The organism is Bacteroides sp. 14(A) (genome assembly GCF_000526555.1).
Taxonomy (GTDB): Bacteria; Bacteroidota; Bacteroidia; order Bacteroidales; family Bacteroidaceae; genus Bacteroides; species Bacteroides cellulosilyticus.
On record NZ_JAGH01000001.1, the window covers coordinates 1,268,774 to 1,499,459 of the forward strand.

General features: G+C 44.1%; 175 protein-coding genes, 1 tRNA gene and 5 pseudogenes (2 of these 181 cut by a window edge). 96 read left to right on the top strand and 85 right to left on the bottom strand.

Going from position 1 to position 230,686, the window contains the following annotated elements:
* From K429_RS0104630 to K429_RS0104675, 10 genes are all read right to left on the bottom strand, one after another.
* Positions 1-1,784, bottom strand: partial view of a hypothetical protein gene (locus K429_RS0104630; protein ID WP_025726185.1) — the 5' portion only. The gene continues 82 nt to the left of window position 1, outside the view; only the first 1,784 of its 1,866 coding nucleotides appear in the window; its start codon is at positions 1,782-1,784; the stop codon falls past the left edge of the window.
* A 24-nt stretch (positions 1,785-1,808) separates the two neighbouring features.
* Complete coding sequence (locus tag K429_RS0104635; protein ID WP_025726186.1) at positions 1,809-4,334, bottom strand: hypothetical protein; 2,526 nt, start codon at positions 4,332-4,334, stop codon at positions 1,809-1,811.
* Between the two features lie 23 nt (positions 4,335-4,357).
* Complete coding sequence (locus K429_RS0104640) at positions 4,358-4,885, bottom strand: hypothetical protein (RefSeq protein ID WP_231501808.1); 528 nt, start codon at positions 4,883-4,885, stop codon at positions 4,358-4,360.
* 66 nt (positions 4,886-4,951) lie between these two features.
* A complete protein-coding gene (locus K429_RS0104645) occupies positions 4,952-6,247 on the bottom strand; it encodes an NCS2 family permease (protein ID WP_025726188.1) in 1,296 nt (431 codons plus the stop codon).
* Positions 6,248-6,384: 137 nt separating this feature from the next.
* On the bottom strand, positions 6,385-7,146 hold the full coding sequence (locus K429_RS0104650) for a DNA-binding domain-containing protein (protein WP_025726189.1): 762 nt from the start codon (positions 7,144-7,146) through the stop codon (positions 6,385-6,387).
* 32 nt (positions 7,147-7,178) lie between these two features.
* A complete protein-coding gene (locus tag K429_RS0104655) occupies positions 7,179-8,306 on the bottom strand; it encodes a hypothetical protein (RefSeq protein WP_025726190.1) in 1,128 nt (375 codons plus the stop codon).
* Between the two features lie 35 nt (positions 8,307-8,341).
* Entirely contained in the window at positions 8,342-9,052 is a 711-nt protein-coding gene (locus K429_RS0104660; protein WP_025726191.1) for a porin family protein, read from the bottom strand.
* A 43-nt stretch (positions 9,053-9,095) separates the two neighbouring features.
* Positions 9,096-10,394: a S41 family peptidase gene (locus K429_RS0104665; RefSeq protein ID WP_025726192.1), complete on the bottom strand. Its 1,299-nt coding sequence runs from the start codon at positions 10,392-10,394 to the stop codon at positions 9,096-9,098.
* Between the two features lie 7 nt (positions 10,395-10,401).
* Positions 10,402-11,187 carry a hypothetical protein gene (locus tag K429_RS0104670; RefSeq protein ID WP_025726193.1) on the bottom strand — a complete coding sequence of 262 codons (786 nt, stop codon included), beginning with the start codon at positions 11,185-11,187 and terminating at the stop codon, positions 10,402-10,404.
* A gap of 15 nt (positions 11,188-11,202) precedes the next feature.
* Positions 11,203-12,348, bottom strand: coding sequence for a hypothetical protein (locus K429_RS0104675; RefSeq protein WP_025726194.1), 1,146 nt, complete (start codon positions 12,346-12,348; stop codon positions 11,203-11,205).
* A 450-nt stretch (positions 12,349-12,798) separates the two neighbouring features.
* On the opposite strand from K429_RS0104675, the gene K429_RS0104685 reads away from it, so the two are divergent.
* From K429_RS0104685 to K429_RS0104735, 8 genes are all read left to right on the top strand, one after another.
* A complete protein-coding gene (locus K429_RS0104685) occupies positions 12,799-14,550 on the top strand; it encodes an AraC family transcriptional regulator (RefSeq protein WP_025726195.1) in 1,752 nt (583 codons plus the stop codon).
* A gap of 883 nt (positions 14,551-15,433) precedes the next feature.
* Positions 15,434-15,727, top strand: coding sequence for a hypothetical protein (locus tag K429_RS0104705; RefSeq protein ID WP_007655476.1), 294 nt, complete (start codon positions 15,434-15,436; stop codon positions 15,725-15,727).
* Positions 15,728-15,760: 33 nt separating this feature from the next.
* Positions 15,761-16,774, top strand: a complete 1,014-nt coding sequence (locus K429_RS0104710) for a hypothetical protein (RefSeq protein ID WP_010801620.1) — start codon at positions 15,761-15,763, stop codon at positions 16,772-16,774.
* A gap of 64 nt (positions 16,775-16,838) precedes the next feature.
* Entirely contained in the window at positions 16,839-17,429 is a 591-nt protein-coding gene (locus K429_RS0104715) for a hypothetical protein (protein WP_010801619.1), read from the top strand.
* Between the two features lie 26 nt (positions 17,430-17,455).
* On the top strand, positions 17,456-19,360 hold the full coding sequence (locus tag K429_RS0104720; protein WP_025726196.1) for a ParB/RepB/Spo0J family partition protein: 1,905 nt from the start codon (positions 17,456-17,458) through the stop codon (positions 19,358-19,360).
* An 82-nt stretch (positions 19,361-19,442) separates the two neighbouring features.
* Positions 19,443-19,667, top strand: a complete 225-nt coding sequence (locus tag K429_RS0104725; protein ID WP_025726197.1) for a hypothetical protein — start codon at positions 19,443-19,445, stop codon at positions 19,665-19,667.
* A gap of 122 nt (positions 19,668-19,789) precedes the next feature.
* Positions 19,790-20,029, top strand: a complete 240-nt coding sequence (locus K429_RS0104730) for a hypothetical protein (RefSeq protein WP_025726198.1) — start codon at positions 19,790-19,792, stop codon at positions 20,027-20,029.
* A gap of 368 nt (positions 20,030-20,397) precedes the next feature.
* Positions 20,398-20,859 carry a hypothetical protein gene (locus K429_RS0104735; RefSeq protein ID WP_025726199.1) on the top strand — a complete coding sequence of 154 codons (462 nt, stop codon included), beginning with the start codon at positions 20,398-20,400 and terminating at the stop codon, positions 20,857-20,859.
* A 21-nt stretch (positions 20,860-20,880) separates the two neighbouring features.
* Here K429_RS0104735 and K429_RS0104740 read toward each other — a convergent pair whose 3' ends face one another.
* The 20 genes and pseudogenes from K429_RS0104740 to K429_RS30190 all read right to left on the bottom strand — a co-directional run bounded on the left by K429_RS0104740 (position 20,881) and on the right by K429_RS30190 (position 34,718).
* On the bottom strand, positions 20,881-21,792 hold the full coding sequence (locus tag K429_RS0104740) for a M48 family metalloprotease (RefSeq protein ID WP_010801616.1): 912 nt from the start codon (positions 21,790-21,792) through the stop codon (positions 20,881-20,883).
* Positions 21,793-21,949: 157 nt separating this feature from the next.
* The gene (locus K429_RS0104745) at positions 21,950-22,411 is read right to left on the bottom strand and encodes a TraQ conjugal transfer family protein (RefSeq protein ID WP_010801615.1); all 462 of its coding nucleotides are present in this window, start codon (positions 22,409-22,411) and stop codon (positions 21,950-21,952) included.
* A gap of 26 nt (positions 22,412-22,437) precedes the next feature.
* Positions 22,438-23,031 carry a conjugal transfer protein TraO gene (locus K429_RS0104750; RefSeq protein ID WP_025726200.1) on the bottom strand — a complete coding sequence of 198 codons (594 nt, stop codon included), beginning with the start codon at positions 23,029-23,031 and terminating at the stop codon, positions 22,438-22,440.
* Positions 23,032-23,050: 19 nt separating this feature from the next.
* Entirely contained in the window at positions 23,051-23,950 is a 900-nt protein-coding gene (gene traN, locus K429_RS0104755) for a conjugative transposon protein TraN (RefSeq protein WP_025726201.1), read from the bottom strand.
* A 4-nt stretch (positions 23,951-23,954) separates the two neighbouring features.
* Entirely contained in the window at positions 23,955-24,359 is a 405-nt protein-coding gene (traM, locus tag K429_RS30590; protein WP_025726202.1) for a conjugative transposon protein TraM, read from the bottom strand.
* 12 nt (positions 24,360-24,371) lie between these two features.
* Entirely contained in the window at positions 24,372-25,223 is an 852-nt protein-coding gene (locus K429_RS0104765) for a conjugative transposon protein TraM (protein ID WP_025726203.1), read from the bottom strand.
* Positions 25,207-25,407, bottom strand: a complete 201-nt coding sequence (locus K429_RS0104770; RefSeq protein WP_231501809.1) for a hypothetical protein — start codon at positions 25,405-25,407, stop codon at positions 25,207-25,209. Before K429_RS0104770 ends, K429_RS0104765 begins: the two co-directional genes overlap by 17 nt.
* A gap of 79 nt (positions 25,408-25,486) precedes the next feature.
* Positions 25,487-26,110, bottom strand: a pseudogene (gene traK, locus K429_RS28415) (conjugative transposon protein TraK).
* 28 nt (positions 26,111-26,138) lie between these two features.
* Positions 26,139-27,152 (bottom strand): conjugative transposon protein TraJ, encoded by a 1,014-nt coding sequence (gene traJ, locus K429_RS0104780; protein WP_007655455.1) that lies wholly within the window; start codon positions 27,150-27,152, stop codon positions 26,139-26,141.
* 23 nt (positions 27,153-27,175) lie between these two features.
* Complete coding sequence (locus K429_RS0104785; protein WP_025726205.1) at positions 27,176-27,805, bottom strand: DUF4141 domain-containing protein; 630 nt, start codon at positions 27,803-27,805, stop codon at positions 27,176-27,178.
* Positions 27,806-27,809: 4 nt separating this feature from the next.
* The gene (locus K429_RS0104790) at positions 27,810-28,085 is read right to left on the bottom strand and encodes a hypothetical protein (RefSeq protein WP_010801609.1); all 276 of its coding nucleotides are present in this window, start codon (positions 28,083-28,085) and stop codon (positions 27,810-27,812) included.
* Positions 28,086-28,217 (bottom strand): hypothetical protein, encoded by a 132-nt coding sequence (locus K429_RS31135; RefSeq protein ID WP_010801608.1) that lies wholly within the window; start codon positions 28,215-28,217, stop codon positions 28,086-28,088.
* 21 nt (positions 28,218-28,238) lie between these two features.
* Positions 28,239-30,743: pseudogene (locus tag K429_RS29735) on the bottom strand (TraG family conjugative transposon ATPase).
* Positions 30,744-30,748: 5 nt separating this feature from the next.
* Positions 30,749-31,069 (bottom strand): annotated as a pseudogene (locus K429_RS29740) (DUF4133 domain-containing protein).
* 23 nt (positions 31,070-31,092) lie between these two features.
* Positions 31,093-31,392 (bottom strand): DUF4134 domain-containing protein, encoded by a 300-nt coding sequence (locus K429_RS0104815; protein WP_010801604.1) that lies wholly within the window; start codon positions 31,390-31,392, stop codon positions 31,093-31,095.
* A gap of 474 nt (positions 31,393-31,866) precedes the next feature.
* The gene (locus K429_RS0104820) at positions 31,867-32,805 is read right to left on the bottom strand and encodes a hypothetical protein (protein ID WP_025726207.1); all 939 of its coding nucleotides are present in this window, start codon (positions 32,803-32,805) and stop codon (positions 31,867-31,869) included.
* Between the two features lie 3 nt (positions 32,806-32,808).
* Entirely contained in the window at positions 32,809-33,303 is a 495-nt protein-coding gene (locus tag K429_RS0104825) for a DUF3408 domain-containing protein (RefSeq protein ID WP_010801602.1), read from the bottom strand.
* Between the two features lie 2 nt (positions 33,304-33,305).
* The gene (locus K429_RS0104830; protein ID WP_010801601.1) at positions 33,306-33,716 is read right to left on the bottom strand and encodes a ParA family protein; all 411 of its coding nucleotides are present in this window, start codon (positions 33,714-33,716) and stop codon (positions 33,306-33,308) included.
* A 63-nt stretch (positions 33,717-33,779) separates the two neighbouring features.
* Positions 33,780-33,974, bottom strand: a complete 195-nt coding sequence (locus tag K429_RS0104835) for a conjugal transfer protein TraA (protein ID WP_231501810.1) — start codon at positions 33,972-33,974, stop codon at positions 33,780-33,782.
* Positions 33,975-34,478: 504 nt separating this feature from the next.
* Positions 34,479-34,718 carry a hypothetical protein gene (locus tag K429_RS30190; protein ID WP_025726208.1) on the bottom strand — a complete coding sequence of 80 codons (240 nt, stop codon included), beginning with the start codon at positions 34,716-34,718 and terminating at the stop codon, positions 34,479-34,481.
* 115 nt (positions 34,719-34,833) lie between these two features.
* Here K429_RS30190 and mobA point away from each other — a divergent pair.
* The 3 genes and pseudogenes from mobA to mobC all read left to right on the top strand — a co-directional run bounded on the left by mobA (position 34,834) and on the right by mobC (position 38,653).
* Positions 34,834-35,268 (top strand): annotated as a pseudogene (gene mobA / locus K429_RS30805) (conjugal transfer protein MobA).
* 130 nt (positions 35,269-35,398) lie between these two features.
* The gene (gene mobB, locus K429_RS0104860; RefSeq protein ID WP_197031227.1) at positions 35,399-36,598 is read left to right on the top strand and encodes a conjugal transfer protein MobB; all 1,200 of its coding nucleotides are present in this window, start codon (positions 35,399-35,401) and stop codon (positions 36,596-36,598) included.
* Between the two features lie 48 nt (positions 36,599-36,646).
* Positions 36,647-38,653, top strand: a pseudogene (mobC, locus tag K429_RS28430) (conjugal transfer protein MobC).
* A 151-nt stretch (positions 38,654-38,804) separates the two neighbouring features.
* Here the strand turns inward: mobC and K429_RS0104870 are convergent.
* The 5 genes from K429_RS0104870 to K429_RS0104890 are packed head-to-tail and all read right to left on the bottom strand — an operon-like array spanning position 38,805 to position 44,735.
* Positions 38,805-40,799 (bottom strand): hypothetical protein, encoded by a 1,995-nt coding sequence (locus K429_RS0104870; protein WP_025726211.1) that lies wholly within the window; start codon positions 40,797-40,799, stop codon positions 38,805-38,807.
* A 2-nt stretch (positions 40,800-40,801) separates the two neighbouring features.
* Entirely contained in the window at positions 40,802-41,623 is an 822-nt protein-coding gene (locus tag K429_RS0104875; protein ID WP_025726212.1) for a hypothetical protein, read from the bottom strand.
* The gene (locus K429_RS0104880) at positions 41,620-42,525 is read right to left on the bottom strand and encodes a hypothetical protein (protein WP_025726213.1); all 906 of its coding nucleotides are present in this window, start codon (positions 42,523-42,525) and stop codon (positions 41,620-41,622) included. The genes K429_RS0104875 and K429_RS0104880 overlap by 4 nt, the downstream gene beginning before the upstream one ends.
* 1 nt (position 42,526) lies before the next feature.
* Positions 42,527-43,468: a hypothetical protein gene (locus K429_RS0104885; protein ID WP_025726214.1), complete on the bottom strand. Its 942-nt coding sequence runs from the start codon at positions 43,466-43,468 to the stop codon at positions 42,527-42,529.
* Position 43,469: 1 nt separating this feature from the next.
* A complete protein-coding gene (locus tag K429_RS0104890; protein WP_025726215.1) occupies positions 43,470-44,735 on the bottom strand; it encodes a metallophosphoesterase in 1,266 nt (421 codons plus the stop codon).
* 377 nt (positions 44,736-45,112) lie between these two features.
* Here K429_RS0104890 and K429_RS0104900 point away from each other — a divergent pair, with 377 nt between their 5' ends.
* The 5 genes from K429_RS0104900 (at position 45,113) to K429_RS0104920 (ending at position 52,340) form a co-directional block, all read left to right on the top strand.
* The gene (locus K429_RS0104900) at positions 45,113-46,402 is read left to right on the top strand and encodes a DUF3945 domain-containing protein (RefSeq protein WP_025726216.1); all 1,290 of its coding nucleotides are present in this window, start codon (positions 45,113-45,115) and stop codon (positions 46,400-46,402) included.
* 102 nt (positions 46,403-46,504) lie between these two features.
* A complete protein-coding gene (locus K429_RS0104905; protein ID WP_025726217.1) occupies positions 46,505-46,951 on the top strand; it encodes a DUF1896 domain-containing protein in 447 nt (148 codons plus the stop codon).
* Positions 46,941-47,120 (top strand): hypothetical protein, encoded by a 180-nt coding sequence (locus tag K429_RS30605; protein WP_025726218.1) that lies wholly within the window; start codon positions 46,941-46,943, stop codon positions 47,118-47,120. The genes K429_RS0104905 and K429_RS30605 overlap by 11 nt, the downstream gene beginning before the upstream one ends.
* Positions 47,121-47,219: 99 nt before the next feature.
* A complete protein-coding gene (locus K429_RS0104915) occupies positions 47,220-51,236 on the top strand; it encodes an N-6 DNA methylase (protein WP_255347627.1) in 4,017 nt (1,338 codons plus the stop codon).
* Between the two features lie 81 nt (positions 51,237-51,317).
* Positions 51,318-52,340, top strand: a complete 1,023-nt coding sequence (locus K429_RS0104920; RefSeq protein WP_025726220.1) for a hypothetical protein — start codon at positions 51,318-51,320, stop codon at positions 52,338-52,340.
* A gap of 165 nt (positions 52,341-52,505) precedes the next feature.
* Here the strand turns inward: K429_RS0104920 and K429_RS0104930 are convergent, their stop codons facing one another.
* A complete protein-coding gene (locus K429_RS0104930; protein ID WP_025726221.1) occupies positions 52,506-52,835 on the bottom strand; it encodes a hypothetical protein in 330 nt (109 codons plus the stop codon).
* Between the two features lie 5 nt (positions 52,836-52,840).
* Positions 52,841-53,137: a helix-turn-helix domain-containing protein gene (locus tag K429_RS0104935; protein WP_007655403.1), complete on the bottom strand. Its 297-nt coding sequence runs from the start codon at positions 53,135-53,137 to the stop codon at positions 52,841-52,843.
* Between the two features lie 722 nt (positions 53,138-53,859).
* On the opposite strand from K429_RS0104935, the gene hisS reads away from it, so the two are divergent.
* Together hisS and K429_RS30610 are read left to right on the top strand one after the other, a co-directional pair.
* Positions 53,860-55,224 carry a histidine--tRNA ligase gene (gene hisS / locus K429_RS0104940; RefSeq protein ID WP_025726222.1) on the top strand — a complete coding sequence of 455 codons (1,365 nt, stop codon included), beginning with the start codon at positions 53,860-53,862 and terminating at the stop codon, positions 55,222-55,224.
* A 77-nt stretch (positions 55,225-55,301) separates the two neighbouring features.
* Complete coding sequence (locus tag K429_RS30610) at positions 55,302-55,469, top strand: hypothetical protein (protein WP_007214867.1); 168 nt, start codon at positions 55,302-55,304, stop codon at positions 55,467-55,469.
* Positions 55,470-55,629: 160 nt separating this feature from the next.
* Here K429_RS30610 and K429_RS0104950 read toward each other — a convergent pair whose 3' ends face one another.
* Positions 55,630-56,850, bottom strand: a complete 1,221-nt coding sequence (locus K429_RS0104950; RefSeq protein WP_025726223.1) for a hypothetical protein — start codon at positions 56,848-56,850, stop codon at positions 55,630-55,632.
* A gap of 102 nt (positions 56,851-56,952) precedes the next feature.
* Positions 56,953-57,804 (bottom strand): bile acid:sodium symporter family protein, encoded by an 852-nt coding sequence (locus K429_RS0104955; RefSeq protein ID WP_025726224.1) that lies wholly within the window; start codon positions 57,802-57,804, stop codon positions 56,953-56,955.
* Between the two features lie 268 nt (positions 57,805-58,072).
* On the opposite strand from K429_RS0104955, the gene K429_RS0104960 reads away from it, so the two are divergent.
* The 4 genes from K429_RS0104960 to K429_RS0104975 all read left to right on the top strand — a co-directional run bounded on the left by K429_RS0104960 (position 58,073) and on the right by K429_RS0104975 (position 61,683).
* Positions 58,073-58,345, top strand: coding sequence for a co-chaperone GroES (locus K429_RS0104960; RefSeq protein ID WP_005679636.1), 273 nt, complete (start codon positions 58,073-58,075; stop codon positions 58,343-58,345).
* A gap of 38 nt (positions 58,346-58,383) precedes the next feature.
* Positions 58,384-60,021: a chaperonin GroEL gene (gene groL, locus K429_RS0104965; protein ID WP_007217362.1), complete on the top strand. Its 1,638-nt coding sequence runs from the start codon at positions 58,384-58,386 to the stop codon at positions 60,019-60,021.
* 265 nt (positions 60,022-60,286) lie between these two features.
* A complete protein-coding gene (locus K429_RS0104970) occupies positions 60,287-60,505 on the top strand; it encodes a winged helix-turn-helix domain-containing protein (protein ID WP_007214862.1) in 219 nt (72 codons plus the stop codon).
* Positions 60,506-60,663: 158 nt separating this feature from the next.
* Positions 60,664-61,683 carry a low specificity L-threonine aldolase gene (locus K429_RS0104975; RefSeq protein WP_025726225.1) on the top strand — a complete coding sequence of 340 codons (1,020 nt, stop codon included), beginning with the start codon at positions 60,664-60,666 and terminating at the stop codon, positions 61,681-61,683.
* Positions 61,684-61,880: 197 nt separating this feature from the next.
* On the opposite strand, the gene K429_RS0104985 is transcribed toward K429_RS0104975, so the two are convergent.
* Positions 61,881-64,391 (bottom strand): glycoside hydrolase family 9 protein, encoded by a 2,511-nt coding sequence (locus tag K429_RS0104985; RefSeq protein ID WP_007214860.1) that lies wholly within the window; start codon positions 64,389-64,391, stop codon positions 61,881-61,883.
* 314 nt (positions 64,392-64,705) lie between these two features.
* Here K429_RS0104985 and K429_RS0104990 point away from each other — a divergent pair, with 314 nt between their 5' ends.
* Positions 64,706-65,659, top strand: a complete 954-nt coding sequence (locus K429_RS0104990; protein WP_007214859.1) for a DnaJ C-terminal domain-containing protein — start codon at positions 64,706-64,708, stop codon at positions 65,657-65,659.
* A 14-nt stretch (positions 65,660-65,673) separates the two neighbouring features.
* A complete protein-coding gene (locus tag K429_RS0104995; RefSeq protein ID WP_007214858.1) occupies positions 65,674-65,961 on the top strand; it encodes a chaperone modulator CbpM in 288 nt (95 codons plus the stop codon).
* 74 nt (positions 65,962-66,035) lie between these two features.
* Here the strand turns inward: K429_RS0104995 and K429_RS0105000 are convergent, their stop codons facing one another.
* The 3 genes from K429_RS0105000 to K429_RS0105010 form a co-directional block, all read right to left on the bottom strand.
* A complete protein-coding gene (locus K429_RS0105000) occupies positions 66,036-67,742 on the bottom strand; it encodes an acyl-CoA dehydrogenase family protein (RefSeq protein ID WP_007214857.1) in 1,707 nt (568 codons plus the stop codon).
* A 3-nt stretch (positions 67,743-67,745) separates the two neighbouring features.
* Entirely contained in the window at positions 67,746-68,765 is a 1,020-nt protein-coding gene (locus K429_RS0105005) for an electron transfer flavoprotein subunit alpha/FixB family protein (protein WP_007214856.1), read from the bottom strand.
* Between the two features lie 82 nt (positions 68,766-68,847).
* Complete coding sequence (locus K429_RS0105010; RefSeq protein WP_007217365.1) at positions 68,848-69,741, bottom strand: electron transfer flavoprotein subunit beta/FixA family protein; 894 nt, start codon at positions 69,739-69,741, stop codon at positions 68,848-68,850.
* Between the two features lie 305 nt (positions 69,742-70,046).
* Here K429_RS0105010 and K429_RS0105015 point away from each other — a divergent pair, with 305 nt between their 5' ends.
* From K429_RS0105015 to K429_RS0105040, 6 genes are all read left to right on the top strand, one after another.
* A complete protein-coding gene (locus tag K429_RS0105015) occupies positions 70,047-70,850 on the top strand; it encodes a polyphosphate polymerase domain-containing protein (protein ID WP_081593079.1) in 804 nt (267 codons plus the stop codon).
* Positions 70,847-71,518 (top strand): DUF4956 domain-containing protein, encoded by a 672-nt coding sequence (locus K429_RS0105020; protein ID WP_007217367.1) that lies wholly within the window; start codon positions 70,847-70,849, stop codon positions 71,516-71,518. Before K429_RS0105015 ends, K429_RS0105020 begins: the two co-directional genes overlap by 4 nt.
* Positions 71,515-72,261 carry a DUF2490 domain-containing protein gene (locus K429_RS0105025; protein WP_007214852.1) on the top strand — a complete coding sequence of 249 codons (747 nt, stop codon included), beginning with the start codon at positions 71,515-71,517 and terminating at the stop codon, positions 72,259-72,261. Before K429_RS0105020 ends, K429_RS0105025 begins: the two co-directional genes overlap by 4 nt.
* Before the next feature lie 37 nt (positions 72,262-72,298).
* Positions 72,299-74,200, top strand: a complete 1,902-nt coding sequence (locus tag K429_RS0105030; protein ID WP_025726228.1) for a carbohydrate-binding domain-containing protein — start codon at positions 72,299-72,301, stop codon at positions 74,198-74,200.
* A 102-nt stretch (positions 74,201-74,302) separates the two neighbouring features.
* The gene (locus K429_RS0105035) at positions 74,303-75,517 is read left to right on the top strand and encodes a sensor histidine kinase (RefSeq protein WP_044096365.1); all 1,215 of its coding nucleotides are present in this window, start codon (positions 74,303-74,305) and stop codon (positions 75,515-75,517) included.
* Between the two features lie 19 nt (positions 75,518-75,536).
* Positions 75,537-76,280, top strand: coding sequence for a LytTR family DNA-binding domain-containing protein (locus tag K429_RS0105040; protein ID WP_007214849.1), 744 nt, complete (start codon positions 75,537-75,539; stop codon positions 76,278-76,280).
* A 76-nt stretch (positions 76,281-76,356) separates the two neighbouring features.
* On the opposite strand, the gene K429_RS0105045 is transcribed toward K429_RS0105040, so the two are convergent.
* Positions 76,357-77,544 carry an aminopeptidase C gene (locus tag K429_RS0105045; protein WP_025726230.1) on the bottom strand — a complete coding sequence of 396 codons (1,188 nt, stop codon included), beginning with the start codon at positions 77,542-77,544 and terminating at the stop codon, positions 76,357-76,359.
* A 94-nt stretch (positions 77,545-77,638) separates the two neighbouring features.
* On the opposite strand from K429_RS0105045, the gene K429_RS0105050 reads away from it, so the two are divergent.
* Positions 77,639-78,487 carry a patatin family protein gene (locus K429_RS0105050; RefSeq protein WP_025726231.1) on the top strand — a complete coding sequence of 283 codons (849 nt, stop codon included), beginning with the start codon at positions 77,639-77,641 and terminating at the stop codon, positions 78,485-78,487.
* A 349-nt stretch (positions 78,488-78,836) separates the two neighbouring features.
* On the opposite strand, the gene K429_RS0105055 is transcribed toward K429_RS0105050, so the two are convergent.
* From K429_RS0105055 to K429_RS0105070, 4 genes are read right to left on the bottom strand one after another with little or no spacing between them, the layout of a single operon-like run.
* On the bottom strand, positions 78,837-80,438 hold the full coding sequence (locus K429_RS0105055; protein WP_022210830.1) for a glycoside hydrolase family 32 protein: 1,602 nt from the start codon (positions 80,436-80,438) through the stop codon (positions 78,837-78,839).
* Positions 80,439-80,447: 9 nt separating this feature from the next.
* On the bottom strand, positions 80,448-81,851 hold the full coding sequence (locus tag K429_RS0105060) for a DUF4960 domain-containing protein (protein WP_025726232.1): 1,404 nt from the start codon (positions 81,849-81,851) through the stop codon (positions 80,448-80,450).
* 22 nt (positions 81,852-81,873) lie between these two features.
* Entirely contained in the window at positions 81,874-83,607 is a 1,734-nt protein-coding gene (locus K429_RS0105065) for a RagB/SusD family nutrient uptake outer membrane protein (protein WP_025726233.1), read from the bottom strand.
* 18 nt (positions 83,608-83,625) lie between these two features.
* On the bottom strand, positions 83,626-86,688 hold the full coding sequence (locus K429_RS0105070; RefSeq protein WP_369796056.1) for a SusC/RagA family TonB-linked outer membrane protein: 3,063 nt from the start codon (positions 86,686-86,688) through the stop codon (positions 83,626-83,628).
* Positions 86,689-87,023: 335 nt separating this feature from the next.
* Between K429_RS0105070 and K429_RS0105075 the strand changes: the two genes are divergently transcribed.
* Positions 87,024-88,826 (top strand): GH32 C-terminal domain-containing protein, encoded by a 1,803-nt coding sequence (locus K429_RS0105075; protein WP_081750832.1) that lies wholly within the window; start codon positions 87,024-87,026, stop codon positions 88,824-88,826.
* A gap of 116 nt (positions 88,827-88,942) precedes the next feature.
* On the opposite strand, the gene K429_RS0105080 is transcribed toward K429_RS0105075, so the two are convergent.
* Positions 88,943-89,815: an aldose 1-epimerase family protein gene (locus K429_RS0105080; protein ID WP_007214838.1), complete on the bottom strand. Its 873-nt coding sequence runs from the start codon at positions 89,813-89,815 to the stop codon at positions 88,943-88,945.
* A 205-nt stretch (positions 89,816-90,020) separates the two neighbouring features.
* Here K429_RS0105080 and K429_RS0105090 point away from each other — a divergent pair, with 205 nt between their 5' ends.
* Both K429_RS0105090 and K429_RS0105095 read left to right on the top strand, forming a co-directional pair.
* Entirely contained in the window at positions 90,021-91,181 is a 1,161-nt protein-coding gene (locus K429_RS0105090) for an MFS transporter (RefSeq protein WP_007217377.1), read from the top strand.
* A 46-nt stretch (positions 91,182-91,227) separates the two neighbouring features.
* A complete protein-coding gene (locus tag K429_RS0105095) occupies positions 91,228-92,136 on the top strand; it encodes a carbohydrate kinase (protein WP_007214835.1) in 909 nt (302 codons plus the stop codon).
* A gap of 47 nt (positions 92,137-92,183) precedes the next feature.
* Here K429_RS0105095 and K429_RS0105100 read toward each other — a convergent pair whose 3' ends face one another.
* Positions 92,184-93,614, bottom strand: a complete 1,431-nt coding sequence (locus tag K429_RS0105100; protein WP_025726236.1) for an MAC/perforin domain-containing protein — start codon at positions 93,612-93,614, stop codon at positions 92,184-92,186.
* Positions 93,615-93,739: 125 nt separating this feature from the next.
* Positions 93,740-95,347, bottom strand: coding sequence for a DUF6377 domain-containing protein (locus K429_RS0105105; RefSeq protein WP_025726237.1), 1,608 nt, complete (start codon positions 95,345-95,347; stop codon positions 93,740-93,742).
* Positions 95,348-95,618: 271 nt separating this feature from the next.
* Between K429_RS0105105 and K429_RS0105110 the strand changes: the two genes are divergently transcribed.
* From K429_RS0105110 to K429_RS0105125, 4 genes are all read left to right on the top strand, one after another.
* Positions 95,619-97,904, top strand: a complete 2,286-nt coding sequence (locus K429_RS0105110) for a TonB-dependent receptor domain-containing protein (RefSeq protein ID WP_025726238.1) — start codon at positions 95,619-95,621, stop codon at positions 97,902-97,904.
* A 41-nt stretch (positions 97,905-97,945) separates the two neighbouring features.
* Complete coding sequence (locus K429_RS0105115) at positions 97,946-100,135, top strand: alpha-galactosidase (protein WP_025726239.1); 2,190 nt, start codon at positions 97,946-97,948, stop codon at positions 100,133-100,135.
* Between the two features lie 154 nt (positions 100,136-100,289).
* Entirely contained in the window at positions 100,290-103,055 is a 2,766-nt protein-coding gene (locus tag K429_RS0105120; protein ID WP_025726240.1) for a substrate-binding domain-containing protein, read from the top strand.
* A 68-nt stretch (positions 103,056-103,123) separates the two neighbouring features.
* On the top strand, positions 103,124-104,011 hold the full coding sequence (locus K429_RS0105125; RefSeq protein WP_007217384.1) for a PfkB family carbohydrate kinase: 888 nt from the start codon (positions 103,124-103,126) through the stop codon (positions 104,009-104,011).
* A gap of 36 nt (positions 104,012-104,047) precedes the next feature.
* Here the strand turns inward: K429_RS0105125 and K429_RS0105130 are convergent, their stop codons facing one another.
* The 3 genes from K429_RS0105130 to K429_RS0105140 form a co-directional block, all read right to left on the bottom strand.
* A complete protein-coding gene (locus K429_RS0105130; protein ID WP_007214827.1) occupies positions 104,048-104,236 on the bottom strand; it encodes a hypothetical protein in 189 nt (62 codons plus the stop codon).
* Between the two features lie 102 nt (positions 104,237-104,338).
* The gene (gene nifJ / locus K429_RS0105135; protein ID WP_025726241.1) at positions 104,339-107,896 is read right to left on the bottom strand and encodes a pyruvate:ferredoxin (flavodoxin) oxidoreductase; all 3,558 of its coding nucleotides are present in this window, start codon (positions 107,894-107,896) and stop codon (positions 104,339-104,341) included.
* A 33-nt stretch (positions 107,897-107,929) separates the two neighbouring features.
* Positions 107,930-109,108 carry an ATP-binding protein gene (locus K429_RS0105140; protein ID WP_007217386.1) on the bottom strand — a complete coding sequence of 393 codons (1,179 nt, stop codon included), beginning with the start codon at positions 109,106-109,108 and terminating at the stop codon, positions 107,930-107,932.
* Between the two features lie 162 nt (positions 109,109-109,270).
* Here K429_RS0105140 and K429_RS0105145 point away from each other — a divergent pair, with 162 nt between their 5' ends.
* Entirely contained in the window at positions 109,271-110,473 is a 1,203-nt protein-coding gene (locus tag K429_RS0105145) for a hypothetical protein (protein ID WP_025726242.1), read from the top strand.
* 890 nt (positions 110,474-111,363) lie between these two features.
* Here K429_RS0105145 and K429_RS0105150 read toward each other — a convergent pair.
* Positions 111,364-112,839, bottom strand: coding sequence for a glycoside hydrolase family 10 protein (locus K429_RS0105150; protein WP_007217388.1), 1,476 nt, complete (start codon positions 112,837-112,839; stop codon positions 111,364-111,366).
* 171 nt (positions 112,840-113,010) lie between these two features.
* Between K429_RS0105150 and K429_RS0105155 the strand changes: the two genes are divergently transcribed.
* From K429_RS0105155 to K429_RS0105165, 3 genes are read left to right on the top strand one after another with little or no spacing between them, the layout of a single operon-like run.
* Positions 113,011-114,441, top strand: a complete 1,431-nt coding sequence (locus K429_RS0105155; protein ID WP_007217389.1) for a carbon starvation protein A — start codon at positions 113,011-113,013, stop codon at positions 114,439-114,441.
* A complete protein-coding gene (locus tag K429_RS0105160; protein WP_007214819.1) occupies positions 114,441-114,674 on the top strand; it encodes a hypothetical protein in 234 nt (77 codons plus the stop codon). Before K429_RS0105155 ends, K429_RS0105160 begins: the two co-directional genes overlap by 1 nt.
* A gap of 9 nt (positions 114,675-114,683) precedes the next feature.
* Positions 114,684-115,169: an outer membrane beta-barrel protein gene (locus tag K429_RS0105165; protein ID WP_007217390.1), complete on the top strand. Its 486-nt coding sequence runs from the start codon at positions 114,684-114,686 to the stop codon at positions 115,167-115,169.
* Between the two features lie 179 nt (positions 115,170-115,348).
* Here K429_RS0105165 and uvrA read toward each other — a convergent pair whose 3' ends face one another.
* Entirely contained in the window at positions 115,349-118,126 is a 2,778-nt protein-coding gene (gene uvrA / locus K429_RS0105170) for an excinuclease ABC subunit UvrA (protein ID WP_007214817.1), read from the bottom strand.
* Positions 118,127-118,288: 162 nt separating this feature from the next.
* On the opposite strand from uvrA, the gene K429_RS0105175 reads away from it, so the two are divergent.
* Positions 118,289-120,226, top strand: a complete 1,938-nt coding sequence (locus K429_RS0105175; RefSeq protein ID WP_025726243.1) for a sensor histidine kinase KdpD — start codon at positions 118,289-118,291, stop codon at positions 120,224-120,226.
* Between the two features lie 27 nt (positions 120,227-120,253).
* Complete coding sequence (locus K429_RS0105180) at positions 120,254-121,759, top strand: glycoside hydrolase family 10 protein (RefSeq protein ID WP_025726244.1); 1,506 nt, start codon at positions 120,254-120,256, stop codon at positions 121,757-121,759.
* Positions 121,760-121,774: 15 nt separating this feature from the next.
* Here K429_RS0105180 and K429_RS0105185 read toward each other — a convergent pair whose 3' ends face one another.
* The 4 genes from K429_RS0105185 to purL all read right to left on the bottom strand — a co-directional run bounded on the left by K429_RS0105185 (position 121,775) and on the right by purL (position 130,872).
* On the bottom strand, positions 121,775-122,323 hold the full coding sequence (locus K429_RS0105185; RefSeq protein WP_007214814.1) for a chromate transporter: 549 nt from the start codon (positions 122,321-122,323) through the stop codon (positions 121,775-121,777).
* Positions 122,324-122,373: 50 nt separating this feature from the next.
* Complete coding sequence (locus K429_RS0105190; protein ID WP_007217394.1) at positions 122,374-122,922, bottom strand: chromate transporter; 549 nt, start codon at positions 122,920-122,922, stop codon at positions 122,374-122,376.
* Positions 122,923-122,966: 44 nt separating this feature from the next.
* The gene (locus tag K429_RS0105195; protein ID WP_025726245.1) at positions 122,967-126,980 is read right to left on the bottom strand and encodes a response regulator; all 4,014 of its coding nucleotides are present in this window, start codon (positions 126,978-126,980) and stop codon (positions 122,967-122,969) included.
* 187 nt (positions 126,981-127,167) lie between these two features.
* The gene (gene purL / locus K429_RS0105200) at positions 127,168-130,872 is read right to left on the bottom strand and encodes a phosphoribosylformylglycinamidine synthase (protein ID WP_007217397.1); all 3,705 of its coding nucleotides are present in this window, start codon (positions 130,870-130,872) and stop codon (positions 127,168-127,170) included.
* 182 nt (positions 130,873-131,054) lie between these two features.
* Here purL and K429_RS0105205 point away from each other — a divergent pair, with 182 nt between their 5' ends.
* The 7 genes from K429_RS0105205 (at position 131,055) to K429_RS0105240 (ending at position 138,682) form a co-directional block, all read left to right on the top strand.
* Positions 131,055-131,708, top strand: a complete 654-nt coding sequence (locus tag K429_RS0105205) for a LysE family translocator (RefSeq protein ID WP_007214810.1) — start codon at positions 131,055-131,057, stop codon at positions 131,706-131,708.
* Positions 131,709-131,724: 16 nt separating this feature from the next.
* Entirely contained in the window at positions 131,725-132,267 is a 543-nt protein-coding gene (locus K429_RS0105210) for a DUF4924 family protein (RefSeq protein WP_007217398.1), read from the top strand.
* Between the two features lie 46 nt (positions 132,268-132,313).
* Positions 132,314-133,171, top strand: coding sequence for a dTDP-4-dehydrorhamnose reductase (gene rfbD / locus K429_RS0105215; protein WP_007214808.1), 858 nt, complete (start codon positions 132,314-132,316; stop codon positions 133,169-133,171).
* Between the two features lie 23 nt (positions 133,172-133,194).
* Positions 133,195-134,769 (top strand): peptide chain release factor 3, encoded by a 1,575-nt coding sequence (locus tag K429_RS0105220; protein ID WP_025726246.1) that lies wholly within the window; start codon positions 133,195-133,197, stop codon positions 134,767-134,769.
* Positions 134,770-135,306: 537 nt separating this feature from the next.
* A complete protein-coding gene (locus K429_RS0105230; RefSeq protein WP_007214805.1) occupies positions 135,307-135,567 on the top strand; it encodes an OadG family protein in 261 nt (86 codons plus the stop codon).
* Between the two features lie 37 nt (positions 135,568-135,604).
* Positions 135,605-137,440 (top strand): biotin/lipoyl-containing protein, encoded by a 1,836-nt coding sequence (locus K429_RS0105235; protein WP_007217404.1) that lies wholly within the window; start codon positions 135,605-135,607, stop codon positions 137,438-137,440.
* Positions 137,441-137,446: 6 nt separating this feature from the next.
* Complete coding sequence (locus K429_RS0105240) at positions 137,447-138,682, top strand: sodium ion-translocating decarboxylase subunit beta (RefSeq protein WP_007217405.1); 1,236 nt, start codon at positions 137,447-137,449, stop codon at positions 138,680-138,682.
* Between the two features lie 132 nt (positions 138,683-138,814).
* Here the strand turns inward: K429_RS0105240 and K429_RS0105245 are convergent, their stop codons facing one another.
* The 6 genes from K429_RS0105245 to K429_RS0105270 all read right to left on the bottom strand — a co-directional run bounded on the left by K429_RS0105245 (position 138,815) and on the right by K429_RS0105270 (position 149,551).
* A complete protein-coding gene (locus K429_RS0105245; RefSeq protein WP_025726248.1) occupies positions 138,815-140,089 on the bottom strand; it encodes a TolC family protein in 1,275 nt (424 codons plus the stop codon).
* A 47-nt stretch (positions 140,090-140,136) separates the two neighbouring features.
* A complete protein-coding gene (locus K429_RS0105250; protein ID WP_025726249.1) occupies positions 140,137-143,169 on the bottom strand; it encodes an efflux RND transporter permease subunit in 3,033 nt (1,010 codons plus the stop codon).
* 268 nt (positions 143,170-143,437) lie between these two features.
* Positions 143,438-144,490 (bottom strand): efflux RND transporter periplasmic adaptor subunit, encoded by a 1,053-nt coding sequence (locus K429_RS0105255; RefSeq protein WP_025726250.1) that lies wholly within the window; start codon positions 144,488-144,490, stop codon positions 143,438-143,440.
* 104 nt (positions 144,491-144,594) lie between these two features.
* Positions 144,595-146,907, bottom strand: coding sequence for a family 65 glycosyl hydrolase domain-containing protein (locus K429_RS0105260; RefSeq protein ID WP_025726251.1), 2,313 nt, complete (start codon positions 146,905-146,907; stop codon positions 144,595-144,597).
* Positions 146,908-147,135: 228 nt separating this feature from the next.
* Positions 147,136-148,512, bottom strand: a complete 1,377-nt coding sequence (locus K429_RS0105265; RefSeq protein WP_025726252.1) for an SLC45 family MFS transporter — start codon at positions 148,510-148,512, stop codon at positions 147,136-147,138.
* 31 nt (positions 148,513-148,543) lie between these two features.
* Positions 148,544-149,551, bottom strand: a complete 1,008-nt coding sequence (locus tag K429_RS0105270; protein WP_007217410.1) for a LacI family DNA-binding transcriptional regulator — start codon at positions 149,549-149,551, stop codon at positions 148,544-148,546.
* 251 nt (positions 149,552-149,802) lie between these two features.
* Here K429_RS0105270 and K429_RS30810 point away from each other — a divergent pair, with 251 nt between their 5' ends.
* The 3 genes from K429_RS30810 (at position 149,803) to K429_RS0105280 (ending at position 155,192) form a co-directional block, all read left to right on the top strand.
* A complete protein-coding gene (locus K429_RS30810) occupies positions 149,803-150,096 on the top strand; it encodes a hypothetical protein (protein WP_044096367.1) in 294 nt (97 codons plus the stop codon).
* Between the two features lie 11 nt (positions 150,097-150,107).
* Complete coding sequence (locus K429_RS0105275) at positions 150,108-150,983, top strand: Rpn family recombination-promoting nuclease/putative transposase (RefSeq protein WP_025726253.1); 876 nt, start codon at positions 150,108-150,110, stop codon at positions 150,981-150,983.
* A gap of 192 nt (positions 150,984-151,175) precedes the next feature.
* Positions 151,176-155,192 (top strand): two-component regulator propeller domain-containing protein, encoded by a 4,017-nt coding sequence (locus K429_RS0105280; protein WP_025726254.1) that lies wholly within the window; start codon positions 151,176-151,178, stop codon positions 155,190-155,192.
* A gap of 11 nt (positions 155,193-155,203) precedes the next feature.
* On the opposite strand, the gene K429_RS0105285 is transcribed toward K429_RS0105280, so the two are convergent.
* The gene (locus K429_RS0105285; protein WP_025726255.1) at positions 155,204-155,686 is read right to left on the bottom strand and encodes a PepSY-like domain-containing protein; all 483 of its coding nucleotides are present in this window, start codon (positions 155,684-155,686) and stop codon (positions 155,204-155,206) included.
* Positions 155,687-155,753: 67 nt separating this feature from the next.
* Positions 155,754-157,868, bottom strand: a complete 2,115-nt coding sequence (locus K429_RS0105290) for a HAMP domain-containing sensor histidine kinase (protein WP_025726256.1) — start codon at positions 157,866-157,868, stop codon at positions 155,754-155,756.
* Positions 157,869-158,124: 256 nt separating this feature from the next.
* On the opposite strand from K429_RS0105290, the gene K429_RS0105295 reads away from it, so the two are divergent.
* The 6 genes from K429_RS0105295 (at position 158,125) to K429_RS0105320 (ending at position 170,637) form a co-directional block, all read left to right on the top strand.
* Positions 158,125-160,692, top strand: coding sequence for a hypothetical protein (locus K429_RS0105295; RefSeq protein ID WP_025726257.1), 2,568 nt, complete (start codon positions 158,125-158,127; stop codon positions 160,690-160,692).
* A 78-nt stretch (positions 160,693-160,770) separates the two neighbouring features.
* Entirely contained in the window at positions 160,771-163,740 is a 2,970-nt protein-coding gene (locus tag K429_RS0105300) for a TonB-dependent receptor (RefSeq protein ID WP_025726258.1), read from the top strand.
* Positions 163,741-163,764: 24 nt separating this feature from the next.
* Complete coding sequence (locus tag K429_RS0105305; RefSeq protein ID WP_025726259.1) at positions 163,765-165,336, top strand: RagB/SusD family nutrient uptake outer membrane protein; 1,572 nt, start codon at positions 163,765-163,767, stop codon at positions 165,334-165,336.
* A 15-nt stretch (positions 165,337-165,351) separates the two neighbouring features.
* The gene (locus K429_RS0105310; protein WP_025726260.1) at positions 165,352-167,076 is read left to right on the top strand and encodes a DUF5114 domain-containing protein; all 1,725 of its coding nucleotides are present in this window, start codon (positions 165,352-165,354) and stop codon (positions 167,074-167,076) included.
* A gap of 12 nt (positions 167,077-167,088) precedes the next feature.
* Positions 167,089-168,153, top strand: a complete 1,065-nt coding sequence (locus K429_RS0105315) for a glycosyl hydrolase 53 family protein (protein ID WP_044096372.1) — start codon at positions 167,089-167,091, stop codon at positions 168,151-168,153.
* Between the two features lie 9 nt (positions 168,154-168,162).
* A complete protein-coding gene (locus K429_RS0105320) occupies positions 168,163-170,637 on the top strand; it encodes a glycoside hydrolase family 2 TIM barrel-domain containing protein (RefSeq protein WP_025726262.1) in 2,475 nt (824 codons plus the stop codon).
* Positions 170,638-170,679: 42 nt separating this feature from the next.
* On the opposite strand, the gene K429_RS0105325 is transcribed toward K429_RS0105320, so the two are convergent.
* The gene (locus K429_RS0105325; protein ID WP_025726263.1) at positions 170,680-172,230 is read right to left on the bottom strand and encodes an ATP-binding protein; all 1,551 of its coding nucleotides are present in this window, start codon (positions 172,228-172,230) and stop codon (positions 170,680-170,682) included.
* Positions 172,231-173,851: 1,621 nt separating this feature from the next.
* Between K429_RS0105325 and K429_RS0105335 the strand changes: the two genes are divergently transcribed.
* The 7 genes from K429_RS0105335 (at position 173,852) to K429_RS0105365 (ending at position 186,756) form a co-directional block, all read left to right on the top strand.
* On the top strand, positions 173,852-176,854 hold the full coding sequence (locus K429_RS0105335) for a TonB-dependent receptor (RefSeq protein ID WP_025726265.1): 3,003 nt from the start codon (positions 173,852-173,854) through the stop codon (positions 176,852-176,854).
* Positions 176,855-176,872: 18 nt separating this feature from the next.
* Positions 176,873-178,534, top strand: coding sequence for a RagB/SusD family nutrient uptake outer membrane protein (locus K429_RS0105340; protein ID WP_022210794.1), 1,662 nt, complete (start codon positions 176,873-176,875; stop codon positions 178,532-178,534).
* An 18-nt stretch (positions 178,535-178,552) separates the two neighbouring features.
* A complete protein-coding gene (locus K429_RS0105345) occupies positions 178,553-179,632 on the top strand; it encodes a SusE domain-containing protein (protein WP_081750835.1) in 1,080 nt (359 codons plus the stop codon).
* A gap of 30 nt (positions 179,633-179,662) precedes the next feature.
* Positions 179,663-181,615, top strand: coding sequence for a SusE domain-containing protein (locus K429_RS29345; protein WP_025726267.1), 1,953 nt, complete (start codon positions 179,663-179,665; stop codon positions 181,613-181,615).
* A 123-nt stretch (positions 181,616-181,738) separates the two neighbouring features.
* On the top strand, positions 181,739-183,706 hold the full coding sequence (locus K429_RS29350; RefSeq protein ID WP_025726268.1) for an alpha/beta hydrolase: 1,968 nt from the start codon (positions 181,739-181,741) through the stop codon (positions 183,704-183,706).
* A gap of 220 nt (positions 183,707-183,926) precedes the next feature.
* Positions 183,927-186,194, top strand: a complete 2,268-nt coding sequence (locus K429_RS29355; RefSeq protein ID WP_025726269.1) for a trypsin-like peptidase domain-containing protein — start codon at positions 183,927-183,929, stop codon at positions 186,192-186,194.
* A 133-nt stretch (positions 186,195-186,327) separates the two neighbouring features.
* Positions 186,328-186,756, top strand: coding sequence for a hypothetical protein (locus K429_RS0105365; protein ID WP_025726270.1), 429 nt, complete (start codon positions 186,328-186,330; stop codon positions 186,754-186,756).
* Positions 186,757-187,010: 254 nt separating this feature from the next.
* Here K429_RS0105365 and K429_RS0105370 read toward each other — a convergent pair whose 3' ends face one another.
* Positions 187,011-187,328 (bottom strand): helix-turn-helix domain-containing protein, encoded by a 318-nt coding sequence (locus K429_RS0105370; RefSeq protein WP_007214768.1) that lies wholly within the window; start codon positions 187,326-187,328, stop codon positions 187,011-187,013.
* Between the two features lie 2 nt (positions 187,329-187,330).
* Positions 187,331-187,681: a type II toxin-antitoxin system RelE/ParE family toxin gene (locus tag K429_RS0105375; RefSeq protein WP_025726271.1), complete on the bottom strand. Its 351-nt coding sequence runs from the start codon at positions 187,679-187,681 to the stop codon at positions 187,331-187,333.
* Between the two features lie 209 nt (positions 187,682-187,890).
* Here K429_RS0105375 and K429_RS0105380 point away from each other — a divergent pair, with 209 nt between their 5' ends.
* Positions 187,891-190,725 carry an alpha-amylase family glycosyl hydrolase gene (locus tag K429_RS0105380; protein ID WP_025726272.1) on the top strand — a complete coding sequence of 945 codons (2,835 nt, stop codon included), beginning with the start codon at positions 187,891-187,893 and terminating at the stop codon, positions 190,723-190,725.
* Positions 190,726-190,760: 35 nt separating this feature from the next.
* Positions 190,761-193,118 carry an amylo-alpha-1,6-glucosidase gene (locus K429_RS0105385; protein ID WP_025726273.1) on the top strand — a complete coding sequence of 786 codons (2,358 nt, stop codon included), beginning with the start codon at positions 190,761-190,763 and terminating at the stop codon, positions 193,116-193,118.
* Positions 193,119-193,120: 2 nt separating this feature from the next.
* Here K429_RS0105385 and K429_RS0105390 read toward each other — a convergent pair whose 3' ends face one another.
* Entirely contained in the window at positions 193,121-194,104 is a 984-nt protein-coding gene (locus tag K429_RS0105390; protein WP_025726274.1) for a GNAT family N-acetyltransferase, read from the bottom strand.
* Positions 194,105-194,198: 94 nt separating this feature from the next.
* On the opposite strand from K429_RS0105390, the gene K429_RS0105395 reads away from it, so the two are divergent.
* The 5 genes from K429_RS0105395 to K429_RS0105415 all read left to right on the top strand — a co-directional run bounded on the left by K429_RS0105395 (position 194,199) and on the right by K429_RS0105415 (position 197,103).
* Entirely contained in the window at positions 194,199-194,735 is a 537-nt protein-coding gene (locus K429_RS0105395) for a nitroreductase family protein (RefSeq protein ID WP_007214762.1), read from the top strand.
* A gap of 2 nt (positions 194,736-194,737) precedes the next feature.
* Positions 194,738-195,073: a hypothetical protein gene (locus tag K429_RS0105400; RefSeq protein WP_007214761.1), complete on the top strand. Its 336-nt coding sequence runs from the start codon at positions 194,738-194,740 to the stop codon at positions 195,071-195,073.
* Positions 195,070-195,864 carry a Rossmann-like and DUF2520 domain-containing protein gene (locus K429_RS0105405; protein ID WP_007214760.1) on the top strand — a complete coding sequence of 265 codons (795 nt, stop codon included), beginning with the start codon at positions 195,070-195,072 and terminating at the stop codon, positions 195,862-195,864. Before K429_RS0105400 ends, K429_RS0105405 begins: the two co-directional genes overlap by 4 nt.
* 84 nt (positions 195,865-195,948) lie before the next feature.
* Positions 195,949-196,476 (top strand): HAD family hydrolase, encoded by a 528-nt coding sequence (locus tag K429_RS0105410; RefSeq protein ID WP_007214759.1) that lies wholly within the window; start codon positions 195,949-195,951, stop codon positions 196,474-196,476.
* 45 nt (positions 196,477-196,521) lie between these two features.
* The gene (locus K429_RS0105415; RefSeq protein WP_007214758.1) at positions 196,522-197,103 is read left to right on the top strand and encodes a Maf-like protein; all 582 of its coding nucleotides are present in this window, start codon (positions 196,522-196,524) and stop codon (positions 197,101-197,103) included.
* A 1-nt stretch (position 197,104) separates the two neighbouring features.
* Here K429_RS0105415 and K429_RS0105420 read toward each other — a convergent pair whose 3' ends face one another.
* The 9 genes from K429_RS0105420 to K429_RS0105460 all read right to left on the bottom strand — a co-directional run bounded on the left by K429_RS0105420 (position 197,105) and on the right by K429_RS0105460 (position 207,153).
* A complete protein-coding gene (locus K429_RS0105420) occupies positions 197,105-198,103 on the bottom strand; it encodes a M20/M25/M40 family metallo-hydrolase (RefSeq protein WP_044096481.1) in 999 nt (332 codons plus the stop codon).
* A gap of 19 nt (positions 198,104-198,122) precedes the next feature.
* The gene (locus K429_RS0105425; protein ID WP_025726276.1) at positions 198,123-200,312 is read right to left on the bottom strand and encodes a tetratricopeptide repeat protein; all 2,190 of its coding nucleotides are present in this window, start codon (positions 200,310-200,312) and stop codon (positions 198,123-198,125) included.
* A gap of 67 nt (positions 200,313-200,379) precedes the next feature.
* Positions 200,380-201,294 carry a glutaminase gene (locus K429_RS0105430; RefSeq protein ID WP_025726277.1) on the bottom strand — a complete coding sequence of 305 codons (915 nt, stop codon included), beginning with the start codon at positions 201,292-201,294 and terminating at the stop codon, positions 200,380-200,382.
* An 18-nt stretch (positions 201,295-201,312) separates the two neighbouring features.
* Positions 201,313-202,335, bottom strand: coding sequence for a porin (locus K429_RS0105435; RefSeq protein ID WP_022209911.1), 1,023 nt, complete (start codon positions 202,333-202,335; stop codon positions 201,313-201,315).
* An 86-nt stretch (positions 202,336-202,421) separates the two neighbouring features.
* A complete protein-coding gene (gene pgk, locus K429_RS0105440) occupies positions 202,422-203,681 on the bottom strand; it encodes a phosphoglycerate kinase (RefSeq protein ID WP_025726278.1) in 1,260 nt (419 codons plus the stop codon).
* A gap of 87 nt (positions 203,682-203,768) precedes the next feature.
* Positions 203,769-204,443 carry an endonuclease III gene (nth, locus tag K429_RS0105445; RefSeq protein ID WP_007217431.1) on the bottom strand — a complete coding sequence of 225 codons (675 nt, stop codon included), beginning with the start codon at positions 204,441-204,443 and terminating at the stop codon, positions 203,769-203,771.
* The gene (locus K429_RS0105450; RefSeq protein ID WP_007217432.1) at positions 204,440-205,636 is read right to left on the bottom strand and encodes an MFS transporter; all 1,197 of its coding nucleotides are present in this window, start codon (positions 205,634-205,636) and stop codon (positions 204,440-204,442) included. Before K429_RS0105450 ends, nth begins: the two co-directional genes overlap by 4 nt.
* Positions 205,637-205,680: 44 nt before the next feature.
* On the bottom strand, positions 205,681-206,700 hold the full coding sequence (gene pheS, locus K429_RS0105455) for a phenylalanine--tRNA ligase subunit alpha (protein WP_007217433.1): 1,020 nt from the start codon (positions 206,698-206,700) through the stop codon (positions 205,681-205,683).
* A gap of 222 nt (positions 206,701-206,922) precedes the next feature.
* Positions 206,923-207,153, bottom strand: coding sequence for a hypothetical protein (locus K429_RS0105460; protein WP_007217434.1), 231 nt, complete (start codon positions 207,151-207,153; stop codon positions 206,923-206,925).
* Positions 207,154-207,418: 265 nt separating this feature from the next.
* On the opposite strand from K429_RS0105460, the gene K429_RS0105465 reads away from it, so the two are divergent.
* A complete protein-coding gene (locus K429_RS0105465) occupies positions 207,419-208,105 on the top strand; it encodes an energy transducer TonB (protein WP_007214747.1) in 687 nt (228 codons plus the stop codon).
* Positions 208,106-208,824: 719 nt separating this feature from the next.
* Here the strand turns inward: K429_RS0105465 and K429_RS0105470 are convergent.
* Positions 208,825-208,898, bottom strand: a tRNA-Ala gene (locus tag K429_RS0105470).
* Positions 208,899-209,010: 112 nt separating this feature from the next.
* Here K429_RS0105470 and K429_RS0105475 point away from each other — a divergent pair.
* The 3 genes from K429_RS0105475 to pulA all read left to right on the top strand — a co-directional run bounded on the left by K429_RS0105475 (position 209,011) and on the right by pulA (position 211,953).
* On the top strand, positions 209,011-209,316 hold the full coding sequence (locus tag K429_RS0105475) for a DUF4286 family protein (RefSeq protein WP_025726279.1): 306 nt from the start codon (positions 209,011-209,013) through the stop codon (positions 209,314-209,316).
* Entirely contained in the window at positions 209,313-209,882 is a 570-nt protein-coding gene (gene ruvC, locus K429_RS0105480; RefSeq protein ID WP_007214744.1) for a crossover junction endodeoxyribonuclease RuvC, read from the top strand. Before K429_RS0105475 ends, ruvC begins: the two co-directional genes overlap by 4 nt.
* A 73-nt stretch (positions 209,883-209,955) precedes the next feature.
* Positions 209,956-211,953 carry a type I pullulanase gene (pulA, locus tag K429_RS0105485; RefSeq protein ID WP_025726280.1) on the top strand — a complete coding sequence of 666 codons (1,998 nt, stop codon included), beginning with the start codon at positions 209,956-209,958 and terminating at the stop codon, positions 211,951-211,953.
* 117 nt (positions 211,954-212,070) lie between these two features.
* Here the strand turns inward: pulA and K429_RS0105490 are convergent, their stop codons facing one another.
* The 3 genes from K429_RS0105490 to K429_RS30815 are packed head-to-tail and all read right to left on the bottom strand — an operon-like array spanning position 212,071 to position 212,626.
* On the bottom strand, positions 212,071-212,304 hold the full coding sequence (locus K429_RS0105490; protein WP_007214742.1) for a TQO small subunit DoxA domain-containing protein: 234 nt from the start codon (positions 212,302-212,304) through the stop codon (positions 212,071-212,073).
* The gene (locus tag K429_RS30615) at positions 212,256-212,393 is read right to left on the bottom strand and encodes a hypothetical protein (RefSeq protein ID WP_007214741.1); all 138 of its coding nucleotides are present in this window, start codon (positions 212,391-212,393) and stop codon (positions 212,256-212,258) included. The genes K429_RS0105490 and K429_RS30615 overlap by 49 nt, the downstream gene beginning before the upstream one ends.
* A gap of 11 nt (positions 212,394-212,404) precedes the next feature.
* On the bottom strand, positions 212,405-212,626 hold the full coding sequence (locus K429_RS30815; RefSeq protein ID WP_025726282.1) for a DUF6132 family protein: 222 nt from the start codon (positions 212,624-212,626) through the stop codon (positions 212,405-212,407).
* 192 nt (positions 212,627-212,818) lie between these two features.
* Here K429_RS30815 and K429_RS0105505 point away from each other — a divergent pair, with 192 nt between their 5' ends.
* From K429_RS0105505 to K429_RS0105590, 18 genes are all read left to right on the top strand, one after another.
* A complete protein-coding gene (locus tag K429_RS0105505; RefSeq protein WP_025726283.1) occupies positions 212,819-214,270 on the top strand; it encodes an ATP-binding cassette domain-containing protein in 1,452 nt (483 codons plus the stop codon).
* A 12-nt stretch (positions 214,271-214,282) separates the two neighbouring features.
* Positions 214,283-215,605, top strand: coding sequence for a hypothetical protein (locus K429_RS0105510; RefSeq protein ID WP_025726284.1), 1,323 nt, complete (start codon positions 214,283-214,285; stop codon positions 215,603-215,605).
* A gap of 158 nt (positions 215,606-215,763) precedes the next feature.
* Positions 215,764-216,969, top strand: a complete 1,206-nt coding sequence (locus K429_RS0105515; protein WP_025726285.1) for a 6-bladed beta-propeller — start codon at positions 215,764-215,766, stop codon at positions 216,967-216,969.
* A gap of 296 nt (positions 216,970-217,265) precedes the next feature.
* Positions 217,266-217,589 (top strand): hypothetical protein, encoded by a 324-nt coding sequence (locus K429_RS0105520; protein ID WP_007214730.1) that lies wholly within the window; start codon positions 217,266-217,268, stop codon positions 217,587-217,589.
* A gap of 69 nt (positions 217,590-217,658) precedes the next feature.
* Entirely contained in the window at positions 217,659-218,072 is a 414-nt protein-coding gene (locus K429_RS0105525) for a hypothetical protein (RefSeq protein WP_025726286.1), read from the top strand.
* Positions 218,073-218,218: 146 nt separating this feature from the next.
* Entirely contained in the window at positions 218,219-218,872 is a 654-nt protein-coding gene (locus tag K429_RS0105530; RefSeq protein WP_007217445.1) for a DedA family protein, read from the top strand.
* Between the two features lie 13 nt (positions 218,873-218,885).
* Positions 218,886-219,533 (top strand): DUF47 domain-containing protein, encoded by a 648-nt coding sequence (locus K429_RS0105535; RefSeq protein WP_007215066.1) that lies wholly within the window; start codon positions 218,886-218,888, stop codon positions 219,531-219,533.
* A 14-nt stretch (positions 219,534-219,547) separates the two neighbouring features.
* Complete coding sequence (locus K429_RS0105540; protein WP_007217446.1) at positions 219,548-220,564, top strand: inorganic phosphate transporter; 1,017 nt, start codon at positions 219,548-219,550, stop codon at positions 220,562-220,564.
* Between the two features lie 208 nt (positions 220,565-220,772).
* A complete protein-coding gene (locus K429_RS0105545) occupies positions 220,773-221,207 on the top strand; it encodes a hypothetical protein (RefSeq protein WP_007214726.1) in 435 nt (144 codons plus the stop codon).
* Between the two features lie 113 nt (positions 221,208-221,320).
* Complete coding sequence (locus tag K429_RS0105550) at positions 221,321-221,875, top strand: 4Fe-4S dicluster domain-containing protein (RefSeq protein WP_007214725.1); 555 nt, start codon at positions 221,321-221,323, stop codon at positions 221,873-221,875.
* Between the two features lie 6 nt (positions 221,876-221,881).
* Positions 221,882-222,748 (top strand): CoB--CoM heterodisulfide reductase iron-sulfur subunit B family protein, encoded by an 867-nt coding sequence (locus tag K429_RS0105555; protein WP_025726287.1) that lies wholly within the window; start codon positions 221,882-221,884, stop codon positions 222,746-222,748.
* A complete protein-coding gene (locus K429_RS0105560; protein ID WP_025726288.1) occupies positions 222,736-224,736 on the top strand; it encodes a CoB--CoM heterodisulfide reductase iron-sulfur subunit A family protein in 2,001 nt (666 codons plus the stop codon). The genes K429_RS0105555 and K429_RS0105560 overlap by 13 nt, the downstream gene beginning before the upstream one ends.
* Before the next feature lie 13 nt (positions 224,737-224,749).
* A complete protein-coding gene (locus K429_RS0105565) occupies positions 224,750-225,211 on the top strand; it encodes a hydrogenase iron-sulfur subunit (RefSeq protein ID WP_007214722.1) in 462 nt (153 codons plus the stop codon).
* Complete coding sequence (locus K429_RS0105570) at positions 225,204-226,004, top strand: 4Fe-4S dicluster domain-containing protein (protein WP_025726289.1); 801 nt, start codon at positions 225,204-225,206, stop codon at positions 226,002-226,004. The genes K429_RS0105565 and K429_RS0105570 overlap by 8 nt, the downstream gene beginning before the upstream one ends.
* 8 nt (positions 226,005-226,012) lie before the next feature.
* Positions 226,013-227,026: a 4Fe-4S dicluster domain-containing protein gene (locus K429_RS0105575; protein ID WP_025726290.1), complete on the top strand. Its 1,014-nt coding sequence runs from the start codon at positions 226,013-226,015 to the stop codon at positions 227,024-227,026.
* Entirely contained in the window at positions 227,019-227,864 is an 846-nt protein-coding gene (locus tag K429_RS0105580) for an FAD/NAD(P)-binding protein (protein ID WP_007214719.1), read from the top strand. Before K429_RS0105575 ends, K429_RS0105580 begins: the two co-directional genes overlap by 8 nt.
* Positions 227,865-228,182: 318 nt before the next feature.
* Positions 228,183-228,839: a fructose-6-phosphate aldolase gene (gene fsa, locus K429_RS0105585; protein ID WP_007214717.1), complete on the top strand. Its 657-nt coding sequence runs from the start codon at positions 228,183-228,185 to the stop codon at positions 228,837-228,839.
* A 113-nt stretch (positions 228,840-228,952) separates the two neighbouring features.
* A protein-coding gene (locus tag K429_RS0105590) for an LTA synthase family protein (RefSeq protein ID WP_025726291.1) crosses the window boundary here: on the top strand, positions 228,953-230,686 show its 5' portion. The gene runs 144 nt beyond the window's last position; 1,734 of the gene's 1,878 nt are visible here — the first part of the coding sequence; its start codon is at positions 228,953-228,955; its stop codon lies off the right edge, out of view.

The window sequence follows — 230,686 nt, forward strand, 5'->3', positions numbered from 1 at the left end:
TATGCGTTTTTCAAACCGGAGAACTTAGAGCCGAAGCTCTCCAACGTTTTCAGCATGGTGTTCCAACGCTCCTCCATCTGTCTGTCCAGTATCTTTTCTTCAGGTGCACAATAGCCTTTTGAAATATCCTTGTACTCCTGGACGCTGTTCAGGAACGTTTGGATAAGTTCCATTTCTTTGTTATCCTGATAGTTGTCTGCCACTGCCGAATAGCTCTTGGTGAAGCGGTTGGGAACAGGTAGCTCAATGCGGACTCTGGATTTATGAACACTCGTTTTAGCTTGTCCGGTACTACTTCCAAAACAGCTGGCGAATTTGGCATTGAATTCGAGTTCGACATCCATGTTGAACGCCTTGTTTCCACGTCTTTCGGTATTGTTTACCAACCAGTTCCATGACTGGCGCGTTGCACAACTCTTGATGCTGATAGAGTTCTTATCCGGTGTTGAAACGAGATTAGCATTAAATCCTTTCAGTTTGCTTTTATATTGGTATTTGTCCGGTATATCATACTCCCATGAATACTTGGCACCATCCTTTTTAAGATTTACATTGATTTCCTTGCTTATCTCACTTACAGTCTGCTGATGTGTGAAGCCACCAGTCAGTTTGGCTGCCCGTCCATCGTCGTATCCTAAAACGGCATTCAAGCTCCATCCGTCAACGATATCCGTCTTTTGTGTGACTCCTTCATTTTCGGGCTGCGGGTTCCACATATCTTTCAATGTATAGCCTTCTGTATCCAATGTCGGGTAAACACTCAGTCCGCCATACGTATATCCGGCAACTTTATAACGATGCCCCTGCACATCGTATTTGTGACTATAATATTGATTGAAGTTAAGCAAATCTCCCGGGTATCTCTCTTCTAACAACACGTGGTAGTAGTCCTGTTTGGTGTCAAAGTTATAGAGGGTAGATACCCATGTTTTGAGTTCCGCATTATAAGTGAATACTTGATTATCTGCCGCACGTTTGAGGTGGCAAGGGAGAAGTATTGTCTCCAATGCTGCCGAGTTTAGCATTTCGCTGTCCGACGAGCGTGTCTTGGTTTCTCCGTTCAGCCATTCAGCCACTTTTTCGGCAAAGAGGCCGTACTCGTAGTCTGAGGGTTCGTCCGGTGTGATATCTTCTGTTTCGGTGCGGGTCTGTTTACTGCCATCTTCTGTTTCTTCGGTAATGACATTTTCGATGGTAACCGGTTCACCGTTGTAGATGTCGCGCAGGTCGAGGTGATTGTTACGGCTTATGATGTAAGAATCACGCTCCAGCGGCTTGCCTTTTTCCCCTGCCCGGGTCAGGGCTTCCCCTCCGTTCATGTTCTGCTCCAACCACTCCATGAAGTTGTCCAGTTCGTCGTACATGACAAGGTCGAAGAACATCAGTGCCAGAGCATTGGGTCTGTGCAGATAGACGGCTCCGCCACGGTCGAATACCTCCTTTATCTCATACACCATCTCCTCGCTGATTTCCATCAACGCATCGTAGTCCAGAAAGACTATCTCCACGTCGTCAGCCAGTTCCGTGTCGGCGGGACTGTAACTGTAACGTTGTCCGGTCATACGTTTCATCACGTAGGGGGCCACTTCGTCGAAGTGCTCGCCCAACACGGCGTAGGTTTTTCCCACGGTAGTCTTCACTTCATCTTCGGTGGGAATGGTAATATTCACTTCCGGCTCGTCGAAGTCGGGAGCCAATTCGTCGTCCTTGCACGAGGCAAGGACGAACACCATCATCCCTCCAATCAGGAGGGAGAGATATTTGGCTAATAGATTTGTTGTCATATCGTAATGTCTTGTATATAATTGTTAGAATGCAATGTAGGGTCTTACGTAAAATATCTCATCTTCGGCATTGAAGTGCGCTTTGTTTCCAAACTCTACATCCTTGTTTTCGCCTCGGAGTACGCAAGTGGTCACTAAATTGTAAAACCTGTAATTGAAGTTACCCAAATCCTCTAACTCCTCATAGAGTGAACTACTGGCATACACCCGGTCTCTCACAAGCGGATCTCCTCCAGCCTTTTCGAATGCCTCGTCGGAGAGAGAGGTGGCATCCAGCAGGTCATTCCTTGAAGGGAGGAACCAACCTTTGTTGGATTTGGGGTTTGCCACCGGATAGTTGAGGGCGTAGTACAGGGCAGGATACCACTCCTTGCTTGGCTCTTTCCCGTCTCTTTGGGCGGCAGCCAGCATCAGGTTATGGGTATTGTTGTAACCTGCACCATAATTAATGAGCAGCCAATTGTTAGAGCCCTTTCTGCTGAAGGGGGTAGCGTCGCCCCACGCGCAGGGTGTCTGGTTGGCATCGTGCAGTGCTATGGCAAAGCCGTTGATTCCATTGGGGAGCTTACTGTCGCTTGTTCCGCCTACGCAAACGATACCTATACAGTTACGCTTCTGCTCCTCGGTCAACTTCGTTTTGGCGGGGAGGAAGCTGCCGTCGCTCATATAGTAGCTGCCTTTCCCAAAGAGATTCACACCGTTGGGGCCAATGTAGAGGGGCGAACCTATTTCTTTCCCTTCTCCGTTGGTCATACGAATGATATAGTTGTTCTTTACAGCCGACAGATCAAGCTTTTTCTTTTCCAATGCCTGTTTTGCTTCATACCATTTTCTCTCCAGTAGGTTTTTCAGCGAGTTCTCGGAATCGCGGCAATACTGGTTGTCCTTCAGTTCCTTGTATTGCCGGCAGCTATTCAGGAGGGTTTCCACGGTATTCCAGTCGGAATACTTTTCATCGGGAGCAATGGTGTGTTTACTTATATACCGGTTAGGCGCAGGCAGTGAGGCGGTGATTACATCATCGTAAACGTCGACATATTTAAAGTAATCTCCTCCAGTTTGCATTTTCCATGCCACGTGAAATCTGAATTGGTTGTGTATCTTCATCTTGAAGGGGTTTAAGCCCCTCTTTGCCGTATTCTCCACTTTATAGGTGAACGATTGTCGTGTAACGACATTCTTACAGTTGGGATGAGAAAGGTCAAGGAATTTCAACGTGAGATAGTTGTCTGCTTCATTCGAAGCGTAAACCCAATATTTGCTTCCCCAAAGAGTCTCTGCGGGTTCATATTTGAAATTGGTGAGTCTCTCTTCCGGCGCCAGGGCCAATACTTCGGGACGATACGTGCTTTCCAGCTTACCCACAATCGTGTTGTCCTGGCATACGTCGGAGCCTGCCGCCCATCCATCTACAGAGAGGGTTGTGGGCACTGACCCTTTGGCAAGTGGCTGAATATTTCCGGTTGTTACATTATATCCATCTGCTTCCAATAGGGGCAAGAAGACTTGGTGTGAACCATAGGTATATCCTCTTGCTCTATGTACTTGCGCACTCATGATGGGACCTGTACGACTCTTGAAATAATATTCTCCTTTGGCGAATGCTTCCACCGGTATCATCTGTTCCACTGTTACATAGTAGAAGTCTTCATTCTCCTGTGGAGAGTAGAGCGATGCAACCCGTATTGTAATCTCAGCGTTGGCGGTTATCTGCTTGTCGTCTCCTATGCGCTGTACGCGGCAAGGTGCCAACACGGTCTTTTTATGGGGCATTTCCAAGTCCGCACCTCCACCGGCACGTGTCTTCGTCTGGACACCACCATCATTCAGCCATTTCGCTACGCTTTCGGCAAAGAGTCCGTACTCGTAGTCGGTGGGTTCGGTGGGGGTGAATGTCTCGGTGACGGTCCGGGTCTGTTCCTTGCCGTTTTCGTCTATTTCGGTAACGGTTGCTTCACGGGTGATCTCTTTTCCGTCGTAGATGTCCTGCATGTCGAGGGAGCTGTTGCGCGAGAGGATGTAGCTGTCACGCGTCAGCGGGTCGCCATCTTGTGCAGTGCGGGTGTCGATTTTGCCACCGCCCGTATTCTCTTCCATCCACTCCATGAAGTCGTCCAACTCATCGTTCACAAGCATCTGGAAGAAGGCAAGCGCCAAGGCATTGGGCTTGTGCATGTAGATGAACCCATTGCGGTCGTACAACTCTTTGAGTTCGTAGGCCATCTCTTTGTGCATACCGGTCAGTGCTTTGGTGTCCATAAACACCACCTCCACGTCATCTGCTATCTCTGTGTCGGCAGGCGTGTAGTTGTAGCGTTGTCCGGTCATACGTTTCATCACGTAGGGGGTTACTTCGTCGAATTGATCGCCCAATACAGCGTAGGTCTTTCCCACGGTCGTCTTCACTTCGTCTTCGGTGGGAACGGGGATATTCACTCCCGGCTCGTCGATGTCGGGAATAAATTCATCGTCCTTGCACGAGGCGAAACCGAATGCCATCATTCCTGCCAATAGCAGGGAGAGGGCTTTGATGGATAAGTTTGTCTTCATATTATTTGTTATTATGGATTTATTTATCTTCGTTTCTTAGGTTCGATAATATTCTTGCTTCCGCAACGACCGCATTTATTGCCGATGGGCACACCGGCATTGGTCCACCAACTGCAATCGCCACATCTCCATACACATAGCGGTTCGCGCTGTTCATGGTAATGGCTGGGGTTGTCTCCATCCAAGTACTCCTTGGGAGCGATGGTGAGGGAGAACGCCGGATGGTCGCAACTCTTTAGCCCGGTGAACGAAACGGTGCAAAAGATACTCTCGTCCGCAGCGGGCGCAAGCGAGATGATGCCACAGTCGTCTGGGAGTTCGACCGTGCGCGGCTTACCGTCCCACATGTCGGCAATCAGGCGTTCGCATAGTTTGTGGGCAGCCTCTTTCGAGTCGGCAACCAGTATCATATTAGGGGCATCCTCCTCTGCCTGATAAAGTTTTTCGGCATCGGCCTGGTCGGCAATTACCATACTGATATTTTTCAACATCTCTCCGCCCGACATCATCCGGGACGCATCGTCATCGCCGCAAGCAGTGAATGCGGCCATTGCCATCATTGCGGCAAATACAATCATAAAAAACTTCTTTTCCATATACATTATTATAATAGGGGTTTACGTGAATATGAATTTGAGGAGAAACAACACCGACAGCACATACATGGTAGGGCTAACCTCCCGGTGTCTGCCTGTGCTCAGTTTGAGCAACACATAGCAGAGCATACCCAAGATGATACCATTGGCAACGGAGTAGGTCAGCACCATGGTTATGATGGTGATGAACGCAGGAAGTGCCTCCGAGATATTCTTCATGTCTATTTGAGTGATGGACTCCATCATAAAGACACCCACTAGCACCAGTGCTCCGGTCGTTGCCGCACCGGGGATGAGCAGGAAGATGGGGGCGAAAAAAATGGCCAAGAGGAACATCCCTCCGGTGACCAGCGAGGTGAAGCCGGAACGTCCGCCCTCGGCAACGCCCGAAGCACTCTCCAAATAGGTGGTAATCGTAGAACAACCCAATATGGCTCCAAAGGTGGAACCGATGGCATCGGCCAGCATAGTCTCTTTTGCACGGGGAATTTCGCCGTTCTCTTTCACAATCCCGATCCGGTAGGTAAGGGCTACCAATGTGCCGATGGTGTCGAACATATCCATGAACAGCAGGGTGAAGATGATCACCGCCATATCGAGCGTGAACAGCTGGCTGAAGTCGAATTGACAAAAGGTGGGAGCCAGCGAGTGGGGCGTGGAGATGGGCAGGAATCCTTCGGGAATCGTAGTCACACCCAACGGAATGCCGATGAGCGTACAAATCAGGATGCTGTAGAACAAGGCACCCTTCACCTGCTTCACCACGAGCAGCCCGCTCAACAGGATGCCTATCAATGCCAACACGGAGACGGGCGTGAAGGGGCCGAACGTCACGAACGTAGCCGGGTCGGAGACGATGATGCCGGCGTTCTTCAGTCCGATAAAGGCGATGAACATCCCGATACCTACCGAGATGGCGTAGCGCAACGTGGCAGGTATGCTGTTCAGCACAATCTCGCGCACGTTGAAGAAAGTGATGAGGATGAAGATAAGCCCCTCCACAAACAAGGCAGCCATAGCCACTTGCCACGGGTAGCCCATGCCTTGCACCAGCGTGAAGGCGAAGAAGGCATTGATCCCCATGCTGGGTGCCTGTGCCAAGGGCAGCTTTGCCATGAAGGCAAGCAACAGGGTGGAGAGGGCGGTGGCAAGCGCGGTAGCTGTGAACACGGCCCCCTTGTCCATCCCGGTGGAAGAGAGAATAGAGGTGTTCACCGCAAGGATGTAGCTCATGGTAAGGAATGTTGTGATTCCGGCGATGCTCTCCGTGCGCAATGTCATGGTTTGGGGGTCGAAGCCCAGTAATTTCTTTAGCATATCTTTTTGGTTGTTTTTGGATTAACTTTTTTGTTGCGAGTGTCGCAACAGGCTTGTTGCGGGTGTCACAACAACAGTGTTGCGAGTGTCACAACAGCAGTGTTGCGACATCCGCAACAAAAGGGTTTACAGACCGGTTATTCTATTACCGGTCTATCATCGTCGTCATCATCTCCTTTGACAGCTCCGACGTAGACAAGTCGGCTGATGCTACGTGTTGTTTTCAGCGAACGTTGGTTGTTGCCTGAAAATTGCGTTGTCAGTGTCATTTCATATTCACCGTCAGTCAATTCTGCCGGGACAATAAAGATCAGCTCCGAAGGCTTGTTCGTACCAAACATATCGGTAGTCACTTTTACCACCTTATCATCTTGCAAGCTACGGAAGGTGATACCGACCTTCTCGTCTGTCCCTTCAATACGGATACGCGACCCGGTGATGCGAAAGTTGCGCCCCGGTGTAACATGCCCGTCTTTCACATTATTGCTGCAATCCAACACACCCGAAATGTAAGAGGGATCGCCCTTCTCTCCGAGAATCTCTACTTTCGTATTCTTTGCCTCTTCACATAGCACACGGTTTTGTGTGAATGACACATAGATTTTGTTCTTTTGACTATTCCACTGCCCGTCTTCGATAAGTCCGGTAAAGCGAGGAACAGCATAGAACAACCCCGTATTCAGGTTGTGTCCATTCATCAGCGCACGTGCTGCCATGCGTTCGTAGAGGGTTACGACATGCACGATGGTTTCCTTGCGCAACCCCGTGTCTTCTTCACGCATGTCTTTGTAGAGTTGCTCATTGTCCACCGTGCCGGCAGAGTTTAGCACTAAGATTCGATCGTTCGGATCTTCTGTCAGTGTGTTTGGTGCTAACCAACCTTGTAGCTTGTTTCCCATGGTTTTTGTTTTTTTAATTAATACTACATGGTTTATTTAGTTGAACCAGCTGTGTTCCAAGCATGCTTCAGCGTATATTCGATTCTTTCCACCTGCTGCGGTGTGCATCCTAAATGGGTGTTTCTCGATGGGTCGAGTCCGTAGACACCGCTACTCTGTTCCTCTGTCAGTCCTAAGTAAGAACCCAGTACGGTCAGGAAAAAGGAAATCCCGTGTATGGGTTCCACCAAGCTGTTGATGTAGACAACATGGGGCAGCGTGGGTTGATTTACGGTATGGCAACCGGAGAGCTGGCAACCTTCGGGAAATTGCGGATATTGCCCGAGAAAGTTGCTGGCAGTTAGCGCAAAAGGCACGATAACGACGTTGAGGTAGGCATCCGGGTTCCAATACAGGTCGGGATGCTCCAGATTCAACGCATCCGCGCGACCGTCGAAACAGATTACGGGCGCGTCGCTGCTACGGTGTATGCCGGCTTCTGTCAACTTTGTGCCGTCGGGTGCTTGCCGGGCAGCTTCCAACCGCACACGGGTGTCGGTCAGTCCGGCTGTCGCGGCGGCATTGCCCAGCACGGCGTTGGCGGCTGCTATCCATTCGCGCACCGTTTCGGCATCGAAGCGGATTTGGGGCAAGCTCGGATGGTTAAAGAGGTGGAATACTACGGGCAGGGTGCGTATTTCACCCTCGGCCTTCGTCTGTGCTTCGGGCAGGGCAGGGATGTCGCCCGTCACGGTGTTGCTGAAGTACTCCTTCCGGTTGGTCACGAGGGAGAAGGTGTAATAATGGCGTGTTCCGCCTGCCAACGGCGACAGTGTCACCTGGTCTGCCCAAGTGGCGGATGGCGCATGCAGCGCACGGTTGATTCCTTCTGCCGCCCCGGTCAGGTAGATGTCTTGCTTGCTTAAAGGTGCTTGTTCGCTTTGGCGATACACGCGGAGCATCAGCACCGCCTCGTCGGCAGGGAGCGGAGCCGGCGCCTTCACTTCCAACTGCAGTGTGGGGTTGAATAGCGAGCCGTTGGGCATGTGTCCCGCCTGTTGTATCGTCAGCGACACCGGTGCGTCGGCGTTCCGCTCAGCCCCACGAGCCATTACCGGCTGCGTGAGACAGATGGATAGTACCATCAAGGTGAGAAAACGGAAAATAGATGTTCTGTTCATAACTCTTTGCTTTTAGGAGACTTGCCCCTTATTCTTTAAAAACAATACTTCACTCCGACCTGCAAGGCGAAAGTAGTGTTGTATTGCGGTTGTTTGGTGTGCTTCATGTAATCCTTGGTGATGGCGGTTAGCGCGTAGTAGCAACGGCCTTCTGCTTCCAGCTCGATATGAGGGCGGATGCGGTAAGATAGACCTACACCGCCTACCAGTCCGGCATCGAAACGGTTGTCGCGCTTGGAGTTGAACTCGTATTTATGGTCGTAAGCCACGAAAACGCCCGGGTCTTTATCTGCCAACAAGTCATCCAGTATGGAGCTGTTGCTCTCCTCCATACCCTGCACCCGGCTTTTCGCCCAGTAGCCCATGTAACCTCCGGCATGGAGGAATCCGCGTACCTTTTCACCCCCGAAAGAGAAGCGTGCCATCACGGGCAGCGCGAGGTAATGGTCGCGGCGGTCGCGGTAGGTGGGGTTGTAGGCGCGAGACATGGTATGTCCTTTTTGCAGGTAAGTGAGGTCGGCACGTACCGCCAGCCAATCCAGAATGCCATATTCCACAGGGATACCCACGGTCAGACCGCCCAGGCCGTCATAGTTGAAGTCGTAGGCATATTGTGTGTCGATGCTATAACTGTTATAGGTATATCCGGCGTTTAGCCCTACTTTCCATTGCGCGGCTGCTTGGTCGGGCAGGAAGATGGCAGCTAAGAACAGCAGACCGGTTATTATCCATTTGTTTTGTTTCATATTTTCTTTCTTATCAGTTGTTATACAATGTCATGTCGCTCTCTTATTTCTTGCCATGCAGGAAGTTGATGGCGTATTCCAGCTGGTCGTCTATGTGCTGTTGGGTAAACCGTTCCCCATCTTGTTCTACCATAATGTCAGGAGTTATCCCTATGCCTTCCAGCTGTTCGCCATCGTGTGTGCGCGACATCCATGTGCTGGTATAAACAAAGTAGCTTGTTTTTTCTAAACTCCTGTCGCCAAACTGTCCGGAAAAGGAGGTATGGTTGTTAGTAGTCAAGGGGCCAAGGCCGCCGAACGTGCGCTGGCCTATCACCGTGGCGTAAGGCAGTTGCTTGACTGCTGTTGTTGTCATTTCCGACATACTCACCGACCAATTGTCTGTCAGCAACACTAACTTCCGGTCGCCGATGCAGTCGGTTTCGGGCAGTTCTTCATCCCAGTCAAGCATTTCTCCTACTTGCCGCTGTGTGGTAACTTGTGCATTGAAGGGATTCCATTCGCCGTAGTCCAAGCGTCCCAGTCCCATCTTAGTCTTTGTGTCGAGCACATGTGTGTCTTCCTTCAGCAGCGGTCCCAGTACGGTGAACATATCCCACAAAGCGCCTCCCCCGTTGTTGCGCACATCGACGATGACTCCTTTGATCTCCTGGTTGAACACGAGTTGGTTCATATATTCACAATAGACCTCCGTCGCTTCACGTGCTTCGGTATTCTCCGGATTGTTCGCTTTAGATATCTGTTCGATGATTGCGAAGCTGCTGAATCTCAGATAGAGAATGTCGTTGTCAATGATGTAGGTAAACAGATGGTCCAAGTCGGCATTGGGGTTGCTGCTGACGAACTCGTAGTCGTTTGTGATGCGCCCCGCTGCTTTCAGCTTGTCGCGATACACTTGGAAACCTTTGCGGGGAATCTCCGGCTGGAAGTCTTCCCGTTTTGACACTTCCATTACGCCGGGACGGACAGCGACGATATTCGTCTGATCGCCGGGGGCGGGCTTCAGGTTTTTCACCTTGATACCCATGTGATGGTCGATCAGCGTGCCGCATACCTCCTCGTAGAGTTTCTGCAAGTCGGCAGTAGGTACGGTGTCCTTCTTGTCCAGCTCTTCAAAGCGCGGGCGGTATTGGGTGTAGACGGCATCCCAATCGGTCGGGTCTACCTCCCAAAATACATAGTTCTGGTTGATTCCGCTCCAAATGATGTCAAACTGTTCGGTCAGCGTATTTTTACCTTCTAGTATGCCGGGTTGTATCACATCATCCGCCTCGTCGCGGCAGGCGGTCAGCAAGGCCAACAGGGTGGCCAGTATCCATATATTTACTTTTATTCTATTCATTGTTGTTTTATTCGTTTCCTTCGTTTTCGTTCAAATTGTTTTCTGTAGCCTTCATGTCATCCGAATCAATGTCGTAGGAGTTTTTCTCCAAGAGTTTCCCGGCTTCATCCAACTCTTCCTGTGTGATGCGGAGCACCTGTTTGTTACGCTCGTTCAACTGGCAGACAATGTCGTGGGTGTTTCTCAACATTTGCGTGATGTTGGGATGTATTTGCAACACATACCGCACGTCGTTCCGCATGAGGAGCGCCTTTGCCGCTTTTTCAACGTCCGGGTAGTCCATAGGCGGACACTCGCCCCAGTATGCTTGAAAGGCTTTCATACGCAATGCTTCCATCCTCTTGTACTCTTCGTTGCACACCTCCAACACGCTATAACAGTTGCCTATCCGTCCGATCACCTTCTCATCGTCCAGGCATTGCCATACTTCGAAACTGTTGGAGAAGATGCTGCTCGTGGTGTGATCCGTCATCAGCAACCGGCGTGATCCGAAGGCGTTGATGAATATTCGCAGCGAGTCGTCTCCCATCTCTCCCAAGCGGTCGGGCATCAGGGAAGCGACCCGTGTGAAAAGTGTGTCGTATTGCTGCAACTCGTCCAAGAGCGTCTGCATGTTCCGGGTGGATGCGTCCAGGTTGTGCAAGGTGAGCAGCACGGTCTTCCGTGCCATCTCCGCTTTGTTTCGGTTCTCCAAATGGAAACTCGTCCCGAATGTGAGGAGGATACCGATTATGGTACCCACCGTACATCCGGTCGTGTTTTTCCACCAATCCGTATCAAAGAATTGTTTCATCCTTTGGTAATCCGTTTACTTGATGACGATTTTGAATCTCATGTCGGCACAAACAGGGTTGTATGTCTTGCCGTTGTATTTCCAAGGTTGGCTGCAACGCTGTACGTAGTAGTAGGTGCCCGGAGCGTAGTTGAATTCAGCATCTCCCATCAGGCTCACGCTACATTTGGTATTGCCGTTGGCATCTGTGTCGAACAAGCCCACGATGAAAGGCGCGTCGTCCACCGGTTCGCCTTTCTCATTCAGCAAGCCCATCTCTACCGCCTCGAAATTCGTCTTTTCCAATATACCGATGTGTCTGAGTTTGTGGGTTACATCGATGTCGAATTCTTTTTCGAAGTCCGGGTTGCTCAGTTCGGCTGTCGACACGGTCAGCGCGTCGTCTTCAACGGTTGTCAGCGGTGTGCAAGCTGTCGTTGTCAGCGGCAGGATGGCTACACGGTTGTTCTTGGAAGTGAGCTGCACATTGAAGTCAAGCGGACTGAATGTCGGGATGGCTTTCTGCACCTCTTCCAGCTTTTCGGGATTTATCCTCAGTGTGAAACCAACCTCGCCTTCCAAAGGAGTTTTGATGAAGTGGGCAACGCCTATCGGATGGGATGGAGTTCCGTCAACCACCTTGATGTTTTCTGTATCGATCAGGTCGAGGTTTTCCGGCAGCAGGGGCTTGAGGGCTACCGGAAGGCCGGTTGCATACAAGTTTTCTTTGTCGGCACTGTAGTAGTTGAACCCTTTGGGCTGTTCCAGTTGGAACTTGTTTTCGATGGCAAACGGGTCGTACACGGAAAACAAGACGTTGCTGGGTGTTCCACCGGTCTGGGCTATGGACAGAGTAATGGCGTTGTCTTGCTTGATTTGTGTAAAGTCGGTTACTTTGGCATTCAATACCCATTTGCCATTTCCTTTGGATGTGAAACCTTTTGATTCGAACGCGCTGTTTCCTCCTACGATCGTCACCTCATCTACTTGGGCGTCTCCGGGGACTACTTCAAATTCCAAGGCAACCTCGCCCGCTTCATTCAGTTCATAATCGGATGCGGTCGGCTGTGCGGCTTCAATGACTACCGGTGCATCGTCATCGCTGCATGACGGCATGGTGCAACAGATACAACCTGCCATCAACAGGGCAGATACACTTCTCCATAAATTACTTCTTTTCATTTTTGATTCTTTTTTTGATTAGTATTTGTTTTACTTCTTATTGTTTTATTGCTTTCGTATCATTCCCGCACATTATCCAACCACTAAAAAGACAATAGACACCACCACAATTACCAAGGAGATGATTGTGGAGACTATTTGGATAATGGGCACAATATCTGTGTCCATAGAAAAGAATTGTCTGAATGGTAACCAGCTTCGTTTCATAATGACTCGGGATGTTTTTTTACTTGGACAAAAATAGGCGAACTGTCCGAAAGGGTTTGTCGCAAATTGTCCAAGTATATCTCAAATTGTCTGTACACGTTGATATATAGTTTGTTATGACGGATACTCAATGCTAGTTCAAACCGGAAAACAGAGCGAAAAACTATCCGGTCGCAGAGAGCCTCTTTTGGCTTAGTCAAGCCGATTTATTACATTTGCCGCTGTTTTTTAAATAGGATAAAAATGAGATTAAGTTGTTTCCTGGCATTCCTCCTCCTTTGGGCGGTTGATACTTTTCGTGCGGGTGCTGCCGTTCCCGACAGCCTGCTGACCGAACGCACGGTTCGTTCCATATATGTAAATAATCCGGACAGCGCGTTGCGGCTGCTGGACGAAGCGGAGGAAAGCCCGGCTTCCGGCATCGCACCTTTCCGGATCGACCTGTTGCGGGCCATGTGTTATGAAATCAAGCACGACTTGACAGCTAAGGAACAGTGTGTGCGCCGTTCGTTGCAAAACGATTCGGTATGTATGGTGCCGGAGCGCAAACTTTCATCCATAGTGATGCTGGCGAATATCCTGACAAGGCTGGACCAGTATGAGGAGTGCATCAGCGTGTGTCAGGAAGGTATTGAGCTGGCACGCAGCCTGTCGAACAAGCAAGAAGAAGCAGAAATGTACTCCGCTATGGCGTGCGTCAGCATCGGCATGACAAACGACGAAAAGGCACAGGAGTACTTTGAACAGGCAGTGAAGCTGCTGGAAGATACTGAGAACGTACGTGAGATGTCCCGTCTCTCGACTATTTATGGTGACTACATGTCCTTCCATATCAACCGTGACCGGATAGCAGAGGCCATTGGAATAGGCTACCGCCGTGAGGCCCTTATACAGCGCATGAGCGGGCTTCCCGGACCACCTCCGGGGTATATTGACCAGCAGTATGGGTTCCTTTATGCCAAAATGGCCGTGTTGTTGCACGATGAAGGGAAGAAAGAAGAGGCGGCGGAAATATTCAGGAAATACCTGTCTACCGGCTTTTCGCAAACCCTTACCGGAAAACAGTATAGTGTACCTTATCTTCTGAAAGTCAACCGATATGTGGAAGCGGCTGATCTGAGCGACACATGTCTTTCCGCTTTTACGAATGACACCGTAAGCTATGAATATCTGATTTTGCTCAACTATCGTGCGCGTGCCAGCCGTGGAATGAAACGTTTCGACTTGGCCGACGCCTTCACCCTGCGTGGCTGGGTGGTGCAAGACAGCATTTATACCCGTGAGAGCAAGAGCAAGGCACAAGAGTTCGCTTCTAAGTTCGAGCTGAAAGAGAAAGAGTTGCTGTTGACCAAAGCCCATGCCTTGTCTGAACGGCGTATGCTTCTGCTGGCAGCGTCGTGTGTCCTGACGGTTCTGCTCTTTATCATCCTTTGGACGACTTTTGTGAATTTGCAAAAGACAAAGAAACGTAACCGCATTGCAGCCAAACAGATAGATGAACTGCTGGCACAACGTGAAGAGTTGCGAAAGGTGTTTGCACAACCCAAGGACACCCATGGAACAACGGAAGGAGGCGAAGCCGGCCAGCTGGAGGAGGAGACATCTGCAACCGTTACGGAAACGGAGGTGGAAGTTTCGGAGACGAAAAGCGATGAGGATTATGCCCGTTTCATGAAGATGGAAAGCCTGCTTGTCGAACAGAAGCTTTTCTTGAAACCCGGATTCGGTCGTGACGACTTAACACGTGTCGCAGGTATCAACAAGAATGACCTCAGCCCCCTGTTGCGGAAATATGCGGACTCCGACAATTTCAACGATTATCTGAACAGCCTGAAAATAGAGTATTCTATCAAACTAATGAAAGAAAAGCCCTATCTCTCAGTCGATGCGATTGCCGAAGAGGCCAATTTCAACAGCCGTAGCACATTCTACAGGGCTTTTGTCAAGATTTCGGGAATGACGCCTGCACAATATATGCGTACTAAAATAGAGTAGGCTAGTTTATTCTTGATGTTATACAAATATTTTAAGCATTAACTGTTACAATACATTTTTCTTTTCTATAATAAAATATACTTTCAGTCCGTAATTTGCAAAAGCTGTTATGGCTGGTAAGATATCTTAGGTGGTTGATATTGGAACTGTTCATCAGTTTGCACTGCTTAGGGTATCAAGTAACGCAAGTGTTTTTGGGGGTATGCATATTTCAATACCATCCGATTTGTATTCAACGAAAACAGTATCTTATCAAAGTCTGATTCTTTTAGAAAATAAAACAGTTTCTTCATCACATATCCATATACATAAACTTGATTTTGCCTGATGAAACATATAATCCCAAAGTTCCCCCATATCAGCAGGTTGTTCCTTGTGTTATGTATTTTTTCATCATTATTGCGGTAGTCTCTCTTCTATCCGCAAGTCGCTGAATAAGCTTTTTTGTTTTTAAAATAGGACATTTCCGCATTTTCTTAGCATGTATATTAGTCATTTGGAATTACATCCTTGTAATTTCCCTTATTTTTTATATATCGTAGAATTTTAGAGAGGAAATGAATGTTTATTCCTGTCAGCACGGTTTTTTGAATCTTGCCATATTTCCTTATCTCTTTTTCCCGATATAACAATTTCCTCATTTTTATTACCCCGTCATGACTTCCCCTTGCATGGTTCAGGGTGCGAAGCTACGTCCGGGCCCCTAAAAATCTGCAAGGCCGCTTCGCGCCCTCCGGGTTTTGGCGAAAATTTTTCAATCCGTCCAGCGGGGCGGTTGAAAATTTTTCACCAAAAGCCTTGCATATTTTCTCCCCGTCCGTATCTGCCCCCTGAAACGAGCAAGGTGAAGCCACCGACAAGGCATAAAAAAAAAGTCAATGTTATGAAAAAGAGAACGGAAATACAGCAAGATTTGAAACGAGGCTTCGGCTCCGCTCCAACCGGCATAAAAATTTTGGTGAAGTGGTCGTTGGTCGGTTTCATTGCGTATGTGGCGATGCGTTTCATGTGTGCCTTCGTGGGTGGTGTGGTGACGGGTTTAGGCGGTATTCTGCCCATGTTGGCAGGTTTGGCGGTGGTGGGTTTCCTCATCCGTGCCGTATGGCGCATCCTTTCCTCTTTCCTCTCTCTTTTCGTGCTTGCCCTTTTCATCATCCTTTTATGCGTGATACTCTGAAACGAAATATTAATCATTAAAAAACAACTCATTATGAACAACGTACATTTATTAAGAGCGAACAGAAGTTACAACAGAGACGAACAGACCGTTTCAGTCAATCAAGTGGTAGTATTGGAAGGCTACAGCTACGACAGTTATGTAGTGTATGAAGTGAGCCGCAGCAAGTGGGGAATAACCTATCATCTTATCAACTTACGAACCTACGAATTTCACACTTCCGACCTTATCCGACCTTTGTCGGAAAAATTCGGGATAGGCATCTATTACGATGATGCGAACCCCAAGTTTTTAGATCCGTTGGAAACCGCAGTCTTACTCACTAAGGCAACGGAGAAGAAAACGGAGGATGACAGAAAAGCGGAGGAAGAACGGCAGAGGAACGAACGCACCGCAAAAATCGGTGCGGAACGCCTGCGCCCCCTTATCCCGTCGGATGCAAAAGCCGTGATTATCGGTGAACTACGGATGAGCGAGTGCGACAGCTATACGGACTACTACGACTACCGTATAGAAAGAACCGTGATTTTAGGCTTTTCCACCCATACACGCAACCTCTTTTCAGAGATGCGCAAGTATGCCGTCAATTTTGAGGGAACGGCTTATTTGGCAGAGAACAACAAGGAATACGAGCACCGTGAAAATTACAGCATGGGGGACGGCATGTATTTGGGACGCAACAAGTACAGCGGTTGGACGATTTCAAAAGAGCCGATTTACGACCTTGGAAAGTTCATGGAGAGATACGCCCGCACCGCAGGGGATGAAGCCAACATTTGTCTAAAAGCACCGCAAAGGGAAGACGAAACGCAGCAGCCGACAACATCCGCAGACCTCTCAACGCTCAATATTGAAATTGTGGAGTACAGCGAAAAGGCGATAGCCGTATTCGGGGACACCAAGCCGATAAAGGACGTATTGAAAGATTTAAACGGTCTGTTCCGTGCAAACCTCACCTACAACGGTGAAAGGCGTGCAGGGTGGATTTACAGCAGGAAGCAGGAACAGAAAGTACGTGAGACGCTCGCAGCGTGCATCCACGCATGACTATACACAAAGTATGGCGGAGCAATCCGCCATATTATCAAAGAACTTCTAAACATACGATGATATGAGAACAGAAACAAGAACATATACCCTTTATCAGATAACCGAGTTATCCGGGGAAGCCAAAGAAAAGGCACATAACGAATGGTTATGCAACCGATACTTTTACGGTTGGACGGACGAGAACCGTAAAACGCTCGATACCTTTTGCGAATGCTTCGGCATTGTGTGCGGTCATTGGAGATATGATGAAATCCATTATAGTTATGACTATCGGAGCAGGCAGAAAGACTATATAGACAAGTTAAGCGGCTGGCGGTTGGCAACCTATCTGACAAACAACCATTGGAGCGACCTATATACGCCCAAATTCTATTGGAACGGAAGGAAAGGCAGAAAAAGCAGAATACTTGTAGATACCTGTTGCCCCCTTACGGGCTATTACATAGATGACTGTATTCTCGATCCGATTTATAAGTTTTTGGAATCGCCCACCGAAACAGTCACGTTTGACAGCCTTATGAACGATTGTCTCGACAGCTTTTTCCGTGCTTGTCGGGATGATATGGAGAGTACCCAAACATTGGAATACTTCACGGAAGAAAGTAACGCCAACAATTGGGAATACCTTTCGGACGGAAAACTATTCAATTAACTATCAACATTTAAAAACTTATCATTATGAAAATGAACAAAAAAGTACAGAAAATGAACAGCGTTCAGAAATCAGAGAAAGAAACGGCAGTAAAAGTAACCGCTTTGGCAATCATCCCCAAACCGATGATATTACTTTCACCGCAAAACATGCCCACGACTGCCGGAATAACGGAAGCACCCGAAACGGCAACCGTTCCCACCGTTCTGGAAGAAGCACCGCAGCAAACCACGCTTAAAGCACCGCTTGCAACGGCTACAGCCGAAACCGACCTTGACATTACAGCCGTGTTTCCGAGCGCAGACAACCACCGCAAGACCTTCAATGACACTTCTTTGCAGGAACTTGCCGACAGCATTCGGGAAGTAGGTGTTTTGCAGGCCATTGCGGTACGTCCACGCACGGCAGGAGATTATGAAATCATCTACGGTGAACGCCGCTACCGTGCCTCATTGCTTGCAGGAGCAAAGACGATAAAGGCAACTATATATAATAATGTAACAGACAATGAAGCGGAGGATATGTCACTAAGTGAAAATTTACAGCGTGAGCAGGTGCGCCCCACCGAAGAAGCGAAAGCGTTCAAACGCCTGCTTGAAAAGGGCAGGTATGATATGTATTCACTTGTCAGCCGTTTCGGACGGAGTGAAAAGTATATCTATACCCGTCTGAAACTGAACGAACTGTATGCGCCTATCGGTGAACTGCTGGACAATGAAACAATCACCGTCAGCGTAGCCGAGGAAATAAGCACCTATGAACCCAATATCCAAAAAGACGTTTACGAGAAACACCTCAAGGAAGACAGCGGAGATAATTGGACGGGATACACATTGAACCTTTTTAGAAAGCATTTTGAGAAATGCTATACCACCGACCTTGAACAATACAAGTTCGACAAGACGGAATGTAAGGCGTGTGTACACAACGCAGCGAATTATAACCTTTTTGCCGAGCATAACGGATGCGGACATTGTACCAACCGCAAATGTCTGGAAGCCAAGAACGCAGCGCATGTGGCAAAGGAAACGGAGAAACTTCTGAAATCCGACCCAAAGTTGGTGATCGCCCGACCTTATTACGGAAGCCGTAACGACACGGCACTCCAAAAATTGGACAAGAAAGGGCATGAAATCAAAGATTTCGATTACAACGTGTCGGCAAGGGAATTTCCCAAAGCACCCGTAGCACCGCAAAAGGAGCAGTTCACCGAACCGACAGAGTATGAACAAGCGGTACAGACCTTTGAACAGAAAAACGAGGAATACACCCGAAAGGTGGAAGAACTCAACCGTAAAAAGGAAGAGGGCAGGATAAAGACATATGTCAAAGTGGGACAGACAGAACCCGAACTTTGCTACGTGGAGATAAACAGGAAGGAAACCGCCCCCGTCACCATTGAGACATTGCAGGAACGGGACAAGCGTTTCAAGCAACTTTCCGTTGAAAAGATTGTAGCCGACACAAAGAAAGTTGTCCGTGAAAATGACTATCCCGAAAGTCCGTTTACACAGTACGAGGACGGAATGCTTTATTTCATCATACTGACTTGGTTGCAAAGAAAGCATTATCCGCTTTGCGGTATCAAAGACCAGCCGATGCCGTTAGACGAGAAGCAGCGCATGAAGATTGTAGCCAAACTGACGGACGTGCAAAGGACGGTCATCAAACGTGATTTTATCAACCATTTTCTTTGTGAGAACGCTTACGGAGACAACAGTGCATCCAAACTGTTAAGGGACTTCGCAAACATGCACTTCCCCGACCAGTACGGACTTGCCAAAGCCACCCACGAGGAAGAATATCAGAAAAGGCACGAACGTTTGGGAGAGAGGATAAAGGAGATGAAGAAAGCGGAAAAGGCGGCAGCAAAAAAGGATGAAAAGCAAAAAGTATCCCCTTCATTGCCCCATGATGATAAGGCAGCTTGAATGTATAATATTGAAAGGTGAAATTTTTCACCTTTCAATATCCAATCCGATTTTTAATTTAACCCTATAAGATTGTAACATTATGGAGAAAGAAGAAATAATTGATACCATCAAACAATTTGCGTGTTCTTTGGCAGAAAAGGAACTGGCAGATAAATACGAGAAATTACCCGAACAACTGATGACTAAAGGAGGGACATATCATTCTAAATATCAAGATGAATTTAACAAGTTATACGATAGGTACGAAGATAGGCTTATCCGTTTATCGGGAAAGAATGTAGATGAACTGTTCGTATGCGGGTAACTGTTTCATGTGCCGGAAACTATCAGCCGGCACATATTTTTCCCCGTCTTGAAAGAACAGAGGGCAGGGCCGGACGACCCCACCCACACCGCCACCGTAATTATCATCCAAACCGTGAATATATGAAATACATAAGAATCTCCCCGAATGTGGAATATTCCACCGATACGGATTTTTTCCTCGAAAATCAAATCATTTGCATTGTAAGCAAGGAAGGCACGAAGTTTTGCAGTCTGATTGAAAACCGTTTGTTCATGCGTTCCGAGAACCGTCATATCAGCAAACGGATGCAACTGGACATCATGCGTGAAATCCACAAGGACATCTGCCGCCTGTGCTATGGCGGCGAACCGGTGGATTGACCTGCCATACCCCACACCTGAACAGCTTCCCTTAAAAAAGTCGGGCAATCCTTACGTGATTGCCCGGCTTTTTTCTACTTTTGCGTAGTTGAATATAAAATCAAGAATATTATAAGATTAGAAATAATTGAATGATAACATATTAGAATAGCTTTTAGCTGTTTATTCCCGAACACGAAACGACCAATTTTAATGCAGGAGGATAAACGGGTAAGGTCCTTGTCGTACACTTATGGCACGGGCTTAACTCGTCTCCTGCGAGGCGCTTGGTCGTGCCTGTGTTCAGACTTGTTAAGTACCGTGCTTTTTTCTGTCCGGTACATAGCAGGAAGTTACGGACAAGGTATTAATTAAAAAATCATAGCAAGATGTACAACAAGAACGTTGCCATAACAGGCTGTACCATTGAAAAGACAACAAAATACGACTACTTCAGGGAAGACAAAATCCGGATGGAACTCTACCGGATCATCCTTTCGCTTTATAGTGATGGCTGCCGCACATTCACCTGCAATCTACATTCCTATATCGGACTGTTGGGCGCGGATACGATAGTCATGCTGCGCGATACGGGCAGATGCCCGGAGATAATCCTCTCGGCAGTTATACCGGAAACTGGTTTTCCGGCAGATACCGACAGGCTGTACTGTGCCTTATACGACGATTTGATAAAGCAGGCGGACAGCAAAGAACAACTTTCTGAAAAAGGCAACACCGTAAAGGTGCTGTCCGGTTGCCATATCATCTGTTATTATAATGACCTTTGTCCGGAAATCGGGCAGGTGCGTGCGTCTGGTATTCCCTATACCAATATCCGTAAAATGATATAGGCATATATGCCTTCCCGTACCTTACAGCAGTTTTTCCAGCCGTTCAATCCGTCTTTCGGTTGACGGATGCGTACTCATAATATATTCGGTAAAAGTCGGGCGTTCACTGTAAACGTCTTCCGTTCTTTTCAACCGGCGGAGGAAAGAAAGCAGTCCTTCGCCGCAGCCATAACGCACGGCATACGTGTCGCAACGGTACTCGGCATATTTATTGATATTCACGTCAGCTATCCGGCTGATACCGTAAATAATCCGATGAAGCAGTTTATAAACGGCCCACCATATCTTCGCTATAAGTTCACCCACAAAACCCAATGCCGGAACTAATGCAAACACCATGCTGCCGATTATCCCGAATATCAAAGCCGGAATAAGAAATATACCGTAAAGGCAGCGGTAACCGAACGACTCCATCGAGAATAAAAGCACTTGATAGACAAAGTCGTAATGGGAAATATGTCCCACTTCATGGCTGATGATGCCCTTCAGTTCCTCATCCGAAGCGGTGGCGAGTACTCCACCTGTTAATCCTATCGTGTTGAAACCGAATGCGGCGGCATTTACCCGCGCGTCATTGTTACGATAAAGTTTCAGTTTCCGGTTCACACCCATTTCCGAAAGCAACCGTTCCAGCCTCATGCGGTCGGAACTGTTCAAAGGACGATACCCTTCTTTTCTGCGTAGCATCCACACATTAAGCGGAGAAATGGAATAAAGGATGAATAGCAGTAAAAGATAGTACGGTAACGTATTGACTAAATAGGGAACCAGCCCCTCATCAAACAGACCCGGTATGTATGCAGGCCATATATGGCGCAAGATAGAAAGCAGCAATGCGTAAAACACCGTAATAAAGACAAAATTCACTATCGTGACATAGGCCATCAGCAACAACTTGCTGATGATGCGGAATATTCTGAGTGTTGTTTTCATGCGTATATGATTAATTTATTAACTTCCGGCTAAATATAGAAACAAATTTTGCGCAATCCGGAACAATTACTTATTCATTTATTTTCATTAAGCAAATTTCATAAAACAAGAGACGGCGGGATGCCCCGCCGTACTTCCTGATAGGTACTGATAACAGCTATTTTTCTGCCGTACCGCTTTCCACGTCAAACGTCACTGTCAGTTCACTTTCCCGTCCGAAATTATCCCGGACAAAGAATTTCAGTTCCGAGCGTTTGGCACTTGTCGAGCGGTAAAAGAGAGTGAATACCTGCCTCACCGGATTTTCCGCATCCAGCCTCGGCACTTCTGCCAGCGGCCTCACTTCCCGATTGACGAGTTTCACGCCTTCGCAGTCCGTCACCTCTCCCTTGCCTTCCATCTGAATGTAGCCGATTTCATACTCTGCCTTTTCATAGTCCCCTTCACGGTCCAGATAAAAGCGTATCTCCACCGTTTCATCCGTAGCAATCTGCTTTTGCAGATACCATGACGAGAGACTGAAATCATAGTCCTGCCGGATGTCTATCTCATCGTTACATGAACCGAATGCCAGCACTGCAACCAGTGCGCCTATACATATATAGATTACGTTTTTCATTTTATTGTTTCTCCTTTCTTTTTTCGTTAGTTGATGACAAAACGGACACCCAGCCCTATCTGTGTATGAAAATTCCCCGCATCCGTCCCGAACAATGCCCTTTCCTTGACTTGCAGCAGGAGGACGATCCGGTCTGTCAGATAGACATCGAAAGCTGCCGTGAGGGCGCCGCCATAAATAAAACTGTTCCCATTGGTCACTGCCGCCCCGTCGGGAAGCAGGGAGGTTCCCCAATTGACTGTCTCGAAGCCGCCTAAAGCAGAAAGCCCGATACGGAAGCAGACGTTCCGCCTCTTGTCCGACAATACGGGGATGAAGTAGCCGAGTTCCCCGGTGAACTGCGCTTTCGGTATTGCCTTGTTCTCATAGGTGTACTCCTTTATTTGATAGTCCAGACCGTACTGCCAATAGGTGCGGTTACGATTGGTACGGGTAAAGGCCAGCGAGGTGAAGTAGTGACGCTCACCACCGCTCTTCCATGAAAGGAAATGATTCACTCCCCCTGTTGTAAACTGTATGCCTGTCTGCCCCGGCAGGTCACGCTGCGCATATGCCTTGTCCGCTCCGAAGAGCAACGTCGCGGCTAACGCCAATATGAATAGCATTCTTTGCATATACAATTATATATTATAGGGGTTATTACTTCAAATGCAGTTCACTGACAGGTTTTGCCGCCACAAGGTCGGTGTTCTCTATGCGGAACGACTGGTGCCGTGCGCCGCCCTTCTCATAGATTTCCACCACCAGCAGCTTGTCATCCGGCAGTGTCAGTTTGGGCAGTACGAACACATTGCGCACCGTGGCTTTTCCATCTACCGTCACCAGGCGGTTGTATGTCCTTACCGGCTCGATGAAATTCTCCTGCATGGCCGTACGCTTGGCCACTTTCTTGTCGATGACTTTAAAACGGATATAGTCGATGTCAAACGATATGTCCGAACTGTTGCGCACGGAAGTATGCAGGTACAGCAGGTCGTTATTGATATAAATCCCTTTGAGCAGCGTCTGTATGCCATACTTCTTGCAGCCGATATGCCTGATGTTCCTTTTGTTCTTCTTATACAGCGTGTACATGATGCGGTTCACCACCAGTGGTGTTTCCCCGCCCAGTTCCTTCAGCTTCACGAACATGCGGTCACCGGCAATGCCGCCTTCGGGATTGTCCCGGAGCCAGTCCTCCATCTCGATAGAGAGCTGTGCCGGTTCGTCCTTGTAAACCACATTAAAGGAATAGAAACAGCCGTCGGCAGTGATGACGGAGAAGTTTGTTTCCCCCTCAAAGCCTTTTACCGCTGCCTTGATGCGTACCACGTTTTCCGCTCCCGTCGCCTTGTCCGCTATGATGTCGAACGAACCCAGATCCACATATTTCACTTCGGAAGGGAAAAGGATATGCACGGTTTTCTGGAAAGTCACCTCAATCCGGTGCGGTGCGATAATCTGGTTGGTGGGAAATATCTTTGTTTCCACCGCCTCCTGCGCTTTTGCCCCCAGCAGGGAGAAAAGCATGACTATTGATAAAATAATTCTTGTCTTCATCTGATTACTGTTTTTTGGATATGAATAAAAGTTGATAATTCGCTTTCACGGCCACCTTCACCTCACGCATCTTTGTGGCGAGGTATTGTGATCCGCCGCTAAGCACGCCCCTTGTCGCGTCCATGACAAGTTGTTGCGAGGCGCTGCGTGCAAACGAGATGCTTGTCCCGAAACTGCCCCCGATATTGGCGGCGGCTTCCTTCATGGCAGTACGCTCTGCGGTATTCGGGACGAAAAGCCCGGCCTGCCCGTCCATGTCGTATGCCGCCAGTTCCACCGGCAGGATATTGCCGCCGCTTTCAATGGATTTCACCGTGACCGCCATCCGCTGCCCCTCGATACGCACCGTACCGTATAACGGGGTGTTGGCCGGTACAAGCACGCCGCCCACTTGCAGCGGTTCCAGCAATCGGAATTTCAGTCATGCCCCGGTAGTCACCGTCTGGTCTTCGGCCACGCAGGCCCGTATCGTATTGGCTCCGGCAAGCTGTCCGCCTCCTACGGCAGTGGCAAAACCATAATTGCGTGGGATTGAATCCGGCAGCGGAGGCGAGGCCAGCGACGAGACCACATTCTCCGTGGCACGTCCTGCGACTATCGCCGCAGGATTACCCGATGAACTGCCCGTGCCGTCCGCGGGCTGTATGTTCTTCACCTGCCCGCCCGTCTGTCCGGGGAAATAGCGTGCCGCCATTTCATACGACTTCTCCATCAGTTCCAGCGGGTCTTGTCCCTTGCGCTCGCGTTCCAGTTTTTCATTAAGCTCTTTCACCTGCCGTTCCAGTTCGTCCACCCTCGGACTCTCCTTCGGTTCCTGATAGAACGCGGTGATCTGCCTTGAAATCTGCCGTTGCTTTTCCCTAGACTCCCGGATAGCATCCGCTTTCGGTGTGTCCTCTTTCGGCTTCAGCCCGTCCGGTGTGTCCGGTGTCAAATCGCCGGCCATGTCCTGCAAGGTTCTTACCTTCTCCTGCCTGCGTTTCTTCATCTCTTCCAGTTCGTAAGCCTTCTGTTTGTCGACCATCGTTTCGGGCGCGATAGCGTCGGGTATCGTGGTGTTGATGCCCGCTGTCCCTTCCACCGTGTCAGCCGCATCCGGTTTGAAAAGGAACAAGATAAATCCGGCACACAGCAGGGAGAGGAATGCCACTGCTCCATAAAATTTCAGCTTTCCGGCGGTCTTGCCGCTTAACTTTTTCTCCTTTTGGGATACCGGCTCCGCTTTCAGCGTCTCCTTTTCCTTTACTTCTTCTTTCTTATCGGATTGTTTCATTGGATACATTGTTTTTGAATGGTTGGATACTGTCCGTCCGGGGAAGCGCCACCCTTTGGAGATGCCGCACCTCAATCGGAAATTTGTCTGTCCCGCAGAAACCGCCCACGATGTAGGCAAGGTCGATGGCGGCGAAGAGTCCGAGCAGGTAAAGGATGATAACCCTTTGCTGCCTGTAACTCAACCGCTGCCAGCGTCTGCGGAGTTTTGCTATATGGCGGTCTTTCCCCGTTCTGAACGACTGGAAGACCTTTTTCAGCCCGTTATCTTTCATACTGTCCGATGTCCCTGTTTTCGATGATTGTAAAGCCTTCTATCAGGAAACCCTGCGGATTGTTGTCGCTCCGGGTCACATTTCTCAGGCGGCAAGTGGTGACAAGCGACCTTTCGGTAACGCTGCTCGAACGGATGATGTGCTGCCGGCAATAGGCCCTCATCTCGTACGGATAGCTGTCAAAGTTCCCCCCGATGCTGTCCACCGTCAGGGTCTGTGAGATATTCCCCGCTATCATCCGGTTGAAGTAGCCTTTCTCCTGCAAGTTCCGGTAGTAACAGATGGCGCTTTCATCCGAGAGGTAAAGGGCACGCTGCACATTGCTTTCAATGGCATTCTTGTCCGGTGACAGGGTAAAGAACAGTTCGTGAAAACGCCTGATATGCTCCCTCGCCTCTACCGGGCGGTTCTGCTGCGCATCCTGCGAGAGGGCCAGCATCAGCGATTTCCCGCTGTCCAGCACATAGATTTTCTGCCGCTGCGCTTCCGCAAAGTCGTATGCCTTTCAGGTGGAGAAAACCGTTACCAGTGCGCAAACTCCCAAGAATACCATTCCGAACAGCCGTAGCTGCCGGAACGATGTCTCGATGTTTTTTAATGATTTAAATTCCATGTTTTTTCTGTTTTTTAATGTGATACGTTTAAAACATTTTCTTGATGCGTCCGGCTACCGATCCACCGACCGCACCAGCGACTGCCGCCGCACCGTTCCCGGCCATCTTCCCGGCACCGTTGGTCTTCTGTCCGAAAGCCCCCGCACCGCCTGCCTGAATGATCCACGAGGAAACCGTGGGCACGCAGAAATAACCGATGATACCGATTATCATGAATATGCAATAAACACTGTTCGATGCGTCCGGTATGAATGTCGGGTCCTGCATCTGCTGGATGTCCTGCTGCAACATCAGGATCTGTATGCGTGAGAGGATAGCCCCGAACAAGTCACCCACCGGTAGCCATAAGTAAATACAGATGTAGCGCGACAGCCATGTGGTGAGCGTACTCTGGAATCCGTCATAGACGGCCAGCGCAAAGGAAATCGGCCCCAGTATGGACAGGACAATCAGAAAGAAAGTTCTCAGCGTGTCTATCAGTAGCGATGCGGCCTGAAAGAACAGTTCCAGCAGCTCCCGGAACCATTGCCGCACTTTCTCCCCCATGTCATACACAGCCTTCTGCCCGTACATGTTTATCATCGTGTCCATGTCGCCCAGCGACCAGCCCAGTTCGTCTATCTTCTTGTCAAACTCCTCGTCGCTTACCAGAAAGGCCTTTGCCGGGTCACGCAGCATCGCCTCCCGTTCCAGTTCGTCCTTCTCTTCCTGATACTTCTTCATGTCGAAGGTCTGCTGTTCGACCAGTGAAGAAGTCGCACTGCACACGGGGGAAAGAATCCCGTTGATGGTCCCCAGCACAAGAGTGGGAAAGAACATGATGCAAAGTCCCAGCACGAAGGGCCTGAAAAGCGGGAACACGTCAATTTCTTCCGCCCTTGCAAGGGACTGCCACACCCGGTAGGCCACGTAGAACAGGGCGCCGATACCGGCCACACCTTTCGCCACGCTTGCCATATCCTCGCACAGCGGCATCATCTCATCGTAAAGCGAACGCAGCAGCTCATGCAGGTTCGTCCAGTCTATTGATAGTAATACCATAGTCAATCCGTTTTTTTAGTATATTACCAGTAACGCTGTTCGTGTGTCCCGTACAGGGCGAGTACCCTCTGGGAGTCTCCCTTCTTCTTGCTGCGCAGGTATGATATTCCGATATTCTTGCGGGTATAATACCATGTCAGGTTCTTGTATTCCAGCACCTCACCGTATATCCGGTTGATGATGTCCAGCCGTTCCTTGTCGGTCATCGAGAGTCCGGTAGCCGTAGTCACTTCCTTCAAGTCCAGCAGCAGATTGCTGCTTTCTTCGAGCAGCCGGTTATACCCGAAAGCGATGGCCGAGAGTTCCTCCACGGTAAAGTTCGGGTCGCCCATCATCGTGTTGAAATTGGTCACGTAAATATCGCTGATGTCCCCTACAAGCAGGATGGTCTGTTGCACTTTTCGGGCACCTTTCACAAGGTCATGTACCGATTTCAGTGCGTCGTAATAGGCTTTTCCCTGCTGGTAAATCTTCACCGTCTCCTGAAAGTTACTCCACATGTTCTGTGCCGTTGTGGAAGTCTGCACGATTTCATTGGCCGAGTTCACGATGCTTTGGGCAAGGTTTGTGGGGTCTATTACCGCCCATTGTGCCTTGCTTGTCACCGAAAGGGACAACAGGGCCATAAACAGAATCGTCATTTTCTTTTTCATGCATCTATCTCCTTTCTTTGGAAAGTAAATACCGGCTGTCGTCATCACGGGCAAACAGCCCGTAACTGCCGAACAGCAATACCTCGCTGCCACTGAAATACCCGATGCATCCGGCATCCCTGTTCCCGTGCAGGAAAAGGTCGTCACCTTTTCGGAGCGGGATATTGATTTCAGTATAACTTTTTTCTCCGATAAACAGCGTGGCCTTGTATCCCTTGAAGCCGTCCGTCACATGGTTGGATTTACGGACAGTCAGCGACGAACCGCCCTCCTTGTTCATTCAGTGCCCGCAGATGCGGTCATGTTCCAGTTCCTTCTTCATCTCCCCAATCAGGTTCAACAGATCCAGATTGGTCAGGGTCGCATCTCCGAGAGCTTCCCTGCATTGGTTTAATAAATCCTTTTTGTTCATTGTCATCTATGTTTAAAATGGTTACTTTTTTTCCTGCCGCTTACGTTCGGCAAGTTGTTTGATAGCTAACTCTATGTTTCCGCCCAGCTTTTCAGTAAGCCGGGTAAGTTCCAGTTTTTCAGTCTCTTCGGTGGTGTAGCACAGATATTCTTCTCCCGAAACTTCTGTCGCATATACCGCGCTCTGCGTACCGCCAAGCCCTATCCAGACCTCTTTATACAGCCGGTTCGCGGTATTGGCAAGGTTGATCGAGAGTATCTGGCTGCGTTCCTTGTCCGTCAGGCCGAGCAGGTTCTGTATCTGGTCGAATTTATTTTGATACTTCCGCTGGTCGAGCAATATTTTGCAATCGCTGTTGTTGATAATCGTCTCTTTTACAACGGGTGAAGAGATAATGTCATCCACTTCCTGCGTCACCACAACCGCCTCTCCATAGAACTTTCTGACCGTCTTAAAGAGATATTTTATATAGGATGCCATCCCTTCCTTGGCGATTGCCTTTCATGCCTCCTCAATCAGTATCATCTTGCGGATACCCTGCAAACGGCGCATCTTGTTGATGAACGTCTCCATGATGATAATCGTGACAACCGGAAAAAGGATGGGATTATCCTTCACAACGTCCAGCTCGAATACGATAAACCGTTTGTTCAGTAAATCCAGTTCCTTGTCCGAGTTCAGCAGATAGCCATATTCACCGTTCTTGTAATAGGGTTCCAGCACGTTCAGAAAACCGTCCACGTCAAAATCTTTCTCCCGCACGTTCTTATCGGCCAGCACCTTGCGGTAATCCTTCCTTACAAAGTCATAGAACGAGTTGAAGTTGGGCTTTATCTTGCGGTTCTTCTTTATCTTCTCGATATACAGGCTGACCGCATTTGACAGCGCCACCTCTTCCGAGCGTCGGGGAGGTTCGTCCTCCCTTTTCCAAAGAGTGAGTATCAGGGTCTTGATACTGTCCCGTTTCTCGATGTCATACTGGTAATTCTCCGTGAAAAACGGATTGAATGAAATCGGGTCATCTTCCTTGTATGTAAAATAAATCCCGTCGTCTCCGCCACTCTTCTGATGTATCAGGTCGCAAAGTCCCTTGTACGAGTTTCCGGTATCCACCAGCAGGATATGGGTTCCCTGTTCCCAATACTGTCTGACAAGATGGTTGGTAAAGAAACTCTTTCCGCTTCCACTGGGGCCGAGTATGAACTTGTTTCTATTAGTCACCACCCCTTTCTTCATGGGCAGGTCCGAGATGTCCAGAAAGACCGGCTTGCCCGTCAGCCTGTCCACCATACGGATACCGAAGGGGGACAGCGAGTTCCGGTAACATGTCTCGGCCGTGAAGAAGCAGAGCGCCTGCCCGGTAAACGTGTAGAACGTCTCTTCAGAGGGGAAGTCCGCCTCGTTTCCCGGTATGCCTGCCCAATAGAGGGCCGGAAGGTCGGTCGTGTTATGACGCGGGGTACATTCCATCAATGCCAGCGCACTTCCCACGTCATTCTTCACCCTTCGGAGTTCATCCCCGTTTTCCGCCCATGCGATGATGTTGCAATGACAGCGCACGGACTGCAATCCGTTGGTATGTGCCTCGTTCAGGTATTCGTCCAGCCACTCCTTGTTTATCTGGTTGCTGCGGCTGTAACGGGAAAGCGACTGCATGTTTTTGGCCATCTTCTCAAAACGGGAGAGGTTCTCGCTACTGTCGTCTATGAATATCCACTGGTTGTAGACATGGTCGCAGGAGAGCATCACGCCCACGGGGGCGGCATAGCTCAGGCGGCAGTCCGAGCGGTCGGTCGAGAGGCGCTCATACCGCCCGTCCGTCCTGATCCTTCCCGGAAGGTCGTCGAGGTCGGAGAGCGTATGCAGGCAGAGCCGCTTGTCACCGATACGCATCCCGTCCGGGTTCAGCTGCATGTCCTGCAACATACGGCTTCCGTCTGCCGACAGCGTGAGGTACCGCTCGATAATGCCCGGTTCGCTTTCCGTTCCCGTAATCTCTTTCGTGGTGAGGCGTTCCAGCCTTACCAGCCCGCTGTCATTGACGATACTTTCAAACTGTCCCACCGCTTCCATGAAGCGCTCCACCGTTTCCTTGTTCCTGATTTCCTTCGGCACCAGAAAACCACGGCAGAGCGTGTTCCAGTTGCTTTGTTGCCGGGAGCGTTCCTTTGTGGTCTTGGTAAGGAACAGATAACAGGTGTGGTGCAGGTAGGGTCTTTCGTTGAAGTGCCGCTCGAAACTGCGGGAAAGGAAGCTCAATTCATCCCTGCGGATGTCCGGTTCATATTTCTCCGTGATGAAAATATCCTGTTTGTGGACGATTGAAAAATTCGGCAATACCTTGATTGCCTTCGCTCATGTGGCGTGCATCGCCTCATAATCTGCGGATGATACCGAAAACACTTCCGGCAGTGTGACCCGGAAAGCGACCGTGATGTCGGCGTCCTTGCTGACGATGCAGCCGTGTTCCACCGCCATAATGGGGAACTTGCTTTCCAGTGTGGATGCTTTTAATATACTTCTCATATGATTTACGATTGTTGTTCTTTAATCAGACGTGTGATACGTTTTCGTGAGAGGATTCTCCGGGGATGCTGCCGGGCCGCGAACAGTTTCATCAGCCCGTGGCTGCCGTATTTACGGTTCAGCGTGAAGGTCAGCCATACCAGCACGGTAGCTGCCGAAACCCCGAAACCGATGCAGATTCACTGGCCGATGCCTGCCATATACATGATGACGAACATCACAAATACGGCAAGCAGGCCGGCAGCGAAGATAAACAGGTATTGCGCCCGGAGTCCCTTGAACTCCACCTCACGGCCCACACCCTTATTTATTTCAAAATCAGCCATAAGTTACTGTTGTTTTTAATTTTTTAGAGGAAGAACGACCTCAGAATGGTAGCGGCGACTATCAGGAAGATACAGGCTCCGAACCAACTGCTTGCCGTTTTCGAGGTGTCGGGATCGCCCGAACTGAACTTCTGGTAGACCTTGATCCCTCCCACGAGTCCGATCACAGCTCCCACCGCATACGCCAATTTTGTGCCGGGATCAAAATACGATGTCACCATCTGGGTAGCCTCCGTGATACCGGCAGAGCCGTTACCCTGGCCCATTGCCGCACTTGCCGCCGCAACGGCGGCAAGCATCATAATCAATCTTTTCTTTTTCATTAATTCCGTGATTTTTAAATGAATAAAAAAGCCACGGACCGCCCCTTTTCACTATCCCCACAAGGCAGCCCGCAGCCGCTTTATGGTTTACTGGTTCAGGGGGTAAGTTCCGGCGGGGAATCAGCCGGAGTCATAATATGCCATTCGCATCGTTACTTGGTTTAGTGGTGAAACATGGGTGTTAATGCTCTCTTAAAAAGGGGATGCAAATCATCCCGAATCGTAATAGCCTTTTGTCATAGCCATTCTGTTTTATAAGTAAGTTACTTCAAGAAATTGTCTCTTCCTGGTGGGAATGTCCTCTTATCAGGCGGGAACATCAATTTGTCATCCCGAATCGAAATAAGTCATATACATGCTTTGTTGGTTTATTCAGTCATTCATGCCATAGCGAATCTCTCTCTTTACAGTGATACGGGCTATCAACCCGTATCAAAATAACCTCTTACCATCGTTACCTCCTTCTTTAATCGGTTAATTACTGTCCGGAACAACCTTATTCAAATGTTCGGCTTCATCCAGAAATTTACTGATACGGCTGTCGCTGCCATTGATACTTTCCAGTATCGAGCGCTCAATCTGCGTATCCTTGATATGATGGATAGCCTTCAAAAGGGCCAGCCGTTTGTCCGTAGGAATATCCTTGCCGTTGCACAAGTCGATGATCAGGTCAATCTCTTCCGGCCCGATACCGGCTGTGCCATCCGGATAACCGTCACGGGCACAGTTCAAATCTTCCAGTTCCTCATTCAGTTCGTCCGTATCCACGTCGTCACTGTTTCCAGTCCGTCCTTCATCATCCTCAAACCTGCCGGAACTGTCGGCCTCAGAAGCCCGCCACTCTTCCACACGCTTGTCCCGGAACAGTTCCGGGATGCGCTCCGGCGGCACTTGTGCTGCCTGTTGTGACACTGTTTCCTCGTTTCTGCCAGCAAATGTAGAGGCATTTTCCTTACCCGCAATAGCCCCGGAATCGGTGGCGTTTATTGGCGGATGTTGGCGTGTACCGTAGCTTTTTGTAACGACAAGGCTGTCCGTTTCAGGCCGTTTTTGAGGTGAATTTTCCATATTCCCGCCTTCCGCCTTCTCTTTATCCTTCATTTCCTGCTTTTCTTTATTCCTCACTTCTGTTTTCACAGCCGGCATGTCCCTCTTTTCAGCTGCCAGCACTGCCGGACTCTCTTTCTTTTCTGTTTTTCCTTTCGTGCGTTTGCGTCCCTTCTTCTGGTCCTCTTTCACCGGGTCGAACCATCCGGCAGCACCCCGCAGAGCTTTTGCCATGCGGCGGCGTGCCTTCCCGAAGCATATCTCGCCAAGCTGTCCCCTGAACAGGAACTTGTCCATGAACAGATAGGCGAACAGCAGCCAGAACAGAACGATCCCGGCTTCATAGTAACCTGATTGTATATCCATAACCTAAAATATTTTGTTATAACTCTTTTGAAGGTAGGTCTTCACCTCTTCCGAATGTTTCTCGAAATGTTCCTTCAACACATTATCTATATAGTTGCCGACCGTCAGCTGCCGTTTTCCCGCAATCCCGACAATAACCGATATTTTCTGGTGCAGTTCCTTGTCGATATACACTCCCTGCCTGCCTTCGCATTTATAGGGGGTAAGGAATCTGCGGATAAAGTCGGCCAGTGCCGTGCGTATCGTTTTCGGTGACGGTTTTACCGCAATCACTTCCGGACAGTCGGTATCATCCACATCAGGAACACACCTTACAGTTTCATTCACGTTGTTATCCGCTTTTCCCTTCTCACCGGATAAAGCGGTTTCTCTATTTTCGTCGCTCTCTCCGGTCACAGAAGGTGACGGAGATAAAGGAGGTTCCGAAGGAACACCCGCCATCAGGCTTCGCAGATACGCTTCATCCACCGGATTTTGTCCGCTTGTTTTCTTCGCCATGACTATTCGGTTTTAAGTATAGATATGATTTCATCCATGAACGTATCGAAGCCGCACTCTTTGGTGAATGCCGCATCGGGAGCGAACAGCGTACTCCGGTAAACGGGGCCGCCCGTAGCGGACAAGTCTCTGGTGAAGTTACTGCGCACGGGAATGCGTGTTTGGAGACAGTCCAGCCCCAACAGGGAGAATCCTTGCTGATAGATGTCATACAAGGCCGTGCGTTCCCTTCGGTCCACCATGTTCCAAAACAGGCACAGCCTTTTCAGGGAGGATACGCCGGTTTTTATCAGCCGGTCATTAATGGTGGTTGCAAAGTTCAGTGTGCTTTCCAGCACCAGGCGGTCTGCCTTTATAGGCACGAACAGATAATCGAGCGCACTGATTGCGGCGATAACCCCGTCGCTGCCCATTGTGCCGGGCAGGTCGAATAGTACAACATCATAAAGAGTATCCGCTTTTTCCTCAAATGCCCTTCAGTCCGCCATGCCGTTGGCCGGAGTGCTTCCGATGACCGGGTAGGCCTTTTTCTTCAACCGTCCGGCCTGCTCCACCAAGAGGTTCTGATAAACGGGTGTGGTCTTTACCACTTCCATATCCCGTTTTTTCTGTTTCATAATCGAATGTTGCGGATAGTCACAATCCACCACCGCTACGTTTAGTCCTTTCACATAATGCAGTCATGATGCCGCATAAATGGTAAATGTTGATTTACCCACGCCGCCCTTCTGGGTAGCGAATGAAACGAATACTGTGTTCTTTTCCTTTTCCATTGTTACAAATTTAAGTAAGTGAATAATCGGATTTATTGATTTCCGGACGGATAGCCGCTTATCCATGCGGCTGTCTGTCCGGTTACTTGTTTCATAGCCTGCTTATACAGTTATCTACATAGCTGTTTAGCTATCCGGCTATCTGCGCATATAGCTGTTTGATGATGTAGCTATAAAACTATTCATCTATGCAGCTATCAGTCTATTCATCTGAATAGCTAAATAGCTAAGTACATATTCAGGTGCTTATATATTCGGATACCTGTTTATTCGTCCATACATTAATATATGTGTATAACTACATATCTGAATAGATACCGGTCTGAATATCTGTTTATCCATTCAGACTGCTATCCATATAGTTATTCAGATAGTGATCCGAATACCAGACTGTTTATCCGTTCAAATGGATAATCGAATAGCTATCCGGCTACAAATAAACCTCAAAAAGAGCATCTGTGTAGTATCCCCCGTTTCAAAGTCATTTATTGGCGGCTGTTGGCGGGAACCGCCATAATGCACGGACAGAAAAAACTCTCTACCTTTGTCGCCGGGAGAGCGCAGTTCGTTCTCGGCAGAGAACGTAAGACAATCCTTCAGACCTATAATCCGGCCCAGCCGGATTTTAATATGCGTCAGCATATAGCGAGGTGTACTTTCAGCGGTTGAAAATATTTCCAACCGCTGAAAGTCTCGCCCGAAAGGTCTTTCGGGGACAAAGGTTCTCCCAAGTCGAACCTTTTAAAATTTTCATGTGATGAAAGATGAAACAAGAATCCGTAACGCCGCAGGGCGCAAGGTGCTGGCAGACCCACGTACGCACCGCTATTATCTCTGTCTCAACGACGGAGAGAACGAAAAGTTTATCTCCATGTTCGAGCAGTCGGGCATGAAGAACAAGGCCGAATTTATCTTCGCCCGTATCTTCGGTTGAGAGTTCAAGGTCGTAAAGATTGACAAGGAAGCGCAGGAATATTATGCCCAGCTCACCGCTTTCTATCAGCAGTTCCGAAGAATAGGAAACAACTACAATCAATGTGTAAAGACCATCCATACCATTTACGGGGAGAAAAAATCGCTTGCCTTCCTTTATAAACTGGCGGAGGAAACACGTAAGTTGGAGGAACTGTGCAAACAGATAATCGAACTGACAAAGCGGTACGAAAAGGAGTATCTCACAAAAAAGGAATAACGTCATGGTGCCGAATATCACATCGGGCAGTTCATTCTATGGAGTGATTGCCTACAATAAGATAAAGGTGGACGACGGTACGGCAAAGGTATTGTGACACCCAAAAATTGCGGCGGACACATCCGGCAATGTGCCGATTGAAAACTGCGTACAGGCTTTTAAACCTTACATCTCACTGAACTCGCACGTCAAGAAACCGGTTATTCATATCTCATTGAATCCTTCCCCGAAAGACATTCTCTCGGAGGAACAGATGACCGTATTGGCGCAGGAGTTCATGGAAAAGTTCGGTTACGGGAACCAGCCTTATATTGTCTGGCTGCACGAAGACATAAACCGCAAGCACATGCACATCGTATCGGTACGCATCAACGAGCAGGGTGAAAAGATAGACCACAACCGGGAAGCTATCCGGGCACAGAACATCTGTCGTGAAATGGAAGTGAAGTACAGGCTTCATCCCACACTCGGAGAACATGGCGAGCGGGAACTGGTAAGTCTGCAAAAGGTGGATTATCCGAAAGGTGACGTGAAAACGCAGGTGAAACATACGGCCCGCACCTTGTTGGAATGTTACAATTTTCATTCCCTTGCCGAATACAACACCCTGCTGGAACTGTACAACGTGACGGTTTATGAAGTCCGGGGAAGCGTGAACGGGAAAGAATACCACGGCATCATGTACGGAGCTTTGGACGATGACGGGCAGCAGACGGGGACGCCTTTCAAGTCCAGTAAATTCGGCAAAGTATTCGGTTATGAAGCACTGCAAAAGAAATTCTCCGCATCCGTTGAAAAGGTAAAGAGGGACAATCTCGCCGAAAGGACACGCAAGGAAGTCGTCAAAGCCATGCAGGGCATAAGCACGAAGGAGGACTTTGCACGCAGGCTGAAAGAGGCGGATATAGAAGTCATTTACCGTATCAATCCCGATGGACGTCTTTACGGCATCACCTTTATAGACCATGCGGGCCGGACGGTATTTAACGGTTCACGTCTGGGCAAGCCCTTTACGGCCAATGTGTTCAACGAACTGTTCAACAACCCGGATGCAGACCGGAAAAGGTTGATACCGGTGCAGGAGCAGGAAGCGTCCCGGCAGGAAAGGGACACGAAAGCGGAAGAAAAGCAAGAAGGGGCAGAACACCGGCAGCCGGAAAATCAAAGTCATCATCAGAGTGAATCTTCCGGCAGCTTGATTGATACATCCGCACTCGGTGCCGTTGACATTTTCTCCGTGCTTATGGAAGATGACCATACGCACGAGTACATTGATCCGGCCTTCCGCTATAGGCGCAAGAAAAAGAAGAAGCGCAGGCGCAAGCTATAATATATAATAAGGTATAGAACAAGAAGTTTAATTTTAATAGTTACAATTATGCAGAATGAAGATGATTTAAGAGGTCTTGCCAAAGTCACGGACTTTATGCGGGCCATCAGTTTTTTATTTTTGGCGATACACATCTATTGGTTTTGTTACGGCTGGCTTTACGAGATGGGCTGAACACTCGATATAGTAAATAAGATACTATCCAATTTCCAACGTACCACCGGACTGTTTTCATCCTTGCTTTACACAAAGCTGTTTTGTGTCCTTTTCCTCGGTCTGTCCTGCATGGGCAACAAAGGAGTGAAGAAACATGAAATCACATGAAGGCGGATTATCATTGCGGCCATATCAGGCACCCTGTTGTTTTTCTTCAACTGGTGGCTACTGTCCGTCAATGCTTCATCCGGTGTCTGTGCTGTGCTTTATACCACGACACTGACCGGAGGTTTCTTCTGTCTGCTGGCGTCCGGTTTATGAATAAGCCGTTTGCTCAAAAACAATCTGCTTGAAGACGTTTTCAATACGGAAAACGAATCTTTTTTGCAAGAGACCAAATTAATGGAAAATGAATATTCCGTTAACCTGCGCACGAAATTCTGGTTTAAGGGAAAAATGTATAATGGGTTCATTAACTTAGTAAATATTTTTCGTGCGACAATGATACTTGGAACTCCCGGCAGCGGGAAATCCTATGCGATTGTCAATCAATTCATTAAACAGACTATCGAGAAAGCCTATGCACTTTACATATATGACTTCAAGTTTGATGATTTATCCATTATCGCCTATAACCATCTGATTAAGTATCGGCACCGTTACAAGGTACCGCCTAAATTTTATGTAATAAACTTTGATAATCCGAGAAAAAGCCACCGCTGTAACCCGTTGGCACCGGAACTGATGACGGATATTTCCGATGCTTACGAATCGAGTTACACAATCATGCTTAATCTCAATAAAAGCTGGGTGCAGAAGCAGGGAGACTTCTTTGTGGAATCTCCAATCGTCCTGTTCACTGCCATTATATGGTTTTTGAAATTGTATGAAAACGGCAAGTATTGCACGTTCCCACATGCCATTGAATTGCTTAATAAAAGGTATGAAGACGTATTCACCATTCTGACAAGCTATCCTGATTTGGAGAATTACTTGTCACCTTTCGTTGACGCATGGAAGGGCGGCGCGAGTGAGCAGTTGCAGGGCCAGATAGCATCCGCTAAAATCCCGTTGTCCAGGCTGATAAGTCCCCAACTCTACTGGGTCATGTCCGGCAGTGACTTTACGCTGGATATTAACAATCCGAAGGAACCGAAAGTGTTATGTGTCGGCAACAATCCCGATAGAATTTCCATCTATGGGGCAGCGTTGGGACTCTATAATTCGAGAATCGTTAAACTGATAAATAAGAAGAAACAGCTTAAAAGCTGTGTGATTATCGACGAGTTACCCACAATTTTCTTTAAAGGTTTGGATAATCTGATTGCCACGGCACGAAGTAATAAAGTGGCGGTTGTGTTGGGCTTTCAGGACTTCAGCCAGTTAAAGCGCGATTACGGAGACAAGGAGGCCGCCGTAATCATGTCAACTGTTGGTAATGTTTTCAGCGGTCAAGTGGTAGGTGAAACCGCCAAAACACTGTCGGAAAGGTTCGGGAAAATTCTTCAAAAGCGGGAATCCATGAGCATCAACCGTAACGATACGTCTACTTCCATCAGCACCCAACTGGACAGCCTGATACCTGCCAGCAAAATCAGTACACTTTCGCAAGGAATGTTTGTCGGTGCAGTAGCAGATAATTTCGGCGAGACAATAGAGCAGAAGATTTTCCATGCGCAGATAGTAGTGGATAATGAAGCGGTACAGAAGGAGACGGCGGCTTATCAGCCCATTCCCGAAATCAGCAGCTTTCTGGACGAGAACGGCAATGATACAATGGAGCAGCAGATACAGGCGAATTATCGACAAATCAAACAGGATATTGTTGAATTGGTGGAAAACGAACTGATTCGTATTGAAAATGACCCAGAACTCAAACATCTGTTAGGGGGAAATTAAAATCATCGCTTATATCAGAATAAGAGCATGATAATTGGGGAGTTAACCAGCTCATGCTCTTATTTATTTTCTAATACTGTTTTACCCTTTCTTTCCAATATACATATTATTTTCAGTTTTGAATAAAATTATATAGTCAAAATTGAATTATTTATTTCTTCCAAATTTTAATTAGTTCTTTATTTAATTCTTTGTCAGGTGTAAAATCTTTAATGAAGTTTACATCAAGATATGAATTCTTGATGCGTTTCACAATTGCCTTACGTAATTTTTTACATCTATCCCAATCAAGCCATATAGGTAGTTCTTCCGTATATGGTGAAATATATTTCCAAATATCATAATCTAATCGCCCTTCTGAAGCTGCTTTGTGAAGTGGATAAAAGGCTATACGCATAAATTCTATGGCGTGATTATCAAAAGGCCAATTAAATGATAGTAAATATAAATAGGCATAGTATTCAATAGGCATTGGTTTTATTGAGAGTTTACTAAAAGCTATCCAGCGTCCACTACCTTTAGATTGTACTTGCACAGAGATTGGTAGAATAGACTTCATAATAAGTAAACCGACATTGGGTGTCAATACATTCATCGTTTCCATCCAGGTTAGTATTTTTGAGTTTTCCTGTTGGCATAGCTTTTCAATAGATTTTGGAACTACATGTTCGGCTGAGTTATTTAGATAGTCAAGTACATAATAGACAGCATCTTTATCCTTCTGAAAAATAAGATTACTCAAGTCTGTATACACTCTGATTTGCGTATTAAGAATCTTAAAGAGCAATTCTTTCCATTTTATAAATACACTTGATGCATGTGAAGTGAGAATAATACGAAGTATATCTTCAATTTGATTATATGAATATGTAATCCAACTACCCTGATTTAGCAATTCAGGACAAGCTGAAGCTAACGATTGGAATAATGACCAATCATTATCCGCTATAACATTGAGGTCTGATATTGTGAGATACTCATTACTTTTTGCAAGAATACTTTCACCCCAATCATTAAGGTGGGATGCTTGACAAAGTTTCTGAAGCAATTGATAATATAATTGGCGATTATCACTGTGTGCTATTTCATCAAATCTTTGCCAAAAATTAATGTAATGTACTGAAAAGGAATCAATGAATTCACTTACACACATATAGTATAAAAATTCATATTCAGGTACAAACTTATCAGTCATTCGTTTTTGAAGAAAACGCTCTTTCAAAAGTTTTCCATCTTCACGATGTGGGAATAAGGTCGCAAGTTCTGCAATAATGAGTTGTATTGCTTTTTGTTTTTCTTCGTAAGCTTCGTAATTCTTATTAATAAGTTCTACTAAAATTAAGAATCCATTGAGATGTTGACTGTCGGAACCTATATCATCTGCAAATGTATGGAGAAGACGACTTAACTGAAGTTTCTCTAATGCAATATCTTGAGTAGCCAATTTAATCCATGATGGAATGGCGTTAAGTTCAGATTTATTGTAAACAATAATTGATTTAACAATATCATGTTGGGTATTGATAAATTGCAAAAAGAATGGTTTGCCATATAATGTCCTAAGTCCTGAACTACCTGAGCAAAATGATAATTGACAAAGTATCTGATACGGAAAATAATTCATCAACAGTAAACAAAAATATTGATAAAACAGTGATTTGTTTTCTATACTGAACACCTGCGGATGCCGATTAATAAGTTCATTATATATAATTGGCAATGATGGAATAATAAGCTTATTGGTAAACAATGAACTCTCATATTCTAAAGTAGACTCAACCTGAAGAGGTGTAGCATAAAACTCATAATTTCCGTTCTGTGGACGTACAAACATATCTATAAAAACTCGATAATCAGCTATTTGTGACAACTGATGAAATGAAATCAGAAGGCTGTGAGTCCAAACACATCCAGGACGTTTCATTTCGTTAGCATACCATGTCTTGGAAATTACATAGTATTCACTATTTTTGAGTGGATATATAGTAATATAGTCGGCTTCATCTTGCGGATTGACATACTCTGACCAATCGCTTAATGTTGCCATGCAATCCATATCCTCACTTGAGGGTAGTACAATAGAACTTTGGATCAAATTATGACCTTGGTTGTATCCATGCAACATTTGATGAATTTGTATTTTCATTTTTACTGAGTTATTAAAAAATCAAATGGTTCTGTAATGTCATAAGACTTATTATCAGTATAAACATAAGCCCGTTGCTTAAGTTCTGTAAGTCGTTGATATTCGTCAACTTTTTCGTCTTTATACTCTAATCCTTGAGCACTGACACCGTAATATTTCACATTAGTGAAATGATGCCGAATAAAGTTATAAAGAAACGGGTGTTCAGACTCAACCCATGATTCAATAGGAAGGTTTGTATTCACCTTATCCCATGCAGAGATACAAATAGCTAAAGGAGTATTGTGCTTTACTTGAGTATGAAGATATTTAAGCAACATAATATTTTGTGTCCACTCAGAAATATCTTCAATTTGCATAGTCGTAGATTCAGTTCGGGCAGATTCAGTTCGGGCAGATTCTGATGTTTGGGGAATTTCGTCTTGCAATATGTCTTCTTTTGCATATTTAATGAAATATAGAATACAATCTGTTTCCCCACACCATTGAGCCGCCTTATCCATCACATTATTAGAAAGTATGCGTTGAAAAACTTCACCTTTGAAATCTGGAATGTGAAGTTCAAGGGCATTTCCCGTAGTTTCAGAATGAAGTTTTAAATGAATTTCTTGTGGTTCTATATTTACAGTCCGGCTAACGACGGTTTGTTCTAACCAACTTTTCTTCAGAGCATCTAAGTAAGTGGTATCAGAAGGATATTCTTTACAAGTAAGCTTATGGCCTGTGCCACCATCTTTCTCTATAGCCCAAAAAGCTCCGATATAAGTAGATTTTCCTGCATTAGGAAGACCTACGATAAGACATTTCTTTGTATTTTCCATCATGCTTTATTATTTTTAATTGATGTTTTAACCCAATCTAAAGCTGAATCTACTTTTTTTGAATCAAGCGGTTGTATAAGCATGCAGAACAACTTCTCAAGTTCTACATTACCATCAAGATTTTTAGAGTTGATACAGTGTTGTGGGATATCCTTTACTTCAAACATGTCCTCAATTAGCTCAACAACCTCTTGCTTATGTTCTTTAAATTTTTGATTTTCAATATCTACAACTTTATCGTATTTATTAAAAATAATATATTTTGTTGCGAATAATGGTAACATGTCTTTCTCTTTAAGTCTACGAAGAAGTGTTTTGAGTTCATCTTTCATGTTTGAATACGAACGTCCAACCAATTCTTCTGCATTAATAAAGAGTAAAATGCGATCAGCATATTTGATAGTTTTATCTTTAAGAAGTTCTTCATCCTTGGATATATAGTCACGATAGCGTTCTCCGGCTCTATCAGATAACACAATAAGACGTTTTTCATTAGTCGTTTCATGTTCCATATGAAGAGTAAGAAATGGATTTTCAGAACGAAGGGTACGATTAGTATTTGATCGACCATCTTTACTACATTTACGTAGAAAAACCCTGCGCTCAAAGCCTGCAAAGGTGTCGGAATTGACAAACTTATAATCAGCCATTTTACCACTGACTCTAAGCAAATGATATAATGAACCAACAAATGTGGTCTTGCCCAAATCATTAAGTCCAAATAGGACTATAAGTTCAGGTTTTTGATTAGTGATAATATTATTAATATTTACCTCATTTAGAGCGTCAGTATAAAATGGAGTTTCCTTCATCGTTACCAACTGTTCAATAATATTTTCTTTTGTAGGACTTTTTGCTTCTTTAGGGCTATCTAAAAGAAGTTCATTTGCATCTTGATTATCCATATTAATCTTTTATTAATTCCTCAAGAAAAAGTTCGTAATACATATAAATTGCAAATTCAAGGTCTGATAATGATAATTCACCTATCTCATTAGTCAAATCGGAGTCTTTAATGTAATTTAGAAGAAGTGACGACTTTGAATCAGACTCATAGCTAATATACCATTCAGAGTCTTTCAATTTTGGTTTAATATTCTTCATTTTTGCATTTTTACGACTTGAAGGAAGAATATTCATAAGTGTTTTCACAGGATTAGAATCAACGTACTTCCATTGGGGCTCAACGGCAAGCATGTTTGCAGCATAATATGCCAAAACAAATGGGTCTTCAATACCTTTGGATTTTATATCACAGATTAACTCTTGATACTTCAACATTGCTGCTTGTTGTGCTAACTGTTTTATTTCACTAAAATTATCTTCATCAAGTGTTACATCCATATCTTCGAAACTGTCATATTCAAATATATCTGGAACTATTTGTGTATCAGAACACTCTTCTATATGATTCTCGTTTTTTCTATATGAATCAGAAAATGGATACATTGGCGTTATAAATGCTGGTGCAGGAAGCTTATTGTACGAATTTTTGCGAATAACCATCATATTACGTACTATTAATGAATATATCATTCTATCTGTATCATCATATTCTTTATCTGTATCTATAATCAAAATATACACTACATATTCAGATAAGATTTTATAAACAGCAGAAGGCAACTTTATATTCTCATTAAACTGCTCTCGATATTGTTTTATGATATATGAACGTAAAGTAGTATTTTGTGTTCCACATATAAAAGCAGAAACGCAATCTTCTACTTTATGGCGATCGGCAGTTTTTGCATAACTCTTACCAAGAGACGCAAGTTTTGATGTCAAATCCTTTTGGAAAGGAATGACTAATACGCTATTAAGCATTTTTTCTAACACAGCATCCATATTACTTGTTTAATTCGTTTAACAATTGTTGGTAAAGACCTTTTTCTTTGACTGCTTTTAAAAATATAAGGCAATTAGCACGATCTGATCTTTTGTCATCATAAGTTTCCGGCAAGAGTTTCTCAATAATTTCTCTTTGATTGTCACTATTGATGAACATGTAATTGATTTCATTAATTGGTATCATAATATCTTCTATTGCTATTGGATCTTTTTTGGCTTCTTCTTGTGCAATTTCTGACCAATTATCGGGAGAAGCTAAAGATACAGACATTGTTTTAGATTCTTCTACATATTTAATGAAATAAGCCCCGTCCCATTTACGAGATTCAAGTTTTACTGTCATAATAGTGTTTTCCACACTAAGTTCTATAACATTATAAACAGGAGGACAATCCATTATATCTACCTCTTGTTCAGGCTGAAATGCTCCAGAAAATATTTTAATAGTTTTGTCATTTTGGGAACTCTGGATATGCATATGACCAAAAAATTGTAATTTAAAACGGTCATCAAATATCTTACAAATATGATTTTCATCTATGAGCCAATCTAAAGGATGATGTATCATCGAAATATTTATCTCATTAGAGTACGCTTGAATATTATAAGCAGCTCTGGGAAGGAATGTGAGATGATTATCCTCTTTTAAATCTTTCCTCGCTCTTTCTTTGCCATCGCATGTAAGAGTACTATTTAGACCATACAAATTAACTTTATAATCGCCTTCTTTACCTAAGCTAAATTTCCAATAATAATTCTTATTGTCAAAACAAAGCTCATCCATATCATCAATCATAATGGTTTCACTCACTTCATCAATAAAATATGGTTGTGCAAACTCATTGTAGGCAGATAAAGGAGCATAAAGTATTTTTAGTGTATCAGGCTCTGTGTGCTTGATTGTTTGTAAGAAATTATTATTATTTTTCTTGTCCAATAATAAAGGTCTCAACAGATTACGCGTTACTTCATAGCTTTTTCTGTTAATATCATGATTACCTGGAACTACAAAAATATTAGGTCTTTTCCCATTTACTTTAAGAACATTACTTACCGTATCTATAAATTCTTTAGCTTTATTAAATTCCTCCTTTTGTCCTTTACAAGCAATGTCTCCACAAATTAAAACATAGTCAATGATTCCAAATTGTTGCTTTACGTTCTCCAAATCTTCAATAAAACGTATACGCATTTGCGCATAATCATCTTCAGTCTCTTCGCAGAAGAGGAAATGTATGTCGGAAAATTGTAAAAATCGTATCATATCTTTAAATTCTTTATGAGTTCGTATGAAAGAACTTTATCAGCATTCCATATTTTTCCTGCCTTCTTATACTTAGTCGTCATTTTTTTCTTTACTATAAGTATTTCCGGAATATGCATTTTTTATCCTATACAAAGGTAATGAGATTTATTGATATGTGAAAATTTGTTTTCAGAAAATTGTAGCTTATGTTTTTGAAGCAAACAATAATCATTGAAGAGGATATTACTTTTGGACAATTCCCGCCAATTCCCGTCATTCATTTCCATCAATCTTAAAAATGTAACATCCTATTAATTAAACCTCTACATTCGCACCGACGGGCTAAAGTTTACCCGGTATTGATTAATTATTGTATCACTTAAATTATTGATTTTATGGCTAAGAAAAAGCAAGAGCAACAAGAACAGAATCAGGACGAGCATGTAATGGCCATCCTTGACAAGCGAACCAACAAGACCGCAGTCGTTTCCAAAATGAACGAGCAGGACGGCAGTCTCGAAATCGTGCCACCCGACAAGAAGAACAGCAGCAGCTTCCTAAAACTGGATCGTACCTCACCGCTGGAACTGTTCTTCACGAATTTCAAGAACCAGTACAACAATCCCACGAGTTTCAGTTTTTTCCTCGTACCTCTTGTCCTTTTGGAAAAGACACTGAATGCCGTAGTCCAGATCCGAAAAGGCGAAGATCCCGGAGTGGAAGGCAAAAAACTGGTGGAGAACAGCGAACTCAACGATGAAGGGCGTATCGCCAAACTCGCCCGCCGGTATAAGTTCGACGAACACCAACTTCCGTGGAAAGAACTCGCCGCACTGGGAGTTGACAAGCAACTGCTGTTTGACAACCACTGCATGGGTGAGATGCTGAAAGGAAGGATTACCTCGATGGCTTTCCCCATCAGCAAGGAAGTGAACGGTGAAAAGAAGGATATGGGGGAAGCCTGTTTCCTTTGTGTCAAGGGAGAGGACGGCAAGGTACAACTGAAAACTCTAAGCAGACTCGACAAACCGCAGTATGACCTGCCTGCCTATAAAGGAGTATTCACGGACGAGGAAAAGCAGTCGCTTAAAGACACCGGAACTTTGGGGGCAATCAAGGAGATGAAGGATACCCATACGGGAACGGTCTGCAACTGTTATGTATCTTTCCATGAACCGAGCAACCGTATCATTACCATGCCGGTGGATGCCATCAAGATACCCGATTATATCTACGGAAAAAGGCTGGATGACAAACAGAAGCAAATCCTCGCGTCAGGCGGACAGCTTCCTATCAACGACATACAGCGCAAAAACGACACGCTGCTTTCCGGTGTCGCTTTCGTTGATCCGAGGATAATGGACATCGCATTCAAGCAGTCCAGCGAACAACTCAAAGTCAACGACACTATTATGGGGGCCAAAATCACACCTGAACAGAAGAAGATGCTTCAGAACCATGAAATGGTATTCGTTGAGAATATGCGCTATAAAGGCAGGGTATTTTCCGATGATGTACGTTTCAGCAACAAGAGCAACCAACTGCTGATAGGACGCAACGCCCGTGAATACAAACCTACTGTTGAGGGTAAGAAGAACGACAAGAAAAAGGAAGTAAAACAGCAGGCACCCCGTCATGTGGCATCTGTAAAGGCCCCGTCAAAAAAGAGCCTTTCAGTCATGTAACAGACAGATTATTCATGTTTTTGACAGATATATACCCGGTTTTCTTTCATGGTAACCGGGTATATGTTTAAATATCCAGTTAACATTTTAAAGTAATAGCAAATGACTATACAAGATAAAAATACCGCAACCGGAGAATTGTCCTATTTTGAGACAACTCTCCTTCTTTATTTAAAGGAAAGCCATCCGCATATTGCCGGTGACAAAGAACTTGTCCGAACGCGGGCCGACAAGGCGGCAGGCAGCTATGAACGTGCCATACGTGACGGTTTATCCGTTACGCAGGCTTTGCAACTGTCCGAAGCCGTTCTCTATCAAGACTTGCGCTTTTCCAGGTTCGATACGGTTTTCGAGGTCGTGTCGGAGTGGTTTCCCGAAGTACGGCCCGAAAGACGGACGGATTTCTGCCTGAAAGTATTGTTACCCGCAGAAGCGGTGTTCAACAAATACCCTATAGATGACCGGTTTGAATCATCTCCGTCCTATCATACACTTACCATTGAACTTACAGGTTTCATACAATCTTATATCGAAAAATATGGCATATAACAAACGACAACATTTAGCGGACAATATAGCCGCACTTGAATTTATGTTCATGCGCCCGGAGTTTTGTCTCACGGAAGAAGGGCGCAGGGTATTGAACGGCTACTCCGGTTTTGGAGGATTGAAATGTATCCTCAATCCGGCGGAAAAGGACACGGACATAGAAAAATGAACGACAGACAGGGAACTGTTTCCCCAAGTCCGATTGCTGCATGAACTGTTGCGTGAGTATTCCAAAGACGAGACAGAATACAAGGCATACGTCCAAAGCCTGAAAAAATCCGCACTTACAGCCTTTTACACACCGGAGCCGCTGGTAGCGGCCATGCAGGAGTCATTGCAGGTACCGGTAAGCCATCCGGGACGTTTTCTTGACCCTTCCGCCGGAACGGGCATGTTTATCAGCCGGTTGAAAGATGTTCCCGAAATTCATTGTTTCGAGAAAGACAAGCTCACGGGAAAAATTCTGTCATCCCTTTATCCGGAAAGCAAAGTGACCATAGACGGCTTCCAGTCCATACAACCCTATTATAACAGTTACTTCGATATGGTTTCTTCCAATATTCCATTTGGAAATACCAGAGTTTATGACCGGGACTTTGACCGGAGCGAGGACTCTGTGCGTAAATCCTCACTTGCAGCCGTACACAACTATTTCTTTCTTAAAGGTATGGATACGTTGCACGAAGGTGGGATACTGGCCTATATCACGACTTCGGGTGTCATGGACTCACCACAGAACCGTCCCGTCAGGGAATGGCTGATGAACCATGCCAACCTTGTTTCTGCCATCCGTCTGCCGGATAACCTGTTTGTTGATGCGGGTACGGAAGTGAGCAGTGACCTGATCGTCTTGCAGAAGAATACCCGGAAAGCGGAACTGACCGAAAAAGAACGGAACTTTATCGAGACTCGTCTTATATCCGGCAGCATCAATATCAACAACAGTTATGCCGGCTTAGACCATATTGTCCATACAGCCGTATCTATGGGTAAAAACATGTACGGACAACCGGCAATGAACTTTATCCATGAAGGCGGAATTGAGGCCATTGCCGGACATCTCAAACAGTTGCTGGCGCAAGATGTGGAAAATCATCTTGACCGGGAACTCTATGACAACAATCTATCCCGACCAACCGCTTCTACCGGCATTGAACCGGAATTTGAGACACCATTGGAAATAGTAATTGAGAACCATCGGCAAGAGATGCAGGAGGAAAGTCCCGCACAACCCTATGAACCCATGCTCAACCTGTTTGCCGCCTATGCGGATGAAGAGGAAGCGGAGGTGCAAGTAGTGGAAAGCAGGCCTTCCCCAAGCCGGGCACCGTCGGCATCCCGCAAAAAGAAAGGGAATGAACCGGAAATGTTCAATCTGTTCTCGCAAGAGAATATGTATGATGAAGCCGCCGTGCCGGAAAGCATGACCGAAGAACGGGCGGAAGCGGAAGCAAGATGGCTGGAACGCAGACAAAAATTTGAAGAAGAGCGGAAGAAAGAAATGGAGCCACGCCCGTTTACCGGGGAGATACGTCCCGAATACAAGAACGGTTCCATCGTGAAGTCGGGTGAGCAATACGGGTATTTAAGAGGTATGGGCACTCCCGATATACAATTCCATCCGCTCAAACTGACAGTTACCCAGCAATACCGGGCCGCCTACTACATTCCGCTTCGTGAAGCCTACCACAATCTCTACAATACGGAAGCCGAAACGGAAACGGAGCAACCGGAACTCCGGGAGGAACTGGGCAGGCAATACGACCGTTTTTACCGCATGTTCAGAGAACTGAACGGAAAGGATAACGCCAAATTCCTGCTGATGGATGCCGGAGGAAGGGAAATGCTTTCATTGGAACGCTCCGTTAACGGGAAGATACAGAAAGCGGATATATTCTCCGTCCCCGTATCATTCAACGCCAATGAAATGACCCATGCGGATACTCCGCAGGAAGCACTTGCAGCATCCCTGAACAAGTTCGGGGAAGTCAATCTGGAATATATGGAGAACCTCAGCGAGATTGGAAGGCAGGAACTGCTCAGACAACTGGACAACCGTATCTTCTACAACCCCATGATGAAGAACTATGAAATCAAAGACCGTTTCATTGCAGGCAATGTGGTAGCCAAAGTTGAATGGATAGAAAACTACCTGAAAGACTATCCCGAAGATGAAGCGAGCAAGAAATCATTGGAAGTCCTACAGGCAGCCGTACCGGAGCCGATCAGCTTCGAACTCCTTGACTTTAATCTCGGAGAGCGGTGGATACCCATGTCCGTATATGAAGAGTTTGCCGGATACCTTTTTGAGACAAAGGCCCATATCCATTATACGGAATCCATCGACGAGTTCAGCGTGAACTTCGAGAGCAGCAACGCGAACATCACTGATAAATATTATGTAAAGGGGGAGAAACGGGGCTATTACGGATACGACCTGCTGAAACATGCGCTGCACAACACGGTGCCCGACATAACCAAAACCGTGCAGGATGAAGAAGGCAATGATATAAAGGTACGGGATGCCGAAGCCATCCAGCTTGCCGACACCAAAATCAATGAAATACGGTCTGCCTTCACCGATTGGCTGAACGAACAGTTACCCGAATTTAAACAACGCCTTGCGGATTTGTATAACCGTAAATTCAACTGTTATGTGCGTCCCGATTATGACGGCTCCCTGCAAAGTTTCCCGTTCCTTGACCTGAAAGGGCTGGGCATACCATCCCTGTACGACAGCCAGAGAAATGCCGTATGGATGCTGAAGATGAACGGAGGCGGCATAATCGACCATCAGGTGGGCACCGGCAAGACCCTTATCATGTGCATAGCCGCCTTTGAGATGAAACGTCTCGGACTGGCGAACAAGCCGATGATTATCGGACTCAAAAGCAATGTACATGACATAGCCGACACGTTCAAGAAGGCTTATCCGAATGCCAAAGTGCTGTATCCGGGCAAAGAGGACTTTACACCGGAGAAACGTGTCGGAATATTCCATGACATTAAAAACAATAACTGGGACTGCATCATCCTGACACACGACCAGTTCGGAAAAATACCGCAGTCTCCCGAAATACAGCAGGAAATATACACACAGGAGATAAACAACATCGAAGAGAACCTTGCCGTATTCGAGCAGCAGGGCAATGAAGTAACCGGCTGGATAAAGAACGGGCTGGAAAAAAGGAAAGAGAATCTTGAAGCCAAACTTGAAAAGCTGGAGCAGGATATAAAAGACCGGACGGATGACGTGACCGACTTCAGGCAAATGGGCATCGACCACCTCTTCGTTGATGAATCGCATGCCTTCAAGAACTTGATGTTCAACACACGCCATGCGCGAGTTTCCGGTCTGGGCAATCCCGAAGGAAGCATGAAGGCCATGAACATGCTCTTCGCCATCCGTACCATACAAGAACGCACGGGCAGGGATTTGGGAGCCACTTTCTTGTCCGGTACGACCATTTCCAACAGCCTGACCGAACTCTATCTCCTTTTCAAATATCTCCGTCCAAAGGAAATGGAGCGGCAGGGGATTACGTGTTTTGACGGTTGGGCGGCTGTCTATGCGAAGAAAAGCACGGACTTTGAATTTTCCGTAACCAACCAGATCGTGCAGAAGGAGCGTTTCCGCTACTTTATCAAAGTGCCGGAACTCGCCAATTTCTATGCGGAGATAACCGATTACAAAACGGCTGAAGACGTAGGGGTTGACAGGCCGGAACTCAACGAACAGCTCTATCATATACCGCCCACTCCCCAACAGGAAATTTTCATTCAGAAATTGATAAAGTTCGCTGAAACCGGGGATGCGACTTACATAGACAGGGAGCCTCTGTCCGAAGCGGAGGAAAAGGCACAGATGCTGATAGCCACCAACTACTCGAACAAGATGTCGCTTGACATGCGTCTGATAGACCAGCAGTACGGTGACAATCCGGGAAACAAAGCGTCCCATTGTGCGGCCAAAATTGCGGAATATTACTATAAATATCTCGACCAGAAAGGCACACAATTCATCTTTTCCGATCTCAGTACGTATAAACCCGACCAGTGGAACATTTACAGTGAGATAAGACGCAAGCTCGTGGAAGACCATAATATCCCGGAAAGGCAGATAAAGTTCATTCAGGAAGCAGGCAGCGACAATGCACGCAAGGAACTGTTCAGCAATATGAATGCCGGACGCATCCGTTTCCTTTTCGGTTCCACGCAAAAATTGGGAACGGGAGTCAATGCGCAGCAACGTGCCGTTGCAATCCACCATCTGGACATACCCTGAAGGCCGTCCGATCTGGAACAGCGTAACGGACGGGCGGTAAGAAAAGGCAATATCATTGCCAAGCAATATGCCGGCAATAAGGTGGACTGTTATATCTATGCGGTGGAGAAGTCTCTGGACAGTTACAAGTTCAACCTGCTGCATAACAAGCAAGTATTCATCAACCAGCTTAAAAGCCGCAATCTGGCTGCCCGTACCATTGACGAAGGGGCAATCGATGAAAACGGCGGAGGCAATTTCAGCGAATATGTGGCCATTCTTTCAGGCAACAACGATTTGTTGGAAAAAGCAAAACTCGACAAGAAACTGGCAGTTCTGGAAAGCGAAAGACAGGCATATCACCGTAATAAGGGAAATGCAAAAGGCAAGTTGAACGAAAAAACTTCCGAAATAGAAAAGAACAATGTCTTTATCGGGCGTTTCACCAAAGATTGGGAATATCTGAACAAGGTAGCTCCCGCAAATGCGGAAACCGGACTCCGTCCCAATCCCTTGAAGCTGGACGGTGTGGACTCGGACAATATAGAAATACTCGGCAACCGGCTTGCCGCAATCAATCAGAAAGCCCGGACAGAGGATGATTATATGAAAATCGGAACCCTGTTCGATTTCCGCATCCTTGTCCGTACCGAAAAATCTTACGATGGGGATACACAGGTCTTGCATAACAAGTTCATGGTTGAAGGGCTGGACGGCATTAAATATACTTACAATAACGGCTACATAGCCAAAGAGCCGAAACTGGCCGTAATGAATTTTATCAATGCTCTGGAACGTATTCCCGCTATGATAGAGAAACGGGAAAAGGAAAATGCAGAATTGTCAAAGGACATTCCCATCTTGCGGGAAATAGTGGCAGCCACATGGCCTAAAGACGCGGAAATCAAACAGTTGGGCGAAGAGCTTGCTTCACTGAACCGGAAGATACAGCTTACTCTCAAACCTGTGGGCCTGCACGAAGAAGGGAAGGATGAAAAAGCAGAAATGGAAAAACAGAGGATGGTCAGCGGCAGTGACGTGATCCCGAATTTACCACGGCAGGTAAAGCACGTGCCGTCTATGGTAATTGTAAGCCCGGCAAAGGAGTTGAAAAAAATATCCTAATGTTCCCCGCGGCACATTGCTGTACCCCCGGAAGCTACGCAGGCTTCACTTCCGCAGGGGTACAGCAAAGAGCCGCTTTTCAGGAAAAGACAAAGGCACGGCGGACACCCGGATAAATCCGACCTTGTCCGCCGTGCCCTTATCTATGGGGGAACCGGTTATACGTCATCTTTCTTCCTCAAAGGATAGCTCTTCCACTTGTTTGTTTATCAACTTACCGTCAATGGAATCTTTCAGGTTGATAATGTCCGCAATCGAATAATGCCTTGTACCGTCCTCTTCTTCCGCGAAACGCAGACGTCCGTTCAAACGCTGTTTCTCAATTTCGGCGGGGTCAAGCCCGATCAGTTCACACACCTCGTCCGGCAGCATGGACAATGCCATATCGTTTTCCTGACAGATATGTTGCAACACAGCCAGCATGTTCAGGGACTTCTTATAACTTCTCACAAGAGCAGCGAAAGAGCTGCTTTCAATCTTAATCATCTTTTTCATAACGCTTATTTTTTAGAGTTTTCTGTTTTTTCCAATAATACGGCACGAAGGACATCCGAGCGGCGATAGTAGATTTTCCCCTTGTCTCTGTAAAAGGGAAGCGTACCATCGTTACGTCTTCTTAATAGTGTCCTGTCCGACATCTTTGTCAGCAGACGTACACCTTTTGAATCCAGTATCTCACTATCCGGTATATTCTCAACGGCAGGAGAGAGTAACTTTTCAATGTTATTCACTTTGGCAAGTATGGTGCTGAGCATGTGACTCACCCCGGCACCGGGAACGGTTTTTCTATTATTCATAATGACCTCGTTGTTATCGTTTATGGTGCAATATTACGGAGTTGCTTTGAGGCCATTGGTTACTCAACCGTTGAGCAACCGCCAAAAAAAGACAGAAAACGCCAAATTGGGACAAAAAAATAGCCGGAGATACTCCCCCCGGCTATTCTATAAGTAACAGGCATCAATAAATCATGCCTTAAATACTTAATATGTTAATAATCAGATTTATACAAAAATAAATAGCAGAATATTTTGTTATGTTCCAAACATTGCCTACATTTGTATAAGAGTTATTTGAAACTATGCAAAGCAGTGTAACCCGAAGCAGGACTTCCATATCCAAATCGTTACCTGCATCTTTTAAACTTTCTATATTTGTCTAATCTTCAGGGAGTTATATCAAAGCACTTGGTTTCTCTAGGAGAAACACTTAGTTTCAATAGGGGAAACATTTGGTGTCAACGTGCGGAGTGTCAGATATGTGCCAGTCTGATTATTGTTTTACTCGTTGGCGGAGTTAGCTCCTTGCGTGTAGGAATGAAGTAAATGATAAGTAATACTATCTCAATTAGCTTCGCTGACATATTCTCTGATTTTTTTCATTTAGCCCATAACCTTTACAAGAAAGAAATTAATTCCGCCAACGGGTATTGTTTTATATAAAACCGCCTTATCCCTTTTCTTATCTCGATAAAAAACTGTAACTTTGCCCTCTGATTTTAATAGTAATTGAAACAATTATGGCAGCAAAACCCAGTATTCCTAAAGGAACCCGTGACTTTTCGCCGGTAGAAATGGCGAAGCGTAACTATATATTCAATACCATTCGCGATGTATATCATCTCTATGGTTTCCAACAGATTGAAACGCCTGCAATGGAAATGCTTTCCACACTGATGGGGAAATATGGTGAAGAAGGTGATAAACTTCTGTTTAAAATACAGAACTCAGGTGATTATTTCTCCGGACTAACCGATGAGGAATTGCTGAGCCGTAATGCAGCCAAACTTGCAAGTAAATTCTGTGAAAAAGGTTTGCGTTATGATCTCACAGTGCCATTTGCCCGCTACGTGGTGATGCACCGTGATGAAATAACTTTCCCTTTCAAACGCTATCAGATACAACCTGTGTGGCGTGCAGATCGTCCGCAAAAAGGCCGTTATCGTGAGTTCTATCAATGTGATGCTGACGTGGTAGGTAGTGATTCTTTACTGAACGAGGTGGAATTAATGCAGATTGTCGATACTGTATTTACTCGCTTTGGTATCCGTGTTTGCATCAAGATCAATAACCGTAAGATTTTGACGGGCATTGCGGAGATTATCGGTGAGGCAGATAAGATCGTGGATATCACTGTGGCTATTGATAAACTAGATAAAATAGGTCTGGACAATGTGAATGCCGAGTTGAAAGAAAAAGGTATCAGCGATGAGGCTATTGCCCAATTACAACCTATCATTCTACTGAGCGGCACCAACGAGGAGAAACTGGCTACCCTGAAAGAAGTACTTGCCGGAAGTGAAATTGGTCAAAAGGGAGTGGAAGAAAGCGAATTTATCCTGAAAACTCTATCGGCTTTCGGTCTGAAGAATGAATTGGAACTTGATTTGACACTTGCCCGTGGGTTGAATTACTATACCGGTGCCATTTTTGAAGTAAAAGCATTGGATGTACAAATCGGTAGTATTACAGGCGGTGGTCGCTATGATAATCTTACCGGTGTATTCGGTATGGCAGGAGTTTCCGGTGTAGGCATCTCCTTTGGTGCGGACCGTATCTTTGATGTGCTGAACCAGCTTGATCTTTATCCGAAGGAAGCTGTAAACAGTACGCAACTTCTATTTATCAACTTTGGTGAGAAAGAAGCTGCTTTTTCCTTGAATGTACTTGCCCAAGTACGTGCAGAAGGTATTCGTGCGGAAATCTTCCCGGATTCATCTAAAATGAAGAAACAGATGGGCTATGCTAATGCCAAAAATATTCCGTTTGTAGCTCTTGTAGGAGAGAATGAAATGAACGAGAATAAGGTGACACTCAAGAATATGGAGACTGGTGAACAGACCCTGGTTTCGGCCGAAGAATTGATACAAACTTTAAAGAAATAAAAACTTCATAAAAGAGTAAGCTCTTTGTAATCCATCTTGGTTATCTTTGTAGTACTAACCTAACAAAGATAACTATTATGGATGTTTTAGAACCGAAGTATTACGCAGCCATCGGTATGGTGATGACGTTAATAGCCGTAATATTCCTATTCTTGATGGGGAGTGCTTTAGTACATTCTACCAAGAGCTTCTGGCAGGGATATTCGACTGAATTGAGTTGTGATACAGACTTGGATATTGACTAAACTTTCTTAGTTTTGTTATTTATCAGTCGTCAATAGCTTGTTGATAAGAACTTAACTCCTTGTTGACAAGAAGTTAACTTCTTGTATGCAAAGTCTTAACTTCTTGTATGGGGGATTTTGGGGTAAAAAGAATAGGATTGGTATGCCTTAAACCTGCTATTTACAGTTGTTCTTTTGCCCAGGCAATCATTAATTCGTTGCGATCTGAAAGCCAAGCCAGTTGATAAAGTTGGCGAACTACATTCAACCATGACTGGTTACGGTGTTCATCATTATCTCCCACATCTGTTTTACCTCCATTTTTGTAATATTGAGTACGGTTTGTACTGCAAATGCGGGCATATCTGCCGGTGTTTGGTTTTAAGTCGGCATTCGTCATATGCAGGTAAAACTCCAGTTGCTCATCGGTGCAATGCTTATCTGTCGGCATTTTGGTACTATCTGCTACATATACAGTTACTCCGTCTTTGAAAATATATGGTTCATAGAAGTTCTTGGTATACATATCCTCGTATACTACTCCTTGTACAGGGAATTGTGCCCCTGATTGCCGTTTGATAAATTCTGCGAGTTTATACAGGTATGTGGTATCTGTACTTTGCTTAACTTCCCAGCAAGTGGTGGCAATCCATGTGGCAAGTTGTTCTGCATTTGGGTTCAGCAAGTATACCAGTCCGCGCTTGGCTACTCCTTTTTTTATATCTTTCCCGGTGTAATATTCATAGAGTTTCACCGGGTACCCTTCCCAACCGGGGATATCTGTATGTTCGCTTAGTAGTTTCTGGGTCATGTATGCTGATGCAAGCACTGTGCGGCAACGTTCTACCAACAATGGGAAACCGTTTTTTAAGAATGCTTTAGGCAGAGAGTTAAGGGTTGTTTCAGCAGGAAGGGCTTTGGTGGGAGCGGGCGTTGTTACTGTTGTAAATATAACTTGCTGATAGGGCACTAATGCAGACTTTAGTTCATCCCATATATTCTGGTATAAATCGCTATTCTGACTGACACCTTTGTCATCGTAGTAATAGACATGACCGGATTCGCTGCCTCCCCAGTGCTTTTCTTCGCAACGAATATTTAAAGTTATCTGCGATAAATTCTCATTAATAGGCCTGATGACAAAATTCAAAGTTCTCCGTTCATTTGGTTTGAATACTTTTTTTATTTCAACAGGTTTCTGGGCTTGTATGAAACCTGCTTGCTTGTCCAGCGATAGAATGAAATATTCATTATTCTGTACGAAGTCAATCAGTTTGTCAAAAAGAATATTCTGGTCAGCGTTTACATAAATGGCCTTAACTGGTTTTGTAGTTTCTTGTGCAATAGCAGTTAAGCAGATACAGGAGAATAACAACAGTCCGAGGAAACTTTTATTTTTCATATTAATATTGTTTTAGGTTTACCTTACTATGGTGATTCTCACAAATGTAGTAATTTAAGTCTGAATATAGAAAAATATACTACTTTAATTTACAAGTTTGTGTTATTTCCGCTTCACTATTCCCACATATACTAATAGAATTATATTCATCATCAGTGCATAAATTATAGCCGGTATGGCAATTATGTCATTATTGAAAATAAACGGGCTACTTGCAATAGCAATACTTTGGGCTGCATTTTGCATGCCTATTTCAATGATAAGAGTACGCTGTTCTTTCCTGTTCAATTTCATTAACTGGGAGATTAAATATCCTCCACCCATAGCCAATAATATCATTAGTGTGATGCACAGACCTAATCGGCCGATCTGTGCAGCTATCGTTTCATGATGTTGTATGAAGAAAACAGTAGCTAATAAAATCAAAGCAGGGAAGGCAACCTTGGATAATACTTTGTGTATCCGTTCGGCTGCTTTAGGGCAAAAGTGTTTGGTTAAAACGCCTATTGCGATAGGGAGCAACATGAGCAGTAGATTCTGGATAATGAGGCTGCCGACAGGTAGGTGTATTGTTATTCCACTATTGTCTCCTGCAATTTGCGTAGCAAACTCCATAATGACAGGAATAGTAAACAAAGTAATAATACTGCTGAGTGCAGTCAGTGATACGGAAAGTGCGACATCACCTTTAGCTATCATAGAGAATATATTGGAAGAACTCCCACCCGGAGAACAAGCAATAAGTACCAGGCCGATAAAGAACAGAGGTTCCAAATGAAACAGATAACCCAATGCAAAAGCCAATATTGGTAAAAGGATTATCTGTCCTATCAATCCTGCAAAAACAGGATAGGGACGTTGACGAAATAATTTAAAATCTTTAATTTCAAGTGTTAGTCCCAACTCAAACATTAATAATGTGAGAATAGGTAAAACAATCCAGACTGCATTCATGTTCTAAAAACGTTTTTTGAGGGTGCAAAGATAATGCAAATAGAAAGCATAACTTTCATGCTTGCATAGAAAAGTTATGCTGAGATGCCGTTTATCTTCTCTAAAAATAATGGTATATTGTCTTATTCTTTGCCAAATTGGCAGTTTAATACTGACAGAAATTTCGCTTTACTGTTTGGCACGATTTTCGCAATTTGTTCTGCGTCTCACTAAAATGAGACAAGACATTACTATAATAAATGTATAACATATAAAAAACAAAAGAACTATGAACATTAAACCATTGGCAGACAGAGTGCTGATACTCCCTGCACCTGCAGAAGAGAAAACAATTGGCGGTATCATTATTCCGGATACAGCAAAAGAAAAACCTTTGAAAGGTGAAGTTGTGGCAGTTGGTCACGGTACGAAAGATGAAGAGATGGTATTGAAGGTGGGCGACACTGTTTTGTATGGCAAGTATGCTGGTACCGAACTGGAAGTTGAAGGCACTAAATATCTGATTATGCGTCAAAGTGACGTACTCGCTGTGTTAGGTTAATATAGTAATTATAAAATATTTAAATTGTAAATATCATTATGGCAAAAGAAATATTATTCAATATCGATGCCCGCGACCAATTGAAAAAAGGTATCGATACACTGGCAAATGCAGTGAAAGTAACTCTCGGCCCTAAAGGTCGTAACGTGATTATCGAAAAGAAATTCGGTGCTCCTCACATCACGAAAGACGGTGTAACTGTAGCTAAAGAAGTGGAATTGTCTGACGCATACCAGAATACGGGTGCACAGTTGGTGAAAGAAGTAGCTTCCAAGACTGGTGACGATGCCGGTGACGGTACTACTACTGCTACTGTATTGGCACAGGCTATTGTTGCTGAAGGCTTGAAGAACGTAACTGCCGGTGCAAGCCCTATGGATATCAAACGTGGTATTGACAAGGCTGTTGCCAAAGTGGTTGACTCAATTAAGTCACAAGCTGAAAAAGTAGGTGACAACTACGATAAGATTGAACAGGTTGCTTCGGTATCTGCAAACAATGATCCGGTTATCGGTAAGTTGATCGCTGATGCTATGCGTAAGGTTTCTAAAGACGGTGTAATTACTATCGAAGAAGCTAAGGGTACCGATACTACTATTGGTGTGGTAGAAGGTATGCAGTTCGATCGTGGTTATCTTTCCGCTTACTTCGTTACTAATACGGAGAAGATGGAGTGCGAAATGGAAAAACCATACATCTTGATCTACGACAAGAAGATTTCTAACCTGAAAGATTTCTTGCCTATCCTGGAACCGGCTGTACAAACCGGACGTCCTCTGTTGGTAATCGCAGAAGATGTGGACAGTGAAGCTTTGACTACGTTGGTTGTAAACCGTCTGCGTTCTCAGTTGAAGATTTGTGCTGTGAAAGCTCCGGGATTCGGTGATCGTCGTAAAGAAATGCTGGAAGATATCGCCGTATTGACTGGTGGTGTAGTGATCAGCGAGGAAAAAGGTCTGAAGCTAGAACAAGCTACCATCGAAATGTTGGGTACTGCTGATAAGATCACAGTTTCTAAAGATAACACTACCATCGTAAACGGTGCCGGTGACAAACAAAATATCAAGGAACGTTGTGAACAAATCAAAGCTCAGATTGCTGCTACTAAATCTGATTATGACAAAGAAAAATTGCAAGAACGTCTGGCTAAATTGTCTGGTGGTGTTGCTGTTCTTTACGTAGGTGCTGCTTCTGAAGTTGAAATGAAGGAGAAGAAAGATCGTGTAGACGATGCTTTACGTGCAACACGTGCTGCTATTGAAGAAGGTATCGTACCAGGTGGTGGTGTAGCTTACATCCGTGCACTCGATGCATTGGAAGGTTTCAAAGGTGATAACATCGATGAGACTACAGGTGTTGACATTATCAAGCGTGCTATTGAAGAGCCGTTGCGCCAGATCGTAGCCAATGCAGGTAAAGAAGGTGCTGTAGTTGTACAGAAAGTACGCGAAGGTAAAGGTGACTTCGGTTACAATGCCCGTACTGATGTATATGAAAATCTGCATGCTGCCGGTGTCGTTGATCCTGCAAAAGTAGCTCGCGTAGCTTTGGAAAACGCTGCCTCTATTGCAGGTATGTTCCTGACTACTGAATGTGTAATTGTTGAGAAGAAGGAAGACAAACCTGAAATGCCAATGGGTGCTCCCGGCATGGGTGGTATGGGTGGCATGATGTAATACCCGTTTTTCCCTGAATTTATAATTATAATAAATGACCACAGCATCTCTCTGAAGGGGCTGTGGTCTTTTTTTCTCTTTTTTGGCCTGTTTCTTCTTATATTACCTGTATATTGTTACGAAACTGTTACAATTTTGATTAAAAAGAATATCTTTTGTTCGTTTTTTATGTTTTATAAATAAAAAGTGATACCTTTAGGCTGATAATAGGATAACCTAAACAAATCACCAATCAATTATTTAACCTTTTTAATGACGAAAAGAGATGAACAAAAGCGACATCGGCCTGAACGCAGGCAAAATTTGGAGGTTGCTTAGCAATTATGCCAAGTGGGACTATGGGACTTTGAAGAGAAAGTCCGGGCTGAAGGACAAAGAACTGGGAGCGGCCCTGGGATGGTTAGCTTGTGAAGACAAGATCGTATTGCACCAGGAGGACGGAGAGCTCTACATTTTTTTGGGCGTGAATGTTTATATCGGGTAAGAATGAAAAAACCGATTGAAAACCTAAACGAAAGCGTGGATTGTAAAATCCACGCTTCTTTTTTTCTACTAACGAATTATTTCGTTCCTTTGCATATTTTTTAGAGCTAAAGGATTATTTATACGCTATAACTATTTATCGATAAAATCAATATAATTATGAGAAGTTTTGCTTCAGACAACAATTCCGGTGTACATCCATTGGTGATGGAGGCGCTGAACCGGGCAAACCAAAATCACGCAGTTGGCTATGGTGACGATCCTTGGACTAAGGAAGCCGTTCGCAAAATTAAAGAGACATTTTCGCCTGATTGTGAGCCACTGTTTGTTTTCAATGGAACAGGAAGTAATGCGGTAGCTTTGCAGTTGGCTACCCGCCCTTATAATTTAATTCTTTGTGCGGAGACTGCACATATTTACGTAGATGAATGTGGTGCACCTGCCCGTATGACGGGATGCCAGATACGTCCTATTGCAACGCCGGATGGTAAACTGACGCCGGAGTTGATACGTCCTTATCTGAAGAACTTCGGGGAACAGCATCATTCTCAACCGGGTGCTGTTTATATTTCTCAATGTTCGGAATTAGGTACTGTCTATACTCCGGAAGAATTGAAAGCGCTGACTACCTTGGCGCATGAATATGGTATGTATGTGCACATGGATGGGGCACGTTTAGCGAATGCTTGTGTTGCGTTGAATCTCAGCTTCAAGGAACTGACAGTGGATTGTGGCATTGATATTCTTAGTTTCGGTGGAACGAAGAATGGATTGATGTTAGGTGAAAGTGTAATAATCTTCAATTCGGACCTGAAAAAGGAAGCGCTCTATGTACGGAAACAGTCGGCTCAGTTAGCTTCTAAATTACGTTACCTTTCTTGTCAGTTTACAGCGTATCTTACGGATGATTTGTGGAAAAAGAATGCTGCACATGCCAATGCGATGGCACGTAAACTATATGAAGGGTTGCAAACATTGCCGGATGTACAATTCACACAAAAGATGGAGAGTAATCAGTTGTTCCTGACTATGCCTCGTCCGGTTATTGATAGATTGATGAAGTCTTACTTCTTTTATTTCTGGAATGAAGCTGAAAATGAAATTCGTTTTGTGACCTCTTTTGATACGACAGAAGAAGATATTCAATCTTTGTTGCAGGCAGTGAAGGATAGTTTCTGATTCTTCGTTATTACGCATTTATTTAAATCTGACAATAGAAAAAGCTCCGGACCTTCGCAGGCATGGAGCTTTGGTTTGCAACTTTTTCCCTTGGGGGTGGGAAAAAGTCTACTGAAAACAAACCGATTGAATATTACCTTAAATACCTTTGCATGATAACCTTTAACTAACCTTTTTATAATAACTATGGGTATGAACTATATTCCTGTTGCTTCAAGGACGGGTACGAAAGTATAACCTTTCCGTTTCAGCGTTTTAATCATTTTGTCCAGATAACCATTGTAGAACTTATCTGTACGGCGGTCGTCGGTACCGAAGTGTATCAACATCAGGTGCCCGTTTAATCCTTCTTTTTTCTCTACCTCCATGATTTTGTCATAGATGAACTTACTGCTACGGTATTTGGCACCCATGTCCGGAGTGGTATAGTCCGCATTGCTCATCGTGCCGGGTGTATAGTTGATAAGTTGTATACCCATATTCTTTGCCCATGCGGCAATTTCTTTATTATAATATTCGTAAGGCGGAATATATACCGGAGCATCTTTGTATTCGATACCTGCTTTGCGCATAACTTCGTAACTCTTCAGCATATCCAGCTCAAATTGCTCGCGTGTCACCAATAATGAATCACGGTTTTCCCATGGCATATACAATAAGTGTCCATAGCTGTGGCTACCTACCAGATGGCCTTCTGCACGCAGTCGTTTTACTACATCGGGATAAAGCTCATAAAATTCACCGGTGAAGAAGAAACCGCCTTTGATGCCATGTTTCTTCAGTGTGCTGATAATAGCATCAGCACCGTCTGCTTTATCGGCGGCAGTAAAGACAAGCGTTATTTGTTTCTTTGATGGATCAGTGCGGATGATACCGTCATTTACATATACATTCTTATCACTCTGAATGTCCGCCTGCTTCATACCTTCTTTCTGCATGGCGGAGAGATAATAAGTGAGACAAGCTGTTCCGTCCATGGTCGGTTCGTTCGTGGAGTAGTCATGAATGGCATCATGATATACCATCAGGTCAGGCTGGAAACGTTCATAATCCTGTCCGGGAGTACCGGGAATACCTGTCATGTTTACTCCGCGGAGGCTTTCGAAAATAGTGCGGTATACAGGGCCGTCTACGAGACCGCCTGTAGTATTTCCTACACCTGCGTTGAGTAATGAAGAGTGCGGTTGAGAAGGGTAATCTCCATATAGAGGGAGTTCTACAATCATGCTGGTTCCCCAGGGATTGCAACCGAACAACCAGTCAAGCATGCCGGCTTCCATTTCTTTATAAGTTTCGTCACCTGTTGCTTCACGATACAGACGGCATTGTGTCAGCATGGCAGTTGTCAGGTTATTGGAGCACCAGGTGTAAGGAATGCCGTGCATGAAAGGACTTTCAACGGCTTTCTCGTAGGTGCGTGCTATGCCGGCATGCATATTTCGGATAAATTCTTTGCTAAGGCGGTCGTTATGTACTTTTGCCAGATGATAATGTCCCATATTCATGAATGGATACCATTGGTAATGGCGGGCACTGTCAGCACCCATCCATGGAGTAACAGGTTCGCGACGTCCGTATTCAACGGCTTGCTCCAGGTATTTAAAATCTCCGGTACTTTTGAAAAGTTCCATAGCGCCCAGTTCCATATCGTCTACCCAATTATCTTCTTCATAAATATAAGGAGACTTGACGGAGGCTGTCTGACAAGCACCCGGTTTCTTTACACCTTCCTGATAAGCTGCATCCGCTTTTGCACCAATCTCCGCTGCAAATTCCGGATAGAAGTCTTTTAATAGGCGGGCACCAAGAGCGAAACAGGAAGCAAACTTACCTGCTGTGCTTGCCACGCCTGTGGTAGCATTCATAAATTGACCGCGTACCTGAGGTTCGCCACTACAGAAGTAAACGGGGCGTCCTTTACCCGGACCGTAACCATAATCTACCTCATCTTTATTGGGCAGGCGCATACCGGCATGGTCGCGGTCGTCGGCAATCTGATTATATAGTTCACCGGGAGCAGGGTTCATACGATTCAGCCAGTCCAGTCCCCATTTGATTTCGTCCACAATGTCGGGAATGCCGTTAGCACCGGGGAGCCCGGCAGCATCATAGAAATCACCGAATGAGTTTGGATTTTCCTGATAGGCAAACATCATCTGATAAATGGCATTGGCGGAAGTTGTGGTATATTGCAAATAATCAGTTGCATCGTGCCAACCGCCTCGAACATCAATGCGTTGTCCTGTTTTGGTGGGATGGTATAGGATGTAGCCGTCGTGCACATGGCAACTGTCTTTCAAAAAGGGATTATAGCCGCAACGTTGCTGACGCATGTAGTTCAGCAAGAAGTCAGCAGTCCCATTGTACACATGATTATTGATGGGAAAACGAGGTGAGACCGCTTTTCCCGCTTTCAGATAATAAGTTCCTGGCTGGTTAAAATCACTGAAGTCCAGACGATAGGTACTCTTCATGAGTCCCATTTTTCCGGTTGCTTTGGTAGAATTGAAAGTTCGGACGGTTTGTCCCGTGAAGGCGTCTATCAGTGCATACTCTTGTATGTCAGCTGGTTCTTCACTCATAAATACTGCCACTTTTACAGATTGCGGCAAGTAGCCAAGTTGGTTAATACGTATCCATGAATCCGCTTTTACTTGCAGAACGATGAAAGTGAGTGCTACCGTAAGTAGCCAATGGTTACTTTTCATAATAAGTCAATATATTAAGGTTGGGGGAAAATTGTTTTCTGTGACTGCATTACTCACATACAAATAAAGCGTTTTCTATTTATTTTAGGAAGTTTTAGTATGAATAATTAATTGATGTTATGTGTCGTTTACATTATTTTGAAAATTGAGTAGCATAGGTAAAAGCTTTTACTACTGGTTAATATGTTGATTATCTTTATATTATTGTTTTTAATACTTCTTTTTAATTTTCGTTTACGTATTTTAGTGTTCAAAACACCTGATTGGTGCGTTATTTGTGATAGGGTATATAAGAATAACAAAATTAATAGACTATGGCTTATATAGATTATTATCAAGTCCTTGGGGTGGACAAGACGGCAAGTCAGAATGATATAAAAAAGGCGTTCCGTAAGTTGGCACGTAAATATCATCCTGATCTGAATCCGAACGATTCTTCTGCCAAGGATAAATTTCAGGCGATTAATGAAGCAAACGAAGTGCTAAGTGACCCTGAGAAACGTAAGAAGTACGATGAGTACGGTGAACATTGGAAGCATGCCGATGAATTTGAAGCACAGAAGCGTGCCCGTCAGGAAGCAGGCGCAGGTGGCTTTGGTGGTTTTGGTAGCGGTTCGGGTGCAGGCTATGGTACGGATGGTAACGGATCTTATTGGTATTCGTCCGATGGACAGGAATTTTCCGGGCATGGTGGTGGCTTCTCCGATTTCTTTGAATCTATGTTCGGAAACAGGGGACGTGGTAGTTCTAATGCAGGTTTTCGTGGTCAGGATTACCATGCAGATTTGAATCTGTCACTTCGTGATGCAGCCCAGACTCATAAACAAGTGTTGACTGTAAACGGGAAGAATGTACGTATTACCATTCCTGCCGGCGTGGCAAACGGGCAAGTCATTAAATTGAAAGGTTACGGTGGCGAAGGTGTGAATGGTGGACCTGCCGGAGACTTGTACATAACGTTTGTGATTGCGGATGATCCGGTATTCAAACGTTTGGGAGATGACTTGTATGTAGATGTTCCCATTGATCTTTATACCGCTATCCTGGGTGGAGACCAGCTGGTAGATACTTTGGATGGAAAGGTAAAGCTGAAAGTGAAACCCGAGACACAGAACGGTACGAAAGCCCGTCTGAAAGGCAAGGGATTCCCTGTATATAAGAAAGAAGGACAGTTCGGTGACCTCATTGTGACTTATTCCGTGAAACTGCCGACGAACTTAACGGAAGCACAGAAAGAGTTGTTCCGTAAACTTCAAAGTATGAACTAAAAGGAGGTATCACTATGCAGAATGAATTAATCATAGTCAGCGAATATTGTCGCAAGTGCCACATTGAACCGTCGTTTATCGACTTATTACAGGAAGGTGGCTTGATAGAAGTAATGACTGAAGGTGGAGAACGTTATCTGACGTTTACTCAATTACCGGACGTAGAACGTTACAGCCGCATGTATTATGACTTGTCCATCAATATTGAAGGGATTGATGCTATCCATCATCTGTTACAGCGTATGGAGGAGATGCAGAATGAACTTCATGAGCTGCGCAGTCAGTTGAGGTTGTTCCGGTAAAGGTGCTATTTATGACAAAGAAGGCTGTCTCATTCGTTTGAGACAGCCTTCTTTGAATATAGTTAATCGGTTAATTATTTACGGTAATTATCCAGTTCTTCAGCTTTGAACTTGCGGATGAAATTGAAGTGCTTTTCTACTTCAGCTTCAGCGTAGTTCAGATAGACAACAGCTGACTTTGCAAACAGTTCAGGTGCTTTTGTTGCATCCTGAATGAGAAGATGAGACATCACACATACAGCAGCCATTTCGTAAAGACGGCGAGCTACGAAGTCCAGCAGCTCTTGGTTTGCAGCTTCTTTCGTTGCGTTGGTGACAGCTTCAAACTTATTCGTCATCTCTTTCAGGCGATCCATCAACGGTTGCATTTCTTCGCTGCAAGGAATTGTTTCGTAATCGCGGAGAGTAGCAGCGTATGAACCGTTTGTTACATAACGGATGGCGGCTACAGTCTGCAACTGAGTCGTACCTTCGTAGATGCTGGTGATACGGGCGTCGCGATAGATACGTTGACAAGCATATTCCAACATGAAGCCGGAACCGCCGTGAATCTGGATACAATCATAGGCATTCTGGTTTGCATATTCGGAGTTCATACCTTTGGCCAGCGGAGTAAAGGCATCAGCAAGTTTGGAATACTTCTTTTGTTCCTGACGTTCTTCCGGAGTCAGTTTACGTTCGCGAGAGATATCATCCAAAGCTTTGTAAATGTCCACATAGCGAGATGTTTGGTACAACAAAGCACGACCTGCATCCAACTTAGCTTTCATGATAGCCAGCATGTCATATACAGCCGGAAATTCAATAATAGCTTTACTGAATTGCTTACGGTCTTTTGCGTATGCCAGACCTTCATTATAGGCGGCTTGTGACAAACCTACGGATTGTGCGGCGATACCCAAACGGGCACCGTTCATCAGCGCCATTACGTATTTAATCAAACCGAGTTTACGATCACCACAAAGTTCAGCCTTTGCATTCTTGTAAACAAGCTCACAAGTAGGAGAACCGTGAATACCTAACTTATTCTCGATACGGCGTACATCTACACCACCTTCGCGCTTGTCATAGATGAACATGGAAAGTCCACGGCCATCTCTGGTTCCTTCTTCCGAGCGAGCCAGTACGAGGTGTAAATCAGCGTCACCGTTTGTGATGAAACGTTTCACACCATTCAGGCGCCAGCAGTTTTCTTTCTCATCAAATGTAGCTTTCAGCATTACACTCTGTAAATCGGAACCGGCATCGGGTTCTGTCAAGTCCATAGACATGGTTTCTCCAGCGCAGATACGCGGAATGAAACGGCTGTGTTGATCTTCGTTGCCGAATTCATACAGTGTTTCGATACAGTCCTGCAAAGACCAGATATTACCAAAACCGGCATCGGCAGCAGCCACGATTTCAGCGCACATGGTATACGGAGTGATCGGGAAGTTCAATCCACCGAAGCGGCGGGGCATAGTCATACCGTTCAGGCCGGCTTTCACCATAGCATCGAGGTTTTGTCTCGTACCGCTGGCATATTCTACGCGACCATTGGCACAGTGAGGACCTTCTTCGTCCACGCCTTCGGCGTTCGGGTTGATAATCTCTCCGGTGATTTCTCCGGTGATTTCGAGCACCTTATCATAAGAGTCCATTGCATCCGTATAGTCTTGCGGAGCGTAGTCAAATTTGTCTTTATCTTGGTATCCGCGCTCTTTCAGCTCACAGATACGTTCCATCATCGGGTTGTTCAGTTGGAACTTCAATTCAGGAACTTCGGTATAAAAATTAGCCATAGCTTACTTACTGTTCTGTTTGTAGTACTTAATCATTTTCGGAATCACTTCTTCTACCGTACCGTTGATTACATAATCAGCGATGGTATTGATAGGAGCATTTTCATCATTATTGATAGAGATGATAATGCCACTTTCCTGCATACCGGCGATGTGTTGGATTTGTCCGGAGATACCGCAGGCGATATAGAGTTTCGGACGTACCGTAATACCAGTCTGGCCGATCTGACGATCATGGTCGCAGAAGCCTGCATCAACAGCTGCGCGGCTGCCGCCTACTTCAGCGTGAAGTTCTTTAGCCAGTTCGAACAGCATGTCGAAGCTTTCACGGCTACCCATACCATAACCACCGGCTACAACGATAGGAGCACCTTTCAGGTTGTGTTTCGCTTTCTCTACATGGCGGTCGATTACTTTCACTACATAGTCTGTAGTCGGTACGTATTTGGCAACGTCATGGTTGATAACTTCGCCCTGATACTTATCGTTAAGAATCTCTTTCTTCATTACGCCTTCGCGAACGGTTGCCATTTGCGGGCGATGTTCGGGGTTGACGATGGTTGCCACGATATTACCACCGAATGCGGGACGGATCTGATATAACAGGTTTTCATATACCACACCTGCTTTTTTATCTTCGTGTTCACCGATTTCCAGTGAAGTACAGTCGGCAGTGAGGCCGCTGGTCAGTGCAGAAGAAACGCGCGGACCGAGGTCACGACCGATAACTGTGGCGCCCATCAGACAGATCTGCGGTTTTTCTTCCTTGAACAGATTGATAAGTACGGAAGAGTGGGGCAGTGAAGTATAAGGGAACAAGCCCGGAGCGTCAAAGACGTGAAGACGGTCAACGCCGAAGGGCAATACTTGTTTTTCGATGCCTGCAAGGTTAGTACCGGCAACAACGGCTTCCAGTTGGCAGCCCAGTTGGTTAGCTAACTTGCGTCCTTTGGTAAGGAGTTCGAGACTTACTTCGGCAACTACGGTGCCTTCAAGCTCACAATATACAAATACGTTATTCATATTTCTTTTAAGTTTTTGAGGTGACGAGTTGACAAGTTGACGAGGACATGCCTTGTTACCTTGTCTCTTGTCGCCTTGTTAACTACCCAATGGTGTGGTTAGCGAGTAGTTCAACAATAAGATCTTCTACATCCTGGTCGCTTCCGGTCAGTGTACGGCTCTCTTTGGCTTGGAAAGAGATGTTCTGAATGGTTTTTACTTTAGTGGGCGAACCGCTGAGACCGCATTGTGCCAGGTCACCGTTCACGTCTGCCACACTCCATTCGGTGATGTTCAGATAAGGGTACTTCTCGTAGAGGTCGGCATAAGGCAGGGTAGCACCTTCTTTGGTGATAGCTGCTTTTTCCTGTGCACCGAGAGCACGTTTGTACTTCTGTACCAACTTAGCGTTGCGTGGGCGGCAGGGAGCTGCACTTCCGTTCACAGTGATAACGATGGGCAGAGGGCCTTCTACAGTTTCCACACCACCGTCAATGTGACGTTTCACGACAACACGTCCGGTAGTTTTCTCCACATTCAGAATTTCTTCGGCATAAGTGATCTGTGTCAGACCGAGCTTTTCAGCAACTTGCGGACCCACTTGAGCCGTGTCACCGTCGATAGCCTGACGTCCGCCGATGATGATGTCATACTCGCCTATCTTCCTGATGGCAGTAGCAAGAGCGTACGAAGTGGCAAGGGTATCTGCACCTGCAAAAGCACGGTCGGTCAACAGATAGCCGTTGTCGGCACCGCGGAACATTCCTTCACGAATAACTTCGGCTGCGCGTCCCGGTCCCATTGTCAGGATGGTTACGGTAGAGCCCGGATGTGCATCTTTCAGTCGGAGGGCTTGCTCAAGAGCGTTCAAGTCTTCGGGGTTGAAGATAGCGGGGAGTGCCGCACGGTTAATGGTTCCGTCGGCTTTCATGGCATCTTTCCCAACATTACGTGTGTCGGGAACTTGTTTAGCCAATACTACGATTTTCAAACTCATGTTATTAATTATTAGTATTAGTATTTCTTTGGAGCGTCAGTGCCGGGAATAGGAGTAGGAGGTACATAGTGTCCAGCTACTGAAATTATCCGGTTAACTAATTATCAGCGTGCAAAATTAGTCAAACTGTTCGTTCTGACAAGAAATGCGGGCAAAAAATGCACATACAGAACGGTTTTGAGCAAAATAGGGCAGAAGAACTACATCGTTTTTGATTGTGTTTATCGTTAAAAATCACTTGTTGGTTGAATCTATTTTCTTTGTTTCACTCCTGCGGTTACATTTGTCGCAGAAACGAAGCAGGTATGATAACAGAAGAAATATTGAAGGATATAGTGGAAATGCTGGATATATTCGGTCCTGTCACGCTGGAAGAAATGAGTGGTATCCGATTGATGAACAGGACGGATACGAAATATCTGCTGCCTTTGGAAACGCTGGCTGTGCTTTTGCATTATGCTGCTGCCGATTATCGTGTACAGGAAGTGGCGGGAGAACGGAACATTGTCTATCATACTGTTTATCTGGATACTGTAGACAAAGCAATGTATCGGGCACATCAAAACGGACGGGCGGTACGTGAGAAAATCAGGGTACGTACCTATGTTGCTTCACAATTAACTTTTCTTGAAGTCAAAAATAAGAATAATAAAGGTCGCACGGACAAGCGGCGTATACGCATCACTGCTCTTGATGAACTGTCTGCTGAAGGTGTGGATGACTTCTTGTCTTTGTATGCCTGGTACAAGCTGCCGCAATTGTCTCCACAGTTGGAGAATCGTTTTCAGCGCATTACTCTTGTCAACCGGGCAATGACGGAACGGCTTACTATTGATACGGATATTTGCTTCCGAAATCTGGTGAACGGGAATTATGCTGCCTTGCCACGTCTTGCTGTGGTGGAGTTAAAGCGAGACGGGCGTACATCATCGCCCATCCGCGATATATTAAGTCGCTTGCATGTACATCCTGCAGGTTTTAGTAAATATTGCATGGGTTGTGTACTGACGGATGAAAACTTGAAACAGAATCGTTTCAAACCGAAAGTACGTAAAATGAGGAGGGCAGAAATTCCCCGAAATATAGAAACATTAATAAATAGTATATGAACGATTTTGCTGAATTAGCCTTTATGGAGACGCCGCTTATAGATGCGGCTGGATTTATGGAATTGATATTGCGCTTCGTTCTCAACATGGTAGTGGTGGTGGCCATTATTCGTTTCTTTTATTACCCGAAGAGCCGTCGTCGCGATTACTTCTTCACATTTACGCTTATCAGTATCAGCATTTTTCTGATGATATTCCTGTTGGGCAGTGTAAAACTGAAAATAGGGTTTGCACTTGGATTGTTTGCTATCTTCGGCATAATTCGCTACCGGACAGAGTCGATGCCTGTGCGTGAGATGACCTACCTGTTTGTGATTATAGCTATTTCCGTCATCAACGCTCTGTCTGTACAGTTGAGTTATGCCGAACTGACAGCAACAAACTTATTATTTATTCTGTGTATCTGGTTATGCGAAAGCAATCGTTGGCTGAAACATATTTCATGCAAGCTGGTGCAGTATGATCGTATTGAATTGATTACCCCGCAACGTAGGGCAGAATTGATTATGGATCTGGAAAATAGAACAGGACTTAGCATCACGAAAGTAGAAGTGGGCCATATTGATTTCCTACGAGATGCAGCGATACTGAAGGTTTATTATGAACCGGAGAGTGAAGAGATAAATACAATTGATACACTAAGACGGATACCGAGGGAAGGAGAATGAAGAAAATGAATAGACGAATAACCTTACTGGCTGTTTTTCTCTGCACAATGGTTGCAGGAGTATATGCCCAAAGTGATGACTTCGGCATTTGGACCAGTGCCGAGGTAAAGAAGAAAATCTTCCCGGGCTTTGATGCTTCGGTGGAAGGTGAATTCCGTACTCGTGATGGTGTGGATAATGTTGAACGCTGGTCTGCGGGGGCGGGTGTGGCTTATCGCATCACTTCTTTTTTGAAAGCGGATGGCGGATATACTTTTATTTATAGCCATCGTCCGGGAGAGATGACCAAGAAAGGCAATTATGTTTCTGACTACTGGTCACCCCGTCATCGTATGTACTTGTCTTTGACAGGTAAGTTGAACTGGCAACGCTTTGAATTTTCCTTGCGCGAACGTTACCAGTATACGTATCGTACTTCGCAGCTTGTTTCCAAGTACGATGGGGACGATGGTTCCCAAAAAGCAGATGAGGAAATTACCGGCAAAGGTAAGAATGTACTTCGTTCACGCTTGCAGGCTGAATGGAATATTAAGAAATCTCGTTTTGCACCTTATGCTTCTTGTGAATTATATCATTCCATGTCCGATAGTTGGGCTCTGGATAAAACTCGCTGGACACTGGGTACCGGATACAAAATCAATAAGAAGAATTCGCTCGATTTTTTCTATCGGTATCAGAATCATGCAGATGATGATGAGACGAACGGGCACGTAGTAGGTGCGGGATATACGTTTAAGTTTTAAGTGAATGATTTATTAGTCACATAAATAAATGATGGAAATGAAACGAATACAGAAAATAGGGATTTATGCAGTGTGTTTCTGCTTGTGTGTCGCGTGTAGTGCTGATAGTCCTTTTGATGATTGGGGAGAGAACGGAACGGATGGGGGAACGAACCCCGGTGGAAGTTCAGGCAGTTCGGATGCTTCGGGTACATTACTTGACTTTGATGTTTCGTGGGAAGATATAGCTGATAATTCATATGTTGAAATAGCTGAAACTATCATAACCGACAAGAATGATGATGAATATGATGACTTTATAGAAAATTCATCATTCGCTTCTTCCATACAAATAGCATTTGCTAATGGTTCGGCAACGGTGACAGGCTCTGTGAGTGGGGTTACAGTAACCACAAACGGAGCACATGTCACAGTAAATGCATCCGTAGCAGGTGTAGAATATGTGCTTAGTGGTTCGGCATCCAACGGCTCTTTCAAGGTATACAGTGATAAGAAGTTTAAACTGACTCTTGCGGGTGTTTCGCTGACTAATGACAGCGGGGCGGCAATCAATATCCAGTCCGGCAAGCGTGTTTTTGTAGAAGTGAAGACGGAAACGGAGAACTATCTGGCAGATGCTTCTTCTTACTCCACCGTAACGGGCGAAGATGAAAAAGGATGCTTTTTTAGTGAAGGACAACTTATTTTTAGCGGTACGGGTGCACTGACTGTGACAGGTAATTACAAGCATGGTATTTGTAGTGACGACTATGTGCGTTTGCGTAGCGGCAGCAATATTACCGTAGCTTCTGCCGTGAAAGATGGAATTCATACGAATGATAAAATCATTATTGGTGGTGGTATCCTGAAGGTGAAAGCATCCGGTGATGGGTTAGACTGTGAAAAAGGATTCATTGATATACGAGGCGGACTTATCAAGGCTGACATCTCTGGGGATGCCTCTAAAGCGGTAAAGGCGGAAACGGACATCACGCTCAGTGGGGGGCAGTTGATTCTGCTGACTTCGGGCTCTGCGGTCTATGAAGACAATGATCTGAGTTCTGCCGCAGGTATCAAATGTGATGGTAACCTAGTGATGAATGGTACTACTCTTTTAGTCAAAAGTACGGGTGCTGCCGGTAAAGGTATTAATTGCGACGGAACTCTGAGTATCGATAATAGTACGGTGAAGATTATTACTACCGGTAAACAGTATGTCTATAATCGTCTGGATTCCTCCGCCAAAGGCATTAAAGCAGACGGTAATTTGACTATCAATTCCGGTACTATCTGGGTGAAGACTCCAGGTGGTGAAGGAAGTGAAGGGATTGAAAGTAAAAGTACCCTTACGGTGAATGGTGGTGACGTCAGCGTCTATTCTTATGATGACTGTATGAATGCTTCTAAAAGCATTGTTATCAACGGCGGTAATATCTATTGTTACAGCAGTGGAAATGATGGTGTCGATTCTAACGGTACCCTGACTATTACCGGTGGTACGATTGTCTCTATCGGTACTACATCTCCCGAGGAAGGATTTGACTGCGATCAGAATACTTTTAAGATAACAGGAGGAACTATCTTGGGAATTGGTGGCGGCACTAGTACTCCCACGTCCAGCGTTTGTACACAACGCACGGTTATCTATGGCGGTTCGGGTAGTAAAGGTACGCTTTTGAGTATTCAAGGTTCTGATCAGGTGATGTCTTACACTATTCCCCGTGCTTATTCGCAAATGACATTGTTGTTCAGCAGTTCGAAGTTGGCATCGGGCACCACTTATACGATTTATACAGGCGGTTCGGTGACCGGAGGTACTGAATTCTATGGACTGACTGTTGGTGGCACCTATACAACAGGTTCACAGGTAGCGACTTTTACGCCCAGCAGTATGGTGACTTCGGTAGGAAACGTATCTTCCGGAGGTCCTGGTGGTGGCGGAGGTGGTTGGCATTGGTAATGAGAACTTTGCCGATGAAAAGCTCCTCCTCGTCTATTTCTTTTGTCAGTTAATCGAAAGTCGGCTATATTTGCCATGACATCTCTAAAAAGGAAACAAACCATGAAGAAAGTGTTTGCCCGTGCTACCTATAAACGTTACCTGCCGGAAATGATGATCTACATTGCTGTGTGGCTTATCGTACTGATGGTGCCGGTGGTAAGCAATTTCTTCGAACTTTTATCGGGTAAGGTGGAAGTGATGCGGTGGAAAGGAGTTTTTATTTTATGGCTCAATGTGTTGCCATTCTTTTTCCTTTTCTTATTGAATAATCGTGTGCTTGCTCCTTTCCTTTTCCTGAAGCAGAAAGTGGTAGTGTATGTAGTAGTTGCCATATTATTATCTACGTTCACTTTCTGGGTAGTGGATATGGTGTCTCCCAGTCGTCCTGTCATGAAGCGGCAGCAAATAGAACAGAGAATGCGCGACCGGGGAAAGGAAGGGCCCGGGCCGAGAGAGCATGATGCTCCCGGTAAGCCTTCGGGGCCGGATATGCCGTCTGTACGGGGGGGACGTCCTGATCCTCGGCATTCTGACTTCCCACGTCCGCCTTTCGAAGAGATGCCTTTCTTTGTGCCCCTGTTTCGTGGTCCTTTTCTGGGGCGCATGCTGATAGCTTTGCTTATGTTCAGTTTCAACATTGCTGTTAAGCTGTTTTTTAAGTCAGTACGCGATCAGGAGGCTATGAAAGAACTGGAGCACAACAATCTTCAGACGGAGTTGGATTATCTGAAATACCAGATAAATCCGCACTTCTTCATGAATACTCTCAATAATATACATGCATTGGTGGATATTGATACGGAGAAGGCCAAACAAACCATTGTCGAACTTTCACGGTTAATGCGCTATGTGCTTTATGAATCGAATAACCGCTTGATATCGCTTTCCAAGGAGTTGCAGTTCCTCAATCATTATATAGAGCTGATGCGCATCCGCTATACGGATAAAGTGCGGATAGATGTGTCTTTTCCTACGGATACGGGCGAAGTACAAGTACCACCCCTATTGTTCGTTTCGTTTGTAGAGAATGCTTTTAAGCATGGTGTCAGTTATCAGCATGCTTCATTCGTATCAGTCTGTTTGCAGGTGGTGGGAGAGGAAATTCATTTCGTTTGTTCCAACAGTAATTATTATAGGTCCGAAGATCAGCACCACGGTATCGGTCTTGATAATATCCGCAAGCGTTTGCGTCTGTTGTTCGGTGAGCGTTATAAACTATCTATTGATGATACGGCCGATTGTTTTGATGTGCAGTTGCTTGTGCCGGTGAGTTAATACAGAATGGAGGTATATTATGATAAATTGTATAGCTATTGATGATGAGCCGTTGGCTCTTACCCAACTGACGGGATATATCTCCCGTGTACCTTTTCTGAATCTTGTAGCTTCCTGCCAAGACGCTTTCGATGCTATGAGTGTTCTTTCCGCACAGAAGATTGATCTGATGTTTGTTGATATCAATATGCCCGACCTGAATGGGATGGACTTTGTGCGTTCCCTGACGGAAAAGCCGTTGGTTATCTTCACAACAGCTTATTCGGAGTATGCCGTCGAAGGTTTCAAAGTAGATGCACTGGATTATCTGCTGAAACCGTTTGGCTTTCAAGACTTCCTGAAGGCGGTGGACAAAGCGTATAAATGGTGGGAATTCCGCACCAAAGGTCATGGAACAGTTGCTCCACCGTCAACTCCGTCCGAACTTTCTTTCAATGACGGTACTCTGTTTGTGAAGAGTGATTATCGCGTTACGCGTATCAACTTGGCAGATATTAAATATATTGAGGGAATGAGCGAATACGTACGTATCTTTGTAGAAGGAGAGGCTAAGCCCATTATGCCTTTACTCAGCATGAAGCGTCTGGAAGAAACTTTGCCCCCCTCTCAGTTTATGCGGGTACATCGTTCTTATATTGTCAATTTGAAAAAGATAACGGAAGTTTCTCGCCTGCGCATCGTTTTTGGAGAGACCTATATTCCGGTAGGAGAGAATTATAAGGATCAGTTTACGGAATATATTAACAGTAGGATGATGAAATAGTGATTAGTAGTGAGTGATAAGTGATTAGTACCATGCGGCAATGACAGCACAGCACTAATCACTCACCACTAATCACTTATTTAACTCCCAGCTTCTTCAGCAATGCTTTGGGCACTGCATCTTTGTGTACCAGGATATTGATAGTTTTGTAAGCAACGAAAGGTTTAGAAGCATACCAAGTACCTTTGTATTTGTTGTTGGTACCCCAGGAGTTCTTTACCATGTAGTATTCCTTACCGTTCTGGTCTTTGGCTATACCGTAGATAAGCATACCGTGGTCATCGGTAGTTTCCCAATTGTCGAATGCTGTTTGGCGCATTTCCTGAGTTACGGTGATTTCCGGTAATGGACGGGAAGTCAGTTCTTTGCGTTTGTCGGCGGCAGTAAGACCTGTCCAGCGTGCCATGTCGGAACCGGTGAGTTCGGCACCACGATCCGCATCGGGCATAACGGCTATACCGTCACGAGTGAAACCGTTTTCGCTGACGTCGCTACCCCAAGCTACAGTGTAACCGTTGTTAACGGCATTGTCGATAACAGACATGAATTCCATCAAAGGCAGGTTATAAGAAAGGCCGTTGCGCCAGTTGTCCTGAATTTCGATGTTCATCTGAGTGTAGAATGGATGGTGGGTAAATGAAGTCAGAGATATGTAATCGTCCGGATTGATTCCGAGGGATTCGGCAAATGTCTTCGGAGTATATTCTTTTCCTTTGTAAGTGAAGTTTTCGGGACACTTGCCGAGGTAAGTATCATAGATAGAGCACAGGCCTTTCTTCCATACCGGAGTCAGTTTGGTCAGTTTGCCTTTGGCAATAGCGTTTACGTAAGCACCGGCCACGGCATCCAACTCGTTGTGTACCGGCAATGTGTCACCGTACATGATGCCCGGCATAGCTTCCTGCGGAACAAGACCGTAGTTTCTCAGGCAGAACATGATGTCGTAGAAGCTTCCACCGGGTGAGAAAGAACTGTCACCGTGATAGCGTACGTAGTTCACGCCGCGGTCCATCATGGTGTGGTGCACCACAAACATTTCTGATAAATCATATTCGCCTTTGCCCATACGCAGCAATTCGCTTTCAAGGAAACCAAGAGCCGAAAAACTCCAGCATGTGCTGGAACGGTTTTGGTTTTTAACGGAAGTAATCGGGTTTTCTTTAACGGTTGTGAAGATGAAGCCTTCTTCCGCTTTCGGAGTGTCCTGTGCTGACACATTGAAACTCAATAAGCCTAAAGTGGCAATAAGTATTGACTTTTTCATCATAATTAAATTGATATTAAATGATTGTTACTGGCACAAAGATAGGGAGATTTCGGAAACAAAAGCTATCTTTGGAGCGTTTTATCAGATAATTATGGAGAAAAAGATACATATCAAACCCCAGACAGGATTGGTTCTTGAAGGCGGCGGCATGCGTGGTGTCTTCACTTGTGGCGTGCTGGACAGCTTTATGGACCGTGGCATCCGCTTCCCCTATACTATCGGAGTCAGTGCCGGAGCATGTAATGGACTTTCTTATATGTCCGGCCAGCGCGGACGTGCCAAGTACAGTAACATTGACTTACTGGAGAAATATCAGTATATCGGGTTGAAATATTTGTTGAAGAAACGTAATATTATGGACTTCGATCTGCTGTTCCAGGAATTTCCCGAACACATTCTTCCTTATGATTATGAAGCGTATTTCTCTTGTCCGGAGCGCTATGAAATGGTGACTACAAATTGTGTGACGGGTGAGGCTAACTATTTTGAGGAGAAACGGGACAAGCATCGTGTGATTGACATTGTGCGTGCTTCAAGCAGCCTGCCTTTTGTCTGCCCTATTGCTTATGTGGATAATGAGCCGATGCTTGACGGAGGTATTGTCGACAGTATTCCGCTGATGCGTGCCAGGAGTGAGGGATTTACCCATAATGTGGTAGTGCTTACCCGTAATCATGGTTATCGTAAAGAAGCAAAGGACATACATATACCTTCTTTCCTGTACCGTAAATACCCGAAAGTGCGTGAGGCTTTAAGCCGTCGTTGCCGTGTGTACAACGAGCAGTTGGAAATGGTGGAACGTATGGAAGCGGCAGGAGAGATTACTGTAATCCGTCCGCAGAAACCTGTAACAGTCGACCGTATCGAACGGGATATCAGGAAATTGACTGATTTGTATGAAGAAGGTTATGCATGTGCGGCGAAGTATGACTTTCAGTGATTAATCAAAAGATTGTAAACGCATTGCCAAATAATGATTGCTATAAAGTGGCAATCATTATCTGGCAATGCGTTTTTTTATTCTTAATCTTTGTTGGCCTACAAACTTTAGTAAGTCTGATATGAACAATTCAATGATTCGTTCACTATATTAAACTGAGGGTATTTCCCACTAGGACTGAAGGCACTTCCCACTAGGACTGAAGGTACCTCCCACTAGGACTGAACTCGTGTTTCATTACGACTGATCGTGATGGAACACCAAGTGCGTTGTCACACAGATGGTTACGTGGTATGTGAAACTCTTATAGAACTCTGTGAAACTCAGTGTTACTCTGTGGTGAATTAACTCAGTAATAGCTAACCTTCACAGCGCTGACTTCCACCGTTCCCGAATAACTATTAATAGACCATGGATTCTTCTGCATACCATATATGCGGTTTGTATAAGCCACATTATCATTGATATAAACCACGCAGACAGAGTTGTCCGTACAGATAGTTACATGATAAGTATTATCAGCAGGTCTGTCGAACAGATACCCGTCTATTCCGTCGATGAATCCTTTACCTTCTTCACCTTCTTCTTCGAAGTTTATTTTTCGCTTGTTATTGTTGTCTTCCGGATTCACTACAATGGTATAATACTTTTTGGAGTCCGTACCGCGTACCAGAGAGATACCGAATCTATCTGCATCGCCTGCCGTCTTTACGGTAAACGAAATCTTGTTGTTTACATTTAAGCGATTGAATAGGATATAAGCATTATCCGTCAGAGTATAGTTACCGTTGCTTTCTGATACTCCGCTACTCTTTTCCATCACTTTTACAGTAGAGGCGGTGGCATATTTCTGGCTGATACCTTCTACTAAGCCTAAAGTCAAAGTACCATCCGCATGCTGAACTACTTTGTGTGCAACCAGGCTTCCTGCCCATTCCGGTTCGTTCGGAGAAGCTCCTACGGCAGTATTGTCATTGCCCGAGCGGGTGGGGCACCATCCCCAGATGTAGCGGTTAGTTCCGTCCGAAGCCGTCTTGCCTGCATAGAAGCCACGTGAGTCAAGGAAACCTTCGTGGTTGTCGGGCCAGATACCGGCATCGTTGGCGGTGGTTGCTTTCAGTTCTTCCAGTGTACGTCCCTTGAAATATTGAACTTTGCGTACGGCTGCATGCATCTCCGAGTAGACCAGATACCACCAGTCTCCCATCTTGAAGACATCGGGACATTCATAAAAGCGATCCCACATCATGGTCATGAATACACCTGCATGTTCCCAAGTCTTCATATCTGTAGAAGTATATTCGGCCAGTACCCCTTTGCCGCTTTTAGTAGTGGAAACAAGCATGTGGTATTTTCCATCTTCACCTTCAAAAACGAAGGGGTCGCGGAAATCATTCTTGCTGTACCCGTCAGTGTCACCCTTCAGATAAAAAGTGCGATTCTTGGTCCAGGTCTTGAAGTCGGGTGAGGTGGCATACATCACTACCTGACCGTTCTCGGAAGAAGTAGGCTGATATTTGTTACCTGTGTAGAAGGTATAGTACAATTTATCCGAAGGATTATAAATAGTACTACCCGTTCCGATAGCGGCATCCTGCTCCGACAATCCTCCGCAAGAAATCAGTTCACCCATAGATGTGTATGAAGCGGCGTCCTGAGTACTTACCGCCCATATCGGGTGATAAGTGCCTGCTTGGTTCGGACGGTATTCCTGTAGATACATAATCTTGAAATCTTTTGCCTGCGGATCATAGAAAGGCATCGGATCGCCTACATAACCAACAGATGGCTTGTAGTATGTATCGAACTTCATGGCATCTGCCGAAGCAAAATAAGTGGTGGTTCCGTCCCAGTCTTTCTGAGTTAAAACCGGATCATTGTCATCGCTACAGCTGCTGAAAGAAGTGATCATCAGAGCAGCCAGTGTGAGTGAATATATCATTGTTTTCATATATTAGTTTTATTTACCCGTTAAATAGTCGATTGCATTCTCTGTCAGTTTGGCTACATTGCCATGATACTTGTCTGCTGAAGCATCTATGCCGTAAGCATACCAGTCGTAACATCCTGAGCCGATACATACGATACCTCCGCGAGAGTCTTCAGGCAGATATTCCCATGCCACGATAGCACCATCGCCACCGTAACCCAGATCGACACCGCCATGATTGGTACGCCATACTTCATTCGTAGCATAGCCGCCCCAGTCGGAACCGATGTGCCATTGTGCCGTACTGTTGGTGGTTCGGTAACCGGTATCGAAGGTATAGACCTTATCTGTTTCACCGCTGTTCATCACCAGGTTCTGGTAGAGGGCGTGCGACTCGTGTCCCTGGATAAAGAAGTTCCATGCACCACCCACTATTTCACCGGATTCTTCCGATTGTCCCCAACAGTTGTTCGGGTTGTTGCCGTCCAGGGTAGCACCCAGTTTGGCGGCATAATAAGTAGCATAGCGGGTAAGCAGCAGGTTCATGCCATTGTTATAAAGGTCTTTCATCTTCACCAATGCGTTGATTGCTGCAGGCGCTGCCTTTTCAAACTTATCCATGTTGTCGATGCCGCCGTCTATATGCAGATGCCACCACATGATTTCACATTCGCTCAGGTCTACTCTTCCTGCCTGCACATCTTCGAATGAGATATACTGCGAATTGGCAATATTGTTCAGCATCCAGGTTGCCGCTTCCTTTTCTTCCGGATTCAGTTCGTTCAGTGTAGCTGCCAGACCCACATATACGGCACTCGGTGCATCGGTCGGGATAACCGTTACCGTATAAACGGCAGATGCGGTGTTATATGAAACGGTGAATTCTACAGGATTGCTGAAGTCAATAGCCTGGCCGGATGCCGGCATTACGGTGGCTCCTGCCGAAGTTGTAATGATCGGAACCATGTTTTTGATATTGACTGAACTCGGCACACGTACGGTGATGGTATGTTTAGTCTGGTCGATAACTCCGGCATAAGCGTCATTCAGTTTGAAGGAGAGTATCCGCGCTTCATCATGCTTGATGTTGACGGTGTAGTCCAGGAATACGTTTCCGTTAGTCACTTTTATCACTTGGGGGAATGAGAAGTTCAGCACATCGCCTGCCTTAACAGAGGCCTCGGCACCTTCGGATACTTCGATACCGGTAACTTTCATTGCGTCAGTGTCGTATACTTCGGGCACTGCCACAGTTACGGTCTTATTGGTCCGGTCTATCACCCCCGTATAGGTATCATTCAGTTCAAGGGCGGTGAGCCATGTGTCTCCGTCCAGTTTCAGGTCGGAAGTATTATCATCGCTACATCCCGGGAATGTTAACAACAGGACAGTTCCCAGTACAAGCAGATTTAGTTTATTCAGTATTGATTTCATAATGTTCTTCTTTTTTATAAGGTTACCAGTTACCACAATTCTGCGTATAGTTTCCGTTGCTGGCACTCATCTGTGCAAACGGGATAGGCAGATATTCATTTTTATTCTTAGTGAACGAGGCATTCGTGTAGATGGTGCAGTCGGCAGCTTCCTCGGCATAGAACTTATTCAGTACTTCGGCAGCTTCGCCCCATCTTACCAGGTCAAAGAAGCGCTCTGATTCCAGAGCCAGCTCTACACGACGTTCAAACTTCAACAATTTCAAGGCATCTGCCTGTGAGTAGCTTCCCGTATAAGGCTGAATGTTGAAACGTACGCCATATTCCATTTCGTAGTCGGCAATCATGGCTGTGCTTTGTTTAGCACGGTTACGTACTTCGTTAATCAGGCTGATAGCTTCAGCTATACGTCCGTCGTTCAGTTGGATCAGTGCTTCGGCACGCATCAACAATACGTCCGAGTAGCGCAGTACGATGCGGTTCATCGGAGAACCCCACCAGGCACCCTTTATCAGGTAATCGCCATCCGGATCCACATTCTGCTTCAAGGTCACGTAATATCCGTAAAGTCCGTTGCTGCGGCTCCAGGTAGTCGACTGGTCCATCATGTAGTTCTTATTGAATTCATAAGGGAATCCCGGCATACCTACCGTCAGGAAGAGGCGTGGGTCAGCATAATCGGATTGCGAATTGTAATCGGTGTTGTTAAAGGAATCCAGCAGCGGGTGTCCGTTGGCATCTGTTTTGAATGCATTTACCAGATTCTGGCTCGGTTTGTAGAAGTCGCAACCACCATCGGTAACTCCCGGAATGTTGGGAACGATCAGACCATAAGACCAGTTGCAGTTACCGTTGTTGGTACCGTCGTTCATGGAGTATTGCATGGCCCACAGGGATTCCACGCCATTTTCATATTGAGGTTCCGGACGGAAGTTATTGTGAAAATCTGATTCCAGCCCGTAGCCGCCTGCCGACATAATGGCATTGTCTGTGTATTGTACTACTTTCACCAGGTCTTCCGTGCTGAGGCTTGTCACTTCATGGCTGTCTGCATTATCCTGATGATAAGCTTTGTACAGATAAGTCTTTGCCAGATAGGCGGCTGCTGCGGCTTTGGCGGGGCGACCTTTGTCTGCCTGCTTCACGGGAAGGTTATCATAAGCAAACTGGAAGTCATCTGCAATCTGTTGCCAGCCTTCGTCATTGTTGTAAGTGGTGTTGGAGAGATAGTTATATTCTTCCGGTGACAAGTTGGCATCGTTGGCAAACGGGATCTTCTTGTACAGGCGTTTCAGCAAGAAGTGACCATGTGCACGGAGGAATCTCATTTCGGCAATGCGCTGCTGCTTTAGTGAATAAGTACTTTCATCCACTTGTTCCAATAGTTGCAAAGCTGTATTGACGCGTGAGATACAGTTGTAGAGGCGCTGCCACATATCGCTGATGTTCCATGCCGTAGTCATGATACCTTGTGAGATGTCCAGTGAGTGGAATACATCACCGTCTTCCGTACCGTTTCCGCCTTTGTAAGCGTCATCCGAACGTACGTCATAGTTCCACATGGAGAAGGAAGAATTGATATCTTCGGCAGTAATCCATACTGCATAAGCAGAGATTACCAGATTGTCGATGTATGCCGGGTTCTTCAGCTGTTCGTCGCTGATGGTTCCCTGGGGGAGCTGATCTTCCAGAAAGTCGGTGCAACTGCCGCACATCAGTGAAAGACCTAAGACTGCTGTATATATTAACTTTTTCATAAGTAACTGATTTTATTGTTAAAAGCCTACATTAATACCGAAAGTTATATTCATCGGGATGGGGTAACCATAGTTGGCATTCTCAGGATCTACTCCGGTGAACTCCTTACTCTTGATGGTGAATACGTTCTGTGCGCTCAGATAGAAGCGCAGGTGCTCCATCTTCATCTTCTGGGCAAAGTTTTTCGGAACGTTGTATCCCAACTGTATATTGCGTAACTTCAGGAACGAACCATTCTCAACAAAGTAAGTGGAAACACGTTTCTCATTGTTCGTATCGCTGCGTGACAATGCAGGAATGGTAGAGTTCGGATTGGTGGGTGACCATGCATCGAGTACTCGCTTACCTTTGTTCAGGAAACCGATATTGAGTCCACTCCAAAGGTCGGTTTCTTTCTTCAGGTCGCTGATAACATCTACTCCCTGAACACCTTGCCAGAACATGGTGAGGTCAAAATTCTTGTATTCAAGGTAGATGTTCAGACCATAGCTGAAGTCCGGAGTCGGATTGTAAATCCATTGCTGGTCTTTCTCATTGATGATACCGTTACCGTCCAAGTCACGCCAGCGGATACGGCCTATCCCGGCGCCTTCCTGAGTGGCATGGTTATCAATCTCTTCCTGTGATTTGAAGATACCGTCAGCTACATAACCCACCTGCGAACCATTGGCGTGACCGATTACGCTTTGTACACCGTTACCACCGAAAGTGCCGTTGGCTGCTACTGTAGTTGGCAGCTTCGTGATTTCATTCCGGTAAGTGGATATGTTGGCATTCAGGTCATATTTCAGTCCGAATCTCGTTTGATTGCGATAACCGAGATTCAATTCAACACCCACATTCTTCATTTCTCCCGCATTGATCCATTGACTGCTTCCTTCGCCCATAGCGGCGATACCTGCCATCTGTACCAGAATATCCGTTGTCTTTTTGTAGAACCAGTCGAATGAACCGTAAAGAGATTGTTTAAACAGTGAGAAATCGAGGCCGAGGTTCGTTTGTGTGGTTGTTTCCCATTTGATGTTATCATTACCGATCTGATTACGTTTGAATCCGGATTGAAGGATGCTGCCGCCATTGGTTCCGGCAATGTCGTAGGAAGTACCATAGCTCTGACCGCCTGATTCCGTTACACCGTAGTTGGGAACATAAATTGTATAGCGGGCAATGTTCGAGATTTCCTGGTTGCCGGTCTGTCCCCATGAACCGCGGACTTTCAGATCGTCAATCCAACTGAGGTTTTGCATGAACTTTTCACGGTTCAAGCGCCATCCCAGTGAGAAGGAAGGGAATGTGGCATAGCGGTTATTTTTACCGAAACGTGAAGAACCGTCACGGCGTACTGTCATCGAGAGTAGGTATTTATCATCATATGTATAATTCAGTTTTCCGAAGAAAGAAACCAGTGAATAGCCTTCGCCCGAACCGTAAGCCTGAGCCGTACCGGAACCCGCATTCGGCCACATATAGTCGGGTGTCAGAATAGAATAATCTTCTTTATAACCCGAAAAATTGATATCATCTTCACGGTTCAGCTCCATACCCACCATGGCGTCTCCACGATGTTTGCCGATTTCCAGATTGTAGGTAGCGATGGCATTCCACATCCATTTCGTCCAGTGTTCCTGCTTGGCTTCTACGGCATTCTTATCATTTGCCACATTGCCTTCGGTGATGGGGTAGGTGAAGATGCGTTGTGATTTCTGTGCATAATCCAATCCGAAGGTGGAGCGGACATTGAATCCTTTGAAGGGGTTGAGGTTGATGTAAGCATCACCAAACATACGCCAGTAAGTATAGCGATTATCAGAGTTACGGTCCAGTCTCGCTACCGGGTTCTCACGGTCGGGATATCCGCCTACCGGACCTGCATATTCTCCATTGATGTCGTAAACGGGCAATGAGGGATTGAATTGCAATACATTTTGCAAGAATCCACCCGGTGCCTGCACCTCCGAAGTGCGGTTCAGTGTGAAGTGCTCTCCTATGGTCAGGAATTTGCCAATCAGATTATAATCAGAATTTATGCGGGCAGAGAAACGTTCGAAGTCACTGTCCTTGATGATACCTATATTCTTATAATAGCCCAGGGAGAAGAAAGATGACCCCTTTTCAGAACCATTGCTTACTGATACATTGTACTGCTGGATAATACCTGTACGGGTTGTTTCATCGAACCAGTCGGTGTCGGCAGCCGGAACCGTATTGGCGGAATCCAGATACTTGGACATGCTGATGTTGTTCAGTTGAGGATAACCGTTTGCGTCATATCCCCAGCTATACTTATAACCCAGTGCGTTGGTGTTGGGATCCTGGCCTTCGTTTACGTAAGCTTGCCACATGGCACGGCCATATTCTTCCGCATTCAGTACTTCCATCTTATTGGTATACATGGAAGCGGCGATAGAAGCATCGAAGTTAATCTTTATCTGTCCTTCTTTACCTTTCTTCGTAGTGATGATGATGACACCGTTTGCAGCGCGTGAACCATAGATAGAGGCAGAAGCCGCATCCTTCAATACCTGGATAGATTCGATATCATTGCCGTTCAGTTCGTGCATGCCCGATTTGGTAGGCACACCGTCAATAATATAAAGAGGATCGTTATTATTCAAAGTCCCGACACCGCGAATACGTACAGTGGCATTTCCACTGGGATTACCGTCGGCTGTGATGTTCATACCGGGGACGCGTCCCTGTAATGCTTTGATCGGGTTGTTTTCGTTTTGCTTGGCAATCTCGTCTATGCTGACTACGGAGATGGCTCCGGTCAGGTCGGCCTTGCGTTGAGTAGTATAACCTGTGACTACGACTTCCTGTAGCAATTCCGATTCTTCTTCCAGAACGATATTCAGTGTAGCTTGAGCTTTCACATTCACAGTCTTGAATCCGATATACGAAATGGAGAGTTCTGCGCCTTGTGGTACAGACAATGTAAAGTTACCGTCGATGTCTGTTATGGTGCCGTTACTTGTCTGGTTGGTTTCTATGACAGTTGCACCGATAATGGATTCTCCGTCAGTCTTGGAAACCACTTTTCCTTGTACCGTCAGGCGTTGGGCCTGAACTAGTGTACACATTATAAGAAAGAGTGCAAATAGAAGTGATCTTTTTATGCCTTCCATGTTTTTAGATTTTAATTAATATGCTTTTCATTTTGTAATCGCTGTGGATTACCTCTCAAAACATGCTTTCCCGAGTGATGTTTTGATGTTGCAAAGAAAGGGAATTAAGTGAAAATATGCTGTAATTTATGTTTCATAAGCTGGTATATTTGTAACAAAATAAAGGGCAGGTATCATATTTGCCAGCTTATGAAACATAAATGGCAGGCTATTTCTGTTTTATTCGCTTCCTTTGCAAAGTGCTTTCCCGAGCAACTCATTATTAATTAAATGTAATACCCAAAAACATCATGAATTTAAAAAACAATTTGTTGACTGTGCGATGGACCCTTACCTTTATAATAGGTACAATCTGGTCTGTCTTTTCGTGTCAGGCTATTAATCCTCCTTTTGTGATTAAACATTTAGGTGACGGACAGAGCATTGTCCAGATTGAGAACCAGAAGAAATTTCTGTTGCTTCCCGTGGAAGAGGCTGCTCCGGAGGCAAAGCTATATATGATAGCCGATAATGACGTAGTGCGCAATATGAATGTTCGTCTGGCTATAAATAAGGTGGACTATTTTGTTCCGGTAGATCTCTCCGGATTTGATAATAAATCACTTTCTTTCAACTTCCAGTTGATACCCGATACGGCTATTTGCTGGGATGAAATGAAACTTTCCAATGAGTTTGATACATCCAATCGCGAGAGTTTCCGTCCGCTTTATCACTTCACTCCTCAATATGGCTGGATGAATGATCCGAACGGTATGGTATATAAAGATGGTGTTTATCATTTGTTTTATCAATACAATCCTTACGGTTCTATGTGGGGAAATATGCATTGGGGACATGCCACCAGTACAGACCTGGTGAATTGGGAACATCAGCCGATAGCCATTGCGCCCGATGCGTTGGGAACTATCTTCAGTGGTTCCTGTGTGGTTGATAAGGATAATACGGCAGGCTTTGGTGCCGGTGCGATCATAGCTTTCTATACTTCGGCCAGCGATCGCCAGGTACAGAGTATGGCTTACAGTCTGGACAACGGAAAGACATTCAAGAAGTATGCGCGTAATCCTATACTGACTTCCACCCAACGTGATTTCCGTGATCCGAAAGTTTTCTGGCATGACGCTACCGATAAATGGATCATGATTCTTGCCGTAGGTCAGGAAATGCAAATCTACTCTTCAGCTAATCTGAAGGACTGGGCTTATGAAAGTAGTTTCGGTGAAGGTCAGGGGGCTCATGGTGGTGTATGGGAATGTCCCGACCTGATAGAATTACCTATTGAAGGTACGGAACTGAAGAAATGGGTTCTAATCTGTAATATTAATCCCGGCGGACCTTTCGGTGGAAGTGCCACTCAATACTTTGTAGGTACCTTCGATGGAAAGAAGTTTGTGAATGAATCACCGAAAAACACCAAGTGGATGGACTGGGGAAAAGATCACTATGCTACCGTGACTTGGAGTAATGCGCCCGAAGGACGCCATATAGCGCTGGCATGGATGAGCAACTGGCAATATGCCAACAATGTACCTACTACTCAGTATCGCAGTGGTAACTCTGTTCCCCGTGACCTGAGTCTCTATACTTCGGCGGGTGAAACTTATCTGAAATCTTCCCCTTCGCGAGAACTGCTGAAACTGCGTGGGAAAGAAGAAAAGAAGCATTCCTTCAAGGTGGACCGTACTTATAATATGGACAAACTGCTTTCGGATAATACAGGTACGTATGAAATTGAAATGACGATTAAGAACAGAAATGCAGAAGTCATTGGCTTCCAACTTTTCAATTCAAAAGGAGAAGAAGTGGATATTTACTATAATCTGGTAGAGAAGAAGTTTGCGATGGATCGTAGTAAGAGCGGAGTCGTATCATTCAGTTCGGACTTTCCGGTGCTGACTCTTGCTCCGATAGAAGGCAATTCGGAAATGACGCTGCGTCTTTTCGTTGATAAATCAAGTATTGAAGCGTTTGGCGATGACGGACGTTTCGCAATGACAAACCTTGTGTTTCCTTCGGAACCTTACAACCGTATCAGTTTCTATGCCAAAGGCGGTAGCTATGCGGTAAGTTCATTCAAGGTTTATAAGTTGAAATAAGATTGGTCTATATTTCCTCCTTTTCTGTACCCGAATTTTATCAAAGCCGTACCCGCTCCGTAGCTGGTCCGTACCTAAGCGTTTGGACCAGATACGGACCAGGTACGGCTTCTCCTTTATTCTTCTATTTCAATGGTATATTTTCCTTTGAATACCTCTTCGGGTTGCAGATGCTGTACCCAATCCTTATCTTTATACTCTCCTGTATAATGTGCTTTGTCGCAACGACCGTACCATGGTTCAATACAGACAAACGGGGCATTCTTGGCAGGTGGCGACCACAGTCCGACAACAGGCGCATCAAAATGGAGGCTGAGATAAGGAGCTTTCTCCTTATTATATAGAGTAACCCGCCGCACCTGGCTTCCCTCCAATATAAGTGCATCTTTGTCAAATGTATGTGTGTCCAATGGCAACAAGTCGTTTGTCAGTTTCAGAGGATATTGGGTGTCCGGGTCGGCACATCCTTTTTCAGAAATAAGTATGTATTTCAGTCCGCTTTTCTTATTGAAACCGAAAAATCCCCGTTCTTGCGTTTCGGCATCGAAATCCGGATAGTAGAATGCCGGATGTGCACCAATCTGGAAGTGCATTTCCTTCTCCCCGGTATTCTCTACTTCCCACATGACATCGACCTTCTTCTCGCGGATGCGATAGCCGATGGTGAGACGGAATGGGAAAGGATATTTCTTGAGTGTTTCTTCGTTGCTGACAAGCTGGTAGCGGACTTCATCGTTTTCCTCGGATATCAGTGTGAACTCCATGTCGCGGGCAAATCCATGCTGAGTGAGGACATAGGTGGTATCTTCGTTTCGATATTCATTCTCCCATACGCTTCCTACAATCGGGAAGAGTACCGGCGAATGGCGTTTCCAGAATGCAGGATCTGCCTGCCATAGATATTCTTTTCCATTAGAAAAAATACTGCATAGCTCTGCTCCATGTGCAGAAACTTCAATGCTGAGTCGTCCATTAAAGAGTGTTTCCATATTGTTGTTTAAAAAGTTTCTTTGGATAATTTTCCACAAATGTAGCTAAAAAGAGAAATAATGCCCTTGAAATGCGCTTAAAAAACATTCTTGTATCATAATTGCCACTCTTTGTAACAAGATTGTTATCCTGTTGTTCTGATATTCGCTTCCTTTGCAACGTGCTTTTCCGAGCAAGAAATACTTAAATTAATACCATACAACAATGAAATCTAATTCTTCGTTATCCAAGCTGATCCCTGTGATGCTCTGCTTTTTCGCTATGGGATTTGTGGATCTGGTAGGCATCGCCTCCAACTATGTAAAAGCAGATTTGGGTTTGACAGACTCTCAAGCTAACATCTTCCCTTCGCTGGTTTTCTTCTGGTTCCTGATCTTCTCTGTGCCGACAGGTATGTTGATGAGCCGTATCGGACAAAAAAAGACGGTACTCCTTAGTTTGGTTGTGACCTTTGCTTCGTTGTTATTGCCTGTTTTTGGTGATAGCTATACGTTGATGCTGCTTTCTTTCTCTTTATTAGGTATCGGCAATGCATTGATGCAGACTTCACTGAATCCGCTGCTTTCCAACATCGTGAGAGGTGACCGGCTGGCAAGTAGCCTTACCTTCGGACAATTTGTAAAGGCGATTGCTTCGTTTCTTGCACCTTACATTGCTATGTGGGGAGCTACACAGGCCATTCCGTCGTTCGGTTTGGGTTGGCGTGTGCTGTTTCCTATTTATATGGTGATAGCTGTGATAGCCGTTTTATTGTTGGGACAGACACAGATTGCCGAGGAGAAAGAGGAAGGAAAACCTTCTACGTTCGGTGAGTGTTTGGCTTTATTGGGTAAACCGTTTGTTTTGCTTTCTTTCATCGGTATCATGTGCCATGTAGGAATCGATGTAGGTACGAATACTACTGCTCCTAAGATTCTAATGGAGCGTTTGGGGATGGGATTGGATGACGCTGCGTTTGCTACCAGTCTCTACTTCATTTTCCGTACGGCAGGCTGCTTCACAGGTTCTTTTATTTTGAGGAGGATGAATGCTAAATCGTTCTTTGCTATCAGTAGTTTTATGATGTTACTGGCAATGATTGGACTTTTTGCTTTCCATTCAAAAACATCTATTTATATTTGCATTGCGCTGATAGGTTACGGAAACTCGAATATCTTTTCGATTGTCTTCTCACAGGCGTTGCTGTATATGCCCGGCAAGAAGAATGAAGTTTCCGGTCTGATGATAATGGGACTTTTTGGTGGAACTGTTTTTCCGTTGGCAATGGGATTGGCAAGTGATGCCATAGGACAAAGCGGTGCAGTAGCCGTGATGACTGTCGGAGTACTTTATTTGCTGTACTATACTTTGAAGATAAAGAAATAACCTAATGTCTAATTGTAATTTATAATTTGTAATTAAATTTAGTGTCATGAATAAAATCATCGTAGGAATGGGTGAAGCACTCTGGGATGTGCTGCCCGAAGGAAAGAAGATAGGTGGTGCGCCTGCCAATTTCGCTTATCATGTATCACAGTTTGGTTTTGATAGCCGTGTAGTGAGTGCAGTGGGACGTGATGCTGACGGACAGGAAATATTGGATGTTTTTGCTCAAAAGAAACTGACTTGTGAGATCGAGCAAGTGGATTATCCTACCGGTACGGTACAGGTTACTCTTGATGCTGTGGGGGTTCCCTGTTATGAGATTAAAGAGGGGGTAGCTTGGGATAACATTCCTTTTACGGATGATTTGAAACGTCTGGCCCTTTCCACCCGTGCTGTTTGTTTCGGTTCGCTGGCTCAGCGCAGTCCCGTGAGTCGTGCTACTATTCAACGTTTTCTGGACACCATGCCTGATGGAGAAGATCAGATCAAGATTTTCGATATCAATCTTCGTCAGGGATTCTATACGAAAGAAATACTCTGCGAATCTATGCGCCGCTGCAACATACTTAAAATAAATGATGAGGAACTGGTTACTATCAGCCGTATCTTCGGTTATCCGGGTATTGATTTACAGGATAAATGCTGGATACTTTTGGCTAAATATAATCTGAAGATGCTGATTCTGACTTGTGGAACCAATGGCAGTTATGTATTTACTCCGGGTGTAGTATCTTATCAGGATACACCGAAAGTTCCTGTTGCCGATACTGTGGGGGCAGGTGATTCTTTTACTGCTGCTTTTACATCGGCTATACTTAGTGGGAAACCTGTTCCCGAAGCGCATAAACTGGCAGTGGAAGTCTCCGCCTATGTTTGTACACAGAGTGGGGCCATGCCGGAATTGCCGTCTGCTTTTAAGAGTCGGTTGGGAGCAGCTGATATCTCCGGTGTATGAGTTGAACCTATCCTGATAATTGCTTCAACTTGGCAGGCAATCCTATATTATAGGGGCATTGTGTAACATACAATGCCTTTTTGCTTCCAACTCCCTTTTGTGCCATATTCCTGCTTGTCTTCTGTTGTATAACAATAATCGTTCTTATTTTCGGCTTCGTATAGCGGGATGGCTCCTTCTACGGGCGAAGCGTATACATATCCTAATTCTTTTTCCAGTTGCCATTCGGTGTCGGCTGGCAATAGCTCTACAGATAGACGTTGCTTTTTTCCGTTACTATATAAATACAACGGTACGGTACTCGTGATTTGTTGTTTGTAGATGGAACAGATGGCTCCTTCATATTTTTTGTTGGAGTGCATTGCAATATCTAAGTAAGATGTGTCGTATGTGTGATTTTTGCCATTCCAGGCCTGAAGTAACGGAGTGGTAGAAACTAACGATAACTTTTGGTTGGATATATATTTTTCTATCGCATCTTTCACTTGCTCTTTTTTGGTGGCATCCGCTATTAGTTCATAAATAGGAAGGACTTTATTTTGAGTGATTTTCGTCAAAGTATAATTCTCTTCATTGAACGAGTTCCACCAGGCATTAAAGCCAGCGGTTATCGGTTGTGAAGTCAATAAACTTGTATTTCCTCCATAGAATTCCAGTATAAGCTGACCTCCTATGCTTTGTGCCACTTCTTCTTCCCATCCGCCGGCACCGCTTCCGGTAAAGAGACCTTGCTGGCCTATTTTTTCCAAAGCGCTGAGTAAGGTGATTTTTGTGGTGCTGGTAGCTGATGTCGCTGTAGGTACTGCTGTCCGGTAAAGTCCTCTGAATCGTGCTCCTATACCGACATCCACTAAAAGGTGTGTGCCATATTTGTTTATGATATCTTCTGCTGCCAGACTGGTTACATCATTTTCAAATTCCTGCGTAAGGTATCTGTATTTATATTTCTCTAAGGTATAGAAAAACGAAAAGTACCAACGCTCCGCTGTAAATAGTTGTTCGCTGGAGGCAAAAGAATATTGTGAAGAATGGTTGTAATCAGACTCGAACTCTTTATGCTTGAGAATGGTACCGACCGATAGAGCATTTCTGGAATTTATGTCTCCCAATATCAGGCTATTGGTAATATCAGTCAGGAATGTTGTTGCATTTTCTCCGGCGTAGTCTCTGGGTTCGGAAGAAGTGGCTTTCATACGATAGATATAATCTTCATCGCTGTTTTCCAATTTTTCCAAATCTATTATGGGAGCTTTTATGGCTTCGGGACTTAAATGGTCGGCAGTAACATCGTAGCCTGCGCCAAGAATTTGTTTCATATTTGCCGGATAGGCTTTGAAAATGACTTTCTTGTCAGGAATGGCTTTAAGTTCATAAAAATCAGAAGAAGTGGGATTTTCATCTTCCGGGTTGAAATCAGAATCCGAGGAACATGCATATAACGTGCATATCGAAATGATAAAATAGAATAGATTTTTCATAATATAATAGTTTTTCTAGTAGTTATCTTGTAGCTGTCGACAAAAGTAACAGAAGTATTTGAAAGGGCAATGGATACACATTCTTTTCTTAAGAAAAAGTGTCTTATTTTATAATGTAAGTGAATCTACATCACTGCACAAAGCTCCTCCACCTGCTTTTCAAAGCTATCCCTCATCTTTGCCTTATTCTTCACTACACTCCGATGATTATAAATTGTTTGTGGTGAGTAGAACAAGAGGGTAGCTATCCTGGAACTATCTTGAATCCCCATACGTATCAATGCAAATATCCGAAGTTCTGTATTCAGTATTTCTCCTCTTTTAGGTATGATTTCTTCACCCTCCCGCAATAGTGCATTAAATTCTTCTATAAATTTAGGGTATAAATTCAGAAATGCCGTATCGAAGTTTACGAAGAACTCTTTCGCATCTGTATCTGACAGTTTGGTGGCATTGACTAACTTCAATAGATCATCTGTCTGTTTCGCTTTCACTTTTCTCTTTACCAAATCCTGATATTTATTCAGCTTGTCTATATAGGCAGCACACAGGTCCATGAACAGGCTTACATATTCTTCACGCGTATGATTTGTATTTACTAATGCCTTATTCAGATGTTGCAGTTCCTGATTCATGTCCGCCAGTATCTTCCTGCGTTTATGGAGTTGATGCATTTGCCGATAAATATAGATCAGGGAGACGACCAGTCCGATGGACAATATACTGATGCATATCAGTGACCATTGCAGTCGTCTGCTCTTGATAAGATTCTGTTCCTGATAAGACAGTACAATAGAAGGGAATTTTTTCGCTATTTCGAGCATGCGGAGCCGGTTATTATAAAACTGAGCGTCTTCCATGGAGTAGTTCAGATAGCGATTGGCACGGGATACTTCCCCACTTCGGTTTTTAAAGATATACAGGGCCAGTTCCTGTAAGGCTAGATTTTCTTTAAGCGGGCATACCTGATCCGATATGGCGGCCTTGATCAGATAATGCTCATATTCGTTCCAGTCACCAAGTTTTGAATAGACCAATGCTAAACCATACGTAACCATAGCATACAATCGAACATTCACTGGAACGCCTTCCAGTGCCTTTTGATAATACTTTTCCGCTTCGGCGTACCGCTGGTGACGATATAGATTTTCTCCTTTCCAGTAATTGTATAGTGACGAGCCAGTGGGAAGTACACTGATCAATGAATCCTGATAAAGCATTTCTTTTTCATAATAACGGGGAGCATAAACCTTATCGTTGGAATATTCCGCCCACATACTGTAAGCCCATTCATAGGCGGCGTAATATTCTATCCGTGTCGCATCATTCAATGTACGTGAATCTATTTGTTCCAGATTCTGGATGGATTCGCTGAAATAACCCGATGTGGAAAGAAGCACCGAGCGGTGAATGATGCTCAGGTTGCGATAAGCGGGGTGAGATAGTGTCATAGCCACCTGTTCTTCCTTGTCTACATAGAGCATGGCTGAATCGAAACGGTAAGTATAGTACTCTTCGTAAATAGCATTGTATAATCGGAAACGTTCATTGTCGTCCATGGATGGATATAGCAAACGCTTTAAACTGTCAATTCGGGCTTCTTTTCGGAGTGAGTATTGGTTGCGCAGTTTTAAAGCTGATTCCAACTCATTGGATAAGTCAGTCTTATTCGCCGCACGAAAAGGGACAAGCACGAACAACAGGAATAATACCGATAACAAGTATTTTTTCATAGGGTATGTTCATTAAAAGTAGACAAATACAAAGATATTAAAACTTTCCGGTAAACGGGTATGTCTACTTGCTTTTATAAAACGGAATGATGTAAATAGCTTGTTATCAGTGCTGTATTGTAGATGATACTCTCACGCCAATCTACCTGACGGCTACTTGCGGAAACCGGGCATTATTATACCTGTTAACTTTGCCCTCGTTGAAAGATAAGGGGAATATTTCTTATCTGATGCCTTGAACCGAAAGTTTAATTTTAAATCCATTAATAGTATGAAAGCAAGTCTCTTTTCTTATGTCATATCGGCAGCCTTATCATTCGCTACTATTGCAACAGCGAGCAAACCGGTAGAGAATGACACTATCCGTAGTAAAAAAACGGAGATCAGCGAACGCAATGTAATGCTGAATGCTTCGGATGCAAACAAGCCCCGTGAAATTCAGATCGGACTTCCCAGTGAAGATGTAAATGTGTATGAAAACGGATTACCCGCTGTCTATTCTTCGGCTGTGCATAAGCTGGCTACTCACTGGCGCAGCGATGCCAGCCTGGGCGAAGTAGGGCTGATGACACCGTCTGAATCTGCTATTGCTACCGGAAACATCGCTTATTCCGTAAATTCTTTCTCCAAATTGGGGCAAAAGGAGTTCAAAGGAGTCTTGAATTACCGCACCAACCATTTTGGGTGGCAAAATATAGACATGAATGTGTCCGGTGGCATCGGAAACCGCTGGCTCTATACAGCCAGCATCTATCAGAACTTCGATCCGGGTAGTTTCTCTCCTAAGTTTGAAAACTTCAGTGACCGTACCCAACTTTATCATGCAGGGCTGACGCGCCTTTTCAACAATAATCGCGGAAGGTTCTCAGTTATCTATAAGTTCTCAAAAAGCAGTGCATTGGGTTCGATGATTAACGCTGCTCCGTTTATCTATGTGGGAGATGGCAGTGTGAAAGAAATTCCTGGCTTCAAGTTAGGAACTTCTTCGTATGCTCCCGAAGGTGGACGTTTTCAGTACATGGATGTGATGGACGGAAAGATGAAGAGCGGTCGGTTTGGTGACTTTACAGGCAATAAGGCGCATGAAGTGGCTATGCTGTTTGATTATACCTTCCGTAACAATCTGAACTGGACGCTGAATGCCAAGTTTATGAATGCTCCCGAAGCTAACTATGTGGACTTTGGTGGTAGCAATATCAACAAAGCCACGGTGGCGGACGGCCTTTTTCAGGATGGTTCGGAGGATGCCTATACCGGATTGGTCGAAGGCAGGCGTACTTGGTTGCATCTTGGCAAAGTGAAGAATGCATTGCTTACTTCCGAACTGAAAAAGAAGATAGGCGACCATGACGTACGCCTGGGGCTGAATGAATGGTTTTATCATTTGGATTATCACTCTTCTTCTTTTCAATGGGTAGGCACGGTTACTGAATATCCGCAGATACTGAATTGTGTGGTAGCTGACGGGACTACTGCTAAATTCAGTGGTTTCAATGAGCTGAGTCCGGAATATACCAAAGGGACCGAAAACAAACTGGCTGCCTACTTTACGGATAACTGGCAGGTAAGTCCGAAATTCACTGTCTATTATGGTGCCCGTCTGGAATATTACCGTATGTCTGCCGATCAGATTCCTTATGGTCGCTATTCCGGCTTCCACATCGGTGATACTCACGAATATACGGACAATCAAGGGAATATACTTTCTACTGAAAAGATACAGCCGCAGAAAGTAGTAAAAGATAAGCTGAACTATGCTGCAACGGCACAATTCACTTATAAACTGACCAAGAACTTTGGGCTGACTGCCGACGGAACCGTCGCCACCCGCTTCCCACGTATCAATGAATATGCCGGAACAGGACCTACCGAAGAGCAATATAAGCGTGTGACTATTCCTTTGCTGCGTGGCGGATTATTTTATCAGAATGACTGGATAAACCTGACTTCCATGATTACTTATATTTCCAAGTCGAATAATATAGACCAGCAGAATGTAACCAAACCGGGAACAACGCAGTCCAAGACGACCTTGCTGATTTACGATATCAAGACATTGGGTTGGACCACTTCCGCTGAAATCAATCCTTTCAAAGGTTTCCATCTGCATGCCCTGTTTACTTATCAGAAACCGACTTATAACAATTACTTTATCAAATCTCCGTTTGAAGGAGTGCCTGACTTGAATGCTAATGGCAACATAGTGAAAGAAATTCCGCAGATACTGGCTGAAATAGATCCCAGTTATAACATAACTCCCGATCTGCGCTTGTGGCTCAGTTTCCGTTATTTCGGGAAGACGTATGCCAATCTGACTAATGCCCTCTATTTCAACGGTCGTTGGGAAACCTTCGGTGGTGTGAACTGGAAAGTGAATAAGCACCTCTCACTGGGGGCAACGGTAGTGAACTTCCTGAACCAAAAGGGTGCAAGCGGAACTATCAGCGGCGCCGAACTACTGGGCAAGGAAGAAGCAGGTAAATTCAAAGATCATTATATGAGTGGTAATTACTTGCGTCCATTTACACTGGAATTCAGTGCAAGCCTTTCATTCTAAATTAATTTAATATATTTTTGTAACTAAATTCATTGTACACCATGAAAAATTTACTTGTAACTCTCTTTGCATGTGCTACATTGTCGTATGCCAATGCAGCGGAAAACAAAACGATCCGTATTTCTACGGATAACACCGACCTGGTGCTTCAGGTAGGCGACAACGGCCGTCTGTATCAAACTTACTTAGGTGAAAAACTGCTGCATGAGCAGGATTTGAATAACTTTCAGTGGAATATCCATGCCGGTGCCGACGGTAGTGTAAGTAAACGCGGTTGGGAAGTATATGGTGGTTCGGGTAATGAAGATTACTTTGAACCGGCTATCGCTATCACTCACAATGATGGTAATCCGTCCACTATGTTGTATTATGTTTCTTCCTCCTCCAAGGCGGTTGAGGGTGGTACGGAAACTGTGGTTAATCTCCGTGACGATCAGTATCCGGTAGACGTTACTCTGCACTATGTGGCTTATCCGAAAGAAAATGTTATCAAGACTTGGAGTGAAATCAAGCATCAGGAAAAGAAACCTGTCTTGCTTTCTACATACGCCTCTGCCATGCTTTATTTCAATAATTCCGCTTATTACCTGACTGAGTTCAGTAGTGACTGGGCAAAGGAAGCGCAAATGAGCAGCCAGCAATTGCAATTTGGCAAGAAAGTAATTGATACGAAGTTGGGAAGTCGTGCTGCCATGCATACGCATCCTTTCTTTGAAGTAGGGTTGGATCAGCCGGTCAGCGAACATCAGGGAAATGTATTGATGGGTACGTTGGGATGGACCGGTAATTTCCGCTTCACGTTTGAAGTGGACAATGTTGGGAATCTTCGTGTGATTTCCGGTATCAATCCTTACGCTTCGAATTATGAACTGAAACCGAATGAAGTGTTTACCACTCCCGAATTCATATTTACTTTAAGTAATGACGGTGCCGGAAAAGGAAGCCGTAACCTCCATGAGTGGGCACGCAACTACAGCCTGAAAGATGGTAAAGGGAGTCGTCTGACTCTTCTGAATAACTGGGAAAATACAGGTTTTAACTTTAATCAGGAGATACTGGCCGAGTTAATGAAGGAAGCCAAGCATCTGGGCGTAGATATGTTCTTGTTGGACGATGGTTGGTTTGCGAACAAATATCCCCGTAAGAATGATCATGCGGGTTTGGGAGACTGGGATGTGAATCACGATAAATTGCCCGGTGGCATTCCGGCGCTGGTGAAAGCTGCCAAGGATGCAGATGTGAAGTTTGGTATCTGGATTGAACCAGAAATGGTGAATCCCAAGAGCGAACTCTTCGAGAAACATCCGGACTGGGCGATCACACTGCCTAATCGTGAAACATATTATTACCGTAACCAATTGGTACTTGACCTTAGCAATCCGAAGGTGCAGGATTATGTGTATGGTGTTGTAGAGAATATAATGAAGGAGAATCCCGAAGTTGCTTTCTTCAAATGGGATTGCAACAGTCCTATCACCAATATCTATTCTCCGTATCTGAAGAACAAACAGGGACAGTTGTATATTGATCATGTCCGTGGCATCTATAATGTTCTGAAGCGTGTGAAAGCGAATTATCCTGATGTCCCGATGATGCTTTGTTCCGGTGGTGGTGCCCGTTGCGATTACGAAGCGCTTAAATATTTCACAGAGTTCTGGTGCAGCGACAATACGGATCCTGTAGAACGTATTTATATCCAGTGGGGCTTTTCCCAGTTCTTCCCTGCGAAAGCTATGGATGCCCATGTGACCAGTTGGAATAAAGCGACTTCTGTAAAATTCCGTACGGATGTAGCTTCTATGTGTAAGCTTGGTTTTGATATAGGTCTGAAAGAACTCACGGCTGATGAATTGACTTACTGCCAGACGGCTGTTGCCAACTGGAAGCGTCTGCAAAGTGCCATTATGGATGGTGATCAATATCGTTTGGTGTCTCCGTATGAGGGCAATCACATGGCACTGAATTATGTAAGCAAGGATGCAAACAAAGCTGTATTATTTGCTTATGATATCCATCCGCGTTTCCAGGAGAAACTGATGACAGTCAAACTTCAGGGATTAAACCCGAACAAGCAATATAAAGTGGAAGAAATCAATTTGATGCCCTCTACTGAATCTAAATTAGAATCTAACGGGAAAGTTTATTCCGGTGATTATCTGATGAAAGTTGGTTTGAATGTATTTGGTTTTACAGCGACTCAGAGCCATGTTATTGAGCTTACAGCTCAATAATAGCCTTATCTGGTTTGTCTGTCCTTCTTTCCGGCAATAGTAGTCTCCCTATTCTGTCCGAGTTAAAAATCGGTGGAATAGGGAGTTTTTTTAAGAAACAGATAACGATACCTATGATAATATTTTTATATTTGCGTTACTAATAACGGAAAAGATGAGAAGATATACTATCCAATTATTACTTGTTTCACTTTCCTGGTTTTGGTTGACCACTTCGTGTACCCATCGCGAAGCACGTTTCCGTATTGGAGTTTCCCAGTGCAGCGATGATGAATGGCGACATCAGATGAACAATGAAATGTTGCGCGAGGCACTTTTCTATGACGGAGTAGAAATTGATATTCGTACGGTAAAAGATGATAATGCAGAACAGATAAAAGATATCCGTAATTTTATCAAAGAAGGAGTGGACTTGCTTGTAGTTGCACCCAATGAAGCTGCACCTATCACTCCGGTAGTGGAGGAAGCCTTCGACAGGGGAATTCCCGTCATTGTTTTCGACCGTAAGATACTTTCTGATAAATATACCGCTTATATAGGTGCTGACAACTATGAGTTAGGAAAAGCAATAGGTAACTATGTTGCTAATATGCTTCATGGACAAGGCAACGTTGTGGAGATAGCCGGTTTGACAGGTTCTACACCGGCCATGGACCGTCATCAGGGATTTGTTGCTGCCATATCTCCTTATCCCGGCATTCAGCTTCTGGCACGTGAAGATGCCGGCTGGCTACGCTCTGAGGCAGGAGAGAAGATGGATACTCTTTTGGCGCGCTTTCCTGAAATAGATGTAGTGTATGCACAGAACGACCGAATGGCGGCAGGAGCTTATGATGTTGCTGAGCGGCAGGGTAGGGCAGAAGAAATGCGCTTTATCGGTACGGATGCTTTGCCCGGTGAAGGGTATGGCGTAGAACAAGTGCTGAATGGTCAACTGGATGCCACGTTTATTTATCCTACCGGTGGTGACCGTGTGATACAGATGGCGATGGATATCCTGAATAAGCGGGACTTTCCTCGTGAAACCATATTGAGTACTTCTGTTGTAGATGCTACCAATGCGCAGATTATGCAAATGCAGACTTCGCATATTGCTACCCTTGATGAAAAAATAGAAACGATGAATGGAAAGATGAGTCAGTTCCTTGATCGTTACGCTACGCAGCAAGTCATATTATATGGCAGCTTATTGGTACTTTTATTGGTAATCGGTTTACTGGTTGCCGTTTATCTTTCTTTGCGTACCAAAAACCGCCTGAATCGTGAACTGTCCCGGCAGAAGGAGAAGTTGGAAGAACAGAAGCAACAGTTGACACAGCAGAAGGAGCTGCTCATTCAGCAGAAAGAACAGTTGGAACAGCTTTCCCGCGAACTGGAAGAGGCCACCCATGCCAAACTGGTATTCTTCACGAATGTTTCTCACGACTTCCGTACTCCGTTGACATTGATAGCAGATCCTATCAACCAGCTTCTTGCCGATAAGTCTCTTGGAGAGCATCCGCATCAACTACTGGAACTGATGAAGAAGAACGCTAACATCCTTCTTCGTCTTGTTAATCAAATTCTTGATTTCCGTAAGGTAGAGAACGGGCGGATGGAACTTCATTTGGAACCATTCGATCTTTTAAGTAGTTTCCGCGGCTGGAATGATTCTTTCCGTATGGCGTTGCTGAAAAAGCATATTTCCTTCTCTTTTGAAGCTACACCTGACACAGATTTCCGTATGATGGCAGATAGTGAGAAGATGGAACGTATCTATTTCAATTTGCTATCCAATGCTGTGAAATATACACCCGAGAATGGAAAAATAGTGGTTAAGCTGGAGGCGGAAACGACTAATTACCGTTTCTCTGTATTTAACTCAGGTAGCCATATTTCCCCAAAAGAGGTGGATGCTATCTTTGAACGCTTCTACCAGATAGACGGACATCAGGCAGGTACAGGTATCGGATTAGCGCTTGTCCGTGCCTTCGTAGAGATGCATGGCGGACAGATCACTGCCCATAGCAATGAAAAAGGAGCGACTTTTACCGTTCTTTTTCCGGCGCAGAGTGTTTCTCTGTATCATCCTACGGTTGTTACTCTTCCCACTGAGGAAGCGGAAGTCTCTGCTACATTGATAGAAACAGATTTGCCCTTGGATGAGGAAGACACGAAAACTGCAGATCGCCCGACAGTGCTGGTTATTGACGATAATGCCGATATTCGCAATTACGTAAAAACACTACTTGCTGAAGAATATCATGTGCTGGATGCACCGGAAGCTGCTACAGGGATTCGTCTCGCAATGAAATATGTTCCCGATGTGATTGTTTCCGACGTCATGATGCCTGGTATGGACGGGATAGAGTGTTGCCGGAGGTTGAAAACCGAATTGCAGACTTGTCACATTCCCGTGATTCTTCTTACAGTATGTTCACTTGATGAACAACGCATTCAGGGGTATAATGGTGGTGCTGACTCTTATATATCCAAGCCTTTCAATTCTCAGTTGTTACTGTCCCGTATCCGGAATCTGATAGATTCCCGTCGGCAGCTTCGCCAGTTCTTCGGTGATAATCAGACATTGGCGAAAGAGAATATCTGTGATATTGATAAAGATTTTGTCTCTCGTTTTAAATCTCTGGTAGAGGAGAAAATGAGAGATCCGGAACTGAATGTGGAAGACTTAGGCAAAGATATGGGACTGAGCCGTGTGCAACTCTACCGTAAACTGAAATCACTTACTAATTATGCTCCCAATGAATTGCTGCGCCAGGCACGCCTTAAAAAAGCAATTTCCCTGTTGGCTTCTTCAGAAATGACGGTTGCGGAAATTGCTTATGAAGTCGGTTTCTCGTCTCCGTCTTATTTCACGAAGTGTTATAAGGAACAATTCGGTGAAAGTCCGACGGATTTCTTAAAACGGAAGAATTTATAGCGTTGCAGGGGGAAGAAACGATAATTATTGGCTATTTTTGCAGTCTGAAAAATGGAACTGAATATTTTATGAAATACGATCTTTGTTGTATCGGATATATTACTTTGGATAAAGTAGTTACTCCGCAGAAAACTGTGCACATGCCCGGAGGAACCTCTTTCTATTTTGCGCATGCCATCAAACACCTGAGTACGGAAGGATTCCAACTTGTCACCGCCTTGGCTGATAGCGAGATGCCGGTGGTGGATGATTTGAGGACAGACGGTATTGAAGTGAAAGTACTCCCCAGCATCCATTCCATCTGCTTTGAGAATATTTATGGCGAGGATACCAATGAAAGAAAGCAGCGGGTTACTGCTAAAGCTGATCCTTTTACGATTGAAGGTTTGCAGGATGTAAATGCCCGGATTTTTCATTTGGGTAGTTTACTGGCGGATGATTTTTCACTGGATGTTATCAAATATCTTGCCGGGAAAGGATTACTTTCTCTTGATGTACAGGGTTATTTGCGTGAAGTGCAGAACGAAGAAGTATTGGCGGTGGACTGGGCTGAAAAAGAAGAAGCCTTGAAATATATCCATATCTTGAAAGCTAATGAACACGAAATGGAGGTGCTTACGCAATGTTCAGATCCTTATGATGCTGCTGTTAAATTGGCGGACTGGGGAGTGAAGGAAGTCTTGCTGACTTTGGGAGACAAAGGCTCACTTATTTATGTTGATGAACGATTCTATGAAATTCCGGCATATCCGGTAGAGAATGTTGCCGATGCTACCGGTTGTGGGGATACGTATATGGCGGGCTATCTGTATATGCGTAAAAGAGGAGCATCTTATCAGGAAGCCGGTTGTTTTGCCGCTGCCATGTGTTCCGTCAAACTACAGAGCTACGGTCCGTTCGGTGGAACGGAGGAAGACGTACATAGCTTAATAAAAAAAGAAAATGCCGTAATTTAAGTACGGCATTTTCTTTTTTTATACAGATAGATCTGTTTATTTCAACATTGAAGGTAAATTGTCTCTTCCCCAGAAATAATAAAAGATCAGTCCGATCCAACTGGTGAGCAATACAAGAATAGCGACCAATAGTTTCTTGACGCCATCTACCTTCCATTGCATAATTTCCAATACGGCTTTGATAGCAAGTATCAGGCCTATAATCCAAATAATAAATCCAATCATAATGTTCGTTGCTTTTGTTTGAAAACAAATAAAGGCTGCATCCGGTTCACGGTGCAGCCTTCATTTTTCAGAGTTTATTATTTACTATTTTAATAATAGAAATTATTCGGCATCAGCACCCCAGTTTCCTTTAGACAGACGCTTGTAGCTGTTATAACGCCACTTGGCATTGTCTTCGGCAGCTTGGAACAGTTCAGCAGCTTCTGAAGGATATTGTTTCATTACAGAAGAGTAACGAACCTCGCTCTTCAGGAAGTCCTGGAATCCAGCCCAATCCGGTTCTTTGCTATCCAGCTGGAACGGATTCTTGCCTTCAGCTTCCAAAGCCGGGTTGTAACGCCACAAGTGCCAGTAACCGCACTTAACAGCCTTTTCTTCCTCAGCTTGGCTCTTGCCCATACCCAGCTTCAGACCGTGGTTGATACACGGAGCGTAAGCGATGATGAGTGACGGTCCGGGATAAGCTTCAGCTTCACGGATTGCTTTCAGAGTCTGAGCTTGGTCAGCACCCATAGCGATCTGAGCTACGTAAACGTAACCGTAAGTAGTAGCCATCAAACCAAGGTCTTTCTTACGTACACGCTTACCGGCAGCGGCAAACTTAGCGATAGCACCCACCGGAGTAGCCTTAGAAGACTGACCACCTGTGTTAGAGTAAACCTCAGTATCCAAAACCAGGATGTTAACATCCTTACCGCTGGCGATTACATGGTCGAGACCACCGTAACCGATATCGTAAGAAGCACCGTCACCACCGATGATCCACTGGCTGCGTTTTACTAAATATTGAGTCAAGCCTTTCAGTTCCTTGCTAACCGGGCAGCCGGCAGCGATGCCTTGCTCGATGATAGCCTCGATCTGAGGTGCAAGTTCTTTAGTCTTGTCTGCGTCGTACATGTTTTCAATCCATGCTTTCAATACTTCCTTAGCCTCAGCAGGAGCATTGTCACCTTCCAGAATCTGGTTGAACAGTTTCACGATACGATCACGCATCTTTTCATTAGCGAGTTCCATACCCAAACCGAATTCGCAGAAGTCTTCGAACAAAGAGTTTGCCCAAGCAGGACCTTGACCCTTTTCGTTCTTAGTATAAGGAGTAGAGGGTACTGAACCGGAGTAGATAGAAGAACATCCTGTTGCATTGGCTACCATTTCGCGGTCACCGAACAACTGAGTAATCAACTTCACGTACGGAGTTTCACCACAACCGGAGCAAGCGCCTGAGAATTCAAACAACGGAGTAGCGAACTGAGAGTTCTTTACGTTAGCTTTAACATCAACCAAATGTTGCTTGCTTGCTACCTTTTCAGCACAGTAATCCCAGTTAGGGACTTGGTTCAACTGGCTTTCCAGATGTTTCATAGTCAAAGCCTTGCCACCCTTCTTCGGATTACCCGGACAGATATCGGCACAGTTACCGCAACCCAGACAGTCGAGAACATCAACCTGGATACGGAATGTCATACCGTCGAATACTTTACCTACAGCTTTCAGCATCTCGAAGTTTGCACCCTTCTGCTCTTCAGCATCCAGAACGAACGGACGGATAGAAGCGTGAGGACAAACATAAGCACACTTGTTACACTGGATACAATTTTCAGCATTCCATTCGGGAACGAAAGCAGCTACACCACGTTTTTCGTATTTAGCTGTACCTTGATACCAAGTACCATCTTCGATGCCCTTAAATGCAGATACCGGCAGCAAGTCACCATCTTGTGCGTTGATCGGACGAACTACTTCGTTAATGAATGCAGGATCGTTGTTTTCAGTCTTAGCGTCGTCAGCCAGGTTAACCCAAGCAGGATCAACGGTCAATTGCTTGTATTCACCACCACGGTCAACGGCAGCATAGTTCTTGTTTACGATATCTTCACCCTTCTTACCGTAAGACTTCTGGATAAATTTCTTCATCTGTTCTACAGCCAGGTCAACAGGGATTACACCTGTGATACGGAAGAATGCAGATTGCAGGATTGTATTGGTACGGTTACCCAAACCGATTTCCTGTGCAATCTGAGTTGCGTTGATATAGTATACAGAGATATTGTTCTTAGCGAAATACTTCTTCACACGGGTAGGCAGGTTCTTGGCTAGTTCTTCGCCTTCCCAGATTGTATTCAGCAGGAATGTACCGTTCTTACGCAAACCGCGGGTTACATCATACATGTGCAGGTAAGCCTGAACGTGGCAAGCCACAAAGTTCGGAGTGTTTACCAAGTATGTAGAACGGATCGGAGTATCACCGAAACGTAAGTGAGAACAAGTGAAACCACCTGACTTCTTTGAGTCGTAAGAGAAGTAAGCCTGGCAGTGTTTGTCAGTATTGTCACCGATGATTTTCACAGAGTTTTTGTTAGCACCTACTGTACCGTCAGCACCCAGTCCGTAGAATTTAGCTTCGAACATACCTGCACCGCCCAATGCGATTTCTTCTTCCTGAGGAAGTGAAGTGAAAGTTACGTCGTCTACGATACCGATAGTGAAGTGGTTCTTCGGCATCGGCATAGCCAGATTCTTGAATACGGCAATGATCTGAGCAGGAGTAGTGTCCTTAGAACCCAAACCGTAACGACCGCCTACGATTACCGGAGCATCAGCTGCACCATAATAGCAGTCTTTAACATCGAGGTACAACGGTTCGCCGTTCGCACCCGGTTCCTTCGTACGGTCAAGAACTGCAATAGTCTTAGCAGTCTTAGGCACAGCAGCCAGGAAGTGCTTAGCAGAGAATGGACGATACAGGTGTACGGCAACCATACCTACCTTTTCGCCATTAGCCATCAGGTGGTCGATAGCTTCACGGGCAGCTTCGGTTACAGAACCCATAGCGATGATTACGCGTTCTGCGTCTTCAGCACCATAGTAATCGAACAATCCATATTTACGTCCTGTGATTTTAGAAATTTCATTCATGTATTCTTCTACAATAGCAGGAACTGCTTCGTAGTAGTTGTTGCAAGATTCACGGTGCTGGAAGAAGTGGTCGGGGTTTTCAGCCATACCACGGGCAACCGGATTCATCGGATTCAATGCGCGAGCACGGAATTCAGCCAGAGCTTTTTGGTCAATCAGCGGAGCGAGATCGTCGTTTTCCAACATCTCGATCTTCTGGATTTCGTGAGAAGTACGGAAGCCGTCGAAGAAATTAACGAACGGTACACGAGCTTTGATAGTTGATAAGTGAGCAACACCGGAGAGGTCCATAACTTCCTGTACAGAACCTTCTGCCAACATAGCGAAACCTGTCATACGGGTTGACATAACATCCTGGTGGTCACCGAAGATACACAGCGCGTGAGAAGCCAGTGTGCGGGCTGATACGTGGAATACGCAAGGCAGGAATTCACCGGCAATCTTGTACATATTCGGGATCATCAGCAACAGACCTTGAGATGCAGTGTACGTTGAAGTCAACGCACCGGCTTGCAATGAACCGTGAACGGCTCCGGCAGCACCGGCTTCCGATTGCATTTCCTGTACCAATACTGTTTCGCCGAAGATGTTTTTGCGTCCTGCGGCAGCCCATTCGTCTACGTACTCAGCCATCGTAGAAGAGGGAGTGATGGGATAGATAGCAGCTACTTCAGAGAACATATACGAGATATGCGCAGCAGCCTGGTTACCATCACAAGTAATGAATTTCTTCTGTTTAGTCATAACTAAATTGAATTATTATTAAGTGAATAAATCTCAATATAAAAAGCCGAACATCCAGAGTGGAATCTGATTCCCCCTTCCTATTTCCGCTTTGTGCAGGGCATAGGTGACGCCGGGATTATTTTTTATTTTCATACCTTCCGGACAAATCTTGAAAGGCATCACATCGTCCACCAGGAATGACATATTCTTGTCGCCTTTGTTCACCTTGTGATCTTTCCACAGGGAATTTGCGAAGAAAGTGTCCAGCACATCTAGTTCTTCCACTTTCACGGGATAGATGGAGTACATCAGGTTGGAGTTGTGCATCATAATCTTCGATGGTTTCTTGGGGAATTCTTCTCCCTTCGGATATACCATATTGATAAGGCGTGCATCTGCCAAATATTTGATGTAGTTCATCACCGTGGCACGGGATGTTTGTATGTCGTTTGCCAACTGGCTTACGTTCGGGGCTTTCGGACCGTCTACTGCCAGCATATAAAGCAATTTCTTGATTTTTGAAAGATATTTCAGTTCAATCTGTTTGATAAGCAGGATGTCCACTTCTACCATCATATTCATGGTCTTCAACAGATTCTCCGAGAAATTGCGTTTCTCCAGAAAGAACGGATAGAAACCATGGTGCAGATAGTCCTGCAAGTAATCCAGTGGACGTACCTTCGAAAGGATGCCTTTGGCAATCTGTTCGTGGTTACTCAAAATCTCTTCCAGTGTATAAGCACGGAACTTCATGCCTGTTTGCAGGTTCAGATACTCACGGAAGGAGAAGCCACGCAGGTTATAACTCTTCACTATATCGCGCAGTTCCAGGTTTTCCTCTTTCAGTCGCATCACGGACGAACCGGTAAACACGATTTTGAGGTTTGGAAACCGGTCGTAGCACATTCTCAGTTCCCTGCTCCAATCCGGATGTTTGAATACCTGGTCTATCAGTAATACTTTTCCGCCGCGGCGTTGGAATTCATAAGCGAAATCAACGATGCTGAAATAAGAAAAGTAGAAATTGTTCATATTGATAAAGAGGCAGGAACGGTCAGTGCCGAATTTCTCTTTAGCATATTGTAACAGAAACGTGGTTTTACCTACACCACGCGTTCCTTTAATACCGATAAGACGGTCGTTCCAGTTGATCTCATCCATGAGGTCACGGCGAACGGGGGCATTGGTATGCTCAACAAGATAGGCGTGTGTGCGGTAGAATGCTTCCATGCTGTTAAATTCAGTTTATCGGGCGACAAATATACGTCTTTTTTATAGAATTGCAAAGTAGAGATGGCAAAATATCTTTTTTGTTAGTGAAGTTTATATATTTGCTTTACCTTGTTTTTCTCTGTAATTTTGCGGCCTTAAATAATTAAGAACTGTAATAGTATGAAACTCTATGTATTTAACCCAGACACGGACATGGCACTTGCTAATAATGAAGAAAATTATATGGCTCCCGCTTCTGCCTGTCGTATGGCCCAAGATCTTGCTTTATTACCCGTTTGGTATGCCCAACCCGGCAGTGCAGTACTTGCTCCTTCGGCCTATAACGCTGATTACCTGCAAAAAATGAAACAATTGTTCCCCCTTTCCGTGCAATTGGTCACTGAACCGGAATTACCCGATTATGCGGAATCCCAAATTGTACCTTGGGGATGGAATCGCGCTTTCCGCAAGCGTATGCAGAAGGCCGGTATTGCCCAACATAAACTTCCTACGGAAGCAGAGTTGCGCGAGTGTCGTATGCTTTCTTCCCGTGCGTATGGGATGGCTCTTGCTATGACGTTTGAACTGAATAAAACCCTCAAATGTGTTTGTGGACGTCATTTTCTGATATCAGGGGAGGGCAAGGAATTCTGCGTTCCGGATATAGTCGATGATTTTAAGGACGGCTACCTGTTCAAGTCCGTGTGGTCGGGCAGCGGAAAGGGGTTACGTTGGTGTCGCCGTGGGCTGACGAAATCTACGGCTGATTGGTGTCGTCGGGAACTGGTGAACCACGGGGCTCTTATACTGGAACCTATATATAAAAAGGAGGGGGATTTTGCCATGGAATTCTACTCCAACGGTAGGGGGAAGGTACTGTTTAGCGGCTACTCGCATTTTATTACGGATGAGAAAGGTGTTTATCGTGGTAATATGCTGGTTTCTAATGAAGAAGTGGAACAGTGGATTCTACGGTATATCCCTTTAGAAGCCTTTGTGTGCATTCGTGAGTATTTGCAGAAAGTTATAGAAGGAATTTATGGTAGGTATTATTCCGGTCCTATGGGGATAGATATGATGATCTGTCCGGATCAGAGAGGATATCCGTACGCCATTTATCCACATGTTGAAATTAATGTGCGCATGACTATGGGGATGGTTGCCCGTCAGCTTTATGATAATTTCGTCGCTCCCGGTAGCAAAGGAATTTTTAATGTCGACAATTTCCCTTCTGCCGAGGCTTTGCGGACGCAACATGAACAGGACATGAGGGATTATCCATTGATAGTGGAGGAAGGAAGAATCGTCTCCGGCTATCTGGCCTTGGTGCCGGTTACTCCTCAAAGCAGGTACCGGGCTTACGTGCGGGTGGAGGTGTGTTAACCTCACGGAACCTCATTTAACCTCACGGAACCTCACGTAACCTCCGACTGTCTCACATGCTATTCTTATCTTTATGGCTTTAAACTAAAACATAAAGAAAGATGAAAAGGAATTTCTATTTGCAGCATCCGCTGATGGCTATGCACGATCCCAGAATGCAATATCTGTTGAAAATGGAAAAGCTCAAGGGAACAGGGGCTTATTGGTTCGTTATCGAGAAATTGGCTATGTTGCCCGGCTCATGTGTCGATATGGAGTTTTTGCGTCCTTACTGCAAGATGCATAAGATATCTTTTACTTATGTCAAGAAGATCATTCTCGGTTACGAGCTTTTCGATTTTGAAGAGGACGGATCTTTTGCGCCTGCCGAACTGAACCCACTGCATAAACCGGTTCAAAAGCGGGAGGAAACAGTTGCGGATAAAACGGGAAAACCGGAAGATTCGGTTCGAAAAACGGTTCCGAAAACGACCGGAAATGTATCGGAATCGTCGGTTTCTTGGTCAAAAAATGACGAAAAACGACAAAAAACGTCGAGGGAAAAGGCGGAAAAACGCACCGGAAAATCAGATAAAACGCTGAATGATAGTATTATTAGTGAAAGTGTTGATACGGATAATAAAGAGAATATAAAAGATATACTAACAACAGCAGCAGAAGAAAAAGAAAGAAACGCTGCTGCTGCTGATTTTTCCAATGTCGAGTCTCGTCGTACGGATGCCGCGGCTTGCTGTACGGTTGCCACAGTTCAGCGTTCGCAATGTCACACTTCACCGCTTCCGGTGCCGCACTTCAGCGTCCCCAATGCTGCACTTCACACTTGTTCAAGTGTGGCGTTTCACCCATTCAAGTGTGGCATTGGGGACGCTGGAGTGTGGCATTCGGGAGGGTCATCTGCCCGCTTCGCTTTCATTGCCACAACGGTCCACGGCAGTGACAGCAAAATACTTCTTTGCCGTCCAGAAGCGGACGGGAGCATACGTGTATTCCGTTCCTTGTACTCGCTGGGCAATAATATTTTCCGGATTGGAGGTATCCACCGGGTAAGTGTCCGAGCCGTAGATGACGTAGGTCGGTACATTACGTTTGTCGTTGTCCGTGGCGGGCATCCAACTGAGGTGGATGTATCCGTCCGGCAGTCGAGTGACAGTAAGGTGGGTAGGGGCTGTCGGTGGCACGTTGTCTATCCAGGGCATGGCAGGTTGCAGGGCAGGAGCGGTATAAAAGTCCTCTTCCAATACATCATACAACCCTTGTGTGTTGTCCATCAGATATTTCACACGATAATGGGCCTGACCTGCCAGTTTGTGGGTACGGATGAAGTGCATCTGACGCTCCACTTCATCCAGTGTCCAGTTTCCTTCACTGGGATCGAGGAAATAGATACCCAGTCCGGGAATGATCTGGCGACCATTACTTTGTTCCTGCCAGTCGAGAGCAAAAGGATAGAAATGGTTACCCCGGAAGTAAAGCATGGGATATATCTGATCCTGTATGCCTTCACCCAACCAACCTTGTGCATCTTGGTAAACAGTATGAAAAGCATTCCATCCGCGGGAGGGATAACGAGAGGTATCACGGTATTTTCCTACAGGGCAGGTACTTACCTTTACCCAGGGTTTCAGAGCTTTCACACCTTTGTAGAGGTGTCGGACGATTTCCGTAATGTTATCCCTGCGCCATTGGGCGAGGTCGCGTCCTTTGCCATATTTCCGGAAATCATAGGTGTCTGGGAATCGGGGAGCATTCTCCGGATAACGCAGATAGTCGAAGTGGACGCCATCCACATCATATTTTTCCACAACCTCGCGTACAAGGCTCATCAGATATTCTTTGGTTGCCGGATTTCCGGGATTGAGGAAGTATTCACGCTTATAAGGCACACAAATAGCGGATTTCTGTTTGGTTACGGAGGCATTGCCCAGATTGGCAACATGCTTGCGATTGCCTAACGGAATGGCTACCATCCAGGCATGGCATTCCATACCACGCTTATGACACTCTTCTATGGCAAAAGCCAGTGGATCGTACCCCGGATCAGCAGCTGTTTTCCCAGTCAGAATGGAGTTGAACGGTTCTATCTTTGAGCGGTAGAGCACGTCACCGCGCGTTCGCGTCTGGAAGAGCACAGTGTTGAAGTTGGCATCTTTCAGTCGGTCAAGTATCTCGACTAGTTCTGCCTTTTGTTTTCGGATGCCTTCGGGACTGGTGGCACGGGTACGGGGCCAGTCCAAACCATAGACGGCGGTGACCCAGGCAGCGCGCACTTCGTATTTTGGAGGACGGGTAACCATCTCACCGGCGGATTGCGCGGTAAGGGGCAGAACGAATGTGATAAATAATATAGTGAGAAGTAACTGTTTCATGTTGATAGAGATTTTATTGTAATACCTAATACTTATTCTAAACAAATTCTCTTTTCCTTCTTTATTTCTGTCATTTTTAGCGGCGAAGATAAGTAAAACACTTGAGAATGTTGTGCAGTTTCCTTAGAAACTATTACATTTGCGTCCATTAAAAATAATGAATAACGCACCATGATTACATTTACGCTTTGCCTGTTGGCATTAATAGCAGGTTATTTTCTTTACGGGCGTTTCATCGAACATATTTTCGGCCCTGACGATCGTAAGACGCCTGCTTTGACTAAGACCGATGGGGTGGATTATATCCCTTTGCCCACCTGGAAGATTTTCATGATACAATTTCTTAATATTGCCGGTTTGGGTCCTATCTTCGGTGCTATTATGGGGGCTAAATTTGGTGTATCATCTTATTTGTGGATTGTGCTCGGCAGTATCTTTGCCGGAGCCGTACATGATTACCTGGCAGGTATGCTCTCTCTGCGTAATGGCGGTGAAAGCTTGCCGGAGATCATCGGTCGCTATCTGGGAGTAACTACCAAGCAGGTGATGCGCGGTTTTACAGTTCTTTTGATGATATTGGTAGGAGCTGTCTTTGTGGCCGGCCCTGCCGGATTGCTGGCAAAACTGACACCGGAATCTTTGGATGTTACGTTCTGGATAATAGTAGTATTTATCTATTATATTTTTGCCACTTTGTTGCCGGTTGATAAAATCATAGGTAAGATATATCCGCTTTTTGCTGTTGCATTGCTTTTTATGGCGGTGGGTATACTGGTGATGCTTTATGTGAAGCATCCTGTCTTACCGGAATTCTGGGACGGATTACAGAATACGAACCCTAATGCTGTTGAACTACCCATTTTCCCGATTATGTTTGTCAGCATAGCCTGTGGTGCTATCAGTGGTTTCCATGCTACGCAAAGTCCGTTAATGGCTCGTTGTATGACGAGTGAACGTCACGGTCGCCCTGTGTTCTATGGTGCTATGATTACCGAAGGTATTGTTGCCCTGATTTGGGCGGCAGCTGCCACCTATTTCTTTCATGAAAACGGAATGGGGGAGACGAATGCTGCCGTAGTAGTGGATGCTATCACCAAAGATTGGCTCGGTACTGTGGGAGGATTCCTTGCTATATTAGGTGTGATTGCCGCGCCTATCACGAGTGGTGACACCGCTTTCCGCTCTGCCCGCCTTATTGTGGCAGACTTCCTCGGAATGGAACAAAAATCCATGCGTCGTCGTTTGTATATATGTATTCCTATGTTTCTCGCTGCTATCGGTTTGTTGCTCTACAGTTTGAGCGACAAAGAGGGTTTTGACATGATTTGGCGTTACTTTGCATGGACCAATCAGACGCTTTCCGTCTTTACGCTTTGGGCGATTACCGTCTATCTGGTACGTGAAAAGAAAGGACATTACTTTTATGTAACTTATGTTCCGGCTGTATTTATGACAACTGTTTGTATAACATACATCTGTATAGCCCCCGAAGGCTTTGGCTTAGGACCTCAGACTGCTCTCGGTGTTGCCATTCTGGCTGCTGTGGTAGCTGCGCTCTGGTTTAGTATCTGGTATTTTAAAACGACTAAAAAACTTTGGTAATGAAGAGATTTAAAAAATCTACAAGCATCACGATTGCTCTGCTTATCTATGTGAGTGCTACGGCAGCCTATTTCCTGCCGCGCAACACTGTTATCAGTGATACGGAAAAATACGTCACTGTTGCAGCATCCTATATCATTGTGTTTATCCTCTGGTTGGTGTTGCGTAAGAAAGAAGACTTGCAGCGAAAACGTAGAGAGGAAGATGAAAAGTACAATAACACCAAAAACTAATAAGTAACAATGAAAAAATTAGCATTACTCGTTTGTCTGCTTGTGGCCACAGTGGCTGCCCAGGCACAATTTGAAAAAGGAAAGTGGATCTTGAATCCGTCGATTTCCGGCTTAGGTTTGTCGCATAATACAGAGACAGACAAGACTTCATTTGGCATTGAAGCCAAAGGTGGTGCGTTTCTGCTGGATAATGTGGCGTTATTGATACATGCAGGAGCCAAATGGAATGAAAAAGGAGGTGATACGGATGTTTATACACTCGGTGTGGGCGGTCGTTATTATTTCAGTAAGATTGGTCTATATCTGGGTGCTGATGTCAACGTAGACCGTTGGGATCGAGGGACAAGCGATGATACCAAGTTTTCTTTCGGTGCGGAAGCAGGGTACGCTTTCTTTCTGTCGAGGACGGTGACACTTGAGCCGGCTGTGTATTGGAACGTAAACGGTGACCGTTCGGTATTTGGTCTGAAGGTTGGTTTCGGTTTCTACTTCTAACTTACATAACTCCTGCTATGAATAAAGCAAGCTAAGGTTTTTCCGCTTTGCAGATTATTATAAATTGTCCCATGAGATAAAACAGTTTGTCTTGTGGGACGATTTTTTTTATCTCATGGGACGGATATTTTTATCTCACGAGACAGAATAATCCGTCTCATGAGATGAGTTTCACTCAATTATTTCATGTGCAGTTTTTCTTGCAGGAATTGTCCTGTATAACTTGCCGCACATTTTGCCACTTCTTCCGGTGTACCTGCCGCTACCAGATTTCCACCTTTGTCACCACCTTCCGGTCCGAGGTCTATCACATAGTCGGCACACTTGATAACGTCCATGTTATGCTCGATGATTACGATGGAGTGTCCACGTAATATCAGGGCATCGAAAGCTTCCAGTAATTTGCGAATATCATGGAAATGTAGTCCTGTGGTCGGTTCGTCGAAGATGAACAGGGTAGGGTCTGCCTTTTCCTGACTGAGGTAATAAGCCAGCTTCACGCGTTGGTTTTCACCACCTGAAAGGGTAGAGGAAGACTGTCCCAGTTTGATGTAGCCTAATCCTACATCTTGTAGTGGAGCGAGTTTTTTTACTATCTTCTTCTGTCCGTGTTTAGTGAAGAACTCTATAGCTTGGTTCACGGTCATCTCCAGTACATCGTAGATGTTAGCATCGTGGAACTTAACCTCCAGTGTATCAGCTTTGAAGCGTTTTCCGTGGCAGGTTTCACATTCCAACACCAAGTCGGCCATGAATTGCATTTCTACTGTGATGGTTCCGTCACCTTTACATTCTTCGCAACGTCCGCCCTCACTGTTGAATGAAAAGTAGCCGGCAGTGTATCCCATTTGTTTGGCAAGTGGTTGATCTGCCCATAGTTTGCGGATTTCGTCGTAAGCCTTGATATAAGTTACAGGATTTGAACGACTGGATTTGCCAATAGGGTTCTGATCTACAAATTCTACATTTCGCAGGTTTTGCAGGTCACCGCCGATAGAAGCGAATTCGCCCGGACGTTCGCTGCACTCATCCAGTTCGCGTTTCAGGGCACGGAAGAAGATATCGCGTACCAGGGTACTCTTTCCCGATCCGCTGACGCCGGTCACTACAGTCATTACATTCAGAGGAAAGCGCACGTTTACCCCTTTTAGGTTATTTTCGCGTGCCCCGGTCAGTTCTATGTAGTTATTCCATGGGCGGCGATGTTCCGGGACAGGAATTTCTTCTTCTCCCAACAGATAACGAACGGTGTAGCTGTCGCTGTTCGGCTGCAAATCTTTCATATCTCCCTGATAGACCACTTGTCCGCCCAGGCGGCCGGCTTTCGGCCCGATATCTATGATGTAATCCGCTGCACGGATGATTTCTTCGTCATGTTCCACGATGACAACCGTATTACCCAGTTGTTGCAATTGACGCAATACGTGTATCAACTTGTCGGTATCGCGACTGTGTAGTCCGATACTGGGCTCGTCAAGGATATAGAGTGAACCTACCAGGCTGCTGCCCAGTGAAGTGGCTAGATTAATACGTTGGCTCTCACCACCCGAAAGCGAGTTGCTGAGACGATTCAGTGTCAGATATCCCAATCCGACATCGAGAAGGAAGCGGATGCGACTGTTGATTTCCATGAGAATACGGGTAGCAACATCTTTGTCGTGCTTATCCAGTTGCAGGTTATCGAAGAAGTTTTTCAACTCCGTAATCGGCAGATCTACGAGCTGGGAAATATTTCGTCCTCCTACTCGTACATAGCTGGCTTCGGGTTTTAAGCGGGTGCCATGGCACTTCGGACACAGTGTTTTGCCACGATAACGTGCCAACATCACGCGATATTGTATCTTGTACTGATTTTCCTGCACCATCTTAAAGAAGGCGTTGATACCCTGGAAGTAAGGAGTGCCTTCCCATAGCATCCGGCGTTGTGCGTCCGTCAGCTCATAGTAAGGTGTAAAGATGGGGAATCCGGCTTTTTCGGCACCTCGTATCACCATATCTTTCCATTCACCCATCACTTCGCCACGCCAACAGACAACAGCACCGTCGTAAACGGACAGCGAACGGTTGGGAACCACCAGATGTTCATCAATACCGATTACTTTACCGAAACCTTCGCACTCAGGACAGGCACCGATGGGGGAGTTGAAGGAAAACATCTGGTCGCTCGGCTCTTCAAAAGCAATACCGTCTGCTTCGAATTTGGTGCTGAAGCGATACAGGCTGGTGGTTCCGTCAGGCTGATAGAACCGGAGCAGACAGGCACCGTCGCCTTCGTACATCGCCGTTTCGGCAGAGTCCGTCAGTCGGCTGACCGCATCTTTTTCTTTGGATGCTACCATACGGTCTATCAATAAAAAAACGGTATCTCCTTTCTTGGGTTCATATTCATCAATGCGTATCATCTCTCCGTTTACTTCCAGACGGTTGAAGCCCTGCTTCATATCAATGTCCAGTTGTTGTTTCATTGTGCGGTCTTCACGCAGTAGTATCGGAGCGAGCACTGTGTATCTTGTCCCTTCCGGATAGCCTAACATACAGTTTACGATATCTTCAGTGGAATGTTTTTTTACTTCCTCTCCGCTAATGGGGCTGAATGTCCGTCCGATGCGGGCATACAATAATCGCAGGTATTCGTATATTTCGGTAGAGGTGCCGACAGTGGAGCGTGGATTGCGGCTGCTCACCTTCTGTTCTATGGCGATGGCAGGCGGAATCCCTTTGATAAAGTCACATTCAGGCTTGCTCATACGTCCCAGAAACTGGCGGGCATAACTGCTCAGACTTTCTACATAACGACGTTGTCCCTCAGCATAAAGTGTGTCGAATGCCAGGGAGGATTTACCCGAACCGGACAACCCGGTGATGACAACAAGTTTGTTTCGGGGTATTTCTACGTCTATATTTTTCAGGTTGTTGACGCGTGCGCCTTTGATGAGTATGGAGTTGTTTTTGGTCATAATCTGAGTCACTAAAGTGAATTTAAGTTGCAAAGATAATCACTACAATTCAAATATGTATAATGATTGGCAGGTTAAGATTTGTTATACTTTTAAATAGTTGCTGACATACAAGCGGGAAAAGCACTATTTTTATGCGCATTTTAAAAACCAATCATCCTTATGCAATACCCTCGGATATGCCTGTGTGCCATGTTGGTATGCTTGTTTTCTTGTTTCGGGACAGTTATGGGACAAGATACAATTGATCTGAAATCGCTTGCCGACAGTGTACGGAAAGCGAATGGTAAACCGAATTTTCTGCCTTTGGGTATGCACTTCCTTGAATTGGCAAAAGAACGGAAGGATACGGCTAATATCAGTGACGCTTATGCTATTCTTGCCAGTCATTATTATGAATTAGGAGATACGGACAGTTTGCGTCTGGTGACTTATGAATATATGGACTGGGCAGATCGTTGCCACCGTAATACCGATCGCTATCAGGCATGGAGGCAGTACATCCAGCGAATGACCGAAAAAGGGATGCAGGAAGAGGTGATGAAGGAGACGGATTTACTCTGCAAAGACGCCGAGAAACGGAAAGATAAATACGGCATGGCATCCGGTGAAATGTGTATAGGTTATAATCACCGTGTGTTCGGTCAGAATATAAAGCTATGCCTTGAATATTATGACAGTGCATTGAAGCACTTTGAAGAAGGCAAATATTACCGTGATGCTTATGTCGTTTCCCTCAATATCATTCAAACTTATCTGGCACGTCAGTCATATAGTGACGCTGTGCCTTATCTGGACCGGTTGGGACAGTTGGGAAAGACAGTAGAGGGGAAGGATGTTGTAATAGGAGAAGCTTTGTATATGCGCTATTATCAGTTCCGGGTTATTGCTATTTTGGGGATAAAAGGAGAGAAAGCGGCAGCACCTTATATTCGTGAAGCAAATGCTTATTATCTTAAAAATAAAGAGTCTATTTCACAGGAGGGCTGGTTCGGCTATAAAATTATGTGCAGTCAGATCTTGGGTAACATAGGCAATGCCGTGGCTTATATGGATTCTCTGATTGATTACCAGCGTTCGATAGGCAATTATTATCCGGGAAACTACCGGCAAAAAGCCATTATGCTGGAACAGACCGGACATTACAAGGAGGCATGTCGTGCTTTTGCAGAGTATTCTCAGTTGAATGATTCTGTGCGTACGGCAGAGATGGATGAACAGCTGAACAAATATACCGCTCAGTTTGAGGTTGACCGTCTGAAGATGGAGAAGCTGGAACTGAGTGAGAAAATGAGCCGTGAGCGTCTGGCTTTTGTGTTTGGGGCGGGTTGTGTGATATTGCTGCTATTGATATTGGTTACTTACCTTTATATTCGTACTCTTTCCATGAACCGGAAACTGGATGTTGCTCGTAAGGAATTGCAGAAGATGGGGCGCATTAAGAGTTCGTTCATTCAGCACGTCACGCATGAGTTGCGTACACCGCTTAATTCTGTAGTAGGTTTTTCTGCATTGCTTGCCGAAGAAGGCTTGGATGTGGAAGATGCCCGTGAATATTCCAGTCAGGTAGAGAAGAACAGTGCTTATTTGTTAGAACTGATTGATAATATTATAGATATTGCCGATATGGACTCACAGACTGCGGATATGCCCAAAGAAGCGGTGGATGTGAATGCCTGCTGTCTTGAATGTATAGATGAATTGGGTGGGAAGCAGAAAGAAGGTGTGGAACTGCAATGGGTTCCCTCTCCGGATGTCCCGGTGATACAGACGGTACGAGCCTGGATGAAACGTGTGCTTACCCTTTTGTTGGATAATGCCGGGAAATTTACCGAAAAGGGTGTGATCCGTCTGCAATGCGAGGAAGATAAGGAGAATAATATCATACGTTTCATAATAGAAGATACTGGTATCGGCATTGAACCGCAATATCAGGAAACTGTTTTCGAGCGTTTCTTTAAAGTAGATAGCTTTACTCCCGGTACAGGTCTGGGACTTTCCATTGCCCGTCAGGTGATGGATATTGTAGATGGAAAGATTTACCTGGATACTTCGTACAATAGTGGCGTCCGTGTAGTTGTTGAATGGCCAATGAATTGAATAAACCCTAATCAGATTTTATAAAGAATGAAAGTAAGAACCCTTTTGTGCGTATGTGCCCTGCTCTTTTCTCTGACAGTGGCAGCGCAATTCCAACCCGAAAGATACCCCAAACGTGAATTTCGTGCAGCCTGGATACAAGCTGTTAACGGACAATTCCGCGGAATTCCCACCGAGAAGTTGAAACAGAACCTGATCAGTCAGTTGAACTCCCTGCAAGAGGCAGGCATTAATGCCATTATCTTTCAGGTACGTCCCGAAGCCGATGCTCTCTATGCTTCGCAACTGGAACCGTGGAGCCGCTTTCTGACCGGTGTACAGGGACAAGCACCCAATCCTTATTGGGATCCCATGGAATTTATGATTGAAGAGTGCCACAAGCGTGGTATGGAGTTTCATGCCTGGATTAATCCTTATCGTGTGAAGACTTCACTGAAGAATGAATTGGCGCCGGGCCATGTTTATAATATCCATCCCGAATGGTTTGTTACTTACGGTGACCAAGTCTATTTCGACCCTGCATTGCCGGAAAGCCGTCGCCACATCTGTATGGTGATTACGGATATTGTTTCCCGCTACGATGTTGATGCTATTCATATGGATGATTATTTCTACCCTTATCCTAAACAGGGAGTAGACTTCCCGGATGATGCCAGCTTTGCCCGTTATGGCGGTGGATTTTCTAATAAAGCGGATTGGCGTCGCAGTAATGTCAATGTGTTGATAAAGAAAATTCATGAGACAGTGCGCGAATTGAAGCCGTGGGTTAAGTTCGGTGTTTCTCCGTTTGGTATTTACCGTAATCAGAAGAGTGATCCGCTGGGTAGTAAGACCAATGGTTTGCAAAACTATGATGACCTTTATGCTGATGTGCTTCTTTGGGCTCGTGAAGGTTGGATAGACTATAACATTCCGCAGATATACTGGCAGATAGGTCATCCGGTAGCTGATTATGAGACATTGGTGAAGTGGTGGGCAAAGAATACGGAAAATCGTCCTTTGTTCATCGGTCAGTCGGTAATGAATACGGTGCAGAATGCTGATCCGCAGACTCCTTCCATGAACCAACTTCCACGTAAGATGGCGTTGCAACGTGCTTATCAGACGATTGGCGGAAGTTGTCAGTGGCCTGCAAGTGCAGTGGTGGAGAATGCCGGAAAGTATCGTGATGCTTTGATGGCTGAATACCACAAATATCCCGCTTTGCCTCCTGTTTTTGATTTCATGGATAATGAAGCGCCGGATAAAGTGCGCAAGATGAAACCGGTGTGGACAGAAGATGGATATCTTTTGTTCTGGACAGCACCGAAGTATAAGGATGAAATGGATCGTGCCGTACAGTATGTGATTTACCGTTTCGATGCTAAAGAGAAAGTGGACATCAGTGATCCTTCTCATATTGTAGCCATCACGCGGGATAACTTCTATAAGTTACCCTATGAAAATGGAAAGACTAAATATCGCTATGTGGTAACAGCACTCGACCGACTGCATAATGAGTCGAAGATAGTGGCAAAAAAGGTGAAGCTATAAGCTTCACCTTTTTTGTTAATACAGTATGAAACCTGCTATTCCGCAGCCTATAATCATCACTATCGGATTGACTTTATATTTCCGGGTACCCACAAAAGCCACCAAGAAGATGATGCAACTGACGATAAACGAGTACATATCTTCTTTAGGTGAACTAAAATTCTCTGTATTCATTAATACCAGGGCCGCTGATGCCAGTAGCCCTACCACTGCCGGGCGCAATCCACTGAATACTGCTTCAACAGCCGGATGTTTCTGGTATTTCAGGAAAAACTTACTGATAACTAACATCAGGATGAATGAAGGAAGTACTACGGCAAAAGTAGCGATGACAGAACCCCATATACTTCCGGTAGCCGTGAAGCCTACATACGTTGCCGAATTGATTCCGATAGGTCCGGGAGTCATTTGACTGATAGCTACAATATCTGTAAACTCTTGTGGTGTCAACCACCCGTAGCGTGTGACTACTTCACCTTGTATCATCGAAAGCATGGCATATCCGCCGCCAAAGCCGAAAAGGCCTATTTTGAAGAATGTATAGAATAACTGAAAATAAAGCATAGGAGATTTATGATTTATAATTTATGATTTATGATGCGCAGCCAACTTTCTCAACTTTCAACTTTGGGATGGTGTAACCGTCCGTATAAGTATCCTCCTACACCGGCGATGATAATTACCCAGATAGGTGAGAATCCCAGTAGCCAGATGATTAGTGCGGATACAATGGGTATCCAGACATTGTAACGGTTGACTTTGGCTGACTTAGCCATACTGAATGTAGGAGCGGCAATCAGTGCAACTACTGCCGGGCGGATACCCTTGAATATCCGTTCCACTATCGGATTATCCTTAAAATTGTGGAAGAACATAGCTATGGCAAGAATAATGAGGAATGAGGGTAGAATTGTCCCTAAAGTAGTGACTATACTTCCACGAATTCCCCGCAACTTATATCCGATAAAAATGGAAATGTTAACCGCAAGAATGCCGGGAGTCGATTGGGAAATGGCAAGTAAGTCTATAAAATCGTCTTTGGCGATCCACTTTCGTTTCTCTACAATTTCTTCCTCTATGAGTGGCACCATGGCATAGCCACCTCCGATAGTGAAAACTCCTATTTTAGAAAAAATGCCGAATGCCTCTAAATAAATATTCATAGTTTTAATGTTATAATGTGATAATATGATATCACTCTACCACTTTATTCCCCTTCTTCCCCTTCTTCTTTCTGTTTCGCATATTGGCTCGGGCTGACACTGAAATGCTTCTTGAATACTTCCCGGAAATATTTCGCATCGCTGAAACCAGTCATTTCTGCAACTTCAGTTATGCTGTATTTCTGCTCTTTCAGTAATTGTGCGGCACGTTTCAGACGTATCAATCGGATATAGTCTGCCGGAGCCTGGTCGGTCAGGGCTTTTATTTTATTATAGAAGCTGGTACGACTCATATTCAGTAATGAACAGAGCATTTCCACATTGAGTGCACCGTTATCCATATTTTCTTCCACATGCTTCTTGACGGAAGAAATGAATTTCCAGTCAAGGTCGGTGGAACAATTGGTACAAGTTGTGGCATCTTCATCATCATTCAGTTCCAGATTAGCATATTTATGTCGCAGCAAAGAGCGATTCGTCAGGATGTTGGATATCGTAGCACGGAGAATACCTATATTGAAAGGCTTCACAATATACTCATCTGCTCCGGTCTTCAATCCTTCAATGATGTTGCGGTCATTGTTCAATGCTGTGAGCAAAATGATGGGGATGTGAGAGGTTTCAATATCATTCTTTAAGACATGACACAATTCGTCTCCACGCATTTCCGGCATCATGATATCCGAAATAATCATGTTAGGCATATATTCCTTGACTATTTCGAGTGCTTGTTTGCCATCGCTGCATACTTGTATGTTATAGTCGTCCGACAGTGTATTGCGGAGATATTCCCTCAACTCATCATTATCCTCCACAATCAGGATTTTCGGAAGATCACTGTTTTGCTGTTGTTTCTGTTTAGTTGCATCATAAGCAATGTTTGGCGTAACATTCTTAGGCACTCCCGATTCAGCATAAGCTACTTTCTCACTTCCCGGTTTCGGACTGTGAATAGCTTTTCGATAAGGTTTTTCACCTTTTGGGAATGTGACTTTAATACAGGAGCCTTTTCCTTCTGTGCTTGTAAAGTTGATTTTGCCTTTATGCAGGTGAACAAGTTTCCATACCAGTAACAGTCCGATACCACTACCCGTTACTTTCGAGTTGATGGCGTTACTACCCCGGAAATGTATTTTAAAGAGCTTTTTCTGTTCTGAGGACGGAATACCGATACCCGTATCCTTTACTTCCACACTCCAATAGTCTTCTGTTTCTGCTGTATAGATATGTACGCTTCCACCTTCCGGTGTATACTTCAAGGCGTTGGATATCAGATTTTTCAGAATCGAATCCATCTTATCCTTGTCAAGCCAGGTATTCATGTAGCGGAAATTACTTTCATAAGTCAGGCTGATACGTTTTACGTCGGCATAAGCCCGGAAAGCATTGATCATTTCCTCCATGTAGGTGCTTAACTCATATTCGGATACATATAGGGCACTGGAATAAGTGTCTGCACGTTCGAAGTTAATAAGATTGGTCGTCAGTCGCAACAGGGCGTTCACATTTCGTATGGCAGTATTCATATTGCTTCGTCCGCTCGGTGTCAGATTTTCCTTTTCACTGAGTTCTTCCAGTGGCGCTTTGATCAGTGTCAACGGGGTACGAATATCATGCGCTGTATTGATGAAGAAACGTATTTTCTCATCCGAAGCCTTACGCTGTTTGCGCAGGATAATGACACGCAATGTGATAATGACAATTGCGGCTATCACGGCGGCATAAAGTATTAATGCCCATATGCTGAGCCATAAGGGCTGTTCTATCATGATTTCCATGTCACGCTCTTCAAGAACGATTCGTCGGTCTTCACTGGAGATGGCACGTACCCGTAATGTATATTTTCCGGGATTCAAATTTGTGAACCGGATCATGCAATCTTTCTCAGGACGGCTCCATCCGTCATAGAAGCCTTCCAGTTTCCAGGAATACAGGACCAATGACGGATAATCGTAGTTGATAGAAGATATCCGTAGAGAAAATATGTTCTGATTGTATTTCAGCTTTAACACTTGAGTTTCATCTATGTCCACTTCCAGCGGTGAACCCTCATCGCCGGGATAAACGGTTTGATAGAATACGCGCAAATCGCTGAATATCATTTTGAACTCATAATTGCGTGGAATCATCATATCTTTGTGGAACTCTATTGCTCCGTCCGTACTTCCAAGAATGAAGTTTCCGTTTTTTCGCAGTACGCCTGATGTTGAATTAAAATGATCACTCTTCAGTCCCTGTTCTTTAGTCCAGTTATGAAATATCTTTCCAGCCGGGTAATAGCTTGTCAGACTGTTTTCCGTACTCAGCAGGACACTTTTGTTTCCGTCCGGAAGAATGGTATATATGTTATTGGAAATCAGCGGGCAGTTATCTTTGTGGAAATGCTCAAACGACTTTCGCTGATGGTTATAAATGAGTAATCCGGAGTTGCTGGTCCCGATGTACAGCAAACTGTCTGGTGTCTGATAAAGCGCGTTAATGTAGAAAGACTCTATCGGCATCGATATGCACTGATACTTGCCGGTTTCTTTGTCCAGCAGATACAGTCCTGTGGCAGTACCTATCCACATGTGTTGCGCATCCTTCTCCTTAATATCCGTAATTCCGCTAAGTCCCGGATAAGCACGTATATTTTTACGGTTGAAGTCTATTTGCTTTAAATTGTAATAGCCACCGGACCAGATACTGCCATCGGAAGTTTTTATGATAGAGCGTATGTACTTATCCGGACGGATATCACAATCGCCAAATGTAGAAGGAGTAAAGAACTCCACCTTCATCTGTTTTTTATTGATTTGGTAGATGCCCGAAGTGTATCCACCTGCCCAGATGATGCCGGGTGATACCTCGCACAAAGAAATGAAAACATGGTTTTTGGTTACGTTACCATTGTCAAACACGCTGAGGAATGAGTGCCATTGTTTTGTTTTGGTAGAGTAGAGACTGATACCGTTATTGGTAGCAAACCAAAGATCACCTTCGTGATCTTCGATGATGGCATTTACCTGGTCGTTGACGAGCGATTGCTTGTTGCCAATAGAATGTTTGATCCATTCATAACTGGCATATTGATTGTTGCGTACTGTGATGCCGATAGGGTAATTGGCTATCCAGATGCGTTCATCATCTACATAGAAGTCATAAATACTGTTGCCGTTCATGGCATTATAGCTATTGTAATCCGCCACGATGTAGGGGGCGCACTCATAGGTATCCACATTCATTTTATATATACCGGCACCATCTGTAGCTATCAATATTTCTTTGTCATTGAAGGCTTTGATACGTGTAATGCTGACATCCTGCAAACCGACATTCAGCTCTACAGTTTGATGAATATTCATATCGTACAGATAAATGCCTTTCTGGAATGTACCGATGAATAGTTTGCGGTTTGCTTTATGGAAATATAACTCGTTGACTTGCATCTTCAGTTTATCAAGCCAGTTGCATGGAGAAAGGTTGAGAACGTTGTCTTTTAATTCGGCATGATGTATACCGACGTCTGTACCGATGAAATAATGGTTAGGGTCGATTTGCTCGATATCCGTAATACTTTCTCCGATATGGTTTTTGATAATGGTGGTTTTTTCAGTATTCGTATCGTAGAGATACAATGCTTCTTCGTTACAGAGCCATACAATATTGTTGCTGTCAATAAATCCATAGCTTACGGGAGTCGGATTTCCTTTTACCACTTCATCAGGTAGCTTATATACAAGTTGAAAGCGATCATGTTTGGCATCATAGCGGAATACTCTTCCTTTTTTGCCTATCTCCCACAGTGTTCCATCCACACCAACATATAGCCAACTCAGATTGAGCATGGAGTTAACTTCTATTTCGCTGTCTATAAGTCGGTATTGCTTGAAATTTTTTCCGTCATAGCGGTCAATGCCATTGTGCGTAAGAAACCACATATATCCTTTCGGCCCTTTCTGAATAGCATATATCCTACGATTGCTCAAGCCATCTTCCACGCCGAGATATTTATAAGTTTGGGCGATGCAGAAGGAGGAAATGTATGTGAATAAAAAGAAAATGATAAATTTTCTCATAACAGTTACGGTCGTTCGTTATTGGGGGTATTTGTGAAATTAACGCAAAAATATGCATTTTGTTTGATAAAAGCAACACGAAAGCAAGAAGAATAGTGTTCGATTCCTCGCATTGTTTAGACGACAACAGGCGCAAGTTGTATATTATAACCTGCGCCTGTGCTTCACTTATAGATTGTAGTCAGAACTACTTAACCTTTTCTTCTACCCATTTACGTGCATTGACGAAGGCTTCCATCCATGGAGTGATCTGGTCGCTGTGCAGGCGGTCGGCAGGATAACAACCGTTCTGCCACGGGAAGATAGAGCGCTCCAGGTGAGGCATGATAGCCAGATGGCGCCCGTCAGCACTTGCTATGGCTGCTATGGAGTAGTCGGAGCCATTCGGATTGGCAGGATACTCGTCATAACTATATTTGGCTACCACATTATATTTATCTTCGTCATAAGGCAAAGAGAATTTTCCTTCTCCGTGAGCTACCCATATACCGAGTTTGCTACCACTCAGAGAGCCGAACATTACGCTGCGGTTGGTAGGAATGGTAAGTCCCAGGAATCTCGATTCGAATTTATGAGATTCATTATGCAGCATTTTACCGTTTTTCTTATGTTCGGGATTGATGAGGTTCAATTCCATCATCAACTGGCAACCATTACAAACACCCAATGAAAGCGTATCTTCGCGTGCATAATACTTGTCGAGTGCTTCTTTAGCTTTCGGATTGAAGAGGAAAGCTCCTGCCCAACCTTTGGCAGAACCCAGTACGTCTGAGTTGGAGAAACCACCACAATAAACAATCAGGTTCACGTCTTCCAGTGTCTCACGTCCGCTGATGAGGTCGGTCATGGTGACGTCTTTCACATCAAAGCCTGCCAGATACAGGGAGTAAGCCATTTCGCGCTCACCGTTTGTTCCTTTTTCGCGGATGATTGCTGCGCGGATGCCTGTCGGTGTACGGCGGTTCGGGTCGATACCATATTGAGAGAATTTACCTTTGAAGCCGGGCATGAAAGCGAATTCCAGTGGCTGCATCTTGTAGTTCTCGAAACGCTTCTTGGCGCAACCGTTCATAGATTGCTTGCGGTCGAGCAGGTAAGAAGTAGAATACCAAACATCACGCATATAGTCGATGCCGAACTGATAAGTAGCATCATCTTTAGATACGAGGATGTGGCGTTCGTCGGTCGGCTTACCAATCTTCACAAAACCTACTCCGGCATCTTCCAATATTTGTTTTACTTCTTCCTTATGCTTGTCGCTTACCTGGATAACAATACCCGGGTTCTCGGCAAACAGGAGTTTCACGAGGTCGTGTTCCTTCATCTTGTCGAGATTGATTTCCATACCACCTTCTACATTGGCGAAGCACATTTCGAGTAAGGTAGTAATCAGACCACCGGCAGAAATATCGTGCCCGGCAAGAATCAGTCCTTTGTTCACCAGTTCCTGAACGGCAAGGAAAGCATCGCGGAAATATTCGGCATCTTGTACAGTGGGTACTTCGTCGCCAATCTTGCCCAATGATTGCGCAAAGGCAGAGCCACCCAGTTTCAATGTATCAAAACTGAAGTCGATATGATAAATCGTTGTCTTTTCGTTGTTGACAAGTACGGGAGAAACCACTTTCTTCACATCAGAAACTTCACCGCCTGCAGAAACGATTACGGTTCCCGGAGAGATTACTTTGCTACCGTCGGGATACTTCTGAGTCATGGACAGAGAGTCTTTTCCGGTAGGCACATTGATTTGCAGTGCACAGCAGAAGTCGCTCAAAGCTTTTACAGCGGTGTAGAGACGTGCATCTTCACCTTCCTGTGAGCGGCAAGGCCACATCCAGTTGGCAGAGAGGGAGATGCTGTCCATTCCTTCAGCCATCGGAGCCCATACCAGGTTGGTTAGTGCTTCGCTGACGGAAAGTACTGAACCAGCTGCCGGATCTGCCAGTGCAGCTTGCGGAGCATGTCCCAGTGAAGTGGCGATACCTTTCTCACCACGATAGTCGAGAGCAACCACGCCACAGTCACTCAGCGGTAATTGCAATTCACCCTGACATTGTTGGCGGGCAATCTTGCCGGTTACCGAGCGGTCTACCTTATTGGTCAACCAGTCTTTGCAGGCAACAGCTTCCAACTGCAATACATTCGTCAGATATTCGTGCAACTTGGATTGTTCGTATTTAGGCATTTCGTAGTGGCGTTCCACTGTTTTGTCTACCATGTAAGTTTTGGGAGACGAGCCGAACATCTGTTCTACGGCAAGATCGAACGGACGTACACCGTCAGCTTGTTGGAAAGCGAAGCGATGGTCACCGGTAGTTTCACCTACCACATACATTGGGGCACGCTCACGTTCAGCCACTTTACGTACATGCTCGATAGCTTCTTCTTCAATCAGCAATCCCATACGTTCCTGGCTTTCGTTGGCGATAATTTCTTTGGCAGACAAGGTTTTGTCACCTACGGGCAATTTACTCATGTCTATCACGCCACCACATTCTTCCACCAATTCGGAGAGACAGTTTACGTGTCCGGCTGAACCATGGTCGTGGATGGATACCACCGGATTGTTGTCTTCTTCGCAGAGGGCACGTACCACGTTGTAGGCACGTTTCTGCATTTCTGCATTGGCGCGCTGTACGGCGTTCAACTCAATACCGCTGCTGTAGCGTCCGGTATCTACTGAAGATACGGAACCGCCACCCAAGCCGATACGGTAATTATCACCACCAATCACGACTACTTTGTTACCGGCTTCGGGAGCACCTTTCAGGCAGTCACGTTTCGTACCGTAACCGACACCGCCGGCAAGCATGATTACTTTGTCGTAACCGTAAACTTCGTCGTTTTCCTTATGTTCGAAAGTCAGTACAGAACCACAGATCAGCGGTTGGCCGAACTTGTTGCCGAAGTCGCTGGCACCATTGGATGCTTTGATCAGAATCTGTTCGGGAGTCTGATACAGCCATTGGCGTACCGGAAGGATTTCTTCCCAGGGACGATCTTCGTCTGTACGGGGATATGAAGTCATGTAAACGGCAGTTCCGGCAATTGGCCAGGAACCTTTACCACCGCCCATACGGTCACGAATCTCTCCACCTGTACCGGTAGATGCACCGTTGAACGGTTCTACGGTAGTCGGGAAGTTGTGTGTTTCAGCCTTCAGTGAGATAACACTCTTGATATCTTTCACCTGGAAGTAGTCGGGTTTTGAGTGGTCTGCCGGAGCAAACTGTTCTATTACCGGACCTTCGGCAAAGGCTACATTATCTTTATAAGCTGAAATGATTTTATTCGGATTTTCCTGTGTAGTCTTCTTAATCATTTGGAAGAGGGAAGACTCTTGTTCTACACCGTCGATGATGAATGTCCCGCCGAAGATTTTGTGGCGGCAGTGTTCGGAATTGATCTGGGCGAAACCGAATACTTCGGAGTCAGTCAGTTTACGTCCAAGGTCTTGTTCTACTTTCTTGAGGTAGTCCATCTCTTCTTTAGAGAGTGCCAGACCTTCTTTTTCGTTGTAAGCTTCCAGGTCTTCGATATGGACGATCGGTTCCGGCTTACGGTTGGTGGTGAATACTTCCTGATCCAGTCCCTTGTACATGCGTTGCAGCATCGGGTCGCGGTCAGCGTTTTCGTCCTTTACGGGGAAATACTCTTCGATGCGTGAGATACCGCTCAAGCCCATATTCTGGGTGATTTCCACAGCATTTGTACTCCAAGGAGTAATCATTTCGCGGCGCGGACCAACGAAATGTCCTTTCAGGTTTTCTTCACTTTCGGGGGTGGCTTCTCCAAAAAGCCAGCAGAGTTTGTCGCTTTCTGCCTGGGTGAGTGCGTGGTCACATTCTACGGCCATCACGCTCTTGGATGGGGTTCTGAAAAAAAGAATCATACTGATATTTTTGATTTTTCGTTCTTTGGCGCAAAGATACATAAAATCGTTGGTGCAGAGAAAGAAAAGGAATAAAAAATAGAAGGGTGTCAAAAGTAAAGTATTGAGTGTTTTATGATAATCGGTCGAAAAAACGTTAACACAATTGGTTCGTCTCATAAAAAAGTACGATATTTGCAGCCATGATTGAGATAAGGACCATATTCGATATATTATGGAAGGGTTTTATTATTGGGGTAGTTGTGTCTGCGCCATTAGGACCCGTGGGTGTGTTGTGCATCCAGCGTACGTTGAATAAGGGGCGTTGGTATGGTTTCATAACAGGTCTGGGAGCCTCGTTGAGTGACATTGCTTACGCCTTGCTGACAGGGTACGGAATGAGCTTCGTATTCGATTACGTAAATAAAAATATCTTTTATTTGCAGTTGTTCGGAAGCATCATGCTGTTAGCGTTTGGCATTTATACGTTTCGCAGTAATCCCGTCCAGTCCATCCGTCCCGTCTCAACCAACAAAGGTTCTTATTTTCATAACTTCATTACCGCCTTTGCCGTCACATTATCCAATCCACTTATTATATTCCTCTTTATCGGCCTCTTTGCACGCTTTGCCTTCGTCAGTGAGGGGGTATTGGTGTTTGAAGCGGTCACCGGATACCTGGCTATTGCGCTGGGGGCGTTGGCGTGGTGGTTTGGCATTACTTACTTTGTAAATAAAGTCCGTACGCAATTCAACCTGCGCGGCATCTGGATATTGAATCGTATCATCGGAGGCATTGTCATTGTCGTGTCTGTGTTTGGGTTGGTGTTTACGTTGATGGGCGAGTCACTTTACTGAGCAGAAACATAGAATCATGAAGATAGCGCAACAACTGAAAGCGAAAAATATCGCGGAATACCTTATATATATGTGGCAAGTGGAAGATTTGATACGTGCCAATGAGTGCGATATCGATAAGATCCGCGAAAACATTATCTCCCGTTATCCGGAAGAAGAACATCCGGCACTCGAAGAATGGTATGGTAATCTGGTAGACATGATGCGTACAGAAGGAGTGAAGGAAAAGGGACATCTGCAAATCAATCGTAATGTAATAGTGAATTTGACGGAATTGCACGTAGAACTGCTGGCATCACCGAAATATCCTTATTATAGTGCGGCTTATTTCAAAGCATTGCCTTTCATCGTAGAACTTCGTCAGAAGAGTGGGAAGCAGGAGGAGCCGGAACTGGAAACCTGTTTTGAGGCTTTGTATGGTGTTTTATTGCTGCGTTTGCAGAAGAAAGAAATCACGGAGGGAACCGCAAAGGCGATAGAGACTATCAGCAGTTTCATTTCTTTGCTTGCCAATTATTACGAAAAGGACAAGAAAGGGGAGTTGAAACTGGATGAATAACCGGAATAACTTTCGAAGATAGTAAATTGTAAATAATAGATAAAGCATGAGAGTATTAGTAACCGGAGCCAACGGACAACTTGGCAACGAGATGCAAGTTCTTGCAAAAGAGAATCCGCAACACACTTATTTTTTTACTGATGTACAGGAGTTGGATATCTGTGACGAACAAGCTGTACAGGCTTGCATTGCAGAGAATCAGATTGATGTTGTAGTGAATTGTGCTGCTTACACAGCAGTTGACAAAGCGGAAGATAATGAAGAATTATGCCGCAAACTGAATCAGGAAGCTCCGGGAATACTGGCACGTGCTGCGCAGGCCCATGGTGCTGCTATGATACAGGTTTCTACGGATTATGTTTTTGATGGAACAGCGCATATACCTTATAAAGAAGATTGCGAACCCTGTCCTAATTCTGTTTACGGCTTTACCAAGCTGGGGGGAGAAAAGGAAGTTATGCAGAATTGTGAGAAAGCGATGGTAATTCGTACAGCATGGTTATACTCTATTTATGGAAATAACTTTGTGAAAACGATGATTCGTCTGGGACGTGAGCGTGAGTCTTTAGGTGTGGTTTTTGATCAGATTGGTACGCCGACGTATGCAAATGATCTGGCACAAGCTATCTATGCCGCCATTAATCAGGGTATTGTACCGGGTATTTATCATTTCAGTGATGAAGGCGTATGTTCATGGTATGATTTTACGGTGGCTATACATCGCATTGCGGATATCACGACATGCAAGGTGAGTCCCTTACATACAGATGAGTATCCGGCAAAGGCACCACGTCCGCATTATTCCGTATTGGATAAGACGAAGATTAAAAAGACTTTCGGCATTGAAGTACCTCATTGGGAAGAGAGTCTGAAAGTATGTATTGAAAAACTGAATGCCCAATAATAATATTATACCAAATTTTATATATGGCCAATAATAACGAAATTGAGAGGAGAAGAACCTTTGCGATTATCGCGCATCCGGATGCCGGTAAAACATCTTTGACTGAAAAGCTATTGCTTTTTGGTGGACAGATTCAGGTGGCAGGTGCTGTAAAGAGCAATAAAATAAAGAAAACCGCTACATCGGACTGGATGGATATAGAGAAGCAACGTGGTATCTCTGTAACCACCTCTGTGATGGAGTTCGACTATAAAGAGTATAAGATTAATATCCTCGATACTCCCGGTCATCAGGATTTCGCTGAAGACACATATCGTACGTTGACTGCTGTAGATAGCGTTATCATCGTTGTAGATGGTGCCAAAGGTGTGGAAACACAGACACGTAAGTTGATGGAAGTGTGCCGTATGCGTAATACGCCGGTCATTATATTCATCAATAAGATGGACCGTGAGGCCAAAGATCCTTTCGATTTGTTGGATGAGCTGGAAGAAGAGCTTGCCATTCATGTACGTCCGTTGACCTGGCCTATCGAAAGTGGTGTGCGCTTTAAGGGAGTTTATAACATCTACGAAAACAATCTGAATCTTTTCCAGCCTTCCAAGCAAGTGGTGACGGAAAAGGTGGAGGTAGATATCAATACCGAAGAACTGGATAAGCAAATCGGTGCGCAATTGGCTGATAAGTTGCGTGGTGAGTTGGAATTGATAGATGGAGTTTATCCTGAATTTGATAAAGAAGAATATCTGAAGGGCGAACTGGCACCTGTATTCTTTGGTTCAGCTCTGAATAACTTTGGTGTGCAAGAGTTGCTGGATTGCTTTGTAGAGATAGCTCCAAGTCCTCGTCCTGTACAGGCGGAAGAACGTGAAGTGGAACCGGAAGAGCCTAAATTCACCGGATTTGTCTTTAAGATTACGGCGAATATCGACCCGAATCATCGTTCTTGTATCGCATTCTGTAAGATTTGCTCAGGTAAATTTACACGTAATGCTCCATACCTGCATGTGCGTCATGGAAAGACGATGCGTTTTTCTTCGCCCACACAGTTCATGGCACAGCGTAAGACGACTGTTGACGAGGCTTGGGCGGGTGATATCATCGGTTTGCCAGACAATGGTTCTTTTAAGATCGGTGATACGCTGACAGAAGGAGAAATGCTTCATTTCCGTGGTCTGCCGAGTTTCTCACCGGAGATGTTCAAGTATATCGAGAATGCTGACCCGATGAAACAGAAACAGCTTGCCAAAGGTATCGATCAGTTGATGGACGAAGGTGTGGCACAGTTGTTTGTCAACCAGTTCAACGGCCGGAAGATTATCGGTACGGTAGGGCAGTTGCAGTTTGAGGTTATCCAGTATCGCCTGGAGAATGAATATAGTGCGAAGTGCCGTTGGGAGCCGTTGAGCCTTTATAAGGCTTGCTGGATAGAGAGCGATAATCTTGAAGAACTGAAAGCATTCAAGAAGCGTAAGTATCAGTATATGGCGAAAGACCGTGAGGGGAGGGATGTCTTCCTGGCGGATAGCGGTTATGTGTTGCAAATGGCTCAGATGGACTTCAAGAATATAAAATTCCACTTTACAAGCGAGTTCTGATTCGTATTCTGAATTGGGATTGAGAGATACAGGGATGCAAAGGGTAGAAACTTTGTATCCCTATATTTTTTTGTATATACTGTAAGTCTTCCCTCCCTTTTATAGACATCCTTGCATACTTTTTAATGAATGACTGACTAGAGTGGTTCGTTTATTAATAAGTACCTTTGCCGTAATAAAGTAAGGAGATTCCACGCATCAGGAAATAAGATTTTATATAAGGTATGAACTTCTTGCAAATGTTGAGAACTATCCGGAAGAGGGGGAGCCGTATTGTGGCATGCGGAGATGAGATGGGAAGTTGTTTCAGCCGTAATGCGGATGAATAAATGAACTGGATCAAGATATATTGGTAATCAGTTCTATGGTAGGCGTTAATATCTTTATGGTTTCCATGCAATCCCTCCGCTTGAAGGGAGAACATGGAAACTTTCGTTTTAGCATCTTTTAGTGTTATTTTTCTATTTTATTTCATTGATAATCCGTAATTTCGGACGATTTTTTGTAAAACAGACCGAATAACTAATAATTTATAATATGGAAAATCTCAACACAGCGCTTTTGCTGATGGTGGTAGGTATGACGACAGTGTTCGCTATCCTGCTGATTGTAATCTACTTAGGTAAAGGACTTATTCTTCTGGTAAACAAGTACGCCCCTGAAGAGGTGGTGCCGGATAAGAAAGGTGCGCAAGGTCCTGCCGCAATTCCCGGAAACATTTTGGCTGCTATCAGTGCCGCTGTAACAGTGGTGACACAAGGCAAGGGTAAAGTAGCCAAGGTCGAGAAAATAAAATGATAATCTTTAATAAAAAACACACACCTATTTATTTAGTATGAAAAAGGAAATTAAGTTCAGCCTGGTTTTCAGGGACATGTGGCAGAGTGCCGGAAAATATGTGCCCCGCGTAGACCAGCTGGTAAAGGTTGCTCCAGCTATTGTTGAAATGGGCTGTTTTGCCCGCGTAGAAACCAATGGCGGAGGTTTTGAACAGGTAAATCTATTGTTTGGTGAAAATCCTAATAAAGCTGTACGTGCATGGACGAAGCCGTTTCACGAGGCTGGTATACAAACTCACATGTTGGACCGTGCACTGAACGGTCTTCGCATGAGCCCCGTACCTGCCGATGTGCGTAAGCTGTTTTATAAAGTGAAGAAAGTGCAGGGAACGGATATTACACGTACGTTCTGCGGACTGAACGATACCCGTAACATTATTCCTTCCATCGCTTACGCTAAAGAAGCCGGAATGATTTCCCAGTGTTCGCTCTGTATCACCCATTCGCCTATCCATACAGTAGAATATTACACCAATATGGCGTTAGAGCTGATCAAGGCAGGTGCTGATGAAATCTGTGTCAAGGATATGGCAGGTATCGGACGCCCGGTATCATTGGGCAAGATCGTAGCAAATATCAAGGCTGCACATCCTGAAATTCCTATTCAATATCATAGTCATGCAGGTCCCGGTTTCAATATGGCAAGTATCCTCGAAGTTTGCGAGGCTGGTTGCGATTATATTGACGTGGGTATGGAACCGTTGTCATGGGGTACGGGACACGCTGACTTGCTGAGTGTGCAGGCTATGCTGAAAGATGCAGGTTTCCAGGTTCCTGAGGTGAATATGGAAGCATACATGAAAGTGCGTGCATTGATTCAGGAATTTATGGACGACTTCCTCGGTTTGTATATCAGTCCGAAGAACCGCTTGATGAACTCTTTGTTGATCGGTCCGGGACTTCCGGGTGGTATGATGGGTAGCTTGATGGCTGACTTGGAGTCCAATCTGGAATCTATCAATAAATATAAGGCGAAACGTAACTTGCCGTTTATGACGCAGGATCAGTTGCTTATCAAGCTGTTCAATGAAGTGGCTTATGTATGGCCGCGTGTAGGTTATCCTCCGTTGGTAACTCCGTTCAGCCAGTATGTTAAGAATCTGGCGATGATGAACGTGATTGCTATGGAAAAAGGTAAGGAACGTTGGGGTATGATTGCTGATGATATCTGGGATATGCTGTTAGGTAAAGCTGGTAAATTGCCGGGTACGCTGGCTCCCGAAATCATTGAGAAAGCCGAACGCGAAGGCCGTAAGTTCTTTACCGGAAACCCACAGGATAATTATCCGGATGCGCTTGATAAGTATCGCAAGATGATGAAAGAGAACAAATGGGATTTGGGCGAAGATGATGAAGAACTCTTCGAATATGCCATGCATCCGGCACAATACGAAGCATACAAGAGTGGCAAGGCGAAAGAAGACTTCCTGGCAGACGTGGAAAAACGGAAGGCGGAACTTAATAAGTCTCCGTTGGACGACGCCAAACCGAAAACACTTACCGTTCAGGTAGATGGACAGGCTTATCGCGTAACGGTAGCTTACGGTGATATTGATTTGCCGGCAGATGCTACAGCGAAAGTGGAAGCTCCTGTAGGCGAAGGCCAGGATGTGGTTGCTCCGTTGGAAGGTAAATTCTTCCTGACAAAGAATGCACAGGAAACTCCGTTGAAGGTGGGCGACAAGGTGAAGAAAGGCGACTTGCTTTGCTACATCGAAGCTATGAAGACGTATAACGCCATCCGTGCCGATTTCGACGGAACAGTTACTGCTATTTGTGCTACTCCGGGCGATACCATTTCAGAAGATGATGTATTAATGAAGATAGGATAACGCAGCATGGAAGATATATTTGGAAGACTCTACGGTATGACGGCCTTCAGCAATATCATTGAAGACCCGTCGTTTCTGGTGATGTATGCCATTGCTTTCATCCTGCTGTATTTGGGTATCAAGAAGCATTACGAACCGTTATTGCTGGTACCTATCGCTTTCGGTGTGCTCATCGCCAACTTTCCCGGTGGCGAAATGGGTGTCATTCAGGCGGATGAAAACGGAATGGTAATGGTAAATGGGGTGTTGAAGAGCATCTGGGAAATGCCGTTGCATGAAATTGCACACGACTTGGGATTGATGAACTTCATCTACTATATGTTGATTAAGACAGGTTTCCTGCCCCCCATCATTTTTATGGGTGTGGGTGCACTGACGGACTTTGGACCGATGCTCCGTAATTTGCATCTTTCCATCTTCGGGGCGGCAGCGCAGTTGGGCATCTTTACAGTACTGTTGTGCGCAGTGATGATTGGTTTTACACCGCAGGAAGCAGGTGCTCTCGGTATCATTGGTGGTGCTGACGGCCCGACTGCAATTTTTACGACTATCAAGTTGGCTCCGCATTTGTTGGGTCCGATTGCTATTGCCGCCTATTCTTACATGGCGTTGGTTCCGGTGATTATTCCGTTGGTAGTGAAGTTGTTCTGCTCTAAGAAGGAGTTGATGATCAATATGAAGGAGCAAGAGAAACTCTATCCTTCGAAGACGGAAATCAAGAATCTGCGTGTACTGAAAATCATTTTCCCGATAGCAGTGACTACGGTTGTCGCTCTCTTTGTACCGACGGCAGTGCCTTTGATTGGTATGTTGATGTTTGGTAACCTGATTAAGGAAATCGGTGCGGATACCAGCCGTTTGTTTGATGCAGCTGCCAATAGCATTATGAATGCGGCGACTATTTTCTTAGGATTGAGTGTAGGGGCAACTATGACAAGCGAAGCGTTCCTGAACTGGACAACCATTGGTATTGTTATAGGTGGTTTCCTTGCATTTGCACTTTCCATTACGGGTGGTATCTTCTTTGTGAAGCTGTTCAATCTGTTCAGTAAGAAGAAGATAAATCCGCTGATTGGTGCAACAGGACTGAGTGCTGTGCCTATGGCAAGCCGCGTATGCAATGAGATTGCTACGAAGTATGATCCGAAGAACCATGTGCTGAATTACTGTATGTCCAGTAATATCTCCGGTGTTATCGGTTCAGCGGTAGCTGCGGGTGTATTGATCTCATTCTTGGGATAAAGATACGCGGACGACGCGGATTGAGGCGGACGAACGCGGACTTTTTAGGCGCGGATTACGCGGATTACACGGATTTATTTCTTTATTGTAATGAAAGAATCTGTGTAATCCGCGTAATCCGCGCCTGAATCTTTATTCACTAATCACTTTCCTGTATTCTGCCATTGCCATTTTCTCTGCCAGATATGCATTAATCAGGTTCGTATGAGCCTGTGTCCACGATAATTGTGCGGACAAAACATCTGCCATACTGGATTTTCCTTCATTATAAGAGAAAGTGACAAGGTCCAGGTTCTCTTCGGCAAGATCCATATTTTCCTTTGCTGTCTTTACTTGTTGCTCCGTTTCCGTCAGTTTTGTAGTGGCGGCGGAGAGTTCTTCAAGAATATTATCAGTGATATAACTTTGTTGCAGCTTCTGGATACCAATGAATGCTTTCTGTTGCCGGTTTGTCTTGAAACGCGCCCCCCAACGGAAGATGGGGATACTGATGTTTACTCCAGCTACAGGCGTATGAGGGATTTCCTGTCCCATGTACGTGATACCGGTATCCCAACCTGTGGCAAGGAACATGCTTACCTGAGGATTGTACTTGCTGAGGGCGGCATGGCGTTGTGCCTCACTCCGGGCAATGTTTACCGTTGTGCTGGCATAATCGGCGCGGCGTGGAAGTACATCGTCAAGTCCAAGAATGTCGACGGGTTCACTGGCTATACTGATTTCACTTAGGCTATCTACGGGAGTATTGGGTGCTACCCCCATCAAAATGTTCAGTTGTTGCAAGGCAAGGGTATAGTTCTGACGGGCCTTGATATACTGCAATTCAGCTTCTTTCTGACGGGTGGAAATCATCAGCAGGTCTGTACGACTGATAGCGCCATCGTTGAAACGATCCTGAATAATATCGTGCTGCTTCTTTATGATATCCTGAAATGTAGCAGCAGCCTCAAGACTGGCATAGGCGGCTGAAGCATTCCAATAAACGGCATCGCTTTGATAATGAATTTGGTCGAGAGTTAGTTCAGTGGTGAGTTGGCTTAACTCTTCGTCAGCCTGTGCCATACGCTTCTGAGCTATTAGAGAACCACCCGTATAGAGGGGCTGTGCCAAGGTTGCAAGTGCCTGATAGGTGTAGGGGCGATACTCACCTTTCGGACTGTTCCACTTATCCAGGTGGTTGAGGTTGGCGGTACCTTCGGCTGTGATGTCTATTTGTGGCAGGAAGCCGGTATTTGCTATTTTTCGCGCTTCGGTGCTTGCCATGGTTTTTAGGCGCTGCTGTTTCAGCACTTGGCTGTAGGCTTCTACTTTGTCACGATATGCTTCGCGGCTTAAGTACTGCTGTGCTCCGGCTTTCAGACCGAAGCTGCAAAGTAATGTAAGTATGGTTATTATCTTTTTCATAATTATCTCTTTATTTCTTATTTAAGCGAATAGTTAAGAGTATCCGGAGTTTATCCTTTGATCTTATGTATCGCGCAATATGCCACCGGAAGTACGAACAGCGTCAATGCTGAGGCTACCAGCAGACCACCCATGATGGTTGCCGCCATACCACCGAACATAGCGTCGAATAGCAACGGCAACATACCCAGAATCGTAGTTCCGGACGCCATGGCTACAGGTATGATACGGCTGGTTGTAGCACTGATTACCGCATTCAGCGGCGCTTTTCCGGAAGCAACTTCTATGTCGATTTGATCTACCAATACAATTGCATTTTTGATATTCATACCAATCAATCCCAGTAGACCGAGAACAGAGAAAAAGTCGAATGATTTACCAAGCAAGATTAATCCCAGTACGATTCCTATAAAGATAAGTGGCAACATCAATAGGATGACAATTGGCTTGCGGTAGGTCCTGAACAGGAACAACAGGGTAATAAACATTAAGAAAAACGTTAGTGGCATATTAGCTGCCAATGCTGCATTACTTTCTGCCTGGCTTTCCTGTTCACCAAAATACTTCATGGTGTATCCTTCCGGTACTTGAATTTCTTCTTGTACTTCTTTCCATATCTTATTGAATGCTGCTATGGCATTTACTCCCCGGCGTGGATCGGCTTGCGCCATCATTACCATTTGACGGTTATAGTCTTTTACATTCGAGAACTTATATTGGAAATCGAATTCACTGACTACTTGTTCCAGGGTAGTGGTTTCCTGTGTTGTACCGAATACGGGTAGTGTACGCAGGTCGTTGATGCGGAAAGAATCGACTGTGTTATCCTTTAGCAGAATGGGCAGCACCTGATCGCCTTCACGATATTCGCCTAATGTCATACCGCTTGTACCGATCTGAATGCTCTGTGCCATACTTTGCCGGGAGACACCTAACGGTTGGGCACGTTCCGGACTGTAAACAGGTTTCCATACTGGAATCTTATTCCCCCATGAATTTCGTACGTTGATGAGATCATCATCCCGATGCATGATTTCCAGGACTTTGTTGGTCAGCATCACCAGTGAATCGACATTGTTGCCGATAAAGCCGATTTCAATGGCGGCGTCTACCGCAGGCGATAGCTTAAACAAAGTGGTACGGGTGATGGCATTCGGATAGTTTGCCTTCATATACTGGTCGAAGTTCTCTTCGTATTCCTTTGTATATTTACTGTCGGTCAGTTCGATAAGTATATTGGCAAAGTTGGGTTTAGGACCGACGGAAGTAGATGCCAGATAGTAACGTAACGGTGTACTTCCGAATGTGGTGGATATTCGTTTCACTTCCGGTTGTTGCAGGAGGTGCGCTTCCACTTGTTTCATTTCCTTTTCCACGTCACGGATGCTGTAACCGTCCGGATAGAATATATCGGCACGGAAATAGGGCTTATCCAGTGAGGGGAAGAAGTTTTGAGGCATCATTCCCATGATGACCAGTGAGATGATAAACAGGACTACCATACTACCCAGTGTAAGAGTCTTCTTCTTGATAAGTACTCCGAGGATAGAGGCGAACTTGTGATAGAAAGGTTTATCATACGGGTCTTTATTGGTATCGCCGGATTTGGCTTTCAAAATAAAGTTACCGAAAGTGGTGGTTTGTGTGAGTGCCAGTATCCAGCTTAATCCCAAAGAAATGGCAAGTACGACAAACAGGGGTTTCACGATTTCCGCTACGGCAGAAGGGGCGAGGTACAACGGCAGGAATGAACAAATGGCGATGAACGTAGCGCCAAGTAATCCCCATTGCGGTCCGGTAGCTCCATCTATCAGTGCTTTTCGCCGGTCTATACCTCGGGCAATGGCTATTTGTGCATTGTCTGTCACTACAATAGCATTATCCACCAGCATACCCATGGCAATGATGAAACCTGCCAGTGAAGTACGGTTCAATCCTACTCCCATGAAAGACATGATGAGCAGCGTACCGCCAATGGTGAATATCAACGAACTGCCGATAAGTATACCTGCACGCAACCCCATCACCAACATGATGATAACGATTACAATGAGGAGGGATTCTATCAGGTTAATGATGAAACCATTATTTGCTTCCTGTGCTATGACATTTTCCGGATACAGACTTTCCAATTCCAACCCTACCGGAATAAGGGGAAGAAGTTCAGCCAGTTTCTGATCTACCAGTTCTCCAGTCTTTACTACATCTTTTGTCGGGTCGGTGGAAACACCGATACCTATGGCACGCTTCCCGTTGACGTGCATGATGTTGCCGGGAGGATCCATATATCCTTTTTCAATGACGGCAATATCACCCAGTTTCACCTGTCCGCCCGGAGTGGTAATCACTTGGTTCCGGATGTCATTGACGGTAGTATAGGTTCCGTTGGCTACAATGCGCAGTTGTTGTTCACCGGCATTGATTTCACCTGTATTGATAATCTGGTTTTGCGATTGTAACAGACTTGCTACTTGCTTCGGATCTATACCCATACCGGCCAGTTTATTGACGGATATATAGATATTTACCACCTCGGTTTGTGTACCGAACAAGGCTACTTTCATAACTCCGTCAGCAGTGATAACCTGGGTTTTGATACGCTCTGCCCAGTTGCGCATTTCTTCGTAAGAGAAACCTTCATCACCTACCAAACCATAGTATATGCCGAATACATCGCCGAAATCGTCCGATACCGTGGGAACGGAAGCACCGGCGGGTAGTTGCGGTTGTATGTTGAGCACCTTACGGCGCAGTTCATCCCACTTCTGCGGAATCGACTCTGCGGAAAGGGAAGGTTGAAGCTCGAATGTTATCTTGGATAGTCCGTACATGGACTCCGACTTAATTTTATATACACCACTCATCGACTGTATCTCGCGGGAGATCGGTTCAGTGATCAGTCGTTCTACTTCTGCTGGTTCTGCCCCCGGGTAGCGGGTCATTATGACCGCTGACTTGATGACAAAGGGTGCATCCTCTTTCTTTCCCAACCGGTCGAATGATAGTATACCGCCGATTAGCAACACAGCCAGGAAGAAATAAACAATCTTGGTGTTGTCTAATGCATATTTAGCTAAATTCATATGATTTATATTTATGTTTTAGATTCTGTAAATGATAATTTACCAGTGTAGTTGTTGATATTCTGACTATCTCAATTCCCCTCCTCCAATTGGAGGAGGGGTGCCCAACGGGCGGGGTGGTAGGTGAGAGAAAAATTCCTTTATCTTATTATTTATAGGTATTTTATTGTTTTACCTACCACCTCCCCCTACGGGTACTCCTCCTCCGACGGAGGAGGAGAATTTAAGATACTTCCGCGTAACAATTCTCTCGCCGATAAATTATCATTTAATTGATAACTTTCACCGTCTGCCCCTCGACCAGTTGGTGCACTCCGGCAATCACAATAGTTTCTCTCGGCTGTACACCGGTAGAGATAAGGGCATTGGCTTCTCCGGTAGGAGAGTATACGGTTACTTCCCGCTTGCTTACCTTATTGTCTTTTACTACCCACACATAGGTCCTCTGGTTCTCGCTTTCACCGAATATGGCACTGAGCGGAATATTCACAAGCTTTTCTTCCAAGAAGGGAGCTACGTCCGAAGCCAGCTTGATTTTGCACGTAAATCCCGGTTTCACATCGTATAGGGAACGGTTGAAAGCAGGATCTTCGATCGTAATAGTTACCGGGATACCTGTTCCGGCTGTAGAAATATCCAGATATTCTTCCAGTTTTGCATTGAATGTCGTGCCCGGATAGGTATCGAATACCACTTTGAATGTTACGTCCTTTGCCCGAAGTAGATAGAGATAATCATCCGGTACGGTGAATTTGATGCGGAGCTTCTGTGTATTCACCAATTGTACAATGCCTTCCCCAGAGTTCACGCGCTGATAGTTTTCTACCAGACGTTTTTCAATAGAACCGTCGAAGGGAGCGGTAAGTTTGGTATCCCGCATATTATTGCTGGATAATTCATAAGCTGACTTTGCCTTTTGATAATTGGCAACGCTGATCTCATATTCCTGCACGGAGATAGCTTGGCGTCCCAACAGGCGTTTGTTACGTTCTACCTGTGCTGCGGCAGTCTCGTAAGCGGCTTTGTCGGCGGCGTATTGCAGGGAAATGTCACGCGGATCAATGGCGGCGATCAGCTGTCCTTTCTTTACCCGCTGACCTTCTACCACAGGCAGATTTATGACCTGTCCACTGACACGGAAGGCCAGTTTCACGTATTCTACGGCTTCTACAATACCGGAGAAGTCTTTCCGGATGACCGATTGGGAGCTGGCAGTAGCTGTCTTGACAGGTCGGATCAGCGTGGCATCGCCCTCTTTCTTGTGCCCGCATGATGTGGCAAGCAGCATCACGCTGATGGCGAACAAATAGATTTTCTTCATACTAATGTATAGTTGTTCGTTTAGGTATAAAAAACATAAAACCGGAAAAACAGATAATTGTTCTCCCGGTTTATTTTGTTACGCGTTGTTAATGATACAGGCTTCTACTCCTCTATCCTGAGCAACAAATCGGTGCCCAATTTGAGCTTATAAACGTTTTTATATACTTGTATGTTCAGTTCTTCTCCGGCAATAAGTGAAATATTTATTTCTTTGCCTACATGCATATGAAGTGTACGTCCCTGATAATTTATCTGGAAGGAGTAACTGTTCCACTTCTCGGGAATGACTGGGAAGAAAGAGAGTATGCTCTCCAGAATCTGCATCCCGGCAAAGCCTCGTACAATGGCAAGCCAGCTGCCCGGCATACTGGTGATATGCAGTCCTTGGTGAGTTTCGTTGTTGTAATCATCCAGGTCAAGACGGGTGGCATGCAGAAAGAGTTGGTAAGCCTTTTCCACTTCTCCGATGCGGGCGGCAAGAATGGAGTGGATGTGTGGGGAAAGTGAAGATTCATGCACCGTCATTGTTTCATAGAAGTCGAAGTTGCGGCGGACTGTTTCCTTATCGAAATTGAAATAATACAGATATAGGCCCAACAATACATCGCTTTGTTTGATGTAGCATGAACGAAGAATACGATCCCACGACCAGTGCTGATTGATGGGGCGTTCTTCGGGTGGAATGGCATCGGTACTGTTCAGTTCCTTATCCAGGAAACCGTCATTTTGTACAAAGATCCCCAGTTCTTTATCTTCCGGCAGATACATACGGTTGATAATGTCGCGCCAGCGTTCAGCCTCTTCTTGTTGGCGGAGGTTGGTGACACGGCGTACACGCGCATATTCGTCGGGGTATTCTCCGGCAATGATCTCAAGATAGTTAAGTGTCATCCGCAGGCACTGCACACACGAGTAATTGGTGTACCAGTTATTATCTACGTTGTTTTCGTACTCATCCGGTCCGGTGACACCCAGTATCACATATTTCTGTTTTGGTTTGGAGAAAGATACCCGCTGACTCCAGAAACGGGAGACGGCAATCATTACTTCCAGTCCGTATTTGGCTACATAATCTTTGCTGCCCGTGATTGCAGCATGCTGTGCAATGGCATAGACGATGATATTATTGCGATGTATTTCTTCAAAGGTTATTTCCCATTCACTGTGGCACTCCTCACCGCTGTAAGTAACTTGCGGGAAGAGGGCGGCACCCTCTTTGAAACCCAGTTTGCGGGCATTCTCTATCGCTTTCGGTAGTTGGTTATAGCGGTATATCAACAGGTTTTTCACAATCTCCCTCGGAGTAGAGAGTAGGAAGAACGGTACACAACAAAGTTCCGTATTCCAGTATGTGTTTCCACCGTATTTTTCACCTGTGAATCCTTTCGGACCGATATTCAGGCGCGGATCATCACCGCGGTACGTCTGGCATAGTTGAAAGATGTTGTACCGGATGCCCTGTTGTGCTTCCGGATCGCCTTCGATAACCACATCCATTTCTTTCCATATATTGGCCCAGGCTTGCTGATGATCGTTTTCCAGCTTATCCCAGCCGTCTATTTTAGTCTGACGGGCTTTGGTGACGGAATGTTCTATCAGTTCCTGGCGTTCATCATAGAGCGACGAACTTATAACGGTATATTTGATGAGCATTACATTGTCTCCCGGTTTCACATCTGCCCCGATGCTGAACCCGGTTTGTTTCTCCTTTTCAATGCGTATCGGGTTCGAGGTGGTTTCTTTGCCGTTCTTGAAGAACTGATAGGTCATGGCATAGCACACTTGCGCATCTTCACGTCGGGTTTGCGTCCATAGATAAGCACAATCCTTTGTGACGCCGGAACGGAGGATATTCCATATCTTCTCGTTTGGATCATCATCCTTATTGACTATGACTGCATCCAGGGAGGGAATCAGTGATATTCTTCCCGTATAATTGATGGAGGTGACGCTGTATTTTATCAGACATAAATCGGGATGAGCCATATTGTTGATATGCTCCACATGTACCCGTATTTGGTGTCCTTTGGGAGATGTGATTTCGAAGTCCCGGTAGGAGATACCCGCTTTCATATCGAGCCTGCGGCTGAAGCTGTTCACGTCCCATTGTGCCAGGTCCAGTTCTTCGTCGATAAGGCGCAGACTGACACGACTCCAGTCTGCTGCATTGGGAATACGGGTATAGAAATGAGGGAAACCGTTTTTCCACCAGCCTACACGTGTTTTATCAAGAAAGGTGATACCGGCAACGAATGAACCACGGTATGAGTCGCTTGAATAAGGTTCCTCGAAATTGCCCCGTTGGCCGAAGCGACCGTTCCCAAGACTGAATATACTTTCTGACATTCGCAGGTTGTCGGCATGAAAGTTATCTTCAATAATATTCCATTCATCGGTTTTAAGGTATCTTTTCATGGTGTGTATCTCAATGGTGATTATGGCCGTAAAGATAAACAAATAAACGGATAAACGGCAATGATGAGGAAAAAAAGAAGACAAAGAATATCTAAAGAATAAGATGTGTTTGGTTCCTTTATAAGAATCGCCCCGATCTTTTTAAAGGAACGGGGCGATTATCGTAGAGAAAAGAGTTGTTTGTCGTAGAGGGATAGATATCTCCTTTTAAGTATGTTCTCGCGCGGATTATGCTTTTGCTTGTTCTCCTTTGGTCTCTTTGATTAAATATACACAAATGGCACCGATAATCAACATCACGCCTGCCATGACAAGCATATTTATTTCAGGCGGTAACATGCCTTTCGGGGTGAACAGAGCCAGAATACTACCACCCAGCGTAGCAGCTACAATCTGCGGAATACAGATCGTTCCGTTGAACAGTCCCAGATAGGTCCCCATGTGTCCGCCGCTTAGAGCATTGGTCAGGATGGTGAAAGGCAATGCCAGCATAGCTGCCCATGCGCAACCGATAAGCAAAAAGGAGATGAATAATACATATTGATTGTGAACGAAATACGTGGAGATGAAACCTATTCCACCCAAAACAAGACTGAGTGAGTAGATCAGTTTACGGTTCTTGAACATCGGGATACATACAGCCCAGAGTACAGAACCGATGGCCTGTACGGCAAACAATACGCCTACCCAGTCGGCAGCATTCTGATATTGGATACTCTTAGTGTCCAGCACTACTTTGTTTGCGCCGTTCACCACAGTTTCAACAGTAGGAGCATCGAATACATTGGCAGCTACACTACCATTGGTATAGGTCCACATGAACATGAAGGCAAACCAACAGAAGAACTGGACCAAACCTACTGTCCAGAAAGCTTTCGGTGCTTTCACCAGTAGTTTCACCATATTGATCTTTTCCTTTTTTTCCTCTTCGGTGATGCCATGGTATTCCGCATATTCGGCAGGTGGCATTTCTTTCACCTTTACTGTGGTGTAGATGACGCAAAGTATCAGAATGGCTGCTCCGATATAGAAGGAATATATAACTGAGTCGGGAACTACACCTTGGGGAGCTATGTTGCTGATGCCTATCCATGTAAAGATGAACGGGAATAGGAAACCTACCAAGCTACCGGCATTGCACAGGAAACTCTGGATAGAGTAGGCAAGGCCTTTTTGCTTTTCGTTTACCATGTCGCCCACCATCATTTTGAATGGCTGCATCGCCATATTGATGGATGTATCCAGAAACATCAACGATACTAATCCGAATATCATTGCCGTGCTGACTGCCATACCGAAGCTACCGGCATTCGGCAGCAGGCACATTACCAGTACGGCTACCAGTGAACCGACAAAGAGGTAAGGAATACGTCGTCCGAAGCGTGTCCACGTTTTGTCGCTTGCAGCACCTACGATGGGCTGCACGATGATACCTGCCAATGGTGGCAATATCCAAAAATAACTCAAATTGTGCGGGTCTGCACCCAATGTCGCAAAAATACGGCTGATGTTCGCACTCTGCAAAGCATACGCAATCTGTACGCCAAAGAAGCCGAAGCTGATATTCCACAGCTTCCAAAAGCTCAAATCAGGTTTTACTTTCATTCTTAATTTTATGTATTAGATATTTATTCAGTTATTTCGTCGTTCCCCTCACTACAAGATTTGTCCTCACAATCTTGTTGCTACTCTTATCATCGCCCCCTTCCAGCTTACCTGTCAGAATGCTGAAAGCGCTTTTTCCGACTTCTTCTCCATGCTGTTCTACGGTGGTCAGTTTGGGATCTGTGCTTTGGGCGATGGCACCGTCGGTAAATCCGCAGATCGATACTTCGTCGGGCACTTTCTTTCCAACCAGTTTGCAGGCATACAGAATGCCTGAAGCTGTTTCGTCATTGATGGCGAAGAAACCGTCGGGATGCTCGGAACCTTCCAGTATGTCAGGGGTGATGGATATGGCACGTTCCCGGGTATCACACAACATAATCATGCTGTCGTCTACGGGAATCTTGTATTTCTTCATGGCATCCAGATAGCCATTCCGGCGGTTCTTGGTGATTTCCAAATGCGGGGCTGCTCCATAGAACAGGATACGCTTGCAGCCTGTCTGTATCATATACTCTACAGCAGCAAAAGAACCGGCATAGTCGTCCACTACCACCCGCTCTGTTTTCAATCCGGTGCAGATGCGGTCGTAGAACACAATGGGAATATTGTTATTCAGCAAGTCCTGATAATGGTCGTATTGGGAAGTATCTTTCGCTAATGAGGCAATCACACCACAGACGCGGGCGGCAAGGAATGAATGTACGATTTTCACTTCCTGCTCATAAGATTCGTTGCTCTGCGCTACCAGAATATTGTATCCTGCTTCGGCGGCAGCCTTTTCAATGCCACTCAGCACGCACGAGAAAAAGTGATGTACCAGTTGCGGCACAATTACACCGATTGTATTCGAACGGCTGGCTCGAAGATTTACTGCAAGTACGTTAGGCTTATAATTATGCTCGCGGGCGTAAGCATGTATAAGGTTGCGGGTTTCCTGGCTGATATCCGGGTTGTCCTTCAACGCTCTTGACACGGTAGAGGGCGAGACGTTCAACGCCCGTGCTATGTCCTTGATGGTAATCTGCGGTTTATTCATGGTATTCTCTAAGTATTCCTTTATCCAAAGGTAGTGCAAACCAAAAACAATACAAAATAAGCTTGCTTGTTTTTTTATTGCTGAGGTGCAGCTTATCTTATTGAACTGACTTATCCGGTTGCAAAAATAGCTGAATACATGAAATATCGCTTCTTCATTGACAGTTATCGGGTTAGTGATTTGCGCAAACGTTTGCAAACGTTACAGAAAGTCCCGTTGTCTTTATGCCGGTATTGAACCGGTAGGGAAAGATGTTATCAATATATGAATTTTTAACAAGTGCTTCGGCTTTTGTGATTGCCATCATGCTGGCGACCACAACGATATTGCCGGAAAGCGGATTGGCTAAACTTCGTAGAGCCCGTAATATCCTTGTACCTTCTTATTTCGTGCCAATACCTGACAGCCGCACTGAAGCTGACTTTGCAAGGAATGCCAACCGGCGTCTCTCTTTATCCTGTCCCTTTCACTTTCTTTCGTATGTTTGTTGCCCTTTTCCGCAAGAAGATGTACCTTTGTGGGTAAAGTTATGTATTCCAAATTAATAATTAGAGAAATGGAAGAACTTCAAGACAAATATGTACGTTTCGACTGGGCCATCAAGCGCCTGTTACGCCAGAAGGCAAACTTCGACGTGCTTGAAGGTTTCCTCACCGTGTTTCTGGGTGAGAAAGTCACTATTTTGGAAATTCTGGAGAGTGAAAGTAATCAATTGTCCGCTGAAGATAAATTCAACCGTGTGGACATCAAGGCCCGTAACAGTAAGGACGAGATCATCATTATCGAGATACAGAATACCCGCGAACTTTATTATCTGGAGCGGATTCTTTATGGCGTTCCCAAGGCTATCACTGAGCATATCTCGCTGGGTGAAACGTACTATAAGGTGAAGAAAATCTACTCCATCAGCGTTCTCTACTTCGATATCGGAAAGGGAAACGACTACCTGTATTACGGTCAGAACCATTTCGTAGGCGTCCATACGGGCGACCACCTTCAGGTGAATGTCAAGGAGCGTGATGCCATTGTCTCCCGCATGCCAGCCGAGATATTTCCCGAATATGTCCTTATCCGTGTGAATGAGTTCGACAAAGTGGCTGTCACACCACTTGAAGAATGGATGAAATATTTGAAGGACGGTACCATTCGCCCCGATACCACCGCTCCCGGTCTGAGCGAGGCTCGCGAGAAACTGAAATACTTCTCCATGCCCCCTAAAGAGCGCATGGCTTATGACGAGCATCTGAGCGCCGTGATGATTCAGAACGATGTATTGGATTCTGCCAAACTGGAGGGAAAGATTGAAGGACGTGCGGAAGGACGAGATGAAGAACGTTTTTCCATAGCCCGCAACATGAAGCAACTGGGTATTCCTGTTGACGTGATAGTAAAGTCTACAGGGCTGACATCGGGAGAGATTGAAACTTTGTAGAATTTTTATAAAGTATGCGATACCGCCCTGTAGCCAATGAATTTTCTTCGTAGGCTATGGGGCTTTCGCCTTGCTTCCCCACCATTATGAATTTTGTATGCCAGTGGTTTTAGGTAATTTTTTAGAAAGGTGCAGGGCGTTTGTTACAGATTAATTTTATCTTTGTCCCCGACCTTTAACAAACCGAAGTGTATGCGCAGACCTGTTTTTCTTCTTCTTCTACTTATACTTTTGCAGATAACGCTTCCCGTTAAGCTGTCCGGACAGAAACCGGATTATCGCTTGTTCGATAATATCAGTCTGGGGACGGAAGCCTCTGTAATCAATTGCTTCCTGCAAGATACACAGGGACTGATATGGATCGGTTCCAATAAAGGGCTGTTCAGTTATGACGGTTATTCCACGCAGCCACATTTCACTTTCGCCAAGCGTAACAATACGCAGATTTATTGCGGTACAGTGGTAGACAGTACCTATCTTTATCTGGGTGCCGACAATGGTCTGCTGATTTATAACTATCGCACAGATACCTACGAAGAACCGGAAACGCAACTTCCGACCGATATCCGCGCATTGCTTGTACACGACGGTATGCTATGGTTGGGAACATTGAACGGCCTCTATACCTATTCGCTGAACGACCACCAACTCTCTGCCGTTACCGAAGGTATTCCACACCAGACCATCTATTCCCTGATCCGCTCTTCGGACGGGCTTCTTTATATCGGTACCTATAACGGCTTCTGTCGCTATATCCCCGCTACCCGGCATTTTGAAGAAATAGACCTGCCTCTCAGTGGCAACCGGAGCAATCAGTTTGTCAATTCCCTACTGGAAGATACGGCACGCGGCTGCATCTGGATCGGTACGGAAGGGTGTCTTTTCAGATATACGCCTGCCGACGGCCGTACTCAGCGGATTGATGCTTTCCACGATAATTCCGTCAAGTCATTGGCACTGGATGGCAGTGGGCAGTTGCTGGTGGGTACGGACAACGGTTTGTATGTATATCAGGAAGGAGAACCTTTGCTGCACGTGGTCCACGACTCCCGAAATCTGCAATCACTTTCCAATAATATCATCTGGACTATCTTTGCCGACCGGGAACATAACATCTGGCTGGGTACGGATTACGGAATTTCCATGTCACGGAATAACAATGCGTTGCGTTATATCCCCATTTCACAAATCACCGGAACGGGAGAGGGGAACCAGTTCTATTCCATGCTTCGCGATACACACGGAACTTACTGGTTTGGCGGAACTAACGGACTGATTCGTTTCACCCAGCCCCTGGGTGAAGAACAAGATGTGGCCTGGTATAAAATGGGTGATCGGAAATATCCCTTGTCACACAACCGGGTACGCCATCTTTATGAAGACCGGGAGCGGCAACTCTGGGTGGCTACCGATGGCAGCATCAGCCGTTATGATCCGAAGAACCGCCAGTTCGTCCATTATAGCATTGTGGATAGCACCCGTCGCTACAATGCCAACTGGGCGTATCATTTATTTGAAGACCGGGAAGGGAAACTCTGGATAGCCACTTGTCTCGGTGGAATTTTTGTGGTAGACAAACAGAACCTAATGCGTTCTTCCGGTGGTCCCTATATGGCAGAGAAGACGTATTCCATACACAACGGTCTTTCGGGTATGTTCATCAACCAGCTAATCCCCGACCGTGAGGGGAATGTATGGGCATTGCTGTACAACAGTGCCAATAGCATCGAGAAGATAAATCCCCGCACAGGCGAGATAACCCATATCGCCCCGGACGAGCTAACAGGCGAAAGAACCCCCAACTTCATCCTCTCTGCCCAAGACGGTCATATCTGGATAGGCTTTCCCGGTGGTGTGATGCGTGTACAGCCTAATAACAATAGTATCCGCATGCTTCCTTTCGATGAGTACAATCACTATGCAATACTTTCCATGGCTGAGGCTGACGGAAAAATCTGGATATCTACTACCGACGGTTTCTGGGTGGCAGACCAGCAAACGCTGGAAATCCGTCGGCTGAATATCACTGATAAACGTTTCACCAGTATGTTCTTCGACCGGACAAGCGGAGAATTTTACTTGGGTACGGCAGATTGCTTTGCCATATCTTCATCGGAAGCTCTGCTGGCGGAACACACCGAAAAGTCGCTTATCCTGACTGCCATTTATATCAACAACCAACTGTATCAGCCCAATATCTCACAAACTGATCTTTCACATTCCGGTACCGGACGCTCCGGCACTTCCTCATTGCCCGAACAAAGTATCCGCTACTCGCAACGAATAGAACTGGCTTATGACCAGAATAACCTTGCCTTTGAACTTTCCGACCTGCCTTATTCTCTTGAAGAAAAAAGCAAACTTGTATATCGTCTGGAAGGTGTGGATCGTGAGTGGAACTTGCTGAAAGCGAATACGAACCGTATCACTTACAATAACCTGAGTTATGGAGACTATCGTCTGTTGGTGAGTAAGTTGGACGCTTATGGAAAACCATCGGACCGGGCTTATACACTGGAGGTTCATATCATTCCCCCCTGGTACTATACTCTGTGGGCCAAGGCGCTCTATGTCTTGCTCTGTCTGATACTGGTGGTCTGGACCATCAACTTCTTCCGCGTTAAGAATCGCTTGAAGCTGGAGCGTATGGAGAAGGAGAAAATTTTGGAACAATCGCAGGCGAAAATGGAGTTCTTCACCAACCTTTCCCACGACCTAAAAACTCCGTTGAGCATGATTATCGCCCCTATCAGCAAGTTACTGCCCGGTATCAAGGATCAGCAGGAGAAGAAACAACTGGAGCAGGTGCATCGAAATGCCATGAAGCTGAATTCACTCATTCATCAGGGATTAGACTTCAACCGGGTGGATAGTGGCAACAATACGTTGTTGATACTTTCTCAAATCGAACTGGTATCTTTTGCGCGTGGCTTATTTGCTTTGTATGCAGAGGAGAAGGCGAAAGAGAAGAAACTAACTTTTCATTTTCATACCGACCGTGAAAAGATATACATACAGATGGATGCCATAAAACTGGAATCTATCTTGGATAACCTCTTGTCCAATGCCGTGAAGTACACTCCGGAAGAGGGTGAGGTAACGCTTCGTTTGCAGGCTTCTGATAAAGAGGTGCATATCTCTGTATCCGATACAGGTATAGGTGTTCCCCGGCAGGATCAGCCGTATGTTTTCCAGCGTTTCTTCCAGTCTCCCAAGACGGCAGGCAAAAAGGAGGGAACGGGTATCGGACTATATTTGGTAAAGACTTATACGGAACTGCATGGTGGTAATGTTCAACTTTCTTCAGAAGAGAATAAAGGTACTACCATTACGCTGACTCTTCCGGTGATTGCTATGGAACACTCTGCCGTAGAGGTTTCTCCGGAAACTGTTTCTTCTGATATCGAACCTGTCGCTGCCGGAGTTGAAGTTGTGGTTCCAGATACAGGTATGCCTGCTTCGGATGCACCATTGCTTCTGATTGTGGATGATACTCCGGAGGTTTCAGAGTTTATCTATCAGATACTGCATACCAAATATCGTTGCCGTTTAGCGGATAATGGTAAGATAGGTATGGAACTCACTATGGAATTAATGCCCGATCTGATTATAGCTGATGTCATGATGCCCGTAATGGATGGACTTGAAATGGTGCGTCATATCAAGAAGAATATTCCCACATCTACTATTCCCATTATCTTGCTGACGGCGAAAAGTGATAAGGAAACAGAGCTTGAAAGTATCCAGTTACATATAGATGCTTTCATTCCTAAACCCTTTGAACCGGATATTTTACTTTCGCGCGTGGAGCAGTTATTACATAGCCGGGAGACGCATGAGGCGAAAGCCCGTATGGAAGTTCTTTCCACTCCGAAGGAGATAGAGGCGGTTTCTTATGATGAGAAGTTTCTGGCAAACGTGATTCATCTGATTGAAGAACATATCTCGGACTCCGAACTGAATGTGAATGCCCTTTGTGAATGGACCGATATTAATAACAAGCAGATGTATCGCAAGATAAAGCAACTGACGGGTATGACACCTGTGGAATACATTAAGTCCATCCGCATGAAAAAGGCGGCTATGCTGCTGAAACAGCAGAAGTTTACTGTGGCTGAAGTGATGTATATGGTCGGTTTCTCCAATCATTCCTATTTCTCTAAATGCTTCCAGGCAGAGTTTGGGGTGACGCCGAAGCAGTATGTCTGAAGGGGGGGCTTTTATAAGAAGACTTCCGCGCCAAGCAGATTATTGAAATAGGTTGCATTGCGTTCATCCTCTAGTCCACCGTCGAGGGTGAACAGTAGTTGGTACCTGGTCTGTGTATTCGCCATTCCCACAATTACAGAAACCACCGCTTCCCGTTTGGGAAACTGAACTAAGGTGACTCCCTGCACCATTCCATCGGAATATTCGCTTGCAGCAAAAGCATTGTACACGGCATTGGGCACTTCATCCATTGTTTCCCAGTCAATCTGTCTCATTTCCCATTGCGCTTCGGAGTTGAACCAGACCTTTGTGTCGAAACCATTCTGTATAAAGTCCGCTACATAGTAAGTCTCATCCCGTGACCAGGCAACATCCTTGGCGGCAGGATACATCTTTTTCAGTGCTGTCTGCACATTGACAGGCGCATAATCGGCCAGGGCCGGAACTGATGTCAGGAGCATCAGAAGCAAGAAAGAATACGTCAACTTTTTCATTGTTCCTTCATTAGATTGTTATCGTTTCGAAAAGAACAACGAGTGGTGAGTTTTGTTTAGTAGAACTTTATTTATCAGGCACACTGTCGAGCGGAAGTATAAACAGGAAACGTGCTCCTCCGGTATAATTCTTATCCAGTTTCACTTCCCCTTTCAGGCGTCCGGCAATGATGGAACAGATGTTCAATCCGAGTCCTGTGCCCTGTTTGAATTCATCCAGCTTGCTGAACCGGTCGAAAACGCAATCTGCCTGGTCTGCCGGAATCCCCGGACCAGTATCTGCAACGGAGAAGGTTATCTTTCCCGGATTCTCCGTAAGAGAGCAATGAAGGTGAATCTCGCCCCGTTCCGTGTGTTTCTCCGCATTGGTCAGGAAATTGATAAGTACCTGTTGCAAGCGTTCTTTGTCCGTTACAAACAGGTAGTCATTCGGCACATCGGAAGTGAAATAAGACTTCACTTTTTTCGGATTACGATGCACAACGGAAACCATTGCTACCTGGCATAATTCATTGCAACGGTGGGGCGCCAAATGCATTCTGTATTTACCACTTTCCAGACTGGCAAGGTCGAGGACATCATTGATCAGTGTAGTCAGCAACTCGGAATTCTGCTGGATGAGCATGCTGAACTCTTCCTTTTCTTCGTCGTCAACTTCCATGTCCGGAGTAGATAATACCTGTGAGAATCCGACTATGGCATTGAGTGGTGTGCGAATTTCGTGACTCATGTTCTGTATAAAGAAGCTTTTCATCCGGTCCGATTCCTCAGCATGATCGCGTGCAACGGTGAGCTCTTCGTTTTTCTCCTGTAGGATAGCCATTGTTTTACGGCGTCTGTACAGGTAGAATATCAGGAAGCAGGTGAAAAGAAACAAGAATGAGAGCACAAGACTGAGGGTTACGATGTAATGTTGGGAGGCGCTTTGTTGCTCTTTTAAAATGGCTTTTTGCTTTTCCGCTTCTACATTGAGGCGTGCCAGATCCAGATTCCGGTTTTCCAGTACTAACTTACTATTCTCGATATTCATCATTTCCAGTTCAGACTGCGACTTTGTCCGGTCCAGTTCCAGCTGGGTATTCTTCAGGTTGAGTGCTGTATTCTGATATTCCAGGGCTTTGGCGTCCAATTTTATGCGTTCAGTACCTATACGTGCATTTAGTTCGGCGATGTCTGATGACTGTACCTGACGGTTGACAGAATCCTGATAATTGTGGAGCCAATTATTATAGATATAAGCTTTTTCATAGTTTCCTGATTTCAGATATATTTCATGATGCATCTGGTTGGCTGACAATAAATTGCGTAGGGAATCCGCTTCAGTATGTGCCTGATCGTAATTTTTATTTAGAATGAGTTTATAGATATGCAGGCGTTGTACGGCTGTCTTGCGAATGACACCATATTGTTCTATTACCTGCGTGCATTCATCATAACAAGCATTAAAATCATTAATACGCTTCATGGAATACAATACTTCGCATTTATTTAGCAGGGAGGCTACACGACTTTCATTGGTTTTAGCGGCTTTAGCAGCTTTCTCTGCATATTCCAAAGCCACTTCACCTTCGCCTTTATCCCGATAATATTCAGAAAGGTTTATATACATATATGTCGGGTCCTGATCGGGTAGGTTCTTTAGCATATATTCCAACGCATTTTTGTAGTACTCTGTGGCTACTTCCCTGTTTTGACGCATGTAGTAAATGTTCCCTAAAGTGAAGATACACGAAAATATCCCATACTCGTGCTGATCTTTGAAAGCCTGTATTTTCATTTCTTCAGCTTTTTGCAGGGCTCGCAATGAATGTCCGTTATTCAACAGGCAGTTTATTTCGTTGGTACAGGCAGAATAATAATATTGGAGATAATTATTTTTTCTTGCTTCTTCTTTAGCTCGGGTTGCTGCTTGTTCCAGTTTCTCATAATTATTGGTACTCAGATAAAAGCTGACAGGGATTGTTAACGCCAGGCATTGTGCTTTCTTGTCTTTCTTTTGCGTGGCTTCCGCATAAAGCGTATCAGCAATAAGTAGTCCTTGGGGCTGAGTACGCCATTTGATGGCACGTTGGAAGATGGGATATAATGAGTCGTCTATCTTATAGGGATTATTTTGCGCCCCTGCAGAAATGCAGAGTCCTGTGAGGAGCAGCAAAATTAGTATGTTGGTGTGTCTTCTCATTTAATCTCTTGTATAAAGAATGCGCCAAAGATACTTCTTTATGCCTAATAATTACAAGAATATGGAGAAAAAATACCAGTTCGTCCGATTAATTGTTTCTGGTTGTTATTATATTCTAATTCGGAATTTGTCTATGGATATCACTGATAATCAATGCATGTCCTTTTTGTGTTGTTTTATGTCCGATATCTGCTTTGACAAATAATAGCCCTCCATTACTTTTGCCGTCAAGAAAAACCAACTTGAATTTGATGACATGCAGAGACACATTCTTACCTTGATTATTTGTTTGCTGGCAGTAGTTGCTCCGGCACAGAACAAAGTACAAAAAAGCGTTCCTACTATTTATGTAGATGCCGGCGGCGTCATGCGTTGGTCGGATACGAAGAAAGAAGCTTCTTTCTTTGGTGTGAACTATACCTTACCCTTTGCACATGCCTATCGGGCGATGGGCTATCTGGGAGTGGACCGTAAAACTGCTATCGACCGTGATGTCTATCACATGGCACGTTTGGGACTGAATGCTTACCGTATTCACATCTGGGACGTAGAAATTTCCGATGCAGAAGGTAACTTGCTGGAAAATGAACACCTGGAATTATTGGACTACCTTATCCATAAATTACAGGAACGTGGTATCCGTACCGTTATCACGGCACAGACTGATTTTGGCAACGGTTATCCGGAACGCAACCAACCCACCGGTGGCTTTTCATCCCATTATGATAAATGTGCCGTTCACAGCGATGCTGAAGCTATTGCTGCACAGGAAAAGTATATTGCTGCTCTTGTACGCCACGTGAATCCTTATACAGGTTATGCTTACAAAGACGATCCTTATATCGTAGGCTTTGAAATAAACAATGAGCCTTGCCATCCCGGCACTGTAGTCGAAACGCGTAATTACATAAATAAGATGCTGTCCGCCCTGAAACGTGCAGGCAACCGCAAACCGGTGTTCTACAATGTCAGCCATAACCAGCATGTGGTAGAGGCTTATTATTCTACAGCTATACAAGGCACTACCTATCAATGGTATCCCATTGGGCTTGTATCCGGACATACCCGCAAGGGGAACTTTCTGCCTTCCGTAGATTGCTACGACATTCCTTTCTCCAATCTGAAAGGTTTCAATAAGAAGGCTCGTATGGTTTATGAATTTGATCCCGCTGATATTCTTTATTCCTATATGTATCCGGCCACTGTACGTACTTTCCGCACAGCCGGTTTCCAGTGGATTACTCAGTTTGCCTATGATCCTATCGACATGGCGGCATACAATACTGAATACCAGACTCATTACCTGAATGTAGCATACACCCCGAATAAAGCTATCGGATTGATGATTGCCGCAGAAGTGGCACAGAAAGTGGGCAGGGGAGAGAGTTTTGGCAGTTATCCGGCAGATACATTATTCAATGACTTCCGTGTCAGCTATGTGCAGGATTTAAGCGAACTGAATGACGGAGAGAAATTCTACTATTCCAATACGACTCAAACCCGTCCGAAAGATATTTCTCAGCTTCGCGCAATAGCCGGTTGTGGCAAATCTCCGGTGGTGAATTATGAAGGTACGGGAGTTTATTGGCTGGATCGTCTGGAAGAGGGTGTTTGGCGCTTGGAAGTAATGCCCGATGCCGTACAGGTTAGTGATCCGTTTACAAAGCCTTCTTTGGATAAAGAAGTAATGCGCATTGTCTCCGGTGCATGGGATATGACTCTGAATTTACCTGATTTAGGTAAGCAATTCCGGGTGAACGGTTTGAATAATGGAAATACATTCAGTACACAAGCTGCGAATGGTAAGATTTCGACCCTCCGTCCGGGTGTTTATCTGTTACAGCGTGAAGGTATATTTGCTTCCGGTAAATGGACTGCTGATGCTCATTGGCAGAATATTACTCTTGGTGAATATGTACGTCCATCCATTTCAGATAATAAAGGTTTTACTGTTACTCATTCTCCTGCCAAGACAGTAGATGCCGGTAAAGATTTACAGATAGAGGCCATTGTGGCGGGTAATGAAATGCCCGATTCCGTTATTATCTACACAGATAAGATATCTTTCTGGAATAAAAAGAATCTTTATCTGAAAATGAATCATACAGGTGGTTACACTTATCGTGCTACCGTACCTGCTACAGAGATAAAAGAGGGTTGTTTTAGGTATAACATCGTCGTTTGTCAAGGCGATAAGCGACAAACGTTTCCTTCGGGAGTAGCCAGGAGTCCACTGGATTGGGACTATACTTCGGCTACCCTGTGGGAAACCAACGCAGTCGCTCCTGAAAAATCACTGTCTCTGCTGGAAATAGTGGATGCTGACAGTAAATTGGATACATATACTATGCCCGAATGGAGCCGTACGAACCGGCAATTAATACAAAATGCACCGACAGAGAAGCCTACCCTGCGCATCACCTTCGAGTCTAAAGATAAGGCACCCGTCTTTGTTCTTCGTTGCTATATTAAGGACGATATAAACGGACGCCCTGAGCGACTCGCTTCCTGCCATACTTTGTGTATCCATGCGAAGAAGATCCCCGAAGGACTAAAAGCCGGCTTCATTACTTCTGACGGATATACCTATCTTGCTTCGTGTGCCGCTGCGACTGATGGTATCATTCGTGTATCCTTGCAGGATTTGAAGCAAACAAATACAGCTTTACTTCCCCACGCCTATCCGGTCTTCCTTGATCATTATTTCCGTCCGCAGACTGAAATACCTTTCAGGGTAGAGGGGATTGAAACTCTTGAACTCTCCTTTGACGGAGTTGCTGAAAAGACTGCGGAAATAGAGATAGGGAGTATCTGGCTTGAATAAAATAACTACAATTTTTCATCCGCAGATGACACATCTCTTTAGATTTGATTATGTAACACTTTAAAACAAATACCACGTATGAGAAACAAAATCTTAAGTTTTCGCGTCACAGCGTTCTTTTGCCTGCTGTGTATCGCATTGTTAGGAACTGTCAGCCCGGCCTTCGCACAAGAGGGAAAGAAAATAACCGGGCATGTTGTAGACGACACGAACGAACCACTAATCGGTGCCAGTATCCTGGTAGTAGGTACCAGTACGGGTGTAATCACCGACCTTGATGGAAACTTCAACATCATTGTTCCTTCGGGAGCTACCGCCTTACAAATATCTTATGTAGGCTATGAAACTGTAACTGTACCTGTGCCAAGCGGTAACACTGTAAATGTGAAAATGAAAAGCGATGCACAGATGTTGAGTGACGTCGTTGTCATTGGTTACGGTACGCAACGCAAGAGCGACCTTACCGGTTCTGTTTCCAATGTCAGTAGTAAGGATTTTAATTCCGGACTGATTTCCTCGCCTGAACAACTTATTAACGGTAAAGTATCCGGTGTACAGATTATGAGCAATAGTGGTTCACCCACAGCCGGAAGTACCATCCGTATCCGTGGCGGTGCTTCGCTGAACGCCTCGAACGATCCGCTTATCGTCCTCGACGGTGTACCCCTCGAAGCAGGAGGTATCAGTGGCAATACCGGAAACTTTCTTAGTTTGATTAATCCGAGTGACATTGAAAGTATGACCATCTTAAAAGATGCTTCTTCTACTGCCATTTACGGTTCACGTGCTTCGAACGGTGTTATCATTATCACTACCAAGAAAGGCAGCAATGACCGTATGAAAGTAAGTCTCAGTACTACCAACTCCATACAAACTCGTACGAAACTTGCCGATATGCTTTCGCATGACGAGTTTGTAGATGTGATCAACAGTCGTGGTACAGATGCACAGCGTGCTTTGCTGGGTACTTCCAATACCGACTGGAACGATCAGATTTACCAGAATGCTTTCGGAACGGATAATAACGTCAGCATTGCCGGACGTTTGGCAAAGAATTTTCCGATACGAGTTTCCATCGGCTACTATAACCAGAGCGGTTTATTGAAAACCGACAAGGCGGAACGTCTCACGGGTAGTGTTTCTCTGTCTCCCAGCTTCTTTGACGACCACTTGAAAGTAAATGTTAATGTAAAAGGCTCTGTCAATAACAACCGTTTTGCCGAAACCGGTGCTATCTGGGCTGCTGCTACCTATAACCCCACTTTACCTGTTTATTCCGGTAACCATGCTTTTGGCGGATATCTGGAAGCACTCGACAATGTGGGTGAGCCGGTAAATGCTGCTGTTCTCAATCCTTTGGGCTATATCAAGCAAAATAAATCAACTAGTAAAGTTACCCGCTTTGTGGGCAATGCGGATGTGGATTATCGGGTACATTTCCTGCCTGATCTGAAATTTCATGCTACATTGGGTTACGATTATGCAGAAGGTAAGGGAAAGGTTTACGTTCCTGCTGAGGCTATGCAGTACTACACTACCGGTGGTCGTGATTACAGTTATGGACCGCAAAAGAACACCAACCGTTTGCTGACTACTTATCTTAACTATAATAAGTACCTTGACTCGTGGAAAAGCAATATCGATGCCACTGTCGGTTATGATTATCAGTTCTGGAAAAGTACTTCCCCGTTGTATAGTGAACTAAACACTCTGGGAGCTGTACAAAGTACTTCCGCAGCTACTGACCAGCGGCATGCACTTATTTCTTATTATGCCCGTTTGAACTACACCTTCGATTCCCGTTATATGCTTACAGCTACTGTTCGCCGTGACGGAACCTCACGTTTCAACAAAGACAACCGCTGGGGTACTTTCCCTTCCGTTGCTCTGGCGTGGAGAGTGAGCGAAGAAGCTTTTCTGAAAGATAACACTGTGCTGAGTAATTTGAAACTTCGTGCCAGCTATGGTGTCACCGGACAACAGGATGGCATCGGCAACTATAATTATCTGCCTGTCTATACTTACAGTCAAACTGGTGCGGAAGTACAGTTTGGTGATCAGTTTATCAATACTTATCGTCCCGAAGCCTATGTTTCCGATTTGAAATGGGAAACCACTACTTCCTGGAATGCCGGTTTCGATTTTGGTTTCCTGAAAGACCGTATCAGTGGTAGTTTTGATTTCTACACGCGTAAGACTGAAGATCTGCTTGCTACCGTAGCTGCCCCTGCCGGAAGTACTTTCGATAAGACTATATTGACCAATGTGGGAAATGTGGATAGTAAAGGTATTGAAGTTACCTTGAATGCCACTCCGATACAAACTAAGGATTGGAACTGGGATGTCAGCTTCAATATGACCTGGCAGAAGATGAAAGTAAAGAACCTCTCACTTGTAGAAAGCAGTGCCGTTACCAACACAGCGGTAGGTCCGTGGATTGACGGCTATCAGTTCCAGGTCTTGAGTGAAGGTTATGAACCCTATATGTTCTATGTATATCATCAACTTTATGATGAGAAAACCGGTAAACCCATTGAAGGTGCCTATACCGACCTGAATGATGACGGTGTGATAGATAGTAACGATCTCTATCGCTACAAGTCTCCGGCTCCCGATTTTATCTATGGTTTCAGTACCTCGCTTCGTTATAAGAAGTGGACACTGAGCACCAGTCTTCGTGCCAATGTAGGAAACTATGTGTATAATGGTATGGCTATGAATACCGGGGCATGGAGTACTGTCAGCTATAATACATATCAGTTGAATAATCTTAATAGCAGTTACCTGAAGACTGGTTTTCAGAATCGCCAGTATCTGTCAGATTACTACATTGAGAATGCTTCTTTCCTGAAAATGGATAATCTGTCACTGGCTTACAACTTCGGTCGTATTTGCAAGTGGTTCAGTATGAATGCCAGTGTAATGGTACAAAACGTATTCTGCATTACCAAGTACACAGGTGTCGACCCGGAAGTGCCTAACGGTATGGATGTATCTTTCTATCCGCGTCCGCGCACTTATTCACTGAGTCTGGGATTTGAATTCTAAGTCATCATTAAAGCTGAAAAAACAATGAAAAAGATATTTTATTCCGTACTGTTCATAAGTACCTTCATTTTTTCTTCTTGTGTGGGCGATCTTGATCAGTTTCCGCACAAAGAAACCACTTCTGCCGATGTATATGCAGAAGCCGCCAACTACAAAGCCGTATTAGGCAAACTCTATGTTTCTTTTGTTACTGCCGGACAGGAAAAAGGCGGTGGCAATGCTGATCTCAGTAGCAATAACGGTCAGGATTATATGCGTTGCTATTTCAATTTGCAGGAGTGTGGCACCGATGAACTGGCATCTACCTGGCTTGAAGGTGATAAGGTAGGTGATCTTACTTATCTGACCTGGGATGCTAATGATACCTGGGTATCGGATATGTATTACCGTATCTATTATACTATCGCTTTGTGTAACGAATTCCTGCGCAATGCGGGTGATGATCAGATTGCCAAGTTCACTGAAAGCGAACAGGCAGACATCCGCCATTACCGTGCTGAAGCTCGCTTTATCCGTGCTTTGGCCTATTATCATGCACTCGATCTTTTCCGCAATATCCCGTTCGTAACAGAAAACGATCCGGTGGGTAGCTTCCTTCCGCCTCGTTACACCGGAACACAAGTGTTTGAATACATCGAGTCCGAACTGAAAGATATCGATACTGATTTGCTGGACCGCAATGCTTGCGAGTATGGCCGCGCCTGTAAACAAGCTGCCTACACTTTGCTTGCTAAACTTTATCTGAATGCGAAAATATATACGGGTAATGAACATTGGACGGATTGCATCACCTATTGTAAAGAGGTAATTAAGGCGGGTTATACTCTTGAAGATGATTATGCGAAGCTTTTCAATGCTGATAATGACAAACGTACCAATGAAATCATTTTCTCATTGCCGGTAGATGCTGCACGTACAGTTTCCTGGGGAAGTACTACCTATATTATCTGCGGTGCCGTAAGCAATGCTTCCGATTATCAGAAACCGGAGAAATACGGTGTGACCAGTGCATGGGGAATGTTCCGCATTCGTGGCGAAGTTCCCGCGTTGTTTCAGGAGGGTGATGGCCGTGCCATGTTCTTTACTGAAGGGCAGACTCAGACAGTAGATGTGATAGACAACCAGAGTAATGGTTATTTTGTGGAGAAGTGGACGAACCTGACTGATGCCGGAGAAGCTGCTTCGAATACAGTAGACGGTGGAGTGAATACAGATTTTCCGTTGTTCCGTTTGGCCGATGTATATCTTATGCTGGCTGAGGCCGTGGTACGCGGTGGTTCCGGTAGTGACGTTACTACTGCACTGGGCTACGTGAACGAATTGCGTGAGCGTGCATTCGGTAGCGATGCAGGTGCTGTCACCAGCGGCGAACTGACTCCGGACTTTATCCTTGATGAACGCGCCCGTGAACTTTATTGGGAATGTACACGTCGTACGGACCTGATTCGCTATGATAAATTTACTACTTCCAGTTATCTGTGGCAGTGGAAAGGTGGAGTGAAAGACGGTCGTGCAGTTAATAGTAAGTATAATATCTATCCTATTCCGACTACAGACCTTACGGCAAATCCTAATTTATACAATGAAAACTATTAATACCTTATGAAGATTATGAAGACAATAACTAATTTCCTCTTTTTGCTGGTAGCGGCTGTGTGCTTTGTCGCTTGCGAGAAGGATGGAGACAAAATATATCTGAATAGTATAGAAGCCGGTGATCTGATGGCTTCGGAAAGTGAAGTCGTTCTGTCACAGGATAACAGTAAGGATATTGTTCTGTCACTGGCATGGACGCGGGACAATCTGGCTGTCAGCGATCCGAATGTATCAACTCCCGATTTGATAACGATGACTTTACAGGCATCTACTGCCAGTGACTTTTCGTCTGCGGTGGTGGAGTCTGTAGAAACTTCCCTTTCTAAAGTTTATACGGGTGCTGACTTAAATACGGTAGCCAAGAATCTGGGGGCTACTCCGGATGTAGCCAATACATTTTATTTCCGTCTGATGTCGAAGACCGGAAGCAATATGGAGCCGGTTTACAGTAATACGGTTACTGTATCCGTTACCCCTTACACCATTGATATGAGTGTGGGTTACGTTCTCGATACCAAACAGGCTGATACCGGACTGACACTTTATTCGGCTGCTTCCAATGGTGATTATGTAGGTTTTATGGGAGTCTCCGGTTGGTACAATTACTATCTGAAAGAAGGTGACGGTACTATTTGGGGAAATGACGGTGTAACCGGAACAGCTTTCCTGATGTCTTCTGAAAATGATTCTGACAAGCGCTGGAACTTCTGGTTCCCGGGACGGAGCGGCTGCTACTATGTAGATGTAAATACCAGTAAGAAAGTCTGGTCGGCACTTTATATTCCTTCCTTGACCGTTGCAGGTGACGTTGCAGGTGAAATGACTTTCGACCGTGCGAATGTGAAGTGGACGCTTACTTTCAATGCTGCGCAAGCCGGAAATGTAAATCTGAAAGTTTCAGGTATCGGCAGACTATATGACTATTCTACCGGGACGGAAAAGTCTGATACGGATGAGAATCCCGGAATAGAAACTCCTGTAGGCTTTGTACAAAGCGGAGAAAATCTTACCTTTGGCGGGCAGGCAGGTGATATTACGGTAAATGTTGCTACTGCGGGAGAGTGCACATTGGTTATCGACCTGAGTAATCCGAAACAGTGGAAGGCGGAAGTGACCAGTGGCAGTTCCGAACCCGAACCGGTAAGAGAAACCCTTTATATGCTGGGTATCAGTGAGGGTGAAGATAGCTGGACGTTCGATAATCATCTACGTCTTTACGATGAAGATAATTTGGGATATGCAGGAGTGGCGGATGTCAATTCCCCCTGGGGATATCAGATTGCCATTGAAGATGGAAATTGGGGAGATGTTTATAAATTGGGTGAAGGAGATGCTAATGCCGGAACATTGGCTTTTGGTACTGAGAATAATATTCCGGCTCCCGATGGCGGTCTTTATTTCTTTGATGTATCGCTGAAAGCATTAACTTATAAGTTAACGGCTTTAGGTAGTGAAATTTACGTTGCCGGTCTTAATAAACTGGAAGATGAAACGTGGACTTTCGAACCACTGCCGGCCGCAACTACCGCCGGTGTGTTCAGTGGCAGTATCACTATTACACAGCCGTCAGCCTGGGGCTTTAAGATTTACCTGTTCGATAATAACTGGGATTATGTATATGGCGGAAATGGTGGAAAGCTTTATTACAAAGGCAATGGCATTACAGATGATGCCACACTGGCTCCGGGTACATATACTCTGACCGTAGATTTAATTCATGCAACCTATACCATTGAATAAAAGAGAGAAATTATGAAACTTATGAATATATTAGTAGCCGGCTTGCTCCTATTGGGAGCCGCCGCTTGCAGTGACGACGATAAACCGACATTCCCCGAAGAACCGATTTATGATATGACCGGCTTTGCCAAAGGTGCCGATGTCAGTTGGTTGACACAGATGGAAGCATCAGGAAAGAAGTTTTATACAGCCTCCGGTCGTGAAACGGAGTGCATGACTTTACTGCGCGATCTGGGAATGAACTCTATTCGTCTGCGTGTATGGGTGAATCCTTCGGATGGTTGGTGTAATAAGAATGACGTACTGGCGAAAGCCTGGCGTGCTCACCAACTGGGGATGCGGTTGATGATTGATTTCCACTATAGTGACGTTTGGGCAGATCCGGGAAGTCAGCACAAACCTGCCGCATGGGAAGGATTGTCTTTGGATGAATTGAAAGCGGCAATGACTGCTCATACTAAGGATGTGCTGAGTGCCCTGAAGGATAAAGGCATCACTCCCGAATGGGTGCAGGTGGGGAATGAAACAGGCCCTGGTATGCTGTGGGATACGGATGCTGCTGTAAGTGGTGGCATGGGTGGTAATGGCGTGGAATATGTTGAGAATAAAAAGAATTTCTCAGACTTTATTACTACCGGTTGTGTGGCTGTGAAAGAAGTGTTCCCTAATGCCAAAGTGATTGTTCATTTGCAAGGAGGAGACGATAACAATCTGTATCGCTGGATTTTCGATGTACTGAAAGAGAACAATGCTCAATATGACGTGATCGGCATGTCCCTTTATCCGGGAACGGATACTTGGAAGACGATGACTTCTTCTTGTATCGCCAATATGAAAGATATGGTAAGTCGCTACAACAAGGAAGTGATGATTTGTGAAGTCGGCATGTCATGGGATGAGGCCGCAACGTCGAAAGAGTTCCTGACCGAACTGATAGCTCAATCGAAGGCTATAGATGAGTGTTTGGGTGTCTTCTACTGGGAACCTCAATCCTATGGTGGTTGGAATGGCTATACATTAGGTGCTTTTGATGAAAGTGGCAAACCGACCGTTGCAATGGACGCATTTAATCAATAATATACCATAATGAAAAAACTATCGACTTTATTCTTAATGACCTTACTTGCTGCCTCCCTGCATGCTCAGCGCAGTGAGTATCTACTTGAAAAGAACTGGAAGTTCATGAAGGGGGAAGCTCCGGAAGCCATGAAGCCGGAATTTGACGACCGGAAGTGGGAAACTGTAACCGTGCCTCACGACTGGGCCATCTTCGGTCCCTTCGATCGCAGCAACGATTTGCAGGAAGTGGCGGTAACGCAGAACTTCGAGAAGAAAGCTTCCGTCAAGACCGGACGTACCGGTGGACTTCCTTATGTTGGCATCGGATGGTATCGTACTAGGTTCGATGCCCCCGTCAATCAACAGACGACACTTGTCTTTGATGGTGCAATGAGTGAAGCCCGTGTATATGTCAATGGACAAGAAGCATGCTTCTGGCCATTTGGTTATAATTCTTTCCATTGTGATGTCACCGGACTTTTGAATAAAGACGGTAAAAACAATATGCTTGCCGTGCGTTTGGAAAATAAACCACAATCTTCCCGTTGGTATCCTGGCGCAGGACTTTATCGTAATGTGCGTGTGGTGAGTACCGATAAAGTACATGTTCCTGTATGGGGTACTCAGCTGACTACTCCTCATGTTTCTGATGAGTATGCTTCAGTACGTCTGTTGACCACTATTGCCAATGATGAAGAAAGAGATATCCGTATCGTGACAGAGATAATCTCTCCCGATGGGAAAGTCGTTGCAACGAAGGATAATACTCGTAAGATTAATCATGGTCAGCCTTTTGAACAAAACTTCCTGGTGAATGCTCCTTGCTTGTGGTCGCCGGAGACACCTTATTTATATAAAGCTGTTTCTAAAATCTATGCCGATGGCAAGCAAACGGATGAATACACTACTCGTTTCGGCATCCGCAGCATAGAAATCATTGCCGACAAAGGATTTTTCCTGAACGGTAAGCATCGCAAGTTCCAGGGGGTGTGCAATCACCACGATCTTGGTCCGTTAGGCGCTGCCATCAATGTTGCTGCATTGCGCCGTCAACTTACGATGCTGAAAGATATGGGTTGTGATGCCATCCGCACCGCTCACAATATGCCGGCACCGGAGTTAGTGCAACTTTGTGATGAAATGGGTTTTATGATGATGCTGGAACCTTTCGACGAATGGGACATTGCCAAATGTGAGAATGGCTATCACCGTTATTTCAACGAGTGGGCAGAACGTGATATGATAAATATGTTGCATCAATTCCGCAACAATCCTTGTGTCGTAATGTGGAGTATCGGTAATGAAGTTCCTACCCAATGTAGTCCTGTAGGCTATAAAGTCGCTTCTTTCTTGCAGGATATCTGTCATCGTGAAGATCCGACACGTCCTGTTACTTGCGGCATGGATCAGGTGACTTGCGTTCTTGCTAATGGTTTTGCCGCCATGATTGATGTGCCCGGTTTTAATTATCGTGCACACCGTTATCTGGAAGCTTATGAACTGTTGCCGCAGAATATAGTACTTGGTTCTGAAACATCCTCTACCGTTAGTTCTCGTGGCGTATATAAATTTCCTGTAGAGAAACGCGGGGATGCGAAGTACGATGATCACCAGTCTTCCGGATATGACTTGGAGCATTGTGCCTGGTCTAATGTTCCAGATGAAGATTTTGCTTTAGCGGATGATTATGACTGGACTATCGGCCAATTCGTTTGGACAGGATTCGATTATCTGGGTGAGCCTTCTCCTTATGATACGGATGCATGGCCAAGTCATAGCTCTTTGTTTGGTATCATTGACCTTGCCAGTTTGCCAAAAGACCGCTACTATCTGTACCGTAGTCTTTGGAATAAGAATGTGAATACACTCCATATACTTCCTCACTGGACATGGCCGGGTAGGGAAGGAGAGAATACTCCTGTCTTTGTTTACACAAACTATCCTGCTGCCGAACTTTTCGTTAATGGAAAAAGCTATGGTAAACAGCATAAACTGACAGCCGAAGAGAGTAAAGCTATTCAGGACAAAGATACACTTGCCCTCCAGCGTCGTTACCGCCTGATGTGGATGGACGTTCCTTATGAGCCGGGTGAAGTGAAAGTGGTGGCTTACGATGCTTCCGGCAAACCTGCTGAAGAAAAAGTAGTTCGTACTTCCGGCAAACCTCATCATCTGGAAGTCATTGCTGACCGTGACCAACTCACTGCCGATGGTAAAGATTTGGCATACATCACTGTTCGTGTGGTTGATAAAGACGGAAACCTTTGTCCTGCTGATAATCGTCTTGTAAACTTTACGGTGAAAGGCGCGGGACGTTATCGTGCTGCCGCTAATGGAGATGCAACTTCACTTGATTTATTCCACTTGCCGAAGATGCCCGCTTTCAGTGGTCAGCTGACAGCCATTGTTCAAATGACCGAACAGCCCGGTGAAATTATTTTCGAGGCTAAGGCTAAAGGGGTGAAATCTGGTAAGCTTGTGCTGAGGTCTGTTAGAGAGTAAAGAAAAGAGGGCGTCACTTTCAAATGAGGTGATGCCCTCTTTTTATTCTACCACCCATTTTTCAATGTTCCGGGTTTTCTCACTGAAGTTTATTCCTATTTTAAATAGTTTTCGTTCATCCATCTCGAAAGGAAGTGCATAACGCTTGTCATTAATTTGCTGCAAAGCTTCTTCGGCAGTACCTTTCAACTTGAATTCCATGATATAAATGAATTTGTCTGTCTTTAATACGAGGTCGATGCGCCCGTTGCTAGTCTTATATTCCACTTGGGTATAGAAACCTATTAATTTGAAAACAATGAAGAGTACATTTTCGTAGTGCAGTTCCTGTTCGCGGATTACTTCGTAAGTGGTATCTGCAAAGAAACTTTGCAGGCGGCGGAAGAAGGAATCATAATCTCCCAATTCCACTTCATGAACAAATTTCTGAATAGCAAACGGAGCTTCTACTTTGTTGACATTTGCATAGAAAGGCAATAGGAAACGGATGAAACCTTCCTCTACTTCACGGTTGGGAAAACCTAAGCGATACATACCAAAGCGTTCATCGTATCCTTTGATGGTAAGATACCCGCTTTGATAAATCATCGGAATGGGATTGGTTGATTCAGAATCGATGCTGTTCAGTACTTGGGCGTCGGTTTCTTCATGTGCCATCCGTTCCAGATCGTAATGATGTTTTTTTAGTAACTTCACTAAGTAGGTAGGTGTTCCCGTCTCAAACCAATAGCTGTTGAATTCTTTATATTTGAAGGCATTAAGAAGGCTGAATGGATTGTATATACCGATAGAGTTATGAGTGAAATGATAACCGTCATAGTTTTCTCTGAGTTCGGCGCAGAGTTTGTCATACGTCACTCCCCGTGCAGCTGCAAATTCATGGATTTCATTTTCCAAATTAGAATGAATCTCCTGTTCGCTAACCCCACAGATTTCAATGTACTGATTCCGCATTGATATGTCGTCCAAGTTGTTTAGATCACTGAATACGCTGACCTTTCCAAACTTTGTCACTCCCGTCAGCAGGGCAAACTTGATGCAGCCATCCATCGTTTTGAGTACGCCATAAAACGCCTTTAAAGTATTCCGGAATTGTTTTTGTAGCTCTTCGTTACCGATAGCCTGCAACATAGGCTTGTCGTATTCATCTACCAAAATTACTACGCGTTGCCCGGTTTGTTCGCAGGCACGTTCTATAATACCTGCAAAGCGCAGGGAGAAGGAGCGTTCAGATGGTTCGGCGCCGTAGAGTTTTTCCCACGCTACCAACGACTTCTCAAGTATATTATACAAACTCTCCGGTGCGTCATATTTCTCAATATTGAGGTCGAGATGCAGTATCGGATACTTTATCCAGTCTTTTTCCAACTTTTCTATTGCCAGTCCCATAAACAGTTCCTTTTTCCCCCGGAAGTATGCTTCCAGTGTTGAGATGAGCAAACTCTTACCGAAACGACGTGGACGGCTCAGGAAGTAATAACGGCCGGTTTTTACCATTTGATAAATTAATGCCGTCTTATCAATATAGAAATAATCATCCTGACGGAGACTTTCGAAATTTTGTATTCCTATGGGATAAATCTTATTGCTCATATTTGCCTGTTTTTATACATCAATACACAAAAGTACTTATTTATGTTCTATTTTCAGTATTAAAAAGGGAAATTTAATCAGGGCAACCGCATCAAAATTTGTTCGTTTCTGTAGGGTTATGAATTAATTCACCACAGAGTAACACAGAGTTTCACAGAGTTTAATCAATTTGAAATCAAAAGAATATAACTCCGTGAAACTCTGTGTTACTCTGTGGTGAAAACTCATTACTATACCGTTCTGAGGGTAGTTGTCCCCTCGTTACCTTCTTTTCCAGGCAGCCTTACTATAAGTTTAACGTCATATTTACTTGCACGCTTGCACTATTTGCTGTAAGTTGCTGATAAATAGTTGAAAAAACGTGGTGGCAGCAACTTTATTTGCGTGTAAGCAAAAAGTTGCTTGCACGCTTTGTCAGGGATAACGCCTACTCTTCTTTCTGTTAATGACACATGTATATTCCGCTGATATACAATGTTCTTTTGATTAATATACGTTTAATTTAGAATGACTACAATTGTGGTTCACCTGTTTCATAATGGTGGTTCATGTGCTCCATCAATGTGAAGCAGGTGTACCACAAATGTGGTTACTCTTAAATTGGCAATGTGAATTTAATAAATACTTGGTATTATTCGTAAAGAAGTGGCATCAGACAGGTATAGAATAGTGTGGCTTTTCCTCCGAAAAACGTTCATAAAGGACACGAAACACTAGGAGACTGCATCTATATATGGGTGGCGTTGGGTATATAGATGCAATCGTCAGGAAGGTTTTAACTCATGCACCGGAAATATCGGCTGAACCTAATGAACAGCAGTATGCGGTTTGCAATGATTTCGGGGTAATTAGGAGAGTGGATAATGAAAAAACGGGAAATAGGGATAAGTGTCATTGTGACACATTGTATTTTTAGTTGACTGAGAATGCACTGTTTCTGTCCGTATGTCTACCGAGATGGAAATATGGAAATGAAAAACGGTAAATGTCAGAATAATAGTTGGATAGCGAATTTGTTACATTTGTTCTGGAACGGAATAGCTCTCTAAAACCGTTCTTATAGGTGAAAAGCCTGACACAAATAAGTGCGTTGGCGATAAGTAGTAACCCTTTTGCCTATATGTAGTAACCTTTTTACCTATAAGTAGTAACCCTTTCACCTGTAAGTAGTAACCCTTTTCTGCATAAGTAGCTATCAAAGTTGCAATTATATGCAATAATAGTGTATTTTTTATCCTTTTTTTATTCACTGAATATGCTGGTTTGTGATTTTGTAAACTAAAGTATGTTGCGAAAATGAGGAATATACTATCATTGTGGATGCTGGATGGGTGTAGGTACTATTGTTTTGATATTTTTTATCTCTTAGTTTCTTGAAAATGATTGTGTATGGGGCTCTTTAAAATGAAGATTTTTATCTTGCGCAACGGTGCAACTCTGTGCAATCGTTTGCACTGTTGCATTTGCATATTTCTTATATTTCTTATATTTTAATATTTTAATAAAGCATATTTTTGTTGCGTCATGTTATAGATACCTTATAAAAGAGAAAGTAATCGAAAGATAATTTCGAATATATAATATAGGTAATTAATATTGTTAACTTTAATTTTTTAAATGCATGAAGCAAGTTAATCTTAGAATCTATCGAATGATTCTTCCCCTATTAGTAGGGTTATTCTTGTCTGTTGGCGTTTATGCACAGAATATTACCGTGAGAGGGCATATAAAAGATGCCACGGGATTGGAAGTGATAGGCGCAAATGTCGTAGAGAAAGGAAATTCTGCGAATGGTACAATCACTGATTTGGATGGAAACTTTACGTTGAGTGTTCCGAAGGGGGCTACGTTAGTTGTTTCTTTTATCGGCTACAAAACAGCAGAAATAGCTGCTGCTCCTACTGTTATGCTGACATTGCAGGACGATTCCGAATTGTTAAGCGAAGTAGTAGTTATCGGATATGGTTCGGTGAAAAAGAACGATTTAACAGGATCTGTAACAGCCATTAAGGCTGAGGAGATCAATCGTGGTGCTATTACTTCTCCTGATCAGATGCTTCAAGGTAAAGTACCGGGCTTGTTGGTAACTCCAGCTTCCGGTGACCCAACAGGTAGTGCTACTATCCGTATTCGTGGTGCTGCTTCTTTGACAGCCAGCAATGATCCGTTGATTGTGATCGATGGTATACCTGTTGCCGGTAATGGTGCTGGTATGGCTAACCCTTTATCAACGGTTAATCCTAATGACATTGAGTCGTATACTGTATTGAAGGATGCTTCGGCAACTGCTATTTACGGTTCACGTGCTTCCAATGGCGTCATAATGATTACTACTAAAAAAGGTAAGGGCGACAAAGTTCAGGTGAGTTACAATTCAAGCTACAGTATCAAGCAGAATACTTCTACGTTGGATGTAATGAATGCTGATCAGTATCGTGAAATTGTGGAAAGGGTATATACAGGTGAACAGCTGACACTTGTTAAAAGTATGATGGGAAATGCCAATACAGATTGGCAAGACCAGATTTATCGTACAGCCTTTTCTACTGACCAAAACATTAGTGTGTATGGGAACAAAGGCGGCCTTCCTTTCAGAGCCAGCTTAGGTTATAACTATAACGAAGGTACATTAAAAGTTGGTGACAATCAACGTGCTAATGCTTCTATTAGTTTGTCTCCTAAATTCTTTCAGGACCATCTGTCTGTAAATGTGAATGTAAAGGGTATTTATAATCGTGCTAATTATCCTGATAACGGTGCTATTGGTTCTGCTATTTCTTTCAATCCGACTGTACCTGTTTATTTTACTAATGCCGATGGTAGCATTGACAGAACCCAATGTAACGGTTACTGGAACTGGGTGTATGCTGACGGTGCTGCTAATACAAACTCAAGTATTAATCCATTATCGCTTTTGGAAGATGTTTATAATGTGAATAATACTTGGCGTTCAATGGGTAACTTACAATTGGATTATAAGATTCATGGATTCGAAGATCTTCGTTTCAACTTAAACTTAGGTTATGATTTCTCTCATACGGCAGGTGACAAGTATAATGAACTGGGTTCATTTATGGCTAAAAAAGCTTCTCCTGATACTTATGAAGATTACAGTAATCAAAACTCAAATACTTTGTTAGAGTTTTATACTAACTATAACAAAGAATTCGGAATTCATCATCTTGATGTAATGGGTGGTTATTCATGGCAACATTACTACGAAAAATTCAATAAGATTATTTATTATAACGATAATCGTTCAGAAGTGTATAACCATACTCCGACAAATCGCAAAGAGTACTATTTGGTGTCTTTCTTTGGGCGTGTAAATTATTCTATCGATTCTAAATATTTGTTTACCTTCTCTTTACGTGATGATGCTTCTTCCCGTTTCGCTAAGGACAATCGTTGGGGATTATTTCCATCAGCAGCTTTCGCTTGGAATATGGCTGAAGAGAATTTCTTGAAGGATAATTCATTTTTCTCAAGTATGAAACTTCGTCTTGGTTGGGGACAAACAGGTCAGCAGGATATAGGCGATAACTTCTATCCTTATCAAGCCAAATATACAGAGTCTTCATCTCCTACTACAATGATTCCTTGGGGTGATGGTTATATCACTACTTTGGCTCCTAATGCCTACAATCGTAACATCAAGTGGGAAACTACTGAAACGTTCAACGTTGGTTTGGACTTTGGTATCTTTGGTGGTCGAATTAATGGTAATGTAGATGCGTATTATCGTAAGACTTCTGATTTGCTGAACAATATTACAACCCCTATGGGTAATAACTTCTCAAACACTGTGATTTCTAACGTAGGTAATATGAAGAATATGGGTGTTGAATTCAATCTTAACTTCATTCCTATCGAAAAGCAAGATATGCGCTGGACTATCAACGTGAACGGTACTTATCAAAAGACGGAAATTACGAAGTTGACCAATGATGATTCCACTTATCTGGGAGTACAAACAGGTGCAAATATGGGTGGTACCGGTGGTTATACTTCACTTCATCGTGTGGGATATGCTCCTTATACTTATTATCTCTATCAGCAGGCTTATGATGAAAATGGCAAGGCTATTCAGAACGTATTGGTTGACCGCGATGGTGATGGAAGTATTACAGAGGCTGACCGTTACGTAACAGGTAAGAGCATTACACCTAAATTCTTCTTTGGTCTTAGTTCTCAGTTTACTTACAAGAAGTGGGACTTTGGTTTCAACGCCCATGGTTCATTTGGCGGTTATGCCTTGAACAGGATAGCAATGAATAATTCTTCCGCTTTCTCTGATGATTATACAAAGGGATATATTAATAACTTATCTACTAATGTATTGAAGACAGGTTGGACAAGAGCTATCTCTAATGAACAGAAATATTCTGATATGTTCCTGGAAAATGCTTCATTCTTCCGTATGGATGATATCAATGTGGGGTATACTTTCGATAAATTTGCTCATTGGAAGGGTAATATCCGTGTAGGTGCTTCTGTACAGAATGTGTTTACCATCACCAAATACAGTGGATTGGATCCTGAACTTACAGCAACAGATGGCGTAGATAATAATATCGTTCCTCGTCCACGCCTCTATACGGTACGTTTGAGTATTAATTTTTAAAGATAGAACGGATAAATTATGAAAAAATATATTTATAGTTTGGCAATTTTAATGTCGGCAATGACATTGAACTCTTGTATCGGAGATTTGGATACAATGCCACTAAACGAAACAGATAAGACAGCCGAACAGGTGTATGTTACATTAGGTGATTTCGAAAAAGGTTTGGCTTACATTTATGGTTCTTTCTCTTTAGTGAGTCAAAGTGACCCGGGATCGGCAGATATCAATGTGGGTGATGCCGGGGCCAGTGAATTGGTGCGTCAGTATATGGTATTGAATGAAATGTCAGTAGGTTCATTGAAGTGTGTATGGGGAGATACTTATGTAGCTGACCTGCAGAATAACTCTTGGACAACTGCGCCTAATGATGCCTTGATTGCTGTCTACACACGCTGCATGATGATTGTCACTCGTTCAAATGAGTTTTTGTTGCAGAGTGATAAGAAAATAGATATGGAAGGTATTAAGGAACTTCGTGCCGAAGCTCGTTTCCTCAGATCGTTAGGATATTACATTTTGCTTGATCTCTTCGGAAATCCTCCTTTTGCTTTGCCTGAAAACATTGGTGGTGCTTTGCCTACGCAAATAGGCCGTGAAGGATTGTTCAATTGGATTGAATCGGAGTTGAAAGCGATCATTTCAGGTGAAGACGGCGAAGCTCTTCCGAATAAAGGTAGTGTTGCCTATCCTCGTGCTGATAAAGGTGCCGCTCAAGCTGTATTAGCTCGTATGTATCTGAATGCAGAAGTGTATACGGGAACAGCTCGCTGGGCTGATGCTAAAACTGCCGCTGAAGCTGTAATTGCTATGGGGTACAAGTTGTGTCCGAATTATGAAGAACTCTTTATGCAGGATAATACGGAAAATTTGAATGCCCGTAATGAATTTATCTTCGCGATAGCTTATGACCGTGACAAGACTCAAAGTTATGGTGGAACAACAGCTCTTATCAATGCTTCTTTGGGTGAGGATGCCAATAATGGTATAGCTGCTGCTTTAGGTTATCCGGCAGGTACAAAAATTAGCCGTGATCAGTGGAATGGTTATCATGTTCCTAATGAATATGTAGCTAACTTTGATCTCGTTGGTGTAGACTGGGAGGCAACAAGCGGTTTCGGTTATAATCGTGAGAAAAGTGATCGTCGTGCTTTCTTCTATAATATAGGTGGTGTGGAAGCTTATGATAAAGCAAATGTTAATTCGGGTTGGAGATGCTGGAAGTTCAATAGTAGGGCTTCAGATGGTACTCTCTATTCTACTGATAATTATTCTATATTCTCATCAGCTGACTTCCCGATGTTCCGTTTGGCTGAAATGTATTTGATTTATGCAGAGGCACAAGCTCGCTTGGACGGTGGAACTACAACAGATTCTAAGGCAATGGGCTATATTAAGGAATTACGTGACCGTGCAGGCATGACGACTCCGTCATCTATCAATTTGGATTTTATCTTAAAGGAACGTGCTTGCGAGCTGATGTGGGAAGGTCACCGTCGTACAGATTTGATCCGTTATGGTTACTTTACAGCAATGTCATTCCCTTGGCCATATAAAGGTGGTATACCCGATGGTAAGGTTGCTTTGCCGAGTTATCGTACTGTTTATCCTCTGCTTCAATCAGATTTGAGTGAAAACTCAAACTTAGTGCAGAATACAGGTTATCAATCTAATAATTAAAACTCAAATAAGAGACTTATGAAACTAATTAAAAATATAATGCTATTGATGGCTGTCGTGCTGTTCGCTGCTTGCGAAACAGATATTGATACGCCGCAAGTAAATAGCTCCGATAAATATGTTGCCCCTGTCATTGGACAGTGTAGTGATATTATTGTGAATGCAGACAACTCTAAGGATGAAACAGTTGTGTTTTCCTGGAAAGCCGCTGACTTTGGTTTACCAGTACAAGTGCTTTATACTGTTTATTTGACTAAGGGTGATAAATCTTCCTTGGTGGGTACCTCTTCTTCCACTTCTTTAGCTATTGCTAAAGGCGATATCAATGGAGTTGTAATCAATGGTCTTGGTGTTAATCCTAATGAAACCGCAGAGGTTCAGGCTTATGTTACGGCTCAATTTGCAGGAACAGATGAGTATGAAGCGATTAAATCCAATGTCTCAAACTCCTTTAAGGTGACTACTTATGCAGCTCCACTGAAGAATCTGTATGTAGTAGGCTTCTTCAATGGTTGGAAAGAAGGTGAAGCTGTTGAAATCTGGGAAACGAGTGCAGGTACTAATGTTTATGAAGGTTTGTATGATTTCTTTGAAGATGGTACATCTGGGCATTCAGCTTTTAAAATTATTTCCGAGCGCAGTTGGGGCGGAGGTAACTGGGGTTACGATGCTTTCAAGGTAGATAGTCACTTTACCGGTATTGCTGGTGGAGATTTACAGTTGCCTGCCGGATTCTGGAAGATTTCAGTAAACAGAACTGCAATGTCAATCGATGCTACTCCTGTTTCTGCTGTTGATGTGGTAGGTACATGTAATGGTTGGAATACTGATGCTCCAAGTCTCTTGACTTATGATCCTGTTCAAAACGTATGGCTTTCTGAACCTTTAACTTTTGAAGCAGGAGGTGAATTCTTGATTCGTCTTAACTCAACCTATGACAATAAATATGGTTTAGGTAATTCAAGTATCGCTATACCAGGTGGTATTGAACTGGTAGCTAATGGCGGCGGTAACATCATAGTTGATAACGCAGGTACATATGTTATCAAACTTCATGCTAATCGTACACCGTTTGTTGTAGAACTCGTTAAGCAGTAATTAAGCAATAATCTTTAAAAAAGAATGATTATGATAAAATATTTAAAATATATGTTCGTGGTGGCTATCGTAATGATAGCTGTCACCGGATGCCAGGAGGATTGGGAAGATACATTCTCAAAAGAGCCTACTGCACCTGAACTCGTGAACAATGGAATGATTCTGATGACAAAGAATACTATGTCAGAGTCTATTACATGGGCATGGTCTGCTGCCCGTTTCATGCAGGGTGAAGTTTCGTATGCACTCTATACGCAATATGGTACCGGTGCTGCTGTACAGGTAGGAACTGCTACAAAAGACCTGAGTCTTACAATGACAAAGACTGATTTTCACACTTTACTGGAAGGTATTTCTGGTATTCCTGAGAATAATTCATTTGATCTCGCATTCTACGTAGTGGCTTCAGATGCTAATGGTAAATATGAGTCGGCTAAACAGACAATGAAAGTGTATGCTTATGGTGATGCGGTATCAGCAGTAGTTGCTGCTTCCGTTCCGGAGTTGGTACTTGACATAAATGATCCTGCCGGTGAAGTGCAATTGTTGAGCTGGGAAGCTGCCCGATTAACTTATAATGAAGCTGTCACTTATGCTGTTTCTGTGTCTTATGATGGTGGAGAGGCAATTGAAGTAGCTAAAGATTTGACAGGAACTACTTGTACAAAGACTGTGGATGAATGGAATGAGTTGATTGTTGCTACTGGTGCTCCCGAAGCTAAACCTGCTGAAGTACAGTTTACTGTAACGGCATATTCTGAAACATATCCTGATGGTGTACCTTCTGCACCGTTAGCAGTAACGGTTACTACTTATAAGGCAACTTATCCGGCTTATATACAGCTTACCGGTACAGATAAGAAGCTTCCGCAAAGTACGTTAACCAAAGGTTTGTTTGAATGCTTTGTAAATCTTGCTTCTGATACGAATTTTAAATTACTTGATCCGGATTCAGCAGCTGAGTTGGGAAGTGATGACGCTGAAGCTACTACCGATGATAAAGGTAATAAGGTTATAAATGGTACTATAGGTGGTAATACTGCTATATCTCTTTCTGCCGGTACATACCGTATCAGTGCAAGTATGAAGTTTAATACTCTTCAGATTGTGAAAGTAGAGTCTTTGGGACTGATTGGTTCTGCTACAGTAGGTGGCTGGGATAAGGAAACTCCATTAGAGTATGATGGTGTGGCTAATACATATTCTGTAGTTACTACATTGACGAAAGACGGTGAGTATAAGCCTCGTGCTAATGATAACTGGGGATATGCAATTGATGCAGACGGTATATTCAAAGATGGAGGTGATAACTTCAAGTTTGAAGGAGAAACCGGTGAATATAAAGTGGTTGTTGATGTGAATAAGCATCCATTTGCAGTGAAGGTGCTGAGCACGGCATTCCCGACGGAAGAATTCATTTATATTCCGGGTAATCATCAAGGTTGGTCGCCAGAAGCGGCTCAGGCTTTGCGTACAAGTGATTTTGACGGAGTTTATAAAGGTTTCAGCTACTTGAATGGTGATTTTAAATTTACGAAACAGCGTGCATGGGGACCTGGTGAATATAACAGTAGTCACTTCTCTACTTACGAGGGTGGGCTTGCACCGAGTACCGATGGTAGTAATATCAATATGCCGACGGCTGGTTTCTATTACATAGTCGCTGATGTTATGAATGCTAAGCTTACCGCAACGGCTACCACTTGGGGCATTATTGGTGATGCTACTGCTGATGGTTGGAATTCAGATCAGAATATGACATGGAATTCTGATAAGAAGTGTTGGACGGCTACTCTTACGTTGACCGACGGAACTATGAAATTCCGTGCTAATGGTGGATGGGATATTAATGTTGGTGGAAAGATTGATGATCTTTCTTTCGGAGGAGATAACATGACAGTTCAAGCTGGTACTTATGATATTGAATTGTATTTGGAACGTACAGCTTCTGATGCTATGTACTGTACAATGACAAAGAAATAAGATAGGTTGATTTTATAAAAATAAAGGCTGTCTGGGGGAATTATTCTGCAGGCAGCTTTTTTTAATATTCTAAATCGTATTTGTAGTAACTTGTACATCAGTAATGGCTAAATATGTAATACAATGAAAATGAAATTTCTTTTTATAGCATTTGCTCTACTGCTATGTCAATGTGGTATGGCACAGCAAACTGTTTCTTTAGGAAAACTTATAGAGTATCCTGACTTTAGCTCTTCAATTGTTACCTCGCGTGACGTCTTTGTTTGGTTACCTTCTGATTATTCTCCAAAAGAGAAATATGATGTTCTTTATATGCATGATGGTCAAATGCTGTTTGATGCGAATACCACTTGGAATAAACAAGAATGGGGAATCGATGAAGTTGTTGGAAAACTTTTGAATGAAAAGAAGATTAGGTCTTGTATTGTTGTAGGAGTGGCAAATATCCCGGAAACGAGATATGCAGACTACTTTCCTCAAAAAGCATTGAAAAATTTACCAGATAGTGTAGTTTCGGGGAATGTTAGTTTTAATGCAGATAACTATCTTCGTTTTCTGGTAGAAGAAGTTAAGCCTTTTATTGATAAAGAATATTCTACGAATAAGAGTGTTGAGCATACTTTTGTGATGGGCTCCAGTATGGGTGGTCTAATTTCACTATATGCACTTTGTGAATACCCGGAAGTATTTGGAGGGGCTGCATGTATGTCGACTCATGTTCCCATGATATTAAGCAAGGAACTATCTAAAGAAAAAGCGGACCAATGGTCGAGAGCTTTTAGGAATTATCTTGATGAGAACCTTCCGACGGCTAACAGTCGTATAATTTATATGGATAGAGGAGATGCTACCTTAGATGCTTATTATCCTCCTTATCAGGATGAACTGGACAAATTGATGAGGAAGAAAGGCTGGAAAGGACCAATGTGGGTGTCTAAAGTATTTCCGGGAGCTGCGCATACGGAAGTGGATTGGAATAAGCGTTTAGATAATCCGTTATTATTTCTTTTAGGAACTGATAGAAAAGATTGTATTTGTGATAAAAAGGATACAGATATGTCGCCTGATGATTATTTGATTTCTAAGTTTAAAGATGCTGATATCGTGCTATTGGCTGAAGATCATGGTGTTAAGGAAAACTTGGACTTCGTTAAAAAAATGATACCGAAGTTGTATGCGCATGGTATCTATATGTTAGGTATGGAATTTGGAGCATATGAGGATCAGAAGCAATTGGATTCATTGATAAATGCACCAAGATATAATGAGAATTTAGCTCGTCAACTGATGTTCAATTATAATACCCGTTGGGCTATAGTTGAGTATATGAATCTCTATAAAGCAGCTTGGGAATGGAATCACTCATTACCGGAGCAAGCGAAAAAGTTTCGTGTTTTAAATATTAGTTATCGCTACAATTGGGAAAAGTTTGAAGGAGCTAGAACTCCGGAAAATATGAAGCAAGTGTTTCCTTTAGGGAATACAGAAGATTTTCGGTGTACATTGTTGGAACGTGAAGTGTTGTCTGTTCACGAGAAAATATTGGTTCTGACTGGGACTATTCATGCATTTACGTCCTACCGTTTTCCTTATTATGATTATACTTCTCCTGGTTTTGTACGTTATGAGAATCGTTTTTTAGGAAATCTGCTGTACGATAAATATGGCAATAAAGTAGTATCTGTAGCTTTGCACCAGCCTTTCTTTAATTATCCTAATCAGCAACCAACATTAATTTCCCCAGCGGCTGGAAAGTTAGAACTAATAATGGAAAAATCTCAGAATAACCCCATTGGCTTTGATTTGAAAGGTTCTCATATTGGTGAACTGCATGATTATAGTTATTATTCAATGGGGCATAAAGATTTTATTCTATCCGATTTGTTCGATGGATATATATTCCTTAAACCAATAAGAGAATTATCCTCTTGTACTGTTGACTATAAGTTTATGGATGATACTAATTGGAATGAAGCTGTGAATAATAGTCCCGATCCTGATTGGCAACCACGTCCACATGATAAGGAAGAATATTGGAGGGTAGTGGAGAACTTTATGAATATTGAAAAAAGATATGCGGATGTTCAATGAGGTGAAAGTATTGAGCTTTTTTATCTCATATGGATAGTAAATAAAAATAAATGCTGTATTGTTGCTGTAAAAAGGTATGGTAATTGTCCACTAAAAAGTTCTGTATTTGATTTAATCTATTGATCTGTATTGCTTTATCATGTCGCTTTTTGTCCACATCTTTTTCTTTGTTATATTATACAAATGTGTTATTTTTGTTAGTGAACAAAAATATAATACTATGAAAACAAAAGCTTTATTGAAGAGTTTTGCATTATGCCTTATTGCAATCTTCACAATTAGTGCTCATGCTCAAATTAGCACCAATGAATTACCTCCAAGTTTTTCATCTGCTTTATTCTCTGTCCATTCGGGTGATGTGATTAATTTGCCTATTCCTGATGTAGCTGAAGCATTACATGAGGATAGTTTGTTTGCGGATGCTGATATCCCTTACCGTGTTGGTTTACCTCTTGCTGTAAGTTACAATCTTCACAATTCTGGTCATTGGCAAAGCGTGGGCGATAGTATGCGGGTTTGGCGTTTACAGCTACATGCATCAGGAGCAAAGGCTATGACTGTTAGCTATGATAAATTTTGGATACCGGAAGGGGCTAAATTCTTTGTTTATAATGCAGATAAAACATTCTGTATAGGGGCTTTTACAAGCTTCAATAATAAAGGAACACGGGAAAATCCTGTAGACTTTGCAACAGGATTTGTGGCAGGAGAAGATATTGTACTTGAATATTATGAACCTATTGGGGTAGAAACAGGAATTGTTTCTGTAGAAAGAGTGATTTATGTTTATAAAAATGTCCTAGCTACACAAAGTAATGTGATGAGTGGTGTGCTTCCTGGAATTTCTATGAGTTGTAATGTGAATATAAATTGTTCGGAAGGTGCTAGTTGGCAGAAGGAAAAGAGAGCTGTTGCTGCGATTTATAATGGCAATGGAGCACTATGTACTGGTGCATTAATCAATAATACAGAAAATAAAGATTATTTTTTATCTGCAGATCATTGTTTTTCTAGTAGGTATGATGCACAGGGGGCAAATCAGATGAATCAGTTGATTTTCTATTGGAATTATGAAAGTCCTGATTGTTCTAATACATATATCTATAATCCTCCAAGTTCTGCTGGAGCAAAGCTTGTAGCTAATAATAGCCACTCAGATTTTGCATTGCTGGAATTAACGGAATCTGTAAAAAATGTGACTGGATATATGCCTTGTTATTTAGGCTGGACTCGGAGTAATATTGCGGCTACAAATGCTGTTGGTATACATCATCCACAGGGTGATATAAAGAAGATTTCAATAGAGAATGATGCAGTTACAAGTTATGATAGAATCCAGAATTGGGTTGATAATAATGGTAATATTATTTCGACGACGCAGAAAAATACGCATTGGAAAGTTGTTTTTGATGTTGGTACAACGGAAGGAGGCTCTTCCGGTTCTCCATTGATGAATCAGAATCACTTAGTTGTAGGGCAACTGCATGGTGGTGACAATGGATGTGCACCAGTGACAAAATATTATGGACGTTTTGACGTATCGTGGAATTACGGAAGTGTAGCAACGAGAAGGTTGATGGATTGGTTAGATCCTAATAATACAGGTATAACACAATTGGATGAAAGAGATTTGGCACTTGAAATTATAGGTGCACAATATGTTTGTGGTAATACTGTTTATTATGTTCAAAATTTACCGCTTAACGCTACTGTTGTGTGGGAGTCTAGTTCTAGTTCTTTTATACTGCAACCTGATTTTCCTTTAGTAAATCAATGCACTGTAACAAGTGAAACAAGTGCTTTAGTTTCTACCATCTTAAGGGCTATGATTATACAAAATGGTAAAACAATAGCTACTGTGACTAAAGCAATAAATAAAGTTAGTATATCTTTGAGTGGATATTACACACAAGAGGCTTGCACTTTCTACAATGTATCTCACCCAGCCATACCTGTAACTGGAATAAGAAAGGCTGAACCAATGTTTGTCCACCAGGGGTGTACTGTGCATTTAACATTGTATGGAAATAAGGGCCGTAAAATAACTTATGAAGTAGCAGGATTTACTCCTTTATATTGGTATTATAATGGAGATATGAGTGTTGAATTTCAACTTCCTTATCTCTCAGGCGGTATACCTTTTCGTGTAAAAGTTGACCGTGAGGGAGCTTGCTCTCCAGCATATCTTTTGTTTTTCTCCTTGTCCGGTAATTCAAATATCGGTTCATATTCATTGAAAGTAGCAACTCTGTCTGAATATACTAAGCAAATATCTCTTATTTCAACTCAGAATGAGAATTCGCGTTCTGCTTTTGATTGGGATATTGAAGCTTATAATACATCCTATGGTACGAAAGTTCTGGATGTTAAGAAACTGACAGATTCTAATTATCAATTAAACACTTCTGGTTGGACACCAGGAATATATATAATTCGTGTAGTAGTGGGGAGTGAAATTTTTACAGAAAAGATAACAGTAGGAAAGTAGATTTAAACATATAATAAACACATTCTATGAGTAAGAAAGTAAGTATGAAAATACAACTTTTTTGCTTATAGGATGCAGTATTATCGTTTTAGAGCATTTATTCTATAAATAGAAACCTAAAATTATATTACTTATGAAAAACTTATTATTTTTTGCCTCTTTATTTTGGGCAATTTTATGTATCGGGTGTAGTAGCGATAAAGATAACAGTGATACCAAAGATTGTTCTGAGGTTAATTGCACTAAAGAGTTTTGCAATATTGGAGTTAAAATGAAATATGAAGATGGTACACCTGTCGTATTAGATAGTTATGAAGTTATAGAAGTTGCTACAGGAAAAGTGCGGGATGTTCCTAACTGGGGGAAAGAATTTAACACATATATCATCGCTTCAGATCTTGATAGAGAAGATTTTGCAGGAAAAGAGATTGAGTTGCAGTTTGTTGGTAAAATAGGAGAAAAAATAGTAGTTACTAAAAACTATGTTGTTTCAGCAAACTGTTGCCATACTTATTTGATAAAGGGTGATGAGGAGATTGTACTAAAGGAGAGGATACCTTAGTAGGGCGGTCAACCACTTAGTAGTAATCGAGTCATTACTACTAAGTTTAAAGCCTGTTTAAAAACTCCTTTTTAACCGATAACTTGTTGAGGTGTTATCACCAGAGCATTATTTCCGTGGACAGGCTTTTGTTGTGCTGGATAGCCCCTCTCATTTTACCATATCTCCATTACCAATCTTTTCTCAATTAGGAGAGAAAAGATTTGGACTAGTTCTAAATTTTTGCAAAAGTCTGCTATTTTAAATCTCCCCTTTTACCAAAGAGCAACTCGCCCCAAAGATCCTAAATCTAAACTGGCGGTATTTACTCCCATAGCTTTGAAAGCTCTTACAATAGTGGAGAATGATATACTTTTTCCACTTTCAATCTTCGATATTTGTGCTCTTTTAACTCCCATCAGTTCACCCAGTTGCTCCTGAGTAAGATTCCTTGCCTCCCTGGCTTGTTTAATGGCTTCACCAATGAGAAAGGCATTCAAGTCAGCTTCGTATTTATCACGTTTCGGAGTGCCTTTTACACCTATAAATTCATCCTCTATTTCTTCAAGGGTATAGAAATCTTTTTCTTTCATAATCACTTATCTTTAGCGTTAAAATATCTGGTTCTTATCTCTTCAGCTTTCGCTATTTCTTTGGGTGGAGTTTTCTGCGTTTTCTTGATAAAACCATGGGTGGCTATGACCAATGTATCCGTGCCGTTCACTTTATCCCAAAAGGCTAATAGTCTATATTGTATGCCTCCGTATTGGGTTCGGAACTCCCAAATATCCGTGTTATCCAGTTTCTTGAATAGCACAGGATCTATTACAGATGTTGCTTTACGAATATTATAGGTTATTTTGTCGCTTATTTTAGAACTCAACCCTTTTAAAAATAGACGAGCCTCTTTAGACAGCACTACTTTAAATCTTGCATTTTCTTCCATGGTTTTATGTTTATCGATGCAAAATTACAAAGAAGTTTCCTTTTTAAGAAACAAAATCTGATATATTCTTGCTTTGTATTCACAATAGGAGTGTATGCTCTGATTCATGCAACCGTTTGCATTACTTCTTTTTATCCTTCTGTTTCAAGCACTTGATAATCCGGAATAACTACTGTACTTTTGAACCATTAACTATAAATTGATACCGAATGAAAAGACTCTACGCTTTTTTTATTTGCTTGTTAGCTGTTTTAGCTATGCAGGCGCAAATAGTAACTACTACTCCGGATTTTCCAACGGAGAATGATGAGGTCACCATTGTTTTTGATGCAACGAAAGGTACGGCAGGGTTGAAAGGCTTTACCGGTGATGTATATGCACATACGGGAGTGATAACTGACAAAAGCACTAAGCCTGAAGATTGGAAATATACGGTAGCTGATTGGGGAATTAATCTTCCCAAAGCTAAAATGACTCGATTGGGAAATGATAAGTGGGAGTTAAAAATAACCCCAACCTTAAGAGAATATTACGCTGTTCCATCGGGTGAAACTATCAAACAGATGTGTTTTGTATTTCGAAGCTCAGATGGCTTGAAAACGGGAAAAGAGACGGGGGAAAAAGATATATTCGTTGATGTGCACACCGCCGGTTTAACCGTTCGTTTTGATCAACCTGCCGAGAAAGAAAATTTGATTACCAATACTGCTTTTACAATTCAAGCTTCCGCTTCTGTTGCCTCTGTTTTGAAACTCTATATAAATGATACTGAGATAGCTACGGAAACTAATGCTACCACAATTTCAAAACCGTATACCTTCTCCGTTGCCGGAAGCTATACATTGAAAGTGGAAGCTACTGCTGGTGGTGAGACTGTTCCTGCTACACAAGAAGTAACAGTACTGAATGGGACAAGTACCTCGGAAAAAATGCCCCAAGGAGTGCGTCCCGGTATTAACTATATTAGTGATACAGAAGCAACTTTAGTATTGCAGGCTCCAAAAAAGGAGTATGTATATGTAGTGGGGGACTTTAACGATTGGACTCCTAAATCGGATTATCAGTTGAAACAAGATGGAGAATATTTCTGGACAACTCTTTCCGGGCTGACAAAAGGTGAAGAATATGCTTTCCAGTATTTAGTAGATGGTTCTATTTATATTGCAGATCCTTATACTGATAAAGTACTGGATCCTTGGAACGATCATGAGATTGAAAGTACGACATATCCGAATCTGAAACCTTATCCAACCGGAAAAGCAGAAGGTATTGTTTCTGTATTACAAACAGGACAAACTGCATATAATTGGAAAGTGAAGAACTTCGAACGTCCGGCTTCTGAGCAATTGGTTATTTATGAAATGTTGATTCGTGATTTTACTGAAGAACATACATTTAATGCTGCAAAAGAAAAGCTGGAATACCTGAAGAATCTGGGAGTGAATGCGGTTGAATTGATGCCTGTTAATGAATTTGAAGGAAATTCGAGCTGGGGATACAATCCTTCATTCTATTTTGCGGTAGATAAGTATTATGGTACAAAGAATGATTTAAGAGCTTTTGTGGATGAATGTCACAGTCAAGGAATGGCCGTTATTATCGACCTTGTGCTGAATCATAGCTTTGGGCAGTCTCCTTTCTATCTTTTGTATAAGGATGCGGATGGGCAGCCCTCTGCTGATAATCCGTGGTATAATCAAGAATCAAATATAAAGAATAAGGAACTTTCATGGGGATATGATTTTAATCATGACAGTGAATATACCCGTGCACTGGTAGATAGTGTAGCTGGTTTCTGGATGTCAGAATACAAAATTGATGGTTTTCGTTATGACTTTACAAAAGGTTTCTCTAATACTTATTATGGGGAAGGCAGTTGGGCAGACGGGCCGGACAAAGACCGTATTGCTAACTTGAAGCGTATGTCTGCTGCCGTGCAAGAGCGGCAGCCGGGTGCTTACGTTATTTTTGAACATCTGGCAGCTACCAGTGAAGAAAAGCAGTTAGGAGAAGCAGGTATCTTGTTGTGGCGTAAGATGAATAACTCATATTGTCAAACAGCAATGGGATGGACTACAGAAAATGATTTCAGTGGTTTATATGCGGGAACAAGTATGCCTGCCGGTAGTTTAGTAGGATATATGGAAAGTCATGATGAAGAACGTACAGGGTTTAAAGCCTGGAAATGGGGAAATACCGGAGTAATAGCATCAACTACGGGTACAAATACCGGAATAAGCCCTGCAACGGGAAGTAATATTAATCTCTCTACCCGTACCAAACGTTTAGCCACCAATGCAGCCTTCTTCCTTACCGTACCCGGACCAAAGATGATCTGGCAGTTCGGTGAGTTAGGATATGATTTCTCTATAAACAATAATACAGATGGTTCTGAATATGATGATAAGGCTTTTCGTACCGACCCCAAGCCGATACGTTGGGACTACTTTGAAGATGCTGATCGAAAGAAATTGTATGAGACGTATGCTGCTCTTTTAGATTTACGTCATTCCTATCCTGAACTGTTTGCTTCAAATACTACATTTAGCTGGAAAGTAGGTACTGCTAACTGGGACAATGGACGTACTTTGTCGGCTACTTCCATTGACGGCAAGTCTCTTGTAGTTGTTGGCAACTTTACGTTGGCAGATAAGAACTTTTCTGTAACTTTCCAGGAAACTGGTACATGGTATGAGTTACTGAAAGACAATGAGCCTTTGAGTGTATCAAGTACTACACAGACTATTGCTGTTCCTGCCCATGAATTCCGTCTCTTTACTAACTTTAAACCGACTCTGACAGGTATCGAGACTACTGCTCCTGATGCCGAAAAGCCTTTAATATATTACAATAGAGGTATGGATACTTTGGTGCTGCCTGCCGGAGAAGCTAAACGCGTAGAAGTATATTCTGTGAATGGAATGTTGGTGATGACACAGGAAAAATGTACTTCTGTCGGTTTGTCTGCTTTGCCCGTTGGTTATTATATGGCACGGGCTTATATGGAAGATGGCAGAGTACAGGTTTGCAAAATAATGAAATAGATTAGTTACGATAAAATAGGTTAGTTGCTGTAAATATGATCAACAACAAAGTGAATTTATGCTTTTCGAAGAAAGCTGCGGGTATATTACTCGCAGCTACTTCTTTTTTAGTGATGGCTTGTAGTGAAAATGTAAAAGAATTGTCTACGCTAAGTACAAACGAATTAGGCATTACCATACCTGACGGACAGTCACGTGAATATTCTTATACAGACAAAAACGGAGGTTTCTATTATGGAATGACCTCTACGGATGATTGGGGAGATTGGTATGCAGGCTGGAATATTTATGCCAAACGTATCTTTGCCGATTACCGTTTGTATGTGGATGGAGAAAGATTGCTTCGGGAAAATGCCCGCACATCGGTATATCCTGACAAATTAGTTCGCCGATATGAAAAGGCTGTGGAAACATTCTGTCTGGTGGATGAACCGAAGCTGTTGTATGTTCGTATGGATAGTGTACAAGGGAAGCAGATCTCATTCATGCTGATGGGGGAAAATGTGGTGGATGCACGGAAGGATGGAAATTCTGTACTCTATACAACGAAAGAGTCACTGGAAAATGTAATACGTATAGCACCCGTAGCGGAGACAGGAATTGAGTTTGCAGATAATCTGATAACTGTTCCGGTAGCTGCAGGTGGTTTCCTGATTGCTTTTGGTACGGAAGAAGATAGCCGGCAAGCAATAGATGGTTTCCGTAAAGAAGGAGAGAAGTGGTTGGCTGCACGTGGTCAGCGTATTCAATCCTTACTGAACCATAATCCTTTAAAGACCAATCTGGATTCTTTGGATCATGCCCTTGCCTGGATTATGCTTACCAATGATCAGTTGATCACTCATCAGCACGGTGGTTATGGTATGTATGCCGGTTTACCCTGGTTCACGGACTTCTGGGGGCGGGATATGTTTATTTCTATGCCGGGTGCAGTGCTTTGTACAGGGCAGTTTGATACGGCACGTGATATTCTTGCGTCATTTGCACGTTATCAGGATACCATTTCCACATCTCCTACTTACGGACGTGTACCTAATCGTTTGAATCTGGAAGGTATTCTTTATAATACCACTGACGGAACCCCTCGTTTCGTTATGCAGGTGCACGATTATCTGAAATATACGGGTGACACCGCCTTCGTGAAAGAAATTTATCCTTCAGTGAAGATTGCCACGGATGCTTCTCTTCGCCTGTATACGGACGAAAAAGGGTATCTTACCCATGCGGATGCGGACACTTGGATGGATGCCAAACGTCAAAGCAAGTATCCCTGTTCACCACGTGGCAATCGTGCTGTGGATGTGCAGGCATTGTGGTATACCCAATTGACGAATGCCTCGGATCTTGCCTGCTACATGAACCGTGAAGAAGATGCTCAGCGTTGGAATCTTGCCGCGGAGCGTCTCCGCTCAAATTTTGAACAGGATTTTGTAGACACAGCCTCCCAGTCAATCTATGATCATCTGAATACAGATGGAAGTGGGGATGCGCAATTCCGCCCCAATGCTATCTATGCGTTGGATCTGGTTTCTGATCCTGACTTGAAGATGCATGAGACAAAAGAAGTTTGGGAACGTCTGGTATATCCGTGGGGAGTGTCTTCACTCGATCAGTCCGACGAACAGTTCCATCCTTATCATGAGCAATGGTATCGTTATCATAAAGATGATGCTTATCATAATGGCACGATATGGCTTTGGAATAATGGTATGGCCATGCAGCGGATGATAGAAAACGGACAAGCTGACATCGCGTATACTTTGTTCAGGAACATGAACCGCCAGGCACTTGCGGAAGGTGCTGTCGGCAGTTTATCAGAGAATGCGGATGTATGGCCACGTGCCGGGCAGACATGGGTGCGTCGAAGTGGAACTTTCCTGCAGGCGTGGAGTAATAGCGAGCATATCCGCGTGTGGAATCAATACTTCCTGGGAATTCGTCCTGATATGCTCAATCATTCCATAACCATTGATCCGCAGCTTCCTTCTGAATTGAAGGTAGTGGATAGTCGGGTAAATATAGGAGATGGTACATTACGTATGATTATTGCTAAAAACGATGCGAGCGGAACTTACCGCTATGAATGGACCGGTACACCCGTAACTCTCAAACTGGATATCGATTCTTATCAGACATTGGATGTTCCGGTTTCAGCAGATCACTCGGTAAGTATCAGGACAGAGGGAGCACGTATGACAGTGGATGTCTCTGATGCCTCCGGTAAGAAGACAGCCAATTACGTAGCAGAACGGGATGCACTCAAGCAGGAACAGAAGAAACAACAAGATGATTATTTTATGAATACTCATTTTGCAAAGCCTTCTTACAGAGAAAATATGAAGAGTATGTCCCGTTACTTTGATCCGCCATTGACGTATCAGAGTGTGGAATAATTCTATTCGTAAATCTTATTCAGCAATTTATTCAGCCACTCCCAGCGGAAAAGAAACCAGCGGCGGGTACTGCTTTGTTTACCGCCGAAGCGTAAGACAAATTCGCGGTAACCGTGCTTGCGGAAGGGGAGACCGACATCCATAAATTCAAGGTGATGGTATCCCCGCTGCTTGGCATCGAACAGAGCATACCATACGGCAAGTATACCCGGGTATTGAAGGGCATACGTCTTGCGCATACCACCAGAGAACCAAAGGTAAGCACTGTCTTCGGAATAGATGCAGGCACTGCCGCCTATTATTTTATCTTTGTAAGTGACAATGAATATTTTGCTTTGTCCCCCTTTCATCATTTCTTCTTCCATGCGTAAGAAGAACACTCTGCTGGGGAAATGACGGCGTATTTTAGAAGAATAGACATGGTGCAGCATCTGGGAGAATGCATGCACTTCCTCCGGAGTATGAGCTTCCTTTACTTCTGCACCATTTTTTAATCCTTTTTTGATTTGCCGGATGCGCGAGGGACTGAAGCGGCTTTCTACATGCTCAATGCTATGTAGTGAATTACGTACCCGTAGCCAGTTTATGGCAAAGTAATGGTTTTTGCGGAAAGATTTATAACCGAACAGGGAGTTTTCCAGGTTACGGAATTCAATAAGGAATGCCTCCCGTAACGCTTCAGCCGTTAACCGTTGCAACATCTCACCAAAGACAAATTCTTTGTCGATAGTTTCATCAAAATACTCTCCTGTTCCATAAACCTCACATCGCTTGATAATGGCGGGCGGGAACAGACGGGCACTCTTTCGTACTGCTGCCAATAGCTTGGCGACAGGCTTTTCGGCTTCTGATGCAACGATGAGAAGGGGCGTATAACCCGGGGTTGCTTCGTAGATATGAAACAACTCGATGGAGTGAAATGTATTATTGCCCGGCAGTTCCGGGATGTCACTCCCGTGGTAATATGTCGTCAGTTTCAAAGGCATTGACTGCAAATTTAGAAAATAATCTTGTATCTTTGCGTTCCTAAATGGTTATTTAGCGCAATGCGCTAAATAAGTTACTAATAAAATATGATATATGGAAAATTTCAGTGAATTGCTAAAAGTGCGCCGCAGTATGCGGAAATTTACGGATGAAGAGTTGACGCAGGAAGAGGTGGTTACTCTGATGAAGGCTGCGCTGATGTCACCCACTTCCAAGCGGACAAATGCATGGCAGTTTATTATGGTAGACGATAAGGAGTTGCTTGAGAAACTATCACATTGCAAGGCGCAAGCGTCGCAATTTATTGCTGATGCACCGTTGGCAATTGTAGTAACGGCTGATCCGTTAGTGAGTGATGTGTGGATTGAAGATGCTTCCATTGCTTCGATTATTATACAATTACAGGCAGAAGATATGGGCTTAGGCAGTTGCTGGGTGCAGGTGCGCGAACGTTTCACCGCTTCCGGTATGCCGTCCGATGAATATGTGCGCGAAGTGCTCGATATTCCTTTACAACTGCAAGTGCTCAGTGTCGTTGCTATCGGACACAAAGGCATGGAACGTAAGCCTTTCAGTGAAGAACATCTGCAATGGGAAAAAGTTCATATCAATAAATACGGAGGAAAGTAACGGTGGGTGCAGCAAAAGCAAACAATAACCGCGATACTTACAGGGCCACAGCGGTTACATTGATTGTTTTCGGTATACTTTATCTGGTGGACAAATTGATACATTTCTCAAGTATTGGTCTGCCGTGGGTGATGAATAAGGATAATTTTCTGCTTTATACGGCGGTGATATTTCTCATCTTCAAGCGTGATAAATCGGTGGGGCTGGTGTTGATTGGTCTGTGGCTAATACTGAATTTCGGATTGATAACGGCATTGCTCGGCACGATGTCTGCCTATCTGCTGCCTGTGACTTTGCTGGTTCTCGGAATTATTCTATATTGGCTGGCTACAAGATGAAAAGGAGTGTACAAGATACGCCGGTAGTCTTTATCGGTGCCGGAAACCTCGCAACGAACCTGGCCAAGGCTTTATATCAAAATGGTTTTCGTATAGTACAGGTCTACAGCCGTACAAAAGAGGCAGCATGTGCCTTGGCTCAAGCGATAGAGGCGGAATATACGACTGAACTTTCGGAAGTATCCAGGGATGCCCGGCTCTATATTGTCTCTTTGAAGGATGCTGCTTTCGTGGAATTATTACCCGAGATTGTTGCCGGGAAGGAAGATGCTTTGCTGGTACATACAGCCGGGAGCATTCCGATGAGCATTTGGGAAGGAAAAACTTCGCGTTACGGTGTGTTTTATCCTATGCAGACTTTCAGCAAACAGCGCGAGGTGGATTTCCGTACGATTCCTTTCTTCATAGAGAGCAATTCATCCGAAGATACGGAATTGTTGAAGGCAATTGCTTCTGTCCTTTCGGAAAAGGTGTATGAAGCTACTTCTGAGCAGCGTAGAAGTCTGCATCTGGCAGCTGTGTTCACTTGTAATTTTACGAATCACATGTATGCTCTGGCGGCTGAATTATTGAAGAAATATAATCTTCCATTCGATGCGATGCTACCCCTGATTGATGAAACAGCCCGTAAAGTGCATGAACTGGAACCAAAGCAGGCTCAGACAGGTCCGGCTGTACGTTATGATGAAAATGTAATCAATAAGCATCTGGAGATGCTTGCTGATGAACCGGAGATGCAGGAATTGTATCAGCTTGTGAGCGAGAATATACATCGTTTGCATAACAAGTAATGTTTCGATGCATAACAAGCAATGTTTTATCCTAAAACAAGCATTGTTTTTTTGAAAGGTAACCTAATTTAAAAACCGAATATAGTGAGTACTATCAATTACGATCTGAAAAAGATAAAAGCACTTGTATTTGATGTTGATGGCGTTTTGAGTGCTAACGTCATACCGATGAGTTCGGATGGAGAACCGATGCGTACCGTGAACATTAAAGATGGTTACGCTTTGCACCTTGCCTGCAAACAGGGTTTGTTACTGGGAATCATTACCGGTGGACGCTCCGAAGCTGTTCGCAAACGCTTTATGGCCTTGGGAATTCCTTCTGAGGATATTTACATGGCTTCTTCCGTAAAAATCCATGATTATCATGATTTTCGTGACCGCCATGGCTTGAAAAACGAAGAGATTCTTTATGTAGGTGATGACATTCCGGATATTGAAGTTATGCGTGAGTGCGGATTACCTTGTTGTCCTAAAGACGCATCAGCAGAAGTGAAGACCGTCTCCCGCTACATTTCCTATGCCAATGGTGGCTATGGCTGTGGTCGGGACGTTGTAGAACAAGTATTGAAAGTTCAGGGACTTTGGATGGATGATAAAGCCTTTGGTTGGTGATCTCCTCTTATACTTAATGCTTAAAAATTAATACTTTAAATCGTTATGTTGGACAATTTAGAGAAATATAAGGTGATTCTTGCCTCGGGATCTCCCCGCAGGAGAGAATTGATGGCAGGTTTGGGCGTGAATTATGAAGTGCGGATTCTTCCGGATGTGGATGAATCTTATCCGGATACTTTGCAGGGGGAGGAAATACCGCTCTACATTGCTAAGGAAAAAGCGGATGCCTACATACCTATGATGCAACCAGATGAACTGATAATTACGGCGGATACGATTGTATGGCTGGATGGTAAGGTTCTTGGCAAACCCCGGGATAGGGAAGATGCTTTGCAAATGTTGCGGACTATGTCGGGGCGTACGCATGAAGTTTTCACCGGCGTATGCATAACCACTACCGATTGGCAGCGAAGTTTTACAGCACAGACTGAAGTACGTTTCGCCACATTGAGCGAAGATGAAATTATATATTACGTAGATAACTTCAAACCGATGGATAAAGCCGGAGCCTATGGAGTACAGGAGTGGATCGGTTTTATTGGGGTGGAGAATATCTCGGGAAGTTACTATAATATCATGGGGCTTCCTGTGCAAAAACTATACAGGGAATTACTGAAGGTATAGTTTAATACTCTTTCTCGTTTGCCAGATTCCAGGCATTCAGAAAAGATGCTCTGGTTATCTCCACAACCTTTTCCCAATTCAATCTGTCGGCATGATCGGAGGGCTGGTGGTAGTCCGGATGTCCATCCGTATGATACCAGATAATAGGAACTCCCGCTTTGGCAAAGGAACCGTTATCACTACCGCCTATGGGGTTATCCCATGGACGATAGTCGGGCTCCAACCGGAGATTGTATTTCTTTATATCTTCTTTGAGCCACTTTCCAAAAGCTGCGTTGGCTTCTGTATAGAAATAAACCACGTGCATCGGTTGCTGCGGTTTATTGTTACGGCCTATCATATCGAAATTCAGATAACCCTTGACTTGTGAAATGAACGGGCAGGTTTGTACAAAGAATTTTGAACCCAGCAATCCTTTCTCTTCGCCATCCCAGAAAGCAAAAATAATATTTCTTTCCGGTTGTTTCCCGCTGGCAATGAATGCTTTGGCTATTTGTAGGACAGCTGATACTCCGGAAGCATTGTCATCGGCACCGTTATAAATCTGATCACCATCCAGAGCCGGATCTATTCCTAAATGATCGAAGTGTGCGCCGACAATTGCATACTCATTGACATTTTTACCGGGAATTATTCCCAAGACATTAGTCATTGGGAGTTTCTGATGAACTTCTTTGCTGAATAAAGCAATCGAATCGGGGTGTACTTCCAACCGTCCTTTTTTCTGCCGTTCTCTCCGGTAGGCTTCAAAAGGTTGAAAATAATTGTCTCCTAATGGCTGTACTCCCATTGCCTGAAGCAATGAAGCAATATATTGCGCCGCTACCTTGGAACCGTGGTATCCGGCTTCCCGACCCTGTAATTCATCGTGTGCCAGAAAACCGATATACGCTTCGGCGGATGCCCGGTTTATGCTTTCCAGTCCTTTTTCCACGGGAGTCTGTGCTGCTGCCAAATAGCTGAAACAACAGAGTATAGCCAGAATGCAGTATTTTTTCATCAGATATTTATTTATGCCTTTATTCAATTATATCCAGCATTAATGGAATTTCCTCGGCTGCGATACCTTGCTTGAGCAGGCTGTTCCGGTCTCTGTCGAATATGTCCAGGAATGCATCTTTGCTACCACTTTCTGCCATAGCTTTACCATAGAGTCCGGCAGCTTTTTCTATATTTCCCAATACCCATGCCACGTGTCCGGCATTGAGATAATCTGTTGCAAGAGGTTTGGAGGCGAGAAGTTTGTCATAATACTTCATAGCCTGTTCATGCTTACCACTGACAAATGAGCACCAGCCGATACCGCGCCATGCTTTCATGCAGTTGTTTTCCAGAAAGTCCAGTTTGAAGAAGTATTGTAGTGCATCTTCGTATCTTTTCTGTTCTGCCAGGCAACTTGCGGTATAGAATAACACATTGTGGTTTTCTGGTTGAATTGTTTCCACACGGTGGTAGTATTCCAGAGCGGCATCGAAATTCTTCATCTGACGGTAACAGGTAGCCAGATGGCGGAGCGTCCACAAATGATCAGGTTTCAGCATATCGGCTTTCAGATAAGCATCCACAGCTTCCTGATAGCGTTTCTCCTTTTGCAGGCAGAAGCCTGTTTTCTGGAAAATATCCGCATTGGCCTGTTTCCGGTCTATCAATATCCGGTAGAGCTCCAATGCTTCGGCAGGGTGCTCTTTGCGGAAATGGAAATCGGCAACAGCCACCAATAGTTCGGGAGCACTCAGCAATTCTTTCAGCACAGGATTACGGTGCAAAGCAATCTCTTCCTGGAAGATGTTGTGGAACTCATTTCTACGTTGGCTGAGTTTGAAGAAACGATATAAATCGTGAATATACTGGTTGCTGATAACGTCAGGCCGTTCTGCGTATTGCTTCAGACTGGCGCTATTCTTCTCTTCCATAAAGTCACTTTGGTCCTGGGGCGTCATCTGGCTTAACATCATATCCCGCTGTCCTTGCGGAAGTTGGGCAATGGTGAAACAGAATGAATACTTATCACTGTTGCAGAAGAATCCGGATTGCAGAATGATAGAGAGTACAGAACTTTCACTTGTCTGGTTCAAGCCGACCTGGTGGATAATACTGGAGTGCATCCGGTCGAAAGGATAGAACCAGTTGTGTGGTTCGCGGAAGAAAGGATAGCCTTTCAGTTGTGCGAATGTACTCATATAGACATCAGCGCCTTCCAACTGTAAATCGTTCATTTCTCGTATTTTGTCTCCCAATCCTGATTGTTCGAAAGCCTGTTCCCAGTCCGGATTACGGTCGTTTTCATCAGTTTCTTCAAAACCGAATTTCATGTTGCGCATGATATTCACGTTCCTCATCATTTCGGGAATGATTTCTTCCCGCATCTTCTTGTCAATTTTCTCGGTTTCCTGGCTGCGAAGCAGTTGGATGTAAACACGGTTCACCTGTTTACTGAAGTCCGGATCTTCTCTGAAAAGAGAAATGCGTGCTTCCAGTTCCGGGTAGAGTGTAATGCGAGTGGGGTAGAGATGCAGGGTGATGACAAGTCCTACCAAAGCCCTTTGGTTGATTTGCGGATGGGTATGGCGGAGTCCGTCGAGCAGCCAATTGATCTTACGTTCGTCGAAACACTCCATTAAACTAAGTGTGACAGCACTGACAAACAGACATAAATCATTGATTGGTAATGTTTCCGAGCGGAGCATATCTTCTGCTTGGGCAAATTCTTCCAAAGTCCAGTTATTGTTGCTCCAAGTGGTAAGAAACATAACCTGGTGTGTTTCTTCATGCCGTTTTAAGATAGCGTCCAAGCCTTGATAGTTTGCCAACTGCGATACGGCCATTTCGTCCGAGAATCCTTCCAGTATCCTCTGTTGGGCAGAGAGGTCATAAGCCTTCGGCAACTGGTTGGGATTTCTGCGCAAAGAATGATAGTAGTGGGTAGATATCTCATCCAGCAATAGGATGCGCGTCTGATCGGCAATTTCCCAGGTATCGGCTAATAGTTGACGATACAATTTATGCCGTTCCGGATCTTTCATTCCCAGCTTCATGTATTGCAGCATATACTGATAGGAAGTCTGGATTTGTTCCAGGCGGTTACGCAAAGTCCAGTCATTACTATTATATAAGAAAGCATCCAGCTGAACGAGAGCTTCTTTCAGCCGTTTATCTTCCAGTAAACTGACTATCTGATTATATTGTTTTTGGATGGATTGTTCATTCATATTCAGTCCTTTCTTTAATACTTTATTAGTATAAGGTACAAAAATGATGCCAAAAAAGTTCGGGTTCTTAGAAAATACTGACTGCAGTTTTGGTTGTCAGTAATTCCAGAGCTTTCATGCCCATTACGGAGTTGCCTTTGGAATTGAGTCGCGGACTCCATACAGCTACTGCATACTTGCGTGGGCATACAGCAGCGATACCACCACCGACCCCACTTTTCCCGGGTAATCCTACCAGATAAGAAAACTCGCCGGCTTCATCATAGAAACCGCATGTTTGCATAATGGCATTGATACGCTTCACCTGCGAAGTCGTCAGTTCGGTTCCATCAAAACTGAACGGTCTTGTGTGATCGGCAAAGGGGAGGAAAGAATGTGCCAGTTCCCGGCAATTCATACCTATGGAACATTGACGGAAGTAGAAGCGAAGTACCCGCTCGATGTCGTTTTCTATATTGCCGTGATATTTCAGCATATTGGTGATGGCGGCATTCAGATATCCATACTCCCGTTCGGAAGCAGCCATGCTTTCATTATATTGAATCGTGTCATTGCCGCAGAGTTTCCGCACAAAAGAGAGATATTCCCTTTCCGGATATTCAAGTACTGAGAGCAAGACGTCTGCCATTACCAATGCCCCTGCATTGATGAGTGGATTGCGGGGGATTCCTTTCTCCATTTCCAGCTGAAAGATGGAGTTGAATGCATTGCCGGATGGTTCTACGCCTATGCGTTTCCAAAGTTCGTTACCTATCCGGCCAAAGCTCATGGCAAGAGAAAATACTTTTGAAATACTCTGCACGGCGAAACGTTCATCACTGTCTCCCTGGGCATATTCCTTGCCTTCGATGGTGCGCAGACAGATGCCATAACGATCAGGATTGACTTTCAGCAGTTCAGGGATATAACTTGCCGGTTTGCCTTCCTGTGCATACGGCTGTATTTCTTCGTATATTTCTTTCAGAATTCGGCTGTATTCCATAGCATGTAAGGTTTTTCTTTAGAAGCGCACTTGCAACTGTGCTTGTAATAAATTACTGTTTTCTCCGATATGGCGGTTGCAGTACGTATATTGTGCCTGTACTCTGCACTTAGGATAAAACCAGTATTGCAGTCCCACTACGTAATTGGTTTGCTTGTCATCCAGCACTTTGCTTTTGTTAAAATAGTCATAAGATGCAATGACATCCACTTTGGGGAATACATGTGCAGATGCCGTTACGTAGTAGCCGTCGCTTTTCACGTGTCCATCTTTTCCGGCCAGGTATTCTGTGCGTACATCAACCGGTTTGGTCTTAATCACTGCACCTGCCGACCAACGGTTACGCGTATAGTTTTCACCTACCTGTATATCCGGATTAAGAGTGGAAGTGGCTACTGCGCATCCCTTTCCTTTAACAAAAGAACCACCTACGGATAGCCAGTCGAGCGGATGAACCATCAGACTGCCTACAATATCTTTCTGGTTGTTCTTGTCTTTCAGATTGATGCCTTGTCCATTCATCAATGCAAGATTATAATTTACCAGTTTGCCGAACAGGTCTCCATAAATCAGGAGACCCATATCGCGCCCGCTGCTGGAACCATATAACGGATCGCTGCCGTTGATACCGGCCAGATAATTGACAGACTGCGCGTAGCAATTGATCAACTCTACATAGCAGGGAGACATTGGGTTTTCAATGGTATACATCGTTTTGAATTGTCCGATGCGGGCGGTCAGTTGGGGGAGGAATTTGTATTCGGTGTATGCTTCAAGTATTTTCCCGGTATTGGCAAAGCTGTACATGAAGTAACATAGCCAGCGGTCAGTGATTTTACCTTGTGCCATGAAGATAACCCGCTTGATGTCAAAGGTATTACTGCCATCGTCGGCATCATCATACGTATATCCTACCTGTGCATAACCGGCAAGGCTGATACGGTCTTTCAGAGTGTTTACTACGTCGTTTAAACAAGCATCTTGTGCCGTTGCTATCAGGACAGAGAACAAGAAAGCGAAGGATAACAGTATTCGTTTCATTATTTTTTATAGATGTGAAGATATAAGATTAAAAAAGGCAACCCTTCTTTTCAAAGAGCTGCCTTTGGGTATGATAATGTCTGTTTTTATTCGTTGATAGCAGCGATACCCGGAAGAACTTTTCCTTCGATTGCTTCGAGTAATGCACCACCACCGGTTGAAACGTAAGAAACACCGCTTGCCAAACCGAACTTGTTTACGCAAGCTACGGAATCACCACCACCTACAAGTGAGAAAGCACCGTTCTTGGTAGCCTCTACGATAGCTTCACCTACGGCACGTGAGCCATGAGTAAAGTTCTCGAATTCGAATACACCAGTCGGACCGTTCCACAAGATAGTCTTGGAGTTTTTAATAACGTCTGTGAAGATTTTCTCTGTTTCAGGACCGATATCCAAACCTTCCCAACCATCAGGAATTTGGTCAACCGGACAGAACTTAGTGTTGGCGTCGTTAGAGAAAGCGTCAGCGATCTTAGCGTCAACAGCCAATACCAGGTTTACACCTTTTTCTTTAGCTTTTGCTACCAGGTCAAGAGCCAGATCCAGTTTGTCATCTTCGCAAATGGAAATACCGATCTTTCCACCCATAGCCTTAGTGAAAGTATAAGTCATACCACCGGCGATGATCAGGTTATCAACCTTACTCAGCAGGTTTTCGATGATTTCGATTTTAGAAGAAACCTTAGAACCACCCATGATAGCAGTGAACGGACGTTTGATGTCATTCAATACTTTATCAACAGCTTTCACTTCTTTCTCCATCAAGTAACCGAACATCTTGCTGTCTTTGTCGAAATATTTAGCGATCAAAGCCGTAGAAGCGTGTGCACGGTGAGCTGTACCGAAAGCGTCGTTTACGTAGCAGTCAGCATAAGAAGCCAATTTCTTGGTGAATTCTTTCTGGCTTTCTTTTACGGCTTTCTTGGCGGCAGCTTTTTCTTCGTCTGTCGCATCTTCTGCCAAACCGCGGGGTTTGCCTTCCTCTTCAGCATAGAAACGAAGATTCTCAAGCAACAGCACTTCACCCGGTTGCAGAGCAGCAGCTTTTACAGCAGCTTCTTCGCCCATACAGTCGTTAGCGAATTGCACCTCAACACCCAACAATTCTGACAGATGTTTCAGGATATGTTTCAAAGAGAACTTGTCAGCCGGACCTTTCGGACGACCGAGGTGAGAACCAATAATTATACTGCCACCGTCAGCCAAAATTTTCTTCAGCGTAGGAAGAGCAGCACGCATACGGTTATCATCTGTAATGTTGAAGTTTTCGTCCAAGGGTACATTGAAGTCCACACGAACGAATGCCTTTTTACCGGCAAAGTTGAATTGATCAATTGTCATAATACTCTATTTTATTTAAAAGTGTTATTAATTTGTTTTCGTGAGCGCAAAGTTAGCATTTATTTCTTTCTTTTGCTATGAAACCGTCATTTATTCTTTATCTTCCGGCTTCTCTTTGCTAACTTTATACTTCTCGCAATAATATTTGCACATCAATTGCAAACCGCAGTTGTCACATTGTGGTGTACGTGCCTGGCAGACGTATCGTCCGTGCAAAATAAGCCAGTGATGAGCAATGGGAATGTCGGCTTCCGGAATGTTTTTCACCAGTTCTTTTTCTACACTGAACGGGGTGGTGCATTGGTCCGAAACCAGTCCGAGGCGATGGCTTACACGGAACACATGAGTGTCTACTGCCATTGCCGCTTTGTTGAATACAACGGATTGGATGACGTTTGCCGTCTTACGTCCTACACCGGGAAGTTTTATGAGTTCTTCCAGTGTGCCGGGCACTTCGCTGTTGAAGTCTTTCACCAACATTTGTGCCATGCCTACCAGATGTTTTGCCTTGTTATTGGGGTAAGACACGCTACGGATATATTCATATATCACTTCCGGAGTACTGGCAGCGAGAACTTCCGGAGTCGGGAAGTCGCGATACAGTGGCGGAACAATCATATTCACCCGTTTATCCGTACATTGGGCGGAGAGGATGACCGCTATCAGCAGTTGAAACGGAGTCTCATAGTGTAGTTCCGTTTCGGCTACGGGACGATTTTCCCGAAACCAGGCAAGGACTTTTTCATAACGTTCTTTCTTTCTCATCGCAATTTATTTTTATGGTAATTGGGAGCTACTTTGCCATTGAAGTAGAGCATGGAAACAATGGTAAGGCAGGCTCCGAATAAATAGGCTTTATCAAAGGTGCTGACTTCTGCAATATAGCCTCCTGTCAACATACCGATACCGATGCCTACATCCCAGGAGGTCAGGTAGGTGGAAGTGGCGGTACCACGTTGGCTGTTGGGGGCGAGGTTGACAAATAAAGTGTTGTAAGCGGGGAACATAATGCCGAACCCCACTCCCAGCAACAAGGCCACGGAAAAGAAAACAATCGTACATACCATGTTGTTCCAGCTGATAAGATATACACAGGCCGAAAGCAGGAAAAAACTGAACACCACGAGATACAGTCCAGCGGAAATAACCTGCGTTATCTTACCTCTGTCCACAATCTTTCCGGAGAATATACGTGAAATAGCCATTCCTATTGCCATGAAAGTGAAGAAGAAACCTGTGGTGGCATTAATCCCGATTTGTTTGGCATACATAGCCACATAGTTGGTCGTCATTCCATAAGGAATGGAAAGCAACAAGAGGCTGATACCTGCCGGAATACCTTTCAGCAATATGAATCGGTCGAGAGATATCGGTTCCCGTCTCACAGGTGGTTTATAAGGAGTCTTTACAAGAGAAGCGCAAACGAACCCAGCCATACAGGACCCTAGTGAACAGCAGAATATGGTAGTAAAACTCATTCCCGCATCATGCAGAAATAATCCTGACATCGGACCCACTGCCATTGCAATGTTGTTTGAAAGCCCATAGTATCCCAATCCTTCTCCGCGTCGTGAAGATGGCATGATGTCAATCACCACTGTGTTACCACCTACGGTTACCATTCCGAACGATACTCCCTGTATGATACGGAACATGATAAACAGTGTAAGCGAGCCTGCAATAATGTATCCGGCAAACATCGTCATAAAGATGAAGTAAGCCATCAAATATAAAGGTTTACGTGCAAAACTGTCCAGAAAATAACCGGAGAAGGGGCGGATACACAATGCAGCTACTGTGTAGCAGGAAAGAATGATACCGATTGTGGAATTGCCGGCACTGAATACTTCGGACAGGTAAAAGGGAAGTACCGGTATCAGCAACCAGAATCCGAAATACAGAAGGAAGTTGGCTGCGAGAATAAAACAATAACTGGAAGTAACAAGTTTATCTTTCATTCTTATTAAATTGAGAGTTGAGAATTCTCAACTCTCTACTTATTTTAGTAAGCGGCTTCGAATTCCTTCAGGAATCTTGTGTCGTTTTCAGAGAACATACGAAGGTCTTTCACCTGATATTTCAGGTTAGTAATACGCTCGATACCCATACCGAGGGCGTATCCGCTGTATACCTTACTGTCGATGCCGTTACTTTCCAATACGTTGGGGTCTACCATACCGCAACCCAGGATTTCTACCCAGCCGGTATGCTTACAGAACGGACAGCCCTTTCCGCCACAAATGTTACAACTGATGTCCATTTCGGCACTGGGTTCCGTGAACGGGAAATAAGACGGACGCAGACGGATCTTGGTATCTTCGCCGAACATTTCTTTGGCAAAGAGCAATAACACCTGTTTCAGATCAGTGAAAGATACGTCTTTATCTACGTACAACGCTTCTACCTGATGGAAAAAGCAGTGTGCGCGATAGCTGATAGCTTCGTTACGATATACGCGTCCCGGGCAAATGATGCGGATAGGAGGTTGTGAGACTTCCATAACGCGTGTTTGTACGGATGAAGTGTGCGTACGCAATACGATGTCGGGATGTGCTTCGATGAAGAAAGTATCCTGCATATCGCGTGCGGGGTGATCTTCAGCAAAATTCAATGCGGAGAACACGTGCCAGTCATCCTCAATTTCCGGACCTTCGGCAATACTGAAACCCAGACGTGCAAATATATCGATGATTTCGTTTTTTACGATGGTGAGCGGGTGGCGTGTACCCAGTTCTACCGGATAAGCGGAACGAGTGAGGTCAATATCGTCACAACCCGTATCCTGGCTTTCGAACTGTTCTTTCAGGGCGTTAATCTTTTCCTGCGCCTTGTTTTTCAGTTCATTCAGTCTCATGCCGACTTCTTTCTTCTGTTCGGCAGCCACGTTGCGGAAGTCTGCCATCAAGTCATTGATAGCGCCTTTTTTACTGAGGAATTTGATGCGGAGTGCTTCCAGTTCCTCGGCGTTGGCAGCTTTCAGTGCTTCCACTTCTTGCAGAAGCTGGTTGATTTTATCTATCATATCGTCGTTATTATTTATTTCCGAAATACATAAAACGGTGCAAAGATACAACTTTATCATGATTTCGCTCCCAATCTCTTTATAAAATTAATCGGTCGCGGGGAAAAAGTCTGTAGCTGTGTAAATCTTCGTAGCATCTCCATGCGATCTCCGTATCGTATAGATTGTGGATAATCATTATCCTTGTCAGCTATGCACTGTCCTCCTTATCTTTGTGGGAGGTTAATTAGCTTCTTCTTTGTTCTTTTTCAGTGCTTTTTGATAAAGTTCTTCTTGCAAAACAAAGAATTCTGCCATGAGCTCAACAGGAACACATGGGTCGTTTTCATCTTCCGCATTGTTCATCAATTGCTCGATTCTTTTAGAGAGGGAAAGGTAACGCTGCATTTCAGGGTCATAGGGGTTAAGCGTATGCAGTATAATGTCGCTTTTCCTTAAATTAGTTTGTTTCATCTTTTATGATTGATTTATTCGGCAAAGGTAACTGCTTTTTTAGTATTCTTAAGTATTCTGGCGTAAATAATCTTTTTGCTAAGCAATTTTTTCGAACAGATATTAAAAAAATATATTAATAGGTCTCTCTGATAACAACTTAATAGCTATTCAACTATCTTTATTACAGAAAATAGTGGCCACAAGTGTTTTCGTATTACTAACAATATCTATATAGTGTCAGATTCTTAACGGAAGACATTATATAGTAACTAATTTGTAAACTATGGAAACCAAAAAAACACCCAAAGCAAACTTGGAAAGCAAGAGACCCACGTGGTTACTTGTAGGTTATGTAGTCGTACTTGCCTTCATGTTCGTAGCGTTTGAATGGACGCGTGATATTAAGATTGACACGAGTGGTCGTATCGTCGAAAATGTATTTGAACAGGACATGGAGATCCCTCTTACAAGGCAGCCTGAGGTTGCTCCCCCACCTCCACCTCAAGTTACTCCTATTAATGATGTTTTAACAATAATAGATGATGACGCTAATGTAGAAGAAACCAATTTTGCCTCCTCGGAAGAAACCGGTGAGGATGTTGTAGTGAAACACATACCTGTCACTGTGGACGAAGATGTACCGGTAGAAGATGAGATTTTTGAAGTAGTGGAAGAAAATCCGCAATTTCTCAATGGTGGTACAGTCGGTCTTTTACAGTATTTGAGTAAGAATATCAAGTATCCCACCATTCCACAAGAGAATGGAACCCAGGGGCGTGTAACAGTACAGTTTGTTGTGAACAAGGATGGTAGCATCGTGGATGTGAACGTGATAAGAGGCGTTGATCCTTATCTGGACAAAGAAGCGGTTCGCGTTATTTCTACCATGCCGAAATGGAAGCCCGGAAAACAACGTGGCGTACCCGTACGCTGCAAGTTTACAGTGCCTGTGACGTTTAAGTTACAATAGGATAAGTTTTAAAATCATTACATTGTTTGATTAAAGGTGAGATGGTTTGTTTGAGTGTGGATGCTTGAATGAACCATTTCACTTTGCATCAATAGTTCCTACATCCTACACCATTTATTATTTTTATCTGATTATCAGGTGTATATATGATGTATGAAGCGGTGTAGGAAGATGCATAAAAGCTTCATCCTACACCATAAAACAGACAATAAAGAACGTTTTTATACTTGTAATTTACTAATTCACAGATTCTTAATGTGCATTGTACAAACTTTGCCCGAATTCGTACAAATATCTCTTTTCTAGCCTGCAATTATTCATTACTGGAGTTAAACACCATCTTCTCATGGTATAGAAGGCTGAATTATAGATGTAAAATTTGATATGCCCCTTTCTTTTTCCCCTAAAGCTTTCATGTTAATGTCATTATGCTATAAGTAAAACCTCGTTTTCCAATTGTGGGCTGTCTGTCCCGCAATTGCGGGCTGCATAGCCTACAATTGGAAAACGTATAGCCCGCAACTGTAGGACGAAGTTTTGCTACGGGCAAAAGAAGAAAAGTAATAAAGCAAAGCGTGGTTTTCATACGACCTTTTACTCATCTTTCTTATTGTTCCTAAGTATTCTATTGTGGAATCTTTTTGGATTTATAAAGGATAGGTGGGGAGATAGAATAAAAAAAGGAATATATCCTGCTTCTGATATATTCCTTTTTATCGTGGAGAGTATCGGACTCGAACCGATCACCTCGACACTGCCAGTGTCGCGCTCTAGCCAGATGAGCTAACCCCCCTTTTTTGATCCTTCGCTAACGTTTGCGAGGTTTCTCTCTTTTTGGTGGCGCAAATATAATGCATTATTCTGAAATAATTGCTATGTTTGCGAAACAAAGTGAAAGAAAAAATATGCTGATTTATAATACAACCTATCAAGTAGAAGAAGGACAGGAAGATAACTTCCTAATCTGGATCAAAGAATTCTATTTACCCGAAGTAGAAAAGGCTGGTGCATTGCATACACCGCGCATTGTTCGTGTACTCAGTCACCGTGAAGAGGGCAGTACCTGTTATTCCCTTCAGTTTGAAGTGGAAAATTCCGGTGTTTTGCATCGCTGGCATCTGGAACAGGGAACAAAGTTGAACGAAGAGCTGGTTAAGATATTCCAGGATAAAGTGGTAGGGTTTCCTACACTGATGGAGGTGATAGAGTGATACAGCCTGTCAAGGAAAAGATAATTCTGGGCATTGACCCCGGTACAACCATTATGGGATACGGAGTTTTGCGCGTACAGGGAACAAAACCTGAGATGATAGCTATGGGCATTATTGATCTGCGTAAAATGGGTGACCATTACTTGAAATTACGTCATATACACGAGAGGGTGTTGAGTATAATCGAGAGCTATCTGCCTGATGAACTTGCCATTGAAGCACCCTTTTTCGGGAAGAATGTACAGTCTATGCTGAAGTTGGGGCGTGCACAAGGTGTTGCCATGGCGGCCGCTCTCAGCCGGGATATACCGATCACGGAATATGCTCCTTTAAAAATTAAAATGGCTATCACCGGAAACGGTCAGGCTTCCAAGGAGCAGGTAGCAGATATGTTGCAACGTATGTTGCATTTTGCAAAGGAGGATATGCCTACATTTATGGATGCCACGGACGGTCTTGCTGCCGCTTATTGTCATTTCCTGCAAATGGGACGCCCTACAGTAGAGAAAGGATATCATGGCTGGAAAGATTTCATAGCCAAGAATCCCGACAAAGTAAAGCGATAATATCTCGTATCTAATACTTAATGCTTGATACTCAATAATTAATACATGACATTTAATACTTAAAATAACGACCATGAAACTGAATGAACTTGCCTTGATTGGAGTGGCTGCTGCTACGATTGTCAGCTGTTCTCCGGCGAAAAAAGAGTACGCGTCTTATGAGCTGTATCCTGTTCGCTCGGGTGACCTGACAGAGATGGAGTATACTCCTGAAGTTACAAATTTTACTTTGTGGGCACCCACTGCCGATGAAGTGCGTCTGATGTTGTTTGATACCGGTGACAGTGGTCATGCTTATGAAACCGTTTCAATGGTGGCCGATAAGGAAGGAACCTGGACAGCAAAGGTGGAAAAAGACCTGATTGGGAAATTCTATACATTCAATGTAAAGATTAAGGATAAATGGATGGGAGATACTCCGGGCATCAACGCCAAAGCCGTAGGAGTAAATGGAAAGCGTGCCGCAATTATAGATATGAATGCGACTGATCCCGAAGGTTGGGCAGCTGATAAACGCCCTGCGTTGGCTTCTCCGGCAGATGCGATTATTTATGAAATGCATCACCGTGATTTTTCTATCGATCCTTCTTCCGGTATTCAGCACAAAGGTAAATTCCTGGCATTGACAGAAGAAGGTACGTTGAGTCCTGAACAATTGGCAACCGGTATTGATCACTTGAAAGAACTGGGTGTGACGCACGTGCATCTTCTTCCATCTTATGACTATGCTTCCGTAGACGAGACCAGATTGGATGAAAACAAATACAATTGGGGATATGATCCTCAGAACTACAATGTGCCTGATGGTTCATATTCTACCGATCCTTATGATCCTTCTGTTCGTATTAAAGAGTTCAAACAGATGGTGCAAGCATTGCATAAAGCAGGAATTCGTGTAGTGTTGGACGTGGTGTATAATCATACATTCAATACGGCTGAAAGCAACTTTGAACGTACAGTGCCGGGATATTTTTATCGCCAGATGCCGGATGGTAGCTTTGCTGACGCTTCCGCTTGTGGCAATGAAACGGCAAGTAACCGCCCTATGATGCGGAAATATATGATAGAATCCGTGTTGCATTGGATTAATGAATATCACCTTGACGGTTTTCGCTTTGATCTGATGGGTATTCATGATATAGCAACGATGAATGAAATTCGTAAGGCAGCTACGTCAGTTGACCCGAGTATCATTATTTATGGTGAAGGTTGGGCGGCTAAAGCTCCCCAGATGCCGGAAGACTCGTTGGCTATGAAAGCAAATACTTACCGGATGCCGGGTATCGCTGCATTCTCTGATGAAATGCGCGATGGATTGCGTGGCCCGTTCAATGACAATCATCAAGGTGCTTTTCTTGCCGGAGTTCCGGGAGGAGAGGAGAGTATCAAGTTTGGTATTGTTGGTGCTATCAAGCATCCGCAAGTGGACAATGATTTGGTGAATTATAGTAAGGCTTCCTGGGCTGAACAGCCGACACAAATGGTCAGTTATGTTTCTTGCCATGATGATATGTGCTTGGTTGACAGACTGAATGCAAGTGTTCCGGGTATTACGCCACAGGAGTTGATAAAATTGGATAAATTGGCTCAAACGGCTGTATTTACTTCACAAGGCATACCGTTTATTTATGCCGGTGAAGAGGTGATGCGTGATAAGAAGGGCGTGCATAACAGTTACCAAAGTCCTGACTCTATAAATGCTATTGACTGGAAACGTAAAGCAGAACATGCAGATGTTTTCGCTTATTATAAAGGTTTGATACAGTTACGCAAGAATCACCCTGCTTTCCGCATGGGAGATGCGGATCTGGTACGTAAGCATTTGGAATTCCTTCCTGTGGAGGGCAGTAACTTGATAGCCTACCGTTTGAAGGAACATGCCAACAGTGATGCATGGGAAGATATTATAGTGGCGTTGAACTCACGTAAAGAACCTGCTAAACTGACAGTTCCCGAAGGTAAGTATACGGTTGTTTGCAAGGATGGTTTCATCAGTGAAAAAGGATTGGGTACACTTTACGGATCAGAAGTGATCGTTCCTGCACAGTCTGCGTTGATTATTTATAAATAAGAATAGCGTATATATAATAAAATATCGCCCCTACGAGTTGTGTTACTTGTAGGGGCGCATCTGTATTCGCCCGGATACATAAAAATTGAGAGTTTGGGCATTATATTATAGTTTGTGTTATTCTTTAGCGATATCCGTTTTCCAGGTAATTCCGCTTATATCCATTAATTCAAGTTTATATATTCCAGTTGGTATATCGCTAGTGTTTTTTTCAATATTAATTTCTGCTTTAGCCCCTAATGGAATAACGAGACTATGTTCCCCGGGTTTTACTTTTGCAACATATTTATTACGTATATTGCTCACCGGAAAAGAACTAATCTTCGCCAGAATGCAGAAAAATAAGTCCATCCGACTACCAGGCGGAGAGCCAGCGAAAACATACCGGAAAGGTCATAGGTCTGGCCTGACGGGCGTTCTGGTGTTGGTTCTTTCTCCATAGACTCCTGTATTATTTATTTTGATTGTTCTTTTTTATGATATTTGGCTGCAAAATGTTCCCTAATAGGCCACCCATGGCAGTTCCCCACAATGTGCTGTTTAGTGGAGATGAGGTAATTGGACAAGTACCCGTGCTACAGCCGACATACCTCCAATATAGATAGCCGCCAATAGCCCCGACTATTGCACCTACGATTGTAGGCCAATATCTTTTAGCGAATGTTTTTTCCATCCTTTTTAATACTTTTGATACATGTCTTTTAAAGAAACAGATTTCCTAGGGAAATTGTTTCCCAATATATGGATTATTTTTCATATTAGTTGCTTAAAAAAGGAAGAATTGATTAAACTGCTCTCATTTTGAGCATTTAAAAGGAAAACTTGGTATCTTTGTGGCATCACTAAACAAAATACGTCTGAAATAATGCAACCATATACTATATGTTTGACGGGTGGTGTGGCCCGTAATCCGCTTGTGCGATTAGCTGCACCTGCTTCCGCATCTTTTCCGGCAGATGAACACATTGCCATTGTCGGACCTAACGGTTCTGGAAAAAGCCTTTTGGTAGATATGCTTATCGGAAAATACCCTTTGAAGGAAGGAACAATAACCTATGACTTTTCTCCTTCAACGTCAAAAACAGTCTATGAGAATATCAAATATATTGCTTTTCGCGATACGTATGGGTCGGCGGATGCCAATTACTATTATCAGCAGCGCTGGAACACCCATGATCATGATGATGTTCCGTTAGTCAGGGATATGTTGGGAGAAGTCAGGGATGAGAAACTGAAACAAGAACTTTTTGAATTATTCCGTATTGAACCTATGCTGGATAAGCCGATGATTCTTCTTTCCAGTGGTGAGTTGCGTAAATTTCAGTTAGTGAAAGCACTGCTTACAGCTCCCCGTGTTCTTATTATGGATAATCCTTTCATTGGACTGGATGCCCAGACCCGTGAATTGCTGAATACTTTGTTGGCAGGACTAGCCAAACGCTCTGCCGTACAACTTATCCTGATACTTTCTATGATGGATGATATTCCCTCATATATTAATAAAGTGCTGCCGATAGCTAATCGTACGGTAGGGCAAATGATGCAACGTGATCAATATCTTACCATATTCCGGAATGCAGATATACTTGTACCCGAAGATTTACAGCAGCGTATTATTGACCTTCCCTATGATAATACCAATTATGTATCCGATGAAGTGGTCCGATTGAATAAAGTCAGTATTCGCTATGGTGACCGTACTATTTTGAAAGAACTGGACTGGACAGTGATGCGCGGACAGAAGTGGGCGTTGAGTGGTGAGAATGGAGCGGGAAAGTCTACTCTACTTAGTCTTGTGTGTGCCGATAATCCTCAATCATACGCTTGCGATATCAGTCTGTTCGGGAGAAAGAGAGGGACGGGGGAGAGCATTTGGGAAATAAAGAAACATATTGGTTATGTCAGCCCTGAAATGCACCGTGCTTATTTGAAGAATCTACCGGCGATTGAAATAGTTGCCTCCGGCCTGCACGACAGTATCGGACTATACAAGCGCCCCAAAGCGGAACAGATGTCTGTTTGTGAATGGTGGATGGATATTTTCGGTATTGCTGCCTTAAAGGACAAACCTTTCTTGCAATTATCCAGCGGTGAGCAACGTCTGGCACTTCTGGCACGTGCTTTTGTAAAAGATCCGGAATTATTGATACTGGATGAGCCTTTGCATGGTCTGGATACATACAATCGTCGGCGGGTAAAGAAGATAATCGAAGCATTTTGCCGCCGGCAGGATAAAACCATGATTATGGTTACCCATTATGAAAGGGAGTTGCCTGCTACTATTACAGATCGCATAGCTTTAAAGCGTAATCGGTAATCAGTCAAAATTATGAAGAAACTGTTATTCCTGTTTTTGATACTTTTTTTCTTCTTTTCTTGTGGGAGAGGGAAGGCACCGATAAGTGAAAGTTCCCGGATAATACCCGACTCTTTCGCAATCGGTTTGAATTTGTATAATAAAGGAAGAGCAGTTTATCATCATTCCAATAACATGGACAGCATGTTATTCTATATGCAATTGGCTGAAGGTTTCTTCATACGTGATGGGCATAAAGCGCAGGTGAACCGTTACATTGCTTCTGTCTATTCGGCAAGAGGAGAATCGGATGAGGCTATCCGTTATTTTCTGAGGGCCAGTCGTACGGCAGAAGAATGGCAGTATAGTTTTATCTGTCAGGGAATAGCTGATGCCTATACTGCTGCCGGGCGCTTCCGGGAGGGGGTATCTGGATTAGATTCTATACGGAAGAATATGGATAACAGGCAGATGGTACCTTATTATCATTTAGCTAAAGGAAATCTTTGGGCCGGTATCAACGAATATGATTCTGCTTCTACCTATTATCGTATTGCGTCGATGTCCTTGAACCGTTGGGTTGCAGCCGAGGCATCCCGGAGGTTGAAGTTACTATACTCTTCGCTGGGGAAAGACAGCTGCTCTTTCTATTCAGCACTTGCTGCTAATGAACATCTTGTAAATGAACTGAGAAGAGAGGAAGGAGTTGAAAGCCGGACGAAGTATGAAAAGGCTAAACTGGAAAATGAACTGAACCGGTTGAAAATAGATAAGCAGAGGCGGGAAATCTGGCTGTTAAGTCTGGGACTTTGTTTTGTTGTGGCATTCGCTGCGAGTTATATTGTTTGGCAACGTCGCAAACGCCAGATGTATAAGCAGCTTTGGCGTGAGCAATCCCTGAGACTGAGTCAGACGGAACAATTGTTACAGCAGTCGGAAGAGTTGAGTATATTGCGCGAAAAAGAGAGTCAGCTTCGTGAATCGCTTTTTCGACGGATGAAGTCGTTTCATAAAATTCCCTCTTTGGAAAAAGAAGAGGAGAGTGCTGAAGAGGGAAATGATAATCAAAATCGACGTATAGCCTTGTCTAATGAAGAATGGGAGGATATACGCCAAACGGTGGATGGAAGTTATGATAAATTTTCAGTGCGATTACTGGAAGCTTTTCCGGGATTGAGCATGAAGGATGTGTATTTTTGTTGCCTGGTGAAAATAAACGTTAGTATTAAAGATCTATCTGACATTTACTGTATCAGTCGTACCTCGATAAGTCGTAAGAAACAGCGGATGAAACGAGATAAGTTGGGATTGACGGAGAATAATGAGACTTTGGATGATTTTTTGCGCCGTTTTTGAGTTTTTGTCTATACTTGTTGCGATTGATTAATTTATATATGGCTTATAATCATGTGTTTATGTGCTTGATAACTTATACCTTTTGTCTATAAGATAATTTGTATTTCCTTCCTTGTCCAGCTATCTTTGCCTCATTGTTTCATGTAAAAAATAAAAATATGAAAAGCAAACAATGGAAAAGTGCAGGACTGATATGCCTGGTGTTTATTGGAGGGTTGAGTTCTTGTACAAATGGTGGACAAGGATCAAAAGGTGATGCATTAGACGCACAACCGATAGTTGGTTCGGTGGAGATTTTAAACGGAGATTCTGTATGGGTTTGCAACCAATCGGCACTGAAAGATACATTAGTACTTCCATTGAGTTATTTTGCAGATGAACTGCAGATTGTGAAGTTGGATAACCGGGATGAAGCATTGGTGCCTGTGCGGAATGTGATTGTTTCTGACAATTATATATTGGTATGGGGCAAAGACCAAACTCCTTTTAAGCTTTTCGATAAATCTGGAAAGTTTCTTGGCAATGTGGGGGCTTTTGGACAAGGTCCCGGTGAGTATCAGTTGATCTATGACGCTCAGATAGACGAGGCTGGTGGGCGTATATATTTGCTTCCGTGGAATGCAAGATCTCTGCTGGCCTATGATTTGAAAGGACAGTCTGTCCAGAACATTTCACTACCCGGTTTGGTGCCGAAAGGTGTCTTCAAGGCAAATACAAAGGATTCTCTTTTGTCTGTATTCCTTCTGCCTTTTGATTATTTGCCGTATGTGGCATGGACTCAGAAGTTCAGTGGAGAAATACAAGATACGATACGTTCACGCCATTTGGCCTTAAAACCTGATTTCAGCAATGAGGTACATAGTAATAAGAATGGTGCTGATTTTGATGTATCTCTTTCTCCATTCTGGAAACGCCGTCCGGATAGCCTTTATCATTATGCCAACGGACGTTTGAATCCTCGTTTCACTATGAATTTTGCAAAGAAAGAAATCCCTATTCATGATTACAAAGAATTTCCACATCATTTCTTGGGAAGTATATCCATAGAAAAACAATTGGATGAAAACAATTTCACGACGGAGGCTCCTGCTGATTTTATTATAGATAAACAGACTTTAAAAGGTGCTTTCTATAAAGTGGAGAATGACTATCTGGGCAATTTGCCTATTTCCTGGTTTTCGTACAGTTGCTCAAACGGATATTATACGGCCAACATGGAGCCTGTAACTCTGAAAGAAACATTGGAAAAATATCTGGTAGACGCTAAAGACATTTCTGCTGCCGACCGGGAACGTATACAAAAGCTGGCAGATAGCATTCATGAGAATGACAATAACTATATTCTGTACGCTAAGTTGAAATAATAAATGAAACACTTACTTTACATTATATTGCTGTCTCTATCGTTTCTCTCTGCCTGCAAGCCGCGGGCAGAGCAGAAACATCGGGAGGCGAACGACACGATTATTGCAGAACCCCCATCTGGTACCTTCCAGTGTATCTACTCCCGATACGTATGTATATGAAACCAGCACTATGCAACTGTTTGAAACCGATACGACAGGTGTCTTGAAACCTTTACCCTTTACTTTTAAGTCAGAAAAAGGTTCTTCTTATTCTGACCGGCAGATATGTGTAGTTTCCTGGAATACTTTCTATTATGCTGATAATGTATCAGGAGGAAAAGCCATTATTCGTGCTGTTTATCAAGGGGACAGTTTGCATACAGAGCAGATATATAATCTTGCATTTAGTAAAAAACATCCTGACTTATAGCGGACGTACTCCACTTCAGGTATCACGTGAAAACGGTAAAAGTGACGGATATATCTTTGTGGAGCAATATGATTGGGGCGGTAATCCGGTAGCACGTTATAAACTTGACCATTGGGGCAGGGTTGTATCAGATGGGAAGCGATTGTATCAGGTATGTTATATGTATGACGATCCGCTCTTTTTGTATACATTACCCGGAAAAGAATAAAAGAGGTTTGCAAGATAAAAGGCTAAAATGATTCATCTCTAAAAAATACTTTTTATATTTGCAGCCGTTATGGCGAAGTATATACTTTTATTTTGCATATTATTAGGTGTATTTCTTGTATCGGGATTCGAATCTGTATCCGGCGATATGAAGGAGTATAAGGAACTTCGTGTAACAGGCTTGCAGCAGGGTAAGACGGAATGTAATATATCTGAGGCAGGTGCAGAGCAATGTAGGAAAGTGGTCTATGGCGGAGAATATGCGAGTAAGGCTATTGGTAATATAGCAACATCCGTTTCGCGCAGTAATATTCCTTCTTCACAAGTTCTAAGATTTAATGCCCTTTCAGTTGTAGCAAAGATCATCAAATCCATAAAGGTGCTACTTCCCGAAGAAAAAAGAATGTCTTTTCCGTATCAACTCTCTCTTACTCACTATTCCAGTAGATACTATATCTATGCGTTAAGACATATTATTATTTAATCTTTCTCTTTTCTATAAGGCATTAAGTGTGTCTTATATCTCCTTATTACTTCAATTCATATGTATTCCTTTCATTGAGAATAACTGAAAAGTCGTATCTCTGTTGTGGAATATGTATATACCTATATGTTAATACTCAATATATAATGGAATTTATATTAGATTTTATTCTTCACATTGATCAATATATGATAAACATTGTGCAGGAATATCATGCCTGGACTTATATAATATTGTTCATAATCATTTTTTGTGAAACGGGATTGGTTGTTACTCCTTTTCTTCCGGGAGATTCATTACTCTTTGTGGCGGGAGCTATTGCCTCGTTACCCGGGACGCCTCTTGAGGTAAATATTCTTGTTTTGATCTTGTTTTTCGCCGCAGTTTTGGGAGATTCTTGTAATTATATGATAGGGCATCTCTTCGGGCGCAAATTGTTCAATAATCCCAATTCCAGAATATTCAAACAAAGTCATTTGGATAAAACACATGAATTTTATAAAAAGTATGGAGGCAAGACCATAATTATAGCCAGGTTTGTCCCTATTGTGCGCACTTTTGCTCCGTTTGTAGCAGGAATGGGTAAAATGCATTACTATTATTTCATGGTATACAATCTGATAGGAGGTGCAGCTTGGGTGGCACTTTTCTGCTATGCCGGATATTTCTTCGGAGACCTTCCGATTGTGCAGGAAAATCTTAAATTGTTGATTGTGGCAATTATAGTTATATCCATATTACCTGCCATTATAGAGGTGATACGGGCAAAAATGAAATCAAAAAAAACAGAAATAATTTGATATTTTTATTCTTATGAAAAATTCTTTTTTTAGCAGGTTTACTCCCAAAGAACCTAAGTTCTTTCCTCTGTTGAAACAATTGTCTGAGATTTTGTCTGCATCATCCACTCTTTTGGTAGAAAGTTTACAACATGATAAACCGGAGGAGAGAGCAGATTATTATAAAAGAATAAAAGACCTGGAACGTGAGGGGGATAAATTAACTCATTTAATCCTTGATGAGCTTGGAACTACTTTTATTACTCCTTTTGACCGTGAAGATATTCATGCGTTGGCTTCAACCATGGATGACGTTATAGACGGGATAAACAGTTGTGCCAAACGTATTAATATCTATAATCCTCGTCCGATTTCCGATAGCGGAAAAGAATTGAGTCGCCTGATTCAACAGGAAGCTGTATATATTGGCAAGGCGATGGATGAACTTGAAACTTTCCGTCAGAAACCGGCCGCATTGCGTGGATACTGTAATAAGTTGCATGATATAGAAAATCAGGCAGATGATGTATATGAACACTTTATCACGAAGCTTTTTGAAGAAGAAAAGGATTGCATTGAACTTATCAAGATTAAAGAGATCATGCATGAATTGGAAAAAACAACTGATGTGGCAGAGCAGGTAGGCAAGATACTAAAGAATCTGATTATAAAATACGCATAGAAGAAGTTGAGAACATGGAATTGTTAGTAATAATTATTGTACTGGCTCTGATATTCGACTATATCAATGGCTTCCACGATGCGGCGAATTCAATAGCCACTATTGTATCGACCAAAGTTCTTACTCCCTTTCAGGCAGTAATATGGGCGGCTTTCTTTAACTTTGTTGCATTTTTTATTGCCAAATATTTAATCGGTGGTTTCGGTATAGCCAATACTGTGTCCAAGACTGTGATGGAACAGTTTATTACACTGCCGATTATATTATCCGGAGTGATTGCTGCCATAGCATGGAATCTGTTTACTTGGTGGAGGGGTATTCCCTCATCTTCTTCCCATACCCTTATTGGCGGATTTGCAGGAGCCGCCATTATGGCTCATGGTTTCGATGCTATTCAACTCAATATCATTCTGAAGATTGCGGCTTTCATATTTCTTGCTCCTTTGATAGGAATGATTGTTGCCTTCGGATTCACATTGTTGGTTCTTTATGCTTGCCGGCGTGCACATCCCCATACAGCTGAAGTCTGGTTTAAGAAATTGCAACTTGTTTCTTCGGCTATGTTCAGTATAGGGCATGGTTTGAATGACTCGCAAAAGGTAATGGGTATTATAGCGGCGGCCATGATAGCAGCCCATTCGGAAGGCTTGGGAATGGGAATAAACAGTATTGAGGATTTACCGGATTGGGTGGCATTTTCGTGTTTTACAGCCATTTCTCTTGGTACAATGTCCGGTGGGTGGAAGATTGTGAAAACGATGGGTACCAGGATTACCAAAGTAACCCCTTTGGAAGGTGTTGTTGCGGAAACGGCCGGTGCTTTTACTTTATATCTTACGGAGTTCTTGAAAATTCCGGTGAGTACTACACATACAATTACCGGAGCTATTATTGGAGTCGGTGCTACCAAAAGACTCTCCGCTGTACGTTGGGGAGTAACAAGAAGTCTGATGACTGCTTGGGTACTGACTATTCCGGTGAGTGGGCTCTTGGCAGCCGGAGTTTATTGGGTTATTACCCTTCTTTCCTAAATCAAAAACAAGTAGCAATTAGTTAATAATGAGGTTATGAATTGGAATTCACATCAATTTGAAATGATAAGAGGCTACAAATCAGTTCATCTGGTATTCTAATGCTTTTTTTGAATGATTTTGTTATTATTGGAAAGTGTGAAATAAATATTAATTTCTTGATAAAAATGTATTCATATTAAAGATAATTACTACGTTTGCACCCGTTATGATGAAGTATATCTTTTGCATATTGTTTGGTTCACTTTTAATGTTAGGATTTCACTATACTCCTGATGAAAAAGTGCAAGAGGCTCAGCCCAATGCCGGGGTTGTTGCCATGGATGTGCAATCCGATACCAGATTGGCACAGAAGATTTCTGTGACTGTTGCCGGACAATCATATGGAGGAAGTCACGCTTTCGATAGCGAAACATCCGATTATACAATTAGTGACGGGTTGTTAGGTGGTTTGTTTTCTTTCAGAAATACCACAACACCTTCTAAAGTCTTGAGATTTTGTTCTGCTACAATCGTGCAGATGCTTTGTCTTTCAGATACTCAACTTCCGGAAAATAAATGGAGAGGACTTTCTCCGGATACCAATTATATTAAATATTCTAACGGATACTATGTCTATACATTAGGACATATTCTTATTTAATTCACATTTCTTTTCTAACTTGTTGATAGGGTGAGGAGCAACAGCTTCTTTTCTGCAGGCCCTATCTATTGCTTCATTTATCTTTATTATTTCTTATTTAATTTCATGCTGACATGGAAAACAAAAAATGTATTTCCTATGGCTTGGAGCATGAGGCGGGTGTCATCATATCGCGCTGCTATCAGTGCGGTAAATGTACGGCAGGGTGTGTCTTAGCGGAAGAAATGGATTTTCCTCCCAGTTTCTTGGTACGTTTGCTTCAGACAAGAACCCCTGAAAATGACAATCGTGTGCTTGGTTCCAATGCTATCTGGATTTGTTTGAATTGTGAGAATTGTATTGCACGGTGTCCTAAAGAAATTGATATTCCTAAAATCATGGATTATCTACGGGAGCAGTCCCGCCACCGGAACTGTATAAATAAACAATCCCGGCCTGTGGTTGCTTTCCACAGTGCTTTCCTACAATCAGTGAGATATACCGGAAGGTTGTATGAGATAGGTTTAGTTGCCGGATTTAAAATGCGTACCTTTCGCATGCTACAGGATGTAAACTTGGTTCCCGGTATGTTGAAGAAAGGAAAATTGAACCTTTTGCCGGAATGTATTGAGAGCAGGCAGAAGATAAAGAAGATATTTTCCCAAACTATTGACAAAAAAGAAAAGTAGAAAAGTATGAGAATAGGTTTCTATCCGGGATGTTCGCTGAATAGTACTTCCCGTGAATACAATGAGTCGGTTAAGGCAATAGGAAAGGCTTTGGGGATTGATTGGGTAGAGTTGAAAGATTGGAATTGTTGCGGTGCTACTGCGGCACATTCCATGAATAAAGAATTGTCTTTAGCACTGCCTACTCGTATATTGGCATTGGCCGAGAAACAAGGCTTTCAGGAAATAGTGGTTCCTTGTGCTTCCTGCTATAATCGTCTGAGTGTGGCACAATATGAATTGGAAAATAATGAAAAGTTGAAGGATGATGTGCTGACGGTGGTAGGTTTGCCTTATCTGGGAACAGTAAAAGTCTTGAATGTCCTTCAATTTATAGAAAAATATATATTGGATATATTGCCGGATAAGATTGTACGGCCATTTGCTCATCAGGTGGCTTGTTATTATGGCTGTTTATTACTTCGTCCGCATAAAGTTTTAAAGTTTGATCGTTTGGAGGATCCGCAAAGTATGGATAAGATTATGTCAATATTGGGGGCTAATCCTATAGACTGGGCATTTAAGACTGAATGTTGCGGGGCGGGCTTGTCCGTATCGCGCACAGATTTGGTTGGGCGTCTTTCTGGAAATATCTTGAAAGATGCCAGCGACAGAGGAGCGGAAGCTGTCATTGTGGCTTGTCCGATGTGTCATTCCAATTTGGATATGCGTCGTTCTACTATCAACAGGCATTTGATGGAACCGATAACAATACCTGTGCTATATGTAACTCAAGTGTTAGGATTGGCTATCGGACTTTCAGCTAAAGACTTAGGGTTGAAGCGTCATTTTGTGGGTGTAAACTTAAAGGAGGCTGAGTTATGTCAAGAATAGGTGTCTTTATATGCCATTGTGGAGAAAATATCGGTGCTACTGTTGATTGTATAAAAGTTGCTGAGCTGGCTGCGGATATGGAAGGCGTGGCATACGCTGTTGATTATAAATATATGTGTTCGGATCCGGGGCAGACACTCATAAAGAATGCAATTAAAGAATATGATTTGGATGGTGTGGTGGTAGGTGCATGTCCTCCCCGTATGCATGAACCGACTTTTCGTCGGGCATGTGCCGAAGCAGGCCTAAATCCTTATTTGTGTGAAATTGCCAATATTCGTGAACATTGTTCTTGGGTGCATGATAAAGGAGAAGCAACTACACGTAAGGCTGTTGACATTGTGAGAAGTTTGGTTGAGAAGGTAAAGCGGAATCGTCCACTGAATCCGATACAGGTTCCTATTACTAAAAAAGCTTTGGTGATAGGTGGCGGAATAGCTGGTATCCAAGCAAGTCTGGATATTGCCAATTGTGGATATCAGGTGATTTTGATAGAGAAAGATCCTTCTATAGGCGGGCATATGTCACAGTTGTCAGAAACATTCCCGACTTTAGACTGCTCTCAATGTATCTTGACTCCGCGTATGGTTGAGGTGGCTCAGCATCCTAATATTACGCTTTATACCTATGCAGAATTGGAAAGTCTGGAAGGATTTATAGGTAATTTCAAAGCAAGTATTCGCTTAAAAGCAAAGGGTGTTGACGAAAAGTTATGTACCGGTTGTGGACTTTGCACAACGAAATGTCCCACAAAGAAGATTCCGAGCGAATTTAATGCAGGTTTGGGAATGCGGACTGCAATTTATGTTCCGTTTCCTCAGGCTGTTCCTAATAAGCCGGTAATCGACAGAGTACATTGCACTCATTTTCGGACAGGAAGATGCGGTGTTTGTGAAAAGGTGTGTCCAACCGGAGCTATTCGTTTTGACCAAGAGGACCGTATTATATCAGAAAATGTCGGAGCTATTGTGGTTACTACCGGATTTAATGTACTGAATACAGACTTTTTCCCGGAATATGGCTATGGAAAATATAAAGATATTATTACCGGGATTCAGTTTGAACGGTTGGCTTCTGCATCCGGACCTACTTTAGGAGAAATCCGTCGTCCTTCAGATGGTAAAATCCCTCAAAAAATTGTGTTTGTTGCATGTGCAGGTTCACGTGATCCGGCAAAAGGTATTCCTTACTGTTCCAAAATATGCTGTATGTATACTGCCAAACATGCTATGCTTTATCAGCATAAAGTACACGATGGTGAATCTTATGTCTTTTATATGGATATTCGTGCAGGTGGTAAGAATTATGAAGAATTTGTGCGTAGAGCGATTGAAGAAGATGGAGTGAACTATATACGGGGACGTGTTGCACGAATTTATGAAAAAAATGGCAAGTTGATTGTAAAGGGAGTAGATACTTTGCTCGGTGCTTCTCCTGTTGAGATAGAAGTGGATATGGTGGTACTGGCTACAGCAGGAGTAGCAAATAAAGGTGCAGAAGACTTGGCTCAGAAGATGCATATCTCCTATGATCCATATCAGTTTTTTGCAGAAGCGCATCCTAAGTTGAAGCCGGTAGAAACGAATACTGCCGGTATCTTTCTGGCTGGGGCCTGTCAGGCTCCAAAAGATATTCCCGAGACAGTGGGGATGGCATCCGGTGCAGCTGTGAAAGTAGCAAGCTTATTTTCACAAGCCAACTTGGTGCGTGAGCCTATGATTGCTGTTGTCAACCGGACTGCACCTCCCTTGTTCAGTACTTGTGTAGGGTGTTTTATGTGCCAGACCGCTTGTCCTTATCAGGCTATTGAGCGTGAAGAGATAAAAGATCGGACAGGCAAAGTTTTGAAAACAGTAGCTAAAGTTAATCCGGGGCTTTGCCAGGGTTGCGGAACATGTGTTGCTTTTTGCCGCTCTAAATCAATTGACATACAGGGATATTCCAATGAGCAGGTATATGCTGAAGTAATGGCTCTGTTGAACAATTAAAAGGAAGTTAGATATGAATGAGAATAAATCTGAATTTGAACCGAAGATTGTTGCTTTCGTCTGTAACTGGTGTACCTATGCCGGGGCCGATCTAACCGGAACAAGTCGTTTGAAATATGCCACCAATGTGGAAATTGTACGTTTTCCATGTACGGGTAGGATTGATTTTATGTTATTGCTGAAAGCCTTTGCTGGTGGAGCCGATGGTATTATAGTATCTGGTTGCCATCCGAATGATTGCCACTATACATCCGGAAACTTTCATGCCCGCCGGCGTTGGATTGTCTTTCGCGGACTACTTGATTTTCTGGGCATTGATGTTCGGAGAATCTGTTATTCTTGGGTATCGGCAGCCGAAGGAGCCAAATGGGCAGAGTTAGTCAATCAGACAGTTGCCGCTATTCGAGAGTTAGGACCTTACGAAGAATACAAGAAGGTAGCTGCATATTTAGAACAGGAGGTGGCTTATGAATAAATTGGCCGAAAAAGTAAAGTCACTTTTCACCGAGGATCTCGTGAAATTGGTTATTGGCTTTGAGAAGGGGAGTCACGGAGTACGTCCATTTTTTTGTAGAAATATAGAGGAGGCAGATAAACTGGTTTGGGATGACTTTTGTACAAATAATATTGCAGTTTATTTGACTAAAACAGAATTATTCGGTACAGATAAAACAGCCTTGTTTGCTAATCTCCCTGCACTGCGTACTATTCTGCAACTAGCGTCAGAAAATCAATTGAAGCAGGAGCAATGGATTATTCTCACATTGAATGCTCAGGAAGAAGTTATTCAGTTCGACAACTTTGAAGATATTTATGCCTATATGGCTGACTATCCGATGCTGGCGAGTGAAGAAGACCGCCAACTGATAGAGAAGATACAAAACATGACTCGTGAAGACAGGTGGCAATATTGGATTCATGAAATGTCAAAATGCATTAAGTGTTATGCCTGTCGTGCAGCTTGCCCATTGTGTTATTGCAATCGATGCATTGTTGAAGTGAACTGTCCTCAGTGGATACAGGCATGGTCGGCTCCGCTGACTAATATGGAGTGGCAGGTAAACCGGGTCATGCATATGGCTGGGCGTTGTGTAGAATGTGGAGCGTGTGCAAAAGCTTGTCCTGTAGGTATTCCTCTTCATTTGCTGACACAGAATATGATGGAAACTATCCGGCATGAGTTTGGAAAACAACCGGGTAATCTGGGGAATAAGGGAAATGTACTTGCCACTTTTAGAGTGGAAGATAAAGAAGACTTCATACATTAATGGAAACAATGACTAATTTACATATCAGCCAGCATGCTTTGGAGCAATGGCTTTATCAGATGGTAAACAGTAAGATAGAAGTGTTTGCCCCTGTACATGATGGAGAAAAAACAGATTTCCGGTTATTGGCTTTCGGTGATAAAGTTGCTGATGATTATGTACAGACTACCCAATCCGCGAAGCGTTTTGCCTTTCCAAAGGCAGAAAAGTTATTCTCATACAGAAAAGAAGGGAAAGACGTAACCTTACAGGAAAGGGATCTGAATGATTTTCCGGAAATTGTGCTTTGGAAGGTGCGTCCTTGTGATGCGGCTGGTTTTGCTCCACTTACCGGTATTTTTAACTGGGATTATAAAGACAATATATATAATGCGCGGAGGGATAAAATAACTTTAGTTAGTTTCAGTTGTACCCGGTGTGATGAATATTGTTTTTGTACTTCTGTCCATGGTGGTCCGGGAAACACGGAAGGCAGCGATATACAAGTAACAGAATTACCGGATCGGAGTGCTTTGGTGGAGATATTGACTCCGAAAGGTAAATCGTTGATAGAACGTTTTGTACAGGAAACTACACCAGCGGACGGAATAGATAAAGAGACATATTTGGCTTCTGTTCCGGTTCGTTTCAAGTTAGAACAGCTCCGTGAAAAACTGGAAGGAGCTTTTGATAGCCCTATTTGGAAACAACAATCCGAGCGTTGTTTGGGGTGTGGCGCTTGCGCATTTGTTTGTCCCACTTGTGCTTGTTTTGATATTCAGGAAGATGCTCGGGGAAGTTCCGGTAGTCGGATTCGTTGCTGGGATTCCTGTGGCTTTTCTTTATTTACTCAACATACGTCCGGACATAATCCCCGGCCTACTCAAAGTACCCGCTGGAGACAGCGTATTCTACATAAGTTTTCATACATGCCGGATCGTATTAATGAAACGGGATGCACCGGATGCGGACGTTGTTCCCGTGCCTGTCCGGTCGATATGAATATCGTTGAACATTTAATGTCAATAGAAAATCATGGATAAACAGAAAGATTCCCTTTATCTTCCATATCGGATGATAATTGAAAAAATAACAGATGAAGCTCCCGGAGTCCGGACATTCCGCCTGAAATTCAAGGAAGAACGGGAAGGTGAGGATTTTCATTTCAAGGCCGGACAGTTTGGTGAATATTCTGCATTCGGTGAGGGGGAGTCTACTTTTTGTATAGCCTCTTCTCCTACGCGCAAAGGATATATAGAATGTACTTTCCGACAAGCCGGAAGAGTGACAACAGGCTTATCCAGATTGGAAACGGGCGCCACAATCGGTTTTCGCGGACCATTCGGCAATACGTTTCCTTTGGATGAATGGAAAGGAAAGAATCTTTTGTTCATAGCCGGCGGAATAGCACTTCCACCTATGCGATGCGTAATCTGGAATGCCTTGGATTTGCGTGAAAATTTCAATGATGTCACGATTATCTATGGAGCGAAGTCTGTGGCTGATCTGGTTTATAAAGAAGAATTGAGGGAGTGGGATAATCGTCCGGATGTCCGTTTGGTTACTACGGTTGATCCGGGTGGAGAAACACCGGATTGGAAAGGGCAGGTGGGCTTTGTTCCTTCTGTGCTGGAGGCTGTTGCTCCCGACAGTGATAACACTGTTGCCATTGTTTGTGGTCCTCCGGTAATGATTAAGTTTACTTTTCCTGTATTGGAAAAGTTAGGTTTTAAGGACGAAGACATTTACACAACTTTAGAGAACCGGATGAAATGCGGTGTTGGAAAGTGTGGTAGATGTAATGTCGGGAAGTTGTATGTCTGTAAAGACGGGCCTGTGTTTACAAAAGCGCAGTTGAACAACATGCCCTCTGAATATTGAATCCATAATTATAATATATGCTTTCCGTTGTGAAACGGGAAAAGCTGTATAGAAGTAAAATACATACCGAAGTGATTTCAGGCAAACTGTATTTACTTATTGCTTCTATATGGGATGAGGAAAGCCCAATGGGAATAGTTTTCATGTGTGTGTCTAATAATGGTTTCTCCATTGGGCTCTTTTCCTCTTTATCAAGATAAAACGGTATAAACTGAAAACATTTAACTTAACTATCTGTTTCTAATTATATATGCCTCATTTCTTGAGGTTTCATTTTATGTAACATTCTATTTTTAATCATAATAAACAGTTTATACCATGAAGTTTTTTATTGACACTGCAAATTTAGATCAAATCCGGGAAGCCTATGATATGGGCGTTCTTGACGGAGTGACAACTAATCCTTCGCTCATGGCGAAAGAAGGTATCAAAGGAGTAGATAACCAGCGGAAACATTATGTAGAAATCTGCAACATCGTGCAAGGCGATGTCAGTGCCGAAGTAATTGCTACGGATTATGAAGGTATGATTAAGGAAGGTGAAGAACTTGCCGCACTCAATCCGCATATCGTAGTAAAAGTTCCCTGTATTGCCGACGGTATCAAGGCTGTCAAATATTTCACTTCCAAAGGGATTCGTACCAATTGCACATTAGTATTTTCCGTAGGACAAGCATTGCTGGCTGCCAAGGCAGGAGCTACTTATGTTTCTCCGTTTGTAGGGCGTCTGGATGACATCTGTGAAGACGGTATTGCACTGGTAGGCAAGATTGTAGAAATGTATCGATATTACGGTTATACTACACAGGTACTTGCAGCTTCCATTCGTCATACAGCGCACATCATGCAATGTATTGAAGTAGGGGCTGATGTAGCAACCTGTCCGTTGTCTGCCATCAAAGGTCTACTTAATCATCCGTTGACGGATTCCGGGTTGAAAAAGTTCCTTGAAGACTATAAACGTGTAAACGGATAATAAAAAATACTCTATAAGCCTATCTTTCACGGTTTTCTTGGACAATATTGGCGTAAAATAGAATAAAAAAACTATTTTTGCGCTCAATATAAATATAAAAAGAGAAAAAGCTGATGAAAGAAAGGCTTATTGGATTGATAAAGACGTACATTCTCTTCGTCTGTATCTTTATACTACAGAAACCGTTATTTATACTCTACTACAGTTCTTTGTATGCAGGAACTTCCTGGACAGACCCTTTCAAGATTATCTGGAATGGTTTACCGCTCGACCTCTCGCTTGCCGGATATTTAACGGCTATTCCCGGACTATTCTTCATAGCGTCCGCCTGGACACTTTCCAAGGCACTCCGCCGTATCTGGAACGGCTATTACTTCTTCATCGCTATTTTGCTCGCTGTCATTTTCATTGTTGATATAGGTTTATATGAGTATTGGGGCTTCCGCCTGGATGCTACACCGCTCTTTTATTTTTTCTCTTCTCCCAAAGATGCGCTGGCAAGTATCAGTATATGGCAGGTGCTGGGAGGGATAGTAGCTATGATCCTGTATGCATCATTGCTTTACGTTCTTTTTCTTTGGATACAGAAAGGCATCTGGAAAAGGATGAAACTGCCTTATCGCCGATTGTCGGTGTCAGGTGTAATGCTGTTACTGACCGGTTTGCTTTTTATTCCTATTCGTGGTGGTTTTACTGTTTCTACAATGAACACCGGCAAAGTTTATTTCAGTTCCAACCAACGCTTGAACCATGCAGCTATCAATCCGGCATTCAGCCTGATGGAATCTCTATCCAAGCAAAAAGATTTCGGCAAGCAATATCGTTTTATGGAAGCGGCACAGGCGGATGAGCTGATAAAGAATCTGGTAGATCCGTCAGTGCTGGACAGTACTGCAATGGTTCCCGATACTTTACGTACGACTTTATTCAAGACAGAACGCCCCAATGTTATCTTTGTTATATTGGAGAGCTTCTCATCCAGATTGATGACAACTTTGGGCGGTGAGCCGGATGTTGCCGTACAGATGGATAGTCTGGCAAAGGAGGGAATACTCTTTACAAACTTTTATGCCAACAGTTTCCGCACAGACCGTGGACTGGTGGCTATTCTGAGTGGCTATCCCGCACAGCCTACCACGAGTATCATGAAGTATCCCCGTAAGACACAGAATCTTCCTGCCATTGCAGGTAGTCTGCGTGATGCCGGATACCGTACTAAATATTATTATGGAGGTGATGCCGACTTTACGAATATGCGTTCCTATCTGATGTCTTCCGGTTTCGAGAATATTATTTCCGATCAGGACTTTCCCGTATCAGAGCGCTTGAGTAAATGGGGAGCGCATGACCATCTTGTTTTCAACCGTTTGCTGGAAGATATGAAAGCTGAGGCGGCAGACACAGCTTCGGCAGAAAATGCCCGTCCTTTTTTCCAGGTATTGCAAACCTCCAGCAGTCATGAACCCTTTGAAGTTCCGTATCGCCGTCTGGCAAATGATCGTTTAAACGCTTTTGCTTATACCGATAGTTGTGTAGGCGACTTTGTGAAGCGTTTCCGCGAATTGCCGCAATGGAAGAATACAGTGTTGGTATTGGTTCCCGACCATCTGGGTGCATATCCTGAACATCTGAATAATCTATCGGTAGATCGTTACCAAATTCCCCTGTTATTGATAGGAGGTGCGGTTAGCGAACCAAGACGCATTGATATATATGGTTCCCAACATGATATTGCAGCTACTTTATTGGCACAATTATCATTGCCACATCAGGATTTTGTGTTCAGTAAAGATATGCTGAATCCGGCTTCTCCACATTTTGCATTCTTTGCCGTGCCGGATGCTTTT

Excerpts from the sequence above, each read along its gene's own strand:
- pheS (WP_007217433.1), bottom strand. The coding sequence starts at position 206,700 with ATGATAGATAAAATCAACCAGCTTCTGCAAGAAGTGGAAGCACTGAAA.
- K429_RS30605 (WP_025726218.1), top strand. The coding sequence starts at position 46,941 with ATGGCATATAACAAACGACAACATTTAGCGGACAATATAGCCGCACTT.
- K429_RS0105205 (WP_007214810.1), top strand. The coding sequence starts at position 131,055 with ATGATTGAGATAAGGACCATATTCGATATATTATGGAAGGGTTTTATT.
- K429_RS0105395 (WP_007214762.1), top strand. The coding sequence starts at position 194,199 with ATGGAAAATTTCAGTGAATTGCTAAAAGTGCGCCGCAGTATGCGGAAA.
- K429_RS0105310 (WP_025726260.1), top strand. The coding sequence starts at position 165,352 with ATGAAGACAATAACTAATTTCCTCTTTTTGCTGGTAGCGGCTGTGTGC.
- K429_RS0105575 (WP_025726290.1), top strand. The coding sequence starts at position 226,013 with ATGACTAATTTACATATCAGCCAGCATGCTTTGGAGCAATGGCTTTAT.
- K429_RS0105505 (WP_025726283.1), top strand. The coding sequence starts at position 212,819 with ATGCAACCATATACTATATGTTTGACGGGTGGTGTGGCCCGTAATCCG.
- K429_RS0105370 (WP_007214768.1), bottom strand. The coding sequence starts at position 187,328 with ATGAAAGAAAAAGATTTCTATACCCTTGAAGAAATAGAGGATGAATTT.
- K429_RS0105545 (WP_007214726.1), top strand. The coding sequence starts at position 220,773 with ATGATGAAGTATATCTTTTGCATATTGTTTGGTTCACTTTTAATGTTA.
- K429_RS0105405 (WP_007214760.1), top strand. The coding sequence starts at position 195,070 with ATGAAAAGGAGTGTACAAGATACGCCGGTAGTCTTTATCGGTGCCGGA.
- K429_RS0104975 (WP_025726225.1), top strand. The coding sequence starts at position 60,664 with ATGAGAAGTTTTGCTTCAGACAACAATTCCGGTGTACATCCATTGGTG.
- K429_RS0104720 (WP_025726196.1), top strand. The coding sequence starts at position 17,456 with ATGAAAATGAACAAAAAAGTACAGAAAATGAACAGCGTTCAGAAATCA.
- K429_RS0105190 (WP_007217394.1), bottom strand. The coding sequence starts at position 122,922 with ATGAATATTTATTTAGAGGCATTCGGCATTTTTTCTAAAATAGGAGTT.
- K429_RS0105425 (WP_025726276.1), bottom strand. The coding sequence starts at position 200,312 with ATGAATGAACAATCCATCCAAAAACAATATAATCAGATAGTCAGTTTA.
- K429_RS0105300 (WP_025726258.1), top strand. The coding sequence starts at position 160,771 with ATGAGAAACAAAATCTTAAGTTTTCGCGTCACAGCGTTCTTTTGCCTG.
- K429_RS0105045 (WP_025726230.1), bottom strand. The coding sequence starts at position 77,544 with ATGAAAAAGTCAATACTTATTGCCACTTTAGGCTTATTGAGTTTCAAT.
- K429_RS0104930 (WP_025726221.1), bottom strand. The coding sequence starts at position 52,835 with ATGAAAAAGATGATTAAGATTGAAAGCAGCTCTTTCGCTGCTCTTGTG.
- K429_RS0105530 (WP_007217445.1), top strand. The coding sequence starts at position 218,219 with ATGGAATTTATATTAGATTTTATTCTTCACATTGATCAATATATGATA.
- K429_RS0105345 (WP_081750835.1), top strand. The coding sequence starts at position 178,553 with ATGAAACTAATTAAAAATATAATGCTATTGATGGCTGTCGTGCTGTTC.
- K429_RS0105095 (WP_007214835.1), top strand. The coding sequence starts at position 91,228 with ATGAATAAAATCATCGTAGGAATGGGTGAAGCACTCTGGGATGTGCTG.
- K429_RS0105230 (WP_007214805.1), top strand. The coding sequence starts at position 135,307 with ATGGAAAATCTCAACACAGCGCTTTTGCTGATGGTGGTAGGTATGACG.
- fsa (WP_007214717.1), top strand. The coding sequence starts at position 228,183 with ATGAAGTTTTTTATTGACACTGCAAATTTAGATCAAATCCGGGAAGCC.
- K429_RS0104645 (WP_025726188.1), bottom strand. The coding sequence starts at position 6,247 with ATGCTAAAGAAATTACTGGGCTTCGACCCCCAAACCATGACATTGCGC.
- K429_RS0105540 (WP_007217446.1), top strand. The coding sequence starts at position 219,548 with ATGGAATTGTTAGTAATAATTATTGTACTGGCTCTGATATTCGACTAT.
- K429_RS0104970 (WP_007214862.1), top strand. The coding sequence starts at position 60,287 with ATGAACAAAAGCGACATCGGCCTGAACGCAGGCAAAATTTGGAGGTTG.
- K429_RS0105380 (WP_025726272.1), top strand. The coding sequence starts at position 187,891 with ATGAAAAGACTCTACGCTTTTTTTATTTGCTTGTTAGCTGTTTTAGCT.
- K429_RS0105055 (WP_022210830.1), bottom strand. The coding sequence starts at position 80,438 with ATGAAAACAATGATATATTCACTCACACTGGCTGCTCTGATGATCACT.
- K429_RS0105535 (WP_007215066.1), top strand. The coding sequence starts at position 218,886 with ATGAAAAATTCTTTTTTTAGCAGGTTTACTCCCAAAGAACCTAAGTTC.
- uvrA (WP_007214817.1), bottom strand. The coding sequence starts at position 118,126 with ATGACCAAAAACAACTCCATACTCATCAAAGGCGCACGCGTCAACAAC.
- K429_RS0105560 (WP_025726288.1), top strand. The coding sequence starts at position 222,736 with ATGTCAAGAATAGGTGTCTTTATATGCCATTGTGGAGAAAATATCGGT.
- K429_RS0104830 (WP_010801601.1), bottom strand. The coding sequence starts at position 33,716 with ATGGGCAGCGACGGGGTTATCGCCGCAATCAGTGCGCTCGATTATCTG.
- K429_RS0104740 (WP_010801616.1), bottom strand. The coding sequence starts at position 21,792 with ATGAAAACAACACTCAGAATATTCCGCATCATCAGCAAGTTGTTGCTG.
- nifJ (WP_025726241.1), bottom strand. The coding sequence starts at position 107,896 with ATGACTAAACAGAAGAAATTCATTACTTGTGATGGTAACCAGGCTGCT.
- K429_RS0105040 (WP_007214849.1), top strand. The coding sequence starts at position 75,537 with ATGATAAATTGTATAGCTATTGATGATGAGCCGTTGGCTCTTACCCAA.
- K429_RS0104820 (WP_025726207.1), bottom strand. The coding sequence starts at position 32,805 with ATGGATATACAATCAGGTTACTATGAAGCCGGGATCGTTCTGTTCTGG.
- K429_RS0104715 (WP_010801619.1), top strand. The coding sequence starts at position 16,839 with ATGAGAACAGAAACAAGAACATATACCCTTTATCAGATAACCGAGTTA.
- K429_RS0105185 (WP_007214814.1), bottom strand. The coding sequence starts at position 122,323 with ATGCTTTATTTTCAGTTATTCTATACATTCTTCAAAATAGGCCTTTTC.
- K429_RS0104960 (WP_005679636.1), top strand. The coding sequence starts at position 58,073 with ATGAACATTAAACCATTGGCAGACAGAGTGCTGATACTCCCTGCACCT.
- K429_RS0104885 (WP_025726214.1), bottom strand. The coding sequence starts at position 43,468 with ATGGATGCTGTGTTAGAAAAAATGCTTAATAGCGTATTAGTCATTCCT.
- K429_RS0105000 (WP_007214857.1), bottom strand. The coding sequence starts at position 67,742 with ATGGCTAATTTTTATACCGAAGTTCCTGAATTGAAGTTCCAACTGAAC.
- K429_RS0104730 (WP_025726198.1), top strand. The coding sequence starts at position 19,790 with ATGAAATACATAAGAATCTCCCCGAATGTGGAATATTCCACCGATACG.
- K429_RS0105320 (WP_025726262.1), top strand. The coding sequence starts at position 168,163 with ATGAAAAAACTATCGACTTTATTCTTAATGACCTTACTTGCTGCCTCC.
- K429_RS0105100 (WP_025726236.1), bottom strand. The coding sequence starts at position 93,614 with ATGAAAAATCTATTCTATTTTATCATTTCGATATGCACGTTATATGCA.
- K429_RS0105180 (WP_025726244.1), top strand. The coding sequence starts at position 120,254 with ATGAAAGTAAGAACCCTTTTGTGCGTATGTGCCCTGCTCTTTTCTCTG.
- K429_RS29350 (WP_025726268.1), top strand. The coding sequence starts at position 181,739 with ATGAAAATGAAATTTCTTTTTATAGCATTTGCTCTACTGCTATGTCAA.
- K429_RS0104705 (WP_007655476.1), top strand. The coding sequence starts at position 15,434 with ATGAAAAAGAGAACGGAAATACAGCAAGATTTGAAACGAGGCTTCGGC.
- K429_RS0104650 (WP_025726189.1), bottom strand. The coding sequence starts at position 7,146 with ATGGGAAACAAGCTACAAGGTTGGTTAGCACCAAACACACTGACAGAA.
- K429_RS0105290 (WP_025726256.1), bottom strand. The coding sequence starts at position 157,868 with ATGAGAAGACACACCAACATACTAATTTTGCTGCTCCTCACAGGACTC.
- K429_RS0104685 (WP_025726195.1), top strand. The coding sequence starts at position 12,799 with ATGAGATTAAGTTGTTTCCTGGCATTCCTCCTCCTTTGGGCGGTTGAT.
- K429_RS0105285 (WP_025726255.1), bottom strand. The coding sequence starts at position 155,686 with ATGAAAAAGTTGACGTATTCTTTCTTGCTTCTGATGCTCCTGACATCA.
- K429_RS0105075 (WP_081750832.1), top strand. The coding sequence starts at position 87,024 with ATGAATTTAAAAAACAATTTGTTGACTGTGCGATGGACCCTTACCTTT.
- K429_RS0105220 (WP_025726246.1), top strand. The coding sequence starts at position 133,195 with ATGGCCAATAATAACGAAATTGAGAGGAGAAGAACCTTTGCGATTATC.
- K429_RS0105435 (WP_022209911.1), bottom strand. The coding sequence starts at position 202,335 with ATGAAACGAATACTGTTATCCTTCGCTTTCTTGTTCTCTGTCCTGATA.
- K429_RS30610 (WP_007214867.1), top strand. The coding sequence starts at position 55,302 with ATGGATGTTTTAGAACCGAAGTATTACGCAGCCATCGGTATGGTGATG.
- K429_RS0105510 (WP_025726284.1), top strand. The coding sequence starts at position 214,283 with ATGAAGAAACTGTTATTCCTGTTTTTGATACTTTTTTTCTTCTTTTCT.
- K429_RS0105340 (WP_022210794.1), top strand. The coding sequence starts at position 176,873 with ATGAAAAAATATATTTATAGTTTGGCAATTTTAATGTCGGCAATGACA.
- K429_RS0105475 (WP_025726279.1), top strand. The coding sequence starts at position 209,011 with ATGCTGATTTATAATACAACCTATCAAGTAGAAGAAGGACAGGAAGAT.
- rfbD (WP_007214808.1), top strand. The coding sequence starts at position 132,314 with ATGAGAGTATTAGTAACCGGAGCCAACGGACAACTTGGCAACGAGATG.
- traJ (WP_007655455.1), bottom strand. The coding sequence starts at position 27,152 with ATGGTATTACTATCAATAGACTGGACGAACCTGCATGAGCTGCTGCGT.
- K429_RS0105005 (WP_007214856.1), bottom strand. The coding sequence starts at position 68,765 with ATGAATAACGTATTTGTATATTGTGAGCTTGAAGGCACCGTAGTTGCC.
- K429_RS0105460 (WP_007217434.1), bottom strand. The coding sequence starts at position 207,153 with ATGAAACAAACTAATTTAAGGAAAAGCGACATTATACTGCATACGCTT.
- K429_RS0105115 (WP_025726239.1), top strand. The coding sequence starts at position 97,946 with ATGAAAAATTTACTTGTAACTCTCTTTGCATGTGCTACATTGTCGTAT.
- K429_RS29345 (WP_025726267.1), top strand. The coding sequence starts at position 179,663 with ATGATAAAATATTTAAAATATATGTTCGTGGTGGCTATCGTAATGATA.
- K429_RS0105065 (WP_025726233.1), bottom strand. The coding sequence starts at position 83,607 with ATGAAAAAGTTAATATATACAGCAGTCTTAGGTCTTTCACTGATGTGC.
- purL (WP_007217397.1), bottom strand. The coding sequence starts at position 130,872 with ATGATTCTTTTTTTCAGAACCCCATCCAAGAGCGTGATGGCCGTAGAA.
- K429_RS0105565 (WP_007214722.1), top strand. The coding sequence starts at position 224,750 with ATGAATGAGAATAAATCTGAATTTGAACCGAAGATTGTTGCTTTCGTC.
- K429_RS0105280 (WP_025726254.1), top strand. The coding sequence starts at position 151,176 with ATGCGCAGACCTGTTTTTCTTCTTCTTCTACTTATACTTTTGCAGATA.
- K429_RS0104890 (WP_025726215.1), bottom strand. The coding sequence starts at position 44,735 with ATGATACGATTTTTACAATTTTCCGACATACATTTCCTCTTCTGCGAA.
- K429_RS0105255 (WP_025726250.1), bottom strand. The coding sequence starts at position 144,490 with ATGAAGAAAATCTATTTGTTCGCCATCAGCGTGATGCTGCTTGCCACA.
- K429_RS0105090 (WP_007217377.1), top strand. The coding sequence starts at position 90,021 with ATGAAATCTAATTCTTCGTTATCCAAGCTGATCCCTGTGATGCTCTGC.
- K429_RS0105140 (WP_007217386.1), bottom strand. The coding sequence starts at position 109,108 with ATGGAAGCATTCTACCGCACACACGCCTATCTTGTTGAGCATACCAAT.
- K429_RS0104905 (WP_025726217.1), top strand. The coding sequence starts at position 46,505 with ATGACTATACAAGATAAAAATACCGCAACCGGAGAATTGTCCTATTTT.
- K429_RS0105365 (WP_025726270.1), top strand. The coding sequence starts at position 186,328 with ATGAAAAACTTATTATTTTTTGCCTCTTTATTTTGGGCAATTTTATGT.
- K429_RS0105050 (WP_025726231.1), top strand. The coding sequence starts at position 77,639 with ATGGAGAAAAAGATACATATCAAACCCCAGACAGGATTGGTTCTTGAA.
- K429_RS0105270 (WP_007217410.1), bottom strand. The coding sequence starts at position 149,551 with ATGAATAAACCGCAGATTACCATCAAGGACATAGCACGGGCGTTGAAC.
- K429_RS0104955 (WP_025726224.1), bottom strand. The coding sequence starts at position 57,804 with ATGAATGCAGTCTGGATTGTTTTACCTATTCTCACATTATTAATGTTT.
- K429_RS0104880 (WP_025726213.1), bottom strand. The coding sequence starts at position 42,525 with ATGGATAATCAAGATGCAAATGAACTTCTTTTAGATAGCCCTAAAGAA.
- K429_RS0104950 (WP_025726223.1), bottom strand. The coding sequence starts at position 56,850 with ATGAAAAATAAAAGTTTCCTCGGACTGTTGTTATTCTCCTGTATCTGC.
- K429_RS0105515 (WP_025726285.1), top strand. The coding sequence starts at position 215,764 with ATGAAAAGCAAACAATGGAAAAGTGCAGGACTGATATGCCTGGTGTTT.
- groL (WP_007217362.1), top strand. The coding sequence starts at position 58,384 with ATGGCAAAAGAAATATTATTCAATATCGATGCCCGCGACCAATTGAAA.
- K429_RS0105260 (WP_025726251.1), bottom strand. The coding sequence starts at position 146,907 with ATGAAAAGATACCTTAAAACCGATGAATGGAATATTATTGAAGATAAC.
- K429_RS0104995 (WP_007214858.1), top strand. The coding sequence starts at position 65,674 with ATGCAGAATGAATTAATCATAGTCAGCGAATATTGTCGCAAGTGCCAC.
- nth (WP_007217431.1), bottom strand. The coding sequence starts at position 204,443 with ATGAGAAAGAAAGAACGTTATGAAAAAGTCCTTGCCTGGTTTCGGGAA.
- K429_RS0105080 (WP_007214838.1), bottom strand. The coding sequence starts at position 89,815 with ATGGAAACACTCTTTAATGGACGACTCAGCATTGAAGTTTCTGCACAT.
- K429_RS0105525 (WP_025726286.1), top strand. The coding sequence starts at position 217,659 with ATGGCGAAGTATATACTTTTATTTTGCATATTATTAGGTGTATTTCTT.
- K429_RS0105125 (WP_007217384.1), top strand. The coding sequence starts at position 103,124 with ATGAAATACGATCTTTGTTGTATCGGATATATTACTTTGGATAAAGTA.
- K429_RS0105550 (WP_007214725.1), top strand. The coding sequence starts at position 221,321 with ATGGAAAACAAAAAATGTATTTCCTATGGCTTGGAGCATGAGGCGGGT.
- K429_RS30615 (WP_007214741.1), bottom strand. The coding sequence starts at position 212,393 with ATGGAGAAAGAACCAACACCAGAACGCCCGTCAGGCCAGACCTATGAC.
- K429_RS0104985 (WP_007214860.1), bottom strand. The coding sequence starts at position 64,391 with ATGAAAAGTAACCATTGGCTACTTACGGTAGCACTCACTTTCATCGTT.
- K429_RS0104825 (WP_010801602.1), bottom strand. The coding sequence starts at position 33,303 with ATGGCGAAGAAAACAAGCGGACAAAATCCGGTGGATGAAGCGTATCTG.
- K429_RS0105390 (WP_025726274.1), bottom strand. The coding sequence starts at position 194,104 with ATGCCTTTGAAACTGACGACATATTACCACGGGAGTGACATCCCGGAA.
- hisS (WP_025726222.1), top strand. The coding sequence starts at position 53,860 with ATGGCAGCAAAACCCAGTATTCCTAAAGGAACCCGTGACTTTTCGCCG.
- K429_RS30190 (WP_025726208.1), bottom strand. The coding sequence starts at position 34,718 with ATGCTGACGCATATTAAAATCCGGCTGGGCCGGATTATAGGTCTGAAG.
- K429_RS0105465 (WP_007214747.1), top strand. The coding sequence starts at position 207,419 with ATGGAAACCAAAAAAACACCCAAAGCAAACTTGGAAAGCAAGAGACCC.
- K429_RS0105295 (WP_025726257.1), top strand. The coding sequence starts at position 158,125 with ATGCAGAGACACATTCTTACCTTGATTATTTGTTTGCTGGCAGTAGTT.
- K429_RS0105035 (WP_044096365.1), top strand. The coding sequence starts at position 74,303 with ATGAAGAAAGTGTTTGCCCGTGCTACCTATAAACGTTACCTGCCGGAA.
- K429_RS0104675 (WP_025726194.1), bottom strand. The coding sequence starts at position 12,348 with ATGAAAAGAAGTAATTTATGGAGAAGTGTATCTGCCCTGTTGATGGCA.
- K429_RS0105275 (WP_025726253.1), top strand. The coding sequence starts at position 150,108 with ATGGAAGAACTTCAAGACAAATATGTACGTTTCGACTGGGCCATCAAG.
- K429_RS0105420 (WP_044096481.1), bottom strand. The coding sequence starts at position 198,103 with ATGAAAAAATACTGCATTCTGGCTATACTCTGTTGTTTCAGCTATTTG.
- K429_RS0104710 (WP_010801620.1), top strand. The coding sequence starts at position 15,761 with ATGAACAACGTACATTTATTAAGAGCGAACAGAAGTTACAACAGAGAC.
- K429_RS0105315 (WP_044096372.1), top strand. The coding sequence starts at position 167,089 with ATGAAACTTATGAATATATTAGTAGCCGGCTTGCTCCTATTGGGAGCC.
- K429_RS0105385 (WP_025726273.1), top strand. The coding sequence starts at position 190,761 with ATGATCAACAACAAAGTGAATTTATGCTTTTCGAAGAAAGCTGCGGGT.
- K429_RS0105175 (WP_025726243.1), top strand. The coding sequence starts at position 118,289 with ATGCAATACCCTCGGATATGCCTGTGTGCCATGTTGGTATGCTTGTTT.
- K429_RS0105105 (WP_025726237.1), bottom strand. The coding sequence starts at position 95,347 with ATGAAAAAATACTTGTTATCGGTATTATTCCTGTTGTTCGTGCTTGTC.
- K429_RS0104870 (WP_025726211.1), bottom strand. The coding sequence starts at position 40,799 with ATGAAAATACAAATTCATCAAATGTTGCATGGATACAACCAAGGTCAT.
- K429_RS0104725 (WP_025726197.1), top strand. The coding sequence starts at position 19,443 with ATGGAGAAAGAAGAAATAATTGATACCATCAAACAATTTGCGTGTTCT.
- K429_RS0104665 (WP_025726192.1), bottom strand. The coding sequence starts at position 10,394 with ATGAATAGAATAAAAGTAAATATATGGATACTGGCCACCCTGTTGGCC.
- K429_RS0104635 (WP_025726186.1), bottom strand. The coding sequence starts at position 4,334 with ATGAAGACAAACTTATCCATCAAAGCCCTCTCCCTGCTATTGGCAGGA.
- K429_RS0105145 (WP_025726242.1), top strand. The coding sequence starts at position 109,271 with ATGAAACTCTATGTATTTAACCCAGACACGGACATGGCACTTGCTAAT.
- K429_RS0105020 (WP_007217367.1), top strand. The coding sequence starts at position 70,847 with ATGAACGATTTTGCTGAATTAGCCTTTATGGAGACGCCGCTTATAGAT.
- K429_RS0105325 (WP_025726263.1), bottom strand. The coding sequence starts at position 172,230 with ATGAGCAATAAGATTTATCCCATAGGAATACAAAATTTCGAAAGTCTC.
- K429_RS0104935 (WP_007655403.1), bottom strand. The coding sequence starts at position 53,137 with ATGAATAATAGAAAAACCGTTCCCGGTGCCGGGGTGAGTCACATGCTC.
- K429_RS0105305 (WP_025726259.1), top strand. The coding sequence starts at position 163,765 with ATGAAAAAGATATTTTATTCCGTACTGTTCATAAGTACCTTCATTTTT.
- K429_RS0105335 (WP_025726265.1), top strand. The coding sequence starts at position 173,852 with ATGAAGCAAGTTAATCTTAGAATCTATCGAATGATTCTTCCCCTATTA.
- K429_RS0104660 (WP_025726191.1), bottom strand. The coding sequence starts at position 9,052 with ATGAAACAAAACAAATGGATAATAACCGGTCTGCTGTTCTTAGCTGCC.
- K429_RS30815 (WP_025726282.1), bottom strand. The coding sequence starts at position 212,626 with ATGGAAAAAACATTCGCTAAAAGATATTGGCCTACAATCGTAGGTGCA.
- K429_RS0104640 (WP_231501808.1), bottom strand. The coding sequence starts at position 4,885 with ATGGCCGCATTCACTGCTTGCGGCGATGACGATGCGTCCCGGATGATG.
- K429_RS30810 (WP_044096367.1), top strand. The coding sequence starts at position 149,803 with ATGTTATCAATATATGAATTTTTAACAAGTGCTTCGGCTTTTGTGATT.
- K429_RS0104785 (WP_025726205.1), bottom strand. The coding sequence starts at position 27,805 with ATGAAAAAGAAAATGACGATTCTGTTTATGGCCCTGTTGTCCCTTTCG.
- K429_RS0105010 (WP_007217365.1), bottom strand. The coding sequence starts at position 69,741 with ATGAGTTTGAAAATCGTAGTATTGGCTAAACAAGTTCCCGACACACGT.
- K429_RS31135 (WP_010801608.1), bottom strand. The coding sequence starts at position 28,217 with ATGAACAAAAAGGATTTATTAAACCAATGCAGGGAAGCTCTCGGAGAT.
- K429_RS0104765 (WP_025726203.1), bottom strand. The coding sequence starts at position 25,223 with ATGAAACAATCCGATAAGAAAGAAGAAGTAAAGGAAAAGGAGACGCTG.
- K429_RS0104735 (WP_025726199.1), top strand. The coding sequence starts at position 20,398 with ATGTACAACAAGAACGTTGCCATAACAGGCTGTACCATTGAAAAGACA.
- K429_RS0105490 (WP_007214742.1), bottom strand. The coding sequence starts at position 212,304 with ATGGACTTATTTTTCTGCATTCTGGCGAAGATTAGTTCTTTTCCGGTG.
- K429_RS0105210 (WP_007217398.1), top strand. The coding sequence starts at position 131,725 with ATGAAGATAGCGCAACAACTGAAAGCGAAAAATATCGCGGAATACCTT.
- K429_RS0105120 (WP_025726240.1), top strand. The coding sequence starts at position 100,290 with ATGAGAAGATATACTATCCAATTATTACTTGTTTCACTTTCCTGGTTT.
- K429_RS0105240 (WP_007217405.1), top strand. The coding sequence starts at position 137,447 with ATGGAAGATATATTTGGAAGACTCTACGGTATGACGGCCTTCAGCAAT.
- K429_RS0105015 (WP_081593079.1), top strand. The coding sequence starts at position 70,047 with ATGATAACAGAAGAAATATTGAAGGATATAGTGGAAATGCTGGATATA.
- K429_RS0104745 (WP_010801615.1), bottom strand. The coding sequence starts at position 22,411 with ATGAAAAACGTAATCTATATATGTATAGGCGCACTGGTTGCAGTGCTG.
- K429_RS0105555 (WP_025726287.1), top strand. The coding sequence starts at position 221,882 with ATGAGAATAGGTTTCTATCCGGGATGTTCGCTGAATAGTACTTCCCGT.
- K429_RS0105110 (WP_025726238.1), top strand. The coding sequence starts at position 95,619 with ATGAAAGCAAGTCTCTTTTCTTATGTCATATCGGCAGCCTTATCATTC.
- K429_RS29355 (WP_025726269.1), top strand. The coding sequence starts at position 183,927 with ATGAAAACAAAAGCTTTATTGAAGAGTTTTGCATTATGCCTTATTGCA.
- K429_RS0105070 (WP_369796056.1), bottom strand. The coding sequence starts at position 86,688 with ATGTGTACACTAGTTCAGGCCCAACGCCTGACGGTACAAGGAAAAGTG.
- traN (WP_025726201.1), bottom strand. The coding sequence starts at position 23,950 with ATGAAGACAAGAATTATTTTATCAATAGTCATGCTTTTCTCCCTGCTG.
- K429_RS0105415 (WP_007214758.1), top strand. The coding sequence starts at position 196,522 with ATGTTGGACAATTTAGAGAAATATAAGGTGATTCTTGCCTCGGGATCT.
- K429_RS0104900 (WP_025726216.1), top strand. The coding sequence starts at position 45,113 with ATGGCTAAGAAAAAGCAAGAGCAACAAGAACAGAATCAGGACGAGCAT.
- K429_RS0105030 (WP_025726228.1), top strand. The coding sequence starts at position 72,299 with ATGAAACGAATACAGAAAATAGGGATTTATGCAGTGTGTTTCTGCTTG.
- K429_RS0105160 (WP_007214819.1), top strand. The coding sequence starts at position 114,441 with ATGAAGAGATTTAAAAAATCTACAAGCATCACGATTGCTCTGCTTATC.
- K429_RS0105430 (WP_025726277.1), bottom strand. The coding sequence starts at position 201,294 with ATGGAATACAGCCGAATTCTGAAAGAAATATACGAAGAAATACAGCCG.
- K429_RS0105165 (WP_007217390.1), top strand. The coding sequence starts at position 114,684 with ATGAAAAAATTAGCATTACTCGTTTGTCTGCTTGTGGCCACAGTGGCT.
- K429_RS0105195 (WP_025726245.1), bottom strand. The coding sequence starts at position 126,980 with ATGAGAAAATTTATCATTTTCTTTTTATTCACATACATTTCCTCCTTC.
- pulA (WP_025726280.1), top strand. The coding sequence starts at position 209,956 with ATGAAACTGAATGAACTTGCCTTGATTGGAGTGGCTGCTGCTACGATT.
- K429_RS0105265 (WP_025726252.1), bottom strand. The coding sequence starts at position 148,512 with ATGAAAGTAAAACCTGATTTGAGCTTTTGGAAGCTGTGGAATATCAGC.
- K429_RS0105520 (WP_007214730.1), top strand. The coding sequence starts at position 217,266 with ATGCTGATAATGTATCAGGAGGAAAAGCCATTATTCGTGCTGTTTATC.
- K429_RS0105150 (WP_007217388.1), bottom strand. The coding sequence starts at position 112,839 with ATGAAACAGTTACTTCTCACTATATTATTTATCACATTCGTTCTGCCC.
- K429_RS0105235 (WP_007217404.1), top strand. The coding sequence starts at position 135,605 with ATGAAAAAGGAAATTAAGTTCAGCCTGGTTTTCAGGGACATGTGGCAG.
- K429_RS0105580 (WP_007214719.1), top strand. The coding sequence starts at position 227,019 with ATGGATAAACAGAAAGATTCCCTTTATCTTCCATATCGGATGATAATT.
- K429_RS0105025 (WP_007214852.1), top strand. The coding sequence starts at position 71,515 with ATGAAGAAAATGAATAGACGAATAACCTTACTGGCTGTTTTTCTCTGC.
- K429_RS0104875 (WP_025726212.1), bottom strand. The coding sequence starts at position 41,623 with ATGATGGAAAATACAAAGAAATGTCTTATCGTAGGTCTTCCTAATGCA.
- K429_RS0105155 (WP_007217389.1), top strand. The coding sequence starts at position 113,011 with ATGATTACATTTACGCTTTGCCTGTTGGCATTAATAGCAGGTTATTTT.
- K429_RS0104790 (WP_010801609.1), bottom strand. The coding sequence starts at position 28,085 with ATGAACAAGGAGGGCGGTTCGTCGCTGACTGTCCGTAAATCCAACCAT.
- K429_RS0104990 (WP_007214859.1), top strand. The coding sequence starts at position 64,706 with ATGGCTTATATAGATTATTATCAAGTCCTTGGGGTGGACAAGACGGCA.
- K429_RS0104655 (WP_025726190.1), bottom strand. The coding sequence starts at position 8,306 with ATGAACAGAACATCTATTTTCCGTTTTCTCACCTTGATGGTACTATCC.
- K429_RS0105250 (WP_025726249.1), bottom strand. The coding sequence starts at position 143,169 with ATGAATTTAGCTAAATATGCATTAGACAACACCAAGATTGTTTATTTC.
- K429_RS0105570 (WP_025726289.1), top strand. The coding sequence starts at position 225,204 with ATGAATAAATTGGCCGAAAAAGTAAAGTCACTTTTCACCGAGGATCTC.
- K429_RS0104670 (WP_025726193.1), bottom strand. The coding sequence starts at position 11,187 with ATGAAACAATTCTTTGATACGGATTGGTGGAAAAACACGACCGGATGT.
- K429_RS0105450 (WP_007217432.1), bottom strand. The coding sequence starts at position 205,636 with ATGAAAGATAAACTTGTTACTTCCAGTTATTGTTTTATTCTCGCAGCC.
- K429_RS0105060 (WP_025726232.1), bottom strand. The coding sequence starts at position 81,851 with ATGAAATCAATACTGAATAAACTAAATCTGCTTGTACTGGGAACTGTC.
- K429_RS0105130 (WP_007214827.1), bottom strand. The coding sequence starts at position 104,236 with ATGATTGGATTTATTATTTGGATTATAGGCCTGATACTTGCTATCAAA.
- K429_RS0105375 (WP_025726271.1), bottom strand. The coding sequence starts at position 187,681 with ATGGAAGAAAATGCAAGATTTAAAGTAGTGCTGTCTAAAGAGGCTCGT.
- K429_RS0104815 (WP_010801604.1), bottom strand. The coding sequence starts at position 31,392 with ATGAAAAAGAAAAGATTGATTATGATGCTTGCCGCCGTTGCGGCGGCA.